The organism is Lentzea flaviverrucosa (genome assembly GCF_003350445.1).
GTDB classification, from domain to species: domain Bacteria; phylum Actinomycetota; class Actinomycetes; order Mycobacteriales; family Pseudonocardiaceae; genus Lentzea; species Lentzea californiensis.
Map to the genome: position 1 here is coordinate 1 of NZ_QQAU01000002.1, position 227,010 is coordinate 227,010.

At 68.9% G+C, this 227,010-nt stretch carries 224 protein-coding genes, 2 tRNA genes, 3 pseudogenes and 1 riboswitch (1 of these 230 only partly in view); of the genes and pseudogenes, 73 read left to right on the plus strand and 156 right to left on the minus strand.

Annotation, left to right across the window (positions count from 1 at the left end; translation table 11 throughout):
• Window positions 1-111: 111 nt before the first annotated feature.
• Window positions 112-603, plus strand: coding sequence for a cytochrome P450 (locus tag DFR72_RS06030; protein WP_170176152.1), 492 nt, complete (start codon window positions 112-114; stop codon window positions 601-603).
• Here the strand turns inward: DFR72_RS06030 and DFR72_RS06035 are convergent.
• Together DFR72_RS06035 and DFR72_RS06040 are read right to left on the minus strand one after the other, a co-directional pair.
• Window positions 590-1,723: a polyamine ABC transporter substrate-binding protein gene (locus DFR72_RS06035; RefSeq protein ID WP_090066371.1), complete on the minus strand. Its 1,134-nt coding sequence runs from the start codon at window positions 1,721-1,723 to the stop codon at window positions 590-592. The two genes, DFR72_RS06030 and DFR72_RS06035, sit on opposite strands and share 14 nt — an antisense overlap.
• Entirely contained in the window at window positions 1,716-2,855 is a 1,140-nt protein-coding gene (locus tag DFR72_RS06040; RefSeq protein ID WP_090066372.1) for an ABC transporter ATP-binding protein, read from the minus strand. The genes DFR72_RS06035 and DFR72_RS06040 overlap by 8 nt, the downstream gene beginning before the upstream one ends.
• A 155-nt stretch (window positions 2,856-3,010) precedes the next feature.
• Here DFR72_RS06040 and DFR72_RS06045 point away from each other — a divergent pair, with 155 nt between their 5' ends.
• Window positions 3,011-3,268: a DUF2631 domain-containing protein gene (locus tag DFR72_RS06045; RefSeq protein ID WP_090066749.1), complete on the plus strand. Its 258-nt coding sequence runs from the start codon at window positions 3,011-3,013 to the stop codon at window positions 3,266-3,268.
• Here DFR72_RS06045 and DFR72_RS06050 read toward each other — a convergent pair.
• Window positions 3,265-4,164, minus strand: coding sequence for an NADP-dependent oxidoreductase (locus DFR72_RS06050; RefSeq protein ID WP_090066750.1), 900 nt, complete (start codon window positions 4,162-4,164; stop codon window positions 3,265-3,267). The two genes, DFR72_RS06045 and DFR72_RS06050, sit on opposite strands and share 4 nt — an antisense overlap.
• Before the next feature lie 103 nt (window positions 4,165-4,267).
• On the opposite strand from DFR72_RS06050, the gene DFR72_RS06055 reads away from it, so the two are divergent.
• Window positions 4,268-4,630, plus strand: a complete 363-nt coding sequence (locus DFR72_RS06055) for a winged helix-turn-helix transcriptional regulator (RefSeq protein ID WP_090066751.1) — start codon at window positions 4,268-4,270, stop codon at window positions 4,628-4,630.
• On the opposite strand, the gene DFR72_RS06060 is transcribed toward DFR72_RS06055, so the two are convergent.
• The gene (locus DFR72_RS06060; protein ID WP_256239399.1) at window positions 4,627-6,195 is read right to left on the minus strand and encodes a serine/threonine-protein kinase; all 1,569 of its coding nucleotides are present in this window, start codon (window positions 6,193-6,195) and stop codon (window positions 4,627-4,629) included. The two genes, DFR72_RS06055 and DFR72_RS06060, sit on opposite strands and share 4 nt — an antisense overlap.
• A 170-nt stretch (window positions 6,196-6,365) precedes the next feature.
• Between DFR72_RS06060 and DFR72_RS06065 the strand changes: the two genes are divergently transcribed.
• Window positions 6,366-6,857, plus strand: coding sequence for a beta-class carbonic anhydrase (locus tag DFR72_RS06065; RefSeq protein ID WP_090066373.1), 492 nt, complete (start codon window positions 6,366-6,368; stop codon window positions 6,855-6,857).
• Here the strand turns inward: DFR72_RS06065 and DFR72_RS06070 are convergent.
• From DFR72_RS06070 to DFR72_RS06080, 3 genes are read right to left on the minus strand one after another with little or no spacing between them, the layout of a single operon-like run.
• Window positions 6,854-7,273 (minus strand): hypothetical protein, encoded by a 420-nt coding sequence (locus DFR72_RS06070; RefSeq protein WP_143086733.1) that lies wholly within the window; start codon window positions 7,271-7,273, stop codon window positions 6,854-6,856. The genes DFR72_RS06065 and DFR72_RS06070 overlap by 4 nt on opposite strands.
• 24 nt (window positions 7,274-7,297) lie before the next feature.
• Window positions 7,298-7,942, minus strand: a complete 645-nt coding sequence (locus tag DFR72_RS06075; RefSeq protein WP_090066375.1) for a hypothetical protein — start codon at window positions 7,940-7,942, stop codon at window positions 7,298-7,300.
• Window positions 7,939-8,574 (minus strand): hypothetical protein, encoded by a 636-nt coding sequence (locus tag DFR72_RS06080; RefSeq protein WP_090066376.1) that lies wholly within the window; start codon window positions 8,572-8,574, stop codon window positions 7,939-7,941. The genes DFR72_RS06075 and DFR72_RS06080 overlap by 4 nt, the downstream gene beginning before the upstream one ends.
• A 100-nt stretch (window positions 8,575-8,674) precedes the next feature.
• Here DFR72_RS06080 and DFR72_RS06085 point away from each other — a divergent pair, with 100 nt between their 5' ends.
• On the plus strand, window positions 8,675-10,327 hold the full coding sequence (locus tag DFR72_RS06085) for a DUF6119 family protein (RefSeq protein WP_090066377.1): 1,653 nt from the start codon (window positions 8,675-8,677) through the stop codon (window positions 10,325-10,327).
• On the opposite strand, the gene rlmN is transcribed toward DFR72_RS06085, so the two are convergent.
• Window positions 10,306-11,412: a dual-specificity RNA methyltransferase RlmN gene (rlmN, locus tag DFR72_RS06090; RefSeq protein WP_090066378.1), complete on the minus strand. Its 1,107-nt coding sequence runs from the start codon at window positions 11,410-11,412 to the stop codon at window positions 10,306-10,308. The genes DFR72_RS06085 and rlmN overlap by 22 nt on opposite strands.
• Window positions 11,413-11,489: 77 nt before the next feature.
• Here rlmN and DFR72_RS06095 point away from each other — a divergent pair, with 77 nt between their 5' ends.
• Window positions 11,490-11,993, plus strand: a complete 504-nt coding sequence (locus DFR72_RS06095; protein WP_090066379.1) for a PadR family transcriptional regulator — start codon at window positions 11,490-11,492, stop codon at window positions 11,991-11,993.
• Between the two features lies 1 nt (window position 11,994).
• On the opposite strand, the gene DFR72_RS06100 is transcribed toward DFR72_RS06095, so the two are convergent.
• From DFR72_RS06100 to DFR72_RS06115, 4 genes are all read right to left on the minus strand, one after another.
• On the minus strand, window positions 11,995-12,972 hold the full coding sequence (locus DFR72_RS06100) for an aldo/keto reductase (protein ID WP_090066380.1): 978 nt from the start codon (window positions 12,970-12,972) through the stop codon (window positions 11,995-11,997).
• 34 nt (window positions 12,973-13,006) lie between these two features.
• Window positions 13,007-13,411 (minus strand): hypothetical protein, encoded by a 405-nt coding sequence (locus tag DFR72_RS06105; RefSeq protein ID WP_143086734.1) that lies wholly within the window; start codon window positions 13,409-13,411, stop codon window positions 13,007-13,009.
• A gap of 48 nt (window positions 13,412-13,459) precedes the next feature.
• On the minus strand, window positions 13,460-14,104 hold the full coding sequence (locus DFR72_RS06110) for a hypothetical protein (protein WP_143086735.1): 645 nt from the start codon (window positions 14,102-14,104) through the stop codon (window positions 13,460-13,462).
• 68 nt (window positions 14,105-14,172) lie between these two features.
• On the minus strand, window positions 14,173-14,916 hold the full coding sequence (locus DFR72_RS06115) for a class I SAM-dependent methyltransferase (protein ID WP_245982578.1): 744 nt from the start codon (window positions 14,914-14,916) through the stop codon (window positions 14,173-14,175).
• A gap of 95 nt (window positions 14,917-15,011) precedes the next feature.
• Between DFR72_RS06115 and DFR72_RS06120 the strand changes: the two genes are divergently transcribed.
• Window positions 15,012-15,830 carry a VOC family protein gene (locus DFR72_RS06120; protein ID WP_090066384.1) on the plus strand — a complete coding sequence of 273 codons (819 nt, stop codon included), beginning with the start codon at window positions 15,012-15,014 and terminating at the stop codon, window positions 15,828-15,830.
• A gap of 6 nt (window positions 15,831-15,836) precedes the next feature.
• On the opposite strand, the gene DFR72_RS06125 is transcribed toward DFR72_RS06120, so the two are convergent.
• The 5 genes from DFR72_RS06125 to rpsB all read right to left on the minus strand — a co-directional run bounded on the left by DFR72_RS06125 (window position 15,837) and on the right by rpsB (window position 19,938).
• Window positions 15,837-16,691: a phosphatidate cytidylyltransferase gene (locus DFR72_RS06125; protein WP_090066385.1), complete on the minus strand. Its 855-nt coding sequence runs from the start codon at window positions 16,689-16,691 to the stop codon at window positions 15,837-15,839.
• A 68-nt stretch (window positions 16,692-16,759) separates the two neighbouring features.
• Window positions 16,760-17,317: a ribosome recycling factor gene (frr, locus tag DFR72_RS06130; protein WP_090066386.1), complete on the minus strand. Its 558-nt coding sequence runs from the start codon at window positions 17,315-17,317 to the stop codon at window positions 16,760-16,762.
• A gap of 61 nt (window positions 17,318-17,378) precedes the next feature.
• On the minus strand, window positions 17,379-18,089 hold the full coding sequence (gene pyrH, locus DFR72_RS06135; RefSeq protein WP_307790168.1) for a UMP kinase: 711 nt from the start codon (window positions 18,087-18,089) through the stop codon (window positions 17,379-17,381).
• A 122-nt stretch (window positions 18,090-18,211) separates the two neighbouring features.
• Entirely contained in the window at window positions 18,212-19,027 is an 816-nt protein-coding gene (gene tsf, locus DFR72_RS06140; RefSeq protein WP_090066388.1) for a translation elongation factor Ts, read from the minus strand.
• 71 nt (window positions 19,028-19,098) lie between these two features.
• Entirely contained in the window at window positions 19,099-19,938 is an 840-nt protein-coding gene (gene rpsB, locus DFR72_RS06145) for a 30S ribosomal protein S2 (protein ID WP_090066389.1), read from the minus strand.
• Window positions 19,939-20,308: 370 nt separating this feature from the next.
• On the opposite strand from rpsB, the gene DFR72_RS06150 reads away from it, so the two are divergent.
• Complete coding sequence (locus tag DFR72_RS06150; protein ID WP_090066390.1) at window positions 20,309-20,773, plus strand: M23 family metallopeptidase; 465 nt, start codon at window positions 20,309-20,311, stop codon at window positions 20,771-20,773.
• Window positions 20,774-21,490: 717 nt separating this feature from the next.
• Here DFR72_RS06150 and DFR72_RS06155 read toward each other — a convergent pair.
• The 16 genes and pseudogenes from DFR72_RS06155 to DFR72_RS06235 all read right to left on the minus strand — a co-directional run bounded on the left by DFR72_RS06155 (window position 21,491) and on the right by DFR72_RS06235 (window position 34,636).
• Window positions 21,491-22,486: a FliA/WhiG family RNA polymerase sigma factor gene (locus tag DFR72_RS06155; protein WP_090066391.1), complete on the minus strand. Its 996-nt coding sequence runs from the start codon at window positions 22,484-22,486 to the stop codon at window positions 21,491-21,493.
• Window positions 22,461-23,438, minus strand: coding sequence for a tyrosine recombinase XerC (locus DFR72_RS06160; RefSeq protein ID WP_090066392.1), 978 nt, complete (start codon window positions 23,436-23,438; stop codon window positions 22,461-22,463). The genes DFR72_RS06155 and DFR72_RS06160 overlap by 26 nt, the downstream gene beginning before the upstream one ends.
• Window positions 23,439-23,836: 398 nt before the next feature.
• Window positions 23,837-24,988: a DNA-processing protein DprA gene (dprA, locus tag DFR72_RS06165; protein WP_090066753.1), complete on the minus strand. Its 1,152-nt coding sequence runs from the start codon at window positions 24,986-24,988 to the stop codon at window positions 23,837-23,839.
• Window positions 24,989-25,694: 706 nt separating this feature from the next.
• A pseudogene (locus DFR72_RS06175) lies at window positions 25,695-27,192 on the minus strand (YifB family Mg chelatase-like AAA ATPase).
• Between the two features lies 1 nt (window position 27,193).
• The gene (locus DFR72_RS06180) at window positions 27,194-27,565 is read right to left on the minus strand and encodes a YraN family protein (protein WP_281273309.1); all 372 of its coding nucleotides are present in this window, start codon (window positions 27,563-27,565) and stop codon (window positions 27,194-27,196) included.
• Window positions 27,566-27,819: 254 nt separating this feature from the next.
• Window positions 27,820-28,143, minus strand: coding sequence for a DUF2469 domain-containing protein (locus DFR72_RS06185; RefSeq protein ID WP_030479657.1), 324 nt, complete (start codon window positions 28,141-28,143; stop codon window positions 27,820-27,822).
• Window positions 28,143-28,934: a ribonuclease HII gene (locus DFR72_RS06190; RefSeq protein WP_090066394.1), complete on the minus strand. Its 792-nt coding sequence runs from the start codon at window positions 28,932-28,934 to the stop codon at window positions 28,143-28,145. The genes DFR72_RS06185 and DFR72_RS06190 overlap by 1 nt, the downstream gene beginning before the upstream one ends.
• Window positions 28,931-29,794: a signal peptidase I gene (gene lepB / locus DFR72_RS06195; protein ID WP_090066395.1), complete on the minus strand. Its 864-nt coding sequence runs from the start codon at window positions 29,792-29,794 to the stop codon at window positions 28,931-28,933. Before lepB (DFR72_RS06195) ends, DFR72_RS06190 begins: the two co-directional genes overlap by 4 nt.
• A 4-nt stretch (window positions 29,795-29,798) precedes the next feature.
• Window positions 29,799-30,539, minus strand: a complete 741-nt coding sequence (gene lepB / locus DFR72_RS06200) for a signal peptidase I (protein WP_090066396.1) — start codon at window positions 30,537-30,539, stop codon at window positions 29,799-29,801.
• A gap of 3 nt (window positions 30,540-30,542) precedes the next feature.
• Complete coding sequence (gene rplS / locus DFR72_RS06205) at window positions 30,543-30,902, minus strand: 50S ribosomal protein L19 (RefSeq protein WP_090066397.1); 360 nt, start codon at window positions 30,900-30,902, stop codon at window positions 30,543-30,545.
• Between the two features lie 152 nt (window positions 30,903-31,054).
• Window positions 31,055-31,801: a tRNA (guanosine(37)-N1)-methyltransferase TrmD gene (gene trmD / locus DFR72_RS06210; RefSeq protein ID WP_090066398.1), complete on the minus strand. Its 747-nt coding sequence runs from the start codon at window positions 31,799-31,801 to the stop codon at window positions 31,055-31,057.
• The gene (gene rimM / locus DFR72_RS06215) at window positions 31,791-32,306 is read right to left on the minus strand and encodes a ribosome maturation factor RimM (protein ID WP_090066399.1); all 516 of its coding nucleotides are present in this window, start codon (window positions 32,304-32,306) and stop codon (window positions 31,791-31,793) included. Before rimM ends, trmD begins: the two co-directional genes overlap by 11 nt.
• A 19-nt stretch (window positions 32,307-32,325) precedes the next feature.
• Window positions 32,326-32,565, minus strand: a complete 240-nt coding sequence (locus DFR72_RS06220; RefSeq protein WP_090066400.1) for an RNA-binding protein — start codon at window positions 32,563-32,565, stop codon at window positions 32,326-32,328.
• Window positions 32,562-33,005, minus strand: a complete 444-nt coding sequence (gene rpsP / locus DFR72_RS06225) for a 30S ribosomal protein S16 (protein WP_090066401.1) — start codon at window positions 33,003-33,005, stop codon at window positions 32,562-32,564. The genes DFR72_RS06220 and rpsP overlap by 4 nt, the downstream gene beginning before the upstream one ends.
• A gap of 123 nt (window positions 33,006-33,128) precedes the next feature.
• Complete coding sequence (locus DFR72_RS06230; RefSeq protein ID WP_090066402.1) at window positions 33,129-33,860, minus strand: LamB/YcsF family protein; 732 nt, start codon at window positions 33,858-33,860, stop codon at window positions 33,129-33,131.
• Entirely contained in the window at window positions 33,860-34,636 is a 777-nt protein-coding gene (locus DFR72_RS06235; RefSeq protein ID WP_090066403.1) for a type II CAAX endopeptidase family protein, read from the minus strand. The genes DFR72_RS06230 and DFR72_RS06235 overlap by 1 nt, the downstream gene beginning before the upstream one ends.
• 261 nt (window positions 34,637-34,897) lie before the next feature.
• Here DFR72_RS06235 and DFR72_RS06240 point away from each other — a divergent pair, with 261 nt between their 5' ends.
• Window positions 34,898-35,236: an HIT domain-containing protein gene (locus DFR72_RS06240; RefSeq protein ID WP_090066404.1), complete on the plus strand. Its 339-nt coding sequence runs from the start codon at window positions 34,898-34,900 to the stop codon at window positions 35,234-35,236.
• Here DFR72_RS06240 and DFR72_RS06245 read toward each other — a convergent pair whose 3' ends face one another.
• Window positions 35,237-36,112: an RNA polymerase sigma-70 factor gene (locus tag DFR72_RS06245; RefSeq protein ID WP_090066405.1), complete on the minus strand. Its 876-nt coding sequence runs from the start codon at window positions 36,110-36,112 to the stop codon at window positions 35,237-35,239. It lies immediately after the preceding gene.
• Window positions 36,113-36,226: 114 nt separating this feature from the next.
• Here DFR72_RS06245 and DFR72_RS06250 point away from each other — a divergent pair, with 114 nt between their 5' ends.
• Window positions 36,227-36,703: a carboxymuconolactone decarboxylase family protein gene (locus DFR72_RS06250; RefSeq protein WP_090066755.1), complete on the plus strand. Its 477-nt coding sequence runs from the start codon at window positions 36,227-36,229 to the stop codon at window positions 36,701-36,703.
• Here DFR72_RS06250 and DFR72_RS06255 read toward each other — a convergent pair.
• From DFR72_RS06255 to DFR72_RS06320, 14 genes are all read right to left on the minus strand, one after another.
• Window positions 36,700-37,755 carry an amidohydrolase family protein gene (locus DFR72_RS06255; RefSeq protein ID WP_090066756.1) on the minus strand — a complete coding sequence of 352 codons (1,056 nt, stop codon included), beginning with the start codon at window positions 37,753-37,755 and terminating at the stop codon, window positions 36,700-36,702. The genes DFR72_RS06250 and DFR72_RS06255 overlap by 4 nt on opposite strands.
• A gap of 2 nt (window positions 37,756-37,757) precedes the next feature.
• Window positions 37,758-39,323 carry a signal recognition particle protein gene (gene ffh / locus DFR72_RS06260; protein ID WP_090066406.1) on the minus strand — a complete coding sequence of 522 codons (1,566 nt, stop codon included), beginning with the start codon at window positions 39,321-39,323 and terminating at the stop codon, window positions 37,758-37,760.
• A 26-nt stretch (window positions 39,324-39,349) separates the two neighbouring features.
• Window positions 39,350-39,964, minus strand: a complete 615-nt coding sequence (locus tag DFR72_RS06265; protein WP_090066407.1) for an HAD family hydrolase — start codon at window positions 39,962-39,964, stop codon at window positions 39,350-39,352.
• Window positions 39,961-40,521, minus strand: coding sequence for an AAA family ATPase (locus tag DFR72_RS06270; RefSeq protein WP_090066408.1), 561 nt, complete (start codon window positions 40,519-40,521; stop codon window positions 39,961-39,963). Before DFR72_RS06270 ends, DFR72_RS06265 begins: the two co-directional genes overlap by 4 nt.
• Before the next feature lie 373 nt (window positions 40,522-40,894).
• Window positions 40,895-43,219: a [protein-PII] uridylyltransferase gene (locus tag DFR72_RS06275; RefSeq protein WP_090066409.1), complete on the minus strand. Its 2,325-nt coding sequence runs from the start codon at window positions 43,217-43,219 to the stop codon at window positions 40,895-40,897.
• A 126-nt stretch (window positions 43,220-43,345) separates the two neighbouring features.
• Entirely contained in the window at window positions 43,346-43,684 is a 339-nt protein-coding gene (locus DFR72_RS06280; protein ID WP_089917583.1) for a P-II family nitrogen regulator, read from the minus strand.
• Complete coding sequence (locus tag DFR72_RS06285) at window positions 43,681-45,024, minus strand: ammonium transporter (protein ID WP_090066757.1); 1,344 nt, start codon at window positions 45,022-45,024, stop codon at window positions 43,681-43,683. The genes DFR72_RS06280 and DFR72_RS06285 overlap by 4 nt, the downstream gene beginning before the upstream one ends.
• A 281-nt stretch (window positions 45,025-45,305) precedes the next feature.
• A complete protein-coding gene (locus DFR72_RS06290; protein WP_090066410.1) occupies window positions 45,306-46,841 on the minus strand; it encodes an alpha/beta hydrolase in 1,536 nt (511 codons plus the stop codon).
• Window positions 46,842-46,954: 113 nt separating this feature from the next.
• Window positions 46,955-47,947, minus strand: a complete 993-nt coding sequence (gene alc / locus DFR72_RS06295; protein WP_090066411.1) for an allantoicase — start codon at window positions 47,945-47,947, stop codon at window positions 46,955-46,957.
• Window positions 47,944-49,233 carry an allantoinase AllB gene (gene allB / locus DFR72_RS06300; protein WP_090066412.1) on the minus strand — a complete coding sequence of 430 codons (1,290 nt, stop codon included), beginning with the start codon at window positions 49,231-49,233 and terminating at the stop codon, window positions 47,944-47,946. Before allB ends, alc begins: the two co-directional genes overlap by 4 nt.
• A gap of 5 nt (window positions 49,234-49,238) precedes the next feature.
• Window positions 49,239-50,243: a glycerate kinase family protein gene (locus tag DFR72_RS06305; RefSeq protein WP_211335350.1), complete on the minus strand. Its 1,005-nt coding sequence runs from the start codon at window positions 50,241-50,243 to the stop codon at window positions 49,239-49,241.
• Window positions 50,240-51,940 (minus strand): glyoxylate carboligase, encoded by a 1,701-nt coding sequence (gcl, locus tag DFR72_RS06310; protein ID WP_090066414.1) that lies wholly within the window; start codon window positions 51,938-51,940, stop codon window positions 50,240-50,242. Before gcl ends, DFR72_RS06305 begins: the two co-directional genes overlap by 4 nt.
• A gap of 3 nt (window positions 51,941-51,943) precedes the next feature.
• Window positions 51,944-52,816, minus strand: a complete 873-nt coding sequence (locus tag DFR72_RS06315; protein ID WP_090066415.1) for an NAD(P)-dependent oxidoreductase — start codon at window positions 52,814-52,816, stop codon at window positions 51,944-51,946.
• The gene (locus tag DFR72_RS06320; RefSeq protein ID WP_090066416.1) at window positions 52,813-53,559 is read right to left on the minus strand and encodes a hydroxypyruvate isomerase family protein; all 747 of its coding nucleotides are present in this window, start codon (window positions 53,557-53,559) and stop codon (window positions 52,813-52,815) included. Before DFR72_RS06320 ends, DFR72_RS06315 begins: the two co-directional genes overlap by 4 nt.
• 97 nt (window positions 53,560-53,656) lie before the next feature.
• Here DFR72_RS06320 and uraD point away from each other — a divergent pair, with 97 nt between their 5' ends.
• On the plus strand, window positions 53,657-54,178 hold the full coding sequence (gene uraD, locus DFR72_RS06325; RefSeq protein ID WP_256239400.1) for a 2-oxo-4-hydroxy-4-carboxy-5-ureidoimidazoline decarboxylase: 522 nt from the start codon (window positions 53,657-53,659) through the stop codon (window positions 54,176-54,178).
• A gap of 2 nt (window positions 54,179-54,180) precedes the next feature.
• Window positions 54,181-55,059 (plus strand): factor-independent urate hydroxylase, encoded by an 879-nt coding sequence (gene pucL, locus DFR72_RS06330; RefSeq protein ID WP_090066418.1) that lies wholly within the window; start codon window positions 54,181-54,183, stop codon window positions 55,057-55,059.
• On the opposite strand, the gene DFR72_RS06335 is transcribed toward pucL, so the two are convergent.
• From DFR72_RS06335 to aceB, 4 genes are all read right to left on the minus strand, one after another.
• Window positions 54,986-56,269, minus strand: a complete 1,284-nt coding sequence (locus DFR72_RS06335) for an NAD(P)/FAD-dependent oxidoreductase (protein WP_090066419.1) — start codon at window positions 56,267-56,269, stop codon at window positions 54,986-54,988. The genes pucL and DFR72_RS06335 overlap by 74 nt on opposite strands.
• Before the next feature lie 30 nt (window positions 56,270-56,299).
• Window positions 56,300-56,767 (minus strand): Imm1 family immunity protein, encoded by a 468-nt coding sequence (locus DFR72_RS06340; protein WP_090066420.1) that lies wholly within the window; start codon window positions 56,765-56,767, stop codon window positions 56,300-56,302.
• Between the two features lie 75 nt (window positions 56,768-56,842).
• Complete coding sequence (locus tag DFR72_RS06345; protein WP_090066421.1) at window positions 56,843-58,012, minus strand: DUF6986 family protein; 1,170 nt, start codon at window positions 58,010-58,012, stop codon at window positions 56,843-56,845.
• Window positions 58,012-59,496 (minus strand): malate synthase A, encoded by a 1,485-nt coding sequence (aceB, locus tag DFR72_RS06350; protein WP_245982586.1) that lies wholly within the window; start codon window positions 59,494-59,496, stop codon window positions 58,012-58,014. Before aceB ends, DFR72_RS06345 begins: the two co-directional genes overlap by 1 nt.
• 92 nt (window positions 59,497-59,588) lie before the next feature.
• Here aceB and DFR72_RS06355 point away from each other — a divergent pair, with 92 nt between their 5' ends.
• The gene (locus tag DFR72_RS06355; RefSeq protein WP_281273310.1) at window positions 59,589-60,320 is read left to right on the plus strand and encodes an IclR family transcriptional regulator; all 732 of its coding nucleotides are present in this window, start codon (window positions 59,589-59,591) and stop codon (window positions 60,318-60,320) included.
• A 569-nt stretch (window positions 60,321-60,889) separates the two neighbouring features.
• Here DFR72_RS06355 and ftsY read toward each other — a convergent pair.
• Window positions 60,890-62,197, minus strand: coding sequence for a signal recognition particle-docking protein FtsY (gene ftsY / locus DFR72_RS06360; RefSeq protein WP_090066424.1), 1,308 nt, complete (start codon window positions 62,195-62,197; stop codon window positions 60,890-60,892).
• Between the two features lie 120 nt (window positions 62,198-62,317).
• Between ftsY and DFR72_RS06365 the strand changes: the two genes are divergently transcribed.
• Window positions 62,318-63,448 (plus strand): anhydro-N-acetylmuramic acid kinase, encoded by a 1,131-nt coding sequence (locus tag DFR72_RS06365; RefSeq protein ID WP_090066758.1) that lies wholly within the window; start codon window positions 62,318-62,320, stop codon window positions 63,446-63,448.
• On the plus strand, window positions 63,436-64,995 hold the full coding sequence (locus DFR72_RS06370) for a sodium:solute symporter (RefSeq protein WP_090066425.1): 1,560 nt from the start codon (window positions 63,436-63,438) through the stop codon (window positions 64,993-64,995). Before DFR72_RS06365 ends, DFR72_RS06370 begins: the two co-directional genes overlap by 13 nt.
• Here the strand turns inward: DFR72_RS06370 and DFR72_RS06375 are convergent.
• Window positions 64,945-65,868, minus strand: a complete 924-nt coding sequence (locus DFR72_RS06375) for a GNAT family N-acetyltransferase (protein WP_114773621.1) — start codon at window positions 65,866-65,868, stop codon at window positions 64,945-64,947. The two genes, DFR72_RS06370 and DFR72_RS06375, sit on opposite strands and share 51 nt — an antisense overlap.
• A 90-nt stretch (window positions 65,869-65,958) precedes the next feature.
• On the opposite strand from DFR72_RS06375, the gene DFR72_RS06380 reads away from it, so the two are divergent.
• The 3 genes from DFR72_RS06380 (at window position 65,959) to DFR72_RS06390 (ending at window position 67,613) form a co-directional block, all read left to right on the plus strand.
• Complete coding sequence (locus DFR72_RS06380; RefSeq protein WP_114773622.1) at window positions 65,959-66,408, plus strand: tetratricopeptide repeat protein; 450 nt, start codon at window positions 65,959-65,961, stop codon at window positions 66,406-66,408.
• 128 nt (window positions 66,409-66,536) lie between these two features.
• On the plus strand, window positions 66,537-66,875 hold the full coding sequence (locus DFR72_RS06385; protein ID WP_030479697.1) for a hypothetical protein: 339 nt from the start codon (window positions 66,537-66,539) through the stop codon (window positions 66,873-66,875).
• 24 nt (window positions 66,876-66,899) lie between these two features.
• The gene (locus DFR72_RS06390; RefSeq protein WP_090066427.1) at window positions 66,900-67,613 is read left to right on the plus strand and encodes a lysophospholipid acyltransferase family protein; all 714 of its coding nucleotides are present in this window, start codon (window positions 66,900-66,902) and stop codon (window positions 67,611-67,613) included.
• Between the two features lie 278 nt (window positions 67,614-67,891).
• Here the strand turns inward: DFR72_RS06390 and smc are convergent, their stop codons facing one another.
• The 4 genes from smc to DFR72_RS06410 all read right to left on the minus strand — a co-directional run bounded on the left by smc (window position 67,892) and on the right by DFR72_RS06410 (window position 73,198).
• The gene (smc, locus tag DFR72_RS06395; protein WP_090066428.1) at window positions 67,892-71,584 is read right to left on the minus strand and encodes a chromosome segregation protein SMC; all 3,693 of its coding nucleotides are present in this window, start codon (window positions 71,582-71,584) and stop codon (window positions 67,892-67,894) included.
• Between the two features lie 169 nt (window positions 71,585-71,753).
• Window positions 71,754-72,389, minus strand: coding sequence for an anti-sigma factor family protein (locus DFR72_RS06400; RefSeq protein WP_090066429.1), 636 nt, complete (start codon window positions 72,387-72,389; stop codon window positions 71,754-71,756).
• Window positions 72,386-72,892 carry a sigma-70 family RNA polymerase sigma factor gene (locus DFR72_RS06405; protein WP_090066430.1) on the minus strand — a complete coding sequence of 169 codons (507 nt, stop codon included), beginning with the start codon at window positions 72,890-72,892 and terminating at the stop codon, window positions 72,386-72,388. Before DFR72_RS06405 ends, DFR72_RS06400 begins: the two co-directional genes overlap by 4 nt.
• 33 nt (window positions 72,893-72,925) lie before the next feature.
• Window positions 72,926-73,198, minus strand: a complete 273-nt coding sequence (locus DFR72_RS06410) for an acylphosphatase (protein ID WP_090066431.1) — start codon at window positions 73,196-73,198, stop codon at window positions 72,926-72,928.
• Window positions 73,199-73,279: 81 nt separating this feature from the next.
• Here DFR72_RS06410 and DFR72_RS06415 point away from each other — a divergent pair, with 81 nt between their 5' ends.
• The 3 genes from DFR72_RS06415 (at window position 73,280) to DFR72_RS45365 (ending at window position 75,128) form a co-directional block, all read left to right on the plus strand.
• Window positions 73,280-74,011, plus strand: coding sequence for a CAP domain-containing protein (locus tag DFR72_RS06415; RefSeq protein WP_245982587.1), 732 nt, complete (start codon window positions 73,280-73,282; stop codon window positions 74,009-74,011).
• A 104-nt stretch (window positions 74,012-74,115) separates the two neighbouring features.
• Window positions 74,116-74,505, plus strand: coding sequence for a hypothetical protein (locus DFR72_RS06420; protein ID WP_090066433.1), 390 nt, complete (start codon window positions 74,116-74,118; stop codon window positions 74,503-74,505).
• 128 nt (window positions 74,506-74,633) lie between these two features.
• Window positions 74,634-75,128 (plus strand): hypothetical protein, encoded by a 495-nt coding sequence (locus DFR72_RS45365; RefSeq protein WP_170176153.1) that lies wholly within the window; start codon window positions 74,634-74,636, stop codon window positions 75,126-75,128.
• A 154-nt stretch (window positions 75,129-75,282) separates the two neighbouring features.
• Here the strand turns inward: DFR72_RS45365 and DFR72_RS06430 are convergent, their stop codons facing one another.
• Entirely contained in the window at window positions 75,283-75,963 is a 681-nt protein-coding gene (locus DFR72_RS06430; protein WP_090066435.1) for a response regulator, read from the minus strand.
• Window positions 75,960-78,449 carry a sensor histidine kinase gene (locus tag DFR72_RS06435; protein WP_245982589.1) on the minus strand — a complete coding sequence of 830 codons (2,490 nt, stop codon included), beginning with the start codon at window positions 78,447-78,449 and terminating at the stop codon, window positions 75,960-75,962. Before DFR72_RS06435 ends, DFR72_RS06430 begins: the two co-directional genes overlap by 4 nt.
• Before the next feature lie 330 nt (window positions 78,450-78,779).
• Between DFR72_RS06435 and DFR72_RS06440 the strand changes: the two genes are divergently transcribed.
• Window positions 78,780-79,220: a MarR family winged helix-turn-helix transcriptional regulator gene (locus DFR72_RS06440; protein WP_090066436.1), complete on the plus strand. Its 441-nt coding sequence runs from the start codon at window positions 78,780-78,782 to the stop codon at window positions 79,218-79,220.
• Window positions 79,221-79,254: 34 nt separating this feature from the next.
• Here DFR72_RS06440 and DFR72_RS06445 read toward each other — a convergent pair whose 3' ends face one another.
• The 8 genes from DFR72_RS06445 to DFR72_RS06480 all read right to left on the minus strand — a co-directional run bounded on the left by DFR72_RS06445 (window position 79,255) and on the right by DFR72_RS06480 (window position 84,436).
• Window positions 79,255-80,358: a DUF1700 domain-containing protein gene (locus DFR72_RS06445; RefSeq protein WP_090066437.1), complete on the minus strand. Its 1,104-nt coding sequence runs from the start codon at window positions 80,356-80,358 to the stop codon at window positions 79,255-79,257.
• The gene (locus DFR72_RS06450; RefSeq protein ID WP_090066438.1) at window positions 80,355-80,681 is read right to left on the minus strand and encodes a PadR family transcriptional regulator; all 327 of its coding nucleotides are present in this window, start codon (window positions 80,679-80,681) and stop codon (window positions 80,355-80,357) included. The genes DFR72_RS06445 and DFR72_RS06450 overlap by 4 nt, the downstream gene beginning before the upstream one ends.
• A 236-nt stretch (window positions 80,682-80,917) precedes the next feature.
• A complete protein-coding gene (gene mutM, locus DFR72_RS06455; protein WP_090066439.1) occupies window positions 80,918-81,775 on the minus strand; it encodes a bifunctional DNA-formamidopyrimidine glycosylase/DNA-(apurinic or apyrimidinic site) lyase in 858 nt (285 codons plus the stop codon).
• A 1-nt stretch (window position 81,776) separates the two neighbouring features.
• Window positions 81,777-81,977 carry a hypothetical protein gene (locus tag DFR72_RS06460; protein ID WP_090066440.1) on the minus strand — a complete coding sequence of 67 codons (201 nt, stop codon included), beginning with the start codon at window positions 81,975-81,977 and terminating at the stop codon, window positions 81,777-81,779.
• 7 nt (window positions 81,978-81,984) lie between these two features.
• On the minus strand, window positions 81,985-82,788 hold the full coding sequence (gene rnc / locus DFR72_RS06465; protein ID WP_090066441.1) for a ribonuclease III: 804 nt from the start codon (window positions 82,786-82,788) through the stop codon (window positions 81,985-81,987).
• Between the two features lie 16 nt (window positions 82,789-82,804).
• On the minus strand, window positions 82,805-82,987 hold the full coding sequence (rpmF, locus tag DFR72_RS06470; RefSeq protein WP_030467958.1) for a 50S ribosomal protein L32: 183 nt from the start codon (window positions 82,985-82,987) through the stop codon (window positions 82,805-82,807).
• A gap of 2 nt (window positions 82,988-82,989) precedes the next feature.
• Window positions 82,990-83,571, minus strand: coding sequence for a YceD family protein (locus tag DFR72_RS06475; RefSeq protein WP_090066442.1), 582 nt, complete (start codon window positions 83,569-83,571; stop codon window positions 82,990-82,992).
• A gap of 148 nt (window positions 83,572-83,719) precedes the next feature.
• The gene (locus tag DFR72_RS06480) at window positions 83,720-84,436 is read right to left on the minus strand and encodes a DivIVA domain-containing protein (protein ID WP_090066443.1); all 717 of its coding nucleotides are present in this window, start codon (window positions 84,434-84,436) and stop codon (window positions 83,720-83,722) included.
• 121 nt (window positions 84,437-84,557) lie between these two features.
• Between DFR72_RS06480 and DFR72_RS06485 the strand changes: the two genes are divergently transcribed.
• A complete protein-coding gene (locus DFR72_RS06485) occupies window positions 84,558-85,001 on the plus strand; it encodes a GNAT family N-acetyltransferase (RefSeq protein ID WP_281273317.1) in 444 nt (147 codons plus the stop codon).
• Here the strand turns inward: DFR72_RS06485 and coaD are convergent.
• The 4 genes from coaD to DFR72_RS06505 all read right to left on the minus strand — a co-directional run bounded on the left by coaD (window position 84,998) and on the right by DFR72_RS06505 (window position 90,952).
• Complete coding sequence (coaD, locus tag DFR72_RS06490; RefSeq protein ID WP_090066444.1) at window positions 84,998-85,480, minus strand: pantetheine-phosphate adenylyltransferase; 483 nt, start codon at window positions 85,478-85,480, stop codon at window positions 84,998-85,000. The genes DFR72_RS06485 and coaD overlap by 4 nt on opposite strands.
• A gap of 53 nt (window positions 85,481-85,533) precedes the next feature.
• Window positions 85,534-86,088 (minus strand): 16S rRNA (guanine(966)-N(2))-methyltransferase RsmD, encoded by a 555-nt coding sequence (gene rsmD, locus DFR72_RS06495; protein WP_090066760.1) that lies wholly within the window; start codon window positions 86,086-86,088, stop codon window positions 85,534-85,536.
• Window positions 86,089-86,374: 286 nt separating this feature from the next.
• The gene (locus DFR72_RS06500; RefSeq protein WP_090066445.1) at window positions 86,375-87,448 is read right to left on the minus strand and encodes an MBL fold metallo-hydrolase; all 1,074 of its coding nucleotides are present in this window, start codon (window positions 87,446-87,448) and stop codon (window positions 86,375-86,377) included.
• Window positions 87,449-87,574: 126 nt separating this feature from the next.
• Window positions 87,575-90,952 (minus strand): pyruvate carboxylase, encoded by a 3,378-nt coding sequence (locus DFR72_RS06505; protein WP_090066446.1) that lies wholly within the window; start codon window positions 90,950-90,952, stop codon window positions 87,575-87,577.
• A 319-nt stretch (window positions 90,953-91,271) separates the two neighbouring features.
• Between DFR72_RS06505 and DFR72_RS06510 the strand changes: the two genes are divergently transcribed.
• Window positions 91,272-92,516, plus strand: a complete 1,245-nt coding sequence (locus DFR72_RS06510; RefSeq protein ID WP_090066447.1) for a coiled-coil domain-containing protein — start codon at window positions 91,272-91,274, stop codon at window positions 92,514-92,516.
• Window positions 92,517-92,519: 3 nt separating this feature from the next.
• Here the strand turns inward: DFR72_RS06510 and DFR72_RS06515 are convergent, their stop codons facing one another.
• The 4 genes and pseudogenes from DFR72_RS06515 to DFR72_RS06525 all read right to left on the minus strand — a co-directional run bounded on the left by DFR72_RS06515 (window position 92,520) and on the right by DFR72_RS06525 (window position 98,624).
• Window positions 92,520-93,650, minus strand: coding sequence for an exo-alpha-sialidase (locus DFR72_RS06515; RefSeq protein WP_143086736.1), 1,131 nt, complete (start codon window positions 93,648-93,650; stop codon window positions 92,520-92,522).
• Window positions 93,651-93,816: 166 nt separating this feature from the next.
• Window positions 93,817-95,481, minus strand: a pseudogene (locus DFR72_RS46240) (helicase-related protein); the annotation flags it as partial.
• Window positions 95,482-96,501: 1,020 nt separating this feature from the next.
• Window positions 96,502-96,999: pseudogene (locus DFR72_RS46735) on the minus strand (OB-fold nucleic acid binding domain-containing protein); the annotation flags it as partial.
• Window positions 97,000-97,013: 14 nt separating this feature from the next.
• Window positions 97,014-98,624, minus strand: a complete 1,611-nt coding sequence (locus DFR72_RS06525) for a DAK2 domain-containing protein (protein WP_090066450.1) — start codon at window positions 98,622-98,624, stop codon at window positions 97,014-97,016.
• Between the two features lie 148 nt (window positions 98,625-98,772).
• Here DFR72_RS06525 and rpmB point away from each other — a divergent pair, with 148 nt between their 5' ends.
• The gene (rpmB, locus tag DFR72_RS06530; RefSeq protein WP_030467945.1) at window positions 98,773-98,964 is read left to right on the plus strand and encodes a 50S ribosomal protein L28; all 192 of its coding nucleotides are present in this window, start codon (window positions 98,773-98,775) and stop codon (window positions 98,962-98,964) included.
• A 19-nt stretch (window positions 98,965-98,983) separates the two neighbouring features.
• Here rpmB and DFR72_RS06535 read toward each other — a convergent pair whose 3' ends face one another.
• The 5 genes from DFR72_RS06535 to DFR72_RS06555 are packed head-to-tail and all read right to left on the minus strand — an operon-like array spanning window position 98,984 to window position 102,889.
• A complete protein-coding gene (locus DFR72_RS06535; protein WP_090066451.1) occupies window positions 98,984-100,183 on the minus strand; it encodes an MFS transporter in 1,200 nt (399 codons plus the stop codon).
• Window positions 100,184-100,226: 43 nt separating this feature from the next.
• Window positions 100,227-100,901 (minus strand): uracil-DNA glycosylase, encoded by a 675-nt coding sequence (locus DFR72_RS06540; protein WP_090066452.1) that lies wholly within the window; start codon window positions 100,899-100,901, stop codon window positions 100,227-100,229.
• Window positions 100,902-100,921: 20 nt separating this feature from the next.
• Entirely contained in the window at window positions 100,922-101,443 is a 522-nt protein-coding gene (locus DFR72_RS06545; protein ID WP_030479727.1) for a gamma carbonic anhydrase family protein, read from the minus strand.
• A 10-nt stretch (window positions 101,444-101,453) separates the two neighbouring features.
• Window positions 101,454-101,864, minus strand: coding sequence for a GNAT family N-acetyltransferase (locus tag DFR72_RS06550; protein WP_177224562.1), 411 nt, complete (start codon window positions 101,862-101,864; stop codon window positions 101,454-101,456).
• Between the two features lie 56 nt (window positions 101,865-101,920).
• Window positions 101,921-102,889 carry a thiamine-phosphate kinase gene (locus DFR72_RS06555; protein WP_090066454.1) on the minus strand — a complete coding sequence of 323 codons (969 nt, stop codon included), beginning with the start codon at window positions 102,887-102,889 and terminating at the stop codon, window positions 101,921-101,923.
• A gap of 97 nt (window positions 102,890-102,986) precedes the next feature.
• Here DFR72_RS06555 and DFR72_RS06560 point away from each other — a divergent pair, with 97 nt between their 5' ends.
• Complete coding sequence (locus DFR72_RS06560) at window positions 102,987-103,220, plus strand: Lrp/AsnC ligand binding domain-containing protein (RefSeq protein ID WP_090008449.1); 234 nt, start codon at window positions 102,987-102,989, stop codon at window positions 103,218-103,220.
• Window positions 103,221-103,239: 19 nt separating this feature from the next.
• Window positions 103,240-103,803, plus strand: a complete 564-nt coding sequence (locus DFR72_RS06565) for a DUF3515 domain-containing protein (protein ID WP_245982591.1) — start codon at window positions 103,240-103,242, stop codon at window positions 103,801-103,803.
• Here DFR72_RS06565 and DFR72_RS06570 read toward each other — a convergent pair.
• Window positions 103,800-104,849 (minus strand): D-alanine--D-alanine ligase family protein, encoded by a 1,050-nt coding sequence (locus tag DFR72_RS06570; protein ID WP_090066455.1) that lies wholly within the window; start codon window positions 104,847-104,849, stop codon window positions 103,800-103,802. The two genes, DFR72_RS06565 and DFR72_RS06570, sit on opposite strands and share 4 nt — an antisense overlap.
• 57 nt (window positions 104,850-104,906) lie before the next feature.
• Between DFR72_RS06570 and DFR72_RS06580 the strand changes: the two genes are divergently transcribed.
• Window positions 104,907-105,863, plus strand: a complete 957-nt coding sequence (locus DFR72_RS06580) for a GNAT family N-acetyltransferase (protein ID WP_170176154.1) — start codon at window positions 104,907-104,909, stop codon at window positions 105,861-105,863.
• Here the strand turns inward: DFR72_RS06580 and pdxR are convergent.
• Window positions 105,847-107,217, minus strand: coding sequence for a MocR-like pyridoxine biosynthesis transcription factor PdxR (pdxR, locus tag DFR72_RS06585; protein WP_090066458.1), 1,371 nt, complete (start codon window positions 107,215-107,217; stop codon window positions 105,847-105,849). The genes DFR72_RS06580 and pdxR overlap by 17 nt on opposite strands.
• Before the next feature lie 67 nt (window positions 107,218-107,284).
• On the opposite strand from pdxR, the gene DFR72_RS06590 reads away from it, so the two are divergent.
• Window positions 107,285-107,929 (plus strand): pyridoxamine 5'-phosphate oxidase family protein, encoded by a 645-nt coding sequence (locus DFR72_RS06590; protein ID WP_090066459.1) that lies wholly within the window; start codon window positions 107,285-107,287, stop codon window positions 107,927-107,929.
• Here the strand turns inward: DFR72_RS06590 and DFR72_RS06595 are convergent.
• From DFR72_RS06595 to DFR72_RS06610, 4 genes are all read right to left on the minus strand, one after another.
• On the minus strand, window positions 107,910-108,368 hold the full coding sequence (locus DFR72_RS06595; RefSeq protein ID WP_090066460.1) for a cysteine dioxygenase: 459 nt from the start codon (window positions 108,366-108,368) through the stop codon (window positions 107,910-107,912). The two genes, DFR72_RS06590 and DFR72_RS06595, sit on opposite strands and share 20 nt — an antisense overlap.
• Window positions 108,369-108,487: 119 nt before the next feature.
• Window positions 108,488-109,555: a cystathionine gamma-lyase gene (locus tag DFR72_RS06600; RefSeq protein ID WP_090066461.1), complete on the minus strand. Its 1,068-nt coding sequence runs from the start codon at window positions 109,553-109,555 to the stop codon at window positions 108,488-108,490.
• Window positions 109,552-110,562 (minus strand): NAD(P)H-dependent glycerol-3-phosphate dehydrogenase, encoded by a 1,011-nt coding sequence (locus DFR72_RS06605; protein WP_090066462.1) that lies wholly within the window; start codon window positions 110,560-110,562, stop codon window positions 109,552-109,554. The genes DFR72_RS06600 and DFR72_RS06605 overlap by 4 nt, the downstream gene beginning before the upstream one ends.
• A 5-nt stretch (window positions 110,563-110,567) precedes the next feature.
• Complete coding sequence (locus DFR72_RS06610; RefSeq protein ID WP_090066463.1) at window positions 110,568-111,275, minus strand: lysophospholipid acyltransferase family protein; 708 nt, start codon at window positions 111,273-111,275, stop codon at window positions 110,568-110,570.
• Between the two features lie 71 nt (window positions 111,276-111,346).
• Here DFR72_RS06610 and cofC point away from each other — a divergent pair, with 71 nt between their 5' ends.
• The 3 genes from cofC (at window position 111,347) to DFR72_RS06625 (ending at window position 114,329) form a co-directional block, all read left to right on the plus strand.
• The gene (gene cofC / locus DFR72_RS06615; RefSeq protein WP_090066762.1) at window positions 111,347-111,970 is read left to right on the plus strand and encodes a 2-phospho-L-lactate guanylyltransferase; all 624 of its coding nucleotides are present in this window, start codon (window positions 111,347-111,349) and stop codon (window positions 111,968-111,970) included.
• A gap of 53 nt (window positions 111,971-112,023) precedes the next feature.
• Window positions 112,024-112,998 carry a hypothetical protein gene (locus DFR72_RS06620; RefSeq protein ID WP_090066464.1) on the plus strand — a complete coding sequence of 325 codons (975 nt, stop codon included), beginning with the start codon at window positions 112,024-112,026 and terminating at the stop codon, window positions 112,996-112,998.
• Between the two features lie 161 nt (window positions 112,999-113,159).
• Window positions 113,160-114,329 carry an acyltransferase family protein gene (locus tag DFR72_RS06625; protein ID WP_090066465.1) on the plus strand — a complete coding sequence of 390 codons (1,170 nt, stop codon included), beginning with the start codon at window positions 113,160-113,162 and terminating at the stop codon, window positions 114,327-114,329.
• Here the strand turns inward: DFR72_RS06625 and DFR72_RS06630 are convergent.
• On the minus strand, window positions 114,248-115,783 hold the full coding sequence (locus DFR72_RS06630; protein ID WP_090066466.1) for an LVIVD repeat-containing protein: 1,536 nt from the start codon (window positions 115,781-115,783) through the stop codon (window positions 114,248-114,250). The genes DFR72_RS06625 and DFR72_RS06630 overlap by 82 nt on opposite strands.
• Before the next feature lie 322 nt (window positions 115,784-116,105).
• Between DFR72_RS06630 and DFR72_RS06640 the strand changes: the two genes are divergently transcribed.
• Together DFR72_RS06640 and DFR72_RS06645 are read left to right on the plus strand one after the other, a co-directional pair.
• Window positions 116,106-118,376, plus strand: coding sequence for an RNA degradosome polyphosphate kinase (locus tag DFR72_RS06640; RefSeq protein WP_425459874.1), 2,271 nt, complete (start codon window positions 116,106-116,108; stop codon window positions 118,374-118,376).
• Window positions 118,376-119,293, plus strand: a complete 918-nt coding sequence (locus DFR72_RS06645; RefSeq protein ID WP_245982739.1) for an NUDIX hydrolase — start codon at window positions 118,376-118,378, stop codon at window positions 119,291-119,293. Before DFR72_RS06640 ends, DFR72_RS06645 begins: the two co-directional genes overlap by 1 nt.
• Before the next feature lie 18 nt (window positions 119,294-119,311).
• Here DFR72_RS06645 and DFR72_RS44895 read toward each other — a convergent pair whose 3' ends face one another.
• The 4 genes from DFR72_RS44895 to leuC all read right to left on the minus strand — a co-directional run bounded on the left by DFR72_RS44895 (window position 119,312) and on the right by leuC (window position 122,576).
• Window positions 119,312-119,641 (minus strand): hypothetical protein, encoded by a 330-nt coding sequence (locus tag DFR72_RS44895; protein ID WP_143086738.1) that lies wholly within the window; start codon window positions 119,639-119,641, stop codon window positions 119,312-119,314.
• A gap of 64 nt (window positions 119,642-119,705) precedes the next feature.
• Window positions 119,706-120,377 (minus strand): HU family DNA-binding protein, encoded by a 672-nt coding sequence (locus DFR72_RS06650; protein WP_090066468.1) that lies wholly within the window; start codon window positions 120,375-120,377, stop codon window positions 119,706-119,708.
• Between the two features lie 187 nt (window positions 120,378-120,564).
• A complete protein-coding gene (gene leuD / locus DFR72_RS06655; RefSeq protein ID WP_030479748.1) occupies window positions 120,565-121,167 on the minus strand; it encodes a 3-isopropylmalate dehydratase small subunit in 603 nt (200 codons plus the stop codon).
• Between the two features lie 2 nt (window positions 121,168-121,169).
• Entirely contained in the window at window positions 121,170-122,576 is a 1,407-nt protein-coding gene (gene leuC / locus DFR72_RS06660) for a 3-isopropylmalate dehydratase large subunit (RefSeq protein ID WP_090066469.1), read from the minus strand.
• Window positions 122,577-122,649: 73 nt separating this feature from the next.
• Between leuC and DFR72_RS06665 the strand changes: the two genes are divergently transcribed.
• Window positions 122,650-123,351: an IclR family transcriptional regulator gene (locus tag DFR72_RS06665; protein ID WP_170176156.1), complete on the plus strand. Its 702-nt coding sequence runs from the start codon at window positions 122,650-122,652 to the stop codon at window positions 123,349-123,351.
• 449 nt (window positions 123,352-123,800) lie between these two features.
• On the opposite strand, the gene DFR72_RS06670 is transcribed toward DFR72_RS06665, so the two are convergent.
• From DFR72_RS06670 to DFR72_RS06680, 3 genes are all read right to left on the minus strand, one after another.
• Window positions 123,801-123,873 (minus strand) — tRNA-Glu (locus tag DFR72_RS06670).
• 149 nt (window positions 123,874-124,022) lie between these two features.
• A tRNA-Gln gene (locus tag DFR72_RS06675) sits at window positions 124,023-124,094 on the minus strand.
• 150 nt (window positions 124,095-124,244) lie between these two features.
• Entirely contained in the window at window positions 124,245-124,982 is a 738-nt protein-coding gene (locus DFR72_RS06680; protein ID WP_245982593.1) for an HAD family hydrolase, read from the minus strand.
• A gap of 378 nt (window positions 124,983-125,360) precedes the next feature.
• Between DFR72_RS06680 and DFR72_RS06685 the strand changes: the two genes are divergently transcribed.
• Window positions 125,361-126,617, plus strand: coding sequence for an FAD-dependent oxidoreductase (locus DFR72_RS06685; RefSeq protein WP_090066471.1), 1,257 nt, complete (start codon window positions 125,361-125,363; stop codon window positions 126,615-126,617).
• Here the strand turns inward: DFR72_RS06685 and DFR72_RS06690 are convergent.
• The 6 genes from DFR72_RS06690 to DFR72_RS06715 form a co-directional block, all read right to left on the minus strand.
• Window positions 126,607-127,266 (minus strand): response regulator transcription factor, encoded by a 660-nt coding sequence (locus DFR72_RS06690; RefSeq protein ID WP_090066472.1) that lies wholly within the window; start codon window positions 127,264-127,266, stop codon window positions 126,607-126,609. The genes DFR72_RS06685 and DFR72_RS06690 overlap by 11 nt on opposite strands.
• Window positions 127,267-127,333: 67 nt before the next feature.
• The gene (locus DFR72_RS06695; protein WP_090066473.1) at window positions 127,334-128,092 is read right to left on the minus strand and encodes a fumarylacetoacetate hydrolase family protein; all 759 of its coding nucleotides are present in this window, start codon (window positions 128,090-128,092) and stop codon (window positions 127,334-127,336) included.
• 243 nt (window positions 128,093-128,335) lie between these two features.
• Window positions 128,336-129,922: a citramalate synthase gene (cimA, locus tag DFR72_RS06700; RefSeq protein ID WP_245982596.1), complete on the minus strand. Its 1,587-nt coding sequence runs from the start codon at window positions 129,920-129,922 to the stop codon at window positions 128,336-128,338.
• A 568-nt stretch (window positions 129,923-130,490) separates the two neighbouring features.
• Window positions 130,491-131,468, minus strand: a complete 978-nt coding sequence (locus DFR72_RS06705) for an ABC transporter substrate-binding protein (RefSeq protein ID WP_090066475.1) — start codon at window positions 131,466-131,468, stop codon at window positions 130,491-130,493.
• Entirely contained in the window at window positions 131,465-132,205 is a 741-nt protein-coding gene (locus DFR72_RS06710) for an ABC transporter ATP-binding protein (protein WP_090066476.1), read from the minus strand. The genes DFR72_RS06705 and DFR72_RS06710 overlap by 4 nt, the downstream gene beginning before the upstream one ends.
• Window positions 132,205-133,227, minus strand: a complete 1,023-nt coding sequence (locus tag DFR72_RS06715; protein ID WP_245982599.1) for a FecCD family ABC transporter permease — start codon at window positions 133,225-133,227, stop codon at window positions 132,205-132,207. Before DFR72_RS06715 ends, DFR72_RS06710 begins: the two co-directional genes overlap by 1 nt.
• Before the next feature lie 34 nt (window positions 133,228-133,261).
• Window positions 133,262-133,390, minus strand: a riboswitch (cobalamin riboswitch).
• Between the two features lie 94 nt (window positions 133,391-133,484).
• Here DFR72_RS06715 and DFR72_RS06720 point away from each other — a divergent pair.
• Complete coding sequence (locus DFR72_RS06720) at window positions 133,485-133,904, plus strand: YciI family protein (protein ID WP_090066478.1); 420 nt, start codon at window positions 133,485-133,487, stop codon at window positions 133,902-133,904.
• A gap of 69 nt (window positions 133,905-133,973) precedes the next feature.
• Here the strand turns inward: DFR72_RS06720 and DFR72_RS06725 are convergent, their stop codons facing one another.
• The 7 genes from DFR72_RS06725 to DFR72_RS06755 all read right to left on the minus strand — a co-directional run bounded on the left by DFR72_RS06725 (window position 133,974) and on the right by DFR72_RS06755 (window position 144,657).
• Window positions 133,974-135,011 carry a 3-isopropylmalate dehydrogenase gene (locus DFR72_RS06725; protein WP_090066765.1) on the minus strand — a complete coding sequence of 346 codons (1,038 nt, stop codon included), beginning with the start codon at window positions 135,009-135,011 and terminating at the stop codon, window positions 133,974-133,976.
• Window positions 135,012-135,293: 282 nt separating this feature from the next.
• On the minus strand, window positions 135,294-138,566 hold the full coding sequence (locus DFR72_RS06730) for a S8 family serine peptidase (protein ID WP_090066766.1): 3,273 nt from the start codon (window positions 138,564-138,566) through the stop codon (window positions 135,294-135,296).
• Window positions 138,567-138,809: 243 nt separating this feature from the next.
• Window positions 138,810-140,399 (minus strand): phosphoglycerate dehydrogenase, encoded by a 1,590-nt coding sequence (gene serA, locus DFR72_RS06735; RefSeq protein ID WP_090066767.1) that lies wholly within the window; start codon window positions 140,397-140,399, stop codon window positions 138,810-138,812.
• A gap of 517 nt (window positions 140,400-140,916) precedes the next feature.
• Window positions 140,917-141,180, minus strand: a complete 264-nt coding sequence (locus DFR72_RS06740) for a DUF397 domain-containing protein (protein WP_090066479.1) — start codon at window positions 141,178-141,180, stop codon at window positions 140,917-140,919.
• Window positions 141,181-141,283: 103 nt separating this feature from the next.
• Window positions 141,284-142,297, minus strand: coding sequence for a ketol-acid reductoisomerase (gene ilvC / locus DFR72_RS06745; protein WP_030479766.1), 1,014 nt, complete (start codon window positions 142,295-142,297; stop codon window positions 141,284-141,286).
• A gap of 21 nt (window positions 142,298-142,318) precedes the next feature.
• Window positions 142,319-142,825 (minus strand): acetolactate synthase small subunit, encoded by a 507-nt coding sequence (ilvN, locus tag DFR72_RS06750; protein WP_030479767.1) that lies wholly within the window; start codon window positions 142,823-142,825, stop codon window positions 142,319-142,321.
• Window positions 142,825-144,657, minus strand: a complete 1,833-nt coding sequence (locus tag DFR72_RS06755) for an acetolactate synthase large subunit (protein ID WP_090066480.1) — start codon at window positions 144,655-144,657, stop codon at window positions 142,825-142,827. The genes ilvN and DFR72_RS06755 overlap by 1 nt, the downstream gene beginning before the upstream one ends.
• Window positions 144,658-144,889: 232 nt before the next feature.
• Between DFR72_RS06755 and DFR72_RS06760 the strand changes: the two genes are divergently transcribed.
• From DFR72_RS06760 to ilvD, 3 genes are all read left to right on the plus strand, one after another.
• Window positions 144,890-145,324 (plus strand): PH domain-containing protein, encoded by a 435-nt coding sequence (locus DFR72_RS06760; protein WP_170176158.1) that lies wholly within the window; start codon window positions 144,890-144,892, stop codon window positions 145,322-145,324.
• Window positions 145,321-145,746, plus strand: coding sequence for a vitamin K epoxide reductase family protein (locus DFR72_RS06765; RefSeq protein WP_090066482.1), 426 nt, complete (start codon window positions 145,321-145,323; stop codon window positions 145,744-145,746). The genes DFR72_RS06760 and DFR72_RS06765 overlap by 4 nt, the downstream gene beginning before the upstream one ends.
• Window positions 145,747-145,823: 77 nt before the next feature.
• Window positions 145,824-147,668, plus strand: a complete 1,845-nt coding sequence (ilvD, locus tag DFR72_RS06770; RefSeq protein ID WP_090066483.1) for a dihydroxy-acid dehydratase — start codon at window positions 145,824-145,826, stop codon at window positions 147,666-147,668.
• Here the strand turns inward: ilvD and DFR72_RS06775 are convergent.
• The 3 genes from DFR72_RS06775 to DFR72_RS06785 all read right to left on the minus strand — a co-directional run bounded on the left by DFR72_RS06775 (window position 147,665) and on the right by DFR72_RS06785 (window position 149,660).
• Complete coding sequence (locus DFR72_RS06775; protein WP_090066484.1) at window positions 147,665-147,907, minus strand: hypothetical protein; 243 nt, start codon at window positions 147,905-147,907, stop codon at window positions 147,665-147,667. The two genes, ilvD and DFR72_RS06775, sit on opposite strands and share 4 nt — an antisense overlap.
• A gap of 10 nt (window positions 147,908-147,917) precedes the next feature.
• Complete coding sequence (locus DFR72_RS06780; protein ID WP_090066485.1) at window positions 147,918-148,646, minus strand: DoxX family protein; 729 nt, start codon at window positions 148,644-148,646, stop codon at window positions 147,918-147,920.
• 69 nt (window positions 148,647-148,715) lie between these two features.
• Window positions 148,716-149,660, minus strand: a complete 945-nt coding sequence (locus DFR72_RS06785) for a 2-hydroxyacid dehydrogenase (RefSeq protein ID WP_090066486.1) — start codon at window positions 149,658-149,660, stop codon at window positions 148,716-148,718.
• Here DFR72_RS06785 and DFR72_RS06790 point away from each other — a divergent pair.
• Window positions 149,659-150,561 (plus strand): alpha/beta fold hydrolase, encoded by a 903-nt coding sequence (locus DFR72_RS06790; protein WP_245982602.1) that lies wholly within the window; start codon window positions 149,659-149,661, stop codon window positions 150,559-150,561. The genes DFR72_RS06785 and DFR72_RS06790 overlap by 2 nt on opposite strands.
• 10 nt (window positions 150,562-150,571) lie before the next feature.
• A complete protein-coding gene (locus DFR72_RS06795; RefSeq protein WP_245982604.1) occupies window positions 150,572-151,732 on the plus strand; it encodes a PQQ-dependent sugar dehydrogenase in 1,161 nt (386 codons plus the stop codon).
• Between the two features lie 4 nt (window positions 151,733-151,736).
• On the opposite strand, the gene DFR72_RS45370 is transcribed toward DFR72_RS06795, so the two are convergent.
• Window positions 151,737-151,898, minus strand: coding sequence for a hypothetical protein (locus tag DFR72_RS45370; protein WP_170176160.1), 162 nt, complete (start codon window positions 151,896-151,898; stop codon window positions 151,737-151,739).
• A 179-nt stretch (window positions 151,899-152,077) separates the two neighbouring features.
• Between DFR72_RS45370 and DFR72_RS06800 the strand changes: the two genes are divergently transcribed.
• A complete protein-coding gene (locus DFR72_RS06800) occupies window positions 152,078-152,263 on the plus strand; it encodes a VOC family protein (RefSeq protein ID WP_090066488.1) in 186 nt (61 codons plus the stop codon).
• An 81-nt stretch (window positions 152,264-152,344) separates the two neighbouring features.
• Here DFR72_RS06800 and DFR72_RS06805 read toward each other — a convergent pair whose 3' ends face one another.
• The 8 genes from DFR72_RS06805 to gatC form a co-directional block, all read right to left on the minus strand.
• Window positions 152,345-154,828 carry a M14 family zinc carboxypeptidase gene (locus DFR72_RS06805; protein WP_090066489.1) on the minus strand — a complete coding sequence of 828 codons (2,484 nt, stop codon included), beginning with the start codon at window positions 154,826-154,828 and terminating at the stop codon, window positions 152,345-152,347.
• A 178-nt stretch (window positions 154,829-155,006) separates the two neighbouring features.
• Complete coding sequence (locus tag DFR72_RS06810; RefSeq protein WP_170176161.1) at window positions 155,007-156,980, minus strand: CHAT domain-containing protein; 1,974 nt, start codon at window positions 156,978-156,980, stop codon at window positions 155,007-155,009.
• Complete coding sequence (locus DFR72_RS06815) at window positions 156,910-157,467, minus strand: tetratricopeptide repeat protein (RefSeq protein ID WP_147290324.1); 558 nt, start codon at window positions 157,465-157,467, stop codon at window positions 156,910-156,912. Before DFR72_RS06815 ends, DFR72_RS06810 begins: the two co-directional genes overlap by 71 nt.
• Window positions 157,468-157,656: 189 nt before the next feature.
• The gene (locus DFR72_RS06820; protein ID WP_090066491.1) at window positions 157,657-157,899 is read right to left on the minus strand and encodes a hypothetical protein; all 243 of its coding nucleotides are present in this window, start codon (window positions 157,897-157,899) and stop codon (window positions 157,657-157,659) included.
• Window positions 157,900-158,083: 184 nt separating this feature from the next.
• Complete coding sequence (gene gatB / locus DFR72_RS06825) at window positions 158,084-159,586, minus strand: Asp-tRNA(Asn)/Glu-tRNA(Gln) amidotransferase subunit GatB (RefSeq protein ID WP_090066492.1); 1,503 nt, start codon at window positions 159,584-159,586, stop codon at window positions 158,084-158,086.
• Window positions 159,583-159,780, minus strand: coding sequence for a hypothetical protein (locus DFR72_RS06830; RefSeq protein ID WP_307790108.1), 198 nt, complete (start codon window positions 159,778-159,780; stop codon window positions 159,583-159,585). The genes gatB and DFR72_RS06830 overlap by 4 nt, the downstream gene beginning before the upstream one ends.
• Window positions 159,777-161,261 (minus strand): Asp-tRNA(Asn)/Glu-tRNA(Gln) amidotransferase subunit GatA, encoded by a 1,485-nt coding sequence (gene gatA / locus DFR72_RS06835; RefSeq protein WP_090066493.1) that lies wholly within the window; start codon window positions 161,259-161,261, stop codon window positions 159,777-159,779. Before gatA ends, DFR72_RS06830 begins: the two co-directional genes overlap by 4 nt.
• The gene (gene gatC, locus DFR72_RS06840) at window positions 161,258-161,557 is read right to left on the minus strand and encodes an Asp-tRNA(Asn)/Glu-tRNA(Gln) amidotransferase subunit GatC (protein WP_030467875.1); all 300 of its coding nucleotides are present in this window, start codon (window positions 161,555-161,557) and stop codon (window positions 161,258-161,260) included. The genes gatA and gatC overlap by 4 nt, the downstream gene beginning before the upstream one ends.
• A gap of 230 nt (window positions 161,558-161,787) precedes the next feature.
• Between gatC and DFR72_RS06845 the strand changes: the two genes are divergently transcribed.
• Window positions 161,788-162,441, plus strand: coding sequence for an ACT domain-containing protein (locus DFR72_RS06845; protein ID WP_170176195.1), 654 nt, complete (start codon window positions 161,788-161,790; stop codon window positions 162,439-162,441).
• On the opposite strand, the gene DFR72_RS06850 is transcribed toward DFR72_RS06845, so the two are convergent.
• Window positions 162,438-163,121, minus strand: a complete 684-nt coding sequence (locus DFR72_RS06850) for a 3-keto-5-aminohexanoate cleavage protein (protein ID WP_090066495.1) — start codon at window positions 163,119-163,121, stop codon at window positions 162,438-162,440. The two genes, DFR72_RS06845 and DFR72_RS06850, sit on opposite strands and share 4 nt — an antisense overlap.
• A gap of 61 nt (window positions 163,122-163,182) precedes the next feature.
• On the opposite strand from DFR72_RS06850, the gene DFR72_RS47435 reads away from it, so the two are divergent.
• The gene (locus DFR72_RS47435) at window positions 163,183-163,308 is read left to right on the plus strand and encodes a hypothetical protein (protein WP_256239403.1); all 126 of its coding nucleotides are present in this window, start codon (window positions 163,183-163,185) and stop codon (window positions 163,306-163,308) included.
• 72 nt (window positions 163,309-163,380) lie between these two features.
• Window positions 163,381-163,605, plus strand: coding sequence for a hypothetical protein (locus DFR72_RS06855; RefSeq protein ID WP_090066770.1), 225 nt, complete (start codon window positions 163,381-163,383; stop codon window positions 163,603-163,605).
• Here DFR72_RS06855 and DFR72_RS06860 read toward each other — a convergent pair.
• Complete coding sequence (locus tag DFR72_RS06860; protein WP_090066496.1) at window positions 163,602-163,856, minus strand: GNAT family N-acetyltransferase; 255 nt, start codon at window positions 163,854-163,856, stop codon at window positions 163,602-163,604. The genes DFR72_RS06855 and DFR72_RS06860 overlap by 4 nt on opposite strands.
• Window positions 163,820-165,055, minus strand: coding sequence for an RNA-guided endonuclease InsQ/TnpB family protein (locus tag DFR72_RS06865; protein ID WP_090066497.1), 1,236 nt, complete (start codon window positions 165,053-165,055; stop codon window positions 163,820-163,822). The genes DFR72_RS06860 and DFR72_RS06865 overlap by 37 nt, the downstream gene beginning before the upstream one ends.
• Window positions 165,056-165,171: 116 nt before the next feature.
• Between DFR72_RS06865 and tnpA the strand changes: the two genes are divergently transcribed.
• Window positions 165,172-165,462: an IS200/IS605 family transposase gene (tnpA, locus tag DFR72_RS06870; protein WP_211335351.1), complete on the plus strand. Its 291-nt coding sequence runs from the start codon at window positions 165,172-165,174 to the stop codon at window positions 165,460-165,462.
• An 11-nt stretch (window positions 165,463-165,473) separates the two neighbouring features.
• Here the strand turns inward: tnpA and DFR72_RS06875 are convergent, their stop codons facing one another.
• On the minus strand, window positions 165,474-165,722 hold the full coding sequence (locus DFR72_RS06875; RefSeq protein ID WP_090066498.1) for a hypothetical protein: 249 nt from the start codon (window positions 165,720-165,722) through the stop codon (window positions 165,474-165,476).
• 38 nt (window positions 165,723-165,760) lie between these two features.
• On the opposite strand from DFR72_RS06875, the gene DFR72_RS06880 reads away from it, so the two are divergent.
• A complete protein-coding gene (locus tag DFR72_RS06880) occupies window positions 165,761-166,177 on the plus strand; it encodes an SWIM zinc finger family protein (protein WP_090066499.1) in 417 nt (138 codons plus the stop codon).
• Here the strand turns inward: DFR72_RS06880 and DFR72_RS06885 are convergent.
• The 6 genes from DFR72_RS06885 to DFR72_RS06910 are packed head-to-tail and all read right to left on the minus strand — an operon-like array spanning window position 166,166 to window position 171,138.
• Window positions 166,166-166,693, minus strand: coding sequence for a hypothetical protein (locus DFR72_RS06885; protein ID WP_090066500.1), 528 nt, complete (start codon window positions 166,691-166,693; stop codon window positions 166,166-166,168). The genes DFR72_RS06880 and DFR72_RS06885 overlap by 12 nt on opposite strands.
• 60 nt (window positions 166,694-166,753) lie before the next feature.
• The gene (locus DFR72_RS06890; RefSeq protein WP_090066501.1) at window positions 166,754-167,254 is read right to left on the minus strand and encodes a GNAT family N-acetyltransferase; all 501 of its coding nucleotides are present in this window, start codon (window positions 167,252-167,254) and stop codon (window positions 166,754-166,756) included.
• A complete protein-coding gene (gene ligA, locus DFR72_RS06895) occupies window positions 167,247-169,370 on the minus strand; it encodes an NAD-dependent DNA ligase LigA (RefSeq protein WP_245982607.1) in 2,124 nt (707 codons plus the stop codon). Before ligA ends, DFR72_RS06890 begins: the two co-directional genes overlap by 8 nt.
• Window positions 169,371-169,403: 33 nt before the next feature.
• Complete coding sequence (locus DFR72_RS06900; protein WP_090066503.1) at window positions 169,404-170,057, minus strand: hypothetical protein; 654 nt, start codon at window positions 170,055-170,057, stop codon at window positions 169,404-169,406.
• A 5-nt stretch (window positions 170,058-170,062) separates the two neighbouring features.
• Complete coding sequence (locus DFR72_RS06905) at window positions 170,063-170,620, minus strand: YdeI/OmpD-associated family protein (RefSeq protein ID WP_211335352.1); 558 nt, start codon at window positions 170,618-170,620, stop codon at window positions 170,063-170,065.
• Entirely contained in the window at window positions 170,617-171,138 is a 522-nt protein-coding gene (locus tag DFR72_RS06910) for an LppU/SCO3897 family protein (protein ID WP_143086739.1), read from the minus strand. The genes DFR72_RS06905 and DFR72_RS06910 overlap by 4 nt, the downstream gene beginning before the upstream one ends.
• Before the next feature lie 64 nt (window positions 171,139-171,202).
• Here DFR72_RS06910 and DFR72_RS06915 point away from each other — a divergent pair, with 64 nt between their 5' ends.
• Window positions 171,203-171,682: a GNAT family N-acetyltransferase gene (locus tag DFR72_RS06915; protein WP_090066771.1), complete on the plus strand. Its 480-nt coding sequence runs from the start codon at window positions 171,203-171,205 to the stop codon at window positions 171,680-171,682.
• Here the strand turns inward: DFR72_RS06915 and DFR72_RS06920 are convergent.
• From DFR72_RS06920 to DFR72_RS06930, 3 genes are all read right to left on the minus strand, one after another.
• On the minus strand, window positions 171,669-172,817 hold the full coding sequence (locus tag DFR72_RS06920; protein WP_090066506.1) for a hypothetical protein: 1,149 nt from the start codon (window positions 172,815-172,817) through the stop codon (window positions 171,669-171,671). The genes DFR72_RS06915 and DFR72_RS06920 overlap by 14 nt on opposite strands.
• A 38-nt stretch (window positions 172,818-172,855) precedes the next feature.
• Window positions 172,856-174,709: a glycoside hydrolase family 9 protein gene (locus tag DFR72_RS06925; RefSeq protein WP_090066507.1), complete on the minus strand. Its 1,854-nt coding sequence runs from the start codon at window positions 174,707-174,709 to the stop codon at window positions 172,856-172,858.
• Between the two features lie 92 nt (window positions 174,710-174,801).
• Complete coding sequence (locus DFR72_RS06930; protein ID WP_245982609.1) at window positions 174,802-175,803, minus strand: uroporphyrinogen decarboxylase/cobalamine-independent methonine synthase family protein; 1,002 nt, start codon at window positions 175,801-175,803, stop codon at window positions 174,802-174,804.
• A gap of 444 nt (window positions 175,804-176,247) precedes the next feature.
• Between DFR72_RS06930 and paaI the strand changes: the two genes are divergently transcribed.
• A complete protein-coding gene (gene paaI / locus DFR72_RS06935) occupies window positions 176,248-176,634 on the plus strand; it encodes a hydroxyphenylacetyl-CoA thioesterase PaaI (RefSeq protein ID WP_090066509.1) in 387 nt (128 codons plus the stop codon).
• On the opposite strand, the gene DFR72_RS06940 is transcribed toward paaI, so the two are convergent.
• Window positions 176,573-176,971 carry a hypothetical protein gene (locus tag DFR72_RS06940; RefSeq protein ID WP_114773626.1) on the minus strand — a complete coding sequence of 133 codons (399 nt, stop codon included), beginning with the start codon at window positions 176,969-176,971 and terminating at the stop codon, window positions 176,573-176,575. The genes paaI and DFR72_RS06940 overlap by 62 nt on opposite strands.
• A 38-nt stretch (window positions 176,972-177,009) precedes the next feature.
• On the minus strand, window positions 177,010-178,152 hold the full coding sequence (locus tag DFR72_RS06945; RefSeq protein WP_090066511.1) for a hypothetical protein: 1,143 nt from the start codon (window positions 178,150-178,152) through the stop codon (window positions 177,010-177,012).
• Window positions 178,153-178,188: 36 nt separating this feature from the next.
• Between DFR72_RS06945 and DFR72_RS06950 the strand changes: the two genes are divergently transcribed.
• Window positions 178,189-178,692: a DUF6584 family protein gene (locus DFR72_RS06950; protein WP_090066512.1), complete on the plus strand. Its 504-nt coding sequence runs from the start codon at window positions 178,189-178,191 to the stop codon at window positions 178,690-178,692.
• Window positions 178,689-179,540 (plus strand): serine/threonine dehydratase, encoded by an 852-nt coding sequence (locus DFR72_RS06955; RefSeq protein ID WP_090066513.1) that lies wholly within the window; start codon window positions 178,689-178,691, stop codon window positions 179,538-179,540. The genes DFR72_RS06950 and DFR72_RS06955 overlap by 4 nt, the downstream gene beginning before the upstream one ends.
• A gap of 229 nt (window positions 179,541-179,769) precedes the next feature.
• On the opposite strand, the gene mnmA is transcribed toward DFR72_RS06955, so the two are convergent.
• The 7 genes from mnmA to DFR72_RS06990 all read right to left on the minus strand — a co-directional run bounded on the left by mnmA (window position 179,770) and on the right by DFR72_RS06990 (window position 186,883).
• Window positions 179,770-180,852 (minus strand): tRNA 2-thiouridine(34) synthase MnmA, encoded by a 1,083-nt coding sequence (gene mnmA / locus DFR72_RS06960; protein WP_090066514.1) that lies wholly within the window; start codon window positions 180,850-180,852, stop codon window positions 179,770-179,772.
• A complete protein-coding gene (locus tag DFR72_RS06965; protein WP_090066515.1) occupies window positions 180,849-182,018 on the minus strand; it encodes a cysteine desulfurase family protein in 1,170 nt (389 codons plus the stop codon). Before DFR72_RS06965 ends, mnmA begins: the two co-directional genes overlap by 4 nt.
• On the minus strand, window positions 182,018-183,361 hold the full coding sequence (locus DFR72_RS06970; protein ID WP_090066516.1) for an MFS transporter: 1,344 nt from the start codon (window positions 183,359-183,361) through the stop codon (window positions 182,018-182,020). Before DFR72_RS06970 ends, DFR72_RS06965 begins: the two co-directional genes overlap by 1 nt.
• Window positions 183,318-184,190, minus strand: a complete 873-nt coding sequence (locus tag DFR72_RS06975; protein WP_090066517.1) for a lysophospholipid acyltransferase family protein — start codon at window positions 184,188-184,190, stop codon at window positions 183,318-183,320. Before DFR72_RS06975 ends, DFR72_RS06970 begins: the two co-directional genes overlap by 44 nt.
• Entirely contained in the window at window positions 184,187-184,960 is a 774-nt protein-coding gene (locus DFR72_RS06980) for a GNAT family N-acetyltransferase (protein WP_090066518.1), read from the minus strand. Before DFR72_RS06980 ends, DFR72_RS06975 begins: the two co-directional genes overlap by 4 nt.
• A gap of 174 nt (window positions 184,961-185,134) precedes the next feature.
• Window positions 185,135-186,088 (minus strand): electron transfer flavoprotein subunit alpha/FixB family protein, encoded by a 954-nt coding sequence (locus DFR72_RS06985; protein ID WP_090066519.1) that lies wholly within the window; start codon window positions 186,086-186,088, stop codon window positions 185,135-185,137.
• 12 nt (window positions 186,089-186,100) lie between these two features.
• Complete coding sequence (locus tag DFR72_RS06990; protein ID WP_090066520.1) at window positions 186,101-186,883, minus strand: electron transfer flavoprotein subunit beta/FixA family protein; 783 nt, start codon at window positions 186,881-186,883, stop codon at window positions 186,101-186,103.
• A gap of 215 nt (window positions 186,884-187,098) precedes the next feature.
• Here DFR72_RS06990 and DFR72_RS06995 point away from each other — a divergent pair, with 215 nt between their 5' ends.
• Together DFR72_RS06995 and DFR72_RS45375 are read left to right on the plus strand one after the other, a co-directional pair.
• Entirely contained in the window at window positions 187,099-187,941 is an 843-nt protein-coding gene (locus DFR72_RS06995; RefSeq protein WP_090066521.1) for a DegV family protein, read from the plus strand.
• Between the two features lie 64 nt (window positions 187,942-188,005).
• Complete coding sequence (locus tag DFR72_RS45375; protein ID WP_170176162.1) at window positions 188,006-188,155, plus strand: hypothetical protein; 150 nt, start codon at window positions 188,006-188,008, stop codon at window positions 188,153-188,155.
• Here DFR72_RS45375 and DFR72_RS07000 read toward each other — a convergent pair.
• From DFR72_RS07000 to DFR72_RS07010, 4 genes are all read right to left on the minus strand, one after another.
• On the minus strand, window positions 188,152-188,958 hold the full coding sequence (locus DFR72_RS07000; RefSeq protein ID WP_090066522.1) for an isocitrate lyase/PEP mutase family protein: 807 nt from the start codon (window positions 188,956-188,958) through the stop codon (window positions 188,152-188,154). The two genes, DFR72_RS45375 and DFR72_RS07000, sit on opposite strands and share 4 nt — an antisense overlap.
• A 105-nt stretch (window positions 188,959-189,063) precedes the next feature.
• Window positions 189,064-190,149 (minus strand): hypothetical protein, encoded by a 1,086-nt coding sequence (locus DFR72_RS45380; RefSeq protein WP_170176163.1) that lies wholly within the window; start codon window positions 190,147-190,149, stop codon window positions 189,064-189,066.
• Between the two features lie 11 nt (window positions 190,150-190,160).
• Window positions 190,161-190,715 carry a hypothetical protein gene (locus DFR72_RS07005; RefSeq protein WP_143086741.1) on the minus strand — a complete coding sequence of 185 codons (555 nt, stop codon included), beginning with the start codon at window positions 190,713-190,715 and terminating at the stop codon, window positions 190,161-190,163.
• Window positions 190,712-191,662, minus strand: coding sequence for a coiled-coil domain-containing protein (locus DFR72_RS07010; RefSeq protein ID WP_090066525.1), 951 nt, complete (start codon window positions 191,660-191,662; stop codon window positions 190,712-190,714). Before DFR72_RS07010 ends, DFR72_RS07005 begins: the two co-directional genes overlap by 4 nt.
• Before the next feature lie 315 nt (window positions 191,663-191,977).
• Here DFR72_RS07010 and DFR72_RS07015 point away from each other — a divergent pair, with 315 nt between their 5' ends.
• Window positions 191,978-192,820, plus strand: a complete 843-nt coding sequence (locus DFR72_RS07015; RefSeq protein WP_170176164.1) for a DegV family protein — start codon at window positions 191,978-191,980, stop codon at window positions 192,818-192,820.
• On the opposite strand, the gene DFR72_RS07020 is transcribed toward DFR72_RS07015, so the two are convergent.
• Window positions 192,821-193,471, minus strand: a complete 651-nt coding sequence (locus DFR72_RS07020) for a TetR/AcrR family transcriptional regulator (protein WP_090066527.1) — start codon at window positions 193,469-193,471, stop codon at window positions 192,821-192,823.
• Window positions 193,472-193,591: 120 nt separating this feature from the next.
• Between DFR72_RS07020 and DFR72_RS07025 the strand changes: the two genes are divergently transcribed.
• From DFR72_RS07025 to DFR72_RS07045, 5 genes are read left to right on the plus strand one after another with little or no spacing between them, the layout of a single operon-like run.
• Entirely contained in the window at window positions 193,592-193,939 is a 348-nt protein-coding gene (locus DFR72_RS07025) for a hypothetical protein (protein ID WP_090066528.1), read from the plus strand.
• Window positions 193,940-193,949: 10 nt separating this feature from the next.
• Window positions 193,950-194,678, plus strand: coding sequence for a class I SAM-dependent methyltransferase (locus DFR72_RS07030; RefSeq protein ID WP_245982614.1), 729 nt, complete (start codon window positions 193,950-193,952; stop codon window positions 194,676-194,678).
• Window positions 194,675-196,138: a 1,4-alpha-glucan branching protein domain-containing protein gene (locus tag DFR72_RS07035; RefSeq protein ID WP_090066529.1), complete on the plus strand. Its 1,464-nt coding sequence runs from the start codon at window positions 194,675-194,677 to the stop codon at window positions 196,136-196,138. The genes DFR72_RS07030 and DFR72_RS07035 overlap by 4 nt, the downstream gene beginning before the upstream one ends.
• Before the next feature lie 4 nt (window positions 196,139-196,142).
• Complete coding sequence (locus DFR72_RS07040; protein ID WP_090066530.1) at window positions 196,143-197,390, plus strand: glycosyltransferase family 4 protein; 1,248 nt, start codon at window positions 196,143-196,145, stop codon at window positions 197,388-197,390.
• A gap of 48 nt (window positions 197,391-197,438) precedes the next feature.
• On the plus strand, window positions 197,439-198,215 hold the full coding sequence (locus DFR72_RS07045) for an SGNH/GDSL hydrolase family protein (RefSeq protein WP_090066531.1): 777 nt from the start codon (window positions 197,439-197,441) through the stop codon (window positions 198,213-198,215).
• Between the two features lie 4 nt (window positions 198,216-198,219).
• Here the strand turns inward: DFR72_RS07045 and DFR72_RS07050 are convergent, their stop codons facing one another.
• The gene (locus tag DFR72_RS07050; RefSeq protein WP_090066532.1) at window positions 198,220-198,972 is read right to left on the minus strand and encodes an acyltransferase; all 753 of its coding nucleotides are present in this window, start codon (window positions 198,970-198,972) and stop codon (window positions 198,220-198,222) included.
• A 128-nt stretch (window positions 198,973-199,100) separates the two neighbouring features.
• Between DFR72_RS07050 and DFR72_RS07055 the strand changes: the two genes are divergently transcribed.
• From DFR72_RS07055 to DFR72_RS07070, 4 genes are all read left to right on the plus strand, one after another.
• A complete protein-coding gene (locus DFR72_RS07055; protein WP_090066533.1) occupies window positions 199,101-199,955 on the plus strand; it encodes a nucleoside hydrolase in 855 nt (284 codons plus the stop codon).
• A 58-nt stretch (window positions 199,956-200,013) separates the two neighbouring features.
• On the plus strand, window positions 200,014-203,271 hold the full coding sequence (locus DFR72_RS07060) for a GH92 family glycosyl hydrolase (RefSeq protein ID WP_090066534.1): 3,258 nt from the start codon (window positions 200,014-200,016) through the stop codon (window positions 203,269-203,271).
• 64 nt (window positions 203,272-203,335) lie between these two features.
• Entirely contained in the window at window positions 203,336-205,174 is a 1,839-nt protein-coding gene (locus DFR72_RS07065; RefSeq protein WP_090066535.1) for a hypothetical protein, read from the plus strand.
• 24 nt (window positions 205,175-205,198) lie between these two features.
• Entirely contained in the window at window positions 205,199-205,906 is a 708-nt protein-coding gene (locus DFR72_RS07070) for a hypothetical protein (RefSeq protein WP_090066536.1), read from the plus strand.
• Here DFR72_RS07070 and DFR72_RS07075 read toward each other — a convergent pair.
• Entirely contained in the window at window positions 205,860-206,249 is a 390-nt protein-coding gene (locus tag DFR72_RS07075) for a DUF4267 domain-containing protein (RefSeq protein WP_090066537.1), read from the minus strand. The two genes, DFR72_RS07070 and DFR72_RS07075, sit on opposite strands and share 47 nt — an antisense overlap.
• A gap of 90 nt (window positions 206,250-206,339) precedes the next feature.
• Here DFR72_RS07075 and DFR72_RS07080 point away from each other — a divergent pair, with 90 nt between their 5' ends.
• Window positions 206,340-206,927, plus strand: a complete 588-nt coding sequence (locus DFR72_RS07080; RefSeq protein WP_090066538.1) for a TetR/AcrR family transcriptional regulator — start codon at window positions 206,340-206,342, stop codon at window positions 206,925-206,927.
• Here the strand turns inward: DFR72_RS07080 and DFR72_RS07085 are convergent.
• Genes DFR72_RS07085 through DFR72_RS07100 form a run of 4 tightly spaced genes read right to left on the minus strand, consistent with a single transcriptional unit; the run spans window position 206,886 to window position 210,671 of the window.
• A complete protein-coding gene (locus tag DFR72_RS07085; RefSeq protein WP_090066539.1) occupies window positions 206,886-208,046 on the minus strand; it encodes a THUMP-like domain-containing protein in 1,161 nt (386 codons plus the stop codon). The two genes, DFR72_RS07080 and DFR72_RS07085, sit on opposite strands and share 42 nt — an antisense overlap.
• A gap of 1 nt (window position 208,047) precedes the next feature.
• The gene (locus tag DFR72_RS07090; RefSeq protein WP_090066540.1) at window positions 208,048-209,004 is read right to left on the minus strand and encodes a class I SAM-dependent methyltransferase; all 957 of its coding nucleotides are present in this window, start codon (window positions 209,002-209,004) and stop codon (window positions 208,048-208,050) included.
• The gene (locus DFR72_RS07095; RefSeq protein WP_090066773.1) at window positions 208,994-209,773 is read right to left on the minus strand and encodes an enoyl-CoA hydratase/isomerase family protein; all 780 of its coding nucleotides are present in this window, start codon (window positions 209,771-209,773) and stop codon (window positions 208,994-208,996) included. Before DFR72_RS07095 ends, DFR72_RS07090 begins: the two co-directional genes overlap by 11 nt.
• A 55-nt stretch (window positions 209,774-209,828) precedes the next feature.
• Window positions 209,829-210,671 (minus strand): ABC transporter ATP-binding protein, encoded by an 843-nt coding sequence (locus DFR72_RS07100; protein ID WP_090066541.1) that lies wholly within the window; start codon window positions 210,669-210,671, stop codon window positions 209,829-209,831.
• Window positions 210,672-210,760: 89 nt separating this feature from the next.
• Here DFR72_RS07100 and glgX point away from each other — a divergent pair, with 89 nt between their 5' ends.
• The 4 genes from glgX (at window position 210,761) to DFR72_RS07120 (ending at window position 215,250) form a co-directional block, all read left to right on the plus strand.
• Window positions 210,761-212,875, plus strand: a complete 2,115-nt coding sequence (glgX, locus tag DFR72_RS07105) for a glycogen debranching protein GlgX (RefSeq protein WP_090066542.1) — start codon at window positions 210,761-210,763, stop codon at window positions 212,873-212,875.
• Window positions 212,876-213,116: 241 nt separating this feature from the next.
• Complete coding sequence (locus DFR72_RS07110; RefSeq protein WP_090066543.1) at window positions 213,117-213,704, plus strand: cysteine dioxygenase; 588 nt, start codon at window positions 213,117-213,119, stop codon at window positions 213,702-213,704.
• The gene (locus DFR72_RS07115; protein ID WP_090066544.1) at window positions 213,701-214,090 is read left to right on the plus strand and encodes a rhodanese-like domain-containing protein; all 390 of its coding nucleotides are present in this window, start codon (window positions 213,701-213,703) and stop codon (window positions 214,088-214,090) included. Before DFR72_RS07110 ends, DFR72_RS07115 begins: the two co-directional genes overlap by 4 nt.
• A 47-nt stretch (window positions 214,091-214,137) precedes the next feature.
• Window positions 214,138-215,250 carry a hypothetical protein gene (locus DFR72_RS07120; protein ID WP_114773627.1) on the plus strand — a complete coding sequence of 371 codons (1,113 nt, stop codon included), beginning with the start codon at window positions 214,138-214,140 and terminating at the stop codon, window positions 215,248-215,250.
• Window positions 215,251-215,327: 77 nt separating this feature from the next.
• On the opposite strand, the gene DFR72_RS07125 is transcribed toward DFR72_RS07120, so the two are convergent.
• The 3 genes from DFR72_RS07125 to DFR72_RS07135 all read right to left on the minus strand — a co-directional run bounded on the left by DFR72_RS07125 (window position 215,328) and on the right by DFR72_RS07135 (window position 220,459).
• A complete protein-coding gene (locus DFR72_RS07125; RefSeq protein ID WP_090066546.1) occupies window positions 215,328-215,864 on the minus strand; it encodes a hypothetical protein in 537 nt (178 codons plus the stop codon).
• A 302-nt stretch (window positions 215,865-216,166) separates the two neighbouring features.
• A complete protein-coding gene (gene glgP, locus DFR72_RS07130; RefSeq protein WP_090066547.1) occupies window positions 216,167-218,761 on the minus strand; it encodes an alpha-glucan family phosphorylase in 2,595 nt (864 codons plus the stop codon).
• Between the two features lie 120 nt (window positions 218,762-218,881).
• The gene (locus tag DFR72_RS07135; protein WP_245982617.1) at window positions 218,882-220,459 is read right to left on the minus strand and encodes a serine/threonine-protein kinase; all 1,578 of its coding nucleotides are present in this window, start codon (window positions 220,457-220,459) and stop codon (window positions 218,882-218,884) included.
• A 242-nt stretch (window positions 220,460-220,701) separates the two neighbouring features.
• Between DFR72_RS07135 and DFR72_RS07140 the strand changes: the two genes are divergently transcribed.
• The 4 genes in view from DFR72_RS07140 to glgB are tightly spaced (at most 33 nt apart) and all read left to right on the plus strand, a layout consistent with a single transcriptional unit that may run on beyond the window.
• Window positions 220,702-222,678 (plus strand): alpha-1,4-glucan--maltose-1-phosphate maltosyltransferase, encoded by a 1,977-nt coding sequence (locus tag DFR72_RS07140; protein WP_090066548.1) that lies wholly within the window; start codon window positions 220,702-220,704, stop codon window positions 222,676-222,678.
• A gap of 33 nt (window positions 222,679-222,711) precedes the next feature.
• The gene (gene treS / locus DFR72_RS07145; protein ID WP_090066549.1) at window positions 222,712-224,520 is read left to right on the plus strand and encodes a maltose alpha-D-glucosyltransferase; all 1,809 of its coding nucleotides are present in this window, start codon (window positions 222,712-222,714) and stop codon (window positions 224,518-224,520) included.
• A gap of 7 nt (window positions 224,521-224,527) precedes the next feature.
• Window positions 224,528-225,838, plus strand: a complete 1,311-nt coding sequence (locus tag DFR72_RS07150; protein WP_090066550.1) for a maltokinase N-terminal cap-like domain-containing protein — start codon at window positions 224,528-224,530, stop codon at window positions 225,836-225,838.
• A 3-nt stretch (window positions 225,839-225,841) separates the two neighbouring features.
• On the plus strand, window positions 225,842-227,010 hold the 5' portion of the coding sequence (gene glgB, locus DFR72_RS07155; protein ID WP_090066551.1) for a 1,4-alpha-glucan branching protein GlgB. 1,006 nt of this gene lie beyond the right edge of the window; only the first 1,169 of its 2,175 coding nucleotides appear in the window; its start codon is at window positions 225,842-225,844; the stop codon falls past the right edge of the window.

Below are 227,010 nucleotides of genomic sequence, written 5' to 3' on the forward strand. Positions count from 1 at the left end.
GGAAGACCCGCCCCGGCGGGCCAACGCCGACGCCGCAAGGCGCCGGCTGCCTGAACACAGTGGACTCACATTCACTCACACCTCAGGTAACGGTAAGTGGTGCTGGAGCGGTTGACCGGACATGAAGACCCGCATCCGATCTACGAGCGGCTGCGCGCACTCGGGCCGCTGACCGGTGAGGGTGGCCTCTGGTTCACGACGAGCCACGCGGTGGCCAACCCGGAACTCGCGTCCGCCGTGGTCGAGGAGACGCTGCGCTGGGCGCCGCCGGTGCAGATGACCAGCAGGATCGCGCACGAGCGGGTCCACGGGATCGGCAAGGACGAGGTCGTGACGCTGCTGATCGCCGCCGCCAACCGCGACCCGGAGGTCTACCCCGAGCCGCACAAGTTCGACGTGATGCGCGTGCACAAGCCGGAGCACCTGGCGTTCTCCAGCGGCATCCACTACTGCCTGGGCGCGACGCTCGCGCGCATGGAGGGCGAGGTGGCGTTCCGCGCGCTGGCCCGCCGGATGCCGGACCTGCGGCAGACGGGCCCGGTGGTGTTCCGCGACTCGGTGGTGATCCGCGGGATGAGGAGCATGCCGGTCAGCCGGTCTTGACCTTCGTCCAGGCGTCCGCGTAGAGCGCTTCGGCGTCGCCGCCGAGGTCCTTGGTGAACGGGAGCTTCGCCAGCTGTTCGTCCGGCGGGTAGACCACCGGGTCGTTCAGCAGCTCCTCGTCGATCAGAGGCTTCGCGGCGGCGTTGGGGCTGCCGTACCGGACGGCGTTGGACAGCGCCGCACCTGCCTCGGCGCCCAGGACGTAGTCGATGAACCGGTGCGCGTTGGCGGCGTGCGGCGCGTCCTTCGGGATGACGAGCAGGTCCACGTAGGACAGTCCGCCCTCCACGGGGATGGCGTACCCGATGTCGTCGTCGGCGGCGCGCGCCTGGAACGCGTCGCCGGAGTACGACTGCGCCAGCCGCACCTGGCCCGAGGTCAGCGGTTCGATCACGTCGGAGGTGATCTGGCCGAGCTTCTTCTTCAACGACAGCAGGAAGTTCGCCGCGTCGTCGATCTGCCGCGCGTCGGTGGTGTTCGGGTCGTGGCCGAGCTTCAGCAGTCCGATGGCCATGCCGTCACGGGCCTCGTCGAGGATCGAGCTGCGCCCCTGGGCGTTCGGCAGGTCGTAGGCGTCGAAGCCGGTGACGTCGCCGCCGATCTGCGACCTCGAGTACGCCAGACCCGTTGTGCCCCAGGCCCACGGCACGGAGTACCGGTTGCCGGGGTCGTACTCGGCCTCCACGAACCGCCGCTCCAGGTTGCGCAGGTTCGGGATCGCGTCGTGGTCCAGCGGCTGGAGCAGGCCGGACCGCAGGAACCGGCGCAGGAAGTTGTCGCTCGGCACCACCAGGTCGTACCCAGCCTGGCCGGACGCGATCTTGGCTTCCATCTCGTCGTTGGTCGAGAAGTTGTCGTACGTGACCTCGATGCCGCTCACGGACGTGAAGCCCGGCAACGTCTCCGGCGCGATGTAGTCGGTCCAGTTGTAGAAGTTGAGCTTGGGCTCGTCGGCCAGGTTCGCGGCCCTGCCCGCGCTCGGGCCGCCGGAATCGATCGGCGCCGGGCCGACCGCGCAGGCGGCGAGCGCGAAGAACGCCATCGAGCCCAGCATCGTGCGCCGGGTCACCCGTGGGCTGTCGACGTCCCACAGCCGGGCGATCCGGACCTGCTCAGCCATCGTCCGGCTCCAGCAGCACGGTGAACTCGGGGTCCCAGGCCACCCGCACGGACTGACCGGGCGCGCCCGCGTCGTCGATGCGCTGGGCGTTCTGCACGAACGCCGTGAGCACGCCTCCGGGCGTGCCGACCACGAACTGCGTGGACACGCCCGTGTAGACGACGTCCTGAACGACGCCCCGCAGCACGCACCAGCCGGTCGGCGGCTCGGCGGACTCGTTGAACAGGTGCACCTTCTCCGGCCGCACGGTCGCGGCGACCTTGCGGCCGTGGCTGACGCTGCCGGAGAACTTGGCGCGCAGGTTCGTGGCGCCGGGAGCCGTCAGCGACACCAGGCCACCGTCCACACCGGACACCTCGGCGCCGAGGACGTTGGACGTGCCGATGAACCCGGCGACGAACCGGGTCGCGGGCCGTTCGTAGACGTCCTCGGGGTAGCCGACCTGCTCGATCCTGCCCGCGTTCATCACGGCGATGCGGTGCGAGAGGACCAGCGCCTCTTCCTGGTCGTGCGTGACGTGGAGGAACGTCGTGCCGACCTCGCGCTGAATGCGCATCAGCTCGATCTGCAGTTCCTTGCGGAGCTTGGCGTCGAGCGCGCCGAGCGGTTCGTCGAGCAGCAGCAACCGCGGACCGGCGGCGAGCGCGCGGGCGATGGCGACGCGCTGCTGCTGGCCACCGGAGAGCTGCGCGGGCCGGCGCTGGGCGAACTGCGACAGCCGCACCAGTTCGAGGTGCTCGCCGACGCGCTTCTTCAGCTCGGCGCCGCGGATCTTCTTGCGCTTGAGCCCGTACGCGACGTTGTCCCACACCGACATGTGCGGGAACAGCGCGTACGACTGGAAGACGGTGTTGACGTCCCTCCGGTGGGGAGGGACGCCCACCATGTCGTTGCCGTCGAGCTCGATGCGGCCCTCGTCCGGGTCCACGAACCCGGCGATCATGCGCAGGACCGTGGTCTTGCCGCAGCCGGAGGGCCCGAGCACCGAGAAGAACTCGCCCTCGTGGACGTCGAGCGAGACGCCGTCGACCGCCACCTGGTCCGAGAAGCGCTTGCGCACACCGTGCAGACCGATCTCGACGGGGGCGAACGTGTCCGGGGTTGAGCCCTCGGCGGGAGAGAAGCCGGTCAAGTCGAGGCGCCTTCACAAGATCGGACGGGTAGGCCTCGAAGAGCCTAGACCCGTGCGACCTCGCTCGTCAGTCGTGCGCGCGCGACCTCACACCTCCGTGCTCACCGTCATGTGCGACGATGGCTTCGTAATCCGGATGAGCAGTGGAGGAAACCGTGGCTACGTCCTCGGAACTGGACAAGCGTCCTGCCGTCGACCCTCACGAGGAGCCGTCGCACGAGTGGGGCTGGCACGGCACGTTCCCCAAGGGCACCCGCATCGCGGGCTGGCTCTCGGCGATCTTCTGCTTCCTGATGCTGATCGGCAACCACCACGGCAAGACCGAGGACATCTTCCTCGTCGCCACCGGGGTCTCGATCATCGCGTTCCTGCTGTGGGACGCCGCGCGCAGCAAGAAGCCGTGGCGTCGCTAGAGCGTCTCCAGCACGATCTTGCCCTGGGTGCGGCCCGTCCCGCCCAGGGCATGTGCTTTTCCGGCGTCTTCCAGCGGGAACGTCGCGTCGACGTGCACCCTGAGCTCGCCCGACTCGACCAGCGCCGCGATCGCCTCCAGACCCGCGCGGTCGGGTTCGACCAGGATCGGGCTGGTCCTGATGTCGTCGCGCAGCGGCCTGTCCACTCCGGACGGCACGCCGACGAACAACCCGCCGGGACGCACCGACTCGGGTGACGAACCGCCGACGAGGTCGACGAACACGTCGACGTCGGTGCCTTCGTAGTCGCCCTTGGTGTAGTCGACCACCTCATCGGCACCGAGGTCCCTCAGGAACGCGTGCTTGGGCTCCCGCGCCGTGCCGATGACGTACGCGCCGTGGGCCTTCGCGATCTGGACCGCGAGGTGACCGACGCCGCCCGCCGCAGCCGTGATCAGCACCTTCTGGCCCTTCTGCACCTCCGCGGTGTCGATCAAGATCTGGTGAGCGGTGAGCGCGGCGAGCGGGAGTGCGGCCGCCTCGACGTGGGTGAGGCTCTTCGGCTTCTTCGCGAAGTGACGGGACGGGGCCGTGACGTACTCGGCGTACGCGCCCGCGGCACGGGGGAACCACGGCATGCCGTAGACCTCGTCGCCGGGCTTGAGGGTCGTGACGCCGAAGCCGACCTCCTCGACCACGCCGGAGACGTCCCAGCCGTTGATGAACGGGAACGTCTGCATCCCGGCCATGCCGCTGCCCGCGCTGGTCTTCCAGTCGACCGGGTTGACGCCCGCCGCGTGCACCCTGACCAGCACCTCCGTCGGAAGTGGTGACGGCTTGGGCACGTCGGTGAGAGTCAGGGGGCCGCCGAACTCGTTCTGGATGATCGCTCGCATGCCGTCAAGCATGGGAGAGCAGGTCTCTTTTCGCAATCAGGCACTATCTTGTGCACTAGGTACCTGGTAGAAACTACCCGTGATCAGGGACGTTTACCTCAAGATGTGTCCGTGCCGCGACCTGCTGGACATGGTCGCGTCGAAGTGGACGGCGCTGGTGATCGGCGACCTGGAAGACGGGCCCAAGCGGTTCGGTGAGCTCAAGCGCCGGCTGGAGGGCGTCAGCCAGAAGATGCTCACGCAGACGTTGCGCACGTTGGAACGCGATGGGCTCGTCACGCGCACGGTGTACCCCTCGGTGCCGTTGCGCGTCGAGTACGAGCTGACCGAGCTCGGGCGCAGCGTCACCGAGCCGCTGGCCGCGCTGCGGTTGTGGGCGCAGAAGAACTACGAGACTGTCGCCGAAGCGCGCGAGACGTTCGACAGCGCCGACCCGATCGGCCTGGAACCCGCCACGACCCGCTAGCCGACGACCCAGCCGAACTGGAACTCCCGCTGGTAGCCCTCGCAGTTCACGTCGGGCGAGTCGAAGTGCGTGCCCTTGAACAGGCAGCGGTACAGCGGCAGAGAGGGCACGTCGGCGGGCTTGCCGGTGAAGACGTGACCGAGCGGGGTGGCGCTGACGACCGTCTGACCTTCGCAGGTGGGCGAGACCGAGGTCATGTGGTCCTCGGACCCGTTGATGCGGCAGGCGTAGAGCGGCTTCGTGCCCGCCTCCTCCTTCGCGAGGAGCTTGCCGAGGTTGACCGCCTCCGCGCTGAAACCCGCCGGCGTGGCCACGCGTGACGTGCCGCTGAAGTGGTAGCCGCTCGCCTTCAGGTGACGGGTCAGCACCAGCGTCTCGCGCGGCGGCTTCGGCTGCGTCGTCGGTGGCTGTGGCTGACCCGGTTGCGTCGACTGGGAGGGCTTCGACGGCTGGCTGGACGACGGTGCCGCGCTGCTGCTCGGCGCGGCACTGCTGCTGCTCGCCGGTGCGCTCGACGCGGTGCTGCTCGCGTTCGCCGACGGCTGTTCCGAGCTCGGCCCCTGCTGGGCGGCCGCCCTGCCCTGCTGGATCTCCGGCCTGAGGAGGAACACCGCGGTGAGCGCGATCACCACGACCGCGGCCGCGGCACCCGCGAACACCCCGATCTTCTTGCGGGACTTGGGTTTCTCGTCCCAGTCCGCGTGCGTCGGCGTGTTCGGCGTGACGTAGCCGGTGACGGGTTCGATCACGACGGTCTGCTCGGACGGCGTCAGCGGCTTGACCACGGTCGTGGCGCCGCTGAGCCGCCCCCGCAGCTGGGCCGCCGTGAGCCGGCGCGTGTCGTCCTGGCTGAGCAGGGCCATGATCGTGTCGCCGAGCGGGCCCCTGGTGCGCTGCAGCGCCGGTTCCTCGTACATGATCGCGTGCATGGTGGCCGCAGTCGTGTCGCGCTGGAACGGAGAACGGCCCTCGACGGCGTGGAACATGGTGGCGCCCAACGCCCACAGGTCGCTCGCCGGTGACGGCTGCTTGCCCGCGAACAGCTCCGGCGCCATGTAACCGGGCGAGCCCATGATGCCGCCGGTCGCCGTCAGTCCCGGATCGTCCATCGCGCGGGCGATGCCGAAGTCGGCGAGCTTCACACGTCCGTCGGGCAGCACCATGATGTTGCTGGGCTTGACGTCCCGGTGCACGATGCCCGCCGCGTGCGCCGCCTCCAGCGCGTTGAGCGTCTGCAGGCCGATGTTCGCGACCTCGTCCTCGGTGAGACTCCTGCGGGTCATGACCTCGGAGAGCGTGGGCGCCTCGACGAGTTCCATGACCAGGTACGTCACACCGTGCTCGACGATGACGTCGTAGATGCCGACGACGTTCGGACTGTTCAGGCGGCCTGCCGTGCGGGCTTCCCGCAGCACCCGCTCGGTCTCGGTGGTCCGCAGCTCCTTGAGCGCGACCTGCCGTCCGATGACCCTGTCCTCGGCCAGCCAGACGACCCCCATGCCGCCCCGGCCGAGCTCCCTGAGCGTCGCGTATCTGCCCGCGACGAGCCTGTTGTCTTCCCCCACGAGCCCGGATGGTAGCCGCACGGCCGCCTGTCCTGTTCCGGTACGGCTCCAGTTGCGTCGGCCCCCGCTTATGTCCGATCAGGCGGCATTCCCACCTTCCGGGCGCTGTTGCAGGTATGCGCATACGACAGTTTGCTCACCTGTACATCTCCGGTGAGAGGACAGAAATCATGTCGGTGACCGACGAACTGCTCGCCAACAACGCCACCTACGCCGCCCAGTTCTCGGGCCCGCTCCCCCTGCCCCCGGCCAAGCACGTGGCCGTCGTGGCGTGCATGGACGCCCGCATCGACGTGTACCGCGTGCTGGGCCTGAACGAGGGCGAGGCGCACGTCATCCGCAACGCCGGCGGCGTCGTGACCGAGGACGAGATCCGCTCGCTCGCCATCAGCCAGCGCCTGCTCGGCACGCGCGAGATCATCCTCATCCACCACACCGACTGCGGCATGCTGACGTTCACCGACGACGAGTTCAAGCGCTCGATCCAGGACGAGGTCGGCGTGAAGCCCGCCTGGTCCGCCGAGGCGTTCGGCGACCTGGAGGAGGACGTGCGCCAGTCGATCGGCCGCATCACCGCCAACCCGTTCGTGCCGGTGAAGGACTCGGTGCGCGGCTTCGTGTTCGACGTGGCAACGGGCGTGCTGACCGAGGTGAAGCCCTAGACGCACACCCAGCAGTAGAGCCGTTCGCCGTTCTTCACCGCTTCCACGGCCAAGGCCTTGAGCTCGTGGAGCACGCCGGCCAGCACCAGCGGATCGGCCCCTTCCAGCTCTTCGATCCGCGCCCAGGCCACCGCGATCTCGTCCAGCCCGCTCGCCTCGCTGAGCCCGTCCCGCACCCCGTCGGTGACGGTGAGGACCAGGACCTCACCGTCCTCTTCGAGCACGAGGGCGTGACCACACCGCGGGTCGTCGGTGATGTCGTCGTAGGGGCGGCCGGTGAGCAACTCCTCCAACTGCCCCATCACCACGACAGGATCGAGCGCCTTCGTCTCGACCGTCCTGAACAGCCCCACCGGCCCGCCGTCGATCGTCGCGGCCGCGAGTTCGTCGGACGGCGCGGCGAAGTAGTCGTACATGACACCCATGATTTCGAGGCCCCCTCAGGCATGGACGCGATGTTCGTGGCAGTAGATCAGGTGCATCCAGTTCCAGTGCCGCCGATCCTCGGTGATCTCCGCGCAGCAGTGCTCACCGGGGTTCTCGTGCATGAACCGAGGGCCATTCTCGACCAACTTCCGGAACTCCTGTCCCTGCGAGTGGAACGCGGGCGCGCTGCCCACCATGAACACGGTGTCGCCCGAGATCTCCCCGCGCAGCACGTCCCGGTTGTCCCGCCAGTGCAGACGTTCGTAGTCGGGCTCCGGCCCGAACCCTTGACAGGTAACGGTGTGCGGCCGCCCACCCCGGAGCCTGGCACGCACTTCCTTCCACTTCGACAGCCGGAAACCCAGACTGTGGTGCAGCAGCACCAGGTCCAGGAACGGGCCGTCGCTCCAGACGCACTCCTCCGCGGCACTCTGCCGCAGCGGCAAGTACACCAACGTGCGCGGCGACCGCATCGCGAACGCCCACGCCATCGCCATCATCCGTGCCGCGGCTTTGTCCACACACGACTCAACGCCCACGCATGCTTCGTACAGCGGTGCGTGCTTCACCGGCTGGGCGGGCCGCACCACCCGGTACTCGTCCCGCCCCAGCCGAACCGTGCTGACGAGCGTGCGCCAGCGTTCCCCTTCGATCTTCATCGGCGCGTGCTGACCCGGTGTTCGTCGCAATACACGACGTGCAACCAGTTCCAGTACCGGTCCTTGGGGGTGAGCTCGGCGCAGCAGTGCGTGCCAGGAACTTCGTGCATGTGCCGGGGGCAGTCCTCGACCAACTGCCGGAACGCCTGACCGCCGGCCTGGAACGAGGACCTGTCGCCAACGATGAACACGGTGCTCTCCGCGATCTCCCCGCGCAGCACCCCCTGTTCCCACCGAGGCAACGCACGCTCCTGCGGCATCCCTTGACACACAACGGTGTGCGACCGGCCACCCCGAAGCCTGGCGCGCACGTCCCGCCACTTCGACAACCGGAACCCGAGACTGTGGTGCAGCAGCACCATGTCCAGCGCGGGCCCGTCGGCGCTACGGCACTCGCAGTCGCTCTGCCGCAACGGCAGGTACACCAACGTGCGCGGCGACCGCATCGCGAACGCCCAGGCCATGGCGATGTCGAGCGCCGACGTCTTGGTCACGCACGTCTCGACGCCCATGTACCCCTCGTACAACGGCGCATGGCGCAACGGCCGGGCCGGCTGCACCACCCGGTACTCGTCCCGCCCCAGCCTGACCGTGCTGACGAGCGTGCGCCAGCGTTCCCCCTCGAGTTTCATCGCGGGAACGGTAAAGCCCGGCGGGGCGTTCGGCGACTGATTTCGATCTCGACGACAACGCATCAACGTTCGATCCACACGCGTGCCGAACCCTGGACGCATGGCGCCCAGCAGACCCTTCTCGATCTACTTGCTCAAGGAGTCGTTCGACGCTCTCAACGCGCTCGAAGCGAACAACTCACTGCGCTCTGCGGACGCCGACAACCTCCCGACAGGGGCGACCTTGCTCGTCCACGACGGCCCCAGGCATTCGCCCTGGTGGAAGGCCTACTTCGGGGTTCAGCGCACACTTCTCCAGTCGAGCAAGGGCGCGATGGTCTTCCTCCCCGTGGACGAACGCGTGTTCGTGCTCTGCTTCGGCCACGTGGCGCACAATCTGAAGGACGAGTCCTACGAGTACGACTTCGGCATCAGAACCACGCTGAACTGCGTGGATCCGCAGAAGCTCAAGAACACGGACACGGTCGAGCCCGGTTCAGCACGCCGGCAACGCACACAGCACGCGTTGGAAACCGACCTCACCTACTTCGACTTCGACGCGGACAGCGCGGTTCTCAAGAGCATCACCGGCAAGGTGAAGGACGAGCACGCCGACATAGTTCGGCACGCGACCGGCGCGAGCAGTCTGCGAATCAGCACGCCCGTCCCGTCCGACGAGCTGACCAAGCTGTGTTCACGCTTGCTCGTCCTCTACCAAGACGATTCCTACCTCACGAGCTTCCCCGACATCCAGAAGATCGCGCCGGTCCGTGACCCCGGCCGGATCGCCGACCTCAACACAACGCTTCTGGCAGATGTGCACGCACGAGCAGACAGCGTGCGTCTCACGACGCCCGCCTTGATCGACTACGAGCACGACAACGACAGCCTCTACGTCAGATTCCTCAACGCCGGTCGAAGCATGCTCTACCCGGACGTGGCGATCGAGCACTACTACCAGCACCTGGACGAGTCCGGCCTGTCCGTCGACGGTCTGACCGTCGAGCAGTTGAAGTCACATCGCCTGGCTTTGACCGATGAGTTCGGTGAGGTCCGGCAGAGCTACACGATCTTCAAGTCACTGCACTTCGACACGGCCGACGGAACGAGCGGGTCCACCTTCTACCTCAACGAAGGGAACTGGTACGAGGTCGACAGCTCATACATTTCGGACCTGCGAGCCAGGCTCGACCCGTTCTGGTCGGACCTGGCGTTCCTGGCGGACTGTCCGCAGGACCTCGAAGGCGACTACAACGCGGACATGGGCAAGAAATCCGGCTTCGTGTGCCTCGACAGGACGAGCGTGAGCCCGAAGGGGCAAACCGGCATCGAGCCGTGCGACATCTACCTCGCCGACGACGGCAAGGCGACGCTGGTGCATGTCAAGATTTCCACGGACTCGAGCCTGCTGAGCCACCTGTTCAACCAGGGGACCAACTCCGTCGAGCTGCTCAGGAGCGAGGACAGCGCGCCGGGACGACTGGTCAAGCTGATCAGGACCAAGGCCAACGAGCACAGCGACGTCGACGCCCTCGTGGCCGCCGTCCACAGCGGCAACTACGCGGTCGTCTTCGCGATCATCACGCGCAAGGATCCCAACGAGAAGTCGCTCAACCTGCCGCTCTTCTCGCGCATCAGCCTCGCACGCAACATCAAGGCACTGGACCGCGTGATGCGCGTTCCCGTGAGCTTCGGGTTCATCAAGCACACAGCGCCGCGCAAGCCACCCAAACCCAAGACCAGACGGCGAGGTCAGCCCTCGGCGGCGAGCTGACCGCAGGCGGCGGCGATCTCCTGCCCGCGCGTGTCCCGCACGGTGCACTCGACGCCCTGCTCGCGAACCCGCCGCACGAACTCCCGCTCCACCGGCTTCGGCGACGCGTCCCACTTGCTGCCCGGCGTCGGGTTCAGCGGGATCAGGTTCACGTGCACGAGCTGCCCGAGGTGCTTGCGCAGCTTCTTGCCGAGCAGGTCGGCGCGCCAGCCCTGGTCGTTGATGTCGCGGATCAGCGCATACTCGATGCTGACGCGGCGGCCGGTCTTGTCCGCGTAGGCGCGCGCCGCCTCCAGCACCTCGGCGACGTTCCACTTCGTGTTGACCGGCACCAGCGTGTCGCGCAGCTCGTCGTCCGGCGTGTGCAGCGACACCGCGAGACGGACCTGCAGGTTCTCCTCGGTCAGCTTCTTGATCGCGGGCACGAGACCGACCGTCGACACCGTCACGTGGCGCTGCGAGATGCCCAGGCCGTCCGGCGCCGGGTCGCAGATGCGGTGAACGGCCTCGAGGATGCGCTTGTAGTTCGCGAGCGGCTCGCCCATGCCCATGAAGACGATGTTCGACAGGCGGCCGGGACCGCCGGGCAGGTCGCCGTCACGCATGGCGGCGGCGCCGAGGCGCACCTGGTCCACGATCTCCGCGGTCGACAGGTTGCGCTGCAGGCCGCCCTGGCCGGTCGCGCAGAACGGGCACGCCATGCCGCAGCCGGCCTGCGACGAGATGCACAGCGTCGCGCGGTCCGGGTAGCGCATGAGGACGGACTCGATGAGCGTGCCGTCGTGCGCGCGGAGCAGCGTCTTCGACGTGGTGCCCTCGTCGGCAGTGACCTTGCGCACGACCGTGAACAACGGCGGCATCAGGTCGGCCACGAGCTTGTCGCGCGTGGTCGCCGGGATGTCCGTCATCTCGGCCGGGTCGACGGTCAGACGGCTGAAGTAGTGGTTCGACAGCTGCTTGGCCCGGAACGGCTTCTCGCCAAGGGCCGCAACGGCTTCCGCGCGTTGGGCGGGCGTGAGGTCGACCAGGTGGCGCGGCGGCAGGCCGCGCTTGGGCGCGTCGAAGACAAGGGGAAGCGAGGTCATAGCACATCTAGTGTCCCACGAACTTCACCAACACAAGACCGTTGCATCGCGATAGGTTCCGATATATCGTTAACGACATGATGATGAAACCACACCACAGAGATCACCACCACAGGCACCGCCACGGACCCTTCGGGGGCGGCGGCAGGGGCGGCCGCCAGAGGCGCGGCAACGTCCGGGCGGCCGTTCTGTCCTTGCTGGCAGAACGGCCGATGCACGGCTACGAGATCATCCAGGAGATCGCCAGGCGTACCGGCGGCATGTGGAGCCCGAGCCCCGGCTCGGTCTACCCGACGCTGCAGATGCTCGCCGACGAGGGCCTCGTCTCCGCGGCGGAGGAAGGAGGCAAGAAGCTGTTCACCCTCACCGAGCACGCCAGGACGGAGCACCCGGCCCCGCCCTGGCGCGACATCGAGATCCAGCTCGACCCGGTCGACGGCGAACTGCGCACAGCCGTCCGCCTGCTGGGCGCCGCGATGGAGCAGATCTCCCACGCGGGCACGCCCGAGCAGAAGACCCGCGCGGCCGAGCTCTACAACGAGCTGCGACGCAAGCTGTACGCCATCCTCGCCGAGGAGTGACCTACCACCGGTCGTGCACGTGCGGCCGGATCAGCTCGTCGTACACCTCGGCGACGGCCTTGCCGTCCACCGGTTCGAGCGAGGCCGCCTGCGAGTTGGCCCGCGCCTGCTCCACGTTGCGAGCACCGGGAATCACCACCGTGACGCCGGACTGGTCCACGATCCACCTGAGCGCGAACTGCGCCATCGTGGCACCTTCCGGCACCAGCGGACGCAGCCGCTCAACAGCCTCCAGGCCGACCTCGTAAGGCACCCCGGAGAAGGTCTCGCCGACGTCGAAGGCCTCACCGTTGCGGTTGTAGTTGCGGTGGTCGTCCGCACCGAAGGTCGTCGCCTTGTCGTACTTCCCGGTCAGCAACCCGGACGCGAGCGGCACCCGCGCGATGATCGCGACCCCCGCCTCGGCGGCCTTGGGCAGCACCTCTTCGAGGGGCTTGAGCCGGAACGCGTTCAGGATGATCTGCACACTGGCAACGTTCGGACGCCGGATCGCCTCCAACGCCTCCTCGACCTTCTCCACGGACACGCCATAGGCGGCAATCCGCTGCTGCTCGACCATCTCGTCCAAGGTGTCGTACACCTCGTCACGGCTGTAGACCGCGGTGGGCGGACAGTGCAACTGCACGAGGTCCAACGTGTCGACACCGAGATTGCGGCGGCTCCGGTCGTTCCACGCGAGGAAGTTCTCCCGCGAGTACCCCTCAGCGACCTGCGCCGGCAGCCGCCGCCCCATCTTCGTGGCGACGAAGATCCCGTCGTCCTTGCGCTCCTTCAGAAACCGCCCGACGAGCGTCTCACTGCGGCCGTCCCCGTACACGTCGGCGGTGTCGAAGAAGTCGACCCCCGTGTCGGCGGCGGCGTGCAGCAACGCGAGCGCGTCGCTCTCGTCCACCTCGCCCCAGTCGGCGCCGAGCTGCCAGCAACCCAGTCCCACGACGCCGACCTGACGGTTCAACCTGCCTGCGTTTCGCTTCTCCACGAACCCGAGCCTAAACGGCTGAGCGGACAGGGGCCTACGACCTCGGGTTCTGCCAGCCGATCCCACGGAGCACTCTGACCCGCCCACACACGACAAATCCCATGCGCTCACCGTCCGAAACCACAAGTTTCATGAACCTGTCTTCGTAGCGTTTGGGCGAACGCAGGAAGTCATCCATCTCGGACGCGTCGGCAGCGGCCTCCACTGAAAGTCTCGCGTAACCGGTTGCAAGCTTCATTCCGAGCACGTTGCCGAACTCGACGTCCACATAGTGATCGTAATTTTCCCCGGGCCGTCCACGCAAGACGAGCATGCGGTGAGAGTGGCTGTACGACCACACCTGGAAAGGGTGCTCCAGGTGCAGTGGCAAAACTTCCTTGCTGTCCAGCATCTCCAAAGCACCTTCCATCAGCGCGACATTGCCGCACACCTCAGCCACGACCACCTTGCCCCGATCGTCCTGCGTTTCGCTTCTTCTCGATCGGCCCTAGTCCAGCTCTCCGCTGCTGACCGCTTCGGCAGCGATGACTACGAGTGCGCTTCGCAGCGCATCCGACAGTTTCGCCATGTGAGTCAAAGCGTCAGCGTCCCGCCCGTCCACGAGCCGCAAGATCTCCAGCTGAGCCTGGATCTCCGCCGCAGGCAACGGCGGGACGTCCTCATACGGGCTGGGCGATGTCGAACCGAATTCAGCCACCGCCCGCAGTTCCATGCAGTCCAGGTGTTGCATCACATCGATAGAGATGGAGGAGCACATGCTCGCCCATTCCTCCAGGAAGGCGCGATCCGCGTTTGCATCGGCCCTCAACACCAGTTCCGATGCCATGGCCAGCAGCTCGGCGCGGTCGCTCTCCCCCCGCACCTCGCCAGTCTCGGGATCGGCGCCGTAGACCGCCAAACTTTGCCGCGCCGACATCAAGGCGCTCAGAACAGCGCTTGTGTCGCGCAGCTCAGCCAGCTCCACCAAGGAGCCCGTGGAGAACGGCGCGGCGTCCTCCTCCACAACGCCTTCAGCCACCAGAACGGCCGACGTTCGATGGACGCATCCAAGCGCACTCAGAGCCAAACCCCAGTCAGAAGCGGCTTCAAATGCCGCGACGAGACCTCTGTACGGTTCTTGCGGCATGATCACGAACTCCAGAGCGGCCTGGACGGCCTAACGGCTTCATCTATGACAACGACCAAGGCTCCTCCCCTCGGTCACAGGATCAGGCCCTCCGGCTTGCGACGGACGTGGAGCCGGTAGCCGACCGGAAAGCTCAACCCGCTCACAGAAGCGATCGCCCTTTCGGCCACCTGCGCGGAGAACTCGATGCGCAACACGGCTTCGAGGTCCTCGCGCTTCTCGAAACGCCATTCCGCGGTGACCCGCCGCAGCGAGAACCCGTTGTCCGCGAAGAACTTCTCGACCACGGCCGGGTCGTAGCGCGGTTCGTCGGCGCGCAGCCACGGTCCGTACGGATCGGCCGAACCGTCCAGATCCACGATCGCCAACGCGCCGCCGGGCCGCAGCACCCGGTCCGCCTCGCGCAGGCCCGGTTCGCAGCCAGGTCCGAAGAAGTAGGCCGTGCGGGCGTGCACGAGATCCGCGGAGGCGTCGTCCAGAGGCAAGCCTTGTGCGGGACCGGAAATGACGCGGGCGTTCGGCAGTGAGGCGACGCGGTGCTTGGCGCGCACGACCAACGGTGGGTGTGGCTCGACGCCCGTGACGGACTTCGCCTCCTGCGCGAAGAGCGGCAGGTGGAAGCCGTCCCCGCAGCCCACGTCTACGACGTCCTTGCCACCAAACGGACATTCTTCGCTTAACGACGACCAAATCGCGCCGTGGACGTCCTGCGCGCGGTTCTCGACCTCGTACACGTCGGGCCAGTGCCAGATGTTCGGACTGGGCACGACGTCTGCCGGACGCACCGCGTTCAACGCCGCCCGCACGAATCCCCTCACGAAGCCACTGTAGGACGTCCATTTGCCTGTGACCGTACGAATTCGTCCAATCACGGCGTAGCGTGTCAGCATCTCTTTCCCTGCAGGAGGCGGCAGTGTCGATCGCGCCCAACACGCCCCAGCTCGCGCCGTTGCTGTCCGGAAGTCCGTGCTGGGTCGAACGAACCGTCGACGACCTCAAGGGCGCGATCGAGTTCTACACCGGCCTGTTCGGCTGGCACTACGCCGACGACGACGGCTACACGGTGGCGATGGTGGACGGCGTCCCCGTCGCCGGATTACCCCAGGGTGATCCAGATGCCTGGCGGTTATACCTGGTCACGCCACATGCGCGCGCTACCGCGGAGAAGGCTTTCCACCTCGGCGGGTCGGTGCTGCGCAACCCCGAGGACGGCTCGGACCACACGCAGAGCACGGTGATCGCGGACCCGACCGGCGCCGTCGTCGGGTTCCGGCACGTGCCACCGGACTGGCGGTTCGGCACGGGCGGGCACGGCGCCTACGCGTGGGCCGAGCTGAACACCCGTGATGGAGCGGCGGCCGACGAGTTCTTCGGCGAGCTGTGCCACTACGACATCACGCAGATCGGCGACGGGCACCGGCTGGACTACGCGTCCTGGTCCGTCGAGGGCACCGAGGTCATCGGCCGGCAGAAGATGGGGCGCGAGTTCCCGTACGGAGAGCGCTCCCACTGGATGGTCTACTTCAACGCCGCGCCCGAGATCGGCACCGACTCGGTGGCGTACCGGGTGCTGGAGCTGGGCGGCCGGGTCACCGTCGAGCCCTACGACACCCCGTTCGGACGCATCACCGTGGTCGAGGACCACGCGGGAATGGCGTTCTCGGTGATCGACCAGTCCCGCGTGATCGAGGCCGAACCGCTCGCCGCGGTGGACGACCCGTTCGACGACTAGCGGCGGCTACTGCACGAAGAGGTGCAGCAGGAGCCACGAGGCGACGGCGGACGGGAGGAGCGAGTCCATCCGGTCCATCAGGCCGCCGTGGCCGGGCAGCAGCGTGCCCATGTCCTTGATGCCGAGGTCGCGCTTGATCAGCGACTCGACCAGGTCGCCCGCGGTGGCCGTGACGACGAGCACGGCACCGAACAGCGCGCCCTGCCACCACTGGCCGTCGAGCAGCATCGTCACCGTGAGCGCGCCGCCGACCGCGCCCGCGGTCAGCGAACCGGCGAAGCCCTCCCAGGACTTCTTCGGGCTGATCGTCGGCGCCATCGGGTGCTTGCCGAGGAAGACACCGGCCGCATAACCGCCGACGTCCGACAGCACGACGCCGATGATGAACGCGAACGCACGGCCCGCGCCGTCGTCGGGAACCACGAGCATGGCCGCGAACGCCGCGAACAACGGGATGTACGCGATGGTGAACACCGAGGCGCTCAGATCGCGCCGGTAGCCGTCGGAACCGCCGCGGAACCGCCAGATCATGCACACCAGCACGGTGACCACGAACGCGGTCATCATGCCGGAGCGCTCGAGCGGCCACGACAGCCAGATGATCGCCTGGCCGCCGATCAACGCCGGCCACAGGGCGACGTTGATGCCGGCCTTCTTGAAGGCGTTCGCGATCTCCCACGTCGACACCGCCGCGGCGGCCGCGACGATGGCGATGAACGTCTCTTTGACGGTCAGCAGCGACACGATGATCATGGCGCCGAGGCCGGCGCCGACCAGGATCGCCGCGCGCAGGTCACGTCCCGCGCGCGACGGCTTCGACGTGGGGACGTCCGCGGGACCGCCTGCCACCTGTGCTCCCATCAAGACCTCCGCCCGGCCTGGGCAATCACGCCTGCGGCGACTCGGCCGGGCGAACCATCAGTGGAACATCAGACTTCGAGGAGTTCGGCTTCCTTGTGCTTCACGAGCTCTTCGACCTGCGCCACGTAGCGGTGGGTCAGAGCCTCGAGCTCCTTCTCACCACGTGCGCCGTCGTCCTCGCCGACCTCGCCGTCCTTGACGAGCTTGTCGATCTCTTCCTTCGCCTTGCGACGAACGCCGCGCAGGGAGACCTTCGCGTCCTCGCCCTTGGACTTCGCGACCTTCACCATGTCCCGGCGGCGTTCCTCGGAGAGCTGCGGGATCACGATGCGGATGATCGCACCGTCGTTGCTCGGGTTGACGCCCAGGTCGGAGTCCCGGATCGCCTTCTCGATGGCGTTCAGCTGGCCCGCGTCGTACGGCTTCACGACCGCCATGCGCGCCTCGGGGACCGTGATGCTGGCCATCTGGTTCAGCGGCGTCATGGAGCCGTAGTAGTCGATGTGGATGCGGTTGAACATCGAGGGAGTCGCACGACCGGTTCGGACGGAGGAGAGGTTCTCCTTCGCGACCGAAACCGCCTTTTCCATCTTCTCCTCGGCGTCGAGGAGGGTCTCGTCGATCACGACTGCTCCTTGCTCTGCGTGTTCGTGCCCAATTCCCGGTCCTGGAGAGATCCCACCAGGTCTAGAAGGCCGGGCGGCCACCGGGGGTGCTGACCAGAGTTCCGATCTTCTCACCACGCACCGCGCGTGCGATGTTCCCCTCGGTGAGGAGGTTGAAGACGAGGATCGGCATGTTGTTGTCCATGCAGAGGCTGAAGGCCGTGGCGTCGGCGACGTTGAGGCCGCGCTCCAGCACCTCGCGATGGGTGATGTTGTCGAACATCAGCGCGTCCGGGTCGATCTTGGGGTCGGCCGTGTAGACGCCGTCGACGGCCTTGGCCATCAGGACGATCTCGCAGCCGATCTCCAGCGCGCGCTGGGCGGCCGTGGTGTCGGTGGAGAAGTACGGCAGGCCGGCGCCACCGCCGAAGATCACGACGCGCTTCTTCTCGAGGTGGCGCATCGCGCGGCGCGGGATGTAGGACTCGGCGACCTGCGTCATCTGGATGGAGGTCTGCACGCGCGTGTCGATGCCGTGTTCGCGCTCGAGGAAGTCCTGCAGCGCCAGGCAGTTCATGACCGTGCCGAGCATGCCCATGTAGTCGGCGCGCGACCGGTCCATGCCGCGTTGCTGGAGCTCGGACCCCCGGAAGAAGTTGCCACCACCGATCACCACGGCCACCTGCACGCCGGACTGGTGGATGGCCGCGATCTGCCGGGCGACTGTCTGGACGACGTCGGGATCAACACCGACGCCACCACCGCCGAACATCTCGCCACCGAGCTTGAGCATCACCCGGCTGTAGCCGTGGCTACCTTCTTCGCTCACAGGTCCTCTCCTTTGGGCCCCGGGAAACTTCTGTAGACACGCCAAGGGCGGGGTCGCTGGTACCCGCAACCCCGCCCTCGCGCGAATCAGCTCTGGCCGACCTCGAACCGAGCGAAACGGGTAACCGTCACGCCGGCCTCGTCCAGGAGAGCCTTGACCGTCTTCTTGCTGTCCGTCACGGAAGCCTGCTCGGTGAGCACGACGTCCTTGAAGAAGCCGTTCACGCGACCCTCGACGATCTTGGGGAGCGCGCCCTCGGGCTTGCCCTCCTCGCGAGCGGTCTCCTCGGCGATGCGACGCTCGTTGGCGACGAGCTCCTCGGGGACCTCGTCACGCGTGACGAACTTCGGGCGCATCGCGGCGATCTGCATCGCGGCACCCTTGGCGACATCGGCGTTGTCGCCGGTGTACTCGACCAGGACGCCCACGGCGGGCGGCAGGTCGGCAGCGCGCTTGTGCAGGTAGACCGAGACGGTGCCGTCGAAGTCGACGGCCTTGGCCAGCTCGAGCTTCTCGCCGATCTTGGCGGAGAACTCCTGGACCAGCGCGTCCACGGTCTTGCCGTCGACCTCGACGGCCTTGAGGGCCTCGACGTCGGCGACCTTGTTCGCCTTGGCGAGCGCGACGATGTCGTCGGCCAGGGCGATGAAGTCGGCGTTCTTGGCCACGAAGTCGGTCTCGCAGCGCAGCTCGATCATCGCGCCGTCCTTGACGGCGACGAGGCCGTTGGACGTGGTGCGCTCAGCGCGCTTGCCGACGTCCTTGGCGCCCTTGATGCGCAGGATCTCGACGGCCTTGTCGAAGTCGCCGTCCGCCTCGTCCAGCGCCTTCTTGCAGTCCATCATGCCGGCGGCGGTCAGCTCGCGGAGCTTCTTGACGTCCGCGGTGGTGTAGTTCGCCATCGTTTTCCTTCTGCGATGTACGCGCTTAGGTCACGAGGTGCCCGCTTGTGTGCGGGCACCTCGTGGGGAAATCAGGACTGGACGGGCTGCTCGGCCGGAGCCTCGGCCGGGGCCTCGGTCGCGACGGCGGCGTTGGTGGTGAGGAGCTCCTGCTCCCACTCCGCCAGCGGCTCGTCGGCGGCCTCGGGCTTGTCCTGGCCGTCAGCGGCGTCGCGACGACCACCGGAGCGCTGCATGAGACCGGCGGCGGCGGCCTCGGCCACGACCTTGGTCAGCAGGGCCGCGGAACGGATCGCGTCGTCGTTGCCCGGAATCGGGTAGTCGACCTCGTCCGGGTCGCAGTTCGTGTCGAGAATCGCCACGATCGGGATGTTCAGCTTGCGAGCCTCACCGACCGCGATGTGCTCCTTCTTGGTGTCCACGATCCACACGGCGCTGGGCACCTTGGACATGTCGCGGATACCGCCGAGCGTGCGCTCCAGCTTGTCCTTCTCGCGGTTCATCATCAGGATTTCCTTCTTGGTGAAACCCTGGAAACCGCCGGTCTGCTCCATCGACTCGAGCTCCTTGAGGCGCTGAAGCCTCTTGTGGACCGTCGAGAAGTTGGTGAGCATGCCGCCCAGCCAGCGCTGGTTCACGTAGGGCATGCCGACGCGGAGCGCCTCGTTGGCGATGGCCTCCTGCGCCTGCTTCTTCGTGCCGATGAACAGGATCGACCCGCCGTGCGCGACCGTCTCCTTGACGAACTCGAAAGCCCGGTCGATGTAGGTCAGCGTCTGCTGCAGGTCGATGATGTAGATGCCGTTGCGCTCGGTGAAGATGTAACGCTTCATCTTCGGGTTCCAGCGCCGGGTCTGATGCCCGAAGTGCACGCCGCTGTCAAGCAGCTGCCTCATGGTTACGACGGCCATGGCCGGTTCGCACCTCATCTGTCGGACGCGCGAGGTCTCGCCTTTGCGCGTCGGTTCGGTTGTCGCTTCCGGCCGGTAGGCCTTCAGCCCTGGTGCCATTGCCGCCGTCCGCACCCGCGGAGCATCTCTGCACCGTCAGGACCGTCGAACGTCGTGACTCGACTCTGCTGGGATCAGCCAGGTCGGATCTGCGTTGGCACGCGAAGTCGTCTCGCACACAGACGGGACGCGCCCAAAAGTCTACTCCCCATCCCCGACAAACTTCGAATCGCCCCCACCTCGCAGGGCGTAGTTGTCCACAACCGGCGAGTAATCCACAGATTCCCAATAGCCGCTGGTCGCCGAGGTGCCCTTGGCCGACCGTTGACCCATGCCCCTCCTCCCCGCCGCACTGCTGTTCACCACCCTCCTGAGCCCGCCGGCCGACCGCTTCTCATGGCCCCTGCCCCCACCGCACCCGGTGGTGCGAGCCTTCGAGGCCCCCGCCTCCGCGTTCGGCCCCGGTCACCGAGGCGTCGACCTGTCCTCACCGGCCGGCACCCCGGTCCTCGCCGCGGGCGACGCCACCGTCGTCTTCGCAGGCGCGGTGGCCGCCAGGACCCTGGTGTCGCTGCAGCACCGCAACGGCCTGCGCACCACCTACGAACCGATCGCGCCTGCCGTCACCGCGGGCCGCCCTATCCGCCGGGGAGAGGTGATCGGCCACCTGCAGGCGGGCCACTGCCCCGCCCCGTGCCTGCACTGGGGCGCCCGCCGAGGCCACGCCTACCTGGACCCGCTCCGCCTGGTCAGCTCAGGCCGCGTGCGCCTGCTGCCGCTGGCGGCCCCCACCTGACCCGTCCAGCCCCGCGCCGCGCATCACCCCGCGCGGCGCTCCACACGGGCGCATCCCCGCCGTTCCCCAGGCGGCTGGACAGCGGCGCACCCCGACACCCGCCGCAGCGCCCGTCAGGCGCCGGGAGGCGGCCGCCCGCTCACTCAGGCCGTCTCCCGGCCGCCGACATCCGGCTGCGCGACCCGCGCAGTCCGCACTCCCCGCCCCCAGGTCACCCGCCCGCCGGCACGACGCAGCGATCGCCACGACATCAACCCAGTGCACGTCCGAAGGCGCCGCCTGTCCGGCGCACTGCGCTACCGGGTCCGAGTGACTCCAGCCGCCCAACTGGCGGCGCGTGTGTCCGTCGGCTGCCCGATTGCCGACGCGACCGTTCCGCTGCCCGGTGGTTGCGGACCGGCTGCTCAGGAACTGCTCAACCCCGGGGCACAGGCGGTCGTCGACCTGACGAGGGCGACGCAGCCGGGCTTCGCTTCACCGTTGCGCTCGATGGGCCGGCGCGGTGTGCGCCCGACTCGCGGTTCGGATGGTCGGCGCGATGCCCGAGTGGGCACGGGGCGTACTTGGAGCAGGCCCAAGCGCCACCCGTTCGAGTGAATTAGGCCTGGCGGCAGGCAGAAAGGAGGTTCGAAGCGGCTTTGTGAGGGTCTCGAAGCTTCCCGGTACGGGCGTTCGGCAGCCCGGCGGTCGCCAGGCTGCTGGGTGATCGAGGTGCGGTCAGGCCTCGGACTGCTCGTTGAGCTTCGTGCGCAGGCGCAGGACTGCGCGGGTGTGCAGCTGGCAGACCCTGGACTCGGTCACGCCGAGGACCTTGCCGATCTCGGCGAGGGTCAGGTTCTCGAAGTAGTAGAGGGTCACGACCACGCGGTCGCGTTCTGCCAGCTGGGCGATCGCGTCGGCCAGCTGACGGCGGCTGTCCTGGTCGACGAGGCTCGCCACCGGGTCTTCGGCGGCGTCGTCGGGCAGCGACTCCGCCAGGGAGGAGCCGCCCTTGTTCGGGGCGATCAGCTCGTCGAGGGCGACGACGCTGGTGAGCTGCAGCTGGCCGTAGAGCTCGCGGAGTTCGGCCAGGCCGATCTTGAGCTCTGCGGCGAGCTCGCGGTCGGTGGGCGTGCGCTGCAGCTTCGCGCCGAGGCGCTCCAGGGCTCGTTCGACGTCGCGCGCCCGGCTGCGGACCGAGCGCGGCACCCAGTCCTGCGAGCGCAGGTCGTCGAGGATCGCGCCGCGGATGCGCTGCATGGCGTAGGTCTCGAACTTGAGGCCGCGTTCCGGCTCGAACTTCTCGATCGCGTCGACCAGGCCGAAGATGCCGGACTGGATCAGGTCGGCCACGTCCACGTGCGCGGGCAGGCCGGTGCCGACGCGGCCTGCGACGTACTTGACCAGCGGCGCGTAGTGCAGCACCAGGCGGTCGCGCTGGCTCTGGTCGCGGGACTCGCCGTAGCTGCGCCACAGGGCGACGATGCCGGCTTCGACGTCGTCACCGGACCGCACGTCCGCGCGCGTCACCGCAGTCGGAACGGCCGCGGGCGTGCCGTTGACATGCGTGTCGGCACCGGGCTCGGGGGTCGCCTCGGTGCGTGGCGCGCCGTTCTGACGGTGCCCGTTGCTCGCCTGCTTCGACGCTGGTGCGGGCAGGGCGGGTTCAGGGGGCACGGTCGCCGTACGCGATCCTCCCCCTGCGGCGTCAGGAACGGGGGTGGGTTCGGTCATGGATCGCCTTCAGCCGTTCGACAGTGACGTGTGTGTAAAGCTGAGTCGTTGCGAGCGTAGCGTGACCAAGCAGTTCTTGGACGGTGCGCAGGTCCGCTCCTCCTTCCAGCAAATGGGTCGCAGCGGAGTGGCGCAACCCGTGCGGCCCGATGTCCGGTGCATCCGGTACCACGGCGACGACCTCGTGCACCAGGGTTCGAACAGCCCGCTGGTTCAGCCTGCCGCCGCGAGCGCCGAGGAACAAGGCCGGCGGCGAATCCGGTGCTACCAGGGCGTTTCGGCCCTCGTCCACCCATCGCCGCACCGCGCGCTCGGCAGGCACGCCGAACGGCGTGCTGCGCTCGCGACCACCTTTGCCCAGAACTCGAATCACCCTTAGGGAGTAGTCCACGTCGTCGAGGTCAAGACCACAGAGTTCGGCCACGCGGATACCTGTGGCGTACAGCAACTCCACCACGGCCTGATCACGCAGCGCAACCGGATCGCCTTGGGACGCGCCAGAGGATACGGCCCTCATCGCGTCCTTCGCCTGGTCTTCGCGCAGCACCGACGGCAGCGTCCGGTGCGGCCGCGGAGCGGCGAGCCGAGGCCCCGGATCCGACGCCACATGCCCTGCTCGGTGCGCCCACGCGGTGAACGTGCGCGAAGCAGCCGCGCGCCGCGCGAGTGTCGTGCGACTCGCCCCCGCAGTGTGTTGTGCGGCAAGCCACGACCGCAAATTCGCCAGGTCGATGCGCCCCAGATCTGCGTTTTCCGGGATATTCCCAGCGACGTGGCCGAGCAACGCCACCGCATCACCGACGTAGGCGCGCACCGTGTGCGGCGACAGGTCACGCTCCAACATCAGGTGCCGTTCGTACTGCCGCAACACGGCTTCCACGTTCGCCGGCAGTTTTTCGCGCAGGCGAACGAGATCGACACGACGTGTCCGACCATGCGGCGGCGGGGACATAGGCCAAGACGCTGCGCCAGTCGGGGCGTTTGGTCAAGTATCGCCACACCCCCGCGCCATTTGGGAGCGCTCTCATGATCGGGATGACGATAACGTTTCAACTCCCTGTGACGAGCAGGGGTTCGGCGGCACTTGCAGATCACCTTTCGGAGTAGCGACAGCCGCCGGCGCCACCACCCGAACAGCCGAGGGAATCGCTCGCCGCACAGCACGCAAGATCGCACCCGAGCAGTTGCTGCCGTCCGGCAGCAGCGCTATTCCGGCCTCACAGAAGCCCCATACAGGCCAAACGCCGCCCGCGCGCACTCCGACGACACTCCCGCCGAGCCGCCGAAATCTCTTTCAACCGAGGCGAAACCGCAGGTCAGCCGCAGCTGACTATCCACAATGGACGAAAGTCACCTCATCTCCAGCTTCTGCCAGCCCTGGTCCACCTGCATTGCGAGCCCGGCGAGTTCCAGTTCTGGCAACAACGCCCGGACCCGGTCCAACGGCACCCCGGACTCGACCGACACGGCCTCGTCGCTGACGCCGTTGCGCTTCCCGAGGGCCTCGTACACCCTCATCGCCTCTCCCTGGGGTGCCCCGAGGTCGCTCTCCTTCTCGGCAGGCCGGGTGGCGAGGTCATCGCCGAACCGCCCCACCGACTCGACGATCTCGGCCACCGAACTCACCGACTCGGCCTGCCCTTCCCGCAACAATTCATGGCAGCCGACCGAGCTCACCGACGTCACGGGCCCCGGCACCACCATCAACGGCCGACCCAGCGCGAGCGTGATCGCGGCCGTGTTCTTGGCGCCACTACGCCGCCCGGCCTCCACGACGACGGTGCCGCCTCCCAACGCGGCGATGAGCCGGTTGCGAGTGAGGAACCGATGCCGCGCGGGCGTCACGCCGGGCGGGTACTCGCTGACGATCAGCCCTTCCCGCGCGACCCTGCCGAGCAGTCCCTGGTGGCCGCCGGGATAGGCGATGTCCGCACCGCACGCCAGCACCGCGATGGTCACCCCGCCGGCCCCGAGTGCACCGCGATGAGCAGCGCCGTCGATCCCGTATGCGGCCCCGGAGACGACGGTCAGCCCCGCCGACGCCAACCCGAAGGCGAACTCGCCGGCAACGTGCTCGCCGTACCCGCTGGCAGCCCGTGACCCGACCACGGCAACGGCCTTGTCCACCACGTCGGCCAGGACGTGCGGCCCCCGCACCCACAGCGCGAGCGGCTCACCGCCACACCGCCGAGCGGCAACGTTCTCGAGTGCGAGGAACGGCCACCGCGGCCACTCCTCGTCCTCGGGAATGACCAGCCGCCCACCACGCCGCGCGATGAGGTCGAGGTCTGCGCGGGCGTGCTCCTCGGCCCGCCGCGCCGACGTCTGGCTGGTCACCGACGGCGAAACTCCGCCGGCCCTCACCCGGTCCGCGGCCTCGATCGGCCCGACGTCGGCGACCAGGGACGCCAGCGCCGCCGGATAGGGCTCCGCGACGCGCGACAGATAGGCCCTGGCCAGGCGAACGGCATCGGTGGCCGGGGCGGTCGGCGCTGTGCTCACCGGAACCACCACCAGGACAGCCAGCGCCGCCAGGGTTCAGCGCGCCACGGATTCGGCGGGCTGAACCCTGACGTGCGCCTCCTGACCGTGCACCGCAACTGCAGCAGTGCGGGCATCGCGGCCGCCGCGGCGGTGATCGAGGTTGTGGCGGGAATGAGGCTTGGAGTCATGGTCGGGCTTCCTTCCGGGGAGTTCGTGAGGTTCGACCGGGATGAGAAGGGACGAGCAGGTGAGCGGGTCGCCCGCTGGGGAAGGGCGAGCGACCCGCTCGGACCGGACACGAGCCGAGGCTCGGAGCTCGTGCCCGGTGGGTTCGGGCGCCTGGGTTGGGACAGGCGCCCGAACGCTTCGGGTGGGGTGGTGCCGGGCGCGGAGCGGGAGTGGGGCTCCGCGCCCGGCGGCTCGGGGCAGACCGGGTTCACCAAGGGGTTGGCCTGGGACGGAGAGGGGGGGCGGCAGGTCAGGCGGGCGGGCGCTCTCAGGGGACGAGCGCCCGCCCGGCTGGGCCGGACGCGGAGTCGGGGCGTTGAAGCTCTGCGACCGGCGGCTTGGGGCGGGCCATGAAGATCCGCTTCTCGTGGGCAGGCTGTGGTGTGCTGGAGGCGAGGATCGCTGCGGAAGGGAACCGGCCTCCGCTGGTGGGTGGCGCTAGGGCGTGTCCCGTGAGCCTCGTCCGCGACAGTCGCGCGGACTTACGGGACACGCCTTAGGGGGCTCTGCGTTCTCGGAAGTGGAGAGCGGCGGCTACGTGGTCTGCGGTTGGGCGGTCGGCTTCTGCCAGGTCGGCCAAGGTCCAGGCGACTCGTAGGCAACGGTCGGCTCCTCGGCCCGTCAGGGCTCCTAGGGCCAGGGCTCGGTCCAGCAGGGCCGTTGTCTGCCTTGGGAGGGCGAACTCTCGCCGTAGGGCTGGGCCTGGCACCAGGGCGTTCGCCAGCCAGGTGTGGCCGTGCGCGAACCAGCGGGTGGCGGCTCTTGTCCTGGCTTTCAGGACTCTGGCTCTTACCACCGCCGTTGGTTCCGGTGGGGCGGCGTCTGCGTTCGCCATGGCCGTTGTCGCCCTCATGCGCACCCTCAGGTCCACGCGGTCGAGCAGTGGGCCGGAGAGGCGGGACTGGTAGCGGCGGCGGACTGTGGAGGTGCAGATGCAGTCCGTTTCCTTCGGCGGGGCGCAGGGGCACGGGTTGGTGGCGAGGATCAGCTGGAAGCGGGCCGGGTAGCGGGCTATGCCGTCTCGGCGCGGGATGCGGACCTCGCCCTCCTCCAGGGCCGTGCGGAGGGTGTCGATGGTCTTCTGGCCGAACTCGCAGGCCTCGTCCAGGAAGAGGACGCCCTTGTGGGCGCGCGAGGCGGCGCCTGGCTTCGCCATGCCGCTGCCCCCGCCGATCAGGGCCGCCATCGACGTCGTGTGGTGGACGTTGACGAACGGCGGGCTGGCCACCAGCGGGTAGTCGGAGGACAGGACGCCCGCTACCGAGTGGACGGCTGTCACGGCCAGCGAGTCTTGGCGTGTCAGCGGTGGGAGGAGGCCGGGGAGGCGTTCTGCCAGCATCGTCTTGCCGGTGCCCGGCGGGCCCGTCAGGAGGAGGTGGTGGGCACCTGCCGCGGCCACCTCTAGTGCCCAGCGGGCCTCTGGCTGGCCCACTACGTCGGCCAGGTCCGGTGCGGCAGGGAGCGGTGGGTCGGCCGGCTGCGGTGGCGGGTGCAGCGCCACGGGCTCGCCGCGGAGCCATGCCAGGACTTCGGCGAGGGTCTGGGCGCCGTGGAGGTCGATGCCGTCGACCAGGGACGCCTCCGCCAGGACCTCCACCGGGACGATCGCTGTCGTGAGGCCGGCGCGACGGGCTGCGAGTAGCGCGGGCACGGCCGTCCAAGGCGAGTTCGCCCAGCAGGACGGTGGTGGCCAGGCGCTCGCACGGGACTGAGCCCGCGGCGGCGAGGGTGGCGCAGGCGATGGCGAGGTCGTAGCTGCTGCCGCCCTTGGGCAGGTTCGCCGGGGACAGGCCCAGGACGATGCGCTGCTTCGGCCACTCCTCCTCGCTGTTGCGGACGGCGGCCTTCACCCGCTCCTTCGACTCGTGCAAGGACGCGTCGGGCAGCCCGAGCAGGTGGGTGCGGGGCTGGCCCACGCCCACGTCGGCCTCGATCTCGACCGCGATGCCGTCGACGCCGTAGAGCGCGACGGACCAGGCCTGCGCCAAGCCCATCTCAGGCTCCCCGCAGGTGCTGCAGGCGTGCTTCGCCGGACGGAGGCCAGGTGACCGAGATCAGGTCGACGCGGACGTTGCACCAGCCGACGCCGTGCGACGCGAGCCAGCGCAGCGCCGTGCGACGCAGGCGGGAGAGCTTGTGTTGGTCGACGGCCTCGTCCGGGCGGCCCCAGGCCGGGCCGGACCTCGTCTTGACCTCGCAGACGACCAGGCGGTCGCCCTCCACGGCCACGACGTCGAGCTCGCCGTCGCGGCAGGTCCAGTTCCGCGACAGGACGACCAGGCCCTGCCCCTCCAGGTACCTGCACGCCAGGTCTTCGCCCTGGCGCCCCATCTCCTGCTGCCTGGTCTCGACCAGTGCCTGTGCCACCACTGCCCTCGCCTCCCTGCGGGTCGTTGGACACGACCTTGCAGGGCGGGACGGGGTGGGCGACCGGGCCGCGGGGAATCTGTGGACAACTCGGCGGTTGTGGACAAGTCGGCCGTTGTAGATCTTGGAACGACGGAATCGTCGGTGGGGTGTGCTAGGAGCGTGGCCCGAAACGCCGCCGTGAGATTTCGCGGCCGCACGGGCTCATCGCGGTACCGCGGACGGCACCGCCAACGTTTCGGGTCACTCCTCTTTCAGCTGGGGAAAGGGCCGCTCTCCGGCAGCCGGAGATCCGGCTTGTCCAGCTCCTCCACGTTCACGTCCTTGAAGGTGATGACACGAACGTTCTTGACGAACCTTGCAGGGCGGTACATGTCCCACACCCATGCATCCGACATGCGCACCTCGAAGTACACCTCGCCGTCGGCGTTGCGCACCTGCACGTCCACCGAGTTGGCCAGGTAGAAACGCCGTTCGGTCTCCACGACGAACGAGAACTGGCTGACTATGTCGCGGTACTCCTTGTACAGCGACAGTTCCATCTCGGTCTCGTACTTCTCGAGATCCTCTGCACTCATTACGCCTCCGCGCGGGTCATCTGCTCCGCGCCCTCACTCGTCGCGAGCTCCCCGGCGTCAGCCGGGGTTGCATCATTCTGGACCACGGCCTGCGCGGTTGTGCCGCGCGCCACCCTGTGCGGCGCGGCGAGACCGTGCTTGGCAGCCGCCGCTGCCACATTTACATACGACCAGCGATGCTCCGCACACGGGCCGTGTTCCATCAACGCCGCCGTGTGGTCGGGCGTGCAGTACCCCTTGTGCACGGTGAACCCGTACTCGGGATGACGATCATGCAGATCCGCCATGATGCGGTCCCGCGTGACCTTGGCCAGCACCGATGCCGCCGCCACGCACGCCGCGGCCTGGTCGCCCTTGAGCACCGCCACGTTCGGCGCCGGCATTCCCGGCACCTTGAAACCGTCCGTCAGCACGTAGCCGGGGTGCGTCTCCAGCTGCGCCACCGCACGCCGCATGCCCTCGATGTTCATGACGTGGATGCCCAGCCAGTCGATGTCGGCGGGCGGAACGACCACGACCGAGTGATCCAGCGCACGCTTGAGCACCAGGTCGTACATCCGATCGCGGGCAGCCGCCGTCATCAGCTTCGAGTCGTTCAGCCCTTCGAACCGCGAAGCATCACCCGGTCGAAGGACACACGCGGCGATCACCAGCGGACCGGCGCACGGCCCGCGGCCCGCCTCGTCCACACCGGCGACGGGTCCGAGGCCCCGGCGCTCCAGCGTGCTCTGCAACGCCCAGTTCCCCGCAGAGCCCCGCACCACCGCACGGGGCGGCATCAGCATGGTCATCGGCGGAATCGGTCTCGCACTCGACGCCCGAGCAGCAGAAGCGGCCACGCGCCGACGATACCGAGGCCCAGCGGGACGTTCTCCTGCCAGCCCGGCGCACCCATCGAGACGATCTGCGGGTCGTGGTCGGACACGCCGCCCCACCTCGACGGAGGCAGCACGATCACGCGCGCCTTGCCGATCACGTCGCCCACCGGCACGAGCCCGTTGAGGCCGCCCTGGCCCTGGCAGCGCGAGTCGCACGAGTGGTTGCGGTTGTCGCCGAGCACGAACAGCATCCCGTCCGGGATCTTGAGCTCCTCGAAAGACTCCTGCTCGGCCGGCGTGCCCTCGTCGAAGTGCTTGTACGGCTCGTCGAGCGGCTTGCCGTCGACCGTCACGCGGTTCTGGTCGTCGCAGCACTTCACGGTCTGCCCGCCGACGGCGATCACGCGCTTGACGAAGTCCTCCTCGTTCGCCGACGGCAGCCCGACCAGCGAGCCGAGCCACGACAGGCCCTGCGAGATCGGGTTGCCCGGCTCGGCGGAGACGAAGTCGTTCTGCCACGACGGCGGCCCGCGGAACACGATCACGTCGCCCGGCGCCGGATCGGTGAAGCGGAAGGTGACCTTGTCGACGAGCACCCGGTCGCCGTAGCAGTCGGTGCACCCGTGCAGCGTCGTCTCCATCGACTCGGACGGGATCATGTAGACGCGGCCGAGGAAGATCTGGATGCCGATCGCGAGGCCGAACGCGACCAGGATGAGGACAGGCAGTTCCTTCCAGAAGTTGCCCTTTTTCTTCTGCTTCGCGGGCTTGTCCGAAGCGTCCGAACTGGGCTCGTCACCGGGAGGGTTCTGCTCTGGAGCGTCGTCGACCACGAGATCAGCCTAGGGGCTGGGGGTTGTGATCCGACACAACACTCCACCGATCTTTCGGGAAAACGACGTACCGGGCCTTGCCGATGACGTTCTCGACCTGCACGGTGCCCGCTACGCCCCCACCGCCCTGTTTGCGCGAGTCGGTGGAGTTCATCCGGTTGTCCCCCATCACGAACAACCGGCCGTCCGGTACGCGGATCGGTGCGAACGGCTCGTGGTCCGCGGGCGAAGTGCCTGCCTGCCAATGCACGTACGGCTCGTCGAGCGGTTTGCCGTCCACAACGACACGGTGCTGCTCGTCGCAACACATCACCGTCTGGCCGGGCAACGCGATCACGCGCTTCACGAAGTCGCGCTCGTTCGCCGGCGCGATGCCCAGCAGAGAACCGATGTTCTGCACGAAACCCGCGACGGGATTGGTCGACCGGGGGTTGCGGAAGTCGGTCGTCGTCCACGCCTCGGGGCCGCGGAACACGACCACCTCGCCCGGCTCGACGTCGCTGAAGCCGTAGGTGAGCTTGTCGACCAGCACGCGGTCGTTCTCGCAGCCGGTGCAGCCGTGCAGCGTGTTCTCCATCGACGCCGAGGGGATCACGTAGACCCGCGCCACGAACGCCTGGATGAGCACCGTCAGCACGACGGCCGTCACGACGACGTAGAGGATTTCTCTCCAGACAGGAGTACGCCCCCGCTCCGGTTCATCCGGTGCGGAGGCGTCCTCGAAGTCTTCTGGGCTCGAAGCCACCGATCAGGAGACCGGACGGGCCTCGCGCTTCTCCTTGATCTTGGCAGCCTTGCCGCGCAGGTCGCGCAGGTAGTACAGCTTCGCGCGACGCACGTCACCGCGGACGGCGACCTCGATCTCGGCGATGTTCGGGGAGTGCACCGGGAAGGTGCGCTCGACGCCGACGCCGAACGAGACCTTGCGGACGGTGAAGGTCTCGCGGATGCCGCCGTTCTGACGACGGATCACAACGCCCTGGAACACCTGGACGCGCTCGCGCGAGCCCTCGATGACGCGGACGTGAACCTTCAGCGTGTCACCGGCGCGGAAGGCCGGGATGTCAGTGCGCAGCGACTGGGCGTCAAGCGCGTCCAGGATGTTCATCGGTGGTTCCTCACGTGTTTTGAACTCCCCAGAGCATGCTCCATGGCTGTGCACGACATGATGGGGGTCGGCTTGTGTGCGCACGCCGGTATCACACCGGCTTCGGCAACTGTTCCAGTGTGCCAGACCAGGCACTCCGGAATGAAATCGGGCTACTCCCCACCCTCGCGCAGGCGCGTGAGCAGGGCGCGGTCGTGCTTGTCGAACATCTCCGCCGGCAACGATTCCAGCAGGTCAGGGCGCCTGGCGAAGGTCCTGGCCAGCGACTGGTCGCGGCGCCAGCGGTTGATCAGCCTGTGGTTTCCGGAACGCAGCACGTCCGGCACCGGCAGGTCGCGCCACACCTCGGGCCGCGTGTAGCTCGGCCCTTCGAGCAGCCCGTCCTGGAACGAGTCCTCGGCGTGCGACTTCGGGTTGCCGAGCACGCCGGGCAGCAACCGCGCGACCGCTTCCACGATCGCGAGCACCGCCACCTCGCCACCCACCAGCACGTAGTCACCGATGGACACCTCATCGACGCGTACGCGCCGTGCGGCGTCATCGACCACACGCTGGTCGATGCCCTCGTAGCGACCGCACGCGAACACGAGGTGCGACTCGTTCGCGTACTCGTGTGCGACCGCCTGCGTGAACGGACGTCCGGCCGGCGTCGGCACGATGAGACGGGTCTCGTCCGTGCACACGTCGTCCAGGGCAGGACCCCAGATGTCGGCCTTCATGACCATGCCGGGCCCACCACCGTACGGGCTGTCGTCGACAGCCTTGTGCACGTCCTGGGTCCAGTCACGCAGATCGTGCACGCCGACGCTGATCAGGCCCTTGTCAATCGCCTTCCCGAGCAACGCCGCGCGCAGCGGCGCGAGGTACTCGGGGAAGATCGTGACGACGTCAATCTGCATCGAGCAGGCCCTCTGGCGGGTCGATCACGACACGGCCGCCGCGAACGTCCACGGTGGGCACGATCTCGCGCACGAACGGGATGAGCGCCTCCCCCTGGTCACGGATGACCACGAGCAGTTCGCCACCGGGGCCGTGCAGGATCTCCTTGACCGTGCCGATCTTCGTGCCGTCGACGAGTTCGGCCGCGAGCCCTTCGAGCTCGTGGTCGTAGAACTCGTCCGGGTCGTCGATCGCCGGCAGGTCGTCGGTGCTGCCCAGCAACAACGTGCCGCGCAACGACTCCGCGACGTCGCGGGTCACGACTTCCTCGAAACGCACGAGCAGCCGCCCGGAGTGAGGCCGGGCGGCTGACACGGTGAGGCTTCGGGACGTGCCGTCACGCAGCTTGGCCTGGAGCGTGGCTCCGAGCTTGAACCGCATTTCGGGTGAATCGGTGCGCACGTCAACGGCTAGTTCACCGGTGATCCCGTGCGCCTTGGCCACACGGCCGACGACGACGTCCATTTGCCCTTTGCAGCTTCGTTCAGCGGTCGGTGTCGACGACGTCGACCCGCACACCACGACCGCCGATACCGGCCATCACGGTGCGCAGAGCCGTCGCGGTGCGACCGCCACGGCCGATCACCTTGCCGAGGTCGTCCGGGTGGACGTGGACCTCGAGGGTGCGGCCGCGGCGGGTCGTGACGAGGTTCACCCGGACTTCTTCCGGGTGGTCGACGATGCCGCGAACGAGGTGTTCGAGGGCGTCAGCCAACAAACTCACGCCTCGTCCTTGGGCGCCTCGGCCTCGGCCTTGGGCGCGTCGTCGGTCTTCTTGGCCTTCTTCGCCTTCGGCGTGGTGGCGTCGGTCATCGGCTCCGAGTTCGCGGCGGCGAGCGCGGCGGCGAACAGCTCGGCCTTCGGAGTCTTCGGCTCCTTGACCTTCAGCGTGCCCTCGGCGCCCGGCAGGCCCTTGAACTTCTGCCAGTCACCGGTGATCTCGAGGATCCGCTGGACCGACTCGGTCGGCTGCGCGCCGACACCCAGCCAGTACTGCGCACGCTCGGAGTCGACCGCGATGAACGACGGCTCGTCCTTCGGGTGGTACTTGCCGATCGTCTCGATGGCCTTGCCGTCGCGACGGGTGCGCGCGTCGGCGACCACGATGCGGTAGTACGGCTGGCGGATCTTGCCGAGACGCTGAAGCTTGATCTTGACGGCCATTGGCCTGGTACTCCTCGAACTCTGTGTTGGTGGTTCGCACAGTCGCGGCCCGGGCAGAGGGGCCGACCACGACGGACAGCGGGCAATTGTGCCAGATGGGGACCGGCGGATCCGAATCGGGTCCTACGCGAACGGTGTCACGGTGCCGAGCGCTTCCTTCACCGCACGCGCGTGCGCGACCGCTCCAGGCGTGTCGCCGTGCACGCACAACGACTCCGCCTGCGTCTTGATGACGGTGCCGTCGACCGCGACGAGTTCGCCCTGGAGCAGCCGGGTGGCCCGTTCGACGATCTGCGCGGTGTCGGTGAGCAGGGCGTCCGGCCCGCTGCGCGGGACCAGCGTGCCCTCCGGCGTGTAGCCGCGGTCGGCGAACGCCTCCTGAACGGGCCGCAGGCCTGCCCGCGAGGCCTTCTCCAGCAGCTGGGAGCCTGGCAGGCCCAGGATCGGCAGGTCCTTGAACGCCTTGGTGCCGTTCACGACCGCCTCGGCCTGCTTCTCGTGGTGCACCGTCGCGTTGTAGAGCGCGCCGTGCGGCTTCACGTACACGACCTCGGTACCTGCTGCTCGTGCGCACGCATCGAGCGCACCGATTTGGTAGAGCACCTCGTCCGCGAGCTCGACCGGGTCGGCGTCGATGAACCGCCGGCCGAACCCGGCCAGGTCGCGGTAGCTCACCTGGGCGCCGATCTTCACGCCGTTCTTCGCGGCTTCCTCGCAGACCTTGCGCATCGTGGACGGATCACCGGCGTGGAAGCCGCACGCGACGTTCGCGCTGGTGATGACGCCCAGCAGCGCGGTGTCGTCGCCGAGCTTCCAGATGCCGAAGCCCTCGCCGAGGTCGCTGTTCAGGTCCATCAGATGACCCCCACCGACAGGAGCAGGAGGGACAGTCCCGGCAGGAAGTTGTTCAGCACGTGCGCCACCATGCTCGCCCCGAGGCTGCGCGTGACCAGGCGGGCGACGCCGATGGGGATGGCGATCACGAGGAGCAGCCACGTCCGCTGCGGTTCGAGGTGGCTGAGCGCGAAGATCACCGTGGTCAGCACGAACGCGGCCCACCTGCTCCAGCCCTGCCGCTCGACCGCGCCCCAGAGCAGCCCGCGGAAGATGATCTCCTCGCAGATCGGGCCGATGAAGCTCATGTACAGGAACATCGTGATGGCGGCGGCCAGGGGCAGGTTCGCGTTGCTGAAGAGCTCGCCGATGGCGCTCGTGGCGTTGTCCTTGCCGACGATCTTCGCCCACACGGTGGCGGCGACGTAGGTGAAGACCAGGCCGATGACGCCGATCTTGAGACCGAAGACGACGTCCGACTTGGTCAGGCTCAGCCGCAGGTCGATGACGGGGCCGTTGCCGCGCACGTACGTGATCACGACGGCCACCGCGGCCGCGAGCATGATCGGCACCAGCGAGCCGACGAGCACGAGCGAGGTCGAGCTCTCGAGCGTCGCGCCGTAGCTTGCGCCCACGGCCGTGATGAACACGGCGCTCAGGATGAAGACTGCTTCCACCAGTAGGAACGCGCCGAATCCCCAACGCTGGCCGACCCGTTCGGGCTCCGGGTTGCGGCTGATGTCCCGCACGCTCTCGATGAAGCCCCGCTTCGGCTTCAGGGATTCCGGCTCACTCACGCTCTGCAATTTAGTCACACCGCGGCTACCAGCGGTGGAACAGCAGGCAATGCCACTCTCATGATCAGCCCACCTCGCGATCGACGCCGGCCCAGAAGCCGAGGCTACTGTGCGGCACCGGCGGAATCCCGGTCGAGCACCTGGTCAAAAAATGGTCAGATCGGGTCCCCGCCGGGTGTCCTGCTCCTGGTGGTTGGATCGGCGCGCGAAGGCGGGGACTAAACCCCGAGGCCAAAGGCCGCGCGCGGCTATCGTCGAGGCATGGGGCCGGACTGGTACTGCCACGACGTCATCCCCGGCACCGTGCGGGTCGAGGTGCTCGCGCGCACCGCGAACACGCTCACGTTCCGTCCGCCGATCCCCGGCTTCGGCACCGACCACGTGATCGTGATCCCCACCCGGCACGTGTCCTCGTTGCTGGAACTGGACGACGAGCTGGCCGTCGAGTTGCTGGCTGCGGTGAAGCAGGCGGCGGCGCAGGTCGTGGCGCTGCACGGCGGATGCCAGGTGCTCACCACGGTCGGCGACGAACAGCACAACAAGCACCTGCACTGGCACGTCGCGGCCGGCGCGGGGGTCGCGCGGTTCGTCGCCCGCTGATCAACGGCGCAGGGTCGTCTCCTCGGTCATGTGCGAGAGCTTGGCCGGGTTGCGCACCGCGTACAGACCGCTGATCAGCCCGTTCTCCACCCGCACCGCGACCACCGTGTCGAGCTCGCCGCCGAACCGCACGATCAGCGCCGGGCAGCCGTTGACCTGGGCGGGTTCCATCGTCCAGCCGCTCACCTTCAGCAGGCCGCCGAGCAGCATGCGCGCGACCTTCGAGGAACCGACGACGGGGCGCGGGACGGCCTGCTTCACGCCGCCGCCGTCTCCGAGGAACACGACGTCCGGCGCGAGCAGGTCGAGCAGGGCCTGGAGGTCTCCCGTCTCGGTGGCGCGCTGGAACGCGGCCAGGGCTTCGCGGGACGCTGCCTGCGTCACGACCTCGCGCGGGCGGCGGGCGGCCACGTGGGAACGGGCGCGGTGCGCGATCTGGCGGACGGCGGCCTGGTTCTTGTCGAGTGCTGCCGCGATCTCGTCGTAGTCCACGTCGAAGACCTCGCGCAGGACGAAGACCGCTCGTTCGGTCGGGGTGAGGGTTTCGAGGACCAGCATCATCGCCATCGAGACGCTGTCGGCGAGTTCGACGTCCTCGGCGACGTCCGGGGCGGTGAGCATCGGTTCCGGGAGCCAGGAGCCGACGTAGGACTCCTTGCGGCGGCCGAGGGTGCGCAGGCGGCCGAGGGCCTGGCGGGTGACGATCCGGACCAGGTAGGCGCGGTGGTTCTCGACGGTGCCGTGGTCGACGCCCGACCAGCGCAGCCACGTCTCCTGCAGCACGTCCTCCGCGTCGGCGGCGGAGCCGAGCATCTCGTAGGCGATCGTGAAGAGGAGGTTGCGGTGGCTGACGAACGCGTCGGTGGCGGCATCCATGGTCACAAGACACCAGTCCGCCGGGCTTTGTGACAGTGGGCTGGATCACAGTCACAGGGAACGGGCCGCCGGCATCTCGTGGTCGTCAAGCAAGTCCACGAGGGAGGAAAGATCATGGAACCGCGTTTCAACCTCTTCGGCACCGAGACCGGCAGCAAGATCGCGAAGCGGTTCGCGGGTCTCGGGCAGGCCGTGCACCAGACGTCGCTGCCCGCGACCACGGCGGAACTGGTCAGCCTGCGGGCGAGCCAGCTGAACGGCTGCGGCTTCTGCCTCGACATGCACGTCAAGGAGGCCATCGCGGCCGGTGAGGACCCGCTGCGGTTGCACCTGGTCGCCGGCTGGCGCGAGACCACGGTGTTCACCGAGGCCGAGCAGGCCGCGCTGGCGTTCACCGAGGAGGGCACCGTGCTCACGCGGGAGGGCGTGAGCGACGAGACCTGGGACAACGTGCGCAAGCACTTCGACGACGAGCAGGTCGCGGCGCTGGTCTGCCTGCTCGGGCTGATCAACGCCGCCAACCGGATGGCCGTCATCACGCGCCAGAAGGGCGGCTCGTACCAGGTGGGCGCACTGGCCCAGCACGCCTAGTGGATGCGGCCCCGGAGCATGACCATGCGCGGCGACCGGAGAGTCTCCAGGTTCTCCCGCGGGTCCTCGTCGTAGACGACGATGTCCGCGGCCGCGCCCTCGGTCAGCGACGGGAAGCCGAGCCACTCGCGGGCACCCCACGACGCGGCGCCGATGGCGTCCACAGCGCTCATCCCCACGCCGTGCAGCGCGACGATCTCGTCGACGATGCGGCCGTGCTGGATGCCACCGCCCGCGTCGGTGCCCGCGTAGACGGGGACGCCCGCCTCGATCGCGGACGCCACCGTGGTGGAGACGCGGGCGTGCAGGGCACGCATGTGGTTCGCGTACTTCGGGTACTTGCCGGCCCGGTCCGCGATGCCGGGGAACGTCTCGATGTTGATCAGCGTGGGCACCAGCGCGGTGCCGCGCGCGGCCATCAGCGAGATCGTGTCGTCGGTCAGTCCGGTGCCGTGCTCGATGCAGTCGATGCCCGCGTTGATCAGGCCCGGCAGCGCGTCCTCGCCGAAGACGTGGGCCGTGACCTTCGCACCGGCGTCGTGGGCGACCTTGATGGCCTGGGCCAGCTCGTCGTCCGTCCACAGTGGAGCGAGGTCGCCCTCGCCGCGATCGATCCAGTCGCCGACGAGCTTGACCCAGCCGTCGCCGTGCGCGGCCTGCTCGGCCACGGCCGTCGCGAGGTCGGTCTCGACCTCCACGCCGATGTGCGGGAGGTAGCGCTTCGGGCGGGCGATGTGCCGGCCCGCGCGGATGATCCGCGGCAGGTCCAGGCGCTCCTGCAACGGCGTCGTGTCGATCGGTGAGCCGCAGTCGCGGATCAGCAACGTGCCCGCGTCGCGGTCCGTCAGAGCCTGCTCGACGGCCTCGGGCAGCTCGACGCCGCCCTGCGGGCCCAGGCCGACGTGGCAGTGCGCGTCGACCAGGCCCGGCACGAGGAACCCGCCGTCGACCACGGTGGAAGCGCCCGGCACCGGCTTGGTGCGAACACGGCCGTTCACGACCCACAGGTCTCGCGGCTCACCGTCCGGCAGGACGACGCCACGCAGGTGCATGGTCACTTCTTCTTGTCGTCCCCGTCGAACTTGAACTTCGACGGGTCGAAGCCGGGAGGAAGCTCGTTCAGGCCGCCGAGGTTCGGCAGACCGCCGCCGGGAGGCATGCCGGGGATCCCACCGGGGGGCATGCCGGGCATGCCGCCGGGGAACATCCCGGGCGGGAAGCCGCCCTTGACCTTGGGGGGCGTCGGGCCGCGTCCGCCCTTGCCCTTCTTCCCCTTCTTGCCCTTGCGGGTCTTGCTGCCGCCACCGCCGCCGAAGCCCATCCGGCCGGCCATCGACGCCATCATCTTGCGGGCCTCGAAGAAGCGGTTGACCAGGTCGTTGACGTCGCTGACCTTGACGCCCGACCCGTTCGCGATGCGCAGCCGGCGGGACCCGTTGATCATCTTGGGGTCGTCGCGCTCGGCCGGGGTCATGCCGCGGATGATCGCCTGGATGCGGTCGAGGTGCTTCTCGTCCAGCATCCCGAGCTGGTCCTTCATCTGCCCGGCGCCGGGCAGCATGCCGAGCAGGTTCGCGATCGGGCCCATCTTGCGGATCGCGAGCATCTGCTCCAGGAAGTCCTCGAGCGTCAACTGGCCGGAGTGCAGCTTCGCCGCGGCCTTCTCGGCCTGGTCCTGGTCGAAGTGCTGCTCGGCCTGCTCGATCAGGGTGAGGACGTCACCCATGCCGAGGATGCGCGACGCCATCCGGTCCGGGTGGAAGACGTCGAAGTCCTCGAGCTTCTCACCGTTGGACGCGAAGAGGATCGGCTGGCCGGTGACCTCTCGGACCGACAGCGCGGCACCACCGCGGGCGTCACCGTCGAGCTTGGTGAGCACGACACCGGTGAAGCCGACGCCGTCGCGGAACGCCGTGGCGGTGTTGATCGCGTCCTGACCGACCATGGCGTCGACCACGAACAGGATCTCGTCGGGGTTGACCGCGGCCCGGATGTCGATGGCCTGCTGCATCATCTCCTCGTCGACGCCGAGCCGGCCGGCCGTGTCGACGAGGACGATGTCGTGCTGCTTGGCCTTGGCCTCCGCGATGCCGAGGCGCGAGACCTCGACGGGGTTGCCGACGCCGTTGCCGGGCTCGGGAGCGAAGACGGGCACGCCCGCGCGCTCACCGACGACCTGGAGCTGCGTCACCGCGTTCGGGCGCTGCAGGTCGGCGGCGACGAGCAGCGGGGTGTGGCCCTGGCCCTTGAGCCACTTGGCCAGCTTGCCCGCGAGCGTCGTCTTACCGGCACCCTGCAGACCCGCCAGCATGATCACCGAGGGCGGGTTCTTCGCGAGGTTGAGCCGCCGCGTCTCGCCGCCGAGGACGTTGACGAGCTCCTCGTTGACGATCTTCACGACCTGCTGCGCCGGGTTCAGCGCCTGGTGGACCTCGGCGCCCTTGGCGCGCTCCTTCACCTTCGCGATGAAGTTGCGCACAACGGGCAGCGCGACGTCGGCCTCGAGCAGGGCGACCCTGATCTCGCGGGCGGTCGCGTCGATGTCGGCGTCGCTGAGCCGGCCCTTGCCCCGAAGGCCCTGGAGAACCGTGGTCAGCCGGTCGGAAAGCGTGGAGAACACGTCGTCCAGACTAGCTAACCGAACGTTCACCCGATCCCGTGGCTCGCCAGGGCCTGCAGGAGGACCGGTTCGCGGCGGCCGACCGGAGCAGTGGAGATCTGCGCGAACCGCAGTCCCGCCGCCACCGCTGCTCCATCCGCCACCGGGTCGTCGCCGACGTACAAGCACTCGGACGGCTCGACGTCCAGGCGGACGCAGGCGGCTTCGAACGCACGGGCGGACGGCTTCGAGACGCCCAGTTCGTAGGACAACGCGAAGGCGTCCACGACCAGCTGCTCGCGCGCGAACACCCGCCGGATGTCCCACGAAATGTTGCTCAGCACCCCGACCTTCAACGGCCTCGCGGCCTCCAGAGCGGCGGCGGTGTCGGCGTAGGGCAGCCAGAACGCCGGGTTGTGCAGGCGCTGGAACAGCTCGTCGTCGAAACTCAGCCCCGCGAGGCGGAACAGGATCCAGTGGGCCGACCGGTTCGCCAGTGCGGTCAGGTCGCGGGCGTCCCACACCGCGCGCTCGGCGGCGTTCATCCGCGCCACGAACGGCGCCGGCGCGCGCAGCACCGAGAGGTGCCGCGGCGAGAGCCATTGGTAGGTCGGGCGCCCGAAGAGGGTGCCTGCGAAGTCGAAGAGGACGGCCTTGATCACGACACCATGATGCGCAGACCACCCGAGGTCTTCGCACGGGTGAGGAGCGTCACGCTGCGGAAACCGAACGGCACCCAGCCCGCCTCGAACTGCGCGCGCATCGACGAGCCGCGGCGGACGTGGCGTTCGAACGCGTGGGTGCGCACGACGCGCTTGCGGGCGATCTGGCCGTCGAGGGCCTGGGCCGCGGAGGCGTCGAGCCACAGGAAGTGACGGGAACGGCCCGACAACACGCCGGCGAGCACCAGCATGAAACGCGTGCCGGGCCTCGTGGACGGCTCGTGCACCACCAGCAGGCCTGCGCAGAACAGTGCCGCCCAGAAGACGCGCATCCGGTGCGTGAGGTGCACGAACACGCGCCAGTACTTGTACGGGAGCGGGACGCGCGGCTCCAGCCACGAGCGCACCTGGTCGGAGTCGAGCACGGTGACCGGCTCGTCCGCGTCGAGGCGGTTGAGCAGGGTCGTCTTGCCCGCGCCGGGAATGCCGGCGAGGACTACGAGCGAGCGCGGCTGCACTCGGACGACTGCGATCTGCGTGTTCAACACGGCGGTCATGTCCTAGAAGACGTTTCGACCATCCCTCTCGTTCAGTTTGGTCCGATTTCCGCCGAAATGCACGGGGTCGGCGCCAGACGACGGAGCGGTAGGCGCTGTCGGCGAACGTCGCCAGGCCGATGACCTGCCCGGCCTCGCTCAGCCCCGTCACGCAGTGACGTGCGGCACCAGGGCAGCGCGGACAAGGGAATCGGCGGCGGTGCGAGTGCCCGGTACCTCCCCCGGCGCCGTCACTGCGCACCACCGCCTCTGCCTGTCCGGGAAGCGGTCCACCCCTCGAGGACGCTTTCCGGACACCACGAACACTGCCGTGTTCCGGAGCCGTGCAGGAGCGTGAGCACCCGGAGAGGTTGTGCGTAGAGCTACTCAACCTCTACCTGGCCGCGTCGAGCACCGCCTGTTCGATCCGGCGCCGGTCGAGGTCCGCGCCCGCGATGCTGAACGAGTCGACGACCGTCGCGCCCAGCGTGGACACGCGCGCCCACTGCACGTCGGCGCCGCACTGCTCCAGCGCGCCCGCCACGCGGTGCAGCAGCCCGATCCGGTCGGCGGCGCGCAGTTCCAGCACCACCGCGCCGGTCGCCTCGTCGTCGAACCACAGCACCTTCGCGGGCGGCGGGTCGAGCGGCGGACCGCCGTAGTCGCGTTCCTTCGCGGTGAGCTTGTCGGCCAGCGGCAGCGAACCCTCGATCGCCCGGGAGAGCTGTTCGCGCAGCAGGGTGGCATCGGGCAGCGAGCCGAACCGCGGTGACACCGTGAACGCGTCCACCGTCGCACCGCCGTGTGCGCGCAACGTCGCCGCGTGGACCTCCAGCGAGTTCAACGCGAGCACGCCCGCGGCCTTGGACAGCAGGCCCGGGCGGTCCGGCGCGATCACCGTGACGACCGCCGCGTGGTCCTGCTTCTCCAGCAGCACGTCCGGTTTCCCCGACGCCGCAACGCGTTCGGCCATCGCGACGTGCACGGGGTCGAGCGGTTCCGGCTTGGGCAGCGCCTCCCCGGCCATCGCCTTGCGGCAACGGGAGACCAGGTCGGCCATCAGCGCGGCCTTCCAGTCCGTCCACACGCCCGGCCCGGTCGCGATGGAGTCCGACTCCGCCAGCGCGTGCAGCAGTTCCAGCAGGATCGCGTCGCCGCCGAGCGTCTCCACCACCCGGTGCACGGTCGCCTCGTCCTCGACGTCACGGCGGGTCGCGGTGTGCGGCAGCAACAGGTGGTGCCGGACCATCGCCGACAACGTCTCGACGTCCTGCGGCCACAGCCCGATGCGCTCCCCGATCTGGGTCGCCAGCGCGGCCCCGACCTCGGAGTGGTCCTGCTGCCGGCCCTTGCCGATGTCGTGGATCAACGCGCCGAGCAGCAACAGGTCGGGCCGTGCCACCGTCGTCGCCAGCCGGGCCGCGTGCGCGACCGTCTGCACGAGGTGCCGGTCGACCGTCCACATGTGCGCGGCGTCGCGCGGCGGCAGGTCCCGCACCGCACCCCACTCGGGGAACAGCCGGCCCCACAGGTCCGTGCGGTCCAACGCTTCCACCACGTCCACGAGTCCGCTTCCGCTGCCCAGCAACGCCAGCAGCTCCTCGCGGGCCTCGCGCGGCCACGGCTGGCGCAGCTCCGGCGCCGAGTCCGCGAGCCGGGACAACGTGCCTGTCGCGATCGGGTGCTTGCTGCGAGCCGCCGCCGTCGCGACACGCAACAACAACGCCGGATCACGGCTGGGGATCGCGTCACGGGCGAGCGAGACCTCAGAACCGTGCAGCACAACGCCTTCGTCCAGCGGCCTGCGCGGCGGTTGCCCGCGGAGGAACGCCCCGAGCCCGCGTTTCGGCGCGGCGGCACGAGCGGCCCGCATGGCCACGTCGAACGCGTAGACGACCGTGCGAGCGGCGGAAGAGAGGGAACGGGCCAAGGCGAACCGGTCCGCCAGCCCCAGGGCCGACGCCACCTCGTCACCGTCCTGCGCCCGCAGCACGTCACGAGGTTTCCGGGCCACCCGGCGGAGTTCGGTGCGCACGTCCAGCAGCAGCCGGCGTGCCTCGTCGACCTCGGCGGAGGGCCGGTCGACCAGCTGCGCGAGCGACAGCGCGTCCAGGAGTGTGAGGTCCCGCAGTCCCCCGCGACCGTGCTTCAGGTCGGGTTCGACGCGGTGTGCGATCTCGCCGCCGCGCGCCCAGCGCTTCTGCGACGACTCGGCCATCTCGTCCAGCCGGTTGCGGACGTTGCCGCGCCAGGCCTGCTTCGCGCCTTCGGCGAGCTTCTGGGTGACCTCGGGATCACCCGCGATGTGCCGGATGTCCAGCAGCCCCAACGCTGTTCTCAGGTCACCGGCGGCGACCCTCAGAGCTTCCCCCACGGTGCGCACCGAGTGGTCGAGCCCGATGCCGGAGTTCCACAGTGGATACCAGAGCTTCTCGGCGATCTCGTCGACGTTCTTGACGCCGTTGTGCACCAGGACCAGGTCGAGGTCGGAGTAGGGCACGAGCTCACGCCGCCCCAGCCCGCCGACCGCCACGAGCGCGATACCCGGTCCGGATACCCCCGCTCCCCCCGCATGTTTGGTCAGCCAGAACTCGTGCAGGTCCACGAGTGCCTCGCGCAGCGGTTCGGCGGCCAAGCGACGACGACCTGGCACGAGCAGCCTTTCGCGTGCTCGCACCAGGTCGTCAGCCGTGACGACGGCCGTTTCGTTGTTCTCCACGGGCCGTCTCCTAGATTGTCAGTGCTGTGATCGTCGGCCTTTACCTCGTATTTCGACGGTCAGACGGGTGCATCGCGGTGTCCCGCTGAGCGCCGGAAGACGCGGTGACGGTTGGCGGTCACAGCACTAAAGTGCGTCCGATCCACGTTCGCCCGTGCGCACGCGCACGACCGTGTCGACCGAAGTCACCCACACCTTGCCGTCGCCGATCTTGCCGGTGCGGGCGGCCTCGACCACCGCTTCCAGCACCTTCTCGACGGCCGTGTCGTCGATGACGACCTCAATCTTGATCTTGGGCACGAAGTCCACCGAGTACTCCGCACCGCGGTAGACCTCGGTGTGGCCCTTCTGGCGCCCGTAGCCCTGCACTTCACTGACCGTCATGCCCAGCACCCCGAGCTGTTCCAGGGCGCCCTTCACGTCGTCGAGCGTGAACGGCTTGATGATCGCGGTGACCAGCTTCATTTCTTGTTGCTCCCCTCGAGGACCGCGGTCGCGCCTGCGGCCACGCTCGGCTTGCCGGTACCACGCGCACTGGTGAGGCTGCCGTACTCGTAAGCGCGCTCAGCGTGCTCGGCCTCGTCGATGCTCGCGACCTCGGACTCCTCCGACGCGCGGAACCCGACGGTGAACTTCACCAGGTAACCGAGCGCGAGGCTCAGCACGAACGAGTACCCGAGCACCGCGAACGCACCGACTGCCTGGCGCCAGAGCTGGTCGACGCCGCCACCGTAGAACAGGCCGTTGACCTTGGCCGGGGCCGACTCGCTGGCGAACAGGCCGATCAGGATCGTGCCGGACAGACCACCGACGAGGTGCACGCCGACGACGTCGAGCGAGTCGTCGAAGCCGAAGCGGTACTTGAGCGACACGGCCAGGGCGCAGAGGACACCGGTGATCGCGCCGATCGCGATGGCGCCGACCGGGGTGACCGCGGAACAGGCCGGGGTGATCGCGACCAGACCGGCGATGACACCGGACGCGGCACCGAGCGTGGTGGCCTTGCCGTCGCGGATGCGCTCGGTCAGCAGCCAGCCGAGCATCGCGGCGCAGGTGGCGACGAGGGTGTTGATGAAGGTGACACCGGCGGTGCCGTTCGCGCCCAGGGCCGAGCCGGCGTTGAACCCGAACCAGCCGAACCACAGCAGGCCGGCGCCGAGCACGACCAGCGGCAGGCTGTGCGGCTTCATCGGCTCCTTGGGCCAGCCGACGCGCTTGCCGAGCACGATCGCGAGGGCCAGACCCGCGGCACCGGCGTTGATGTGCACGGCCGTACCACCGGCGAAGTCGATCGCGAGGAGCTTGTTGGCGATCCAGCCACCGGGGTCGATGACGTTGCCGGCGTCGTCCTTGCCGTCGAAGTCGAACACCCAGTGCGCGACCGGGAAGTAGACGATCGTCGCCCACAGGCCGGCGAACAGCAGCCACGGGCCGAAGCGGGCGCGGTCAGCGATCGCACCGGAGATCAGCGCGACCGTGATGATCGCGAACATCGCCTGGAACGCGACGAACACGGTGCTCGGGATCTTGCCGAACAGCGAGTCTGCGGCCAGCAGCCCGTCGAGGCCGAAGAACTCGAACGGCTTGCCCAGCAGGCCTCCGCCGAGGTCCGCACCGAATGCCGTCGAGTACCCGAACAGCACCCACAGGACACCGACCACGGCCATGGCGCCCAGGCTCATCATCATCATGTTGAGCACGCTCTTCGAACGGACCATGCCTCCGTAGAAGAAGGCAAGGCCCGGCGTCATCAGCAGCACCAATGCGGCGCTGGTGAGCACCCAGGCGGTGTCCCCTGTATCCACTTCGACCTCCACTGCACGTCGGTTGCAGGGAGCATCGAGATGTCCTGTTTCACGCACTTACGTGCAACGTTTCGCGGAGGTGAACTGTGGGGCCCACGTTGTTACGTCCGCGTTTCACGCCGTTCACGGCCTCGATTCGGCCACCTCACGGCGTCGAAGTGGTCACGAGAAGTGACGCGGGGCTCCTGCTTTCCGGGGATGCGGGACACCTCGGTGGAGATCGCTCGTGACACCGCGATGCCCCCGGTGCGAACACCGGGGGCATCGCGACTGATCGGCTTTTAGCGGACCGAGAACGGGCCCGCCGGGACCCGCGGCTTCGCGGACATGATCGACGCCTCGGCCGGCGGCTCGACAGCGGCACACGAGGTGCCGTTGCGCGGCAGCTTCAGCGAGACGAGGTACTCGTTGTTGATCTTCAGCGTGCACTCGCTGCGGTCGTAGACGCCGTGGCCCCAGCCTTCGTAGGTCACGAAGACGGTGGTGTCACGGGACTGACGGTGCGCGTTGACCGCCCACTCGTACGCCGTCGCCGGGTCGTGCTTGGCGTTGGTGAGCAGGATCTTCGGCGAGTTCTTGATCTTCAGCGGGTGCTGCGGGTTCGTGGCCTTCGGGAACCCGACGCAGCCCATCATGGCGCCGTGGCCGAGCGAGGAGCCACGCGTGTTCGGCGCGATCCGGTACTCCGACTTCACCAGCGACTGGTACTCGCCCCACGAGCTGACGCGGAGGTTGTAGTCGTTGCAGAAGATGCCGGGGAACGGGTTGTCGAACGTCTCCTCGGCGGCGAACGCCGAGAAGGCCGCCTTCGGGGCCTGGGTGCCGTCGATGATCTGCTTGATCTGGTCGGCGAAACCCTTCCAGCTCGGCCCGTAGGCCATGCTGACCACACCGCCGCCGAGGTCCTCCGGCGTCAGCTTGGCGTTCGGGTCCCAGGGTGCGGGCACCTCGCCGCGTTCCGCCTTCGCCAGCAGGTCCTTCCAGATCTTGCGGAGGTCCTGGCCGTGGAACGGCGACGACGCGTCCCGGTCGTTCCACTTGATCCACTCGTTGAACGAGTCCTCGGCGGTGCGCGCCTCGGAGTCGAGGAACTGCTTCGTGCCGAGGCTGTGGTCCATGTTGGAGTCGATGATCATGGCGCGGATGTTGCGGCCGAACTTCTCCGCGTAGTGCTGGCCCATGATCGTGCCGTACGAGATGCCGTAGTAGTTGATCTTCTTCTCGCCCAGCGCGCGGCGGATGGCGTCGATGTCCTGCGCCACCTCGTCGGTCGAGGCGTTGTTGAAGATCGGGCCGCTCTGCTTCTCGCAGTCCGCGCGCAGCTCCTTGTTGTAGGTGACCAGCGCGTCGAACTCGGCCCTGGTCTTCGGGTACACCGACGGCTGCCTCTGCAGCACCTCCGCCGAGCACTTGATCGGCGCACTGCGCGCGACACCACGCGGGTCGAACCCGATGACGTCGAACTTGTCGACGATCTCCTTGCTGAAGTACCTGTCGGCGCCGAACGAGAAGTCGACGCCCGAACCACCCGGTCCACCGGGGTTGATCACCATCGCGCCGATGCGCTGGGACGGGTCGTTCGCCTTGCGGCGTGACACGGCGAGCTGGAACTTCTCACCGTTCGGCTTGGCGTAGTCGATGGGCAGTTCGAGGAAGCCGCACTCCACCGTCGGCACCTCTTCACACGGCTTCCAGTCGACCGCGCCGACGTTGAACTCCGGCTGCCCTTCCGGAGCCGCGATCGCGACCTGACTCGCACCTAGAACCAATGCAGAACTGGCGATCGCGGCGCCAAAGGCGCGCACCATCGGTTGCATGGATTTCCTCCCTAGATCCCCGATCTTGCGGGAGGAACGCTTCCACCGATCGTGTGACGCAGACAACCAACCTAGGTAGGGACACGAATCAGACCGTGGTCGTACAACCACCGTCAGTTAGTCGTTTTGGCCCACTTCGCCTGAAGGTGTGATACGCCTTCGCTCGTAAGGGTGCCGAGGATTCGGAGGCGTGCCATTCCTCCGTCCGGGTAGATGTCGAGGCGGACGGCCGTCGCCTCGGTCGCGTTCACGACGAACCGGTGCCGCGTGTCGGGCTGCAGCCGGGTGCGCGGGAGCAGGTCGAACCACGCGTCGGGGTCGTCGCGCTCGTCGCAGCCGCGGACGGACGCCCAGCCCGGCGCGTTGCCCTTGAAGTGGCTGGTGTCGAGCTCGACGAGCTGCACGACGCCGGGGGCGGCGAGCCGGAGCGACACCCAGTCGTTGCCGTCGTCACGGCGGCGCGCGGTCTCCCAGCCCTCCCCCATGACCGTGGCCTGACCAGGGGCGATGAGGTTGTTGGGCGAGCTGTAGAACATGTTGCTGCAGCCGGTGACGACCGCGCCGTTCTCCAGCGCGGCGAGGTCGATGCCACCCACGAGCAGACGCGGGTCGGCGAGCGGTTCGCCGTGCACGCGCAACCGGGCGACGCCGCCGTCCGGGTCGATGGTCAGGCGTACGTGCGTGACGCGGCGTCCTTCGGTGACGTCGAAGAAGTGCTTCTCGTCGCCCTTCAGCGCGGTCCGTTCGACGAGAGGGAACCACTCGGTGATCTCGTCGGCATTTGGATGACCATCGACCTGCGCACCCTCGACCCAGCAGAACGGCGGGTAGTTGCCCTTGAAGAACGCCGTGTCGACGACGATCCCGCGCACGACACCGGGCATGCCGAGCCTGACCACCGCCTGGTCCACGCCCGCCTCACGGCGGCGGCGCGTCTCCCAGCCGTCGTACACCTGGCCTTTGTGACCGAAGGTGTAGGTCTGGTAGACCGGCTCGGCGGGCTTGATCAGGTTCTCCCGCTCGGCGAACAGCTCGTCGTTCGCCCACACCACACCACCACCGACCGCGCGCGAGGCGAGATCGGGAAGCCGGGTCCACTCGGTCATGCTTCTCCTCGTCTGAGCAACTTGCCTTGCGTTGTACTGATCTCCTTGCCACGCAACCACGTCTGCCGCACGACACCGTGCAGCGTGCGACCGTGGTAGGGCGTGACGGGGTTGCGGTGGTGGAGCTTGTCCTTGTCCACCACGAACGTCTCGTCCGGTGCGAACACCACGAGGTCCGCGTCCTTGCCGGCCTCGATGGCGCCCTTGGTCTCCAGCCCGACCTGGCGCGCGGGGTGCGCCGACATCCAGCGGACGACGTCGGTCAGGTGGAAGCCGCGCTCCCGTGCACCCGTCCACACCGCCGGCAGACCGAGTTGCAGCGAGGCGATGCCACCCCACGCCGTCGCGAAGTCGCCTTCCTTGAGCTCCACCGTGCTCGGCGAGTGGTCGCTGACGACCAGGTCGATCACGCCGTCGCGCAGGCCCTGCCACAACGCCTCGCGGTTCTCCGCCTCGCGGATCGGCGGGCAGCACTTGAACTCCGTCTGCCCGTCGTGGATCTCCTCGGCGGTGAACGTCAGGTAGTGCGGGCAGGTCTCGGCGGTGATCCGCAGGCTCTCGCGTTTGGCGGCTTCCAAGATCGAGAGCGCGCCCGACGACGAGAGGTGCAGGACGTGCGTGCGCGCGCCGGTCCTGCGGGTCAACGCCACGACGTCGCTGATCGCCTTGTTCTCGGCCTCGCGCGGCCGTGACGCCAGGAAGCCCGCGTAGTCCGGTTCGGAGTCACGAACCGTGTGCGCGTCTTCGGCGTGCACGATCGTCAACGCGTCGAGCGTGGCCAACTGCCTGAGTGCCACTTCGAGTTCACCGGTCGTCACGGCCGGGAACTCGTCCACGCCCGAATGCAGCAGGAAGCACTTGAAGCCGAAGACACCGGCCTCGTGCAACGGCTTGAGGTCCGCGAGGTTACCGGGGACGATGCCGCCCCAGAACCCGACGTCCACCGAGACGTTCGCCGCGGCCTTGCGCTTGATCTCCAGCGCCGCCACCTCGACCGTCGGCGGGATGCTGTTGAGCGGCATGTCGATGATCGTCGTGACACCACCGGCGGCCGCGGCCCTCGTGGCGGTCTCGAAGCCCTCCCACTCGCTGCGGCCGGGGTCGTTGACGTGCACGTGCGTGTCGACCAGGCCTGGCAGCAGCACCTCGTCGTCCGCGAGGTGCACGACGTTCGGTGAGTCGATGCGGGGCTCGACGGCGACGATCCGGCCGTCGACGACACCGACGTCGCACGCGATCTCGCCCTGCGGGGTCACGACCCTGCGGGCGCGGAAGACCAGGTCCATGGCACTCACTCTGACACCCACTCGCGGGCGATGCGACCGCCGAGAACTCCCAGCAGTGAATCGGCCTGGGCCATGCACCGCGTGACGTCCGGTTCGACGTCCAGCAGCGCGTAGGCCGCCTTGAGCCCCAGGTCGCCGGGCTCGACCGAGCACTGGCCCGCCACCGCGACCACCGGCACCGCGCCCGAGGCCCTGACCACCCCGTACGGCGCCTTGCCGTGCCGGGTCTGCTCGTCCAGCGAACCCTCGCCCGTGATCACCAGCGACGCGCCGGCGACGGCCTCGGCGAACCCGGCCAGTTCCAGCACGACCTCGATGCCCGGCCGGAACCGCGCGCCCAGCACCGCGAGAGCGGCGAACCCGATCCCGCCGGCCGCACCCGCTCCGGGCAGTGAGGCGTACTCCGGCCCGATGCGCCGGGCGAACTCGGCGAGCCGCGCTTCGAGGACCTCCACCTGCTCGGGGGAAGCCCCCTTCTGCGGCCCGTAGACCGCCGCCGCGCCGGAAGGCCCGAGCAACGGGTTGTCCACGTCCGAGGCCAGCACGAGGTCGACGCCCTCGAACGACGCCTTGCCCAGCGCCTCCAGCATCCCCGCGCCGCCGTCCGTGCACGCGCTGCCGCCCAGCCCGAGCACGATCGTGGTGCAGCCGACGTCGAGCGCGGCTTTCAGCAGCTCACCGACGCCGTAGCTGGTGGCGTCGAGCGGTGCGGGCCGTTCCAGCAACGTCAGCCCGGCTGCCGAGGCCACCTCGACCACGGCGGTCGTGCCCTTGACCGCGAACGACGCGGGCACGGGCCTGCCGACCGGCCCGGTGACCCAGCGCCCGACCTTCACGAACCCGGCGGCGACGGCGGCGTCGACGGTGCCGTCGCCGCCGTCGGCCACCGGGAGGAGGCGCACGTCCACGTCCGGGACCGCCTCCCGCAGGCCGCGCGCGACGGCGGCAGCGACCTGCGGGGCGGTGAGCGATCCCTTGAACTTGTCCGGCGCGACGATCACCCGACTCACGGCAGCGGCTCGAATTCCTTCATCGCGGCGATCGACGTGCCGTTCGCGGTGTTGCCCTCGCGCTCGATCATGATCTCCACGAGCACCGGCCGCGACGTCCTGTCGGCCTCCTTGCGCGCCCACTCCAGCGAGCCGCGGATCTCGCTCGGATCGGCGACCCGGATGCCGGAGCAGCCGTAGGCCTCCATGATCTTCACGTTGTCCGAGCCGCTCGTGTCGTAGTGGATGTCGACCTCGTACTTCATGTCGTAGCCACCGTGGTCCTCGGCCATCCTGATCAGCCCGAGGTACTCGTTGTTCAGCATGATCAGCACGAACGGCACGTCGTACTGGGCGCCGACCGCGAGTTCCTCGACCAGGAACTGGAACGAGTAGTCGCCGACGATGCCCACGACCTCGGCGTCCGGCCGTGCCTTCTTCACGCCGATCGCCGCCGGGATCTCCCAGCCGAGCGGGCCCGCCTGGCCGCAGACCTGGTAGTGCCGCGGCTTGTGCGCCTTCTGGTGCTGGCCGGACCAGATCTGGTAGAGCCCGATGGCCGTGACGAAGTAGGTGTCGGGGCCGTAGAAGTCGTTGATCTCCTTGAAGACCCGCGGTGCCTTGACCGGCACTGTGTCGAAGTCCTCGCGCCGCAACAGGGTCCGCTTGAGCTCCTGGCAGCGGTCGACCCACTCGCCGGCCGCACGCGGTCCCCGTGCTTTCGCCTTCTCCAGCAACGCCTGCAGGAACAGCTTGGTGTCCGCGACGATCCCGAGGTCCGGCCCGAACACCTTGCCGATCTGCGTCGGCTCGACGTCAACGTGGATGAACTTGCGGTCGCCGCGGTAGGTCGCGAGGTCACCGGTGTGCCGGTCGCCGAAGCGCGCGCCCAGCGCCAGCACCAGGTCCGACTCCAGGAACGACGCGTTGCCGTAGCGCTGCGAGGTCTGGATGCCGGTCATACCCGCGTAGAGCGGGTGGTCCTCGTCGATCGCGCCCTTGCCCATCAGCGTGGCCTGGACCGGGATCTGCAGGAACTCGGCCAGGTCCAGCAGTTCGGCGGACGCCTCGCCGAGGATGACACCGCCACCGGCGAGCAGCAGTGGGCGTTCGGCGGCCAGCAGCATCTCCAGCGCGCGGTCGACCCGTGCTTCGGACGGCACGCTCCTCGGGACGGGCAACGGTTCGTCGATGCTCGAGTCCCACTCGATCTCCTGCTTCTGCACGTCGATCGGCAGGTCGATCAGGACCGGGCCGGGACGGCCGGAGCGGGCGATCCGGAACGCCTCGCGGAAGATCCACGGCATCTGCGCGGCTTCCTTGACCTGCACCGCCCACTTCGTGACGGGCGCGGCGATCGAGACGATGTCGACGGCCTGGAACGCCTCCTGGTGCAGCTTGGAGACCGCGGCCTGGCCGGTGATGCACAGGATCGGCACGGAGTCGGCCTGCGCGGTGTAGAGGCCGGTGATCATGTTCGTGCCGGCCGGGCCCGAGGTGCCGATCGCGACACCGACGTTGCCGGTCGTGCGCGACCAGCCGTCGGCCATGTGCGTCGCGCCCTCCTCGTGCCGCACGATGAGGTGCTCGATGCCGCCGTCCTGCTCCATCGCCTTGTACAGCGGGAGGATCGCGGCGCCGGGGCAGCCGAACACGGTGTCGATGCCCTCGGACTTGAGGACCTCGACGACCGCTTGCATGACTGGGATCTTCGGCATTGTCTACGACCTTCCCGCGAAGTTCTCGATGACCTTGAGCAGCGCGGAGTGGTCGAGCGACCCGTACCCCTGCGCGCGTGCCGCCGCGACCAGTGCGGCGATCTGGTTGGTGACCGGCAGCGAGACGTCGGCGGCGCGTGCCGCGTCCAGTGCGATGCCCATGTCCTTGTGGTGCAGGTCGATCCGGAAGCCCGGCTGGAACTCGCGCGCGATCATCGACTCGCGCTTGAGGTCGAGGATCCGGTTCGCGGCGAGACCACCGGCGAGCACGTCCAGGCCCGCCTTCGGGTCGACGCCGGACGCCTCCAGCAGCACGATCGACTCCGCCACGAGGGCGTAGATGCCGCCGACCATCAGCTGGTTCGCGGCCTTCACGACCTGGCCGGCGCCGTGCGGTCCGACGTGGACGATCGTCTTGCCGACGACCTCCAGGAACGGCCTGGCCGCGGCGAAGTCGGCCTCGTTGCCGCCGACCATGATGCTGAGCGAGGCCTGCACAGCACCGGTCTGGCCACCTGACACGGGCGCGTCGAGCACCCGGACGTTCGAGAGCTTGCGTGCGATCTCGATCGACGTGGACGGGCGGATCGTGCTCATGTCGATCAGCAACGTGCCGTCGTCGAACGCGACCTCGTCGATCACCGCCTCGACCTGCGGGTGGTTCGGCAGCATCGTGATGACGACCTCGGCGCCGCTCACCGCTTCCTGCGCGGACGCGGCCGCCTTGCCGCCGTCGGCGACGAGCTTGTCGAGAGAGGCCGGGCTGAGGTCGAAGCCCGTCACGTCGTGCCCGGCGGCTACGAGGTGGGCCGCCATCGGGCTGCCCATGATGCCTAGGCCGATGAAAGCGACAGTGGATCCTTTTGGCCGGGTCATGCGTTGTCCCTCCAAGCGAAGGAGTGGGTGACGGGCTTGTACTCGGCGCCGACGAAGCCCGTGTAGCCGTTGGCGCGGAGTTTCTGCAGGTGCCCGAAGAGGTCGAGCTCGCCGGTGCCGGGCTCACCGCGTCCGGGAGCGTCGGCGATCTGCACGTGACCGATGCGGTCGACGTGGTCGGCGAGGAGGTCGAGGTCGTCGCCGTTCGTGGCGAGGTGGTAGAGGTCCGCGAGCAGCTTCACGTTGCCGCGGTCGATCTCGTCGATGAGCTCGAACGCCTGGTGGGCGGTCTTGATCGGGTACTTCGGCGCGCCGCTCAGCGGTTCGATCACGAGCTGGGCGCCTGCCTGCGCCGCGACGTCGGCGGCGAAGCGGTAGTTGGAGACGGTCTGCGCGGTGGTCTCGAAGTTGCCGTGCAGCGCGTTGAGCGTGCGGCAGCCGAGGCGGGCCGCGATGGCCGCGGTGATCTCGACGTTCGCGCGGAACTCCGTCTCGCGGCCGGGCCAGCTCGTGAGGCCGCGGTCCCCCGCCGGCATGTCGCCCGCGTAGAAGTTGAGGCCCACGAGGCGCACCTGCGCGTCGACGATGGCGCCTTCGAACGCCTCGATCTCCCGCGTCTCGGGTACGGCGTCCGCGAACGGCCACCAGATCTCGACCGCGTCGAACCCGGCGGCGCGTGCCGCGGCCGGACGCTCCAGCAGCGGCAGCTCGGTGAAGAGCATGGACAGGTTTGCGTCGAACATCTTGGGCTGTTCCTTCCCAGCGGAAGATTCCACATTGCGGAAGTTGGATTTCGCTCTATGGAGACACTAGACATCTCGCTCGGCTCGGGTCAAGAATGTGGAAGTTAGATTCCGCGATACAGAAACTTGGAGAGCCGTGGACAGCTTCAACAGCGCCCCGGAGGCCGAACTGCGTCCTCTGCTCACCGAGTGCCTCGCGGTACCCCGCTGGATCGACGCGGTGGTGGCGGGCAGGCCCTACGCGTCGGTGGATGCACTCCTCGCGGCTTCTTCGGTTGCCGCACAAGGACTTTCCGACGAGGAGGTGCTCGGCGCCATCGCCGGGCACCCGCGCATCGGCGAACGGCAGAAGACAGGTGGGGTGTCGGCGAGGTGGTCGCGGTCCGAACAGTCCGGTGTGGACGCCTCCCAGGCTGATCGCCTGGCGGCCGCCAACGCCGCGTACGAGGATCGGTTCGGGCACATCTACCTGGTGTGCGCGACCGGCCTGAGCGGTGCGGAGATGCTCGGCGACCTGTCCTCCCGGATGGACAACCCGCCGGACGTCGAGCTCCGCGTCGTCAACGACGAACTCGCGAAGATCGCCGCCTTGCGGCTGCAGAAGCTGATCGGGAGCTGAACATGGCCATCGTCCTGGGCCCCAACCAGTACGGGAAGGCGGAGAACCGCCTCGTCACGGTGTCGCGCAACGGTTCCGTGCACACCGTCAAAGACCTGACCGTCAGCACCTCGCTGCGCGGAGACCTCGCGGACACGCACCTCACCGGCGACAACGCCAAGGTGCTCGCGACCGACACGCAGAAGAACACCGTCTACGCCTTCGCCAAGCAGGCCCCAGTAGGCGAGATCGAGGACTTCGCGCTGCGGCTCGGCCGGCACTTCGTCGGCTCGCAGGAGCCGATCACGGGTGCCCGCGTCCTGATCGACGAGCACGCGTGGGACCGCATCGACGGCCACGACCACTCGTTCGTCCAGGGCTCGAACGAGAAGCGCACCACCGCCGTGACGATCGAGGGCTCGCAGGCGTGGGTCGTGTCGGGCGTGCGCGACATGGTGGTGCTGAAGTCGACGGGATCGGAGTTCCACGGCTACCCGAAGGACCCGTACACGACGCTGAAGGAGACCGACGACCGCATCCTGGCGACGTCGGTGACCGCCCGCTGGCGCTACGCCGGCACGGACGCCGACTGGGCGAAGTCATTCGCCGAGATCCGGTCGATCATGCTGAAGACGTTCGCGGACAAGCATTCCCTGTCGTTGCAGCAGACGCTGTACGCGATGGGCGAGGCCGTGCTGAACGCCCGTTCCGAGGTCGCCGAGGTGCGGCTCTCCATGCCGAACAAGCACCACTTCCTGGTGGACCTCAGCGCGTTCGGCCTGGAGAACGACAACGAGGTCTTCTACGCCGCGGACCGCCCGTACGGGCTCATCGAGGGCTCGATCCTGCGGGACGACGCCCCCGAGGCTGGTCTTGCCTGGAGTACTTTGCCAGCCTTCTGAACACGACCGGGTTGAGCAGGGTCGCAGGCGTTGCGACCATGTGCACGACCCGGACGAAGCGGCGGAACAGGTCGGGGTCGTGCACGATCCCGGCCTGCCACTTCTTGAGGTACCAGCCGAGCAGGCCGCCGCGCCGGGGGCCGAGCCAGTTGCGGTCGGCGTTGCTGGACATCGCCCACGACCCCTTCGAGGTCTTCGCGATCTTCCGCTGGAACTCCCGGCACCCCTTGGCGCTGAAGTCCGCGTGCCGCCGGAACAACAGCGCCTCCATCGCCGCCACGGTGATGCCCTGCCCGTACACGGGGTTGAACGCGCACACCGCGTCTCCCACCGCCACCAGCCCGCCCGGCCAGTTCACCACGTCCTCGAAAGCGTTGCGGCGAGAGGCCGTCCGGGCGAACAGGTAGACCGGTGTGAGCGGTTCGGCGTCGGCGAGCATCTCCGAGATCGGCACTCGCAACGAGTCCAGGAACTCCTGGTAGCCGTCGAGGTCGCGCGGCGGGTGATCACCGACGGCCCCCTGCGCGGTGACCATGAGCCGGTCGCCCTCGACGCGCATCGCCGCGACGCCCCGCGGGAGGTCCGGCGCGGACAGGCTTTCCGCGTACACCACCGGGAAGTCCTCCGGCGCGGTGTAGATCCGGGTCGCGTACCCCGTGCCGGAGTCGACCACCTCGGGTTCCGGCGTGGCGATCCCCGCGGCCGCGAGCCAGACCGGCAGCTTCGACACCCTGCCGGTCGCGTCCACGACCAGATCGGCATCGACCCTGCCGTCGCGGGTGAGCACGCCGTCGACGACGCCGTCGCGGAACGACAGGCCGGTGACGTGCACGCCGTCCACGATCTCGGCGGTGACCCGCCGCCGGATGCAGGTCTCCAGCAACGGGCGGCTCAACGACAGCAGCGGCAGGCCCAGAGGCGTCTTGGCGAGCCAGCCGAGCGGGTTGAGGATGCGCATGTCCCCCGCGTCGGCGAGCACCGCCCCCTCCGCCACGAGTTCGTCGCGCAGTCCGGGGAACAGTTCCTCCAGGAGTTCGCCGCCCCGCACCAGCAGTCCGTGCGTGTGCCTGCCCTGCGGCACCCCGGCCCGGTACTCGGGCTCCTCCGACAGCTCGTCCCGCTCCAGGACCACCACCTCGTCGCACGTCTCGGTCAGCACCCGAGCAGCGAGCAAGCCGGCGATTCCCCCACCCATCACCACGGCCTTCATGCGGCCATTCAACCAGCGATCAGCTGAGAGTCAGCGGTTCTCGCTCGTGCGCAACGACATCTGCTGATCACGCCACGAGTGGAACAGGTCGGCCTCGCAGTACCAGTCGACGCCGGTCGGTCGTTCGCCGGAGATCATGAACTCGATCAGCAGCTGCCGGAACAGGTCGAGCGGAACGCCGACGCCGGGCGGGAAGTCCGTGTACTTCTCGTTGACGTACGGCGCTTCCGGGGCCCCTTTCGGCCAGCCCATGAAGGTGTTGTCGACGTAGTACATGTAGCCCCACGCACCGCGCACGGCGAGCACGACGTTGTGGTCCGGTTCGCCGTCGGCGGTGAGGTCGCGACCGAAGTGGTCGAGCGACCCGTCGTTGCACTCGGGCCTGTCGAGGAGCCGGATCAGCGTGTCCACGTCCGCCTCGCACGCGACGACCTGGTACTTGTGCTCGGCAGCGTCGAGGTCGGGTAGGCCGGTCCAGAGGCCCGCACGCATGCTCATGCGAGCCACCCTGCACCCATTACCCGCACTATTCGACACCCATTGACAGAACCACACGAACGGGTGATGACCCGATCAGCTCGAACGGGTGGCGAGCCCCCGCAGTGCTGACTCGTCCAGACCCGTCGCGACCTGCACCTCCGCCGGATCGAGCGCACCGCAGTCCACCGCACGGAGGAAGAACGACGACAACGCTTGCGCGGTCGCCGGCTCGTCCAGAACGCCTCCGGAGACGTTCTCCACGTACGCCTTCAAGCGTGCGGCGTCCGCGTCCAGACCTTCGCGGTAGAAACCGTAAACAGCCGCATATCGTGTCACCAGTTGTGCCGGGTGCAGGTCCCAGCCCTGGTAGAAACCGTGCTCCAGCGAACGGCGCGTCAGCCGGTAGTGCGTGTCCCAGCCGTGCTTCTTCTGATCACCGACGGGAAGCACGTTGGTCGAGCCGTCCGACAGGCGGACACCCGTGCCGGCGGCGGAAACCTGCATCACGTGCCGGGCGAAGTCGCACGCACCGTGCGCCAGATGTTGCTGCGCCGCGGACAGCCCGCAGCCCGCCGTGTAGTCGTAGGTGCCGAAGTGCAGACCCGTCACGCGCCCGCGCCCCGCCGCGATGAACCGCGGGATCGCGAGCCGCCCCTCACCGTCCACGATGGACTGGGTGGTCTCCACCTGGATCTCGAACTTCAGGTCCCCGCCGAAGAGGTCGAGGACCTCGCCGAAGACCTCGACCTGGTCGACCGACGTCACCTTCGGAAAGGTGATCACGAATCCCGGCGGCACTTCCTCCAGCGCCGTCAGGAAGATGTCCAGGGTGCGCAGGCCGCGCTCACGCAGTTCGGCCGTGTCGAACGACTTGATGCGCAGCCCGATCGACAGCGGCGCGGTGCCCTCGGCGACCCAGCGCGACAGCAGGATCGCCGTGCTCTCGGCGTCCATGTCCTCGACGTCGTCCTCGGGCGCGCCGTAGCCGTCCTCGAAGTCGATCCGCAGGTCCTCGATCGGTTCCCGGCGGAGCTTGGCCTCGACGCGTTCCAGCACGCCCTCGGGCAGTTCCGGGAGCAGTTCCGGTTCGATCGACTCCAGCGCCTCACGGCCCCAGTCGGCGACCGTGGTCCCGATGATGCGACCGGCGGGCACGTAGCACGTGTGCACGGGCTGACGCCCCACCGGCCAGCTGCGTTCCACAGTGGACAGCCGGGCGGTCACCCGCGCGACGTCGTCGGGAGACAGCGATGTCTCGTACATCAGATGCGCTCGTACGCCGGCAGCGTCAGGAAGTCCACGAAGTCCTCGGACAGCGCGACCTGCTCGAACAGCTCGACGGCCGACGCGACGTGCGGCCCTTCGAGCTCGTTCCCGACCCGCGCCAGCACCTCCCGGACGGCGTCGGCGGTGACCTCCGTGCCGTCGTCGAGCACGACCTCGTTGTTGATCCACTGCCAGATCTGCGACCTGCTGATCTCCGCGGTGGCCGCGTCCTCCATCAGGTTGTGGATCGCCGCGGCGCCGTTGCCGCCCAGCCAGGACGCGATGTACCGCACGCCGACGTCGACGGCGGCCTCGAGCCCCGCGCGCGTAGCCGCACCACCCGCCGACTTGAAGTCGAGCAACTGCTCCGCCGTGACGCTGACCTCCGGACGCTGCTTGTCGATCTGGTTCGGCCGGTCACCCAGCACCCCGTCGAAGATCTCGCGGCAAATCGGCACGAGGTCAGGATGCGCCACCCACGACCCGTCGAAACCATCGTTCGCCTCGCGCGTCTTGTCCTCGCGAACCTTGCGCAGCGCGTTCTCGGTGACCTCGGGATCACGCCGGTTCGGGATGAACGCGGCCATGCCACCCATGGCGAACGCCCCGCGCTTGTGGCACGTCTTCACCAGAAGCTCGGTGTACGCGCGCATGAACGGCGCCGTCATCGTGACGCTGTTGCGGTCCGGCAGCACGTAGTCCGCACCCGCGTCACGGAAGTACTTGATGACGCTGAAGAGGTAGTCCCACCGACCGGCGTTGAGCCCCGACGCGTGGTCCCGCAGCTCGTAGAGGATCTCCTCCATCTGGAACGCGGCGGGAATCGTCTCGATGAGCACAGTCGCCCTGATGGTGCCGTGCGGCACGCCCTTGAGCTGCTGCGCCGTCGTGAAGACGTCGTTCCACAGCCGCGCTTCGAGGTGCGACTCCATCTTCGGCAGGTAGTAGTACGGCTTGCCGAGCTCGGCGTTGTGGAAGAAGTGCAACCCGAAGTCCACGAGCGCACCAACGGCGTTCTTCCCGCCGAACTGCAGGTTCCGCTCGTCGAGGTGCCACCCGCGCGGCCGCACGACGATCGTCGGATACGGCCCACCCTTGAGCTTGTACTCCTTGCCCTCGGGTGAGGTGAACTCGATCGTCTCCCGCGCCGCCTCGTACAGGTTCACCTGCCCCTGCACGACGTTGTCCCAATGCGGCGTGTTCGCGTCCTCCAGGTCGGCAAGCCACACCTTGGCCCCGGAGTTGAGCGCGTTGATCGTCATCTTGCGCTCGGTGGGCCCGGTGATCTCGACGCGCCGATCCCGCAGCGCCTCCGGCGCCTCAGCCACCGTCCACTCCCCGTCACGCACGTCCTGCGTCTCGGGGAGGAACCCGAGGGGCCGGCGCTCCTTGCGAAGGGCGAGCAACTCGTCCCTGCGGGCGGCGTGCGCCTCATGCAGCTTCGCGACGAACTCAAGAGCCTCTTCGGTCAGGACCTGCACCTGGATCCACCTCTCTCGGTTTTGCTGTGTGGACTATAGTTTTTGCATTGCGGAACTGCAACGAGAGGAGTCGCACCGTGTCCACAGGTGGCGTGCAGTCCCTGCAAAGAGCCTTCGACCTGCTAGAACGGCTAGCAGACGCAGGCGGCGAAGCCTCACTCTCCGAACTGGCGGCAACCTCAGGCCTACCACTCCCCACGATCCACCGCCTGATCCGCACCCTCGTCACGCTGGGCTACGTACGCCAGAACAGCAACCGCCGCTACACCCTCGGCTCCCGCCTGATCCGCCTGGGCGAAACCGCCTCCCGCCAATACGGCACCTGGGCCAGACCCCTGCTCTCGCAACTGGTCGACTCAGTCGAGGAAACGGCAAACCTGGCCGTCCTGGACGGCGACGAGGTCGTCTACGTGGCGCAGGTGCCGTCGAAGCACTCGATGCGCATGTTCACAGAGGTGGGCCGCCGCCTGCTGCCACACGGCACAGGCGTGGGCAAGGCGATGCTCTCGCAACTCCCCCGCGCAGACGTCCGCGCACTGCTGGACCGCACGGGCCTACCCGCCTACACGTCGAACACGATCACAGACGCGGGCGAACTGCTCGACTCGCTGGACGAGATCGCGACACGCGGCTTCGCACTGGACGAGTCCGAACAGGAACTGGGCGTGCGGTGCATCGCAGTCCCGGTGATCGGCGGCCCGACCCTGGCCGCGGTGTCGGTGTCGGGCCCAGAGGGACGACTGACGAAGGAAGCGGTAGCCCGAATCCTGCCGGAGGTGCTGGCAGTAGCGAAGCGACTGGCAGACCAAGCCGCAACAGCCTGATCGCACGCGATGCCGCAGGCGAGCCGTCCCCCGCACGCGATGCCGAAGGCGAGCCGTCCTTACCGCAAGGCATGGGCGGTGGGGTCCCGTCACGGGTCGCGCTATAGCACTTGCTGCACCTGAAGAAGGGTGTCAAGCGGACACGCTTTTCGTCCGCTTGACACCCTTCTTCAGGTGTGGCCCGCTCTTGGTGCGACTCGTGACGGGACCCCACCGCCACAACGCACCCTCAACGCACCAGGCAGCCGCCCAACGCAACAGGCGTGCCATCAACCCACCCACGGCGCCACCCCCCGATCAGATTGCCGGGGTCTGGGGCAGAGCCCCAGGAAAACGCACGCAACCGCAAGCTCGCCGCCCGCAAGGTGACCAACCGCAAGCTCGCCGCCCGCAAGGTGACCACCCGCAAGCTCGCCGCCCGCAAGCCGACCACCCGAAAGGTCGCGGCAAGCCGACCACCCGAAAGGTCGCGGCAAGCCGACCACCCGCAAGGCCGCACCAAGCTGACGCAGGGGTCCCCCCGATCCGGGAACCCCTACATCTCAACGTACTCAGAGGGTCCGACAAGATCACCCAAGCAGGGCATCCACAAAAGCCCCAGGCTCGAACGGAGCCAAGTGATCAGCCCCTTCCCCGAGGCCCACAAGCTTCACCGGCACCCCAAGCTCCCGCTGAACCTGAAAAACGATCCCGCCCTTGGCCGTGCCATCCAGCTTGGTGAGCACAATCCCAGTGATGTCCACCTGCTCAGCAAAAACCCGAGCCTGAGTCAGCCCGTTCTGCCCGGTGGTGGCGTCAAGAACCAGCAGAACCTCATCCACCACAGCCTGCTTCTCGACGACGCGCTTGACCTTGCCAAGCTCGTCCATCAGCCCCTTCTTGGTGTGCAACCGCCCAGCGGTGTCGATCAACACCGTGTCAACCCCGGTGTCCATCCCCCGCTTCACGGACTCGAACGCCACGGAGGCAGGATCCCCACCCTCAGGCCCACGCACGGTCTCAGCCCCGACCCGCTTGCCCCAGGTCTCCAACTGGTCGGCAGCGGCAGCACGGAACGTGTCAGCAGCCCCCAGCAGCACAGTGCGACCGTCAGCCACAAGAACGCGCGCCAACTTGCCGGTCGTGGTGGTCTTACCGACACCGTTGACCCCGACGACAAGCAGCACAGCAGGCTTGCCCGCGTGCGGCAGCGCCTTCAACGAACGGTCCATCTTGGGCCCAAGGGCGTCGACCAGCACCCCGCGCAACAACGCCTGCGCCTCAGCCTCGGTCCGGACACCGGTCCCGACGATCTTCGAGCGCAACGTCTCGACGATCTCGGTCGTCAGCGCCGCCCCGAGGTCGGCGATCAGCAGCGTGTCCTCGACGTCCTGCCACGAGTCCTCGTCCAGGTCACCGGCACCCAGAAGCCCCAGCAGCGAGGTGCCGAAGGCGTTGCGCGACTTCGAGAGCTTGCCGCGCAGGCGTTCCAGGCGGCCGGACGTCGGCTCGATCTCCTCGACCTCGGACGCCTCTTCCGGCAGGTCGACCTCGACGAAGCCGCGCTTCTCCGAGTCGCGCGGCACGGAGGCGTCGTCGCCTACTCCCGGCTGGCCGTCGACCTCGGTCCGCTCGGCCACCGGGTGCTCGACGGGCGCTGGGCGCTCTACGGGCACCGGCACCTGGGGCACCGCGACCGCCTCGGCGGTGGTGGCTTCGGGGGCCGCCGGGGTCAGCGAGATCCCGGACGACGCCTGGTATCCGCCAGGCCTCGGCGCCTCCTCCTTCTGAGTCAGGCTGATGCGACGGCGACGCGTCAGCACCACACCGGTCACCAGCGCGGCGATCAGCACGACCGCTACGACGACGAGGATCAGGACAAGGGAGGACGTCGACACTGGCTCATGGTTTCACAGACCCTCATGTGACCTGTCAACCATGTATTGCTCATTTAGGCGAAGATTTCACCAAGGCCCTTGCGTCCCGCCACGCTGTGGAATAGACCACACGTCGTGAGGGTGATCGGACTGATTTCCGGCACGTCGATGGACGGTATCGACGTCGCCGTCGCCGACCTGTCGATCCACGGCGACGTCGTCGAGCTCGTGCCGGTGCAGTGCGCCGAGCACCCGTTCCCGAAGGACCTCCTGGAGAAACCACGGGACCTCGCTGAAGTGTGCGCCTTCGACACCTCGCTCGGACAGGCTTTCGGCGAAGTCGCCGCCGGGTACCTGCCGGCGGACCTGATCTCGTCGCTCGGGCAGACCGTGCACCACGAGGTGCAGGACGGCGACTGCCTCGGCACCCTGCAACTCGGCCAGCCCGCCTGGATCGCCGAACGCACCGGTCTGCCCGTCATCGCCGACCTCAGGGTCCGCGACGTGGCAGCGGGAGGCCAGGGCGCGCCCCTGGCGTCCACGCTCGACGCGCTGTGGCTCGCCGGCATGGTCGAGGCCGGGCCCGCGATCGCGCTGAACATCGGCGGCATCGCGAACATCACCGTCGTGAGACCCGGAAGCCAGCCCATCGCGTACGACACAGGGCCCGGCAACGCGCTGATGGACGCCGTCATGGAGGTGCTCTCCCACGGCGAACGGCGCCAGGACACCAACGGCGAGTTCGCGAGCAGGGGCAACGTCCGCGAGGACGTCCTCAAGAAGCTCCTCGCCGACCCGTACTACGCCAAGCCGTGGCCGAAGTCGACCGGCAAGGAGCACTTCAACGCCGAGTACCTCCAGGGCTTCCCCACGGTCCAGGCCGAGGACATGCTCCGCACGCTCGCCGAACTCACCGCCCGCACCATCGCCGACGCCTGCCGCGCGCACGACGCGAGCACCGTCGTCGCGTCCGGCGGCGGCATGCGCAACCCGGTGCTGGTCGAAGCGCTGGCCAAGGCGCTCGACCCCGTCCCGTTGAAGATCAGCGACTCGCTGGGTCTGCCGCGCGACGGCAAGGAGGCCTACCTCGCCGCGCTGCTCGGATTCCTGACGTGGCACGGGGTCGCGGGCAACACGCCGTCCGCGACCGGCGCGTCCGGGCCGCGGCTGCTCGGCAGCATCACGCCCGGCGACGGGCCGCTGCGACTGCCAGAACCCGTCACCGGTCCAGTGACCAAGCTGAATGTGGGGAACCCGAAGTGCGTGGACTAGACCTCGCGATCATCGTCCTGTTCCTCGTCGGCATGCCGTTGCTCGGCATGTGGATCGGCGGCAGGCAGAAGTCGTCCACCGACTACTTCGTCAGCGAGAAACGCATCTCGTGGTGGGTCGTCTGCCTCTCGGTCGTGTCCGCGGAGACGTCGACGCTCACGGTGCTGAGCGTGCCGGTGATCGCGTACATGGCGACGCCCGCGCAGGGCGGCATGACGTACCTGACGCTCGCGCTCGGCTACATCGTCGGCCGCATCATCGTCAGCTTCGTGCTGCTGCCGCGCTACATCGCCGGTGACCTCGTGACGGCGTACGCGTTCCTAGGCAAGCGCTACGGCAACGGCATGCGCGCCACGGCGTCCGTGACGTTCCTCTTCACCCGCCTGCTCGCGGACGGCATCCGGCTCTTCGCGACGGCCATCCCGATCAAGCTCGTGCTCGCCCAGTACGGCATCGCCGCGAACTACTGGACGATCATCCTGGCGCTCGGCATCGCGATGGTGTTCTACAGCTTCTTCGGCGGCGTGCGCGCGGTCGTGTGGGTCGACGCCATCCAGATGCTCTGGTACGTGCTCGGCGGCGCCGTGGTGATCTGGTGGCTGTCGGGTCAGCTGCAGGACGGCTGGTTCTCCAAGGCCGTCGACGTCAACAAGTTCCAGATCTTCGACTTCACCTCGTCACCGCTGACGGGCGCCTACCCGTTCATCGCCGCGTTCTTCGGCGGTGCGCTGCTGTCGATGGCCTCGCACGGCGCGGACCAGCTGATCGTGCAGCGGCTCATGTCCACGAAGGACGTGAAGTCCGCGCAGAAGGCGCTGATCGCCTCCGGTTTCGTGGTGTTCCTGCAGTTCGCGTTCTTCTTGTTCATCGGCGTGATGCTGTGGGCGTTCTACAACGGCGTGGACCCGGTGAAGGACCTGAAGCTCGGCAACAAGGACGAGCTCTTCGGGTACTTCATCGTCAACTCGCTGCCGTCGGGTCTGTCCGGCTTCGTGATCGCCGGCATCCTCGCCGCCGCGCTGTCGTCGTCGCTGGGCGCCCTGGCCTCCAGCACGGTCACCGACGTCTACGAACGCATCCGCAAGACCCCGATGACCGACGAGGAACGCCTGCGCCACGGACGGCTCTGGACCCTCGCGTGGGCGGGTCTGCTGATCGTCTGCGCGGGCCTGTTCGCCTCCTCGAACAAGACCACGGCGGATCCGATCGTGGTGCAGGCGCTCGGCATCGCCGGCTACACCTACGGCGCGCTGCTCGGGGCCTTCCTCCTCGGCCTCATCTTCAAGCGCGTCACGCAGGCGGACGCGATCATCGCGTTCGTGTCGACGGTGCTGGTCGTCGGTTTCGTGATCCTCGGCGTCAAGTTCGCCGGCAGCACGCCGACGATCAACTTCGGGAAGGCGACGGCCGACCTGAAGTCCTTGACCGGCTGGTGGAACACGCCCCTGGGGGTGGCGGTCACCTTGCTCGTGGGTGGGTTGCTGTCACTGAGGCACTCACGCGGTGTGCCGGTACGAGACGAGCTCGATGTGAAGGCGGAATCCTAGGCGGGCGAACATGTTCTGCGACGACTCGTTGCCCGCGTAGATCGACGCGGCGGCCTGTGGCCGGGCACCGTGGTCCGCCGCGAGCTTCCAGAGCAGTTCGGTGACGAGGGCGGCACCGACGCCTTGACCGCGGACCCCGGGCTCGACGGCCACGAAGTCGACGTAGTACTCCTCGGGCTGGGCTTTGCCGGCGGCATAGCCGAGCACGCGCTGGCCGTCCATGGCGACGACGACCGTGCGTTTCGCCGGATCGGACTCGACGAGTTGCCGGCCGGACAGGTACGTGTGCGGGAAACATCGTTCGTGCAGGACCGCGACGGCCTCGTGCACGAACTCGTCCGTCGGGAGGACGCGCATCTCACGGTCGCTGGGACATTTGGCGTCCCTGAGCAGCAACGTGCGCAGGTCCCCGTTGTCGAGGACGTGGATGGCACTCGCCTTGCCGGCGCTGAAGGCGTGCCGTTCGGCGAACGCCGCCAGCCGCCGGTGGGCCGTGTGCCCGTAGAGCTCGAGGTCGGTGATGCCGGTGAGGAGCTCGGTGGCGCGGCGGAACATCGCGTCGGCGGTCTGGTCCCAGATGCGGCTGCCCGCGGGGTGGTTGACCGGTACGTCGACGAACGGTCCGTGCAGCCACGCACGGCCGAGCTCGGCATCGATCTCCACGCTGAGCATGCCGGTGATGTTGTCGTCGGCGTCGACGGCCACCACCGTGCAGTCCGCCCAGGAGGGCTCGAACTCGCCGAGCTCCGCGCGGAGCTCTTCGACTGTCTCACCGAGGTACCCGATGTGGTGCGCTTTGTCGGCCTGGAGCCGGACGAGCAGCGCCATCGTGGCGCCGAGGTCGCCAGGTTCGGCGAAACGGATGTCGTACATAGGAGGAATGGTCACTCGCACGGCCGTTCGAAGCGAGGGAGTTTTCGGCGGTCCCAGGTCACGAACGCGTTGCTCTGTAAAATGGCGCGGATGTCGTCCGTCGGAGAACCCGAAGAGCTGACCGCCAGAGATGCTCAGGCGCAGGCCAAGGCCCACGCGGGCGACTTCAGGGGCGCGGCCGCCGAGTTCAGGGCGCTCGCGAGGGACTACACGCGCACGGCGGGTGCGGACGACCCAGCGACCCTCGCCGTCCGGCTCAACCTGGCACGGGTCCTGGGCACGTCGAAGCAGTTCGGCAAGGCCGTCGAGGTCTGCGAGCCGCTGCTGCGCGACCAGGTCCGGGTGCTGGGTCCCGAGCACGACGACGTCCTGGAGACCAGGCAGCTGCTCGCCAGCCTGCGCTATTCGGCCGGTGACGCGGCGGGAGCGGCCGAGGACCTGGAGCAGCTGCTGACGGCGCTGTCGCGGGTGCTCATGCCCACGCACGACCGGATCACGAAGGTGAAGCGCGACATCGCGTTCTTGAGGCGCGCTACATGACGCACGAGACATCACTCACACCGGCGGGGTCCGCGGCGCTGGTATGCCATGTCACGAACACCCACGTCACAGCCGCAACTCCCAGATTCGGGCTTGCAGGGCAGGTGAGGGTGGGGGACTCTTTTACAGTGAGTGAGGAAACGATCCAACTCGATCTCAACGAATCCGGGGTGGCCGTCGACCTGCCCTTGCCGCCGAACAACCGGGACGGTGTCCAGGGTGTTCCGTATCGGCCGGTCGAATTCCGAGACGATGATCTTCCGTCAGCTCTGGAACGCGCTGCCGCCTGGTTGCGGCAGACCCAGGACTGGCTGGGCGAGCCCGTGGACGTGATCGCAGTCCATCTCGACTACGACGACACCCACGGCAACCCGTACTACGACCTCAAGCTGCTGTGCAACGACGAGGATCTGGCGGGCGTGCCAAAGATCATGCGAGAACACGAAGGGGCCGCTACCGGTCAGTAGTCCTTACGGCTACCGTTCGGAAGTATGTCGGATCGCGTATATCCCCCGGTGATCGCCGCAGCGAAGCTCATGTTCAAGGTGCTCGACCTGCGGCTCACCGTGGAGGGGGCGCACCACGTTCCTCGCACGGGTGGAGCGGTGCTGGCGTCGAACCACGTCAGCTACCTCGACTTCATCTTCGCGGGCTACGGCGCGCATCCCTCGGGGCGCCTCACGCGGTTCATGGCGAAGCACGAGATCTTCGCCAACAAGATCGCAGGCCCGCTCATGCGCGGCATGCACCACATCCCCGTCGACCGGAGCGCGGGCCAGGCCTCCTACCAGCAGGCCCTGTCCGCGCTCCGCACCGGCGAGGTCGTCGGGATCTTCCCCGAGGCCACGATCAGCCGTTCGTTCACGGTCAAGGACATCAAGTCCGGCGCGAACCGCCTGGCGCACGAGGCCGGCGTCCCGATCATCCCCGTCGCTCTGTGGGGCACCCAGCGCCTGTGGACCAAGGGCCGTCCCAAGGACCTGACCCAGCGGCACGTGCCGGTCACCATCCTCATCGGCGAGCCGTTCGAGCCGTCCCCCGGCGACTCCGGCGACGACGTCCTGCGCAAGCGGATGCAGGACCTGCTGGACACCGCGCAGGCCTCCTACCCGAACGAGCCCGGTACCTGGTGGACGCCGGCGCACCTCGGCGGCACCGCGCCCACTCCGGAACAGGCCGCCAGGCTGGACTCCCGCGGCGCCTGAACACCTGCTGCGAGGATCGGGCGAGCACTGCCGCGATGAGTGCCTGACCTGGCGATACAAGGTTTTCACAAGGTTCGTCGGGCAGAGTTGCGGTGCGCACCTGGAGTGGTGAGGTGGAACCGGGGATCTCACCCCTTCAGGCGCCGGGCTGCGTCCGCACGGTGTAGAAGGGGGACCTGTCTCCGTTCCGGAGGAAGGTCACCGCGCTGGCGCAGCCCGCGCAGAGGCCGCGGCCGGGGCCGGTTGAAGCCCCCCAGGCACCCGCTCCGGCCGCCCTCTCAGGCCTCTGCATCCGTCGGCTCGGGCGAAGGTTCCGCGGTCTCAGCGGACTCCACAGGCTCAGCGGACACCACCGGCTCTGCGACCTCCACGGGCTTTGCCGGCGCCGCCGCACGCGCGGGCTCGTCGCCGGTCGTGCGCAGCCGCTGCGAGATCACCTGCGAGATGCCGTCACCGCGCATCGAGACGCCGTACAGGGCGTCCGCGATCTCCATGGTCGGCTTCTGGTGGGTGATGATCAGCAGCTGCGACTTCTCCCGCAGCTGCTCGAACAGGCTGATCAGCCGGTGCAGGTTCGTGTCGTCCAGCGCGGCCTCGACCTCGTCCATCACGTAGAACGGTGAGGGGCGGGCGCGGAAGATCGCGACCAGCATCGCGACCGCTGCCAGCGACTTCTCGCCACCGGAGAGCAGCGACAGGCGCTTGACCTTCTTGCCGGGCGGGCGGGCCTCCAGCTCGATGCCGGTCGTCAGCATGTCGCCGGGCTCGGTCAGCACCAGGCGGCCCTCGCCGCCGGGGAACAGGACCTTGAAGACGATCTCGAACTCGCGCGCCACGTCCTCGTAGGCCAGCGTGAAGACCTCGAGGATCTTGTCGTCGACCTCCTTCACGACCGTGAGCAGGTCGCGACGGGTGTCCTTGATGTCCTCGAGCTGCGTGGAGAGGAACTTGTAGCGCTCCTCCAGCGCCGCGAACTCCTCCAGCGCGAGCGGGTTCACCTTGCCCAGCAACGACATGTCGCGCTCGGCACGCTTGGCGCGGCGCATCTGGGTGTCGCGGTCGTACGGCATCGGCTGCGGCTCGGAGACCTGCTCGCCGCGTTCCTTGGCGGCCTGGTACTCCGCCATCTCGGCGGCCGAGGCGGGCACCATGACGTCGGGGCCGTACTCGTTGGTCAGGTCTTCCAGGCCGATGCCGAAGTCCTCGGCGATCTTGGTTTCCAGCTGCTCGATGCGCATGCGCTGCTCGGCTCGCATGACCTCGTCGCGGTGCACGGCGTCGACGAGCTTCTCCAGCTCACCGGACATCTCCCGCACCAGGCCGCGCACCTGGGTCAGCAGGAGTTCGTGCTGCGCACGGCGTTCCTGGGCATGGTCGCGCTCGCGGGCGGCGCGGGACAGCGAGATCTCGATGCGTTCCAGCGCCTGCTCGCCGCCGCGGACGACGGCCTTCGCGACCACGGCACCACGGGCGCGGTGCTGGGTGGCGCGGGCGTGGCGTTCGCGGGCCTCGCGCTCGGCGCGGGCGGCACGGCGCAGGCCCTCTGCCTTGCCCTGCAGCGCCCGTGCGCGCTCTTCCGCGGTGCGCTGCACCAGGCGTGCGTCCATCTCGCTCTGACGCGCCTGAGCCAGCTCAGCGGCCAGTGCGTCGCGCTGGTCGGTGTCCGGCTCGTCGTCGAGGGTCTGCTCCTCCTCGGCCATCAGCAGCCGCTCTTCGAGCTCGCCCAGCTTCATCAGGGCTTCCTCGCGCGACCGCTCGACCTTGGCGCGCGCCTCGGAGATGCGGTTGACCTCGGCCTCCGCGGACCGCACGGCCGTGGCCATCCGGTTCAGCCGCTCGCCGGAGCGGGCCTGCCGGACCTTGGCCTCCTGCATGGCCTCCTTGACCGCGTCGAGCACCTTGCGGCGGGCCTGCTGCTCGGCACGGGCGCCTTCGAGCGCGGCCGAAGCGTGCTCCAGCGCCCGTTCCGCGGTCGCGAGCTGCTCCTGCGCCTCGTCGACGGCGGCCTGCACCTCGATGACGCTCTGGCCCTGGGCACCCGAGCCGCCGACGGCCCAGTCCGTGCCGAAGAGGTCGCCCTCACGGGTGACCGCGCGGCCGTTGAACCCGGCCGCGGTGTCCAGATCTCCCACCACGGCAAGGCGATCGAGCGCACGGGCCAACGCCGGGCGCAACGCTTCCGGCGCGTGCACGACGTCGATCGCCCACCGCGCGCCGTGCGGCAGGTAGCCCCACTGCGAGGTGTCCACGGCGGACCCGTGGGAGCCGATCAGCACGCCCGCGCGGCCGCCGTCCTTCTCCTTCAACAGCTTCAGGGCCGCGAGCGCGCCGTCACCGGACGACACCGCGACGGCGTCGGCGATCGGGCCGAGCGCGGCGGCCAGTGCGACCTCGTAGCCCGGTTCGACGGTCAGCAACGCGGCGACGGAACCCAGCAGGCCCGGCACGTCCGACGCGAGCAGCGCGCCCGCGCCGTCCTTGCGCGTCAGGCCAAGTGAAAGAGCGTCGACACGAGCGCGCCACGACGCGATGTCGCGTTCCGCGGTGCGTTCGGCCTTGACCAGTTCCTCGACGCGCTGCCGTGCCGCGTCGTGGGACTGCACGGCCTGGTGGTGGCGTTCGTCGAGGCCGTGGTCGTCCTCGTCCTCGGTGCCGGTGATCTCGCGGGCCTCGGCCAGCTCCATCGACGCGTACTCGGCGCGTTCGGACGCCTCGGACAGCGTGACGGAGAGGCGTTCGATCTCCTCCGCGGTCGCGTTCGTCTTGCTGCGCAACGCTTCCACCTGACCGGACAGGCGGGCGAGGCCCTCCCGGCGGTCGGCGATCGCGCGGACGGCGGCGATGTGCGCCTTCTCCGCCTGCGAGACCATGCGCTCCAGTTCGGCGCGCGTCTCGACGGCCTCGGCCAGCGCGATGCGGGCCTCGGTCACGCCTTCCTGGAGCTCCAGCTCCATCTCGGCGGTCTCCTCGGCCTCGCGGTCGAGGTCGTCCGGGTCACGTCCGCGCGACGGCGCGTCCACGTCGGCGGACAGGTGGCGGGCGCGTTCGGCGGCGAGCCTGACCGTGCCGCGGAGGCGTTCCTCCAAAGCGGACAGCCGGTACCAGGTGTCCTGCGCGGCCTGCAGCTTCGGCGAGTCGGCCGCGACCCGCTCCTCCAGCTCGTTCTGCTGGTACTGCGCGGCCTGCAACGACTTCTCGACCTCGGCGCGGCGCACGCGGGCCTTCGCCTCGTCGTGCTCCTCCTGCGCGATGGTCTCGCGCTGCGTCACCAGGTCGTCGGCGAGCAGGCGGAGCTTGCTGTCCCGCAGCTCGGACTGGACGACCTGCGCGCGGCGGGCGATCTCGGCCTGCTTGCCCAGCGGCTTGAGCTGGCGGCGCAGTTCCGCGGTGAGGTCGGTGAGGCGCGTCAGGTTGGCCTGCATCGCCTCCAGCTTGCGCAGCGCCTTTTCCTTGCGCTTGCGGTGCTTCAGGACGCCGGCGGCCTCTTCGATGAACGCGCGCCGCTCCTCCGGTTTGGACTCGAGGATCGCGGCGAGCTGGCCCTGACCGACGATCACGTGCATCTCGCGGCCGATGCCGGAGTCCGAAAGCAACTCCTGGATGTCCATCAGGCGGCACGAGTTGCCGTTGATCTCGTACTCGGTGGCGCCCTCGCGGAACATGCGGCGGGTGATCGACACCTCGGTGTACTCGATCGGCAGCATGCCGTCGGCGTTGTCGATCGTCAGCGTCACCTCGGCGCGACCGAGCGGCGCGCGGCCGGACGTGCCGGCGAAGATGACGTCCTCCATCTTGCCGCCGCGCAGGTCCTTGGCGCCCTGCGTGCCCATGACCCAGCGCAGCGCGTCGAGCACGTTGGACTTGCCGGACCCGTTGGGGCCGACCACACAGGTGATGCCGGGCTCGAAGCGCAGCGTGGTAGCCGAGGCGAAGGACTTGAAGCCCTTCAGCGTCAGGCTCTTGAGATGCACGCGGGGCAGAGTACCCAAGCGCTTGCGCGTGCTGCGGGAGGCGTGGGTTGACCTGCGCGTCCAACCGCTGTGATCGTCGGCCTTCGCCCCGTGTTCCGTTGTTCAGACGGGCGCATCGCGGTGCCCTGTTGAGCACCGGAAGGCGCGGCGGAGGTCGGCGATCACAGCGCTAGGGACGGAGAGTGACCAGCAGCCCGCTTTCGTCGGACACCTCCATGCGTTCGATCTGGTCGACGCGGAACGACGTGGAACCGGGAATCCGCTCGTCAGGCGCGTGATCGGAACCCCACCAGCCGCCGACCTCGCGCTGCCCCTTCCGGTCGAACACGATGACCTTGCACCGCCCGCCCGGCTTGACCGCGCCGAGCTTGAACCACATCTCGGTGCCCCAGGTCTTCGAGACCATCGAGACCTCGCCGTTCACGCCGCTGGCCGCGTCCCTGGCGGCCCAGGTCGGCGTGGGCGGCTGGCTCGAGGTGGGCGGCGCAGAAGCGGGCTGCGACGGCGTCTGCCACAGGAAAGAACTGCCCCCGGCCAGCGCGAGCAGGACCAGCACGGCCGCGCACACGATCAGCACGCGGCGCTGGTCGTGCTTCGGCTCGGGCGGGCAGGCGGGGATCTCGTCGAGGTTCTCGACGTCCTCCAGGGTCAGGCGGCCGAGCAGCCCCGGCAGCGGGGCCAGCCGCAGCATCTCGGCCTGACAGCAGTCGCAGTCGCCGAGGTGGCGTTCGAAGGCGGCTCGTTCCTTGAGGTCGAGCGAGCCGAAGAGGTAAGCGCCGACTTCGACGGTGTGCTGGCAGCTCACGCCTCGGTCACCCCTCTTTCCTCCAGTGCGTCGCGCAGCGCCCGCAGTGCGTAGAAACAGCGCGACTTGACCGTGCCCGGCGGTATGCCGAGCGTCTTGGCGGCCTCCGCGACGGTGCGGCGGCGGTAGTACAGCTCGATGACGACCGTCCGGTGCTCAGGCGTGAGCGCTCTCAGCGCCGACGCGATCTGCCACGTCTGCAGCACGTGTTCGACCTGGTCGCTGACCGGCGGGAGGTCCACCGGTTCGAGCGGCACCTCGGTCGCGCGTGCGTTGCGGCGGCGGTAACCGGAGATCACCAGGTTCTTGGCGACCGTGTAGAGCCACGGTGCCGCGTCGTCCGGTTTCAGGTCCTCGTGGTTGCGCCACGCGCGGAGCAGCGTCTCCTGCACGACGTCCTCTGCCTGCTGGTAGTCGCCGTCGACCAGCCGCAGCACGTAGTGCAGCAGCGGGCCCCTCCAGCGGTCGTACAGCTGGATGAGGACGTCTTCTGAGGAGTCCACGATTCCCTACTACGCCGGCTCTCGAAAAACGGTTCAGCGCTCGACGAACCCGGTCAGGTCGCCCCTGGCATCAGACCACTGCTCACCGACAGATTCGACGTGTCCAGGAGTTTCACCCGAACGGAGAGCTTTCAGCAGTTGTTCACACTTCTCCCGCGAACCCTCGGCAACGACCTCGACCCGGCCGTCCGGCCTGTTCGAAGCGCTGCCCACCAGGCCTAGTTCTAGCGCCCTGGCGCGCGTCCACCAGCGAAAACCAACGCCCTGAACCCGTCCACGCACCCACGCGTTTAGTCGCACGTCCACCTCCGAATGGTTGCGTAGTCACGCCAGGTGACTGAAGACGCACTCTGGGGTTGTCACCCATTAGTGGTACGGTCCCGACCCGTGAGTGCCCGCAGCCTCTTACTCGGCCTGCTGATCGGTGCAACCGGAATCGGCGGCCTCGCCCTCTCCGGCACCTCCCCTCTCGGCATCGGCTTCACCAATGCCGCGCAGCAGGAGAGCACCGACGCAGCGAACCAGTTCGGAACGGGCAACGCCGCCGCACCCAACGGCGGCAGACAGCCGTCCGACGGCGGTGACACCAACGGCGGCACGTCCGCACCTCAGACGTCCTCCTCGGTGCCCGCCACCTCGACGACGACCGAGACTCCTTCTTCCACGCCTTCGACGCCGCCGGCCCCGTCCACCACGACGCCACCCCCCGAGGCGCCGAAGCCGCCCGCCCAGACGAAGCCGCCCACCGGTCAGACGCCGGAGCAGGCCGTGCTCGCGCTCGTGAACGACGCCCGCTCCGCCGCAGGGTGCAAGGCCCTCGTGATCGACGACCGCATCACGACCGCCGCGCAGGCCCACAGCACGGACATGGCGACCAAGAAGTACTTCTCGCACACCTCGCAGGACGGCAGGACGTTCGACGTCCGCATGCGCGAGGCCGGTTACCCGAAGCCGGGCGGCGAGAACATCGCGATGGGCTACCCCAACGCCGCCGCCGTCGTCGACGGCTGGATGAAGTCCACCGGTCACCGCGAGAACATCGAGAACTGCAGCTTCACCACGATGGGCGTGGGCCTGGACACCCGCGGCAACTACTGGACCCAGAACTTCGGCCGCTGACCGTTTCGAGCAGGGGAAACTTCGTGTACGAGAGCCCGGAACCGGACTCGCGCTCGCGCTTCTTCCGAGGTGCACCGCAAATCGTCCTAGCTGCCTCAGGCGTCGTGCTGGCGACCGTCTTCGCCGCCGTCGCCTCCCTCGCCGCGGGCGCGAACACCGCGAACGAGTCCCCGGCGACCCAGCCGCCGCGCAAGGAGGCCGTGCGCGACGCCCTGAGCATCGTGCCGACCTCCGCGCCGTCCTCGACCGCCGCGCAGACCACGACGACAGCCGAGACCACGACGTCGGCGACGACCACGACGACGAAGAAGCAGACGCGCGTCACGACCATCACGCGCGCCGACGGCACGACGACGACGGTCACGACCGACGACCCGCCGCCGGTGATCACGTCGAACACCACGACGACCACCAAGGCGTCGACCACGACCACGACGGCCGTCGTCACCACCACGACGACGGCGGACCCGGTCACAACGACGACGACCCCTTAGGGTTACGCCAGTCACCGCCTTGTAACGCAGAGCTACACGAAGGTGTGGCTCCGCTGAGGCTTTGGTGCGTTTCCGCCGATAACTCGAACACAAGTCCATCCGACCGGGTTTCCCCCGAGGAGCGAGTGGTGTTCGAGGAAGATCATCCGCAGTCACCGACCGAGCCTGCCCAGCCGAAGAAGCGCGTGGGCACGGCAGTGATGCTGGCTGCGGGCGGCGTGGTCGTGGCGACGTTGTTCGCCACCGTGGCCTCCATGCTCGCCGCATCGGGCCGCGAGGCGGCCCCGGAACGCACGTCGGCCGACGTGGTGCAGACCATCACCAGCGTCGCACCGGACGGCAGCACCAGCACCGTCGTGGTCACAGTGTCCTCCGGCGCACCGAAGCCGGCATCCGCACCGGACCGCAAGCAGGCGGCCCGCCCGCAGGACCAGCCGAAGCCGGGCACGCCGGACCAGCCGCAGCTGACCACCGCCCCGGCCCAGCCGACGCAGACCGAGACGCAGAGCACGCCGCCTTCGGAGACGGAGCCGCCCACGTCGACCCCTTCTTCTACGGAGTCGCCCACCGCGCCGCCGTCGTCCTCGTCGTCGAGCACCGGCACGCCGGACCCGACGCCCTAGTCCGGCACGGTTCTGAGCGTGGCGGCGGCGGTCCGCCGGATCCGCTTGGTCCGGCCGCCACACCGCGCACAGGAGTCGGCGCGCGTCCGGCACAGCGACCGCGTTCGGACGCAAGATCAGCGAAGCCGGTCGCGCGAACCACAGCGATGGTCCGTCACAGCTCGAACCGGTAGCCCATGCCCGGCTCGGTCAGCAGGTGCCGCGGCCGGGCGGGCTCCGGCTCCAGCTTCCGCCGCAACTGCGCCAGGTACACCCGCAGGTAGTGCGTCTCCTTCTCGTACGCGGGCCCCCACACGTCCCGCAGCAGCTGTTTCTGCGCGACGAGTTTGCCCGCGTTGCGCGCCAGCACCTCCAGAAGTCCCCACTCGGTGGGCGTGAGGTGCACCTCGGCGCCGTCCTTGAGCACGCGCTTCGCCGCCAGGTCGACGGCGAACGAGGCGGTCTGCACGATCGGCTCGTCCTCGGGGCCGGTCGTGGCCGAGCGGCGGACGGCGGCGCGCAGGCGGGCGAGGAGTTCGTCCATGCCGAACGGTTTCGTCACGTAGTCGTCGGCGCCGGCGTCCAGGGCGTCGACCTTGTCGGCCGAGTCGGTGCGGGCGGAGAGGACGATGATCGGCAGGGTGGTCCAGCCGCGCAGGCCTGCGATGACGTCGGTACCGTCCATGTCGGGCAGTCCCAGGTCCAGGACCACCACGTCTGGTTTGCCATCCGCTGCCAGACGAAGGGCCGTGGCGCCGTCGGGGGCGGTGAGGACTTCGTAGCCCCTGGCCGAGAGGTTGATTCGCAGGGCGCGCACGATCTGCGGCTCGTCGTCGACCACCAGTACTTTTGTCACGCGATCCTCTCCTCGGCGGGGAGTGAGATCACCACGGTGAGGCCGCCACCGGGTGTGTCCTCCATGGTGATCGTGCCTCCCATGGCCTCGGTGAAGCCCTTCGCCACGCTCAGACCGAGACCAACGCCACCCGGCGTGCGGTCGCCGAGGCGCTGGAACGGGGCGAAGACCTGGTCCGCGGTGCCGCTGGGCAGGCCGCGGCCGTGGTCGACGACTCGCAGCTCCACCTCGGAGCCATGTGCCGAGGCGCGCAACGCCACGGCACCGGCGTAGCGCACGGCGTTGCCGACGACGTTCGCGATGACTCGTTCGAGCAGGCCCACGTCGGCACGCACGGGCGGCAGTGACTCCGGGACGTCGACCTCGACGTCGCCGCTCTGGCCGACCAGTGCCCGTGCGACGGCCTCGTAGTAGCCGACGGCGCGGAACTGCGGTTCCACGGCGCCGGTGGCGAGGCGCGAGGAGTCGAGCAGGTTGTCGACGAGGCCGGTCAGGCGGTCCGCCGACTCCTCGACCGCCTCCAGCAGCTCGGCGGTGTCGGCGTCCGACAGCGTCAGCTCCGGGTCGCGCAACGAGCCGACGGACGCCTTGATCGAGGTCAGTGGTGTGCGGAGGTCGTGGCCAACGGCGCTCAGGAGTGCGGTGCGCAGTTCGGTGCGAGAGGCCTGGCGCTGGGCGTCGAGGGTCTGCTCGGCCATTCGTTGCTGCCTCAGCGCGAGTAGCGCCTGGCCTGCGGCCGCTTCGAGAACCCGGCGGTCGGACGCGGGCAGCGAACGGCCGCGCAGCGCGAGGTGCACGTCCGGGGTCACGGCGATGTCGACGTCCGCGTCGTCGGGCTCGTCGCACGGGCCGATGCCGACGCACGCGACGCGCTCCCACGAGCCGTCGACACGCTCCAACAGCGCGACGGACGTGAGGCCGAAGTTCTCCTTCACCTTCTCCAACAGCCGTGCGAGTGGCTGCGGGTTCGTCAGCACGGTGCGCGCGTACGACGCGAGGAGCGTGGCCTCGGTGCGAGCGCGCGCCGCCTGGGTCGCACGGCGAGCGGCGTGGTCCACCACCAACGCCGTGGACACGCCCACGATGATCATCGCGAAGAAGGTGAGCACGTTCTGCTGCGCGTCGATGGTGAACGTGTAGAAGGGCTCGGTGAAGAAGAAGTTCAGCAGCAACGCGTTGATCAGCGCGGCGGCGATCGCGGGGCCGAGCCCGCCGACGATCGCCACGACGAGCGTGACCAGCAGGTAGCCGATGACGTTCGTGGAGAAGTTCAGACCGCCGCGCAACGACGCCCCGGCCGCCGTGACCAGTGCGGGACCGGCCACCGCGAGGAACCAGCCCCAAGCGAGCCGGCTCGGCCTCAACGGACTGCCGGCGAACCGGGCGCGCCAGCCGCTGGTCGTCGCCGGATGCGTGACCATGTGGACGTCGATCGCACCAGACTCCTGCACGACCGTGGAGCCGATACCCGCCGAGAACACGCGCGCGAACCGCGAACGGCGCGAGGTGCCGACCACGAGCTGTGTGGCGTTGACGCCGCGTGAGAACTCCAGCAGCGCCGTCGGCACGTCATCCCCGACGACGGTGTGGAACGTGGCACCGACGTCCTCGGCGAGCTTGCGGTACTTCTGCAGTGAGTGCGGATCAGCGCCTGCGAGGCCATCGCCGCGCAGCACGTGCACGACGAGAAGGTCGCCACCCGCGCGCGTGGCGATGCGACGCGCGCGACGGATGAGCGTCTCGCTTTCCGCGCCACCGGTGATGGCGACGACGACACGTTCGCGCGTCTCCCACGTGTCGGTGATCTGCTGTTCGGTCCGGTAGCGCAGCAACGCGACGTCGACCTGATCGGCGACCCAGAGCAGCGCGAGTTCGCGCAGCGCGGTGAGGTTCCCGACGCGGAAGTAGTTGCCGAGCGCGGCGTCGATCTTGTTCGCCGCGTAGACGTCGCCGTGAGCGAGCCTGCGGCGCAGAGCTTCCGGCGTGAGGTCGACGAGCTGGATCTGGTTCGCTTTGCGCACGACCTCGTCCGGCACCGTTTCCTTCTGCGGTACGCCCGTTATGCGGTGAACGACGTCGTTCAGGGATTCCAGGTGCTGAATGTTGACCGTGGACAGCACATCAATCCCGGCTTCGAGGAGTTCCTCGACGTCCTGCCACCGTTTTGCATTACGGGATCCCGGTGCGTTCGTGTGCGCCAGTTCGTCGACGACGGCAACCTGCGGCGCACGGGCCAGCACGGCGTCGACGTCCATCTCGGTGAGCTCGACGCCACGGTGCTCGGAGCGCCTGCGCGTGACGACTTCCAGGCCTTCTGCCAGGTCAGCGGTCTTCGCACGACCGTGGGCCTCGACGAATCCGACGACCACGTCCGTGCCGCGTTCCCGCCGGCGGTGCGCCTCCCCGAGCATGGCGAACGTCTTGCCGACACCGGGAGCGGCGCCGAGGTGGATGCGGAGCTCGCCACGTCTGGTTTTCGGACTCACCGGACCAGTCTGCTCCTGGACCGAGGTGGGCCGTTCGGGGGTACGCGCTGCGCCACACGGGTAAACGAGTGCGCCTTCCCACAGTTCTGACCGCAGATCTGTCTCGTTGAATCATGCTTCAGCCCGGCGCCCGTTCGAGTGAGCTTCGCTGCGCTTTTTACGCCGTTTACCAGCACATTTAAGTGTGTCGGACGCGCGCCGTGACACCTCGCGTCACCACAACGGCCGAATGGGTTATCGGCAGTTGGCGGATAGCGCGCGGAGCGTGAATGAGGGAAAGTGCCAGGGTTCGTGTCCGAATTCGGACAATCACATGCGCGCGGAGAAACGATGCCCACCACCGTCACCAACCACGAGGCACTTCAACTCGTGGTGGCCGTGCACCGGCTGGTGCGAAGTCTTCGACAGGCCGCTCCGGCCCGTCGTTTGCAACCCACCCAGTTATTGGTGCTGTCAGAACTGAGCGCCCACGGCCCGATGCGGATCGGCGAGATCGCCGTGCGCGCGCTGTGTTCTCAGCCGACCGCTACAACCGTCGTGACCAGCTTGGAGTCCACTGGCCTCGTCCGAAGAGAGCCTGACGCAGCCGACGGCAGAGCAACGATAGTCGTGCTCACCGAAGTCGGCCGCGACACGATCCTGTCGCTCGCTCACGGCGAAGCCGAACTATTGAGTGAAAGAATGTCCGAACTTTCCCCAGAAGACAGAGAACACCTGCGCTCGGCCATGCCGATTTTGCGCCACCTGGCCGACCCACAGCAGAACAAGTAGGAGCGGGACCCCCCGACGGGTCCCGCTCCTTCGATTACTTGCTGGGTGACACAGAAGTAGGTGGCACCGAGCTCGGAGTCGCGCTCGCAGAACTCGGCGGTTCCGCACTCGACGGTGATGACGGAGCGGTCACGGTCGGTTCCACTGTGTAACAGCGGCCGTTTTCGTAAGCGACCTTCGGCCGCGGATAGCGGTTAGCGGGAATGACCGGCTCAGGGCCGTTGTCGGAGTCGTAGCAGCTGGAGTAGCCCTGCCGCGCGTTGATCGGCTGGCCGTCCTGGTCGTACAGCGTCACGTTCGAGAGCAGCTTGCCGTTCTCGTCGTACACGTAGATGTTGTCGTACGTCTCCATGACGGGCCCCGAGTACGACGAGCGCGACGCGTTGTACCCGAGCTGTCCCGCGGTCACGTCGATCACCTGGAACAACAGACCCACCGCCAACGCCGAGGCGGGCAGGCTGAACCACAGCCAGCGCCGGTCGACCTTGGCGCGCGGCCCGGCGAACACCGACACCACGGCGACGGCGGCGATCGCGAGGAACCCGAGGATGTCGCGACCGGCGAGCAGCACGGCACCAAGACCGAGCAGCCCCGCCCGCACCAGCCACCAGGCGGGCTGCAACGACCTGAGATAGGTGATCGCCCGCTCGGCCGGCGTGCCCGGCTCCGGCGTCAGCCACTTCTTGAGCCTGATCGTCTCCGGCAGGTTCATGATCTCCTGCTGCGCGGGCCCCCGGTCGTTCACGAGCGCCAGGCTCAGCACGAGGATCACCGCGGGCAGGAGCAGGATCGCCGGCTCCCGCAGCGCCGCCGCCCCCGCGAGCAACGTGACGCCGGTGGCCCCCACGAGCCCCCAGGCCGCCGCCCGTGGCCGGGTCAGCAGCTGCTTCTTGGTCGTGACCGGCAACCGCTCGGTCCGCGGCGGGTACCCGGCGGCCTGCCGGAGCTCCTGCGCGTACTGCTCGGGCGGCCCGAGCCGCTGCTCCAAGGTCTCGTTCTCACCGAGCTCGGACGACAGTTCGGCGATGTGCGCCTCGACGTCCTCCATGATCTCGGCGACCTCGTTGGGAGGCAGGTCGTCGAGGCCGGCACGCATCCCGGTCAGGTAGTACTCGACACCGAGCGCTTGCGTGTTCATGCTGCGACCTCCTCGAGCAGGCCGTCCAGCGTGCTGGCGAACGACCTCCACGTCTCCCTCGACTCAGCCAGGCGCGCCCGCCCGGTCTCGTTGATGCTGTAGTACTTGCGGTGCGGTCCCTCTTCACTGGGCACCACGTACGAGGTCAGCATCCCCGCGTTGTAGAGCCGCCGCAGCGTCCCGTACACCGACGCGTCGCCCACTTCGTCCAATCCCCCGGCGCGCAGTCTGCGCACCACGTCGTACCCGTACCCGTCGTCCTTGCGCAGAACCGCAAGGACGGCCAGGTCCAGCACCCCTTTGAGCAGTTGACTGGTGTCCATGGCCCCCTCCGACCCTCGGCTTGGTGGTCGAAATCGGCGAAGCCCATTTTGATCACCAAACGAACTCCGCTTTGGGGAGTGTCACTGTTGCGCCGTGGACAGTACTACGCAGTGCGCAGTACTGTCTAACGCGCGTTACGGCTTCGAGATTTGAGACGCGGAACAAGGGTTTGACTACAGGACGTTCAGGCGCGTGCGCGGGTTGTCAGCACGGCTGCGGAGCAGAGGAAGAAGCCTCAAGCCCTGGGGCGAGGCTGGCAACGCGGGCACGAGTACGAGGAGCGGTTCATGAACGGCTCCCGCACGATGGCGGCACCGCACCGCTTGCACGGCCTGTTCTCCTGGCCGTACGCGTTGAGTGACCGGTCGAAGTACCCGGACTGCCCGTTGATGTTGACGTACAAGGCGTCGAACGACGTCCCGCCCTGGCCGAGCGCCTCACGCATCACGTCGGTGGCGTGGTCCAGCAGCTCGGCGGCCTTGGGTTTCGTGAGCTTGTCCGTCATGCGGGTGCCGTGCAGCTTCGCGCGCCAGAGGGCCTCGTCGGCGTAGATGTTGCCGATGCCGGACACGAGGGTCTGGTCGAGCAGGGCACGTTTGATCTCGGTGTGACGCAGGCGCAACGCGCGCACGGCAGCATCACGGGAGAACAAAGGGTCCATGGGGTCGCGGGCGATGTGTGCGACCGAGTCGGGCACCAGGGTGCCGTCGACTTCGACCAACTCGGCCAGCGCTAGGCCGCCGAAGGTGCGTTGGTCGACGAAACGCAGCTCTGGTCCGCCGTCGGAAAACCGGAAGCGGACGCGCAGATGCTTCTCGTCGGGGGCCGACGAGGGCTGGACGAGCATTTGGCCGCTCATGCCCAGGTGCGCGAGCATGGCGGCCTTGTCAGCCAGTTCGACCCAGAGGTACTTGCCGCGGCGCCTGGCGGCGGCCATTGGCTGGCCTGCCAGGCGCGCGCAGAAGTCCAAGGAACCCATGTCGTGCCGGCGGATGGCGCGTGGGTGCAACACCTCTACCGAGGAGATGACCCTGCCGGCGACGTGGGCTTCAAGGCCGAGGCGTACTACCTCGACCTCCGGGAGTTCGGGCACGTCAGGCTTCGGACTTGCCCTCGTCGAGGGGCTGCGCGTCGATCACGGCGGCCTGCGGCTTGGTGGGCTTGAGAACCCACACCCCCGCGCGGCTCGTGTCCCTGACCAGCACAAGGCCCTGGATTCCTCCACTGCGGGAGGTGTTCACCGGCCCGCGAGCGGTGCGGGTGCGGCGGTTCGTGCGGTTCCTGGTCGCATACATTGCGGTCTCAGTCTTCCTCGGTTGGGGAGATCCCTGGCGTCACCGAGGCGCCATTCTGTCCGTTCTTGGCCCTGACCGACTCCTGCTCGGCCTTGGCCCGTTCCGACAGAACATGATAAGCCGCTTCAGCGGCTTTCTGCTCGGCTTCCTTCTTGGTGCGCCCATCACCCTTGCCGTAAGGCTGGCCACCGACGAGCACCGTTGCGGTGAACTCCTTGCGGTGGTCCGGCCCCTGGTCGTCCACGCGGTACTCCGGGACGCCGAGGCTGGCTTGAGCGGTGAGCTCCTGCAGGCTTGTCTTCCAGTCCAGTCCAGCACCCAAAAGCGGAGCTTTGGCCAAGAGCGGATCGAACAGCCGGTGAACGAACGTTCGTGCGGTATCGATACCGAACTGCAGGTACACCGCACCGATGACGGCTTCGAGGCCGTCAGCGAGAATGCTTGCCTTGTCCCTGCCGCCGGTCAGCTCTTCGCCACGACCGAGCAACAGGTGTGCACCGAGCCCGCCGTCACTCAGGTTGCGCGCCACGCCGGCCAGTGCGTGCATGTTGACCACGCTGGCACGGAGCTTCGCGAGCTGACCTTCGGGAAGGTCGGGATGGGTGCGGTAGAGGTGGTCGGTGACGACCAGCCCCAACACCGCGTCTCCCAAGAACTCGAGACGCTCGTTCGGCGGCAAGCCGCCGTTCTCGTACGCGTAAGACCGGTGGGTGAGCGACAGCACGAGCAGCTCGGCGTCCAGGTGGACGCCGAGCGCTTCGAGCAGGTCCGCGCGGTCCGCTTGCGGTGCGCGCGGCGGCTTTCCCCCCACTACGTCGCCGAGGAGATCAGGCCGGCTGAGCGACCTGGCGGCCAGCGTACTGACCACAGGCCGGGCAGGCGACGTGCTGCGGCTTCGGCTGGCGGCAAGCCTTGTTGGAGCACGCCACCAGGTGCACGGCAGACGTCTTCCACTGGGAACGGCGCGCGCGGGTGTTCGAACGCGACATTTTCCGCTTCGGGACGGCCACGACTACTTCTCCTCCGAGTTGTCATCGTCGAACCGCTCTTGCAACGCGGCCCAACGAGGGTCAATCGTCTCATGCCCGTGGTCGGGCCCGAGCTCCGCCCACCTGCCACCACACTCGGAGCAAAGCCCCTTGCAGTCCGGCTCGCAGAGCGGTGCCTGCGGCAGCGCGAGAACGATGGCGTCCCGCACCACAGGCTCGAGGTCGATCAGATCGTTGACGATCCGGCTGACCTCGTATTCATCCGTGGTCTCGTCCGTGGTGCTGTCCGGCCACGCGTAGAGCTCCGTGACCCGGACTTCAACCTCATCGGTGAGCGGCTCGAGACACCTCGAGCACTCCCCTTCGACCTTCGCGGACGCTGTCCCCGTCACGAGCAGGCCCTCCACGACCGATTCGATCAGGAGGTCCAGCTCAACTTCCCCGCTCTCGGGCACCGCGATCACCCCGAGCAGCCCCACACCTTCGCCGGGAACCGACCTCACGAGGGGTCGGCTTAGACCGGCGCGACGGCCGATGTCCCTGGTGTCGATGACCCAGGGACTGGATGCTGTGGGACGCGTGGACGCGTGACGATGCTCAGTCATGATTTCGGGTTTTGCCGGCGGGGACCTACCACGTCCAGCCGGTCCAGGGTACGGGACGACGCCCCCGCGCGTGAAATCGGCAGGTGATCGCACCTGTCCGACGTAGCGCGAATCACACGTTCAGTCGACCTGGGACCGGGCTGGTTCGTCAGGAACCGTAGTCGAACGGCGCCGCGGCACCCGCGACGGCCGGTCCGCGCAGGTGCGAACGGCCCTTGCCGACCGACCTGAGCGTGTGTGCGAGGAGGTCCTCGAAGTCCGCGAGCTTGCCGTCCACGTACGCGTCGCACTCCGACCGCAGCCGGATGGACTCGTTCTGGGCGGCGTCGAGCAGGCGTGCCGCCTCGGCGTGCGCCGTGCGGACGACCTCCTGCTCGTTGACGAGCCTGGCCTGCTCGGCGCGGCCGTCCTCGGTGGCGCGCTCGTAGTTGGCGCGGCCCGCCTGGATCATGCGCTCGGCCTCGGCGTGCGAGCGACCCACCAGGTCGTCGTACTCCTGGCGGCCGGCGGCCACGGTCCGTTCGGCCTGGTCCTCCGCCTCGGCGATCATCCGCTCGGCACGGGCGCGCGCGTCGGACAGCATCGCCTCGGCCTCGGCCTGCGCCTCGGCGAGCATGCGGTCCGCGTCGGCGCGTGCCTTCGACACGCCGGACTCGGCCTCGTGCTTGGCCTTGCCGACGACCTCGTCACGGTGGTCCAGCACGTCCTGCGCGTCGTCGAGCTCCGCGGGGATCGCGTCGCGCACGTCGTCGAGCAGTTCGAGCACATCGCCGCGCGGCACGACGCAACCCGAGGTCATCGGAACTCCGCGCGCTTCCTCGACGATCGTGACGAGCTCGTCGAGTGCCTCGAACACCCGGTACACGTCTCACTCCCTAACCCCTGTGACTCCCACCCACAAGTGTGCCCTGCCGATCTCTTCGGGAGAGGGAGATCGGCAGGGCGTGTCAGGATTTGCCCACATCCAGCCGGGGAGAAACGTGAAGATCACAATCAGGCGGGCGACGGCCGCCGATGTCCACCCGATCGTGGCAATGCTGGCCGACGACCCGCTCGGCGCGCAGCGGGAGAAGCCCGGCGATCCGGCCTACCTGAAGGCGTTCGAGGTGATCGACGCCGACCCGCACCAGCACCTGGCCGTGGCGGTCGACGGCGACGAGGTCGTGGGCACGCTGCAGCTGACGTTCACGACGGGCCTGTCCCGCCTGGGCACGACCCGCGCGACCGTGGAGGCCGTGCGGGTCCGCTCCGACCAGCGCGGCAACGGCCTCGGCGAGCATCTGATCAGGTGGGCGATCGACGAGGCGCGCGCACGCGGTTGCGGCATGGTGCAGCTGACGACGGACGCGTCACGCGTGGACGCGCACCGGTTCTACGAGCGGCTCGGGTTCGCCGCGTCGCACGTGGGGATGAAGCTCGTCCTGGACTAGCGCGTCTCGGCGAGGCGCTGCTGCAGCCGCTGCTCGATGGAGGCGGGCAGCAGCGTTGAGACATCGCCACCGTACGTCGCGACCTCCTTGACCAGCGAGGACGCCAGGTAGGAGTACTGCGGGCTGGCCTGCATGAACAGCGTGTCGACGCCGGTGAGCTGGTGGTTCATCTGCGCCATCTGCAGCTCGTAGTCGTAGTCGCTGACCGCGCGCAGGCCCTTCACGATGGCCTTGATGTTGTTCTCGCGGCAGTAGTCGACCAGCAGGCCGTGCCAGGAGTCCACGCGCACGTTGTCCCACTGCGACGTGACCTCGCGCAGCATCTCCTGCCGCTCCTCGACGTCGAACAAGGTGCGCTTGTTCTTGTTGATGAGCACAGCGACGACAACCTCTTCGAAGAGGTGCGCGGCTCTCCCGATGATGTCCAGGTGACCGTTGGTTACCGGGTCGTAGGAGCCGGGGTACACGGCACGCGTCATGAGCCGGACGTTAGCACCCGATCGGACGCCTCCAGGCGTGTCCGTGGTTCTCGTCACCCATCAGCACGCACCTGGGCCCAGTACACAGCCGTGTCCCCGTAACGCTTGGCACGCAAGGATTCCACCTCTTCCGGCCACGCTGGTTCGGCACTTCGCGAAGCACGTTCCACGATCAAGATGGCGTCAGCGGTGAGCCTCGGCACGATCCCGTGGAGCACCTTGGCGAGCTCGTCGTCACCCACGGCATAGGGCGGATCGGCGAACACGACGTCGAACTCCTCCCCTTCGGCCAAGACATAAGCCTCAGCCGTGCGATTCACGACCACCGCGTTCGCGAACCCGAGCTCCTGGGCGTTGCCCTTGAGCACGTCGGCGGCCCGCTTGTCCGACTCGACGAACGTCGCGTGCCCAGCGCCCCTGCTCAGCGCCTCCAGCCCCAGCGCCCCCGACCCGGCGTACAGGTCAAGCACCCGCACGCCGTCGAGGTCGATCAACGCCTCGAGCGAGCTGAACAACGCCTCCCGAACCCGGTCGGACGTGGGCCGCGTGCCCTTGGGCGGAACCTTGAGCCTGCGGCCTCCCGCCGTCCCGGCAACGATTCGTGTCACCACCCCATCGTCCCAGGTGCGTCAGACCCGCATGACCCCCACCGCGACCCGGATGGGCGGCGACGCCGAAGGCGAGCCGTCCTTACCGCCAACGCAACCCTCACATCAACAGGCAGCCGCCCAAAGCAACAGGCGTGCCATCTGCCCGCTCATGGCCCCCCCCCGATCAGATTGCCGGGGGTCTGGGGGCAGCGCCCCCAGGAAAACGCACGCAACGCAAGGTCGCCGCCCGCAAGCCAACCCACCCGCAAGGTCGCGACCCGCAAGCCACCCCACAACAGACGCCTCAGGCGAGCGCCTGCCACCACCCGTCAACCTCGCCCGGCTTGTCCACATCGACCCGCTCCCCCGGCCGAGGCACGGCCAACGTCACCCCACGCGCCTTGGCCTCCCGCCAGATCCGGTCGATCGGCTCCCCCCAAGGGTGGAACCCGAGGTTGAACGTCGCCCAGTGCACCGGGATCAACAGCCCGCCGCCGACGTCGTCGAACGCCCGGACGCCGTCCTCGGGCGTCATGTGGATGTCCGGCCACGCATCGTCGTACGCACCGACCTGCATCAACACCGCGTCGAACGGTCCGTGCGCCGTCCCGATCGCCTTGTACCCCTCGAAGTACCCGGTGTCGCCGCTGTAGAACACCGACCGCGCCCCACGCTTGATCACCCAGGACGCCCACAACGTGACGTTGCGCTGCACCGAACGCCCGGAGAAGTGCTGAGCCGCGGTGCAGGTGAGGGTGAACCCGTCCACGGAGTGCGACTCGTCCCAGTCCAGCTCGACGATCCGGGCAGCGGGCACGTCCCACCGGGCCAGGTGCGCACCAAGCCCCAACGGCACCACGAACACAGCGGAAGTGCTCGACGTCAACGCCTGCACGGTCTGCATGTCGAGGTGGTCGTAGTGGTCGTGCGAGATCACCACGGCGCTGACAGCGGGCAAATCCGACAACTGGTGCGGAACCGGGTGCAGCCGCTTGGGGCCGACGCGCGTCGAAGGTGAGACGCGGTCGCTCCACACCGGATCGACGAGCACCGCGGCGCCGTCGATCTCGATCAGCGCGGAGGCGTGGCCGTACCAGGTGATGTGCAGGCCCTCGGACACCGGCGCGGCGGGTCCCACGAGCGGGACCGCGACGGACGGCTTGCGGTCCTCGCTGCCGAAGACGAAGTCGCGGATGGAGAAGGAGTCGCGGTCAGGGACCGTGCGGACTTCCTTGTCGTTGTGGAACTTCCCGTCGCGGTAGCGCGGTGAGCGCGCCATCCTGGCCGGGTCGGGCTTGCCGCCCAGCTGCTTCGGCACGTCCTTCAGCGCCCACGCCACCCCTGCCAGGCCGAGCAGGCCGGCCAACGCCTTCTTCATGATGCGAATCCCTCTTCCCTGTCCCCGTGACCGGTGCAACGCAGGGAATCGTCGTGGAGTTCCGCGCTCCTCGCACCACGAAGGGCCCGGCCTCGAGACGAGACCGGGCCCTTCGGGACCAACGACTTACTCCAGGACGATCAGCAGGTCGCCGCCTTCGACCTGCTGGGCGCCGCGCAGCGCCAGGCGCGCGACGACACCGGCCTTCGGGGCGGTGATCGCGGCCTCCATCTTCATGGCCTCGATCGTCGCGACGGTCTGACCGGCGTCGACCTGGTCGCCCTCGGCCACCACCGCCGTCACCACGCCGGCGAACGGGGCCGCCACGTGGTTCTGGTTCGTGCGGTCGGCCTTCTCGGCGGCCGGGATGTCGGCGGCCACCGAACGGTCGCGGACCTGGATCGGGCGCATCTGGCCGTTCAGGGTCGCCATGACCGTGCGGATGCCTCGCGCGTCGGCCTCGGAGATCGCCTCCAGGCCGATCAGCAGCCGCACACCCGGCTCCAGGTCGACGGAGTACTCCTCGCCCGGACGCAGGCCGTAGAAGAAGTCCTTGGAACGCAACACCGACGTGTCGCCGTAGGCGTCGCGGTGCGTGCGGAACTCCTTGGTGGGCCCGGGGAACAGCAGCCTGTTCAAGGTCGCCCGGCGGTCGTCGACGAGACCCGCCTCGTCCTCGGCGGAGAGCTCCTCGACCGGCTTCGGCGCGGGACGGCCCTCCAGCGCCTTGCTGCGGAACGGCTCCGGCCAGCCACCGGGCGGGTCGCCCAGTTCGCCGTGCAGGAAGCCGATGACCGACGCCGGGATGTCGAACTTCCCGGGGTCCGCCTCGAAGTCCTTCGGCGAGACGCCCGCGCCCACGAGGTGCAGCGCGAGGTCGCCGACGACCTTGGACGACGGCGTCACCTTCACGAGGTGGCCGAGCATGCGGTCGGCGGCCGCGTACATCGACTCGATCTCCTCGAACTTCTCACCGAGGCCGAGAGCGACGGCCTGGGTGCGCAGGTTCGAGAGCTGACCACCGGGGATCTCGTGGTGGTAGACGCGGCCGGTCGGGCCGGGGATGCCGGACTCGAACGGCGCGTAGATCTTGCGCACCGACTCCCAGTACGGCTCCAGGTCGCAGACGTTCTGCAGGTCGAGGCCGGTGGAGCGCTCGGTGTGGTCGGTCAGCGCCACGATCGACGACAGCGGCGGCTGCGACGTCGTGCCCGCCATCGACGCGGTCGCGCCGTCGATCGCGTCCACGCCCGCCTGGATCGCCGCGAGGTACGTCGCCAGCTGGCCACCCGCCGTGTCGTGCGTGTGGAGGTGGACCGGGAGGTCGAACTCCTTGCGCAGCGCGGTGATCAGGCGCGACGCGGCCGGAGCCCGCAGCAGGCCGGCCATGTCCTTGACGCACAGCACGTGCGCGCCGGCGCCGACGATCTGCTCCGCCAGCTTCAGGTAGTAGTCCAGTGTGTACAGACGCTCGTCCGGGTTGGACAGGTCGCTCGTGTAGCACAGGGCGACCTCGGCGACCGCCGTCCCGGTCTCGCGCACGGCCTCGATCGCCGGGCGCATCTGCTCGACGTCGTTCAGCGCGTCGAAGATCCGGAAGATGTCGATGCCGGTGTTCGTCGCCTCCTGCACGAACGCTTTGGTGACCGCCTCCGGGTACGGCGTGTAGCCGACCGTGTTGCGGCCGCGCAGCAGCATCTGCAGGTTGATGTTCGGCACGGCCTCGCGCAGCGCGGCGAGGCGCTCCCACGGGTCCTCCGCGAGGAACCGCAGCGCCACGTCGTACGTCGCGCCGCCCCAGCACTCCAGGGACAGCAGCTGCGGCGTCATGCGCGCGACGTGCGGCGCGACGGCGAGCAGGTCCTTGGTGCGCACTCGGGTCGCGAGCAGCGACTGGTGGGCGTCGCGGAACGTCGTGTCCGTGACACCGACGGCCTTGCTCTCCCGCATCCACCGCGCGAAGCCCTCGGGACCGAGCTCGACCAGCTTCTGCTTGGACCCGGCGAGCGGTTCCGCGTTGAGGTCGATGACCGGCAGCTTCTCGCGCGGGTCGACCGCGGTCGGGCGGGTGCCGTTCGGGTGGTTGACGGTGACGTCGGCGAGGTAGGTCAGCAGGCGCGTGCCGCGGTCGGCCGAGTGGCGCGCCGTCAGCAGGTGCGGGCGCTTCTCGATGAACGACGTGGTGACGCGGCCCTCGTAGAAGTCCGGGTCGTCCAGGACCGCCTGCAGGAACGGGATGTTCGTGGAGACACCGCGGATGCGGAACTCCGCGATCGCGCGACGCGCACGGGCGACGGCGAGCTCGAAGGTGCGGCCGCGGCACGTGAGCTTCACGAGCATCGAGTCGAAGTGCGGGCTGATGGCCATGCCAGCGCCCGCCGTGCCGCCGTCGAGGCGGATGCCGGAACCACCCGGCGAGCGGTAGGCGCTGATCGTGCCGGTGTCCGGGCGGAACCCGTTGGCGGGGTCTTCCGTGGTGATGCGGCACTGCAGAGCCGCGCCGCGCAGCTGGACGGTCTCCTGGGACAGGCCCAGGTCCTCCAGCGTCTCGCCGGACGCGATGCGCATCTGCGACTGCACCAGGTCGACGTCGGTCACCTCTTCGGTGACCGTGTGCTCGACCTGGATGCGCGGGTTCATCTCGATGAAGACGTAGTGGCCCTGCGGGTCGAGCAGGAACTCCACGGTGCCGGCGTTGCGGTAGCCGATGTGCCGCGCGAACTTCACCGCGTCGGCGCAGATGCGGTCGCGCAGCTCGGGCGCGAGGTTCGGCGCGGGCGCGATCTCGATGACCTTCTGGTGGCGCCGCTGCACGGAGCAGTCGCGCTCGAAGAGGTGGATCACGTTGCCCTGGCCGTCGGCGAGGATCTGCACCTCGATGTGGCGCGGTTCGACCACGGCCTGCTCGAGGAACACGGTCGGGTCGCCGAACGCCGACTCCGCCTCGCGGGACGCCGCCTCGAGGGACTCGCGCAGCGCGCCGGGTTCGTCGACCTTGCGCATGCCGCGGCCACCGCCACCGGCGACGGCCTTCACGAACACCGGGAAGCGCATCGTCTTCGACGCTTCGAGCAGCTCGTCGATGTCGGAGGACGGCGGGCTCGACTCCAGCACCGGCAGCCCGGCCTCGCGGGCGGCGGCGATGGCGCGCGCCTTGTTGCCCGTCAGCTCCAGCACCTCGGCGACGGGGCCGACGAAGGTGAGACCTGCCTCACGGCACGCCATGGCCAGTTCGGGGTTCTCGGACAGGAAGCCGTAACCGGGGTAGATCGCATCGGCGCCGGCCTTGCGGGCCGCCTTGATGATCTCCTCGACGGAGAGGTAGGCGCGGACGGGATGTCCGGGCTCGCCGATCTCGTAGGACTCGTCCGCCTTCAGGCGGTGCAACGAGTTGCGGTCCTCGTGAGGGAAGACGGCGACCGTTCCCGCGCCTAGTTCGTAGGCGGCGCGGAACGCGCGAATCGCGATCTCGCCGCGGTTGGCGACAAGAACCTTGCGGAACATCCGTGCCCTCCCGGTGTTACTCGGCAGTCATCAGTCGTGGCACGTTACCGTGCGACTCTTGCCTGTTGGGAGGACCGTCCCACGTGATGGGTGTCATCCTGATCGGTCTTGTTCACACGGATTCTCGCGTGGTGAGAGCAAAGTGGATACCCACCACCCGGTCAGACTGCGGCCGGTAGTGGGTTTAACCAGATCGAGTGACGATCTTCGCGACTATCTCGGTAGGGTGAGCCATATGGCCGGGGCTGATGGAGCCGGGCAGCCTACTGCCCGCACACCGCATTTCGACGTTGTCCTTCGTGGTTACAACCAGCGACAGGTGAACGAACGAGTCACCCGCTTGGAGTTCGACCTCAAGAACTCGAACCGCTCCCGTGACGCGGCCGCGGCGCAGGTGGGAGAGCTCACCAAGCTCCTGAACTCGATGCGCGCGGACCTCGACAAGACCAAGATCCAGCTCCAGAACCTCGCCAACGCTCCAGTCAGCGCGTCGAACGTCACCGAGCGTGTCCGGGTGATGATGAGCCTCGCCGAGGAAGAGATCGCGGACATCCGCAAGGACGCCCTCGACAAGGCCGCCGCGACGCGGGGTGAGGCCGAGAAGTGGGCGGCCGGCCAGCGCGAGGCCCACCAGCGCCTGCTCGCCGAGACCGAGGCGCGCCGCAAGCAGCTGGAGATGAACTACCAGCAGCGCCACGCCGAGCTCGACCAGCAGACCGCAGGTCGCAGGTCGGAGCTGGAGGCGGAGCACGCGTCGTTGCAGGCGAAGCTCGCCGCCGAGCACGAGGCGCTGGTCGCCGAGGTGCGCGCGAACGGTGAGCACCTCGCCGCCGAGTTCGAGAAGAAGTCGGCGGACCTGGACGCCCACCGCGTCGAGCTGGACGCCAAGTACAAGGCGTACCACGACGAACTGGACAAGGAGTACGACGGCCTCAAGGCGACGCTGACCGCCGAGCACCAGAAGGTGATGGCGGACGCGCGCGCCGAGGCCGAGCGGATCACCGCCGACGCCGAGGCCAAGCGGACCGCGGCGCTGCAGAAGCTCGACAGCGAGCTCCAGGCGAGGCAGGAGGAGGCCGCGAAGGTCCTCTCCGACCTCGAAGCCGAGACGATCGCTCGCGCCGAGCAGACCACCACCGAGGCGTCCGCGAAGGCCGTCGCCCTGGTCACCGCCGCGGAGGAGAAGGCGGCGACGACCCTGCGCGAGTCCGAGGACAAGGCCGAGACCACCGTGCGCGAGGCCAACGAGAAGGCCGTCACGCTCGTCCGCGACGCCGAGACCCGGACGTCGGCGCTGGTGCGCGAAGCCGAGGAGAAGAAGGCCAAGGCCGTCGCCGAGGCGGACCAGCGCGCGGCCGCCGCGGCAGAGAAGGAGTCGTCGCTGCGTTCGGCGCACGACAACCTCGCGACGCAGTTCCACGCCGCGCAGGCAGCGGTGGAGGCGGCGATGTCGGTGCTCAAGCCGCTGGAGGACGGCAACGGCGACGACGAACCCGTCGCGCCCGCCGCGCCTTCCGGTGAGCAGAAGACCGAGCAGCTGCCGAAGCCTCGGCAGAAGGACTGAGTTCTACCCGGGGAACGGCGGCAGGCTGCTCGTGGCCCAGCTCGTGTGGCAGCTGCCGTTCGCCGCGACATCACTCGCGAACCCGATGAGCTCGTCACCGTCGAGCGACGCGACCCCGCTGGGGTGGTAGTTCGCGCACTTGTCGTCCCGCGCGCCGGCGACCGCAACGGGCGCGGGCGCCTCGTACCAGCCGTCCCTGCCGCCGTTCTCGGACACGAAGACCGTCCTGCCGTTGCCGGGGTCGACCTTGCCGTCGGCGGACATCAACATCTGTCCCATGAGGATCACACGGCCCCATGGCGTGCCGTTGGGCGCGAGGGTGATCGACGGCGTGTGCGCGAAGTACTTGCCGTCCTTCGTCGTCGGCCTCATGCCCTGCCACGCCGGGTCACCCCAGTTGATCCCGTCGCGTGAGCTGCGGTGGTACGCCTCGCAGAAGTACTGGTCAGGCTGCGAGCAGATCTCGTACATCATGTAGAAATCGCCGGTCGGCAGCCGCTTGACCTGCGGCATCCCCGGCCGGAGCCGGCCGTCCGACACGGCGACGACCTTCTCCTTGCCCGACCAGAGCACGCCGTCCGCCGACACCGACCGCCCGATGTACCGGCTGTGCCTCTCGTGGGTCTCGTCAGCGAAGTAGCAGTTCAGCCGCCCCCGAGCGTCAACGGACAGGTCCGGCTCCCAGAGCCCGCCGCCAGGCATCTCCCGCGCGCACTCGGACAGGTGCTGCCAGGTCTCGCCGGCGTCGTCGCTGCGCCAGATCCGCGCTTTCAGCCCCTCGTGCCGCAGCCCCACCGACCCCGCCCACAGCACGGTCCCGGCAGGCATGTCGCCGACCTGGCGCGGCAGCTCGTAGAGATGACCGCAGCACGACGCGTGGGCGCTCACCTCGTCGGTGAAGGTGCCGATCTGCCGGAACTTCTTGCCGGCCCTGGTGGCACGCATGACGTTCACGACGTGGAACCCGTGCAGCGCAACGAGGATCGACCCGCGGTACGTCCCGTGCTCCAGCCTGATGGCGTGCGGGTAGCGGGACTCCACGCCGGTGAGCAGGACCGGGGCGGCGAGGACCGGGCTGGGGCTGGTGAGGACGGCGAGGGTGGCGGCCAGCGCGGTGATGAGCATGCGACGCACGGGTGGGACCGTACCGAGACGTTTGGGTGGATACGGTGCTGGCGCGCGCACACGTTCGAGTGACGTGGGTGGCGGGACGGCGATAGGTGTGGTCAGGCCACCCACGCACCCCTCGGCCCGTCCAGCCGCGCGGTCCACACCGCCCACCCGACCGCGCAGACCGCGGCTAGGTCTTCTCCAGGTACTCGGCGCGCTCCTCCGTCAGCAACGTCGCCACCATCCCCGCGAGGCCGGGGTGCTGCTCCAGGTCAGGGTCCGCGTCCACGACCTGCTGAGCGGCCGTGCGGGCGTCCGCGATGATGTCCTCGTCGCGCAGCAGGGACAGCATCTTCAGGCCCGAGCGGCGGCCCGACTGCGCTGCGCCCAGGATGTCGCCCTCGCGGCGCAGCTCGAGGTCCAGCTGGGCGAGTTCGAAGCCGTCCAGAGTGGACTCGACGGCGCGGAGGCGTTCCATCGTCGCGGTCATCTCCGGCATCTCGGTGACCAGCAGGCACAGGCCCGGCGCGCTGCCCCGGCCCACCCGGCCGCGGAGCTGGTGGAGCTGCGAGACGCCGAAGCGGTCCGCGTCCATGATGGCCATGACCGTGGCGTTCGGGACGTTGACGCCCACCTCGATGACGGTGGTGGCCACCAGGACATGGACCTCGTTGGCCGCGAAGGCGCGCATCACCGCGTCCTTCTCGTCCGGGGGCATGCGGCCGTGCAGGATCTCGATCCGCAGGCCGCGCAACGGGCCCTGCGCGAGCATGGTCGCCACGTCGATCACGGACAGGGCCGGGCGCTTGTCCTCGTCGTCGGACTTCGCCGGCTCCTCGTCGCCGATGCGCGGGCAGACGAAGTACGCCTGGTGACCCTTCGCCACCTCCTCGCGCACTCGGGCGAAGGCGCGGTCGAGCCAGGTGGGCTTCTCGCGGACGGGCACCACCGAGGTCTTGATCGGCGAGCGGCCTCCCGGCAGCTCGCGCAGGGCCGAGACCTCCAGGTCTCCGTAGACCGTCATGGCCACCGTGCGCGGGATCGGCGTCGCGGTCATGACCAGCACGTGCGGGTTCTCGCGTTCGCCGCGCGCCGAGAGAGCGGCTCGTTGCTCGACGCCGAAGCGGTGTTGCTCGTCGACCACGACGAGGCCCAGGGAGTGGAACTCCACCTTCTCCTGGATGATCGCGTGCGTGCCGACGACGATGCCCGCCTCACCGGTCACGATGTCGAGCAACGCCTGACGGCGCTGGGCCGTGTTCATCGACCCCGTCAGCAGCGTCACGCGGGTCGCGTCCTCGGCGCCGCCCAGCTGGCCCGCCTGGGCGAGGTCGCCGAGCATCTCGGTCAACGAGCGGGCGTGTTGTGCCGCAAGGACTTCCGTGGGGGCGAGCATCGCGGACTGACGGCCCGCGTCGACGGCCTGGAGCATCGCCCGCAACGCGACCATCGTGTTGTGGGTGACGATGAAGTGATCGGTGACGTAGAGCTGGTCAGGGTGTGCGACAGAGATGCACTGCACGGGCTTGCGTCCGACGAACTCGACCGCACGGATCGCCCGCACGGGCTTCTCGTACTTGGTGCGCTCCTTTACGAGCTCCGCTTTCCGAGTGAGGCGGAACGGCGGAAACTCGTTGGGCAGACGAAGGCTGACCAGGTGGTACGTGTTTCCCATCTTCTCGACAGGACGGACTCTGCCCGTGCCACCCAGTGACTCCGCCAGCCAGGACACCTGATCAGCGAGCCGTGGTGACGCCGACAAGAAGGTCACGTTCGAACCCTGGTCGTGATCGAGCGTGCCATCGGTGTCCAGCAGCCCCTGCAACAGCGCATGCCGAACCTTCACCGGGGCGACCATGTAGTTCTCCGGTAGGAACTTGTCCCTGGCACGGTGACCGTAGACCCCGAGAGCCCGCAATGCGTCGAGAACCGGGTTCGTGCCCTTGCGACATCCGTTCACAAACCAGTCGTACTCGTTCGCCCACTCAGGCTTGACGAGGTGTGCCCCCTTGGGGAGAGCCGCCATCAGTTCTACGAGCAACTCCGGATCAGCGCTGGTGAACATGACTCTGCCGTTGAGCAGAGAGCCGTCTCCGATCAGGAGCCCCAGCGCGTACGGGTCCAGAGGCCGGTCAGTCACACAGTCCAACTCCGGTGCTTCCAGCACGGGCAGGTACCACTTCGACGACTTGTTGCCTGTTGTCAGGTCGTCGCGAATCTCCCGCAACGTCAGCACTTTGAGCGGATTTCCCCGGTCCCGGCGCACAGTCGTGTTCACGGCCCACAAATGCTCGAGATCGGACTCCACGCTGCGTCCATCAGAGAGCACTACTCGGTAGACATCTCGCTCGCCTTGAGGAAAAACGCCGGTCACGACGGTGATCTCGCCGTTGGGCGCTATCACCTCGTCCCCAACCCGAACCTCGCCCATCTTGATGAAACCGGTCGGCGTGAGAACGAGCGAGTCGAGCGGTTGTGCCTTACCGCTACCCACCTCGCCCTGCAACAACCGGTTCATCGGCACGGTCGACTCGAGGTCCGAAGCGACCTGCTCGCCCACCTCCACCTGGCCCGCCGTCAGCGTGAACGGCAGCCGCGCGTCGAACGCGTCGAGGATCCCGCCGGAACGGCGCGCGCAGGCAGGCGCCGGACGAGCGGTGGAAGCCTTGCGGCGCTGTGCCAGGGCCAGCTGCACGGCCAGCGCCTCGTCCCACTTCAACCGCAGCTGCGCCACGGAGATCTGCGCCCAGCTCTCCGGCCGGTGGATCGCCCGCAGCGCGTCCTCCAGGCCGATCAGGCCCTGCTCCTCGCGGAAGTCGGCGGGCAGCGGGTCCTCCGGCACGCCGTCCCAGATCTCCAGGAGCTGCTTCACGCAGTTCGCGATGTTCCACGTGTTGATGTGCTGCGACGCCGGGTAGACGGGCAGGAACGCCTGCAGGAACGACGACCCGTCCTGCTCCGCGGTGAGGACCTCGAACGCCGGGTGCACCAGCTGCAGGTTCTGCCGGTAGCGGCCCACCTTGCCGGCGAACAGCGCGCGCGTGCCCGGCAGGAGCTCCTGCTCGGCGACGAACGCCGGCTTGCCGAAGAACACCAGGTGCAGCTCGGAGGTGCCGTCGGTGATCACGGCCTCGGTCATCTGGCCGCGGCGCGCCTTCATCTGGCGCTTCTGGCACTTGCGGACCTCGGCCTGCACCGTGACGTGCTCGTCGATTTCCAGCGACCTGATGTCGGTCAGCTTCCCGCGCTCGTCGTACCGGCGCGGGTAGTGGCGCAGCAGGTCGCCGACCGTCGTGAGGCCGAGGCCGGTCTCCAGTGCGTCGGCGGACTTCTTGCCGAGCAACGGCTGCAGCTTGTCGTCGAAGGAGATCATCGCGCCCTATTGAACTACTCGACACCGACAAAAATCACCGCGTCCGGCTGTCCACCCGGATACGCGGTCACCTCGACCTCCGGATGGGTGACCCGCACGTGGTCCTCCAGCACGCCGGCCAGGCCTTCCGGGGCGTCCGCGCCCAGGATCACGGTCACCAGCTCGCCGCCGCCCGAAAGCATGCGGTCGACCAGCCGGCAGGACAGGTCCATCAACGACTCCGGCGTCGCGGGGCCCGGTTCGATCAGCACGACCTCGCCGTCGAGCATGCCCAGCAGGTCGCCCGGCTGGCAGCGGCCGACCCACGTGAGCGCCTCGTCGGCGGCGATCGCGAGTTCGCCGCGACGGGTGGCGGCGGCGGCCTCGGCCATGGCGACAACGTCGTCACCAGCGCGCCTAGAAGAGTCGTGCACTGCCAACGCCGCGAGAGCCTGCACGGGCGAGAACGTCGGCACCACCACTACGTCCTGCCCTGCGGCCTGTGCGTATGCCACGGCCTCGTCCAAGGCCTCGCGGAGGTCCGGATCGCCCGGCAGCACCGCGACGTGACGCGCGCGCGTCGACACGATGGCCGACAACAGGTCCGTGGGCGTCGCCGAAGAAGAAGCCAGGTCGAACACCGTGGCACCCTCCGCGCGGAACAGGTCCACGGCACCGCTCACCACCACCACAATGGCCCGGTCACGCACGAACCGTGAAGCCTGCGCGGCGATCTGATCAGCGAACCGCGCCACCGTGATGCGGTGCGGACGCCCCGCGCGCACACCCGCCTCGACGGCAGCACCGATGTCGTTGCAGTGCACGTGCACGGTCCACAGCGAGACGCCGTCGCCCACCACCGACACGCAGTCGCCCAGGCCGTTCAACGTGGCGCGCAGCTCGGCGACCGACTCCTCCGAGGTGCCGTCGAGCAGGTACATGACCTCGTACTCGAACTCCGACGACCCGCTCTCGCGCTCGGTCGTCAGCGACTCCGGCGTGCGCGGCAGCAAGGGCGCGTCCACCGGTGTTTCCACGCTCTGGCCGGTGATCACCGCAGCCAATGTGTCCAACAACACAACGAGCCCTCGCCCGCCCGCGTCGACCACCCCGGCCTTGGCCAGCACCGCGAGCTGGCGGGGCGTGTCGGCCAGCGCCACGGCACCCGCGCGCGACGCCGCCATCACCACGTCGTCCAGTTCGTCCGACTCGCAGTCACGAGCGGCCTCGGACGCCGCGTGCAGCACCGACAGGACGGTGCCGGCGACCGGCTTGGACACGGCGGCGGTGGCCAGCTCGTCGGCCCGGTGCAGTCCGTTGCGCAGCGCGGTACCGGTGACCAGCGACACCTCCTGCACGGTCTCCGCCAGGCCCCTGAGCACCTGGGACAGGATCACGCCGGAGTTCCCGCGCGCCCCTGCCAGCGCGCCGCGGGCGAGCGCCGACAGCGCGTCCCCCACCGTCGACATGGGCGAGCGCAGCAGCGCGTCGAGCGCCGACTGCATCGTGTGCAGCAGGTTCGTGCCCGTGTCACCATCCGGGACGGGGAAGACGTTGATCTGGTCGATCGACTCCCGATTGGCGTCCAACGACCGCACGCAGGCGTCTGCCCACCGGCGCACCGCGACCGCATCCATGACCTGCATGGCGGCGAGAGTATCCACCCGGTTTGGTCGCAGGTGATGCCACCGGCTACCCTCGTTGAGTTGCCGTGCCCGGTTGAGGCTTGTGCACGCTTGCGCGCCCACCGGGACGCGAGACTTACCGCTTGAGGAACCTGAAGGAGTGGCTGACGTGGCTGCCGTGTGCGACGTCTGTGGCAAGGGGCCGGGCTTCGGCCATTCGGTTTCGCACTCCCAGCGGAAGACGAACCGCCGCTGGAACCCGAACATCCAGTCTGTGCGCGCGAAGGTCTCGGCCTCGCAGCGCCAGCGGATCAACGTGTGCACGTCTTGCCTGAAGGCCGGCAAGGTCGTGCGCGGCTGATCACCGCCACAGATCGTTTTCAGTTCGAAGAGAGCTCGGCCACGGCCGGGCTCTCTTCGCGTTTCAGGGCACGACGCACGAACACCAGGCAGGCGACGCCGCTGAGCAACGCCCCGGTGCCGCCGAGCGCGAACACCGCCCGAGGCCCCATCACCAGCAGCAACCCGCCCGCGGCAGCCGTCCCGAGCAGGTTCGCGCCGGTCACCATCGACCCGACCGCGGCGAACGCCCGCCCGCGCATCTCCTCAGGAGTGCGCACCCGCACGATGGCGTTCATGCACACGTTGTCGACGCCGTTGGACACGCCGCCGATCAACCAGCCGATGCCCGCCGCCACGACGACGGGGAACGTCGCCGGGATCAGCACGGCGATCCCGGTGGTGATCCCGGAGATCGCAAGGGCCTGAGCCACCTGCGAAACGCTCCTCAACCGCGCGGCCAGCCGGTTCCCGAAGAGGATGCCGACCATCCAGCACGCCTGCATCGCGCCCAGCATGAACTCGTCGCCGTGCAGCACGTACCGCACGAACGCGGGGTCGGCGACGTTGATCACCACGACCGCGCCGACGAAGAACGCCAGACCGATGATCGCGGCGAACAGCACGGGATCACGCCGCACGTGCCGAATGCCCGCCAACGCGCTGGGACGCGCCGCGTGCTCGCCTGAAGGCCTGCGTTCCGCACGCACGAACGCCAGCAACACGGCGTAAACGAGGAACGTGGCGCCGTCGACGAGCAACGCGACGGGATGCCCGAAGAACCCGGCGAGCAACGCACCGAGGGTCACGCCGGCGAGGCTGCCGAGGCTGCGGGCGGTGCCGACCCACGCGTACCCGCGCGTCGCTTCTTCTTCGCCCGCGATGTGCGGCACCAGAGCTGAGGTCGCGGGCACCGTCACCGCACGACCGCACCCGGAGACCAGCACGAGTGCGACGACGAGCAGGGGCTGGCTCATGACGGGCGCGATGGCCGCGATCGCCACACCCTGCACGAGCAGGGCGGTGATCAGCAGCCTGCGGTTCGGCAGCTTGTCGACCAGCATTCCGGCGATCGGTGCGCCGAGCACGAACGGCAGCAGCTCGGCGACCAGGATCGCGGCCACCAGCAACGGGCTGATGGGCGTCGACCAGAACAGCAGGACGAGAACCGACAGGGAGCTGCCGAACTCGGACACGGCCGAGCCGGCAGCCAGGATCTTCAGATCTCGATTCCCCCGCATGTCCCGCGACGCTAGTGCCGAGGGACGTGCGGGGAAGAACCAATTACGGGAGCTTCCAGTCGATCGGGTCGGCGCCCTGCTTCTCGAGCAGTTCGTTGGCACGGCTGAAAGGCTTCGAACCGAAGAACCCGGCGTGCGCGGAAAGCGGCGACGGGTGCGCGGACTCGATGGCGGGCAACGGTTCGAGCAACGGACGCAGGTTGCGCGCGTTGCGGCCCCACAGGATGGAGACCAGGGGTGCGTCACGAGCGGCGAGCGCCTTGATCGCCTGCTCCGTCACCTTCTCCCAGCCCTTGCCCTGGTGGGAGTTCGCCTTGCCGGGCTGCACGGTCAGCGCCCTGTTGAGCAGCAGGACACCGCGCTCGGACCACGGGGTCAGGTCGCCGTTGGACGGGATCGGGTGCCCCAGGTCCTCGGCGTACTCCTTGTAGATGTTGATGAGCGACTTGGGAATGGGCCGCACGTCGGGGGCCACCGAGAACGACAGGCCGACCGCGTGGCCGGGCGTCGGGTACGGGTCCTGGCCGACGATCAGCACCTTCACCTGGTGGAACGGCTGCTGGAAAGCACGCAGCACGTTCTCGCCCGCGGGTAGGTAGGTGCGACCGGCGGCGACCTCCTCGCGCAGGAACTCACCCATGGCGGCGATCTGGTCAGCAACGGGGGCGAGAGCTTCAGCCCAACCGGCTTCGACAACTTCGTTGAGGGGACGAGCCACGGCTGTGAACCCTATCTCACTCAATCGAGCCGACGGAGCTTCTCCCGGTACAAAGCGATGTTCTGCACGTACTTCTCGACGATGAACGCCCAGGCCTGTTCCGGCACAACGTGTCCGGCACGTTCGCGGGCGGGAACCCCCAGCACCATCGTGCGTTCGCGGACGTGGCCGTCGAACGACACCACCGCGCCGGCGCCGACGATCGCGCCCTTCTCCACGATGGAACCGTTGAGCACCACCGAACCCGAGGCGATCAGGCATTCGTCGGCGACGGTCGCGCCCTCGATGTGCACGTTGTGGCCGATGACGCACGACGATCCGATGTGCACCGGGTGGACCTCGGTGCAGTGGATGACCGTGCCGTCCTGGATCGACGTGCGCTCGTCCACGACGATGCGCCCGTAGTCGCCGCGCAGCACGGCCTGTGGCCACACCGACGAGAACGCGCCGATGCGGACGTCGCCGATCACCGTCGCGTCCGGGTGCACGTACGCCTCCGGGTGGATCTGCGGCGTGTAGTCCCCCAGCGCATAGATGGCCATGCGCCCGAACCTACAACGGCTTCCCGAAGCAGCGACTCTCCGGGTGGTCGCGGTACACGCCGAAGTTGTCGATCCGCTCGTATCCGCTGGACGTGTACAGGGCGATCGCCTCGGGCTGGCGCAACCCGGTCTCCAGCACCATCCGTTGCAGGCCCGCTTCGCGCGCGGTGAATTCCAGATGAGCGAGCACGAGTCGTGAGAGGCCTTTGCCGCGTGCGGAGTCGATGACGTACATCCGCTTGATCTCGGCGGCGCCGTCCAGTTCGTCGTTCACGCGCCAGCCGCCACAGGCGACGGGCAGGTCGTCCAGGTAGCCGATGACGAAGTAGCCGAGCGGCGCGGCGAACTGCGCCGGATCGACCGGCGTGACGTCCACGTCGCCGTAGCGCTCGACGTAGACCTGCTGGAGGTCGGCGATCATCTTGACCGAGTCTGGATGGTCATACGCCCGCGTGCATAGTTCCACGGAATTGAATTCTACGCGCGCCAGTGCTCCCAGCCAGGAGGTTTTTCGTAGTTCCTGCCGTCGACCGTGACACCTGCTCCCGCGCGGACCGTGCCGATGGTCGTCCAGTTCGGCGGAACCGCCTTGGGGCCGGGGAACGTCGCCGCGAGGGCGTGGTCCTCGCCTCCGGTCAGCGCCCAGTGCCGCGCGTCCCCGCCGAGAGCCGAGGCGACGTCGAGCAGCCGCGGGTGCAACGGCAGCAGCTCGGTGCGGATGTCGATCGCGACACCGGACGCGTCCGCGATGTGGCTCAGGTCCTGCAGCAGTCCGTCCGAGACGTCGATCATCGACGTGGCGCCGGCCTCGGCGGCCCTGGGTCCCTCCTCGTACGGCGGCTCCGGGGTGCGCTGGGCGTTCACGATGCCGACCGGGGAACGGAATCCGCGCCCGAGCACGGCGAGTCCCGCGGCGGCCCAGCCGAGCCTTCCGGTGACCGCCACGACGTCCCCGACGAGTGCTCCGGACCTCGTGATCGGCTCGAGCCCGTTCATGTCGCCCATGGCGGTGATCGAGATCACGAGTGTGGCGGAGCTGACCATGTCGCCTCCGACGATGCCCGCACCGGCCTTCGCCGCCTCGTCCCACAGCCCCGCCATGATCCCCTCGATCACCGACGCGGGGGTGTTCGCGGGGCAGGCGAAACCGACGAGCAGCGCGGACGGCAGCGCTCCCATCGCGACGACGTCGGCGAGGTTCACCGCGGCCGCTTTTCGGCCCACCTGCTCGGGACTGGACCAGTCGAGTCTGAAGTGGACACCCTCGACGAGCAGGTCCATCGAGGCCACGACCCGTCCGTCCGGGACGGCGACGACGGCCGCGTCGTCACCCGGACCGAGGATGGTCGTCTCCGGCTGCGCCCGACCGGTCGTCACCCTGTGGATGAGGTTGAACTCACCCACATCGGCGACCGTCTCCGCGTCGCGCGGCGGCTCCGGACGCAAAGTTGCCTCCCAATCTGAGCATTCGGAACCCCAACTGGGGTACGTTGCGTGACACGTTCCTACCTCGACCCAACCTGTCGCGACGAAGGGGCACGCCGTGGTGCATGCATACATCCTCATCCAGACCGAGGTCGGCAAGGCCGCCGCAGTCGCCTCCGAGATCTCCGGGATCACCGGGGTAGCCACCGCAGAAGACGTCACCGGTCCTTACGACGTCATCGTGCGCGCCGAAGCGGAGACCGTCGACCAGCTCGGCCAGCTCGTGGTCGCGCGCATCCAGAACGTCGAAGGCATCACCCGGACGTTGACCTGCCCGGTGGTGCATCTCTAGCCCGTGTTGTCATAACCGGGTGACTCAGCAGGAATCCACGTCGGCGCTGTCCCGGCCGCTGCTCGCGGCGGTCGGGCTCGCTGTGCTGCTCGCCATCGGTGTCGCCGGGCTCGGTCTAGTGCTGGGCACGGGAAACCAGTCGGAGGACGTACCCGGTCGCACGGGTCCGCTCGCACTGGTCTCGATCGACGCTCCTTCGGCCGGCAGTCCGGAATGCGCTTCCCTGGTCGAGAAGCTGCCGGTGGGCCTGCCGTCCGGGAAGGACATGCTGTCCCGCCGCGAGATCGCCACGCCCGCTCCCCCCGCCACGGTGGCTTGGGGTGACGCCAAACACGATCCGGTGGTTCTGCGCTGCGGCCTGCCGAGGCCGACCGAACTGTCCGCGACCTCGCAGCTGCGGGTGATCTCCGACGTGCAGTGGCTCGAGCTGCCCGGCTCGGACAGCTCGACCTGGGTGATCGTGGACCGCGGCGTGTACGTGGCGCTGACGGTGCCCGCCGACGCGGGCACCGGACCGTTGCAGGACATCTCCACCACCGTGCGCGACCTCCTGCCCAAGCAGCCGGTCAAGACCACGGCCTAACGGAGGCCTGAACCGCGTGCGATCGCCGTCTCGATCAGCGTGGTCAGCAGCGTCGTGAAGTCGATGCCCGTCGCGTCCCACGCCTTGGGGTACATGGAGATCGGCGTGAAGCCGGGCATGGTGTTGAGCTCGTTGACGATCAGCTCGTTCTGCTCGGTGAGGAAGAAGTCCACCCTGGACAGACCCTGGCAGTCGAGCGCCTTGAACGCGGTGACGGCCAGCTCGCGCAGCTGCGCGGTGATGTCGTCGTCGAGCTTCGCCGGGATGTCGGCCTCGTAGGAGTCGTTGACGTACTTGGCCTCGAAGTCGTACCAGTCGGCACCGTCACCGACCGGGCGCAGCTCGGCGGGCAGCGAGGCCTCGACGCGGCCGTCCGGGAACTCGAGCACCGCGAGCTCGATCTCGCGGGGGTTCACCACGGCCGCCTCGATGATGACCTTGGGGTCGTGCTGCCGCGCCTCGAAGATCGCGGCGTCCAGGTCGGCCCAGTCGCTCACCTTGGAGATGCCGACGGACGACCCCGCGCGGGACGGCTTCACGAACACCGGCAGGCCGAGGTACTCGCGTTCGTCCAGCGTCAGCGTCGTGGCGGCGCGGTCGAGGGCGACGAACTCGCCGACGTTGATGCCCTCGGCCTGGAGGATCTTCTTGGCGAAGACCTTGTCCATGACGGCGGCGCTCGCGAACACACCGGGCCCCACGTAGGGAAGGCCGCCGAGTTCGAGCAGGCCCTGGATCGTGCCGTCCTCACCCCATGCACCGTGCAGCAACGGGAAGACGACGTCGACGTCCTTCAGCGCGTGGCCGGGCTCGATCGCGACGACGGTCTGGTTGCGCAGCGTCGGGAGGTTGCCGGCGCCCGGCTCCAGCGCGCTCGGGTCCGTGCCGAGTGCCCACTGCCCCTGCGGCGTGATGCCGATCGGCACCACCTCGAACCGGTCCGCGTCCAGGTGCGGCAGGACGCTCTTGGCGGACTGGCAGGAGACCTCGTGCTCGGAGCTGCGGCCACCGAAGACCACGGCCACCCTTGTCTTGCGCTGCGTCATGCGGGCGACCCTACCCGTTTGGGCGATTGTGCCTACCCGCCAGTTAGCCTCGGCCGCGTGCTGGAGATCAAAGCGCTCGACCTGGCCGACGACGCCGGACTCCGCGCCTACGCGGACGTGCGGATCGCGGCACATCCGGGGTCGAGCAGGGAACGGATCATCGCGTCGCTGCGGGAGACGAACCCGGACTTCGGCGAGGTGATCCGCCTGATCGCCCGCCGTGACGGTGAAGGCGTCGGCATCACCTCCGTCGGTCTGCTCGGAGGTGTGAACGCACGGCTGGCGATCGGCCCGATCACGGTGCACCCGGATCACCGCAGGCAGGGCATCGGCACCGCGTTGCTGGAGCGGTTGCTGCCGGAGTTGCGCGACCGCGGGCGGGACACCTTCGAGAGCTGGGGTGTGATCAAGGGCAGCGCGGGCGAGCACTGGGCGGTGGCGCGCGGGTTCCACGTGGCCGCGTCCAGAGTGATCCAGCTGCTGACGGTCGCCGGCGCAGATCCGGCCACCTGGGAACTGGACGCGCCGCGTGGGTACCGGCTGGAGCGGTGGATCGGTTCGACGCCGGAGCACCTGCTGCCGTCGGTGGCCGCGACCCGGCAGTCGATTCACGACGCACCGGCCACGGAATCCGCGGTGAGGGCACCGGAGTGGACGCCGGAGGTGGTGCGGGCCGAGGAGGCCGAGGCTCGCGCCGACGGTGTCGAGCAACGCGTCGTCGTCGCGGTCGAGGAAGCCACCGGTCTCGTGGTCGCCCTGACCGACGTTCCGCTGCACCCCGGCGACTCGACGAACACGCGCTGGGGAAGCACGATGGTCGCCCCCACCCACCGCGGCCACGGCCTCGGCCGCGCCGTCAAGGCTCACATGCTGCGGTGGCTGTTCGCGGAACGGCCCGCGCTCGAACGCATCGACACCGGGACCGACGCGTCGAACTCCCACATGATCAGGGTGAACGAGCAGCTCGGCTTCGTCACCGACCGCGAAGTGGTCGTGGTCAGCCGGACCTTCTGAGCAACTCCGTCAGCACCGGCAACGCGCTCACCAACTGCTCCCGCGAGCAAGCGCTGTACCCGATGACGAGCCCCTGCAGCTTGGGCCGGTTCACGTAGTGCCGGGCCAGCCCGTCCACCCGCAGCCCGCGCTCGAGCGCCTGCCTCATCAACGAACGCTCCTGCTCGGCGCTGGGCAGCAGCACCACGACGTGCGCGCCTGCGTCGTCGCCGAGCACCTCGATGCCGGCGTCGGCGAACGTGTCGATGATGAGTGCGCGCCGTTCGGAGAGTTCTCGCCGGAGTTTGCGCAGGTGCCGGCCGAGGTCGCCCATCCGTGCCAGTTCCACGACCACCCGCTGGCCCGCTGCCGCCGGGCTGGTGCCGGTCAGGTCGCGGTGTTCGAGGACGGTCGTGGCGATGTGTTCGGGGGCGACCATCCAGCCCGCGCCCAGGGTCGGGGTGAGGATCTTGCTCGTGGTGCCGAGGTGGACCACGACGTCGGGGGCCAGTGCGGCCAGGGACGGCAGCGGCGCCACGTCGTACCTGAGTTCGCCGTCGTAGTCGTCCTCGATGACGAGCCAGCCGTCGCGTCTTGCCCGTTCCACCAGCGCGACCCTCCGTGCCGCCGACATGCGCCCGCCCAGCGGGTACTGGTGGGCGGGCGAGCAGTAGACGGCCTTCACGCCTGCCGGCACTGCGTCCGGGAGAAGGCCCTCGGCGTCGACTGCGGCTTGGACGACCTTCAGGCCGTTGGCTCGGAAGACGCCCACCGCCCGTTGGTAGCCGGGTTCCTCGACGGCCACGGCGTCGCCGCGCTTCAGCACCGCGACGGCGATCTCGGTGAGCACGGCGGTGGTGCCGCCGGTCGCGAGCACGGGGTCGGCGTTGACGGCCAGGCCGCGGTGGCGCAGCAGGTGTTCGGCGATGGCCTCGCGGTATTCGGGCAGGCCTGCGCGTTCGGGACGGGACAACGGGGGCGCGTCCGCCGCGGCACGCCAGGCGCGGCGCCAGGCCGCGCGGTCGAGGCCACCGGCCCAGGGTGCGCCGGTGCCGAGGTCCACGAAGTCGGTGATGACGGGCGCGACGGGCTTGCGCGAACGTTTGCGCAGCGGGCCGGGCGGCGTCGTGGTGACGTAGGTGCCGGAACCGTGCCGGCCGGCGATCCAGCCCTCCGCGTGCAGCTGTTCGTAGGCGGCGGCGGTGACCGTGCGCGACACTCCGAGCGAGTCGGCCAACGCGCGCGTGGACGGCAACCGGTCGCCCGCGCGCAGACGGCCCTCCGACGCGGCGGAACGCAGTGCGTCGGCGAGCTGGACGGCGAGTGGTTCGGCGGACTCGCGGTCCAGGGCCACGGGGAGCGCGGTTTCTGCCAAAGTGGCCTTCTCAAATCGACGGAAAATGGCGCTTCAATAATGCCACTTCCGCCAGCACAGTGGAACCATGACCACTGACGTGCAGCTCTCCCCCACCCCGCGCAGCACCGTCGTCCGCGGCAAGAACCGAGCCGTCGAAGATCGTCAGGTGCTCTACGACATCCTCGACGCGGGTCTCGTGTGCCACCTCGCCGTGGAGGTCGACGGGGCGCCGTTCCTCATCCCCACCGCGTACGGACGGGACGGCAACCGCATCTTCCTGCACGGCTCGACGGGCTCACGGTCCATCAGGAGCATGCTGGAGGGCAAGCAGGTTTGCGTCTCGGTCACGCTCGTGGACGGCGTCGTCTACTCGCGGTCGGTGTTCCACCACTCGATGAACTACCGGTCCGCGATCGTCCACGGCACCGCGAAGATCGCCGAGGACGCCGCGCACGCCCTGCGCACGATCGTCGAGCACGTCACGCCGGGCAGCTGGGACTACGCGCGCGAACCGTCCAAGAAGGAGCTCGCGCAGACGGCCGCGCTGGAGATCGACCTGACCGAGGCGAGCGTCAAGGTGCGCGAGGGCGGGCCGGGCGAGGAGCCGTCGGACCTCGAAGCGAACCTCGTGTGGGCCGGGCACATGCCGCTCATCACGACGTGGGGCGCGCCCGTGCCGCACGAGACGGACAAGGCCATCCCGCCGCACGTCAGCGAACGGGCCCGTTGACCGGGTCGTAGCGGTACGAGGTCATGGCACGTGTGCCGTGGCGGTAGACGTGGATCGACACGGCCGGATCCACACCGTCGTTGCGCACCTGGTGCACGTAGCCGGGCCCCCACACGCGCGACTGACCGGCGTGAAGCGAGTGCACGACCTGGATCTTGGTGGTCACGACCTCGGTCAGCATGCCGCTGACGACGGTGAACGCACCCGAAGTGTGGTCGTGGTCGTGCAGTGACGCGGTCTGTCCGGGGAGCCAGCTCATCAGCCAGATCTCCTGGTCGTCGGTCTTGTCGACCAACGCCGAGAAGCGCTCCTCCGGGTCGTACCGGAGCAGGTGCTTCCAGCGGTCGCGGTCGGCAGACCACGACAGAGCCACCCGAACGGGGTGCAAGAGAGCGGAGTTCTCAGACAGCACGACGCTGTTCTCAGGAACGGCGAACATCGGAGAAAGGGTCCTTACCAGGCGAATGCGCGAAAAGAGGACGCGGGACTATCGCCAGGTACAACAGCAACATGCGTGCAAGGACATGGAGCAGAGGGTCCCGGAACCGGGACCCTCCGTCAATCCAGTCCCAAAGCGTGGGACACGTCCGCGACCAGGTCGCGGGTGTCCTCACAGCCGGCCGAGAAGCGCACCAGGCCTTCCGGCACCGGGTCGCCGAACTGCGCACGCCTGTCCGCCGTCGAGTGCAGGCCGCCGAACGACGTCGCCGCCGACACCAGCTTCGAGCGCTCCAGGAACCGGTTCACCGCCTCGACCGACTCGAGCTCGAACGTCAGCACGCCGTTGAAGCGCCGCATCTGCTGCGCCGCCACGAGGAACGCGGGGTCGTCCGACGCTCCCGGCCACCGCAGGTTCGCCACCCGGCCCTTCAGCAACGCGTGGATCGCCGCCGCGTTCTCCGCCTGCCGCGCGAGCCGCAGGTCCAGGGTTCCGAGGCCGCGCAACGCGAGCCACGTCTCGAACGGCCCGGGGATCGCGCCGTTCAACGTCCGCGCGTCGCGGATCCGGGCCGCCAGCTCGGCGTTCGCCAGCGTGACGTGTCCGAAGAGGACGTCGCTGTGGCCCGCGACCGCCTTGGTGTCCGAGGCGACCACGACGTCCGCACCCAGTTCCAGCGGCCGCTGCCCGAGTGGCGTCGCGGTCGTGTTGTCCACGGCCAGCAACGCACCCGCGGCGTGCGCCCGGTCCGCCAGCGCCGCGATGTCGCAGACGTCCAGACCGGGGTTCGACGGCGTCTCCAGCAACACCAGCCGCACGCCCTCGAACGACGGGTACGGCCCCGCCGTGGGCACCTCGACCACGTTCACGTCCATTTCGGACACGAACTTCCTGGTCAGGAAGTAGCCGTCCGACGGGACGACCAGGGTGTCCCCCGTCGACAGGACCGTCCGCAGCAACGTCGAGACCGCCGCCATCCCGGACGGGAAGACGACGCACTCGCCACCTTCGAGCGAGCCCAGCGCCGTTTCGAGCGCACGCCACGTCGGGTTGCTCGCGCGGCCGTAGTAGTCCTGGCCGCCCAGGTGGTACGCCGACGCGAACACCGGCTGCGCGCCGAACGGTTCGCCCGGCTCACCTGAGACCGCGTGCACGACTCGCGTGCCGTCACCGAGTTCGGGGGTCACTGGCGCTCGTGCTTCCTGTCGCGGCCCAGCAGGGCGGCGCCGAGGTCGCGCACGCTCAGCCCGTCGTGGCAGACCTGGTGGACGCCTTCGGTGATCGGCATGTCGACGCCGTGCGCGTTGGCGAGCTCGCGGATCGACGAGCAGGACTTCACGCCCTCGGCGACCTGCCCGTGCGCGGCTTCCTGCGCCTGCGCGAGGGTGTCGCCGCGCCCGAGCCGTTCGCCGAAGGACCGGTTGCGCGACAACGGCGACGCGCACGTCGCCACCAGGTCGCCCAGTCCGGCGAGGCCCGCGAACGTCAGCGGGTCGGCGCCCAGCGCCGCGCCCAGCCGTGCCGTCTCGGCCAGGCCGCGGGTGATGATCGACGCCATCGTGTTGTCGCCGTAGCCCATGCCCGCCGCCATGCCGCACGCCAGGGCGATGACGTTCTTGCACGCCCCGCCCAGCTCGCAGCCGACGACGTCGGTGTTGGTGTACGGGCGGAAGTACGAGTTCGAGCACGCGTGCTGCAGGTCGACCGCCCGGTCGTGGTCCGTGCACGCGATGACGGTCGCGGTCGGCTGCTCGACGGCGATCTCCTTGGCCAGGTTGGGCCCGGACACCACGGCCACCTGCGACTCGTCGACGCCGGCGACCTCGCGGATCACCTCGCTCATCCGCTTGAGCGTGCCGAGCTCGACGCCCTTGGACAGCGACACCAGCGTCGCGTCCGGCGGCAGCAGTTCCTTCCACGCCGACAGGTTCACCCGCAACGTCTGCGACGGCACGGCCAGCACCACCGCGTCCGCCCCGTCCAGCGCCTTCGCCGGGTCGGAGGTGGCCGTGAGGTTGGCCGGCAGCGAGATGCCGGGCAGGTAGCCGGAGTTCACGCGCGTCTCGGTGACCTCGGAGGCGACCTCCTGACGCCGCGCCCACAGCACGACCTCGGGACCGGAGTCCGCGATGACCTTCGCGAAGGCCGTGCCCCACGAACCGGAGCCGAGCACCGCAACACGTTCGATCGCCATGGTGTTCAGGCCTTCCTGGGTCCGTAGAAACCTTCGGGCGCCTGCTCCTGGCGCACCTCGGCCAGGTGCTCCTTGACGGCGCCCATCAGCAGGTCCGTGACCTCGCGCAGCAACGGGAGCGTCTCCTCCCTGCCGCGGTACGCGGAGAGGTCGATCGGCTCACCGACGAAGTGCGTGATCGTCTTGCGCGGCAGCGGCCGGAACTTCTTCTGGTAGTGGTTGTAGAGGTCGAGCGTGCCCCAGCGGGCGACGGGGATGACCGGGCCGTCGTGCTGCAGCGCCAGCCGGGCCACGCCGGTGCGCGAGTTCGCGGGCCAGCCGTCGGGGTCCTTGGTGATCGTGCCCTCGGGGTAGATCACCACGACCTGACCGGTCTCCAGCGCGTTGTGCGCCTCGCGCAGGCTCTGCTGGGCGTCCGTGGTCCCCCGGTAGACGGGGATCTGCTTCGCGCCCTTGAGGATGCTGCCCATGATCGGCACGTTCCACAGGCTGTGCTTCGCGAGGAAGTGCGGCACCCGGTAGTTCTTGTGCACGAACATGGCGTCGTAGCACGGGTCGAGGTGCGAGATGTGGTTCATGACGAGCAGCGCCGCCCCTTGGCGCGGGATCCGGTCTCCGTGCAGCATCCGGTGCCTGCCCAGCACGAACGACATGGGGTAGACGATCGCCGCGGCGACCCCGACCCAGAAGCCGCCCTTCTCCCTTTTGGCCACGAGGCCTCTCCTAACCTGCGTAGATCTGCGCCCGACAGCACACTAGCCCGCGAATCGTGGACTATGGCGAGGTGCGGGATGAAGTTGACCTCGTGGTTCCGGTGAAGACGCTGGACCGGGCCAAGACCAGGCTGACCAGCGCGACCGGCGGAGATCCGGTGTCACACGCGGCGCTGGCGCTCGCGCTCGCCCTCGACACGGTGAGCGCGGCCGTGGCCACCCCCGGAGTCCGCCGAGTGGTCACCATCACATCGGATCCGGCGGTCGCGGCGGAAATGGCCGCACTCGGCGTCGAGTCGCTGCCGGAACCGCCGCAACCCGGCCTCAACGAGGCGTTGCTCCACGGCGCGCGCACGCTCCGGTCGTCCCGCATCGGCGCGCTCCAGGCGGACCTGCCGGCGCTCAAGCCCGACGAGTTGCAGGCCGCGCTCGAAGCCTCGGCCGGTCGCCGCGCGTTCGTCCCCGACCGGCAGGGCACCGGCACGACGCTGCTCCTCGCCGCGCCCGGCGGCGAGCTCGACCCGCGGTTCGGCGTCGGATCGGCCGGGCTGCACCGGCTTTCCGGTGCGGTCGCGCTGATCGGGGCGTGGCCGTCGCTGCGCTGTGACGTGGACACCGAAGAAGACCTGCGGCTCGCGCTCGCGCTGGGGCTCGGCACGCGCACCGCGAACGCCTTGCCCGCCTGGACAACCTGAACACGCGCCACACGTCTTCCGGGTCACTGGGGTGATCACGATTTGGGAGACTGATGCGAGCGCTCATCGCGCTGGCGGGTGTCACGGCCCTCGCGGGCTGTGTGGCCGCCTATCCGATCGACCGGCCGTCCGACTACACGGCGGAGAGCAAGCTCAGCACCTGCCGGGTGGACCTTCCCCAGAACTGGAAGGACCTGCTGTCCCTCGACAGGACGGAGGCGGGCCCGCACGAGAAGGTCATCGTCGTCGCGGCGAACGAGGACGCCGGCACCACACTGGTGAAGACCACGCGCAACAGGACGACCGAGCTCGTGCTGCACGACCACGGCAAGCGCCAGCAGGTGATGGCGGTGCAGGACGACGGACAGCTCTTCGGCGTCGAGTTCGACGGCCGCTGGGTGACGTTCTCCACGACACCGCACCCGGAGAACCACGCGACCACGACCTACGCGTGGGACTCGCGCAACGACGGCGCGCCCGTCCGCATAGGCAGCAACGGCGCTGTGGTGCACAACGGCAAAGCCGCCTGGTCCGACAGTTCAGGCGTGCACCTCTACGACCTGGCCAAGAAGAAGGACAGGGTCGTCGGCCCCGGCACACTGCCGGCTTTCCTCGGTGACGCGGTCATCTGGCTGCAGGACGGGAAGTTCCGCGCCGAGGGCGCGCTGCCCGAACAGCTGAAGAACGCCGAACCCGGTGGCAGCGTGGTGTCCGACGGCCGCACGGTGGTGTGGACGCGGGGCGAGAAGCTGATCGGCTGGCGCGAGGGCTGGACCGAACCGCGGGAACTGGCCGGGGTCAGGTCCGCGCCGAGCACGGAGGGCATCCTGTTCCCGCGGGTCAGCGGCGACTTCGTGTCGTGGCAGTCGGAGTCGTCGTACGTCACGGACATCCGCAGCGGCGCGACCGTGCACACCACCGAAGGCGGCTACTGGCTGGAAGTCCACGGCGGAGCGCTCACCCAGCAGGGGTGGCGCGTCGCGGCCACCGCTCCGCTGGCCAAGCTGTCACCGCTCTCCCGCTGCTGACCGGGATTCACCCTGTTGAATCCGTGACGAACAACACGAAAGTGTTGGTTTGAGCAACTCGGCAGGGAACCCCGGCACCTTTACATCCGTATCCCCCTGTGCCCGACGACGCTTCCCCCGGTGTCGTCCTCCCCGACGCATTGCCCTGAGGTGTTTCCTGCATGAGTTCACTGACGCACGCCGACTACCTGGCGTTGCGCCGCTTTCCCGCTCTGGACGGCCTGCGCGCGATCGCCGCGGTTCTGGTCGTCTTCTTCCACTACGGCGGACCGGACCGGCTCCAGGGCTGGGCCGGGGTCCAGATGTTCTTCGTCCTGAGCGGATTCCTGATCACCACGCTGATGCTGCGCGAGGAGCAGCGGACCGGCCGGATCTCGCTTCGTGAGTTCTACCTGCGGCGAGGTTTCCGAATCCTCCCCGTCTACTTCGTGATCCTGCTCGTGACGGTCGTGGCGTCCGCGCTGGCGGGCACGTTCCTGAGCAACGGCATCGGCCCCGCGCTGCCGTACTTCTTCTCGTTCACCAACGAGTTCGCCGGCGCCAGCCCGTACGGGCAGTCCTGGTCGCTGGGCATCGAGCAGAAGTTCTACCTGGTCTGGCCGCTGGTGGCGATCGCGCTGGGCACCGTCGTGCTGCGCCGCCGCGCCGGTGCCGCCGCCCTCGGCATGCTGCTCGCGCTCGTGGTCGTGAACTTCACCGCGTCGCACAGCAACCCCGGCTGGCCGTTGCACTACTTCTCGATCCTGACGGGCGTGCTGCTCGCGGTCGCCCTGCACAGCCCGCGTGGGTTCGCCCTGCTGCGGCCCCTCACGAACCGCGTCGCGCAGGTCGTCGTCGCGGCCGGGTTCGTCGCGGTGCACCTGAGCGTGAAGCCCATCGCCGGTTTCCTCGACGGGATCAACGGGATTCCCGGTCACGTGCTGGTCATCCCGGTGTACGCGCTCGCGACGGCCGTGCTGCTGACCGCGATGATCGCGCCCGGACCGGCCACGACGTTCCTGTCCGTGAAGCCGATGCAGTTCGTCGGCGAGCGCTCGTACTCGCTCTACCTGGTGCAGACGATCGCCGCGACGATCATCGCGTTCTTCTGGCCCGCTCTGTCCGGCCTCGGGCAGGCCGTCGTGGTCACGGCACTGGGTCTGGCGCTGGCGAGTGTCCTCTACGCGACCGTGGAGATCCCGATGATCGGCCTCGGCCGGCGCGTGATCACCCGCCAGCGCGCGAAGGCCGCTGTCAGGTCCGGCGTGGCTCAGCAGGGTGCGCCGCAGGCTCCCGCACCGCAGTCGGCCGAGTCGTCGCGGCTGGCGACCATCGGGCAGGCCCAGCCGTAGAACGGGTTCGGGGCGAGCGGCACGGGTTCCCTGTCGCTCTCCCTCGCCAGTTCCCTGGCGTGGTGCGCGGTCAGCGTCACGGGAGTGCCGCTCGCCTGCGCCTCGTGAGCGCCCTTCTCCAGCTGCAGGATTTCAACGCCGCGCGAGATGTCCGCCACGAACACGGTGCCGCGGTGCCAGTACGGCGCCCAGGACGTCGCGGTGTCCGGCCGCCAGTACCCGATCTGGATCGGCTTGGCCGGGTTGGAGATGTCCAGGAACCGGGTGCCCTGGTTGTACCAGGAGTAGGCGACGACCCTCTTCTGCACGTCGAAGTAGTGCGCGGAGCACGTGACGTTGCCGGGGATCGTGCCCTCCTGGTCGTCCGGGCTCCAGATGCCGACGGTCCTCATCTCCTTGGGCGCCTCGCCCCAGCCCTCCCCGTTGTGCGTGCCCTGCAGCGAGGAGATGACGAAACGGCCCTCGGTCTTGCAGGTGGGCGAGCCGAACGCCTCCTCGGTGTGCAGCAGCAGCGAGCCCGGCGGGTTCTCCCGCGTGGGCAACGGGCCGTCGAGCAGCGTGCGGCCGATCGGCCGGAACGAGTTGTGCGTGAACGAGGTCGGCATGTCCGCCTTCGGCACGGCGCCGCCCGCGTACGGGACGGGATCCCACGCCTTGGCCTCGCGGTACTTGCCGGTCAACGGGTCGCGGTGCCAGCCCTGCGTGTAGTACCCGCGGGTGCCGTCGTCGCCCGCCACCCACGCGATGCCCTGGGCGTCGACCTGCACGTCGTGCGTGATCTTCCCCTCGCCGGCCTTGCCGCGGACGTCGACGGAGACCGGAAGTTCCTTCGGGGTCTTCGGATCGCGGATGTCCGTGACGAAGATCCGCCCGGTCTTGGCGTCCGACCTGTCCAGTCCGGCCGTCCAGAGGAACGAGCAGTCGTTGATGCAGGTGCTGGTGTGACCGGTGTTCTGCCGGTGGAAGCTGAGGACCTTCAGGTCGGCCGGGTCCACTGCGGACACGATGTAGTTGCCGGTCGGGCGGTCGCCGGGCAGCGCACGGCCGAACGAGTTGACCTCGCGCGCCAGGAACGCGAGCTTGCGCTTGGGGTCGACGTTGATGTCCTCGTTCTCCCAGAAGCGCTTCGCCGGGTCGTCGCCCGGCAGCGCCATCTCCTCCTTGGTGAGGTGGTCGAGGAGCTTCGGCTGGTCGAGGTCGGTGACGTCGAACGTCTTGAGCCCGGTCTCCATGCTGACGAACGCCACGTCGCGTTTGCCGTACTGGGCGAACGCGATCGAGATGGCCCGTTCGGTACCGGGAAGTGAGGCCTTCAGGCGGACGTTCTTGGCCGCCGCCTGCAGTCGTGGTTTGTCCACCTCGGGGGTCCGGGGTTCGGCGGAAGCCGCCGAAGCCAGGCCTGCCGTGGTGAAGGCCAACAGGGTCGCCGCGGTGATCGTGGCAATAACCTTCATGAATCGACCCTGGCAGCGCGCCGAATCTGACGTGTAGGTCCGAACGTCTAGGGTTCTGGTCCGTGCAGGCGACCGTGTCTACTTTTAACAGTGACGGCTCTGCCGTCGTTCTGCGTGATGACGGCGTTCTCGTCGACGTGAGTGCCGAAGCCGTCACGGCGGGTGGCTGGCGGATGCTGCGTCCGGGGCAGCGGGTGACCCTCGAACGTAGCCCCGACGGAGTCGTTACCGCTCTTCGCATGCCTGTTCTGTGACGAGGAGTTCATCAGACGGATGCCCTGGTTAGGGGCGCTCACGGCGATAGTGCGCCACAATGCGTGACGTGAGCAAGGACGACAACGACGGTAAGGCGACACCCTCCCGACGCCGCGCCCCGCGTGACAAAGCGGAAGCGGCGACCCCGCGCAAGCAGCCCCGCGCGGCGACCCGGCGAGTTTCGACGACCCGGGCGAAGGTCGAACGCGGTCCCACGGCCGCCGCCCCGTTGCGCGGCGTGCCTTCCGCACCGCCCGCGGTGACGTCCAGCGCGATACCGACCGACCTCCCGGACGACCGGTACTTCAACCGTGAACTGTCCTGGTTGGACTTCAACGCCCGCGTGCTCGCACTGGCCGAGGACTCCTCTCAGCCGCTGCTGGAGCGCGCGAAGTTCCTCGCGATCTTCGCCTCGAACCTGGACGAGTTCTACATGGTCCGGGTCGCGGGCCTGAAGCGGCGCGCGGAGACCGGTCTGTCGGTGCGCAGCGCGGACGGGCTGACGCCGCAAGAGCAGCTCGTGTCGATCTCCAAGCGCACCCAGGAACTCGTGGAGCAGCACGCCCGCACGTTCCTCGACCACATCCGGCCGGGCCTGGAAGAGCACCGGATCAGCATCGTGACGTGGGGCGACCTCACGGACTACGACCGCCTGAGGCTCTCCAACTACTTCAGCGAGCAGGTGTTCCCGGTCCTGACGCCGCTCGCGGTCGACCCGGCGCACCCGTTCCCCTACATCTCCGGGCTGTCGCTGAACCTCGCCGTGACCGTGCGCGATCCCGAGGGCGGCGGCGAGCGGTTCGCCCGTGTGAAGGTGCCGGACAACGTGCCGCGCCTGGTGCGGGTGGAAGGGGACCGGTCTTCCACTTCCGCGACGTTCCTGCCGTTGGAGGAACTCATCGCCGCGCACCTGGGCGAGCTGTTCGCCGGCATGGAGGTCATCGAGTGCCACGCGTTCCGGGTGACGCGCAACGCGGACCTCGAGGTCGAGGAGGACCGCGACGAGGACCTGTTGCAGGCGCTGGAACGCGAGCTCGCGCGGCGCCGGTTCGGTCCGCCGGTGCGCCTGGAGGTCGCCGACGACATGACCGAGCACATGCTCGAACTGTTGTTGCGGGAGATGGAGGTCGACCCGCACGACGTCGTGACCGTGCCCGGCCTGCTCGACCTGTCGTGCCTGTGGCAGCTCTACGGCATCGACCGCAAGACGTTGAAGGACCCGGCGTTCGTGCCGGCGACGCACCCGGCGTTCGGTGAGCGCGAGACGCCGAAGAGCGTTTTCGCGACGCTGCGCGAGGGCGACGTGCTCGTGCACCACCCGTACGACTCGTTCTCCACGTCGGTGCAGCGCTTCATCGAGCAGGCCGCGGCCGACCCGCACGTGCTCGCCATCAAGCAGACGCTGTACCGCACCTCCGGCGACTCGCCCATCGTGGACGCGCTGATCGACGCGGCCGAGGCGGGCAAGCAGGTCGTGGCGCTGGTGGAGCTGAAGGCGCGCTTCGACGAGCAGGCGAACATCAAGTGGGCGCGGGCGCTGGAGAAGGCGGGCGTGCACGTCGTCTACGGCCTGGTGGGCCTGAAGACGCACTGCAAGACGTCGCTCGTGGTGCGCCAGGAGGGCTCGACGATCCGCCGTTACTGCCACATCGGCACCGGCAACTACAACCCGAAGACTGCGCGGTTGTACGAGGACGTCGGCATCCTGACCGCCGAGCCGACGATCGGCGCGGACCTCACCGACCTCTTCAACGTGCTGACCGGCTATGCGCGCCAGGACGAGTACCGCTCTCTCCTCGTCGCGCCCTACGGCGTCCGCAAGGGCATCGTCGACCGGATCAACCTGGAGATCGAGCGCGCGCAGGCCGGTGAGCCTTCCGGTGTGCGCATCAAGGTGAACTCGCTCGTGGACGAGCAGGTCATCGACGCGCTGTACCGGGCGTCGCAGGCAGGCGTGCCCGTCGACGTGGTGGTGCGCGGCATCTGCGGCCTGAAGCCGGGCATCAAGGGACTGTCGGAGAACATCCAGGTGCGGTCGATCCTGGGCCGGTTCCTGGAGCACTCGCGCGTCTTCCACTTCGTCGCCTGCGACGAGTACTGGATCGGCAGCGCGGACATGATGCACCGCAACCTGGACCGCCGCGTCGAGGTGGCCCTGCGCGTGGCCGACCCGCGCCTGACCAAGCAGCTGGGCGACATGTTCGAGTCCGCCCTCGACCCGCACACGCGCTGCTGGGTCCTGCGCTCTGACGGAGAATGGGAGGCCTCGCCTTCGGACGGCTCGTCCGTGCGGGACCACCAGATGGAACTGCTGCACAGGCACGGAGCTCTTGGGTGATCAAAGCTGCTGGGGCGGTGCTCTGGCGCGACGCCGACGGTGACGTCGAAGTCGCGGTGGTGCACCGCCAGCGTTATGACGACTGGTCCCTGCCGAAAGGCAAACTCGACCACGGAGAGACGATTCCGGCCTGCGCCGTGCGCGAGATAGAGGAGGAGACGGGCTTCTCCTGTGTCCTCGGCCGCCATCTCCGGCAGGTGTCGTATTCGGTGAAAGGCGTGCCGAAGACGGTCGACTACTACTCCGCTCAGGCCGTTTCCGGTTCGTTCGTCCCCAATGAAGAGGTCGATCTGCTGCGGTGGCTGCCGATCGCCGAGGCGTCCGAACTGCTGACCTACGAACCGGACCGCGAGGTGCTGGCCGAGTTCGCCCGACTGCCCGCGGACCTGCTGGTCGTTCTGCTGGTGCGGCACGCGAAGGCCGGTAAGCGGTCGGAGTGGAACGGTGACGACGACCTCCGCCCGCTCTCAGACGCGGGCTGGCGCCAGGCCGCGGCGCTGCGCGCCATGTTGCCCCTGTGGGCACCGGTGCGCGTCCACACGGCGCCCAGGGTGCGTTGTGTGGACACCGTGCGAGGCGTGGCCGAGGACCTGGACGTGGAGATGGCCGAGGAGGTGCGCCTGTCGGAGGAGGGCTACTGGCCCGACCCCGACGCAGGCCTCGTGCGGCTGCTGGAGGTCGCTGCCCTGGAAGGCCGCGCCGTCCTCTCCTCACAGGGAGGCGTGATTCCGTCCGTCGTGCAGTCGCTGGCCGAAATGGGCGGGCTGCGGCTCGAGGAGATCCCCTGCAAGAAGGGCAGCACGTGGGTGCTGGCCTTCACCAGGCCGTTCGGCACCTGGTCCACTTCGGACTCGCCTTCGCGCTGGCCAACCCTGGTGTCGGCGCACTACCTGCCCTCCGCGCTGGCCCGCCCGTAAGGCTGTTCGCAGACGTTTTCAGCCGCCGTCCTCCCGCTCCGACGAAAGTTCGCCTGTGGCAACCAAGTCGGGCTGGAAGGCGGCGGTTTCGCTTGTGCCGGGAGCGTTCGCAGGCGTGGCGGCGTTATTTCTATTGGGACGCCACGCGTTCTCGCTGCGGGCCAGCAGCCACCCGCGCGCCTGATCCGCGAGTTCGCGTCGGTCGTCCAGTCGCCTCTTCGGGTCCACCGCCGCAGGCGATTCGGGCCGGAGCGGCGGCTGGACGACCGACTTCCCGGCGAACCCGCCGCCGTCTGCGGAGCAGCGGCCAAAATACAGCAACAACGCGGAAGGCCCCGGCGTGCGCACGCCGGGGCCTTCCGCGTTGTTGCTGAAGTGCTGAAGTGACGCAGCCTCCCTCAGGAGGCCCGTCTCACTTCTTCTTGGCAGCCGTCTTGCGAGCAGCCGGCTTCGCAGCCGCGGTCTTCGCGGCGGGCTTGGCAGCGGCGGTCGTCTTGGCAGCAGCCGGCTTGGCAGCGGCCGTGGCGCGCTTGGCCGGAGCCTTGGCAGCGGCCGTCTTGGTGGCGGCGGCCTTCGTGGCGGTCGCCTTCGCGGGCGCCTTGGCAGCAGCAGCGGGCTTCGCCGCGGCCGTGGTGGTGCGACGGGTCGCGGGCGCCTTGGTGGCGGCCGCGGCCGTGCGGGTGCGCGTCGTGGTCGTCGCGCGGGTCGTCGCGGCCTTGGTCGCCGGAGCCTTGGTAGCCGCGGGCTTCGCGGCAGCAGCGGCGGCGGGCTTCGCGGCGGCCTTGGCAGCAACGGCCTTCGGCAGCTTCTTCGCACCGCTGATGACGTCCTTGAACGTCGAGCCGGGGCGGAACGCGGGCACGTTGGTCTTCTTGACCTTCACGGTCTCGCCCGTGCGCGGGTTGCGCGCGGTGCGAGCCGCACGGGCGCGCTTCTCGAAGACGCCGAAGCCCGTGATGTTGACCTTCTCGCCCTTGTTGACGCTGCGGACGATCACGTCCACGAGGCCGTCAACAGCAGCACCGGCGGTCTTCTTGTCTCCAAGGCGCTCGGCGAGCGCCTCGATGAGCTGGGCCTTATTCACCGTCAGTCCCTCCCAGGACGCTCACGGCCCTAAGAGAGCGGGCCGACTAGAACGCAACGGTAGGCCCAAAACGCGAGAAATACCAATCGCCACGCCAGATTTTTCGTTGTGGCGTGGCTAATTGCGCCCCTTCGAGGGACAGGAGGCGCCGGATTCGCCCCTCTCAAGGGGAGAATCCGGCCCCCTCTCAGACCGCCGGAAGCGGATCCGTTGTGGGCAACCAAGTCTGGCGATTGCCCTCGAATGCGCTGATCTCGGGCTCGTGGCGCAACGTCAAAGCGATGTCGTCGAGGCCTTCGAGAAGGCGCCAGCGGGTGTAGTCGTCGATCTCGAACGGGGCTACCAAGTCCTTGGCGCGAACGGTCTTGTCGGTGAGGTCGACGGTGACCGGCGTGCCGGGTTCGGACTCCAGCACCTTCCACAGCAGCTCGACATCGGACTGGCTGCACTGCGCCGCCACGAGGCCCTGCTTGCCGGAGTTGCCCCGGAAGATGTCCGCGAACCGGGACGAGACGACGACCCGGAAGCCGTAGTCCATCAACGCCCAGACGGCGTGTTCACGAGAGGACCCGGTGCCGAAGTCGGGGCCCGCAACGAGGACGCTGCCCGCCTTGAAGGGCTCCTGGTTGAGGATGAAGTGCTCGTCCCCGCGCCAGGCGGCGAAGAGCCCGTCCTCGAACCCGGTGCGGGTCACGCGCTTGAGGTAGACGGCCGGGATGATCTGGTCGGTGTCCACGTTGGACCTGCGCAGCGGCACACCGACGCCCGTGTGGGTGGTGAAGGCATCCATGGTCAGTTCTCCAGGTCTGCGGGGGCCGACAGGGTGCCGCGCACGGCCGTGGCGGCGGCGACGAGCGGGGACACGAGGTGCGTCCGGCCGCCCTTGCCCTGCCTGCCCTCGAAGTTGCGGTTCGAGGTCGAGGCGCTGCGCTCGCCGGGCGCGAGCTGATCCGGGTTCATGCCAAGGCACATCGAGCAGCCGGCCTGCCGCCACTCGGCGCCCGCGTCGAGGAACACCTTGTCCAGGCCCTCGTCCTCCGCCTGCTTGCGCACCCGCATCGAACCGGGGACGACCAGCATCCGTACTCCTGAAGCGACGTGCTTCCCCTTGATGACGTCCGCCGCGGCGCGCAGGTCCTCGATGCGCCCGTTGGTGCAGGAGCCGAGGAACACCGTGTCCACGCGGATGTCGCGCAGTGGCGTGCCGGCCTCGAGGCCCATGTACGTCAGCGCCTTCTCGGCGGCCACGCGCTCGTTCTCGTCCGCGATCTTCTCGGGGTCGGGGATGTTCGCGCTCAGAGGCAGGCCCTGGCCGGGGTTCGTGCCCCACGTGACGAACGGGGTGAGCTCCGCCGCGTCGATGTGCACTTCCGCGTCGAAGGTCGCGTCGTCGTCGGTGCGCAGCGTCTTCCAGTATTCGACGGCCGCGTCCCAGTCCGCGCCGGACGGTGCGTGCGGACGCCCCTCGATGTAGTCGAAAGTCGTGTCGTCCGGTGCGATCATGCCGGCGCGGGCGCCCGCCTCGATCGACATGTTGCAGACCGTCATGCGCGCTTCCATCGACAGCGCCTCGATGGCGTCGCCGCGGTACTCGAGCACATACCCCTGCCCGCCACCGGTTCCGATCTTCGCGATGACGGCGAGGATGATGTCCTTCGCCGTGACGCCCTCGCCGAGCGGGCCGTTGACGTTGATGGCCATCGTCTTGAACGGGCGCAGCGGCAACGTCTGCGTCGCCATGACGTGTTCCACCTCGGACGTGCCGATGCCGAACGCGAGCGCGCCGAACGCACCGTGGGTGCTCGTGTGGCTGTCGCCGCACACCACCGTCATGCCCGGCTGCGTGAGGCCGAGCTGCGGGCCGACCACGTGGACGATGCCCTGCTCGAAGTCCCCCATGGGGTGCAGCCGCACGCCGAACTCCGCGCAGTTGCGCCGGAGCGTCTCGACCTGCGTGCGCGACACGAGATCCGCGATGGGCTTGTCGATGTCGACGGTCGGAACGTTGTGATCCTCGGTGGCGATCGTGAGATCGGCCCTGCGCAGCTTGCGGTTGGCAAGGCGGAGCCCGTCGAACGCCTGGGGGCTGGTGACTTCGTGCAGCAGGTGGAGGTCGATGTAAAGCAGGTCCGGCTCCGCACCACTTCCGTGGCGCACAACGTGTGCCTCCCACACCTTCTCCGCGAGCGTGCGGCTCATCGCGACATCTCCCACATCATGGACGCGCCGACAGATCTGGACTTCTCACTGTCTGGGAAGTTAGTATCGGCTTGTGGGACAGCATAGCGGGATCGGCGTGCTGGACAAGGCAGTGGCCGTGTTGAACGCCGTAGCAAAAGATCCTTGTGGCCTGGCCGAGTTGTGCAACCGCACCGGCCTCCCGCGAGCGACCGCACACCGCCTGGCCGTGGGCCTGGAAGTGCACCGGTTGCTGCGCCGAGGCTCCGACGGCCGCTGGCGTCCAGGCGCGGCTCTGGCCGAACTGGCGGGCGGCGCAACGGACCCGTTGCTGGACGCCGCCTCCTCCGTCCTGCCGCGCCTGCGCGACATCACGGGCGAAAGCGTGCAGCTCTACCGCCGCGACGGCATGCAGCGAGTCTGCGTCTCCTCAGCAGAACCCCCTTCGGGCCTGCGAGACACAGTCCCGATCGGCTCGAGGCTCCCGATGACAGCGGGCTCAGGTGCCAAAGTCCTGGCGGCGTGGTCGGACCCGGGCACCCAACGCGCGGTCCTGGCCGACGCCGTCTACGGCGAACGCACCCTCCTGGAAGTCCGCCGCCGTGGCTGGGCCCAAAGCGTGGCAGAACGAGAACCAGGCGTGGCCTCAGTCTCAGCACCGGTAAGGGACTCCGCAGGCGCGGTAGTGGCAGCAGTCTCAGTCTCAGGCCCGATCGACCGCATGGGCCGCCGCCCAGGGGCCCGCTGGGCAGCAGACCTACTGGCAGCAGCAGAAGCGCTACAAAGCCGCCTCTAAAGCACCAACGCCCCAACACAGGCCGTCCTCCACCAGGAGGACGGCCTTAGCGTCGCCACCCCACGACACGCCGCCCTTCCCAAACGACACGCGGCAAACCTGTCTCAACAGGCACCAGCCCAAACGGCCCAACACATCGAGCAGAAGCCTGTGACACACGCAACGAGCCCGAATGGCGACGAGAGATCCAAGGATTGCTACCCACGCCTATTGGTGAGGTGAGCAACAAAGGAAGCCCGAATAGCTTCGGCTCGCCCGATCAGCCCGATGCGAAGCGAGGGCACCCATTCGCAAGCGAAGCGACGCGCACACCGCAAGACACAGGTCACACCCACGCGGGGGTCCGGGGGCGGAGCCCGCCGGCTGGGGGTCTGGGGGCTCGGCCCCCAGAGGACACAGACGAAAGAGGCCTGTCTGCGCACTCCGCAGACAGGCCTCTGACACCTCTGTAGCCCCGAAGGGATTCGAACCCTCGCTACCGCCTTGAGAGGGCGGCGTCCTAGGCCGCTAGACGACGGGGCCCTAGAACTTCTTGCTGGTTTGAACCTTATCAGATCGCTCTGTCCGGTCCAAATCCGGCTATTCAGTTCCTTTTACTGCTGGGTCTTGCTTTGGGTCTTACATTTTCAGCAGCTCCGGAAGCATACCCGAGGGTAGTTCTTCCTTCGCAGCTGGGGTACCAGGACTCGAACCTAGACTAACTGAACCAGAATCAGTCGTGCTGCCAATTACACCATACCCCATTGGCTTTCACGATCGACTTCGTTGTCCCGCGGGAGTTCCGAGGTCCTCGTTGCTGCCGAGAGAAATACTAGACCACGCCCCCGGCAGAAGTGAAATCGGCCCCCACCTGAACGCATCCGCGCAGGTGGGGGCCGGTCTCGAAGGTGAACTCAGGCGCTGGCGGTGGAGAGCTCGCACACGAGGAGCTCCGGCAGTTCCGCGAGCGTCGTGATGGACGACAGGCCCGCGGGCAGTGAGCCGCCGGTGGGGCCGGTGCGGTTGATCCAGACACCGTGCATTCCGGCGTCCCGTGCGCCGATCGCGTCGGCGTGCAGCCGGTCTCCCACGTGGACGGTGTCACCGGGCGGGACGCCCAGTGCCAGGCACGCGGTGTGGAAGATCACGCGGTCCGGCTTGGCGCAGCCCACCTCTCCGGCGATCAGCACGGCGTCGAAGTACTCGGCGAGGCCGAGCTGGGCGATCTTCACGCGCTGGTGGCGGCCCGACGCGTTGCTGATCGCGGCGATCGGGAGGCCTGTGGCGCGCAGCCAGTCGAGCATCGGGATCGCGTCCGGGAACAGGCACCAGCCGGCGGAGAGGACCTCCTGGCGGCCGATTTCGCGGCGGGTCGCTTCCTCGAGCGACAGCTCCTCGCCGAGTGCGGCGAAGAAGGCCTGCGTGCGGATGTTGCGCATCTGCTCGTACTGGAGCTCGCCGGCGAGCTGGCGGGAGACGTGGTCGTCGGTGATCCTCTGCCACAACGACCAGGCGTCGGCGTTACCGACCATCGAGGCCAACGCGGCTCGCGAAGAAGCGCTGTAGTCGACAAGTGTGTCGTCGACGTCCAGGCACACAGCGCGGATCTCGCCGGTTCTCTTACGCGTGAAAGTCGGGGACGCAGTTGTCACTCCGGAAGGTTAGGTGCGAGGGGCCCTCGTCCGATTCGGCTAACGAGGTGATTCCTCTAGGTCCTTGCACGATCAAGCGGACCTTGAGGCCCCGAACGAACCAGTGACACTCCTCCGAGCGCCGAATGCAATCGGCCGGTCGAGTGTTGTTCGGCGACGTAACGATCTCCGGCGCGGCCGGCGGCGCGGCGAGCGCGGCACTCTAGCTCGCACAACGACATTTCGCACCAGTCGCAACCTTTTCGAGGCCTGGTGTACCAGACCGTCCACATTAGACGGACCCGAACGAGAGCCACGCCACTCGGCACCGGCTTGACGCACATCGCGATCACGAGCATGCTGAGTTTATTCAACACTGGTTGAAAAGAGGGGATCGACATGGAGAGGACGACCTGTCTCGTCGTCGGCGGCGGACCTGCGGGAATGGTGCTGGGACTGCTCCTGGCCCGCGGTGGCGTCGAGGTCACGGTGCTCGAGAAGCACGGAGACTTCCTGCGCGACTTCCGCGGCGACACGGTGCACGCGTCGACGCTCACGCTGCTGGACGAGCTGGGGCTCGGTCCGGCGTTCGCACAGGTGCCGCACCAGGACGTCGACAAGATCGAGGCGCTGCTCGACGGCGGCGCCAAGGCCACGATCGCCGACCTGTCGCGACTGCCCGGCCCGAACAAGCGCATCGCGATGGTGCCGCAGTGGGACTTCCTGGACCTGCTGGCGGACGCGGGCAGGCTCGAACCGACGTTCACGCTGCGGATGAACACCGAGGTCACCGAGATCACCAGGAGCGGCGACAAGGTCACGGGTGTGAAGTACCGGGATCGCGTCGACGGGCACGAGGGCGAGTACGCCGCCGACCTCGTCGTCGCGGCCGACGGGCGGAGCTCGATCCTGCGCGCGGCCGTGGAACTCCCGGTCTACAGCTTCGGCGCGCCGATGGACGTGTGGTGGTTCCGCTTGCCGCGCAACGAAAGCGACGCCGTCAAGGGCGGTGCCGGCAGGTTCAGCGCCGGCAGCGCGCTGGTGCTCATTCCACGCGGCGAGTACTTCCAGTGCGCCTTCCTGATCCGCAAGGGGACGGACCAGGCGGTGCGCGCCGAGGGCATCGAGAAGTTCCGCGAACGCGTCGTCACGCTCGTCCCGTGGCTCGCGGACCGGGTGCGCCACATCACCGACCTCGACGAGGTGAAGCTGCTGGACGTGAAACTGGACAGGTTGCGCCAGTGGCACGTCGACGGTCTGCTGTGCATCGGTGACGCGGCGCACGCGATGTCACCGGTCGGCGGCGTCGGCATCAACCTGGCCGTGCAGGACGCGGTGGCGGCGGCGACCCTGCTCGCCAAGCCGTTGAAGGAGGGCCGGGTCACGAACGCGACGCTCGCGAAGGTGCGCGGGCGCAGGCTCTTCCCGACCGTGGTGATCCAGACCATGCAGCGGGTGATCCACCGGCTGTTCCTCGGCCGCAAGCTCAACAGCACCGAGACGGTGTCCAGCACGGGCATGCCGCTGCCGCTCAAGATCGTGCAGAAGCTGCCGTTCCTCCAGGCGGTTCCTGCCTACGTGGTCGCGATCGGCCCACGCCCCGAGCACGCGCCTGACTTCGCCAGGAGGGATCCGCAGACCATCGTCAGGTCGTGACGAACGCCTCGGAGCTCTCGCCGAGCACCATCGCCACGGCGTGGGCGCGGTCACGGGCGCCCAGCTTGCGCAGGATCGCCTTCACGTGGGTCTTCACGGTGTCGTTGCTGATGAAGAGCCGCTGGGCGATGCGGGCGTTGTCCATGCCCTTCGCCATCTCGGCCAGCACGTCGAACTCCCGCGCCGACAGCCGGCCGAGCGACGCGGGAGGCGGCATCCGCGCGGGCAGGCGCACGAGCGACCCCACCCGCGCGTCGATCGTGGCCGGAGCACCCCGCACCGCGGCCGCGATCAGCGGCAACAGCTCGGCCACGGGCGAGGTCTTCAGCAGGTAGGCCACCGCGCCGGCGTCGAGCGCCGCGCGGGCCCAGCTCGGACTGTCCGCATTGGACAACACGACCACGCGGGCGCTCGGCCGGTACTGCGCCGTGTCCCGCACGGTGCGCAGCGGTCCGGCGCCCGGCACGTCGAAGTCCGTGACGACCAGGTCCACCAGGGTGCCGCGCAGACTGCGCGCAGCCTCGGCCACGGTGTGGGCGATGCCCACAACGCGGAAGCAGTGCGTGCGGTGCAGTGAGAGCCGCAGCCCTTCGGTGATGAGCTGCGATCCGTCGACCAGCAACACACGGGTGGACGCCAGGTCCGTCATGACACCGGGAAGTTACTCGCGGGTACCCGGATGCGTAACCTGCCGGACGCCGGATTGCTCCGTACGGCTACCTATTTGCGACCGGATTGGTGAGCGTGCCAAGGCCGTCCACAGTCACGGAGACCGTCTGTCCGGCCCTCATCGGCCCGACACCGGCCGGCGTGCCGGTCAGGATCAGGTCGCCCGGCAGCAGCGTCATGATGCCGGACACGTACTCCACGAGTGACGGAATGTCGTGCACCATCAACGAAGTACGGCCGTCTTGTTTGACTTCCCCGTCAACTTCGGTGACGACGCGGACGTCCGACGGGTCGAAGTCGGTCTCGATGAACGGACCCAACGGGCAGAACGTGTCAAAACCCTTGGCACGCGTGAACTGCACGTCCTTCTTCTGCAGGTCGCGCGCCGTGACGTCGTTGGCGATCGTGTAGCCCATGATCACACCGGCGGCCTTGGCCTTCGGCACGTCGCGGCACGGCTGGCCGATGATGACGGCCAGCTCGCCCTCGAAGTCGACGCGTTCGGACACGGCCGGGAGCTTGATCTCGACGTTCGGGCCGACCACCGACGTGTTGGGCTTGAAGAACAGCAACGGCTCCGCGGGAACCTCGTTGCCGAGCTCCTTCGCGTGGTCCGCGTAGTTCCGGCCCACACCAATGATCTTGGTGGGCAGGATGGGAGCGAGCAGCCTCACGTCCGCCAACGGCCACTTCCGGCCGGTGAACGTGGGCGTGCCGAAGGGGTGTTCGGCGATTTCCGCGGCCTCGTCGCCTTGAACGGCGACGAAGGCCACGCCAGCAGGATGAGCAATTCGGGCGATGCGCACAGACAGAGTTTACGGGCCGCCCTGGCGCGCGCTCAGGCAACAACGGGCCGCCCCAGCGCTCGCCCAGGCAACCAACGCGACGGCCCAACGCCTGCTGAGCAACAACAGGGCGCCCCAGCACTCGCCCAAGCAACCAAAGCGCCGACACAAGCGCCTGCCGGGCGACAACGGACGCCGCGAAGACGCCCCGGCGGTCGCTTGGGCAACACCCTGCCTGTACTGCCTACTCGTTCAAAACACTGTTCAAAGCACAGCCCTCATGGATTTGTGCACCAACGCGTCACACAGCGCCAGCCAACTCGCCTCGACGATGTTCCCGTGCACACCCACGGTCGTCCACTCCCGCTCGCCATCGGTGGACTCCACCAGTACGCGCGTCACGGCATCCGTACCGGGATGCTCGGTGAGGATGCGCACCTTGTAGTCAGCCAACTCCACCGTGTCCAACCAGGACAGGTGCGGCAACAACGCCTTGCGCAGCGCCGCGTCCAGGGCGTGCACGGGCCCGATGCCCTCGGCGGTGGCGATGACCCGCTCCCCCGCCACGTGCACCTTGACCGTGGCCTCGGACACGATCTCGCCGTCCGACCGGTGGTCGAGCACGACCCGGTAGGACTCCAGGGTGAACGGAGGAGTGTCCAGTTCGGACAGCTCGGAGCGCAGCAGGAGTTCCATCGAGGCGTCGGCGGCCTCGAACGACCAGCCCTTCGCCTCCAGGTCCTTCACGCGCTTCAACGCGCTGCCTACCTCGGTCCCCCGGCCGGCCAGGTCGAGCCCGAACTCACGTCCCTTGAGTTCGATGCTCGCCCGACCGGCCATCTCGGTGACCAGCACCCGCATGTCGTTGCCGACGGTGTCCGGATCGATGTGGTTGTACAGCTCCGGATCCACCTTGATCGCGCTCGCGTGCAGACCCGCCTTGTGAGCGAATGCTGACGACCCGACGTAGGCCTGGTGGGTGTCGGGTGCGATGTTCGCGATCTCGGCCAACGCATGGGAGACACGGGTGAGCTCGGCCAGTGCCCCGATCGGGAGCACCTCCATGCCGAGTTTGGTCACGAGGTTTCCCACGACGGCGAACAGGTCCGCATTGCCTGCTCGCTCGCCATATCCGTTGGCGGTGCACTGAACGTGCGTCGCGCCCGCCTGAACGGCCGCGAGGGTGTTCGCCACCGCGCAGGACGTGTCGTCCTGGCAGTGGATTCCTACTCGGAAACCGGTCTTTGCGACGACCTCCGCGACCGTCTCCGCGAGCCCCAGCGGCAACTGCCCGCCGTTCGTGTCGCACAGCACGACGACGTCCGCGCCACCCTCCACAGCGGACTCCAGCACGCGCAGACTCGTGTCGGGTGAGAACGCGTACCCGTCGAAGAAGTGCTCGGCGTCGAGGAAGACGCGCCTGCCGTGGTCCTTCAGGAACCGGACGGTGTCGCGCACCATCTTCAGGTTCTCCCCGGCATCCGTGCGCAACGCGCGCTCGATGTGCCTGAGGTCCGACTTGGCCACCAGCGTCACCACCGGCGCCTGCGAGTCGAGCAACGCCTTGACCTGCGGGTCTTCCTCGACCTTGGCCCCGGCCTTGCGCGTCGCCCCGAACGCGACCAGCTTGGCGTGCTTCAGCTCCAGGTCACCGGCCGCCGCACGCGCGAAGAACTCCGTGTCCTTAGGCATGGCGCCGGGCCAGCCGCCCTCGATGAACCCGACGCCGAGCCCGTCCAGCAGCCGCGCGACCGCGAGCTTGTCCGTGACGGAGTACGAAATGCCCTCACGTTGTGCGCCATCGCGCAACGTCGTGTCGTAGACGTGGAATGCGTCGGTCGGGCCGGCCATCGGGGTCATCTCCTCATCCGGGCAAACAAAAAGACCCCCCGCGGGATGCGAGAGGTCTGCGCGTCGGGTGCCAGGGGCGGCAACTACCCGACGCGCTCGTCAATAATGATGGCGATGTGCTGAACCATGTCCCGGATGCTGCCACAGCTCCGCTCGGCGTACCAAGCGACGGGAGGAAATCTCCCACTATCTGGTCACGGGTTCACGCCTGTGACACCACCTCCGCAAGGCGACGGCCCGCACGGCAGGCATCGCGCACGAGGCCTGGTGTGGCGATGCGAAGCGAGCCGTCTGAACCTAGGGCGCCGGGTTGCGGTGCACCCCGCTCATGCCGATTGGGGCTTGACCTTGAGGGGCGGGATGCTCCCCTCACGGGCACGGCCGGGCGCTTTCAGCCCGGCCTTTTCCCGGCCGTCCAAGCGTCCCGCCAGAGGCTCGAGGTAAAGCCCTAATCGCAACCCCGCGCAGTTCCGTCACGACCCGCAGGACCACCCTCGCAAGGCGACGGGCCGCACGGCAGGCGCCCTCCGCTGGAACGTGACCGCCTACCCGCAACCCGGCCCGCGACTCAGCTCCCGGCCAGGAACTTCGCGAACGCCTCGATCGAAGCCGCGTTGCGAGGCGACTCCACCAACGCCGCATAGGGCAACGAGAAGAACCGCTTCCCCTTCACAGCAGGTGAGTTGGCCAACGGCGCGAATCCCTCCAGGAACGCCTGCTTCTGCTGGGGAGTGTTCGCCTCCCCGTCCGCATAATCCACGATGAGCACGACCTCGGGATCACGCTGCACCACGGTCTCCCAGTTGACCGTCGTCCAGCTGTCGTTCAGGTCCCCGAAGATGTTGTCCCCGCCGGCCTTGGCGATGATGTCCTGCGGCGCCGCGTTCTTCCCGGACGTGAACGGCTGGTCCTGCCCGCTGTCGTAGAGGAACACCTTCGGCCGCGGCTTCCCGGCCATCAGCCGTCCGGCGTTGGCGATCTGCTCCTGGTAGGTCCTCACCAGTTCCTCGGCCTTGGCCTCGACCCGGAAGATCTTCCCGAGGTTGCGCAGGTCCGTGTACAGCGCGTCGAGCGCGGGCATGATCCCCCGCTGCTTCCCGACACCGTTGCGGCAGGCCTCGGTCAGCTGGTAGGTCCCGATCCCCAGGGCCTTCAACGCGTCCGGGGTGAAGCCGGTGCTCTCGCTGAACCCGTAGTTCCAGCCGGCGAAGACGAGGTCCGCGTTCGCGCCCTGCACGACCTCCTTGGACACGAGATCGGACAGGTGCTTCACGCTCTCGAAGTCGGCCTTCCAGGGCGAGGTGCGCACGTCGACGGTGTCGACGCCGGAGACGACGTAGCCCGCCATCCGGTCCTTCAGGCCCAGCGCGAACATCAGCTCGGTGATGCCGGTGTCGTTGGTGACCACTTTGGACGGGATCTTGTCGAACGTGACCTGCCGGCCGCAGTTCGTGATCGTCACGGGGTCGGACGTGGAGGGTTCCTGGGCGACCGTGGCGCCGCAGCCGGAAACCAGCAGCACAGCGGCCAGGACAACGGTTCTCAAGGGGTGACCTCCTGGTCGAACAGGAGCTGGGGCACTCCCGTTGTGGGGTGAGCGACCACGTGCGCGGTGACGTGGAAGACCTTGGCGATCAGTTCGGGGACCAGGACTTCGGCCGGTGTGCCGGACGCGACCACGCGGCCCTCGTCGAGGACGTACAGGCGGTCGCAGTAGGACGCGGCGAGGTTCAGGTCGTGCAGGACGGTGAGCACGGTGATGCCCAGTCCGCGCGCGAGCCCGAGGACGTCGAGCTGGTGGCGGATGTCGAGGTGGTTCGTCGGCTCGTCGAGCACGAGCACGCGTGGTTCCTGGGCGATCGCGCGCGCGATGAGCACGCGCTGGCGTTCGCCGCCGGAGAGGCTGAGGAAGCTGCGGGAGGCGAGGTGCGACACGTCCACCGTGGCCAGCGCGTCGGACACCACCCGCGCGTCACGGGCGGGATCACGGTCGTGCGGCAGCCTGCCCATCTCCACGACCTCGGCGACCGTGAAGTCGAACTCGACCTGCGACTCCTGGGTCAGGGCGGCGAGGTGGCGGGCGACGAAGTGTCGCTTGTGGACGTTCTCGCCACCGAGCACGACGGTGCCCGCGTCCGGCTTCAGCGCCCGGTACACGCAGCGCAACGTCGTGGACTTGCCGCTGCCGTTCGGGCCGACGATGCCGACGACCTCGGCCGAGGCGTGCAACGTGATGTCGGAGACGATGTTCCGGACGGTGACGCCGGTGAGCTCGACCCGCATCAGCTGCCTCCGAAGACGTACGACCTGCGGCGCATCAGGAAGATGAAGCACGGCACGCCGAGCGCGGCGGTGATGACGCCGAGCGGCAGTTCCTCCGGCGCCGCGAGCATCCGCGCGGCCACGTCGACCCACACCAGGAACGAGGCTCCGGCCAGCGGCGCGAGGGCGAGCACCTTGCGGTGGTCGGCGCCCACGACCATGCGCGTCAGGTGCGGCAGCATCAGCCCGACGAACCCGACGGCCCCGCTGACCGCCACCAGCACGCCGGTCATGGCCGCGGTGACGATGAACAGGTGCGTGCGGAACCGGTTCACGGCCACGCCGAGCGTGGTCGCGGTCTCGTCGCCCATCGCCATCGCGTTGAGCTGCCGCGCCTTGGTCGCCAGGTAGACGATGCCCGCCGCGGTCACCACGGCGGCGACGGGCAGCGACTGCCAGTTCGCACCGCCGAGGCTGCCGAGCAACCAGAACATGGCGGCCCGCGCCGCCTCACCTCGCGGCGCCTGGAACACCAGCAGCATCGCCACGGCGGAGAACCCGTACGCCAGCGCGGTTCCGGTCAGCACCAGTCGCAACGGTGTGAGCCCTCGGCTCGTGCGCGCGGTGATGTAGACCAGTGCGGTGGCGCCGAGGCCGGTCAGGAACGCCCCCACGGACAGCGCGTAGACGCCGAGGCCGGAGAGCACCCCGAGCGTCGCCACGGCCGTCGCGCCCACGCTCGCGCCCGACGAGATGCCGAGCACGTAGGGGTCGGCGAGCGCGTTGCGGACCATGGCCTGGATCGCCACGCCGACGGTGCTCAGGCCCGCGCCCACGACGGCGGCCAGCAGGACGCGGGGAAGCCGGATGTCCCAGACGATGTGGTACTGCCCGGCGAGGCCGGCGGGGATCGTACCGCCGGTGAACGCCTCCCAGAGCAGGTCGGCGGTGACGCCGAACGGAACGGAGACGGGGCCGAGCGCGACGCCCGCCACGATGCTGACGACGAGCACGCCGATGAGCGCGCCGATCTTGGAGATCACTTGGTCCTTCCCGCAGTCCACGGCGGAATCGGAAACACAGGCCGGCCGTGTGCGGGTGTTCGGGCTCGTCCTCACGAGGAGGCCTACCGTTGCGGGTCAGCGCCGGACTTCGACCGGACTTCCCCCACGCACGACTGAGGCGACCCTACCTGCGGAAACAGGAAGTTCGGAAATTCTGGGGGTGTGATGTCGATCCAGCCCGCGCCCGTTCGACCTGTGGGCGTCACCGAGGAAGACAGCGAGCAGGGAGACACACCGTGAAGTACATGCTGATCATGCGCGCCACCGACGAGGCCTTCGCGAACATGGGCGAGTTCGACTTCGACAAGATGCTGGAGACGGTCGGCGCGTTCAACGAGGAGCTGATCCGCGCCGGCGTGCTGCTGGCCGCGGAGGGTCTTTCCGAGGCGTCCGAGGGCATCGTCGTCGACTACTCCGTCGAACCCCCGGTCGTCACGGACGGCCCGTACGGCGAGACCAAGGAGCTGTTCAACGGCTTCTACCTGCTCAACGTCTCCTCGAAGGAGGAGGCGGTCGAGTGGGCCAAGCGCATGCCGATGACGGGCCCCGGGTTCAAGACCGAGATCCGCCGGGTGCCGTCCATCGACGAGTTCCCGCAGGACAACGAGTGGATCCAGAAGGAGCGCGCGTGGCGTGAGGCCAACGGCCAGCTCTGAGCAGCGCGCGGAAACGCCGAAGCCCCGGCCGGAGGATTCCGGCCGGGGCTTCACAACGTCTGGCAGAACTCAGCCCGTGCGCACGTTCGACGACACGAGAGCCGCGAGCCTGTCACCGATCGCGTAGGTCTGCCCCGGCGACTGGTGGTCACGCGTGGCGAGATCGAACGCCACGGAGGCCTCGATCCTGCGTGCCGACTCGCGCTCGCCGAGGTGGTCGAGCAGCAGCGCGACCGACAGCACGGCGGCCGTCGGGTCGGCGATGCCCTGGCCCGCGATGTCCGGTGCCGAACCGTGGACCGGCTCGAACATCGACGGGTTGCGACGAGTCGCGTCCATGTTCCCCGACGCGGCCAGGCCGATGCCACCCGTGACGGCGGCGGCGAGGTCGGTCAGAATGTCGCCGAACAGGTTGTCGGTGACGATCACGTCGTAGCGGGCCGGGTCGGTGACCATGTGAATGGTCGCCGCGTCCACGTGCTGGTAAGCCACGGTGACGTCCGGGTGCTGCAGCGACACCTCCTCGACGACGCGCGACCACAACGAGCCGGCGTGCGTGAGGACGTTCGTCTTGTGCACCAAGGTCAGGTGCCGGCGCGGACGGTTCGACGCACGCGCGAAGGCGTCCCGGACCACGCGCTCGACGCCGAACGAGGTGTTCAGCGAGACCTCGGTGGCGATCTCGTGCGGCGTGTCCTTGCGGAGCAGGCCGCCGTTGCCCGCGTACGGGCCCTCGGTGCCCTCGCGCACCACCACCATGTCGATCTCCGGCGGGTCCGCGAGCGGGCTGCGGACACCGGGGTAGAGACGAGCCGGGCGGAGGTTCACGTGGTGGTCGAGTTCGAAGCGCAGCCTCAGAAGCAGGCCCCGCTCCAGAATTCCGCTCGGCACCGACGGGTCGCCGACCGCGCCGAGCAGGATCGCGTCGTGCTGGCGAAGCTCTCCCAGCACCGACTCGGGCAACAACTCTCCCGTGGCGTGCCAGCGCGCCGCGCCGAGGTCGTAGCGAGTGATCTCGGCCGCCGGAACGACCTCGTTGAGGACCTTCAGGGCCTCAGCGATGACCTCGGGCCCGATCCCGTCTCCTGGGATCACTGCGAGCCGCATCCACACACCTCCCAGGTGTCAGTCCCCAATTGGTGGGACTACTTTCCTTCGCGAAAGGCTACCGGCATCGCGGGTGCTCGCCGCATGCCGGACACCCCATCGGGGTGTTATCTCCCGTACTGCGGGACACCCACACGGCCCATATCCAACTTTCGAGTGTCACTCGACCGCAGGAACGGGGTCGCGTCAAGGGGTGACGGCAGGCAGTTCCGGGCCGTGACGAGCCGGGAGGCCCGGTTCCAAACGAAGAACCGGGCCTCCCGTGAAACATCCGATCTGGCGCTAGTAGGCGCCGCGTCCGCCCGACTTCACCAGGACGACCGACGCGCGGTCGCCGTTGGCGTTGTGGTGGTTGAGCACCAGCAGGCCGTCGGACTTGTCGGCCTTCAGCGAGGCCTCGTTCTTGTTGACGACGAGCGCGGTGCCCGGCTTCGCGAGGTACGAGAGCGCCGCGTCGCCGCCGCCCTGCGCCCACAGACCCGGCTTGAGCGGGTCGAAGGACAGGTTGCGGTCGATCACGTCGATCAGCTTGTTCGCGTTGCCCGGCGCCGGGTAGTAGCCGCCGGTGCCCACGACGTACGAGATGCGGGCCGTGTCCTTCGACGCGTCGATGCCCAGGGCGCTCAGCAGCACCGGCAGGACGACGACGTTGGTGTCCTGGACGTTCGCGTCGACGTCACCGAACAGGCCGTTCACGCCCTGGATGTCGACGGTCTCGCCCGTCTTCAGGTCCACGGTGGACGCGACCAGCAGGTCGGTGTCGGTCAGGCGGGTCGCGAACACCTCGAAGTCCGCCGTGCCGTCACCGTTGGTGTCGATGTCGACGAACGGGACGGTGTTCTTGCCCAGGTTGTACCAGTTGCCCCAGGTCGCGACACCGAACGCGAGCAGCGCCTCCTCGGGCTTGCCTTGCGCCTTGGCCAGCGGGGCCGTGGAGGCCGCGCCGACGTAGCGGAGGTCGCCGCCCTTGGCGGTCTCGTTGAGCGCGCAGTTCTCGGTGACGTTGCGCTTGCAGTCACGCAGCTTCGGCGACTGGGCCTGCAGCTCGAGGACGCTGATCAGCGAGCGGTAGGCCTGCGAGCCGGTGCCCTGGTCGATGCCCTTGCCGGACACGTTCAGCACGGCCTGCTTGTCGTTGCCGCGGAACTTGAGGCTGGACTGGGTCTTGATGTCCGCGACCGGCTTCGGCGCCGAGTAGACCGACAGGCGCAGCGGCACCGTGGCGCCGGAGACCGGCGTGAAGGTCACGCGGCCGGAGGCGTCCGCGAGGAACTGGCGCGGCGTGTCGAGCTGGTTGGCCTCGACCGTCGAGTCGACCGTCTTGCGCAGCGCCTTCGGGTCGGTGATCTTCAGGGTGACCTTGACCTTCGCGACGCCGCGCGGGCTCAGCTTCACCTTGTCCTGCGAGAGCACGTAGCTCACGCCGGGGATCGTCGTGGCCGCGGTGTAGCCGACCTGGTACTCGACCGGCTTCGTCGACTTGTTGACGAGCTTGATGGTCTTGGACTTCGAGACCGGCTTGGAGACCTCGACGACGCCGAAGTTCGCGCTGACGTAGCCGTTGTCCTCCTCGACGTAGGCGAGGACCTGGTTGTCGATCGCGGACTTGCCGTCCACGCGGCCGGTGCCGACCCGGTTGGGGGCGAAGGTCTTGCCGTTCTCCTTCACGTCCGCACCGGCGGTGTTCATGATCGAGGCCTTGACCTCCTCGAGCGTCCAGTCCGGGTGCGCCTGGCGGACCAGGGCTGCGATGCCGGCGACGTGCGGGGACGCCATCGACGTGCCGGAGATGACCATGCGGTCGTCGCCGGAACCGACAGCGGTCGACGAGATCGTGTCACCGGGGGCCGCGACGTCCGGCTTGATGGACTGGCCGCGGGTGCCACGGCTGGTGAACGCGCTCGGGGTGTCCGAAATGGACTGGTCGTAGGTGGCCGTCGAGGTGCGCAGGTCACCCGCGAGGCGGACGACCAGCGTGCCCGCGTTCAGGGCCGGGCGCACCGCGTTGGTGGCCGAGCCGGTGAACTGGAACATCGGGATGGCCGCGTTGCCCGCGATGCCGGCCGCGAAGTTCTCCAAAGTGGACGAGAGCAGCACGCCCAGGCCGCCCGCTGCCTGCACGTTGTTGGCACGGGCACCGGAACCGCAGCGGCGCGTCGCGTCGTTGTCGTCCCACTCCAGCCAGACGAACTTGCCGGCGACCGCGTCCGTGATGGGCTGGCAGCCGTCGAGGTTGCCGGCCTGCGTCAGCTTGACGACCGGCAGTTCCTCGTCGTAACCGAGGTAGCCGGCGAAGTTCTGGCTGTACTGACCGGGCTTGAGGCCCTGGCCCTTCACCTCGGCGCCGTCACGCAGCACGTACGAGTCGCGCGTGGAGGCGACGGTCAGCGCCTCGGGCGTGTTGCCCGGCGAGCCGCCGATGTCGTAGAGGTCGCCGCCGTTGCCCGCGGAGAAGACCGGCATGACGCCGGCCTTGTACAGCTTCTTCACGAAGAGGCTGTCGGGGTCGTCCGGGGCGCCGTAGTCGGAGCCGAGCGACAGGTTGACCACGTCGAGGTGGTCGGAGAAGTCGCCGTCACCGTCGGGGTCGAGCGACCAGTCGAGGGCCTGCGAGGTGACGTTGGTCGAGCCCTCGCAGCCGAAGACCTTCAGCGCGAAGATCTGGGCCTTCGGCGCGGTGCCGGGGCCGATCTTCATGTCGTTGAGCTTCGCGGCGTCGAGCAACGTGTAGTCGCCCTTGAACGTGCTGCCGTCGGCGTTCTCGCCGAAGCCGGCCGTCGTGCCCGCGACGTGCGAGCCGTGACCGTTGCAGTCGAGGGGGTTCGGGTCCGGCTTCGGCGTGTTGATCGCCGGGTCGGTGCTCTCCCCGTCGTAGTCCTCACCGACGAAGTCGTAACCGCCGACGACCTTCGCGGTCGGGAAGTTCGGGTCCTTCACCCGCGGGTCGACGGCCCTGAACGCCTCGACCGTGCCGGGTCCGCCGAAGTTCGCGTGCGTGTAGTCCACACCGGTGTCGATGATGCCGACGCGGATGTCGTCGCCGAGCTTGCCGTACTGCTGCCAGACGTTGAGCGTCCTGGTGAGCTGGACGGCGTTCGAGTTCTGGCGCTTCTTCGGCACGACCGGGTAGACCGCGAGGACGTCCTCGCGCTGCGCGAGTTCGCGGACCTTCTGCGCGTCGGCCTTCACCACGACGCCGGGGACGCCGTTGGACGTGCGGTAGAGCTCCAAGGTCCGCGTGTCAGCGCTCTTGAGCTGGCCGACGACCTGGTCCGCGGTGGCGGACACGTCGCTCTTGGCCTGCTTGGCGGCCTGCTTCGCGACTTCCTTGCCCTGGCTCTTCTTCTCGTCGAACGCGTCGACGGCCGGCTTGCGGTCCAGCGCGACGAACGCGGTGACCGCGCCGGTGGCGTTCAGCCTGGGGGAAACCTTGAGGTGCAACGCTTGCGCGTCCAACCCTTGCGCACTCTTCACCGGCTGCGCGAGCGGTTCGCCCTGCGCCTGTGCCGTGGCGGGTGCGATCAGCAAACTGGTGATGGCAGAGAACACCACCAGACTCGATCGTCTCTTCACAACGTTGCCCCAACCGAGGTGTGTGTGCCTTCGACCCGAAGAAACAGTGCCGTGCCCTCTACGGCACCGGGTCAACCTCGTGGGGACGCTAATCGCTGATCGTGTCTCTGCGACTGCCCCGAAAGTATGAATGTGGTCTACGGATAGTTGCCTGTTACGACTTCGTTGTGAACGACGATGGACACGGGAAGGGGACTTTGCCGTCCCCTTCCCGGTTTGTCGTGACTATCCGAAGTCGACAGAGCGAACGGTGCGCGCGCCGACGGCGGCACCGATCGGGTCGAGCACCTGGGTGTCGACCGGGCGGTCCACGCGCAGCACCATGACCGCGTCGTTGCCGGTCTGGCTGATCTGCGCGGCCTCGATGTTCACGCCGGCCTCGCCGAGCAGCGTGCCGACCGTGCCCATGACGCCCGGACGGTCCGGGTACTCCAGCAGCAGCACGGTGCCTTCGGCCCTGAGGTCGAAGTTGCGGCCGTTGATGTTCACCAGCTTCTCGACCTGCGCGATGCCGCTCACGGTGCCGGACACGCTGAAGGTGCTGCCGTCCGCGTGCACGGACTTCACCGTGACGAGGCTGCGGTGGTTCGGGCTCTCGGTCTCCTTGACGAGCTCGACGCTCACGCCCAGGTCGGCGGCGAGGCTCGGCGCGTTCACGAACGTCACCTGCGACTCGACGACCTTGGAGAACACCCCGCGCAGCGCGGCGAGCGGCAGGATCGCGACGTCCTCATTGGACAGTTCGCCGCGGACCTCGACGGTGACGCTGGTCGGGGCCTTGGGCGAGAGTGCACTGAGGACGGTGCCGAGCTTCTGCACCAGCGGCAGGTACGGGCGGACCTCTTCGCCGACCGCACCGCCCTGGACGTTGACGGCGTCCGGCACGAACTCGCCGGCGAGCGCGAGGATGGTGCTCTTCGCGACGTCGGTGCCCGCCCGGTCCTGCGCCTCGGCCGTGGACGCGCCGAGGTGCGGCGTGACGACGATGCCGGGGACGTTGAACAGCGGGCTCTCGGTCGTGGGCTCGGTGGAGAAGACGTCGATGCCGGCGCCGCCGACCTGGCCTTCCTTCACGGCCTCGGCAAGGGCCTCCTCGTCGATGAGGCCACCGCGGGCCGCGTTGACGATGATGACGCCGCGCTTGGCCTTCGCCAGCTGCTCCGCACCGATGAGACCCTTGGTCTCCGGCGTCTTCGGCAGGTGGATGGAGATCGCGTCGGCACGCTCGAGCAGCTCTTCGAGGGTGACGAGCTCGATGCCGAGCTGGGCGGCGCGCGCCGCGGACACGTACGGGTCGTAGGCGATGAGCTCGACACCGAACGCGGCGATGCGCTGCGCGAACAGCTGGCCGATCTTGCCGAGGCCGACCACGCCGACCGTCTTGCCGTTGAGCTCGACGCCGTTGAACTTGGAGCGCTTCCACTCGTGGTTCTGCAGCGTCTCGTGCGCGGCCGGGATCTGACGCGCGACGCTCAGCAGCAGCGCGACGGCGTGCTCGGCGGCACTGACGATGTTGGACGTCGGCGCGTTGACGACCATCACGCCGTTCTGCGTGGCGGCCGGCACCTCGACGTTGTCCAGGCCCACACCCGCGCGGGCCACGACCTTCAGCTTGCGCGTGGCCGCGAAGACCTCGGCGTTCACCTGGGTGGCGGAACGGACGAGCAGGGCGTCCGCGTCGGCGACAGCGCTCAGGAGGGCTTCTCGGTCGGTGCCGTCTACGTGGCGCACTTCGACGCCGTCGCCGAGAGCGTCCAGAACGGACGGCGCGAGCTTCTCGGCGATGAGGACAACAGGTCGGCTCGTGTTGCTCACGGACATCGCTCCCAGGAAGGGTCGGATCGTGGGGCGCGGGCGTGGTCGGGGGCGGCTGGCCCGCGCCGACCGGAGCACCGCAATGTGTCCGGACTGTTAACGAGCATAGACACCGGCCTTGCGCGCGCGTTCCGCCGGGTGGCTCAGGTCACCGCCCGCGTCTTGCAGTATGGGACGAAGCATGGGTGGACGTGGCGTTCACCCGTCAGAGTGGCGCCCACGCCCTGGGAACGGGTGGGGCGTTGACGTAGGGCCGGTGGAGGGCTTCGACTGGGCAGGAGGGGCCTGCCGGGGGCGTGCGGGGCCGTGCGGGTGAGCGAGCGCTTCGGCATGCGGGCGGGTGGTTCCGGTTCCAGCGGGTTGGCCGCGTTCCGGACGTTCCGCCACCTTGCGAGGTGGGCGCGCCGCGTCGACAGGCGCCGGTTGGCACCGCGCGGGGCGGGTTGCGCTGACTCGTCGCGTTCCAGCGGAGGGGTCGCCCGCCGTGCGGGCGGTCGCCCCGCGAGGGTGGTCGGCCCTACCAGGGCTCGTCGAACTCGCCGTCCTTCGCGCCCAGCACGAAGGCGTCCCACTCGGCCATCGTGAAGGTCAGAACGGGTTCGAGCTGCTTGGAGTTGCGCATGGCGACGTACGTGGCGCCGTCGGTGTGCTCGATGAAGGCGATCTCGACGTGGCCGTCTTCCGGTTCCGGCTCCGGCGGGCGCTTCCACTCCGCGTTGCGGAGGTCCAGCTTGCCGCGCACGTGGGCCTTGTCGTCGTAGATCGGCGCGCTCTCGGTCATGCGAAAGACGCTAGCGGATGGACGCGAACGAAAAGCGGAAAGGCCCGCGGGGCGTCACACGCGCTCCGCGGGCCTCCCTGGGGGAAAGACCTGGTGAGGAAGGTCAGGCGGTCTCGGTGATCGGGCGGTCGACCCACGACATCATGTCGCGGAGCTTCTTGCCGGTGACCTCGATCGGGTGGTTCTCACCCTCCTGCTGCAGCTTCTTGTAGTTCGCGCGGCCGTTGTCGTCCTCGGCCACCCACTCGTTGGCGAAGGTGCCGTCCTGGATCTCGCCCAGGATCTTCTTCATCTCCTCCTTCACCGAGGCGGTGACGACGCGCGGGCCGCGGGTCAGGTCACCGAACTCGGCGGTGTCGGAGATCGAGTAGCGCATGCGGGCGATGCCGCCCTCGTACATGAGGTCGACGATCAGCTTGAGCTCGTGCAGGCACTCGAAGTACGCGACCTCGGGGGCGTAGCCCGCCTCGGTGAGGACCTCGAAGCCGGCCTGCACCAGCGCGGAGGCGCCACCGCAGAGGACGGCCTGCTCGCCGAAGAGGTCGGTCTCGGTCTCCTCCTTGAACGTCGTCTTGATGACGCCGGCGCGCGTGCCGCCGATGCCCTTCGCGTAGGACAGGGCGAGGGCCTGGGCGTTGCCCGAGGCGTCCTGCTCGACCGCGATGAGCGCCGGGACGCCCTTGCCGTCGACGAACTGGCGGCGGACGAGGTGGCCGGGGCCCTTCGGCGCGACCATGGCGACGTCCACACCGGACGGGACCGTGATGAGGCCGTAGCGGATGTTGAAGCCGTGGCCGAAGAAGATCGCGTCGCCCTCGTTGAGGTTCGCGGCGATCTCGTCGGCGTAGATGTGGCGCTGCGCGGTGTCCGGCGCCAGGATCATGATCACGTCGGCCCACGCGGAGACCTCGGCCGGGGTGCCGACCTCGAGGCCCTCTTCTTCCGCCTTGGCGCGGGACTTGGAGCCCTCCTGCAGGCCGATGCGGACCTCCACGCCGGAGTCGCGCAGCGACAGGGCGTGGGCGTGGCCCTGGCTGCCGTAGCCGATCACGGCCACCTTGCGGCCCTGGATGATGCTCAGGTCGGCATCGTCGTCGTAGAAGATCTCGACGCTCACAGTGTTTCCCTCTTTCTAGTACTAACGAACCGCGGTGGCGGTGATGGAACGAGCGCCACGGCCGATGGCGACCATGCCGGACTGGACGATTTCGCGAAGCCCGTAGGGCTCCAGCATGCGCAGCAACGCGTCGAGTTTTTCAGACGTGCCGGTGGCCTCGATCGTGACCGCTTCCGGGGACACGTCGACGACCTTCGCGCGGAAGAGCTGGACGGTTTCGAGGACCTGCGACCGCACCGTCGCGTCCGCGCGAACCTTGATCAGCACCAGTTGCCGCTGAACGGAAGCACTCGGCTCCAGCTCCACGATCTTGATGACGTTGATGAGCTTGTTGAGCTGCTTGGTCACCTGCTCCAGCGGCAGCTCGTCGACCGACACCACGATGGTCATGCGCGAGATGTCGGGGTACTCGGTGCGGCCGACCGCGAGCGACTCGATGTTGAAGCCGCGGCGGGAGAACAGGCCGGCGACGCGCGCGAGCACACCGGGCTTGTCCTCGACCAAAACGCTCAGCGTGTGCCTGGTCATCACAGGTCCTCATCGAACAGGGGGCGGATGCCGCGGGCGGCCATGATCTCGGAGTTGCCGGTGCCCGCCGCGACCATGGGCCACACCTGGGCGTCCTTGCCGACGACGAAGTCGACGACGACCGGGCGGTCGTTGATCTCCAACGCCTTTCCGATCACCTCGTCCACCTCCTCGCGCGACTCGGCGCGCAGGCCCGCACATCCGAGGGCTTCCGCCAGGAGCTTGAAGTCTGGGATGCGGTGCTTGTGCGTCCCCAGATCCGTGTTGGAGTACCGCTCGCCGTAGAACAGCGTCTGCCACTGGCGGACCATGCCCAGGTTGCCGTTGTTGATCACGGCGATCTTCACCGGCAGGCCCTCGATGGCGCAGGTGGCGAGCTCCTGGTTGGTCATCTGGAAGCAGCCGTCGCCGTCGATGGCCCACACCGTGCGGCCGGGCTCACCGGCCTTGATGCCCATCGCGGCGGGAACGGCGAAGCCCATCGTGCCGAGGCCGCCGGAGTTGATCCACGTGCGCGGGTGCTCGTACTTGACGAACTGCGCGGCCCACATCTGGTGCTGGCCGACGCCCGCCGTGTAGATCGTGTCGGCCGGCGACAGCTTGCCGATCCGCTCGATGACGTACTGCGGGGACAGCGTGCCGTCCTCCGGCCAGTCGTAGCCCAGCGGGAACGTCTCACGGATCGAGTTCAGCGTCTCCCACCACGGCGCGAGGTCGACGGCCTTGGCCGTCTCGCGCTCGGTGCGGACGGCGTCGATCAGCTCGGTGATGATCTCCTTGCAGTCGCCCACGATCGGGACGTCCGCGCGGCGGTTCTTGGAGATCTCCGCCGGGTCGATGTCGGCGTGGATGATCTGCGCGTCCGGCGCGAACGAGTTCAGCTGACCGGTCACGCGGTCGTCGAACCGGGCGCCCAGTGCGATCAGCAGGTCCGACTTCTGCATCGCCGCGACGGCGCCGACGGTGCCGTGCATGCCGGGCATGCCCATGTGCTGCTCGTGCGAGTCGGGGAACGCGCCGCGCGCCATCAGCGTCGTGACGACCGGGATGCCGGTGTCCTCCGCCAGGCGCAGCAGTTCGGCGTGGGCGTCCGCCTTGATCACGCCGCCACCGACGTACAGGACGGGCTTGCTCGCGGCCACGATGAGCTTGGCGGCCTCGCGCACCTGCTTGCCGTGCGGCCGGGTCGTCGGCCGGTAACCGGGCAGGCGCATCTCGGGCGGCCACGAGAAGCTGGTCTGCTCCTGCAGCACGTCCTTGGGGATGTCGACGAGGACCGGGCCGGGTCGGCCGGTCGACGCGATGTGGAACGCCTCCGCGATCGCCCGCGGGATGTCCGCCGGGTCGGTCACGAGCACGTTGTGCTTGGTGATCGGCATCGTGATGCCGCAGATGTCCGCCTCCTGGAAGGCGTCCGTGCCGATCAGCGGCCGCGACTGCTGGCCGGTGATCGCGACGATGGGCACGGAGTCCATGTTCGCGTCCGCGATCGGGGTGACGAGGTTGGTCGCACCCGGACCCGAGGTCGCCATGCAGACCCCGACCTTGCCGGTGGCCTGCGCGTAACCGGTCGCCGCGTGTCCCGCGCCCTGCTCGTGGCGGACGAGGATGTGCCGGACCTTCGTGGAGTCCAGCAGCGGGTCGTACGCGGGAAGGATCGTCCCGCCCGGAATGCCGAACACCACTTCACACCCGACCGCCTCAAGCGAGCGGACGAGGGACTGAGCCCCGGTCACTCGAATCGGCGCGCCAGTGGGCGGAGCCGGTTTGGGCCGCGGACCTGGACGTGGCGACGAGGGCTCGGAAGCCTGTCGCGATGGTGCGCTGGTCATTGGTTTGCCTCGTGGGTATCGGGGTCCGGACACGAAAAAACCCTCGACAACCCGGAGTTGGGTCGTGCGAGGGTCGCGCGTCGACGCAGGCTGTTCGGCTCAGGCGTCGACGCGCCTGAGAAGTACGAGAACGAGCGTGCGCTGCATGAAGCGGACGTTATCGCCTCGCGCAAGAGTGCGTCAACTCTGCGGGATGGAATTCCCGGATCGTGGACGTGGAACAATCGTCCGGGTGAAGAAGCTGGTCTTTCGCATCCCGGCAACGGCCCTGCTCGCAGCGGGTCTGATCGCCATCTGCGTCACCCCTGTGGCGTGGCTCGCTCCGGGGTTGCAAGCGCTCTACGTCCTGCCCCTCGGCTACGCCTACTGGGTGCTGCGCAACCGCACGACGGTCACCGAGGAGCAGATCGTGGCGCGCGGCGTGTTCGGCACGACGACGATCCCGTGGACCGAGGTCAAGTACATCCGCCTGATCCAGAAGGGCTGGCTGCGGGCGGTCAAGGAGGACGCGTCCGAGGTGACGCTGCCCGCGGTGCGGTTCATGTACCTGCCGGCGTTGTCGTTGGTCAGCGGCGGACGTGTGCCCGACCCGACGGTCAGGGAAGAACCCGTTGCGGAGGAGCCCGCGGAAGCGGCCGCGGACGAGGTCGTAGAGTCGGATAAGTGACCAAACGAGTTCCGCTGCTGAGCCTGCTGCTGTCCATCGCAGGCCTGCTGACCTCGGCTTACCTGACGTACACGCACTTCGACGCGAGCGCGCTGGTGTGTTCCGCGGACGCCGTCATCGACTGCGAGACCGTGACCACGAGCGAGCAGTCGGAGTTGCTGGGCATCCCCGTCGCGTTCCTCGGACTGGCCTTCTTCGCGTTCCTGACGGTGATCTGCCTCCCGTTCGCGTGGCGGGTCGACGCCCTGAAGTGGGTGCGTCTCGCGGCGGTCGGCATCGGCGTGCTGATGGTCGTCTACCTGGTGGCCGCCGAGTTCCTCATCATCGGCAAGATCTGCCTGTGGTGCACCGTCGTGCACGTGATCACGCTCGCACTGGCGTATCTGCTGGTCTCCGCGAGTCTGCGCACAAGTAACCTTTGAGGCACCGCTCCCAGACTGGTGGACGCCTCACCCCCGCGTCCCGCGCGCCTTTTTCTTGAACTGAATCTGGAGGAGCAGTGCCTCAGCTCCGCTCTCGCACCACCACGCACGGTCGCAACGCAGCCGGAGCCCGCGCGCTCTGGCGGGCCACCGGCATGACGGACAGCGACTTCGGCAAGCCCATCATCGCGATCGCCAACTCCTACACGCAGTTCGTGCCGGGCCACGTGCACCTGCGCGATCTCGGCGACATCGTGGCCGAGGCCGTGCGCGAGGCGGGCGGCGTGGCACGCGAGTTCCACACGATCGCGGTCGACGACGGCATCGCCATGGGCCACAGCGGGATGCTCTACTCGCTGCCCAGCCGCGAGATCATCGCCGACTCCGTCGAGTACATGGTCAACGCGCACCAGGCCGACGCGATCGTGTGCATCTCGAACTGCGACAAGATCACCCCCGGCATGCTCAACGCGGCCATGCGCCTCAACATCCCCGTCGTGTTCGTGTCCGGCGGCCCGATGGAGGCCGGCAAGGCCGTCGTCGTCGAGGGTGTCGCCGTCGCGCCGACCGACCTGATCACCGCGATCTCCGCCTCGGCCTCCCCCGCCGTGAGCGACGACGGGCTCTCCGAGGTCGAGCGCTCCGCGTGCCCGACGTGCGGTTCCTGCTCCGGCATGTTCACCGCGAACTCCATGAACTGCCTCACCGAGGCCCTCGGCCTGTCGCTGCCGGGCAACGGTTCGACGCTGGCCACCCACGCCGCGCGCCGCGAGCTGTTCTCCGAGGCCGGCCGCGTCGTCGTGGAGCTGTGCAAGCGCTGGTACGGCGAGGACGACGAGTCGGCGCTGCCGCGGTCGATCGCGAACCGCAAGGCGTTCGAGAACGCGATGGCGCTCGACATGGCCATGGGCGGCTCGACGAACACGGTGCTGCACATCCTCGCCGCCGCGCAGGAGGGCGAGATCGACTTCACGCTGCAGGACATCGACGACCTGTCCCGCCGCGTGCCGTGCCTGTCCAAGGTGTCGCCGAACTCCGACTACCACATGGAGGACGTGCACCGGGCCGGCGGAATCCCCGCACTGCTGGGCGAGCTCTACCGCGCCGGCCTGCTGAACGACGACGTCACGTCGGTGCACACGCCGACGATGGCCGAGTGGCTCGGCAAGTGGGACATCCGCGCGGAGAACCCGTCGCCGGAGGCGATCGAGCTGTTCCACGCGGCCCCCGGCGGCGTGCGGACGACCGAGGCGTTCTCGACGTCGAACCGCTGGTCCTCTTTGGACACCGACGCGGCCGGTGGCTGCATCCGCGACGACGAGCACGCCTACACCCGTGACGGTGGCCTGAACGTGCTGCGCGGCAACCTGGCCGAGCGCGGCGCGATCATCAAGTCCGCGGGCATCGACGAGGAGCTGTGGCACTTCGAGGGCCCGGCGCGCGTCGTCGAGTCCCAGGAGCAGGCCGTCTCGGCGATCCTGAACAAGGAGATCCAGGCGGGCGAGGTGCTGGTCGTGCGCTACGAGGGCCCGTCAGGTGGCCCCGGCATGCAGGAGATGCTGCACCCGACGGCATTCCTCAAGGGCTCCGGCCTCGGCAAGAAGTGCGCGCTGATCACGGACGGCCGGTTCTCCGGCGGTTCGTCGGGCCTGTCGATCGGCCACATCTCGCCGGAGGCGGCGGGCGGCGGCACGATCGGGCTCGTCCAGAACGGCGACCGGATCCTGATCGACGTCCACGAGCGGCGGCTGGAGCTGCTGGTCGACGCCGACGTGCTGGCCGAGCGCCGCGCGAAGATGGAGGCGTCGGAACGGCCGTGGCAGCCGGTGGACCGGGTTCGCCCGGTGACGGCGGCGTTGCGGGCCTACGCGCGGATGGCGACGGACGCGTCCACGGGCGCGGTGCGCAACCCGGACCTCTAAAGAGCCAGTGCGAGCGCCATGCAGGCGCCGAACACGAGCCAGCCCGTCAGCGGTCCGCTGACGGGCTGCTCCGTTCTCTTGACCATGACGCCGGCGACGACGAGGCCCGCGAGCAGGCCGAGCGGCGGCAGCAGGGACTTCGCGGTGAGCCCGAACGGGAACGCCACCAGGTAGACGACCGGGATCCCGATCACCAGCAGGGCGAGCTGGAGCACCGCTCCCGTCAGGTTCTTCCGCATGCGGGGATTCTTACCGGAAGACGAAGTAGGTCACCGCCGCGCCACCGGCTCCGATCAGCAGGGCGATGAACCCGGCTGCCAGCGGGTGGCGGAACCAGCTGCGGTTGTAGTCCAGGGCGGCGCGGCCGGGTCCGGCGAACAGCGCCGCGAACGCCATGCCGGCGAGGGCCAGCTCCAGTTCCACGCCGTTGGGGCCGAAGAAGCCGCCCTTGTACTGCAGCGCGATGACGTTGGCCATCACGGCGAGCAGGCCCGCCGCGGCGAGCGGGGTGAACAGGCCCAGCACGAGCAGGCCGCCGCCGGCGAGTTCGGTGATGCCGGTGACCCAGGCGAGGACGACCGACTCGCGGTAGCCCATCTTCTCGAGCGACTGGGCGAAGCCGTTGATGCCGGGGCCGCCGAAGAGGCCGAAGACCTTCTGCAGGCCGTGCAGCACGAAGATGCCGCCGAGCACCGCGCGCAGCCCGAGCAGGCCGATGTCCGGGCCGGCGGTCCAGCCGAACTTCCTGCGGTCGTCGTCGAACGGGTCCGCGTCCCGGGAGTCCTCAGTGGACGTCTCCAGCGGCGTGTAGGCCGTCGTGTCGAACGACTTCGTGGTCGAGTCGTACGGCGACAGGGCGTCCGACCCGGCTCTGGTGGTGCCGTCGTCGAAGTGGTGCACTCCCCCTCCGCTGCTCGAGTAGAACGAGTCGTCGGAGAAAGCGCTCGAACTCGCCGAGCCTTTGTCGTGAGTAGCCACGCCCGCACGCTAGGGGGCCACGTGCGGGCGCGCGAGAGCCGAACGGCAGCCCAGTTTCACCCGGATGGACTAGTAGGCGCCGTGCACGAGGTTGCGCGGCTGCTCCCCCGCGGCGAACCGGGCGATCTCCGCGGCGGCGATCGCGTAGGCGCGTTGCGTGTGCCCCGTGCAGGACCCGGCCACGTGCGGGGTGAGGAACAGGCCCGGCGCGGTCCACAGTGGATGATCGACCGGCAGCGGTTCGGGATCGGTCACGTCGAGGGCCGCGCGCAGTCGCCCGGAATTCAGTTCGGCGAGCAGTGCGTCCGTGTCCACGACGGGGCCTCGCGCGCCGTTGACCAGAATCGCGTTGTCCTTCATCGCGCCCAGGAACTTGGCGTCGACGAGGTGGTGGGTCTCCTCCGTCATCGGCGTGAAGACGACCACCGCGTCGAACTCCGGGAGCAGCTGCGGCAGCTCGTCCTGGCCGTGCACGCCTTCGCGGGCGGTGCGCCCGACCAGGGTCGCCGTCGCGTCGAACGGTTCGAGGCGGCGCTTGAGCTGCTCGCCCAGGTCACCGGCGCCGACGATCAAGACCTTCTTGTCCTGCAAGGTGTCCGTGAGGTGGTAGTCCCAGCGGCCCTCGGCCCTGGCCCGCTCGAAGACGAGGAAGTCCCGGTAAATCGCGATCAACGCGCCGATGGCCCACTCCGCCGTGCTGCCGCCGTGGGCGCCCCTGCAGGTGGAGAGCAGCACGCCGTCCGGCACCTTGCCGACGAAGTTCTCCGCACCGGCGCTGAGCAACTGCACCAGCCGGAGGTTCGGCAGCTGTGCGAACACCTCGCGCGGGTCGGTGCCCGCGAGGAACCGGGGGATCAGCACCTCGGCGTTCTGGGCGTCAGACGGCAGCGGCTCCCCCGGCACGTAACGAACCGGCCGGACACCGTCCACCTGGGACAGCGCCTGGACTCCGAAATCATCTGGCACGAGCACGGTGAGCGTCACCCCTGCAAAATACGTCAGAATGTTCGTCATGCGGGAGCACGACATCGTCGCTTGGGACGGCACGAAGATCCGGACCTGGGAGGTGCCAGGTGGGGGAACACCTGTGCTCCTGTGCCCCGGTGTGGGTTCGGGCCCCGAAGCGTGGCCGTCGCTGACCGACCGCGGCGGCCTGCTCAGCTGGTACATGCGCGGAACGATGGGCTCGGACCGCCCGGTCGACGAGCGCAACATCTCGCTGGACGACCACGTGTCGGACGCCATCGCCGTGCTGGACGACGCGGGCATCGAGCGGTGCGTCGTCATGGGCTGGTCGATGGGCGTGACGGTCGCGGCCGAGCTGGCGTTGCGTCATCCGGAACGGGTGGCGGGCCTGCTGCTCGTCGCGGGCGCGCCGGGTGACTCGTTCGACGCCATGCTGCCGCTGGTGCCGAAGGCCGTGCGCCGGTTCGTCGGGCTGACGAGCACGAGGTTGCTGCGACAGGCCGGTCCGGTGCTGGACAAGGTGCTGCACCGCGTCCCGGTGACGGACGCGACGACGTTCCTGTTGCGGCACAGCGGCGTGATCAAGCCTTCGAGTGACCCGGCGGCCGTCGGGCAGGCGGTGAGCCGGTTCCTGCAGCACGACTGGCGCTGGTACTTCACGCTGGCGCTCGCGCTGGGCGCGACGCCGCGCCAGGACCTCGCCCCGATCGTGTGCCCGGTCACACTGCTGGCCGGTCGTGACGACGTGCTGGCGACGACGGAGAGCATGTCCGGGCCCGTCAGCGCGCTGCCCCAGGCGCGGCTGCGGGTGCTGCCGTGCAGCCACTACCTGCCGCTGGAGGCGCCCGAGGTGGTGAGCGCCGAGCTCGACCTGCTGCTCGACCGCGTCCGGTCGGTCGACTTCGCCACTTCCGAGAAGTTGACTTCGGGCTCACGGCCCCGCACCTAACCTGGGAGTCGTGGTTCGTTCCGTAGCGTTGCTGACCGCCGTCTGCCTGCTGGCAGGGGGCTGCGCGAGCTTTCCCGACGAGCCGGCGCCCACGCAGTGGAGCGCGCAACCACAGCTGACCCCGCAGGCGGGCCCGAAGCCGGAACTGCCGGGCGAGTACCGCCCGACGCCGGGCGACCCAGGCCGCAACCCGGCGCCGCAGAGCGTGCCGCCGCCGCAGGGCTGCAAGGACTACCACCCGGCCGTCGTGGCCACCTGCCTCAACACCGTCACGGGCGTCGCCCCGATCGGCGCGGACGCCAAGGGCGGCGTCGCGGCGTACGCGACCGAACGCGGCGGACGCCTGCTCAAGGTCACCAAGGACGTCGACCCCGTCGTGGTAGCCCAGCTGGAGGTCGACGCGTCGACCGACGGTGGGCTGACCGGCCTGGCGCTGTCGGCGACGTTCGCCGAGGACCAGCTCGCGTACGTCTACGTGACGACCGCGACGGACAACCGGGTGCTGCGCATCGCGCCCGGCGACTCGCCCAAGCCGATCCTCACCGGCATCCCGAAGGGCCCGTCGGGCAACCGGGGTGTGCTGGCGAGCGACCGCAAGGGCGCGATCCTCGTCGCGACCGGTGACGCCGGGAACCCCGCGCTGGCCGCCGACCCGAACTCCCTGGCCGGCAAGGTGCTGCGGATCGACGGCTCCGGCCAGCCCGCCCAGGGCAACCCGACGGCCGGCAGCACGGTCGTCTCCTCCGGACTGCGGCTGCCCGGCGGCCTGTGCGTCTCGGCCGACACCTCGAAGATCTGGGTGACGGACTGGGCCGCGAGCGGCGACGTCGTCTACCGCGTGGCGCCGGGCAAGCTCGGCGAGGTCGCGTGGGCGTGGCCGGACCGGCCCGGCGTGATGGGCTGCTCGTCGTACTCGGACCAGCTGTCCGTGGCGACGTCCAAGACGCCCGGCTACCAGTCGTTGTCGATGAACGCCGCCGGTGCCTTCACGGGCAAGCCGGAGATCGCGATGGCCGAGGACGGCTTCGGTCTGCTCGGGCCGATGGAGATGCTGAACGAGTCGGCGTCGCTGGTCGGCACGGTCAACAAGGCCGGTGGCACGCCGGTGTCGTCGGACGACCGGGTCGTCATCATCGTGCGCCCGAACAACGGCGGCGGCACGAAGGACTGAGGTTCTAGGAGAGGGCGAACTGCTCTCCTCCGGCGCGCCACCACCGCGCGTAGACCTCGCTCTCCTCGACCAGCTTCAGGTAGCCCGTGGCGACCTGGTCGCACAGGTCGTCGATCCCCTCCGCAACTGGTGCGTCCGTGCGCCAGGCCAGCACGACCTCGCGCACCAGCGGGTTGCCGGTGACCGGCAGGCGCGCGACGCCGGGCGGGGTGCCGCCGACCGGGTAGAGCGGGCAGACCGCGCCGGACTCCCTGATCAGCGTCAGCGCGACGTGCGCCTCGCTGCTGAAGTGCGCGATCCGCTGCTCGAAGCCTGGCGCTGATCCAGCAGCGGCTCGACGGTGACGTGCCGACCGGCTTCAACCACTTCGGGTTCCAGGTGGACGACGTCGCGCCGTACCTGGAGACGCTGGAACCGCGGCCCGCGTTGAGGGGCGGCGACCGGCCGTTCGCGGAGTACCGGGCGATCGACCCCGAGGGCAACTGGTTCGACCTGTCGGCGCACGGCTTCCTGCCGCCGGGGGTTTCGTAGATCCGGAAACGGGAATCCTTGAGCGGGGTATTGCAAGAGGGGCGAGGAAGGCTGTCGGGGCCTTCCCCGCCCCTCTTGGTCTTAGCCGGCGCTCCAGAACAGAGCGCGCGCGACCTGCGCGTACAGGCCCTTCGGGTGGTTGCGGAACATCGGCTCGGTGCCGAACAACACCACCTTCGCGCCGTTCGCCGCTATTCCGGACACGACCGCCGCCTGACCCGCGGCCGCGTCCTGGCCACCGGTGCCGTTGTCGCGTGCGTGCCAATGGCCCGCGGCGATCACCGTGCTGCCGTAGCGCTGTTCGACCGTCACGCCCGTGCCGAGGTTCGTGAACCACTGCGGTGAGTAGACGAACGAGTGCGGCAACGCGTTGGCGCCGACCGGACCGGTGCCGTTGACGACGTTCACGACGCCGTTGGCGTCCTCCCACCCAGCGACCGGGGTGGCCTGCAGGAGCTTGGCGTCGGTGTTGAACCTGCTGCCCGTCGCACCGCGCGTGACCACACCGCCGCGCTTGAGGAACTCGTCGAGCGCGGTCTTCGCGGCGGCGTTGAGCTGCGTGTAGTTCAGGCCCGCGCCCACGTACAGCGCGTCGATCCGCGACCAGTCGAAGCCCGCGTTCAGCACCGCCGTGGAGATCGTGCGGACGTCGAAGCCGGACTCGCGCAGCACCTGCAGCTCGTCGGCGGAGACGGCGGCCGCGACCACCTTGCGCTGCAACGCCTCGCCACCGGCCTTGGCGGTGGTGAAGCGCACGCCGTAGCGGTCGGCGACCTCCTTGGCGGCGGCTCTCTCCCGTGCCGGGACGACGATCGTGCCGTCGTCCTGGCGGCGCAGTTCAAGCCCGCGCGACAGCAGGTCGTTGACCGCGTTGACGTCCTTCTGGTCGGTCAGGCCGAGGGCGAGGTCTGCCCCCGGCGCGGCGTCGACGGCGCCGGTCGGCGCGGCCGCCGTGACGGGCTTGCCGTCGAAGCGGAGCTGGCCGCCGCGGTGGATCTCGACCGACGCACCCCACAGCAGGCGGTGGCTCCAGCCGGAGATGTCGTACATGACCGGCGCCTTGTCGGAGATGTCGCTGCCCTGCTCCAGCATCACGTTCGCGAGGCCGCGCTTGGGCTGGTGCATGTCCACGACGTACGACCCGGCCGGATAGCGCTTGCCGCCCAGTGTGAACGGCCGCTCCGCGCGTTCGACCCGGACGTCGTGCCGGACGAGCTGGTCGACGAGCCGCGCGGCGGCGGGTGCGGACCGGTCGTTCGTGATCACGTAGGCGCGCGGGAACTCCGTGCTGAAGCGGTCCTCCGGTCCGAAGCCGGGCACGAAACCGTCCGGGATGTACCGCTGCTTCTCACCGGCGGCGCCGCGGCGGAACATCTCCGTCTGGTTCTCGATCAGGCTGCGCCGGTTGTCGTCGACGTAGTCGAGCGTGGTCTTGATGGTGGCCTCGACAACGTCCGTGTTGATCTTCGAACGCCGCTGCAGCTCCGTCACCGGCAGGGTGTCGTAGTCGCCGCGGTTGACGCGCATCGGGATCTCGATCGTGTACGAGACGGCACCGTGGTACATCGCGTACTGCGCGGTGTAGATCGGCGCCCAGCCGTCCCACTCGCCGACGGGGTAGTCGCGGAACGGGATCTCCGGCTTCGCCGCCTCGGGGTGCCCGAGCGCCTGCACGGCCTTCTCCATCAGCAGGCCGTTGGCAAGGCCGTGCTTGATGTACAGGTCGAAGTCGTAGTTCTGGCCGTGCGGCGGCGTGGTCGGCTCGATCAGCGTGTTCGCCACGTAGCCGTGCTCGTCCAGCATCATCAACGGCTGGGTGCGCTCCACCACGTCCTGCATGGCCCGGTTCTCGGGCTGGGAGCTCGTGACGAAGTCGCGGTTGAGGTCGAAGCCGGCGCTGTTCGCGCGCGTGCCGGCGACGCGGCCGTCCGGGTTCGCCGTGAGGTTGAAGTAGACCCTGCTGCGCTGCAACAACTTCTTGGTGTCCGCGTCGTTGCTCGTGGCGAGGTGCTCGATGACGCGCAACGCGCCGTCGGTGCCCTCCCACTCGTCGCCGTGGATGTTGTTGTTGATCCAGATCGGCGCCTTGTACAGCCCCGCCGGGACGTTGCGGCCTTCCTCGACGGTGGCGCGGAACCGTTCCTGGATCCGGGTCTCCGTGGCGCTCTCCGGCGCCGTCAGCGTGACGAGGTACAGGTCGCGGCCGAGCCCTGACTGGCCGACGACCTCGACGGAGATCCGGTTGCTCTTCTGCTGCAACGCGTTCAGCTTGGGCGCCAGCGAGTGGTACGGCGCCAGGCCGAGCTTGATGGACTTGTCGGCCGTGTTCTCCGGGTACGTCCGCAGCGTCGTCCGGCGCGGGTAGCCCTGGTGTCTGTCGGCCTGGTTCTCCCCCTGGGCCAGCACGGACTGCGCCTGGAAAGCGTTGTCCAGCGTGGCGACTTCGTTGCGCTCAGGCCCGTTGCCGGGCTCTCTATCCGGGCTCGACGGTTGCGCTGTTCCAGGTGCAGGGGCCGCTATCACCGCGGCGGCGGCCAGGAGAACAGCGAGCAGAGTTCTGCGCATGCGGTCGTTTCTCGCACAACGGCCCGCGTATCGACTAGAGCCGATAGGCGGGCCGTTGCATCCCCTCGGTCCAGACCAAGATGGCACAACTAGGAGAGAAGTTCACCAAGCACCTTCGCAGCCAGCGTGGAAGTCACCGCTGACCAGCGACTTCTCGCCGTACGACCACTCGATCGGCCTAGCCGGACCCCAGGCAGAGGAACGGCCGGCGGAACGGGTCCTTCGCCATCGCCTCAGCGAGTGCCACCGCCGGCGCGGCCCCGGCCACCAGCGCCCGGTGGTAGTCGGCCATCGCCGCGGCACTGGCCTCGTCCCCGACCTTGCTGGCCGCTGCGACCACGGTCCGCGTGCCTCCGGCCAGCATCGCGCCGGCGAACCCGAGCGCCTCGTCACCAGGCCTGATGCGGTTCAACGCCAGGGAGCAGGCGGCCAGCACGACGTGGGCCGGCGGCTTCTTGAGCCTGCCCAGTTCGTGGGCGAACAACGGTCCGTCGACCAGCTCAAGACGGGAGAACAACGCGTTCTCGGTCTCGTGTTCGCCGTGCGCGGCCACGTGGACGAGGTCGGCTCCGTCGAGGTGCGCGAGCACATTCCCCGCGGTCGCGTCATCACCGGAGAGTACGGTGGCTTTGGCGTGACAGGCAGCGAGGCGGTCGAGCTCGCCGTCCGCGAACTGCAGGCTGGGCCCCCTCACCAGCAGCACCTGGTCGGTTCCCGGCTTGGCGGCCTGGGTCGCGGCCAGCCATGCCGTGGCCGAAGGCGCCGTCACGATCGGGCGGCCGTGCAGATGCGGAAGCACGCCCCAGGGCACGGCGTAGAGCGAACCTGTCGGCACCACCACCAGCTCTCGTTCACCGATGAGGTGCTTGAGCGGCTTGATCAGGAGCTCGTCGAGCCGATCCGCCTGCCTGCGTGCGGAGCCGCCGATGACCGCGACCAACGGCGGTGGCAGGTGGTCCGGAGCCAGTGCGTTGAGGTCGAAGTGCAGCTTCTGGGCACTCTCCAACGCCTCGCGCGCGTCGCCGAGCCTGACCAGCCGAACTTGGCCGCCCGCGACGACCACAGCGACGATCCCGTCTCCCGAGACCACAAAGCTGACCATGGCCCGCTCGCCCAACTCGGTGACGATCTCGCTGATGCCCGCCATCGGACGCGGCCTGCCCCAGCGCTGAGCGCTCCAGCCGAGGCGATTCGCCTCACGCTGGGCCTTCGAGAGCTTGGCGCGCAGGTCCGCGGTCGGTCTTCCGTCGAGACCAGCTCGCATCAGGTCGCGGCCGAGACCTCGCACTTCGACGATCCGCTCAGCCAGCTCCGGGTTCTCGATGTCCTCCAGCGGTTCGTAGCGGTACGTCTGCGCTCGCGTCCGTTCCAACCACACGAACAACTGGCGCGCGGCATTGATCTCCAATGCCAGATTGACAGCGAGTTCACCCAGTTGACGCCCGTGCACAGCGGTTGCCGACACCAGCTCGAGTCCGCCGAGCTGATCGCGGACCTGGCCCAGTTCCTCAAGCCCCTTGCGCGCGTGCAGCAACGCCGATCGGCGATTTCCCTTGGCCAGCGCGAGTTCGGCGAGCACCAGTCTCCGCTGCATGCGGTGGTCGATCGGGGTGACGGCTCGCGGACCCGGTAGCTGACGCAGCAGCTCTTCTCCGTCGCCTAGCCTGCCCCTGCGGACCTCGAGACGCGCCGCGAGCAGTTTCGCCAGCCTTGCCTCGTCGACGAGGTGGTTGGCCGCGAGGTGCCCGGACAGCGTGAGAGCTTTCTGCGCCAGGGTGTTCGTCACGCGCTTGGCCTGCATGGCGTGCGCCCAGAGTTCGATCAGGGCGGCCATCATCCACCACGTGCTGCCGCGCTTCTCCAGCTTGCGCATCGAGGCCTTCGCCATCCGCCGCGCGAGGTCGAGCTCACCATCCAGCAGGGCCGCCGAGGCCCGGAACATCTCGACCTCGGCTATCTCCTGCCCGAACTTGTGCGTGCGCATCATGGGCAGCGCCTCGTCGAGGTGCTTACCGGCCTCATCGGACAGACCGATCATGAGCATCGTCTCGGCCTGGTCCAGCTGCAGCCGGGCGAGCCGCTCAGGCTGGTCGTCGGCGCGGAAGATGCGCTCCGCTTTCCTCGTAGCGGCGAAGGGCCTCCGCCAGATCACCGCTCTGTTTGTGGACGTTGCCGAGCGCATGGACCGCGAAGGGGTAGTACTGCGGCAGGTTGTGCTCGCCGCCGATCTTGATGACCCTTTCCAGGTCCGCGATCGCGGGGTCGCGCTTGCGGACTGCCGCGTAGGCGAACCCCCGGTTGAGCAGGCAGGAGACCAGCCCCTGGGTCAAGCTGGGATCGTGTCCGCCCAGCTGGATCTCCTGCTCCGCGTAGGAGATGTACCGGCTGAACCACTCGACCGCCTGGTCCGGTTGTCCCAGGCGCATGACCATGAGGCCCTGGTTGCCGTCGACGCTGCCGTGCAGCCGTGCCCGCAACGCCGCGGAGGGAATGGTGTCGATCTCCCGGCGTGCTTGGTCGAAAGCCTCGACCGCGACACCCATGCCGCTGATCTCACCCTGGCAAAGGCCGAGGGTGTACATGATGCGTGCGCGCAGTTCCGCGCGTTCAGCGGTGGCGTCCGCACGTTCGGTGTGCACGAGAGCACGCTTGAGAAGCCGGATGGCCGACGGAAAGCGGAACTTCGCTTGCTCGGCCCACCCTCTCTGATACGACTCGCGTGCCCGGTCCAGAGCACGAGCAGGCATGTGATGATCACACCACACCCTGGTGCACGCCGCTGTCCGCCAACCAGGGGCACGCCCAGTTGACGGACAGAACACGCACGGTTACACAACCTCGAACTTGGGGCAACCCGGCTGGTGCGGCATCTTCAGGAGAGGCATACCAGGACCCCCGCCACAGCACATCGGCGTGACTTCGGGGTCTTCCTTCTTGTCCGGCTTCGGCACCTCGGTCGGCGGCGCCGGAATGGGGTCCGGCTCGACGACCGGCGTGCCCTCGAGCACGGACTCGGCTTCCTGAACGACCTCGGTCGCGGCCACGTCGAAGTTCTCGCGCTGAACAGTCATGAGGATTCCCCCCTCGTTTGGACTATTACGTCTCATCCCCCCAGATGAGTTGCAACGAGAGAGTGACACACACGGCTACACGCATACGTCTCATTTAGCTAACAGCCACTCAGACGGCCTAAGATCACAAAGGGCCACCTGCACGAACAGGTGACCCTTTGTGATTTTTATGGCCAATGTGTATCTACGAGCAGCGTGCGAGCACGATCTCGCGCACGCGCGCGGCGTCGGCCTGGCCCTTGGTGGCCTTCATGACCGCGCCGACGATGGCGCCGGCCGCCTGGACCTTGCCGTCGCGGATCTTCTGGGCGACGTCCGGCTGGGCCGCGAGGGCCTCGTCGACGGCCTTCTCGAGCGCCGAGTCGTCCGAGACGACCTTGAGGCCGCGCTTCTCGATGACGTCTTCCGGGGAGCCTTCGCCCTCCAGGACGCCGTTGACGACCTCGCGGGCGAGCTTGTTCGTCAGCGTGCCCGCGTTCACCAGCTCGATCACCTTCGCGACCTGCGTCGGGGTGATGGCGAGGTCGGTGACCTCGACGCCCTTCGAGTTGGCCTGCTGCGCGAGGTACGACACCCACCAGGAGCGGGCCTCGTCCGGCTTCGCGCCCGCCTCGACCGTCGCGATGATGACGTCCAGCGCGTTGGCGTTGACCAGGTCGCGCAGGACCTCGTCGGTGAGGTTCCAGTCCTTCTGGATGCGCGCGCGGCGCTCCCAGGGGAGCTCGGGCAGGGTGAGGCGCAGCTCCTCGACCCACTCGCGCGACGGCGCGATCGGGACCAGGTCGGGCTCCGGGAAGTAGCGGTAGTCCTCCGCCGTCTCCTTCTTGCGGCCCGGCGACGTCGAACCCGAGGACTCGTCGAAGTGACGGGTCTCCTGGGTGACCTCGCCGCCGGACTCGAGCACCGCGGCCTGGCGCGTCATCTCGAAGCGGACGGCGCGTTCGACGCTGCGCAGCGAGTTGACGTTCTTGGTCTCGGTGCGGGTGCCCAGGGCGCCGGTGGTCTTCGGCGACAGGGAGACGTTCGCGTCGCAGCGCAGCGAGCCCTGGTCCATGCGGACGTCGGACACGTCGAGCGCCTTGAGCAGGTCGCGCAGCGCCGTGACGTACGCACGGGCGACCTCGGGCGCGCGCTCCTTGGTGCCCGGGATCATCTTCGTGACGATCTCGATCAGCGGCACGCCGGCGCGGTTGTAGTCGAGCAGCGAGTGCTCGGCACCGTGGATGCGACCGGTCGCGCCGCCGACGTGCAGCGACTTGCCGGTGTCCTCCTCCATGTGCGCGCGCTCGATCTCGACGCGAATGACCTCGCCGTCGTCCAGCGTCACGTCGAGCCAGCCGTTGAACGCGATCGGCTCGTCGTACTGCGACGTCTGGAAGTTCTTCGGCATGTCCGGGTAGAAGTAGTTCTTCCGCGCGAACCGGCACCACTCGGCGATCTCGCAGTTGAGCGCGAGGCCGATGCGCATCGCGGACTCGATCGCCTTGGCGTTCACCACCGGCAGCGCGCCCGGCAGGCCGAGGCACGTGGGGCAGGTGTTCGTGTTCGGCTCGCCGCCGAACGTGTTGGCGCAGCCGCAGAACATCTTCGTGTTGGTGTGCAGCTCGACGTGCACTTCCAGGCCCAGGACGGGGTCGTACTTCTCGATGACCTCGTCGTAGTCCATCAGCTCAACCAGAGCGGTCATGCCAGGTCGTCCTTCCGCAGAGCACGAACGGCCAGCGCCGCACCGGTGATCGCCACGGCGATGCTGGCGATCGCGTTCGCCAGGGCCAGCTTGTCGTTCTTGGCCCGCGCGTTCCGGAAGCCCGAGAACGCGCCGGCGGCACCGGCCACGGCACCCGCGAGACCGAGGAGACCGCGTGCCTTCTTGATGTTCACAGCGACGGACCTCCGAACGCGCCGCGCGCGGCCTCGTACGCGGCGGCCACCCGGTACATGCGGTGGTCCTGCAGCGCCGGAGCCATGATCTGCAGGCCGACCGGCATTCCGTCCTCGTCGGACAGACCGCTCGGGACGCTCATGGCGGGGGTGCCCGCGAGGTTCGCGGGGATGGTGCAGAGGTCGGCCTTGTACATGGCCATCGGGTCGTCCGCGCGCTCGCCGATCTTGAACGCCGTGGTCGGCGTGGTCGGGGAGATGAGCACGTCGAACTTCTCGAACGCCTTCGCGAAGTCCTGCGTGATCAGCGTGCGGACCTTCTGCGCCGAGCCGTAGTACGCGTCGTAGTAACCGGACGACAGCGCGTACGTGCCGATCATGATGCGACGCTTGACCTCCGGGCCGAAACCGGCCTCTCGGGTCAGCGACATGACCTCCTCGGTGCTGCGCGTGCCGTCGTCGCCGACGCGCAGGCCGTAGCGCATGGCGTCGAACCGCGCGAGGTTCGACGAGCACTCGCTCGGCGCGATGAGGTAGTACGCCGGGAGCGCGTAGTCGAAGCTCGGGCACGACACGTCCGCGATCTCCGCGCCGAGCTCCTTGAGCTGCGACACGGCGGCCTCGAAGCTGCGCAGCACGCCCTGCTGGTAGCCCTCGCCGGTGAACTGCGTGACGACACCGATGCGCAGGCCGGACAGGTCACCGCTCAGACCCTCGCGGGCAGCGGCGACGACCGGCGGCACGGGCGCGTTGATGGACGTGGAGTCCATGTGGTCGTAGCCCGCGATGACCTCGTGCAGCAACGCGGCGTCGAGCACCGTGCGCGCACACGGACCGGCCTGGTCCAGAGAGCTGGAGAACGCGACGAGGCCGTAGCGGGAGACACCACCGTAGGTGGGCTTCACGCCGACGGTGCCGGTGACGGCGCCGGGCTGGCGGATCGAGCCACCGGTGTCGGTGCCGATCGCGAGCGGCGCCTGGAACGCCGCGAGCGACGCGGACGAGCCACCGCCGGAGCCACCGGGGATGCGGTCGAGGTCCCACGGGTTGTGCGTGGGGCCGTACGCCGAGTTCTCGGTCGACGAACCCATGGCGAACTCGTCCATGTTCGTCTTGCCGAGGATGACGACGCCGGCTTCCTTGAGCTTGCGCGTCACCGTGGCGTCGTAGGGCGGGATCCAGCCTTCGAGGATCTTGGAACCGACCGTGGTCGGCACGCCCTCGGTCGTCATGACGTCCTTGAGCGCCAACGGCACGCCGGCGAGCGGCGAGACCTGCTCACCGGCCTTGACGGCCTCGTCGACCCTGCGGGCCTGCGCGAGCGCGCCCTCGGTGTCGACGTGCAGGAAGGCGTGGACCTTCCCGTCGGTCTCGGCGATGCGGTCCAGGTGGGCCTGGGTGACCTCGACGCTGGAGACCTCGCCGCTGTGGATCTTCGCGGCGAGTTCCGCCGCGGTCGCGTGGATCAGGTCGTTGGTCATGCTTCCTCACCCAGGATGCGGGGCACGCGGAACCGGCCGTCCTCGGCCTCAGGAGCGCCGGAGAGCGCCTGCTGCTGACCGAGGCTCGGACGGACCACGTCCTCGCGGAAGACGTTGGTCAGCGGAACGGCGTGCGACGTCGGCGGGATGTCGGCCGTGGCGATGTCGCCAACCGAGGCCACCGACTGGAGGATCACGTCGAGCTGTCCGGCGAACAAGTCGAGCTCGTCCTCGGTAACAGCCAGCCTGGCGAGCTTCGCCAGGTGCGCGACCTCGTCGCGGGAGATGCTGGGCACTCCTGTCAACCCCCGTAGGGTCGGGATACGAATCGGGAACCCCGTGAGTCTATGGGCTGGTCAGGCGCGCCTTCGAACGGGTTACCGCCTCTGTGGTTGACCGGCACGTCAACTTAACCGTTCCGCAACGCGGACAGCAGGTCATGCGTTGACGATGCGTCTGCGAGAATCACCGACCGGCAACGGCGCAAGACGCGGGGTCTCGCGCACGAGCTATGGAGGCGTTCACCTTGTCGTTCCTGATCCGGGTCCAGCTCCCGGACCGTCCCGGCACCCTCGGCGCGGTCGCAACGGCTTTGGGCGAGATCGGGGCGGACATACTCAGCGTCGACGTGGTGGAGCGCGGTTCCGGCATCGCCATCGACGACCTCGTGGTCGAACTGCCGTCCGGCCGCCTGCCGGACACCCTGATCACCGCCGCGGAGTCCATCGAGGGCGTCGAGGTCGACGCGGTGCGCCCCTACGCGGGCATCCTGGACACCCATCGCGAGCTGGAGCTCGTGGAGGAGATCGCCGAGGAGCCCAAGAAGGGCCTCGAGATCTTCACCGAGGGCGTCCCGAAGATCATCCGCGCCGGCTGGGCCATCGTCGTCGGGCCGAAGGGCCCCGGCATCACCCGGCTGACCGCGTCGTCGGCCGCCCCGGAGACGCGGATGGGCGACGTGCCGTGGTTCCCGCTGGAGCGCGCGACCGTGCTCGACGGCGAGGAGGAGTGGGTACCGGAGACCTGGCGCGAGCTGGGCACCGAACTCGCCGCCACGCCGCTGGGCAAGCCGGACCGCGTGCTCGTCGTCGGCCGCCCCGGCGGCCCGATGTTCCGCGCGGCCGAGGTGGCACGTCTGGCGCACCTGGCCGGCATCGTCGCGGTGGTGCTCCCCGACTAGCTCGGAGCCCTCGACCGCTGCCGCCTGCGGGCCAGCGCGACCAGTTCGGCGTTGTTCCTGGCCCGGCGGCCGTCGGGCAGGTGCAGCGTGTCCTCCAGCCCCATGCGCACGTGGTGCTCGAGGAGCGCGGCGTAGTCGAGGACCGTCCAGGCGTCGGCGTCCCTGCCGTGCAGCAACACCGGCAGGCCGAGCGGTTCCACCTCGGCGAGCAGGCTTTCCGCCGTCTCGCGCGTCGCGGTCACCGTGACCCGGCTGACGCCCTTCGGCAGCTCCGTCAGCAGGCCAGGGGACGCCACGACGAGCTCGACGCGGACGTTGACCCGGTGCAGGGCCTCGGCGAGGTCCTGCCAGCCGGGCCGGCCGACGTGCACGCAGGCGATGTCCGGCCGCCCCGACGCGAGCGGCGCCCAGCTGCCGATCAGCCTGCCCTGGTCGCCGGGAACGTCGGTGGACACGCTGATCTCGATACCGGGCACGGCGGCGCGGACGGTGGCGATCGTCGTGGCCACCTCGGGCCCGACGAGCGTGAGCGCGCCGATGACGTCCCGCGGGTGGATGTGCACCGACGTGACGCCGAGCGCGGCGACGTCAGCCGCGTCCTCGGCGAGGCGCTCCGGGGACAACGGCAGGGCCGGGTGCTCCTCGGCTGTGCGGGAGCCGTTCAGACAGGCTTGCAGCACACCTCATACGGTCCCACACAATCCTCCTCGCGGGGTTGCTCCAAGGGTTAGTTTGGTCTTCATGCGACTGGCCTTGGTGGTGGCACAGGAGAACGGCCTGGCGATCGGTGATCTGGCGCTGGGGGTGGGCGGCTTGCTCGCGGTGGCCGCGGTGGTCGTCGTCATGCTCAAACGACGCAAGCCATGACTCGTACTGCGGAATACCGGATCTGACTCCAGAATCTGCCGTGATCGCCCCACCTCTGGAGGTATGAAGATCATGGCCATCACCGTGAACCTCGACATGCTCCTCGACAAGGCCTACGAGAACCTCCCGCTCACCGAGATCCTGGACGCCCCGGTCGACGCGCTGCAGGGCGTGAGCCCCGGCGACGCGGAGAAGCTGAAGGCCGCGTTCAACATCAAGACCGTGCGGGACCTGGGCACCAACAAGTACTTCCGCGCGGCCGTGACGTTGCTGGACCTGGAGACGACGGCTCGTTAGAGCACGATTCGGCAGTGGACGAACGCCGTCTTCTCCGCGACCTGGTCGTAGAGCCCGCGGGCGGTCTCGTTCCACTCGCTGGTGTGCCAGTAGACGCGGCAGCAGGCCTGCTGCTCCGCCCAATCCGCCACCGCCTCGATGAGCGCGCGGCCGACGCCTCGGCCGCGTGCCTCGGGGGCGGTGAAGAGGTCCTGCAGTTGACATCCTCTCCGCCCTAAAGGACGAAGATTCCCTCCACGCTGCGCGTGGATCGCGCGGCGTCCGGGCGGGTTACCGTTTCACGGCGCGGTGCCAGCACGAGTGCTGGTCTTACCTGCGCTCCACGGTCGTTTGGGCTCTCCGCCTGTCCGGCGGCGAGCACGTTCTTGGCGGCGTTGATGTCCCGGTCATGGACGGCACCGCACGGGCACGTCCACGACCGCACGGACAGCGGCTTCGGCCCGTCGATACGTCCGCACTCCGAGCAGGTCTGCGAGGTCGGCAGCCATCGGTCGATCCGGGCGAACCCGCGTCCGTATCGGGCCGCCTTGTACTCCAGCATGCTGGAGAAAGCCGCCCATCCGGCATCGTGCACGGACTTGGCGAGCCTGGTGCGCCCCAGACCGGCCACGCACAGGTCCTCGACGTACACCGCTTGGTTGTCGCGGATGATCGCCGAGGACAGCTTGTGCTGCCAGTCCCGCCGCGTGTCAGCCACCTTCGCGTGCGCGCGGGCAACCTTCACGACGGCCTTCCTGCGATTGCTGGAGCCCTTGACCTTGCGGCTCAGCGACTTCTGCAGTCGCCGCAGCCTGCGCGCCGCCTGGCGCAGAAACCTCGGCGCCGCCACCTTCGTGCCATCCGAGAGCACCGCGAAATGCGTCAGACCCAGGTCGATACCGACCTCGGAACTGGCTGCCGGCAACGTCTCGTCCTGCTTCGACGCGACGACGAACGAGGCGAAGTACCGGCCGGCCGCGTCCTTCACGATCGTCACCGAGGATGGTTCGGCGGGCAGCTCACGCGACCAGCGCACATCCAGATCACCGATCTTCGGCAACCGCAGCCGCCCATTTCCCAGCACCGCAAAACGGGCATTGCGGGTGAACCGGATCGTCTGCCGGTTGTCCTTACGCGACCGGAACCGAGGCGGCGCCACCTTCCGTCCCTTGCGTGTGCCCGTGACCGAGGCGAAGAAGTTGCGATACGCGACGTTGAGATCCGCCAGCGCCTGCTGCAACACCACAGCCGACACCTCACCCAGCCACGCCCGCTGCGGCGTCGTCTTGGCCAGGGTGATGACCCGCTTGGACAACTCCCCGTCCGACAGGTACGGCACGCCGTTCCCGTGCGCCGTCCGGCGTGCGTGCAGCGCGTCGTTGAACACCACCCGCGCACAACCGAACGCCCGCGCCAACGTGTCCCGCTGACCTGGCGTCGGACAAATACGGAAGTTGTACCGCAACTGCACAGCAGCATTCTATTCTGCTGGTTTCATGGAAAATCCAGTTGGTGTTCGCACTGACCGACACTGTGTTTTCGCGCTTCACACGCATTTGGTCTTCGTGACGAAGTACCGGCACACCGGTGTTCAGCAACCGGCACCTGACCCGGCTGTACGAGATCATGCGGGCGGTCTGCGCCGACTTCGAAGCGGAACCGAACGAGTTCAACGGCGAGACCAACCACGTCCACCTGCTGGTGAACATGCCGGCCAAGGTCGCGATATCCAAGCTGGTCAACTCCCTCAAAGGCGTCTCGTCCCGCCGCATGCCCCAGGAATTCCCCGAACTCGCCCGCCATCACTGGCGGGCACAACGCCTAGAGCACGCCCGGCCGAGAGCGGTTTCCCCGCGCGGACCTTCACCACCGGGCTGAATCCCGGCGCACTAGCCCGCACTTCGGCAGCAGACCTCCGGGCCGGACGTGCTGGGGTGCTTGAAGAAGTGCGTGATGCCGGCGAGGGTGCCGTCCACGCGGGCGCATAGGGCGTGGATGTTCTTGTTCGCCTGGAACGCTTCCCACTTCTCGTCGTAGGTTTCCGCTGGCAGTGTGCGTTCGTAGAAGGTGTTGTAACCCTCGAAGAGCTCCTGCCACCTGGCTCGGTCCGCGGGTTCGAGTGGGCCGATCGCGATCATGTTGATCCTTTCTGCGGTCACCCGGTTGGATGACCCCCGTGTCGACGACCCTCAGCACCGAGCTGCTGCTGCACCGAGCGGGTACCAAGTCGTACTGGCGCGGCCTGACCTACCGCGAAGCGGTGCTGTCCCTGCGGGTGCACAGCCGGCACGTGGCAGCGCGGGTGCGGGGTGGTGACGAGGACGCGTACGCGGTGCAACTGTCGTGGTCGGGGACTCATCTGGTGGGGGCGTGCAGCTGTCCGCACGGGTCCGAGGGGTTCTTCTGCAAGCATTGCGTGGCTGTCGGGCTGGTGTTGCTCGACCGGGGCGAGACGGTGCCGCCGCCGGACGCCGAGGACGTGGAACTCAAGGACGTGCTGAGAACCCTGCCGCCCGAGGTGCTGCGCGAACTGCTGTACGAGCAGGCGGCGGGTGACCCCGAGCTGCGGGCGCGGATCATGTCATCGCGCTGAGTGGATGCCGCAGAACTGCGTTTCCGGCGGAACCTTGCACACGGAGCCCGGTGGGTGCATCGCGGCCGCCAGCGTCCAGCCGGCGGGGGTGCGGTCGAAGATCAGGACGTGGCCCATGCCGAACGCGCTGTGCGTGACGCCGCCTGGCTTGGCGAAGTGCAGTTCGGTCACCTCCTGGACGTGGACGACGACACTGCCGTCCTGAGCCACCACGACCCGCTTCAGCTCGGTGCCGACCTTCGCGTGCGAGTAGGCGCCGAAGGTGGAAGTGCCGTACCGGGCACGGCGGTCGGCCAGCCTGGCCTCGTCGATCTGCAACTGGGCCGCGAACGCCTCCGTCGTGGGCACGCCGAAGCCCGGTGCCTGCGGGCGGGTGGTGATCTTGTCCGCCCGGCGTTCGAAGTAGCGCTGGGTCAGAGCCTCCAACTGCCGGCGGTCGTTGTCCGGCAGGTGCGCCGGTGCCGCCGAGGCAGCCGCCGGCAACACCGGTACGAGCAGCAGAAAGACCCATCTCATTCGCGAACCCCCATCCGCGGCAGTTGTCCTGTTGGACGCACGGCCGCGAACGCGGGTTGCTCAGAGCGGCGTTCCGCACGCGTACGCCATCAGGTTCACGCCCGGCAGCGGCGCCCAGTCCCGCTCCGGCAGCCGCGTGAAACCCAGCCGCTCGTACAACCGGTGCGCCGCGAGCATTTTCTCCGACGACGACAGGACGACGTGGGTCGCGCCCGCCGTACGCGCCTTGTCGAACACCGCCCGCACCAGAGCTTCGCCGACGCCACGGCCGCGCGCCGCCGCCGACACCGCCAGCATGCGGAATTCCAGCTCGCCCGGCCGTGAGATCTCCGCGTACGGCGTGCCGGGGCGCACCACCGTCACTGAGCCCAGGACGGTGCCCGACTCGTCTTGAGCGACGAGCAGTTCGGCGTCGCGGAAGCGGGACTCGGCGTCCGCGAGGACGCTCGCGTAGTTGTCATGGGCACCCACTACGCCGTCGGCGACGTAGGCCTCGAGCGTGACGGAACCGACCGCCTGCAGGTCGGCCTCCGTCGCCGGGCGGATGATCAGGTCAGCCATCTGCGCCTTCTTCCACTGAGCCGTCTTCGACCGGAAGGGCCACCTCCCGCGCCGCGTCGGGGCCCTGCTCCAGCAGGACGCGGAAGCCGGCCTCGTCGAGCACCGGCACCTTCAGCGAGATGGCCTTGTCGTACTTGGATCCTGGCGAGTCGCCGACCACCACGAAAGCGGTTTTCTTGGAGACCGAGCCCGCCGCCTTGCCGCCGCGGGCGAGGATCGACTCCTTGGCCGAGTCGCGCGAGTACTCCGTCAGCGAGCCGGTGACCACGATGGACAGGCCTTCGAGGTTGCGCACGATGGACGCGTCGCGCTCGTCCTCCATCCGCACGCCCGCGGCTCGCCAGCGCTCGACGACGCCTTGGCGCCACTCCGTTTCGCGCCACTCGACCACGGCCGTCGCGATGGTCTGGCCGACGCCCTCGGCGCCGGCGAGGGCCTCCTCCTCGGCCTCGAGGATCGCGTCCATCGAGCCGAACTGCTGGGCCAGCGCGCGGGCGGCCGTCGGGCCGACGTGGCGGATCGACAGCGCGACCAGCACCCTCCACAGAGGACGCTCCTTCGCCGCCTCCAGGTTGTCGATCAGCTTCAGCGCGTTCGCGGACAGCTCGCCGTTCTTCGTCGTGAAGCGCTCGACCTGCCGCAACGCCTCGGCGTCGAGGTCGAACAGGTCGGCCTCGTTGGTGTAGACGGTGGACTCGGTGATCGCCGCGGCCGCCTCGTAGCCGAGCACCTCGATGTCGAGCGCGGCGCGGGAGGCCAGGTACGCCAGGCGTTCGCGCAGCTGGCCCGGGCACGTCTCCGCATTGGGGCAGCGGATGTCGACGTCGCCCTCCTTCATGGGCCGAAGCACCGAGTTGCACTCGGGACACCTCGTCGGCATCTCGAACTCGCGCGCGTCGGCCGGGCGCGCGGCCAGCACCGGGCCGAGCACCTCGGGGATCACGTCGCCCGCCTTGCGGATGACGATGCGGTCGCCGATCAGCACGCCCTTGCGCTTGACCTCCGACCCGTTGTGCAGCGTGGCCCGCGCGACCGTCGAGCCGGCCACCTTCACCGGCTCCATCACCGCGAACGGCGTCACCCGGCCGGTGCGGCCCACCTGGACCTGGATGTCGAGCAGGGTGGTGGTGGCCTCCTCCGGCGGGTACTTGTACGCGATGGCCCACCTCGGGGCACGCGACGTCGTGCCCAGGCGCCGCTGCAGCGACACCTCGTCGACCTTGACCACGAGGCCGTCGATCTCGTGGACCGCGTCGTGCCGGTGCTCGCCCCAGTACTCGACCTTCCTGCGCACGTCCGCCGGGTCGGTGAGCACCTCGGTGTGCGAGGAGACCGGCAGGCCCCACGACTTCAGCGCCTCGTAGGCGAGCGACTGGCGGGCGGCGTCGAAGCCCTGGGTCTTGCCGATGCCGTGGCAGATCATCCGCAGCTTGCGCGAGGCCGTGACCTTGGGGTCCTTCTGCCGCAACGACCCGGCGGCGGTGTTGCGCGGGTTCGCGAACGGCGGCTTGCCCTGCTCGACCAGCGAGGCGTTGAGCGCCAGGAAGTCGTCGACCGCGAAGAAGACCTCGCCGCGCACCTCGACCAGGTCGGGCACCGGGTACTCGGCGGACCCCTTCAGCACCACCGGGACGTCCGCGATCGTGCGGACGTTCAGCGTCACGTCCTCGCCCGTGCGGCCGTCGCCGCGGGTGAGCGCCCGCGTCAGCCGGCCCTTCTCGTAGAGGAGGTTGATCGCGAGGCCGTCGATCTTCAGCTCGCACAGGAAGTGCGTGCCGATGCCGATCTCCTTGCCGACGCGCTCGAACCAGCCCGTCAGCTCGTCCTGCGCGAAGACGTTGTCCAGGCTGAGCATGCGCTCCAGGTGGTCGACCGCCTTGAACTCGGTCGAGAACGTGCCGCCGACGAGCTGCGTCGGCGACTCGGGCGTGGCGAGGCCGGGATGCTCGGCCTCCAGCGCCTCCAGCTGCTTGAGCATCGCGTCGAACTCACCATCGGTGACGATCGGGTCGTCCAGCACGTAGTAGCGGAACTGGTGCGAGCGCACCTCTTCCGCGAGCACGGCATGCCGCTCGCGCACCTCTGCGGGGACGTCTTCAAGGCTCTCGCTGGTCACGTCCCACAGCTTAGTGACCAGGTCCGACAGTTCTCAGCGCTCCGCCTGCCCGGCGAGTTCGCGCACCAGGGACCGCAGCTCCAGCAGGCTGATCGTGCCCTGCGGCTCCAGTTCCGCGGTCTCCACGCGCCGCAGCCGTTCCCCCGCCAGCCGCTCGCCCAGAGTGACGTCGAGGGGCAGGAACGTCATCGTCTGCCGGTGCTGGTCGCTCAGATCGGCCAGCGCCGGGTGGTAGACCGCGACGTCCACGACGTCACCGTCGACCTGGGCCACCACTCGGTAGTCGCCCAGCCGCATCCGCACCTGGCCGAGGTTCACGACCACCTCGGTCGGGTCGGGCACCGGCGGCACGGAGTCGTGGAACTCCCACACCATGTCCGACGGTGGCGCGGCGTTGATCCACGCATCGGTGTACGGGCGCAGCCTCGGGTCTTCCTGGCCCGTGATCACCAGCGCGTACATGGCCAGGTGGCCCTGTTCGAGCGAGAACACCAGGTCTGGGTGCAGCCCGCTCACCAACTCGTTGAGCTCGTCCTCGACGCGATGGGGTTCACCGTCGCCGAGCGCCGCGCTGACCACGGGTACCAGCTCGAACCACCGTTCCCAGAAGCGTTGTGCCGCTTCCTCGGCGGTCGGCAGGTGGGTCGGGGCGACCTCTTCGGCTTTGCGGCGGCGGAACCACTTCATGATTCTCAAGAGTAGAGCTTGCGTCCGTCCGCCAGCATCTCAACGAACTGAGCGATGCGCTTCTGCCGTGTCTCCGGCCTCTTCGCGTCGTGGATGCGCAGCAGCACGGCGTACCTGTTCTGGCTGTTGAGCGTCTTGAAGAACTCGGCTGCCTTGGGGTTGGCCGCCAACGCTTCGGTGAGGTCGTCCGGCACCTCGATCGTCGCCGGTCCCGCGTAGGCCGCGTCCCAGCGTCCGTCCGCTTTGGCCTTCTCGATCTCGGCGAGCCCGGCGGGCAGCATCTTGCCGGCCGCGATGAGCTCCTCGACCTTGGCGCAGTTGCGCTTGGACCACTTGCTCCGTGCCGTACGCGGCGTCCAGCGCTGCGAGTAGTAGGTCTCGTCGATCGACCGTGTGAGTCCATCGATCCACCCGTGGCACAGGGCGATGTCGAGCGCCTCGCCATAGGTGATCGTCTTGATCCCCGAGGCCTTCTTCGCGTACTTGAGCCACAGCTCGGTCTCGTTCGCGCCGTTCTCGTGCAGCCAGGCGTCGAACTCGGCGGGACCTTCGAAGACGATCAACGCACCCTCCTCAGGCACAGCGTCATGTCCTCATAGGGAACACCGAGTTCGGCCTGTTCGGGGCAACTTTCCTCAGCTATGTCGACCACTTGCACGTTCGCCCGTGGCGCGGCGCAGTCGAACTTGGACACCACGGACCTCTGCAGGTCGTCGGTGTCGAGCTCGAAGCAGTCGCCGCGCTCGGCGTTGGGCAGCAGGCACAGCGCCGCGTTGTGCCTGGTGTCGCGCAACACCTTGTAGTCGCCGCGCGGACATTTGCCGCTCGTCTCGGTCAGCACGGTCCCGACCTTCAGCGCGGCGCGGCCGCCCCGGCAGTCGACGACCGTGAGGCCCTGGTCGTTCTCGCCGGGACCGCTGAACTTCACGCAGCTGCCTTCGGCCGCCTTGGAGTAGTCGGTGAGGAGCAGGGACTCCGGCGCCGACTGGGCGGGTTCGTCGGTTCCGCTGAACGCCCACCCCACGCCGAGATAGGCCAGCACGGCAAGTACGCACACCATCAAGGTCTGTCTCACGACCACGCTGCGGAGTATGGCGGCGGAAACCGGGTGGCGCGCGGCGACGGGTTTGGCCACAGTGCGGCTCATGCTGATCCGGCGGGAGACACCCGCAGACATCGACGCCATCCGCACCGTCACGAACCTCGCGTTCAAGGACGGGCCGGAGGCTCCGTTGATCGACTGGTTGCGCGGGGACGAGGGCTGGATCCCGGAGTTGTCGCTGGTGGCGGACGGGGTGCTCGGGCACGTGGTGTGCACGCGCGGGTACGTCGGCGAGGTGCCCGCTCTCGGGCTCGGGCCGATCGCCGTGCATCCCTCGCACCAACGCGGCGGCATCGGGTCGGCGTTGATGCACGCGGTTCTCGGTGCCGCTGAGGCTCGCGGCGAGCGCGCGGTCATCCTCCTGGGTGACCCCGGCTACTACTCGCGGTTCGGCTTCCGGCTCGCCTCGGAGTTCGGGATCACGCCGCCGGATCCCGCGTGGGGGCCGCACTTCCAGGCGCGGCTGTTCGGCGACGTGCCCGCGGGGGCGTTCCGGTACGCGGAGCCGTTCAACCGGCTCTGAGCACTGCGCCTTCGGCCGTGCGCGCGTAGACCGTGCCATCGGGCTGGGCGGACACGGTGTCGATGAAACGGCCTTCGCCCAACGGTTCCCAGGTGGTGGTGAGGCGGTGCGGGCGTCCGCCGATCAGGGTGTGGACGCCGACCGTCCCGTCTGGACGGAGAACCACCTCGGGTGAGGCTTCGAGGGACTGGGCTATTTCGCGCCACATTCCGGCAGCACTGGCCACGAGCCTGTCGCCGGACCTGACGTACACGGCCACGGAGCCGTCCGGGAAGGCGACGGCGGACGGCTTGCCCGCCGCGAAGCCGGCCGGGCTCAGCGCCTGCCAGCTCGGAATCGATCCGGACTGGCGGGCCCTCTGGGGGGATCCGCCCCCCATCCCAATCATCTCAGGCAGGTCCGACACTTTTGCGACGCTGCCGTCGGCCAGCACGGCGTACAGGTCCACAGTTCCGCCGGGACGAGCCACCGCTTCGGGGTCACCGGCCACGCCCGTGGCCACGAGCCGTGCGGTGCCGCCCGCCAACGCCCTGACCTCGCCTCGAGCCGTCCGCGCGTACACGGTGCGCCCGGCCACCGAAGGCCGTCCGACGAAGTCACCCGAGGTGCTCAGCCGCGTGCCGTCGGCCCAGACGTCACCGTCCAGCACCACGTGGACGACACCGCCGACGACCTCGGGGCCGCCCTGCCACGCCTGCCTCAGCATCGACCCGGCGCGCGTTTCCGCCTGGTCGTACCGCTCCGGGCAGCAGGACCGCTGCACCGCGTCGGCGAGCAGCCCGGCGGAGAGCTCCGGCCGGTCCACGCGCACCGCGTACTCGAAGAACCGCCGCGCCGCGTAGGACACGTCCATGATCTGCTCGGGCGTCCCCCACCCCATCGACGGCCGCTGCTGGAACACGCCCAGCGAGTCGCGGTCGCCGCACGACAGGTTGTTCATGCGCGACTCGACCCACCCGGCCTCGAACCCGGCGAGCATCACCTTGTCGCTCACGCGCAGAGAAAGACCAACGGCGTGCACGGCGCGGATGACGTCCGCGTCGTGCACGCCGGGAACTCGGCACCTCACGTCCAACGGCAACGCATGCGCGGTACCGGACATGAGCAGGACGAAGACCAGCGCGAGCCTGAGCACAAGTCCGAATTGGACACCCGGGCCCGCGCCGGTGCCACTCAGGAGTGGGCGATCAGCGAGAAGCCGAGCACGCCCGTCGCCGTGAAGTCGATGGCCGGCTCGGAGCTCGGCCACGAGCGCAGGTCGTCGGCGAACACGGACTTCGCGGAGTTGAACTCGACCGTGTACGGCTTGGTGCAGCTGACGGAACCTGGCGGCATCTCACCGAGGTCACCGAACAGCGTCGCGTCGTTCGGTCCGTTGATCACGGCGCCGACCAGCACCTTCGAGCCACCGTTCACCGAACCGGAGAGGTTCGCGGCCTGGTGGTGCGGGCACTCGGGGAACTTCGTGCCGACGCCGACGATCAGCGAGGTGCCCCAGGCGTTGGTGCCGAGGGCGAAGCCGCGCTGCTGCGTGCCGAAGGTCGCGTACTCCTTCGAGCCGGTGAGCTTCTGGTACAGCGCGGCCGTGGTGATGTAGCCGAACGTGCGCGAGCCGACGTCCCAGGTCTCGACGTTCGCGGCGGTGCGGAACGGCGACGTCTTGGCCGCGTCCGCGCCCTTCTGCAACTGGCGCTGGATGTCGCCGATGATCTGCTTCTCGGTGACCTCGGCGCCCGGGACGCCCTTCTTCAGCAGCTTCGCGAGGTCGGCGTGGCCGAGCGCGGAGATGTTGTAGACGTTGAGCGTGTCCGGGTCCTGCGTCGCCAGGAACTCCTTGGCCCAGTGCGTGGCCGCGCGGGCGAACTGCCCGTAACGCTTGTCGTGCAACGCCTTGGCGGCCAGCGCGAGCTGCGTCGCGCCGAACTCCATGTCGTCGGTCCACGACTCCTCAGGGTAGTACGCGTGCGGGAACGCCGTCACGAGCTCGCCGACGTTCTCGGTCTTGGCCAGCGCGAACAGCTGCGCGGCCTTGTCCAGGTACGCACGGGCGGCGCGCGGGTTGCGGTCGGCCTCGATCTGGGCGGCCAGCGCGAACGAGCCGGCCACGCGGCCGACCAGGTTCGGGCTGATCTTCTCGCCGGCGACGTTCGCGCGGAAGACGGGGCGGTGCTTGATGAAGTACTCGCTGTCGCCGGGCTTCACGTTCAGCTCGTCGTCGGCCTCGGGCAGGCGCCACACGTCGTGATCTCCGACGAAGCCGAACTCCTCGGATCCGGTGCCGATGCCGACCTGCGCGTAGAGCGTGCCGGTCTTCTCGTCGAACGCCTTGTCGAGCCACTTGAGGCCGAACTTGGCCTCGTTGTACAGCGCGGCGTCGTGCTTGTTGCGCAGCGCCAGCAGCATCGACGCCGTCGAGTACGACGAGGCGTGCGTGAACTTCACGAAGTCACCGGCGTCGAACCAGCCGCCTTCGAGGTCGACCTTCACACCCGTGGGCTTGAGCGGTGCGGCGATCTGGTCGCCGCCCTCGCCCGCGAACACCGGAGCCTCGTAGACGAGCGCCTCGCGGTCGGTGAGGTGCGCGGGCTTGCGGTTCAGCCGGCCGGGGATGACGTCGGCGCCGTCGCGCTGCGCCTGGAAGAACTCGACGGTGTTGTGCGCGACCGGCGAGAACAGCTTCTTCAGCGAGTCGACCTTGAACACCGGCGAGGTCGTCGTGCCGACCTTGATCCGGTACGTCCCCGACCTCTTCAGCGCGGAGAAGTCGATCGGGTGCACCGCGGGGAACGTGTCGCTCCACGAGCCCGTCGAGGCGCCCGTCCTGCCGGTCAGCACGGTCCGGCCGCGGCTGTCCACCACGGAGAACTTGGTGCCGGCGGCACCTCCGAGCACGTAGGCGTGCTTCTGCTCGGAGGTGCCGAACCCGACCTGATCCAGCCGGATCTGGCCGGTGGGAGCGGCCTGTGCAGGTGCCACGACCACACCTGTGAGCACTGCGGCGACGAGGGCCGCAAGTCTGATGCGCATGCTGGGAACTCCCGGTCCAGGCCTCGGCGTTCGGCCTTCGGTTAAGAAAGTTTCCTAATAGTTCGCAGCAGACTAGCCGCACATACCGGACATCACCAGCCCTCTGGCGGCTCCGAAAACGCCGAGGACAGGTCACGCGTCAACGAGAGTGCGCGTTTGACCCAAGTGGACGACGCACCCGCTAGCCCGCAGGTCGGAGTCGGCAGCGCCAGCTCGACGAGGATCGACCGCGGGAAGCCGAGACGGTCCACCAGCGTGAACGCCCGCTGCCCGACGTCCTTGAGCGCGACCGGCACGCCGGGATCGGTGCTCGGCACCAGCCCGAGCGCCAGCGTCGTGCCCGCCTGCCACGTCTCGCCGATCTCGTCGAGCGCCTCCGCACCCTTGATCAACGTCGCGTCGAACGCGATCGCCGCAGCGCCCGCCTCGCGGAGCAACGTCAACGGCGGGTGCGGCGCGCAGCAGTGCACCACCACCTCGTGGTCCTTCAACGCATCGATGACGGTGGCGAGCACGTTGCGCGCGTCCGGCCCCGGCACGGCGGCCACGGTGCCGAGCTGGGACGGCGTCGGCAGCAACCCCTGCAGCACGGCGGGCAGCCCCGGTTCGTCGAGCTGCACGACGACCTTCGCCTTGGTGCGCCTGGCGACCTCGGCAGCGTGCTGCTTGAGCCCCTCGGCAAGCGACGCGGCGAACTCCTTCACCGCACCTGGGTCCGTGAGCACGCGGTGGCCGCGCATCAGTTCGATGTTCGACATCAGCGTCCACGGCCCGACGGCCTGCACCTTGACCGTCTCCGGCTGCGCCCCCGCGCGTTCCAACGCCTCGTCGAACGCGTCCAGGTCACCGCGCAGCAGGTCGACGGCCCGGCGGTGGTCGCGGCCGGCACGCGGGGTCACGCGGTAGCCGGAGGTGACGACCTCGATCGCGAGGTCGACCAGCAGGCCGGCGGTGCGGCCGATCATGTCCGCGCCCACTCCCCGGCCAGGCAGCTCCGGGACGTGCGGCAGCTCAGGCAGCTCTCCGACGACTACGCGCGCCGCCTCGTCGATGTCGGTTCCGGGCAGTGATCCGATTCCAGTTGCTCCACGCACCCTCCGAATTGTTCCACTGTCCGGCGGACAGGAGAGGTCTAGACCCATTGACGCTATGGTCCAGGCCACTTACCGTGATCGAGCAGGCGCTGAACGTGTGGGCGCCTCCCTGCACGTGGTGCAGGACCGCGACGCGCCCCGTGGTCCTGCACCACTCCCACCAGAGGCCGTCGTGACCGTGGTGGCGAAGAGGCTGCAGGCACCCGGGAATCGACCCCCTGCGAGAAAAAGGCCGTTGCGGGAACTTCCGTTCCCGCAACGGCCTTCACACATCCGAAGCAGTTAGCAAGAGCTGCAGCATCCGCAGCCCGGACCCGTGCACCCGCCACAGCAAGAACAACCACCCACGATGACCACCTCCGATGTTGAACGATCACGCATCCGGACAGTAAGTCGATCCGAACACCGCGTGACACCACCGCGAGAGTGATTACGCTGCCACGAATGAATGGTCCTGCCGAGATGCTCGCCGCCGACAAGGCCTCCACCGCCCTGGGCATCGAACCCGTCGAACTGCGCGACGGCTACGCGTTGCTGCGGATGACGGTCGCGGAGAACATGATCAACGGTCACGGCATCGCGCACGGTGGCTACGTGTTCCTGCTGGCGGACAGCGCGTTCGCCTGCGCCTGCAACAGGGCAGGGTCCGTCACCGTCGCCGCCACGGCCGAGATCGACTTCATCCGGCCCGTGCACGAGGGCGACGAGCTGGTGGCCGAGGCGGTGGAACGGACCCGGTTCGGCCGCAGCGGGATCTACGACATCACGGTCAGGCGAGGGACTGAGATCGTGGCTGAGTTCCGCGGCCGGTCGCGGACCCTTCGCGCCTGAGGCCGATGAACTGCAGCACCGCGAAGCCGAGCACCGCGAGTCCCTGGGCCAGCACGAGTGCCACGCCGATTCCCGTGAGCGGGAACCACGCCAGTTCCGCGGTCAGAACGCTGTCGGCGGCCCAGACCAGGTTGCCGATGATGACCAGCAGCACGATTCGGCGGTCCGGGGTGGCGCGGGTTCCCAAGAAGAACACGCCCGCGCCGTAAACGACGCAGAAAGAACCGAGTCCGATCTGCCAGCCCACCGGCATTCCGACTTCCGGGCGGATCAGCAGGGTCAGCAGACCCAGTGCGAACGAAGCGACACCGTCGAGTTTCAAGGCGAATTTCAACATGGCCCGACGATCGCCCGGTCAACGCTGCCAAAGCCAGGTCAAGTGCTGCCAACTCCTGCCATCAGGTCGGCCGCGACCAGGCGTGCGGCGGCGTTCTGCCAGTTGTGCAGCGTTCGTTCCGGCACCTGTGTCACGAACCACTGCAGAGCGCGGCGATCTTCCGCGTCGAGGTCCTCGCGCTTGGTCCGGACGGAATACGGCCGGATTCCCTTGACGTAGTAGAAGTACACGGCGTTGTAGTAACGCCATTCGTCGCTCGTGCCGAAATCGCCGTCCACGGGCTTGAGCCGTTGAATGCTCGCGAGCAGCATGCTTTTCAGCTGGGCTGCCCGATCCAGCGGCGGGCCGTCGTCGGTCAGTGCGACCAACGGGCTGGCGACGAGCTTTCCGAGATCGCCGTAGTGGCTGAGCGCCTTGCGGGTGAGGCGGGCGAACTCCGCGTCGTCCTCGGTCACCAGCGGGCGGCGTTTGGGCAACGCCTCGGCGGCGTCGCGGAGTTCGGCGCGTTCTGCCGCTACCGCCGGCAGGGCGAGGCGGTCGACCGCGGACGCGAGCGGGTTCGCGAGCACCTGGACCGCGATCGCCGCCGCGACGGTGGTGAAGACGAGCAGGTCCGGTCCGCCGAAGAAGATCACCTGCGATCCGAACAGCACCGCGGTGAAGGCCGAGATGACCAGTGACCGCAGCATGTCCGCGCGGATCGCCTCGCCCTCCTCCACCGCGTCCGTGACGGCGACGAGGACTCCGAAGACGACCACGTCGAGGCCGAGCGACGGCAGCGTGATCGCGTCTGGGAGCAGTCCCAGCAGGAACGCACCTGCCGATAGGCCGAACATCACCCCAACGAGTGAAAAGTAAGCACGTTTTCTTATGGCTAGGACCGTGGCTGCGGCCAGTGGAAGCAATACGACCCACGGTACGAAGAACGACGCGGCGAAGAACGGGAGCAGCGCGAGGAGCCACCACCTGATCAACTCGGGTCGCGCGAGCAAAAGGACCGCACCCGTCCAGGCCAGCGCCGGCACCGCGAGGAGCACCGGATTCGGCGCTACGACCGCCGCCGAATAGCCGATCATCCCGGCACCCGCCCACCACAACAGCGGCTTGCGGGGGTCGCGGGCGAGCAGGTAAAGACCCAGCCACCAGGCGAGGCCGGAGACCAGCAGCGATAGGCCGAACACGGGTCAAAGCTAGCCCTACCTGCAAAACTAATCTTCATGCCGGTAGAGCGGACGCTCCACAAAGCGGCCGAGGAGTTGCAGAGAGGCGACCTCGCCAGCGTGCTTCGCGCACGTCAGCGCGTCGCCGGGCTCGTGGGCACCTTCCCGCAACGGCTCGACCTGCGGGAACGGCTCGCCGAGGTCTACCGCGTGCTCGGCCAGCCGGCTCAGGCGGGCCGCTGGACCTACCTCTCCGACGAACGGGATCCCGGCGAACTCCTGGCCTTCGAACGCGCCTACCGCCGCGCGGACTCGCGTCTGGTCGCGCTCTCATGGCAGGGCCGCGTCGACGAGGCACCGACCGAGACGGCCCGGACCCGCCTCGCGTCGCTCTACCAGGAGGCGCGGGTGGAGCTCCAGCAGGACCTGGACGGCACCCCGAACGAGGAGACGTCCTGGGGCGCCTGCCTGATCGTCATGGCCGGCGGCACGTTCGTCCTGGTGTGTTTCCTGCTGGGCATCGTGACTCTCGTGCAGTTCTTGTGGAAGCTGGTCTCATGAGAACGTTGTCGCAGTACGTCCGCCGCACCCCGATCATGCGCGTGTCAGCCGACGGCCGGCCGCTCGTGTTCAAGCTGGAGCACCTGCAGCTCACCGGCTCCTTCAAGCTCCGCGGCGCGGTCAACACCCTGCTGTCGCTGAACCTCTCCGAGGTCGTCACCGCGTCGGGCGGCAACCACGGCATCGCCGTCGCCCAGGCCGCGCAGCTGCTCGGCGCGCACGCCACCGTGTTCGTCCCGGTGACGGCGCCCGAGACCAAGACGAGGCGCATCGAAGCGTTGGGCGCCAAGCTGATCCGCCACGGCAACACCTACGCCGAAGCCGCCGCGGCCGCCCGCGAGCTCGATCTGCCCTACATCGAGGCGTACAACGACGCCACGGTGATCGAGGGCCAGTCCACGGTCACCCAGGAGATCGTCGAGGACGCCCCGGACGTCGACACGATCTTCGTCGCGGTCGGGGGCGGCGGACTCGTCGCGGGCGCCGCACTGGCCTCGGGTGGGCGCCGCATCGTCGCCGTGGAACCCGAGAACTGCTGCGCCATGCACAACGCGCTGGCCGCCGGCGAACCCGTCGACTCGGTGGTGAACTCCGTCGCCGCGGACGCGCTCGGCGCCACGCGCGCAGGCTCGTTGTCGCTGGAAATCCTACGGCAGCACAACGTTTCCTCGGCCCTGGTCACCGACGAGGAGATCCTCTCGGCGCGGGACCGGCTGTGGGAGGAGTTCCGGATCGCCGTCGAACCGGCGGGCGCGGCGGCGTTCGCGGCGTTCCTCAGGGGCGACGTGTCGAGTGAGCTGCCCTGCGTGCTCCTGTGCGGAGCGAACTCGGAGTGGCGTCCCAGCTAGCCCGGCGGAACCGGCGCGCCCCCAGCCGGCGCAACGGCGACACGACCCACACCGGCATGTCGTCGCGACGGGCCTGAACGCTCAGCTTCCGACGGTCCACAGGACTGACGAAGCACCGGAACGCGCTCCGAGCCCGCGCGGCGAGGTCGAACTCCGTGTCAATGAACGTCACGCAGCGAACGCTAGATCCGCTTTCCCGGCCCTACAAGCGAATTAGGACCCGCAGGCCCTAGCTGGTCGCGTCGATGGTGGCGCTGGCCAGGACGATGTCGCCCGCCGCGTCCTCGCGGTAGATCGCCACGGCCTGGCCGGGCGCCACGCCCTTCAGCGGTTCGCGCAGCTGCACCCGCAGCACGCCGTCGACCAGTTCGGCGACGGCCGGAGCCGTGCCGCCGTGCGCACGCACCTGCGCGACGCACTCGACAGGTCCGTCGAGCTCGACGTGCGCGACCGGCGCGGACGCCGAAATCCCCGTCACCGCGAGCTTTTCGACCGCTCCGACCCGCACGTTGCCCGACACCGGCTCCAGCGCCAGCACGTACCGCGGACGGCCGTCGGCGGCGGGACCGTCGATCCCGAGCCCCTTGCGCTGTCCCACGGTGAACTCGTGCACGCCCGCGTGCCGGCCCAGCACCGCCCCGGTCGCGTCGTCGATCAGCAGGCCCGGCTTGGTCTCCATGCGCCCCGCCAGGAACTTCTGCGTGTCGCCGTCCGGGATGAAGCAGATGTCGTGGCTGTCCGGCTTCTTCGCGACCGACAACCCTCGTGACGCCGCCTCGACGCGCACGTCGTCCTTCGTCGTGTCGCCCAGCGGGAACATCGCGTGCGAAAGCTGCTCCGCGGTCAATGACGCCAGCACGTACGACTGGTCCTTGCCCAGGTCGGCGGAACGGCGCAGCTCGGGACGACCGTCGACCATCTCCAGGCGCGCGTAGTGGCCGGTGCAGACGGCGTCGAAGCCGAGGGCGATCGCCTTGTCCAGCAACGCCTCGAACTTGATCCGCTCGTTGCAGCGCAGGCACGGGTTCGGCGTGCGGCCGGCCGCGTACTCCGCGACGAAGTCCTCGACGACCTCTTCGGTGAAGCGCTCGGCGAAGTCCCAGACGTAGAACGGGATGCCCATCAGGTCGGCCGCGCGACGGGCGTCGTGCGCGTCCTCGATGGTGCAGCAGCCACGGGCGCCGGTGCGCAGGGTGCCGGGCTTCGCCGACAACGCCAGGTGCACGCCCGTCACGTCGTGTCCCGCTTCGACGGCGCGCGCCGCCGCCACCGCGGAATCGACACCACCGCTCATCGCCGCGAGGACCTTCACTGCTTGACCACCTTCCGGGACCGCCTCATGCCTGCCAGGCCCGCCGTACGGGCCCTCTCCACCACCGGTCCGATGACCGACACCAGCTTCTCAACGTCCACGTGCGTCGACGTATGCCCGAGGGAGAACCTCAGGGAGCCGCGCGCCAACGCCGGTTCGACGCCCATCGCGAGCAGCACGTGGCTCGGTTGCGCGACACCGGCCGTGCACGCGGAACCCGTCGAGCACTCGACACCGCGTGCGTCGAGCAGCATCAGCAGGCTGTCGCCCTCGCAGCCGGGGAACGTCAGGTGCGCGTTGCCGGGCAGGCGGTGCACCGGGTCGCCGTTCACGATCACGTCCGGCACCACCGCGCGCACCGACGCGATCAGCTCGTCGCGCAGCGCCGCCAGTTCCAGCGCCCGGGAAGCCTGTTCCTCCACCGAGATCCGCACCGCGCGCGCAAGGCCGACGATCGACGGCACGTCGAGGGTGCCGGAGCGCACGTCGCGTTCCTGGCCGCCGCCGTGCATCAACGGCGTGCACTTCACGTCTCGCGCCAGCAGCAGCACGCCCACGCCGTACGGGCCGCCGACCTTGTGGCCGGTCAGGGTCAGCGCGGAGGCGCCGGACGCGGCGAAGTCGACCGGGACCGCGCCGACGGCCTGCACCGCGTCCGTGTGGAACGGCACACCGCGTGCGGCGCACACGGCAGCGATCTCGTGCACGGGGTTGATGGTGCCGACCTCGTTGTTCGCCCACATCGTGGTGACGAGCGCGACGTCGTCGTCGAGTGCGTAGGCCACCGACTCGGCGGACACCCGGCCGAAGTGGTCGGTGGGCAGCCAGGTGACCTCGGCGCCCTGCCGTTCGAGCCACTCGACGGCGTCCAGCACGGCGTGGTGCTCCACGGCCGAGGCCAGCACCCGACGACGGCCACTGGCCCAGTAGATGCCCTTGACCGCGAGGTTGTCGCTCTCCGTGCCGCCGCCGGTGAACAGCACCTCGGACGGCCGGGCGCCCAGGGCGTCGGCGATGTTCTCGCGGGCTTCCTCGATCGCCCGCCGCGCCCGCCTGCCGGAGGTGTGCAGCGACGAGGCGTTGCCCGTGGTGGACAACGCCTCGGTCATGGCCGCGACCGCCTGCGGGTGCATGGGGGTCGTGGCCGCGTGGTCGAGATAAGCCATCAGGCCTTCAGGGTAGCCCGCATGCGGGGCCCGGTCAGAATCGCTCCCACCACCGCCAACGCCGCCATCGACAGGTTGAGCACCACCACGCCCGCGGTCGGCGCCGTCGCCAGGACGAGCACACCACCGAGTCCGATCATGGTCGCGGAGAAGAGCATGTCCGAGATCTGCAGCGCCGCGGAGTTGAAACCCCGGTCGGCCTCGGGTGATGCGGCCATCATCAGCACACCGACGCTGGACGTCGCGATGCCCATGCCCGCGCCCGCGACGGCCCAGAAGACCAGCGTCAGGTGGGCAGGCCCCCATGTGGGTGCGATGAGCGTCACGGCCGCGATGCCGGTCGCGGAGAGCAGGAACCCGAAGCGGACGAGCGTGTAGCGCTCGATCTCGGGATGCCTCGACGCCCACATCGACGCACTCGCCCAGCCGAGTGCGCTCAGCGTGAGCGGGATACCCGCCTCCAGGGGCGAGTAGCCGTGCACGACGGTCAGCGTCAGCGGGATGAAGCTCTCCACCGCGAAGAACGTGCCCGCGAGCAGGCCGCGCGCCAGGATCGTGACCGGGAGGCCGCGCCGGGCCAGGAGCGTGCCCTTGGGGAGCAGGATGCGCAGTGCCGGTGCGAGCAGCAGCAACGCGACCACGAGCATCCACCAGGTGCGGTGCTGCAATGACCAGCTCAGGCCTGCCACGCCCAGACCCACCGCCACGGCCGCGATGGGCAGGTGCTTGCGTGGCGGGGGCGTCTCGGCGTGCGGCGGAAGCTTCTTGAGCACGGGAACGAGCAGCACGCTGCCGATGAGCACCAACGGCACGATGCCGACGAACACCAGCCGCCACGTGAGGTGCTCGGTCGCCCACCCCGCGACGGCAGGCCCCACCATCGAGGGCACGACCCAGGCAGCGGACAGCGCGCCGAACACGGCGGGCCGGTCGGCCTCGGGGTAGACGAGCGCGATCAGCACGTAGATCGCGACGATCAGGAAACCCACACCGAAGCCCTGCAGCACCCGGCCGGCGAGCAGGACCGTCATGTTCTCGGCGATGCCCGCGACCACGAGCCCGGCGAGGAACAGGACCACGCCGATCAGGATCGCGGGCTTGGGGCCCCTGCGGTCCGAGAGCCGTCCGGAGAAGACCGTGGCCATCACGCTCGCCGCGAGGTTCGCGAGGAACGGCCACGCGTACAGCGCCTCGCCCTTCAGCTCGCGGACCATGGTCGGCATCGCGGTGCCGACGCCCATCACCTCGAAGGCGACGAGCGTGACCAGCAGCAGGATGCCCGTCGTGGGCCAGCGGCGTTCAGGCGACCAGAGGCGTGATGGGGCGGGCGCGGTGGTTGTCACCTGTAGATAGTGCAATCTCCAGTTGAGTCGAGGTCAAGCGGATTGATTGCTCTTCGGCAAGTTTCGCCAGTTCGCGCCGGGATCCGGCACCTCCGGGAGCGATCTCGTCCAGCACGTGGACCTCGACGACCAGATCGCGGGCTTTGAGCACCCGGCGGATCGAGTCGACCAGGGTGTCGCTGCCGACGAACGCGGGCTGCGTCGTCAGGTGGTCGCCGATCCGGTAGCGCAGCACGATCGGCCGCACCGGCACACCGGCGTCGAGCGCGGCCTGGAACAGCGCCGGCTTGTAGTGCCCGGACGCGAGCCCGCACCACGTCGTGCCCTCGGCGTGGATGGCGACCGCACTGCCGTTGCGCAGGGTCGCGGCCAGCTCGTTCACGGTCTGCGGCAGCTCGCGCAGCTTCTCGCGGTCGAGGTAGACCGTGCCCACCGCGGTGATGATCGGGCCGAGCACCGGCCAGCTCTTGATGTCCTTCTTGGCGACGATCTTGACTGGCTGCACCGAGTCGATCGCGAGCTCGTCGAGCCATGACACGTGGTTGCTCGCGACGAGCACGCCGCGCTTCGGGATCTCCTGGAACTTCCTGGCGCCGTGCACTTCCAGCCGCACGCCGAACGCCCGCAGGATGGCGTGGAACCACAGTCGCACAACGCTTTCACGCTGCTTGCCCGGCAGCAGCAGCGCCAGGGCGATCCACGCGCCGCACAGGATCGCGGTGACCGCCATGACCGCGCGCCAGGTCTGCCGGAGCCGGCCGACCTCACCGGGCGTGCTGCCGACGCACCCGTCACCGCACGGCGACGCGGGCATCCAGGCGTGGCTCATGACGTCTCCCCCAGGAAGAACTTCAGGTAGCGCTGATCCATCTGGTCCATGCCGAGCAGGATGAAGAGGTCGGCGACGCCGAAGTCCGCGTCGAGCGCGGGCCGTCCGCAGATCTTGGCGCCGAGCCGCAGGTAGCCCTTGAGCAGCGGAGGCAGCACGGTCTTGTCCGGCCGCACGATCGCGTCGACGTCCCACGGGTTGTGCGGCGTGACCCGGTACTCCTCGGGCGCGTAGTGCTTGGCGTGCACCGCGTCCCAGACGCCGGCCGCGAGGCCGCCACCGTCCTGCAGCGGGATCGACGCGCATCCGACGAGCCACTTGTGGCCGCTGAGCAGCATGTACCGCGCGATACCGGCCCACACGAGGCTGACGACGGCACCGTTGCGGTGGTCGGGGTGCACGCACGAGCGGCCGGTCTCGACCGTGGAGCTGCGGATGCCGTCGAGGTTGGACAGGTCGAACTCGCCGTCGCCGTAGAGCCGCCCGGCCTCCCTGGCACGCTCAGGCGGCAGCATCCGGTACCCGCCGACGATCTCGCCGGTACGGTCGTCGCGCACCACGAGGTGGTCGCAGAACTCGTCGAACTCGTCGACGTCGTGGCCGGGCACGCCGGTGTGCAGCGTCGCCCCCATCTCACCGGCGAACACCTCGTAGCGCAGTTTCTGCGCGGCGACTACCTCGTCGCTGTCCCTGGCGACGAGGAGGGAGTAGCGGGGTGCGTTCCCGTCCTGCTGGACGGGGGTGCTGACAAGCAGTTCCGGCTGCGTCATGGGCACCAGGGTGAAGCCGGGTTGGCTAATCGCAGCAGGTCAGAACGATGTCCGGTCAGTGGCAGTCGGGTTAACCGACGGTGGTGCCCCGAGTCCCGGCTCAGGCTTTCCGGAAATGGCGAACGGCCGCCCCACCGGGAAGGTGGGACGGCCGTTCTGCCGGACCGGAGGTGCTCAGCCCTTGCGCTTCTTGACGTCCTCGGTCAGCTGCGGCGCGACGTTGAACAGGTCGCCCACCACACCGAAGTCGGCGATCTCGAAGATCGGGGCCTCGGCGTCCTTGTTGACCGCGACGATCGTCTTCGAGGTCTGCATGCCCGCGCGGTGCTGGATGGCACCGGAGATGCCCAGCGCCACGTACAGCTGCGGCGAGACCGTCTTACCGGTCTGGCCCACCTGGAACTGGTGCGGGTAGTAGCCCGAGTCGACGGCGGCGCGCGAGGCACCGACGGCGGCACCGAGCGAGTCGGCGAGCTCCTCGACGACGGAGAACTTCTCGGCCGAGCCGACGCCGCGGCCACCGGAGACGACGACCGAGGCCTCGGTCAGCTCCGGGCGGTCGCCGCCGACGACGGCTTCACGCGAGGTGATGCGGGCAGCCTTGGCGGCGTCCACGGTGATGGAGACCGACTCGTCCAGCACGGCGTCCGCCGCGGACTCCTCGGACTCGACGCCGCCGGGGCGGACGGTGATGACCGGGGTGCCCTTGCTGACCTTCGCCTTGACGACGAACGCGCCACCGAAGATGGACTGCACGCCAGTGCCGTCGGCCTCGACGTCCACGACGTCGACGAGCCAGCCGGAGTCGATGCGGGCGGCGAGACGGCCCGCGACCTCCTTGCCCTCGATCGTCGCGGAGACGAGCACCGCGGACGCGTTAGGGACGAGTGCGGCCAGCGCGTCGACCTTCGGGGTCGTGAGGAAGCCGGCGGCGTCGTCGGACTCGACGGCGTAGACCTTCGCGGCGCCGTACTTGCCCAGCGACTCGCGGATCTTCGACGCGGTGCCGGGAGCGCCCACGACCACTGCGGCCGGGGTGCCCAGGCGGCGCGCGGCCGTCAGCAGCTCGTAGCTGACCTTCTTGACCTCGCCGTCGACGTGGTCGACCAGAACCAGAACTTCAGACATGACTTCCCTCCCTCAGATGAGCTTCTGGCCGACGAGGAACTCGGCGATCTTGGACCCGCCGTCGCCACCGTCCTCGACGCGCTGACCCGCGCTGCGCGGCGGCTTCGGGGAAGCCTCCTGCACCTGGGTGTACGCGCCGGACAGGCCGACCTCGGACGCGTCGATGCCCAGGTCCGCCACGGTGAGCGTGGAGACGGGCTTCTTCTTCGCGGCCATGATGCCCTTGAAGGACGGGTAACGCGGCTCGTTGATCTTCTCGGTCACGGAGACCACGGCCGGGAGCGACGCCTCGAGGAACGCGACGCCCTCGTCGGTCTCACGCTCACCCTTGATCGTGGTGCCCTCGACGGTGACCTTGCGCAGCTGGGTGACCTGCGGCAGGCCGAGCAACTCGGCGACAATTGCCGGCACGGCGCCGGCGCGGCCGTCGGTGGCCTCGTTGCCCGCGATGACCAGGTCGAAGCTCTCGACCGTGCCGATCGCCTTCGCGAGGACCTTCGCCGTCGCCAGCACGTCCGAGCCGTGCAGCGCCTCGTCGCTCACGTGGATCGCCTTGTCCGCACCCATCGACAGCGCCTTGCGAATGGCGTCGGTGGCGCGGTCGGGACCCATCGCGATCACGGTGACCTCGCCGCCGTGGGCTTCCTTCAGCAGAAGAGCCTCTTCGACGGCGCGCTCGTTGATCTCGTCGAGCACGGCATCCGCGGATTCGCGGTCAAGGGTGTGGTCGGCGTCGGTGAGCTTGCGCTCGGACCAGGTGTCAGGCACCTGCTTGACCAGGACAACAATGTTCATAGGTCCTCTTCGACCTCCTGCGGACGGGCGGCGACGCTTGCGCAGAAGACTCCAGAACTGCGCCGCCGGGTGTTCACGACCCTGCCATCACCCGGATGTTACCCGCCAGTAGCACCCCTGCAAACAGCAGCAAGCACCCCGCTAGCGTGACAGTTGTCACCCGTTGACGCCACCAATTGAGACCTACCCCATTCAGGCGACTACGCTGCGCGGACATGTACCGGCGAGTAGCGATCGTGACAGACTCCACCGCTTGTCTCCCGGCGCAGCTGACTGATCAACTCGGCATCGAAGTGGTGCAGATCCAGGTGCGCATCGGCGACCACACCGACGACGAGTCCCGCATCCCGGTTCCCGACCTGGTCTCGGCAATGCGTTCGAACGTGCCCGTCGAGACGATTCCGCCCGATGCCGGCGCGTTCTTCTGGACCTACAACGAACTGGCCGCGCAGGGCGTTCGCTCGATCGTGTCGGTGCACGTGTCGAGCCGCCAGTCCGCGACCGTGGAGGCCGCCCGGGAGGCCGCCGGCAAGGTCCGCGTGCCCGTGCACGTCGTGGACACGCACACCTGCGGGATGAGCATCGGCTACGCCGTCCAGGCCGCCGCGAAGGTCGCCGAGGCGGGCGGCAGCGTGGAGAAGGTGCTCGCGACCGCGCAGCGCCGTTTCGACAGGTCCACCGAGCTGATCTACGTCGACACCCTCGAGTACCTGCGCCGCGGAGGCCGCATCGGTGCCGCCGCCGCACTGGTCGGCGGCGTGCTGTCGATGAAGCCGCTGCTGACCATGGCCGACGGCCAGATCACGCCGCTCGACAAGGTGATCGGCGCCGACCGCGCGCTCAACCGGATGCTGGACATCGCGATCAAGCGCGCGGGCACCGACACCGTGGACGTCGCCGTGGAGCACTTCGACGCCGAGGAGAAGGCATCTCGGCTGCTGCGCAAGCTCCGGCGGAGCGTGCCGAACGTCCGCCAGTTCATGTTGACGCAGGTCAGCTCGGCCATCGGCGCCCACGTGGGCCCAGGTGCGTTGGGGATCACCGTTTCGCCGGTGTGACCGCCGGGAACTCCGGGAGCGGTTTCGTCCGTTGAAATGGACGTAACGGACACCTGGAGGACCGATGGCCGGCTTCATGGACAAGATCACCAGGTTCCTGCGCAGTCCGCAGGGCCACAAGCTGCAAGCGAAGGCACGGCAGATGGCGCAGGACCCGCGCAAGCGCGCGCAGGCCGAGCAGCTGCTGCGCAAGTTCCGCGGCAAGAAGCACTAACTCTTGAAGAGCGCGTTGAGGTCGCCGTAAGCGATGCCGTTCTCAACGCTGCTGTACGTGCCCTTGGTCAGCATCTCCTCCGCTGCCCGCCTGGCGACGGCGTAGGCGGCCTCGGCCACCGCAGAGCCGAGGCTGACCCGCGCCACGCCCGCCTTCGCGAACTCGGCGACGGCGGGCGCGCCGGGCCCCACGAGAACGTTGAGCGGCGCGGCGATCCCCTTCGCCAGCTCCGCGACGGTCTCCAGATCGGTCACACCCGGCACGAAGATGCCGCTGGCCCCGGCCTCGAGGAACTTCGCGGCGCGCTCCAGCGTCCGTTCGAGCCTCGTGGCCGGATCACCGACGCCGCGCAGGAACGTGTCGATGCGCGCGTTGACGTACAGTTCCGGCGCGGCCTCGTGCGCCGCCGCAAACCGCTCAGCCTGCTCCGCGACATCGCGCTGACCGGCACCGAGCCCGTCCTCGATGTTCACCCCGGACGCCCCCGCCTCGGCGATCGCCCGCACCGTCTCACCCACCTCGCCAGCAGTGGCACCGAACCCGGTCTCGATGTCCGCACTCACCGGAATCCCCACGGCGGCAACGATCCTGGCCACGAGGTCGACAGCCCGGTCCCGCGCGATGTGGTCACCGTCGGCAGCGCCGAGGCTCCACGCCGCACCCGCACTCGTGGTGGCGACGGCTTTCGCGCCGGCGGCCTCGACGACGAGGGCGGACGCGACGTCCCAGGCGTTGGGGAGGGCGAGCGGGCCCGGCTTGTGCAGCGCGTGGAAGAGCTTCGTTCGATCAGAGGCGGAAGTCATGATCGATTGATATCAGCAGGCAGCGGTGGAAGTCCGGCGAGAATCGGACAGGTACCGACGAGTTTCCGACATTCCCGCCGGTTGGTGCGCTGGTTGCCGCGCCGGCTAGTTGCTGCCCGCCTTGCGGCGGACCTCTTCGAACGTCCGCAGGTAGCGCTGGCGGAAGTCCTCCCGCTCGACCCACGTCGTGTGTTCGGCGGGCTGGGGGGAGGCGGGTTGAGGTAGCGCGGTCTGGACGACGGGCTGCGGGGCTGGCTCGGGTTCCTCGGCGGGCTCAACGGTCGCCTTGGCGAGTGCCTCGGTTTCCGGTTCCGCAGGTTCTGCGTGCTTCGCGGGTTCTGCGGGCTGCGCGGGCTTGGTCTGTTCGGCGGGCTTGGTGAGGTTGGCGCGCGTCGCAGGCTTCGTGGGTTCGGCGGGCTTCGCGACGGTCTCAGGACTGTCGGTGCTCGGCGCTACGGTTGATTCGGGGGCTTCGAAATTCCCCATGGGGGGAACGAGGTCCCCATCCCGATCATATCGAGCAGCACCGACAGTTTCGGGCGATGCGAGCTGTCCGGGCTCCACCGCGGGCTCGGACCTCGTCACCGGCGCGGGATTCGGCACCGGCGCGGCCTTGGTGACCGGCTCGGCCTTCGTGACCGGCTCAGCCTTCGTGACCGGCTCGGCCTTCGTGACCGGCTCAGCCTTCGTGACCGGCTCAGCCTTCGTGACCGGCTCAGCCTTCGTGACCGGCTCAGCCTTCGTGACCGGCTCAGCCTTCGTGACCGGCTCGAACTCGACCACCGGCGTCAGCTCGAGCACCTGCTCGGCCTTGGCCGCCGCAAGCCCAGCCGACCGCTCGGGTTCGGAGGCGAGCACAGGCTTTGCCACCGGAGCGGGCTTTGCCACCGTCACAGACTTCACCGTCGGCGCGGGCCTCGCCACCGGCTCGGCCAGCGACGCCAGCGCCGATTCCCTCTGCGGCAGGCCCATCACGGGGTTGCGGTGGATCGGCCGCGAGTCGTACTCGTCGTCCACCGGCACGACCGCGGCGGGCTTCTCCACCCACGTCCGCTCGTCCGGCGCCTTCGAAGGGGCGGGCTCGCGGGAGTCGGCGTCCTCGCGGCGCCGCACCAGCACGTACATGAGGGCCGCCCCCAAAGTGAAGGACAGCACGCACAGCCCGAAGACGATCCCGACTGCCCCTGCCATTGCGAAGGCTCCTAGCTGACGAGGACGTCGATCTGAGGACCGAAATCCGTGGGCGGGCCCCACACGGGGTCCACGATCACGCGGGTGGCGACGACCTTGTCCACGCCCTGCTCGGCCAGGTACTGCCGCAGCAGGCCTGCTCTCTCCATCGCGAGCACGTCGCAGCGGTGCGAGGCCGTCTCGCCGTTCCACGCGTGCGCCACCAGCGTCACCGAGCCGGTGACGTTGCGCAGCACGCCGGCCAGCGACCGCCGCACGTCCTCGCCACGGCCCGCCAGCGAGGCGGTGCCCGGCGCGAACGTGATGCCCTTGACGGCGTGCGCCGAGAACAGGTCGCGCACCGCCTGCTGCGCCACCGCGGCGGACAGCAGGACCGGTGCGGGAGGCTCCATTCGCAGTGGTGCCACGAAGTCGGAGACCGGCACCGGGCCGGCCAGGACCGCGGGCACCGCGGGCGACGACGACAGCGCTGTCTCCAGTTCGTCGCCGTACACGGAGAACCCGAACGCCGTCACCGACGCGGGCACCATCAGTGCACCGACTACTAGCGGGACCCAGCGCTTCACGACGCGGCGACCTGTTCAGGGATGTGCACAGGGGCGACCCGGTCGGCGGCCACGGACAGGGCGGCGCGGGCCGCGGACAGTTGCGAGTGGACGACGCGCTTGAGCTCGTGCAGTTCGGCGGTGCGGTCGGCGACCTCGGCCAGCCTGCGTTGCGCCTCGCGGGACGCCATCTTCACCACGAACTCCGAGCGCGCCCTGGCCAGCGCCTCCTGCTCCTGCAGGTGTTGCGCGGCCTCGTTGCGGCGCCGGGTCATCGTGAGTTCGAAGAACTGCTGGGCCTTCTCGCGCTTGCGCTCGGAGTCGGCTTCCAGCGAGTTGCACTGGAGCGCGGTCTCCCGCAGCAGCATGTCCGCGTCGGCCTGGGCCTCGGCGACCGCCTCCGCGCACTCGCGCTCCACCTCGTCGGCGCGCTGGCGGTGCTGGGCTTCGAGATCGGCGCAGCGGCGTTCCATCTCCAGCTCGCGGCGTTCCATGGCGGCAGCGCGGGTGGCGCAGTCCTGACGTGAGGCGTAGAGCTCGGACTCGGCCTCCGCGCGCATGGCGGCGGACTCGCGCTCGGCCTCGGCGCGCAGCGCGGCCACTTCGACGTCGGTGCGCGCACGAAGGTCGGTGCACTCGCGTTCGGCCTGCAGGTGCATCTCCGCCGTCTCCTCCTCGGCGAGGCGGAGCATGCGGTGCATCCGTTCGGTGGCGCTCGCGTGCGTGCCCGAGGTGGACTCGAGGCGTTCGATCCTGGCGCGCGCGTCCTCCAGGTCCTGACGCGTCATTTCCAGCAGCTTGCGCAAATCCGCTGCCTGCGCCAGCGCCTCGGACCTGTCGAGGCTCGTGAAGCGCAGCTGCTCCTCGAGATTCTCGATGTGCTCGATGACCTGACGTCGGTGAAAACCTCGGTAGACAACGTCAAAACCGGCGTGCAGCGGAACTAGTTCCTGCTCTTTTGCACCCATGGTCACCTACTCACTCAACCGGGCTGAAGATTGGGCGAGCTTACCCACGGCAGAGAGGGCCAACCAGCGTCGAAAGTGGACGGACGAGCATGATGTAACACTTGGAATAATGGCTCTCCGCTGGGAAAACAGGTTGCCCCTAGATCAACACCAAACGTCGGTCAGTCACCCGATTGTGTCAAGTAGGACGCCTTTCCGGGGTGTTCACTCCGTGCGTTCGCCGCACACGGAAAGCGACCAGCCAGGCCTACATCACACGAATTACCTTCGATCGGTCGTGGCTACTTCGATCACCCTTCGTTAACCTCCTCGTTCGTGTCCTCACGAGTAGCCGTCGTCACCGACTCGACCGCGTCACTCCCGGCCCGTCTGGCGGACCGGTTCAAGATCATCACGGTCCCGATGCAGCTCAAGATCGGGTCGGAACTGATCGACGAGGCGTACGTGCCGACCGACAGGCTGCTGCGGGCGATGGAGGCGCAGATCCCGATCACGACGCAGCCGCCGGCGCCGGACGCGTTCTTCTGGGCCTACCAGGACGCGTGGGCGAAGGGCGCGGAGACGATCATCTCCGTGCACGTGACGCCGAAGCTCTCCCCCGCGACGGACGCGGCGAAGGCGGCCGCGGCCAAGTCGCGCGTGCCGGTGTTCATCGTGGACTCGCACTCGTCGGGGATGACGCTCGGGTTCGCGGCGCTCGCGGCCGCGCGGATCGTGCAGAGCGGCGGCAACGTCCAGAACGCGCGCAGCGTCGCCGAGCAGCGCGGGCGTGACGCGAACGTGCTGATCTACGTCGACACCCTGCACTACCTGCGCCAGGCCGGTCGGGTCAGCGCGGCGGCGAAGCTCTTCGGCGACGCGCTCTCGGTGAAGCCGCTGCTCACGGTCGTGAACGGCGAGGTGGAGCCGTTCGACAAGGTCGTCGGCCGCGACCGGGCGCTGGCGAAGCTCGTGGACAAGGCCGTGGCGCTCGCCTACGGGCGCAACGCGGACCTTGCGGTCGAGCACTTCGCGGCCGAGAAGGAGGGCCACGAACTGCTCCAGATGCTGCAGAAGCGGATCCCGCACGCCCGCGACGTCGTCCTGACGCAGGTCAGCGCGGCGATCGGCGCGAACGTGGGGCCGGGGGCGCTGGCCGTCACGGTCTCGCCGTACTGATCAGAGGTCCGCAACCTCCTCCGCGAGGAGGAGCCCCGGATCGAACCCCAGCGGCGTGAGGTGCCCGGCGAGCTCGAGCGAGAGCACGCCCTGCAGGCGGGTCCAGAAGGACAGGGCGCGATGCACCGTCGGCGACGACGCCGGCAGGGCGCCCGCCCACCCGCGGTTCAGGCCCAGGACGGCGTCGAACGGGGACCGCGGCTGCTCGTCCGGCGCGCCGCCGCAGACCTCCAGCAGCACCGCCAGGATCTCGTTCGAGATGGCGGTGATGTCGTCGGGCGCCTGGTAGCCGGGCACAGGCGTGCCGTAGATGAGCAAGTACCGGTGCGGGTCGCTCAGCGCCCACTCCCTGATGACCGCGGCGAGCCCCACGACGGTCGTGCCCGCCGTATGCGCGGCACGGACGGTGTCGGCGAGGCTGCGGTAGGCGTCCCGGATGAGCGCGGTGATCAGCTCGTCGCGACCCGCGAAGTACCGGTAGAGCGCGGGACCGCTCATGCCCATCTCCTTGGCGATGGCGTTGAGTGACAACGCTGTCACGCCAGCCGAGGCGATCTGCTCCCACGCGTGCCTTTTGACCTCTTCGCGCACCTGGGCGCGGTAGCGCTCGCGAGGGTTCCGCCCCATGTCCGCCTCAGACTCCGTCACCATGGTTAGACCCTCTCACATTCGTTATTGACAGTCACACCACCTTCAGCTTAGCTTCTCCATGTCACAACAGTTAGAGCATCTAACTTACGCGAGTGGCACTAACGGAAGAGGGGCATCACAATGACGACCACCACGAACACCACTGCTCACCCGTCGAAGTCGGTCCTGGTCGCGGCCTGGGCGGCCCCGGTCATGGTCATCGGCCAGTTCGGCCTGCTCTCCGGGATTCCGATCGCCGTCGTGCTCGTCGCAAGCCTGCGCGACCGCCGTTCGCGGGTGCTGCGCTGGTGGACGGGAGCGCTCACGCTCGCCTACGCCATCCCGTTGACCATGTGGCTCGCCGGTCCGAGCGAGGCTCCCAGCCTGTCCAAGTACATGAGCCCTGCGACGACCGCGGCGCTCGCCGCGACCGGTGTCGTCGTGGCCATCGCGCACCAGGTAGTTCGCAGGCGCTCTACTGACAAGTAACCTGGCCGGCGTGACCCTCCCCCTGACCGGCGAACGCACCGTGCCCGGTATCGCGGAAGAGAATTACTGGTTCAGGCGCCATGAGGCGGCGTATCTGCACCTCATCGGCCACTGCGCGGACGCCGTCGTGCTGGAGGCGGGCTGCGGCGAGGGCTACGGTGCGCAGCTGATCCGCACGGTCGCGCGCCGCGTGATCGCCCTCGACTACGACGAGCTGACGTCGCGGCACGTATCGCAGGCGTACCCGCGGCTCGACGTGCTGCGCGGCAACCTGGCGACGCTTCCGTTGCGCGACGGCAGCGTCGACGTCGTGGCGAACCTGCAGGTCATCGAGCACCTGTGGGACCAGGAGGGGTTCCTGGCGGAGTGCCGGCGGGTGCTGCGCCCCGGTGGCAAGCTCATCGTGACGACCCCGAACAGGCTGACGTTCTCACCCGGCCAGGACACGCCGCTGAACCCGTTCCACACCAGGGAACTGGCACCGTCCGAACTGGACGAGATGCTGCGCGACGCAGGTTTCCGCGTTGACGAACTGACGGGGCTGCGTCACGGACGAAGGCTTGACACGCTCCTGAACGGACAGATCATCAACGCACAGGTCGAAGTCGCGCTGTCCGGCGCGCCGTGGCCGGCCGAGCTCAAGGAGGCTGTGGAGTCGGTGACGGTGCGGGACTTCGACATCACCCCTGACGACATGGACGGCTGCCTCGACCTCGTGGCCGTGGCGGTGCGCGCGTGACGGCGAAAGCTTCCGAAGGCACGTTCTGCCTCGTCCTGCACAGCCACCTGCCCTGGCTCGCGCACCACGGCGCGTGGCCGGTCGGCGAGGAGTGGCTCTACCAGGCGTGGGCGCACTCGTACCTGCCCGTCGTGGACATGCTGCGGCGGTTCGCCGACGAGGGCCGTTCCGACGTGCTGACGCTGGGCATCACCCCGGTCCTGGCCGCACAGTTGGACGACCCGTACTGCTTGCGGGGCATGCACGACTGGCTCGGCAACTGGCACCTGCGCTCGCACCTCGCCGGGGAACGGCTGCCGGAGCTGTCCACGTACGAGCACCGCGCGTCATCCTGGGCGCTCGACCGGTTCGAAAGCCAGTGGCGGCACGGGTTCTCGCCCGTCCTGAGGTCCCTTGTGGACTCCTCGGCGATCGAGCTGCTCGGCGGACCGGCCACGCACCCCTTCCAGCCGCTGCTGGACCCGCGGGTGCGGGCCTTCGCGCTGCGGACCGGCCTGGACGACACCGCGTTGCGCGTCGGACGCGCGCCGGAAGGCATCTGGGCGCCGGAGTGCGGTTACTCGCCCGGCATGGAGGACGGCTACGCGGCGGCGGGCGTGCGGCGGTTCATGGTCGACGGGCCCGCGCTGCGCGGCGACACCTCGTCCGCGCACCCCGTCGGCTCGTCGGACGTGCTGGCGTTCGGACGCGATCTGGAGGTCTCGTACCGCGTCTGGTCGCCGAAGGTCGGCTATCCGGGCGATGCCGCGTACCGGGATTTTCACACCTACGACCACCCGACGGGCCTCAAGCCGTCGCGCGTGACCGGTAAGAACGTGGCGCCGGAGGACAAGCGGCCGTACGACCCGTCGCTGGCACGCGAAGCCCTCGACCGGCACGTGGCCGATTTCGTGGAAACGGTCGTGCGCCGGCTGCGGGCGATCGACGGCGGGCTCGTCGTGGCGGCCTACGACACCGAGCTGTTCGGGCACTGGTGGCACGAAGGTCCGTTGTGGCTGGAGGCCGTGCTGCGGGCGTTGCCGGAGGCGGGCGTGCGCGTGACGACGTTGCGCGGCGCCGTCGAGGCCGGGCACGTGGGTGCGCCGGTAGAGCTGCCGGCGTCGTCGTGGGGCAGCGGCAAGGACTGGCGCGTGTGGGACGGCGCGCAGGTGTCGGACATCGTGTCGCTGAACGAGTCGGTGCAGAAGGAACTGCTGGGGCTGGACTTCTCCGCCGGCGTGAGGAACCCGGTGCTGGACCAGGCGGTGCGCGAGGCGTTGCTGGCGTTGTCGAGCGACTGGGCCTTCATGGTCACGAAGGACTCGGCCGCCGACTACGCCCGCTACCGCGCGAAGATTCACAGCGACCGCTTCAGCGAGCTCGCGTCGTTGGCGCGAAGCGGTCGCGGACTGGGCAGAGCAACGGAGCTCCGCGCGGCGGACGGCCCGTTCGGGCATCTGGACGCGCGAGGAATGGGGTAACGGGATGCGCGTGCTGATGTTGTCGTGGGAGTACCCGCCGGTGGTCGTCGGCGGGCTGGGCAGGCACGTCCACGCGCTCGCGACACAGCTGGCCGCGCAGGGGCACGACGTCGTCGTGCTGTGCCGTCAACCGTCGGGCACCGACGCGATCACCCACCCCACCGTGGACGTGGTGAGCGAGGGCGTGCGGCTGATCCGGGTCGCCGAGGACCCCGCGCACTTCGTGTTCGAGAAGGACCTGCTGGCCTGGACGCTCGCCATGGGACACACGATGACGCGGGCCGGGCTGGCGCTGGGCTCCTGGCACCCGGACGTCGTGCACGCGCACGACTGGCTCGTGACGCATCCGGCCGTCGCACTGGCGGAGGCCTTCGGCGTACCGCTGGTCGCGACGATCCACGCGACCGAGGCGGGCCGGCACTCGGGCTGGCTGTCGCACCCGCTGAACCAGCAGGTGCACTCGGTGGAGTGGTGGCTGGCGAACCGCGCCGACTCGCTGATCACCTGCTCGTCGGCGATGCGCCGCGAGGTCGCGCATCTGTTCGAAGTGGACACCGCCGAGGTCTCCGTGCTGCACAACGGCATCGAGCCGGGCGGCTGGAAGGTCCGCGCGAAGGACGTCGGAGCCGCCCGCCGCACGTACTCGCCGCACGGTGATCCGTTGCTGCTGTTCTTCGGCCGGATCGAGTGGGAGAAGGGCATCCAGGACCTGATCGCCGCACTCCCCCGGATCCGGCGCTTCCACCGCGGCACGCGCGTGGTCGTGGCCGGCGGCGGGTCGCAGACCGAGTGGTTGCAGGACCAGGCGCGCAAACACCGCGTGCTGCGGGCCGTGGAGTTCGTCGGCCACCTCTCCGACAGGTCCCTGGCCGCGTTGCTCACCGCGGCCGACGCCGTCGTGCTCCCCTCCCGCTACGAGCCTTTCGGCATTGTGGCCCTGGAGGCGGCCGCCGCCGGAACGCCCCTGGTCGCGTCGACCGCCGGCGGGCTCGGCGAGGTCGTGCTGGACGGTGTCACCGGCCTGTCGTTCGCCCCCGGTGACGTGGACGGACTCGCTCGGGCCGTGCGGGACGTGCTGTCCGACCCGGCCTCGGCCGCCGCTCGTGCGCGCGCCGCCAAGGCTCGCCTGGTCTCCGACTTCAACTGGTCCAAGATCGCGGCCGGCACGGCGTCGGTCTACGAGTCCGCTGTCGTGCGGGAGCCGCGCGTCCTCGGCCGGCCCAAGATCGCGACGGGAAATCTGTTCACCTAGGTCCGCTACAGTCGCCGGTCCCGTGAACAGAAGGTGACCGAGGACTGAATGAACTACCAACGCTTCGTGGCGCTCGGGGACAGCTGCGCCGAGGGCCTGGACGACCTGCTCCCCGACGGCCGGTACCGCGGCTGGGCGGACCGGGTCGCGTCCGCACTGGACGCGCCGGGCTTCCGCTACGCCAACCTCGCCGTGCGCGGCCGCCGTCTCGACCAGATGCTGGTGGAGCAGGTCCCGTCCGCCACGGCGTTGGAGCCCGACCTGGTGGTGCTCTTCGGCGGCGGCAACGACGTGATGTCCGGTGCGACTCAGGAGCAGATCGCGGAGCGGGCGGACGCGATGGTGCGCGCCGTGACGTCGTTCGCGCCGACCGTCGCCGTCTTCACGTTGAGCGACATCTCGCACCGCATGCCGTTCGGCCGCCGCATGCGCCCCCGCATCGAGACCCTGAACTCCGCCATGCGCACCGCTGCGGCCCGCTACGGCGCGATCCTGGTCGACGTGGAGACCGACGAGTGCGTGCACGACTCGCGCTACTTCGGCCCGGACCGCCTGCACCTGTCGTCGTTGGGGCACAGGCGGTTGGCCGGGCACGTGCTGTCGGCGCTCGGCATCCCGTTCGACGAGTCCTGGCTGGCGCCGCTGGAGGGCAGGGCCGCGCCCGCGTCGGTGCTGGACCACTGGCGGTGGCTGCGCGACCAGGTGCTGCCGGTCGCGTACTCGCGGACGCGCAACAAGCTGATCGGACGGCAGCCGGGCGACGGTTTCGTGCCCAAGCGCCCGGAGCTCGCGCCGCTGACCTGGCCGCAGCGCGTCGCTCGCTGAGCAGTCAGGCCGACGCGTCCTCCGCCCGCTTGGTCAAGGCGTCCTTGGCCTTGCGGGCCATGTCCGCGATGTCCGCGCGCCGTTGCGCGTCGGCCTCGTAGTCGGCCCGCCGGTCCCGCACGACCCGGGCAGGCATCCCGACCGCGATCTTGAAGTCCGGCACGTCCCCGCGCACCACGGCGTGCGCGCCCAGCACACAGCCACGCCCGACGCGCGTCCCGCGCAGCACCGTCACCTTGGCGCCGAGCCAGCAGTCCGGCCCGATCCGCACCGGCGACTTCACGATGCCCTGGTCCTTGATCGGCAGCGTGATGTCCTCGACCTTGTGGTCGAAGTCGCAGATGTACACCCAGTCCGCGACGAGCGACGACGCGCCGATCTCGATGTCGAGGTAGCAGTTGACCGTGTTGTCCTTGCCGAACACGACCTTGTCGCCGATGCGCAGCGACCCCTCGTGGCAGCGGATGGCGTTGCCGTCACCGATGTGCACCCAGCGGCCGATCTCCAGGCGGCCGAAGCCCGGTCGGGCCATGACCTCGACGCGCTTGCCGAAGAACACCATGCCGCGCAGGACGACGTGCGGGTTGAGCAGGCGGAACTTCAGCAGGCGCCAGTACCGCACGATGTACCAGGGCGTGTAGGCGCGGTGGCGCAGGACCCAGCGCAGGGACGCCAGCGTGAGGAACCGCGCCTGCATCGGGTCACGGCGCGACCTGCGCCAGCGAGTCCAGACCGGGGCGCCCCACATGCTCGTCATGGACGAAGACTCTAACTTCGAGCGGTCAGAGCGCCGGAAACGGTTCTGCAGTGGCCGACGTCGGCCGGCTGAGGTTGCGTGACCAGCTCGACAGGGTGCGGGACGCCTTCCGCTGACAAGCTGGACGCATGGCGATTCCTCTCATCATCGACACCGACCCCGGCGTCGACGACGCGTTCGCGATCGCGCTCGCGGCCCGCAGCCCCGAGGTCGAACTGAAAGGCCTCACCACCGTCTTCGGCAACGTCGGGCTCGACCTCACCACGGCCAACGCGCTGCGCCTGCTGGCTCACCTCGGGCGCACCGACGTACCGGTGGTGCGGGGGTTCGAAGGGCCGGGCGGTGCGGCGGACGTGCACGGGGAGGACGGGCTCGGCGGGCAGGCGCTCACGTTGCCGGAGAACCCGAAGGGCGTGCACGGCGAGGATCCGGTGCGGTTCTTCGCCGACAACCTCACGCCGGACACGATGGTCGCCGCGATCGGGCCGCTGACGAACATCGCCGCCGCTCTCGAGGCCGGCATCGAGTTCCCGCGGCTGATCGTCATGGGTGGCGGGCTCGGCATCGGCAACATGACGGTGCGCGCGGAGTTCAACTTCTGGGCCGACGCCGCGGCGGCGCGGACGGTGATCCGCCGGGGCAACCCGATCGTGGTGCCGCTCAACCTGACGCAGCAGTGCATCGCGGACACCGAGTTCCTCGCGAACGTCGACCCGGTGCTCAGCAACCTCACCGGCACCTACCGCGAGTACCTCGCGCGGCACTCCGAGCAGAACCTGTCGGGACGCGAGGAGGGCATCCTGGTCCACGACGCCGTCGCGGTGGCCGAGGCGATCGTGCCCGGGACGCTGAGCCTCCGGGTGCACGGGCTCGACATCGACGACGAGGGTGCGCTCGTCGGGGGAAAGCACCAGGTAGAGGTCGCGGAGGACTGCGATTGGCCCGCGCTGAGGGCCTTCATGGAGCAGCGCTTGTCCGTTTGACGACAACTTCGCGTCGCTCTCTGGGGTTGTGCGGGCACGGTAAGTAGGGTCCGCGACCATGCAGCGAAGAGTCCTCACGACAGCTGCGGTGGCGGTGGCCATGACGTTCGGAGTGGTCCCTGCCTCCGCTCAGCCCCAGATTCAGGTGGTGCCGGATCCGGCGGCACACGTGAACCCGTTCATCGGCACGACCAACCTCGGGAACACCTTCCCCGGCGCGGTCGTGCCGTTCGGCATGTTCTCCTTCAGCCCGGAAGCCAGCCGCGGCAACACCCTGCGCGCCGCGGCCCCCGGCGGATACCGGTACGACGCCACGAAGATCCGCGGCTTCAGCCTCACCCACATGTCCGGCACGGGCTGCGCGGGCGGCAGCGGTGACATCCCGATCTTCCCGCACGTCGGGGCCGTCACGACCTCGCCGACCACGGACGCGACCGACGCGGTCTACGCCAGCGAGTTCGCGCACACCGACGAGGTGGCCAAGCCCGGCCGCTACGACGTGACGCTCAAGTCCGGCGCCAAGGCCGAGCTGTCCGCCACCGAACGCACCGGTGCCGCGCGGTTCAGCTTCCCCGCCGACAAACCGGCGACGGTGCTGATCAACACCTCCAAGTCGCAGGTCGGCAGCAGCGACGCGCAGACCGTGGTCGACAAGGACAAGCGGACCATCACCGGGTCCGTGACCAGCGGGAACTTCTGCGGCTACATCAACCAGGCCGGTCGCCGCAGCTACTACACGCTGCACTTCGTGGCGGAGTTCGACCAGGAGTTCACCGAGGTCGGCACGTACCAGGACAACGTTGTCACGCCCGGAAGCACGTCCTCCAAGGGCGGCACGACGTACGGGACGAACGGCTGGCCGGTGCTGGGCAAGGGTTCCGGGGCGTACCTCGGGTTCGCACCCGGCAGCCAGGTGGGCGTCAAGGTCGGCATCTCCTACGTCAGCCTGGACAACGCGCGCGAGAACCTCAGGGCCGAGAACAAGGGCCAGTCCATTGAGGACATGAGGGACGACGCGTACATCGCGTGGCAGAAGCAGCTCAGGCGCATCGAGGTCGGCGGCGGCTCCGATGACGAGCGGACCAAGTTCTACACCGCGCTGTACCACTCTTTGTTGCACCCCAACCTGTTCAGCGACGTCAACGGCGAGTACGCCGGGTTCGACGGCAAGACGCACAAAATCGACAAGCGACGGCAGAAGGCCCAGTACGGCACGTTCTCCGGCTGGGACATCTACCGCTCGCAGCTGCAGCTGCTCACCCTGCTCGAACCGCAGATCGGCTCGGACATCGCGCAGTCGCTGCTCAACCAGGCCGAGCAGAACAACGGCGTGTGGGACCGCTGGACGCACAACGGCGGCGGCACCCACGTCATGAACGGCGACCCCGCGCCGATCGCGCTCGCCGCCATCTCGGCGTTCGGCGGCGACAAGTACGACCTCAAGTCGTCCCTGAAGTCGTTGGTCAAGGCCGCGACCGTGCCCACGGCGCTGGACCTGAGCAAGGAGGGCTGGGCCGTCATGTCGGTCGGGCAGCGGCCGTCGCTCGACAAGTACCTGCAGAACAAGTACATGCCGGCCGTGTCGAACGCCTGGGGTGGCGCGGCGGAGACCCTGGAGATCTCCGCGGCGGACTTCGCGATCAGCCAGCTGGCCGAGCGCACGGGCGACAAGAAGATCGCGAAGACGTTCGCCGAACGCGCTCAGTGGTGGCAGAACAACTTCGACCCGGTGGCGGACAGGACCGGCGGCTACATCCGCAACCGCAACGCCGACGGCACGTGGGTCAAGGACTTCACGCCGGACACGGGCAACGGGTTCGTCGAGGGCAGCAGCGCCCAGTACACGTGGATGGTCACCCACAACGTCGCCGGGCTCGTCGACTCGCTGGGCGGCCGTGAGCGCGCCACCAAGCGACTGGACGACTTCTTCCACAACGCCGACGGCACCTGGGCGTTGACCGGCCGCGGCGGCGCCAAGTCCGAACTGGACAACGAGCCGTCGGTGAACGTGCCGTGGCTCTACAACTACACCGGCCAGCCCGCCAAGGCGCAGGAGACGCTGCGCGAGACCATCAACACGCTGTGGAAGAACGCCCCCGGCGGCATTCCCGGCAACGACGACCTCGGCGCCATGTCGTCGTGGTTCGTGTTCACCTCGATGGGCATCTACCCGCAGGTGCCGTCGCGCGCCGAACTGGTGCTGAGCAGCCCGCTGTTCACGTCGGTGAAGATCAACCGAGGTGGCGGCAAGGACATCACCATCACCGCGCCCGCGGCGAACACCGCCACGAAGTACGTGCAGTCGCTGAAGGTCAACGGTCGCGCGACGTCGAAGACCTGGCTGCCCGAGTCGTTCGTGGAACGCGGCGGCAAGCTGGACTTCGTGCTGGGCAAGGCCCCTTCCGCGTGGGGCACGGGTGCCTCGGACGCCCCGCCGTCGTTCCGCGACGGCGAGAAGCCGATCAAGCACGACCAGCCGTACTTCCTCACGGTCGAACCGCGGCAGCTCGTGGTGGAGCCGGGCAAGTCGGTCACGGCGAAGGTCGACTCCGTCAAGCTCTACGACGGTGACCCGAAGGCGACCTACACGATCACCGGCTCGGACTCGCTCACGTTCACGCCGACCACCGGTGCCGTGCCTTCGGAGTTCACGGTCACGGCCAAACCCGATACGCCCCAGGGCTTCTACGACATCACCGTGACGGTGAACGTCGAGGGCGCCGCCAAGCCGGTCGTGCTCCCCCAGACGATCAAGGTGGCTCCGGCGGGCAGCATGCTCGCCGCGGTGAACAACGTCGGTGCTTCGGCCGATGCCGACGGTGAGGGCGACTTCGACGGCGGCGGCTACAGCTACTCGCGCGAGGCACTGGCCACGGCCGGTCTCACGCCGGGCGGCACGAGCACCGTCGACGGCCTCACGTTCACCTGGCCGTCGTCACCGCCCGGCCGGCCCGACAACGCGACGGCGGCGAAGCAAACGCTTGCCCTGTCCGGAACCCGGCTCGCCTTCGTCGGTTCCGCGACCAACGGAGCGCGGACGAAACCGGCCGCGGTGACGTTCACGGACGGCACCACGGCGTCGGTGGACATCGGCTTCAGCGACTGGACGCTGGGCGGTGGCGGGGCGGCGCCGAGCTTCGGCAACGTGATCCTCGCGAACACGCCGTACCGCAACACGCTGGGCGGTGGCAACGAAAAGGTCGCCACGCACATCTTCGCGACGAAGACGTACGTGGCTCCCGAAGGCAAGACGCTCGCGTCCGTCGTGCTGCCGGACGACGTGAACATGCACGTCTTCGCCGTGGCACTGGGTTAGTCCATACCGGTGGGGCGGCTCGGTTCACCGGCCGGGCCGCCCCTGCCGAGCGGATGATCCTGCGGTGACTGACATCGAGCAGCGACTCGTCAAGGCGGCCCGTGACGGCGCGTGGCTGGAGTGCGCGAAGCCCGACGACGTGGTGCGCGCGAGCCTGATCAGGGAGTTGCTGCTCGGCCACCACGGTGAGCTCGACCCGTGCGGGGTGAGGCTGACCGGCGCGCGACTCGATGGCGTCCTCGACCTCACCCGCGTCAAAGCCTCAGCCGGCCTCACGTTCAACCACTGCACGATCGACGAGCCGATCACGGCCCTCTACGCGAGCCTGCCCAACCTGATCTTCAACGGCGGACGCTGTGCGGGAATCCACGCGGACAGCCTCCAGGTGGACAGCGTCCTGTTCCTGCGCAACGGCGTCCGGATCACCGGTGACAGCCCGCTCGGCGCGGTCAGACTCGTCGGCGCCCACGTCGGAGCGGACCTCGACCTCGCCGGCGCGGAGATCACCAACACCGCCGGGGCCGCGATCGAGGCAGGAGGCATCGAGGTCGACGGGCAGGTCTCGTTCCGCGACGGGGTCCGGATCCGCGGGGACGGTCGCCGCGGCGCGATCAACCTCACCGGCGCTCACCTCTCGTCGGACTTCGACGTGGTGGAGACCGAGATCGCCAACGACACCGGGCCCGCGCTGGTCCTCGACAGCGCCGTCATCGGCGGCAGCGTCCTCCTCCGGAACAGGAACCGGATCAGCGCGCACGGTGAAGGACTCGACCTCCGAGGCGCTCACATCTCAGGACAGTTCGGGCTGGGGAGCACGGAGATCACCAGTGCGACAGCGGCGGCGATCGCCGCGAACAGCGTCCAAGTCAACGGAAACCTCGTTCTGAGGGACGACGTCCGCATCAGCGGGCACGACGAGGCCGGCGCGGTGAACCTGGTCGGCGGGCGCATCGGAGGGGCCTTCGCGCTGACCGACACGACGATCACCAACGCCATCGGTCCCGCGATCACCGCCGACCGCGTTCGCGTGGACAGCGCCATGGCCCTGGCCGGCCGGACCCGGCTCTGCGCAGGCGGTGAAGCCCCGGCGCTCAAGATGACCGGGGCCCACATCGCCAACAGGTTCGGTTGTGGGGAGACGGTCGAACTGGAGACGAAGCCGGAGTCGGCTCCGGTGCTCGACCTCCGGGACACGACGGTGGGCGCCATGGTGGCCCTGCCGCACTCCGGCCTGTGTCCCGATCGCGGCCGCGGCACGACGTGCGGGCACAAGAGACTCGTGCGCCTCGAACACTTCGGTTACACGTCGCTCGCGTCCGGCTGGGACTGGGAGGAGTGGCTGCACGTCGTTCGCTGCCACACGCCCGCCTACCACGCTTCGGCCTACCAGCGCCTCGCCGCTGTCGAGCGGGCGGCCGGGCACGACGGGCTGGTGCGGCAGATCCTCATGGCGCAGCAGACCGATCTGCGCCGCCGCAGTCCCCAGTCACTCGGCAGCACGTCGACGCGGTGGTTCCACTGGCTGTGGGGAGCGCTGGCCGGCTATGGCTACCGGGCTCGCCGCACCGCCGCCGCGCTGCTGCTGGTCCTCGTCGTCGCCGGGGCGATCGGCTGGTGGGCGGGGCAGGTGCAGACCCGGCCCGGCCACCTCACCGCCGAACGGGTGACGACCGCGACGACCGGGGCCGGAACTCCCTGTTCCACGGTCGAGCTGATCGGGCTCGGGCTGGACCGCGGGTTGCCGCTGGCGATGACCGGGATGCGGGCGCGGTGCGACCTCGACAGCGCGTCGAAGAAGGGGCAGGCGTTCACCGCGGCGATCTGGCTGGTGCAGCTCGCGGTGTGGGGGCTGGCGACGCTCGCGCTGGCCGGGTACACGAACCTGGTGCGCAAGCCGGGCTGAAGTCGCGACCAATAGGGTTGGAGCGTGTTCTCGGTTTCCGAACGCGACCAGTTGCGTCGTGATCTCGTCAACGCCGCCGACGTCGACCCGCGGGTGGTCGGGGCGGCGCTCACCGGGTCCGCGGCCGTGGGCCGGGAAGATCGCTGGTCGGACATCGACTTCGCCTTGTCGGTCGAGCGGGACGTCGACGCGGTGGTGGCCGACTGGACCGCCCTGATGTACGCGTGCGGGGCTGTCGGTCATCTCGACGTGCGGAGCGGGAAGACCCTGTTCCGCGTGTTCCTGATGCGGTCCACGCTGCAGGTGGACATAGCGTTCTGGCCGTCGGACGGGTTCGGGGCGACCGGGCCGACGTTCAAGCTGTTGTTCGGTGAGGCGAACCAGCTGCCGCAGGCCGGGCAGCCCGACCGGGACGAGCTGGTCGGCCTCGCCTGGCTGTACGCCCTGCACGCGCGGTCGTCCATCGCGCGCGGGCGTGGGTGGCAGGCGCTCTACATGATCAACGGCATGAGGGACCACGTGATGTCGTTGTGGTGCCTGCGCGAAGGCGTGAACGCGGTGCAGGGGCGAGGGCTGGACGACCTGCGGGACGCCGACGCGTTCGCCGGGACGGTGGTGCTGTCCACCCATCCCGACGAGTTGCGGCGGGCGTTCCGGGTGCTGACCGGGCTGTTGCTCGGGGAGATCACTGAGCCGGAACTGCGTGAGGCCGTGCGGGCGCTGTCTCCCTGAGCAGCAATGCCGCCGTGAGCAGGACGAGCACGGCCGCCGATCCGTGCACCGCGAGCGCGTAGCCCACTGTGCCGCCGTGCGTGATCACGGCGAGGCAGTCGCCGATCGGGATGATCGAGTCCGCGAGGACCACCCAGCCCAGGGCTCGGCGCTGGCCCATCAGCAGCAGGATCAGGGCCGTCAGCGCGTAGGCGATGTCGCGCACGCCCTTCACGACGTAGTAGCCGGCCGGGTCGGTGATGCCGAAGCCCGCAGCCGCTCCGTCGCCGTTGAGCAGGTAGCTCAGGCCGAAGTAGAAGCCCGCCAGCACGACGAGCCAACCCATGATCGTGGTCAAACGCATTGCATCCTCCGAAGATCTAGCACTGCTAGCGACAAGAGCGACGCTAACACTAGGAGCGCTCGAATGTCTAGCAGTGCTAGATTCAACGTCGTGACCATCCAGAACCGGCGTGAGCGCGAGCGTGCCGAACGCCATCAGCTGATCATCGACGCCGCCCGGGACCTGGCCGAGGCGGAGGGCTGGGACGCGGTCACCACGCGCCGGCTCGCGGAGAAGGTCGAGTACAGCCAGCCGGTGCTCTACAGCCACTTCAAGGGCAAGGACGCGATCGCGCGCGCGGTCGCGATCCAGGGGTGCGGTGAGCTGGCCAGGCTGCTGCGGAAAGCCCGTCCGTCACGAGGGGAGTCACGGCTGCGGGCCGCGGCGGAGGCGTACCTGGAGTTCGCGCGACGAAGGCCGGCGCTCTACGACGCGATGTTCGTGCAGCAGTCCGACATCCCGTGGGGCACGGACGAGGTGCCGCAGGAACTGCTCGACGCGTTCGGGGAACTGGTCGCCGCGGTCGAGCCCGTCCGAGGCGAACGAGACCTGGAGGCGTTGACCGAGGTCTTCTGGAGTTCGCTGCACGGCATCGCGACGCTCGTGCAGGGCGGGAGACTGCGGCCTGAGCACGACGAGACCCGTCTCGACCTGCTGCTAGGTGCGCTCAGCCTCGCACAGCACGAAGACGGGCTTTGAGCCGATCCGCGTCAGCACGACCGTCGCCGAGGCGGAACCGGAGAGCTTCAGGCGTTTGCGCATCGTGTTCGGGTCGACGTCCAGGCCGCGCACCAGGATCTCCAGCCGGCCGACCGACCGCGTCTTCAGCAACGACTTGAGCGACTTCTCCGTGTAGTGGCCGTGTTCGAGCACGCGGAACGCCCGGATGCCCGGAGGCGGCTTGGGACCGCTCAGGTACGCGATGCGCTCGTCGAGCTGCCACAACCCGTGCCGGGCCGCGTAATGACGCACCAGACCGGCGCGCACGACGGCGCCGTCCGGATCGATGATCCACTCGCCGGGCGGGGCGACCGGGCAGTCGTCCGGCTCGGCGTCCGTGAGGGTCCACGAGTCGGAGCCGTGCAGAACGGTGGCGCGGCGCGTGACCCCTGGCGTGGCAAGGCCCCTCGTCCACAGACAGGCTTCACGGACCGCGCCGTCGAGGGACACGACCTCGATCTCGGCGGCCCATGGCGCGACGGCGAAGTCGATGCCGGGAGCGCACTTCACCGCGAGATCGACACCCGAGTACACCTCGGACAACTCGTCCAGCGGCGGCACGAAGTCCGAGGGGTTCCACTTGCGGCGGCCGGACGAGTCACGGCGAGCCGGATCAGCGGTGACGGCCGAAGCCCGCGACACCGGACGCAGGGCATCGGCGACGACGACGAGCCGCCCCGGAACGTTGTTGCGCGCCATGGCGAGCCGCACCGGGTCGAGGTCCGAACCGACGCAGACGGAGGCCACCTCGCTCAGCGCGGAGAGGTCCGCACCGACCGAACACGTGACGTCGTGCACGGATCGACCGGCGAACCGCAGCGCGCGATGCCGGGCGACCGTGGAAGCCGTGGCCTGTTGCAGGGCGTCGTCGGTGAAGAGCCACGACGAAGCGGAGTCCAGTTTGGACACCGCCCGACGCCGCAGCAGCACGGTTTCCACGACCGGGGCGAAAGAAGACCCGAGGAGCTTGCGAGCCGTCTCGACGTCGCGCAACCGGGAAGCCTCGGAGAACGGCAACGCGTCCACCTCGGCCAGCGCGGCGGTTCCGGCGGCAGAGCGCAGGAACGCCACGTCGGCAGTGGTGAACGCGTAGCCCAACTCAGGAAGTCTTCTTGCCGGTGATCGACACGTTGTAGAACACCTCGCGCGGCAGCACCTTCGAGAGGACGTTCTGGTCGACCCACGTGAGGTTCTGCCAGGTGCGGTAGGCGAACATCGCCCACCCGAAGCCCAGCTTCTCGCGCGGCACGGCGGCCTCGAACGTGCGCACCGGCCAGCCGAACAGAGCCGCGGACAGCTCGTCGGTCACGGCGCGGACGCCGACGGCACCGGCGCGGCGAGCCGTGGCCTCCAACTGGTCCGGGTCGAACGTGTGCAGGTCGACCACAGCTTCCAGCGCGGCGGCGCGGGAGGACTCGTCGAGCTCCTCCTGCGGACGGCGCCACTCCCCCAGCACCGGCACGGCCTTGGTGATGTTGGTGGTCAGCCACCACGTCGCCTGGCCGAGCTTGCGGGCGTAGAAGTTGCCGATGTTCGTCGGGTCGCCCGCGAACACGAACTTGCCGCCGGGCTTGAGCACCCGCAGCACCTCGCGCATCGCCGCCTCCACATCGGGGATGTGGTGCAGCACCGCGTGACCGACGACGAGGTCGAACGTGTTGTCGTCGTACGGGATGCGCTCGGCGTCGGCGACGCGGCCGTCGACGTCCAGGCCGAGGTGCTCGGCGTTGCGCAGCGCGACCTCGACCATGCCGGGCGACAGGTCGGTGACCGAGCCCTTCTTGATCACTTCGCCCTGCATCAGGTTCAGCAGGAAAAAACCCGTGCCGCAGCCCAGTTCCAGCGCGTGCTCGTACGGGCCGACGTCACCCGCGGCGGCGCGGAAGCGGTCCGTCGCGTAGGTGATGCAGCGGTCGTCGTACGAGATCGACCACTTCTCGTCATACGTGCCCGCTTCCCAGTCGTGGTAGAGCACCTGCGCGAGCTTGGTGTCCTTGTAGGCCGCCTCGACCTGTTCCGCGGTCGCGTGCGGGTTCGGTGCCGGATCAGTTGCCACTGAACTTCGCCTTTCCGGGACCGTTCGCGATGAACGACTCCACGCCGTTCTTCTTGTCCTCCGTCGCGAACAGCGCCGCGAAGAGGTGGCTTTCGAGCTTCAGGCCCGACTCCAGGTCGGTGTCAAGGCCACCGTCGACGGCGGCCTTCGTCGCGGCCAGCGCGAGCACGGGCCCGTTGACGAACTGCTTGGCCCACCGCACGGCCGCGGCGTACACGTCGTCGGGCGCGACGACCTCGTCGACCATGCCGATCTCGAGCGCCTCCTGGGCGCCGACGAACCGGCCGGTGTAGAGCAGGTCCTTGGTCTTCGACGGACCGATCAACCGGGCGAGGCGCTGCGTGCCGCCACCGCCGGGGATCAGGCCGAGCAGGATCTCGGGCTGGCCGACCTTCGCGTTGTCACCGGCGATGCGGCGGTCGCAGCCGAGAGCGACCTCGAACCCGCCGCCCAGCGCGTACCCGGTGATCGCGGCGACCGTCGGCTTCGGCACCGAGGCCAGCGCGCCGAGAGCGTCCGACAGGCCCTTGGCCCGCAGCGTCATCTCGGCGTGGGAGATCTGCGCGAACTCCTTGACGTCGGCACCGGCCGCGAAGACCTTCTCGCCGCCGTACACGATGACCGCGTAGACGTCCGAACGCTCCGAGGCCTCCTTCGCGGCGGCCTGGAGCTCGGTCTGCACCTGCCGGTTCAGGGCGTTCATCGGCGGCCGCTCCAGGCGGATCGTGCCGATCCCGTCCTGAACCTCAAGCCTCACGAACTCAGCCACGCAGCCCTCCATCAGTTGTCGCGACAGCAGTGTCACGTTACCCGGCAGTAGCTTGTCAGACCTTGCGCCGGGCGAAGAACCGCTCCCCGGACTTCTGCAGCTCCAGGTCCTGCCCGAACGTCTTGGAGAGGTTCTCCTCGGTCAGCACGTCGTCGAGCAGCCCCTGAGCCACGATCGAGCCCTCGCGCAGCAGCAGCGCGTGCGTGAAGCCCGGCGGGATCTCCTCGACGTGGTGCGTGACCAGCACCATCGCGGGCGCGTCCGGGTCCATCGCCAGCTCCGAGAGCTTCGCGACCAGGTCCTCGCGACCGCCCAGGTCGAGGCCCGCGGCGGGCTCGTCGAGCAGCAGCATCTCGGGGTCCGTCATCAACGCGCGGGCGATGAGCGTGCGCTTGCGCTCGCCCTCGCTCAGCGTGCCGTAGAGGCGGTCGGCGAGGTGCGCCATGCCGAGGGTGCCGAGCAGCTCGCGGGCACGGTCCGTGTCCTGCTTGCCGTACTCCTCGCGCCAGCGGCCGAGCACCGCGTACCCGGCGGAGACGACCAGGTCGACGACCGTCTCGTCGGGCGGGATGCGGCCGCCCAGGGCCGCGGAGCACAGGCCGATCCGGGGCTTGAGCTCCTGGACGTCCGTCTTTCCCAGACGTTCACCCAGGAGGTGGACCTTGCCCTTGGTCGGGTGCAGGTCGGCGCTGGAGAGCCTGAGCAGGGTGGTCTTGCCGGCGCCGTTCGGGCCCAGCACCACCCAGCGCTCGTCCAGTTCCACGCTCCAGTCGATGTTTCCGACCAGCGTGTTCTTGCCTCGGCGGACCGACACGCCCGCCATGTGCACGACCAGATCTGTCACGTCGACGTCCGCCACACCCCCATTCTTCCGAACGGCCTCGCACCGACCACTCATCGGGGTGTCCCTCGGGCGGGGTGACGCCGCTGCGCCGCCTGTGTGAACTCTCAAGTTTTTTGTCGGTGGCGGATGCCAAGATCAGAGGCATGGCTACGCGACCCGAGTCCGAGGTGCTGGCAGGCCGACCGTTCCCACTGGGGGCACACGCCGAAGCAGGCGGTGTCCGGTTCGCGGTGACGTCCCACGTCGCCGACGCGGTCGAGGTCTGTCTCGTCGACGACGACGGCACCGAGAAACGGGTCGAGCTGACCGAACGGACGTTCGGCGTCTGGCACGGTCTCGTGCCCGGTGTCACGCCCGGCCAGCGGTACGGGTTCCGGGTGCACGGGCCGTACGACGCGGGGCGCGGTCTGCGCTGCAACCCGGCGAAGCTGCTGGTCGACCCGTACGCGCGGCAGATCGAGGGCGGGATCACGAACCTGGAGGCCTCGCTCGGCTACGTCGGCGACCCGATGCACGGGCCGCCGTCCGCCGTCGACTCGCTCGGCAGCGTGCCCCTGTCCGTCGTCAGCTCGCCGGGCGGCGCGGACACGGGCGTGAAGCCCGACGTGCCGTTCGAAGAGGCGGTCATCTACGAGATGCACGTCAAGGGCTTCACGAAGAACCACCCGGAGATCCCGGAGAAGCTGCGCGGCACGTACCTCGGGCTCGCGCACCCGGCGGCGATCGAGCACCTCACGCGCCTCGGCGTCACCACTGTCGAACTGCTGCCGGTCCAGGCGTTCCAGGACGAGCCGTCGCTGCTCAGCCGGGGCGCGAGCAACTACTGGGGCTACTCGCCGCTGGGCTACTGCGCGCCGCACGCCGCGTACGCGAGCGAGCCGGGCAACGAGGTCCAGGAGTTCCGCACGATGGTCGCGGCGATGCACGCGGCGAACATCGAGGTGCTGATCGACGTCGTCTACAACCACACCTGCGAGGGCGGGCCGGACGGGCCGACCATCTGCTTCCGCGGCTACGACGCGCCGGGCTACTACCTGCACGCCGGCGGCGGCAGCACGGTCGACATCACCGGCTGCGGCAACACGCTGGACGCCGGGTCGCCGCAGGTCGTGCGGCTGGTCACCGACTCGTTGCGCTACTGGGCCGCCGAGATGGGCGTCGACGGGTTCCGGTTCGACCTCGCCTCGACGATGGGCCGGCCGGGCGGCGGGTTCTTCGACCGCGACTCGGCCCTGCTCACAGCCATCACGACGGACCCGGTGCTGTGCCGGTCCAAGCTGATCGCCGAGCCGTGGGACGCGACGGGCGACGGGTACCGGGTCGGCGACTTCGGCATGCAGTGGGCCGAGTGGAACGGCCGTTATCGCGACACGGTCAGGGATTTCTGGCGCGGCCACACGTCCGTGCGCGACCTCGCGTACCGGCTCTCCGGCTCGAGCGACCTGTACGCGGACGACCTGCGCCGGCCGTGGCAGTCGATCAACTTCATCACCGCGCACGACGGGTTCACGCTGCGGGACCTGGTGTCGTACAACGACAAGCACAACGAGGAGAACGGCGAGGAGAACCGCGACGGGACGAACGACAACCGTTCGTGGAACTGCGGTGCCGAGGGCGAGACGTCCGATCCCGCGGTCCTCACCCTGCGCGCGCAGCAGGCGCGGAACCTGCTCTCGACGCTGCTGCTGTCGACCGGCACGCCGATGATGACGGCGGGCGACGAGATGTGGCGCACCCAGGGTGGCAACAACAACGCGTACTGCCTGGACAACGACGTGTCGTGGGTCGACTGGACGACGAGCGACGCGAGCGAGGCACTGCTGGGGTTCACGCAGCGGCTGATCGACCTGCGCTCGTCGTCGCCGGCCTTGCGGCAGCCCCAGTTCTTCGAGGGCCGCACGACGCCCAGCGGCAACCCGGACCTGGTGTGGTTCCGGCCGGACGGGCAGGAGATGGCCGAGACGGACTGGTTCGACGAGGGCCGCCGCACGCTCGGCATGTTCATCGACGGCTCGAACTGCCTCTCCCGCACACGGGACGGCGAGCTCGTGTCGGACGACTCGTGGCTGATGCTGATGCACGCCGGTGCGGAGGCCATCAGCGTGACGCTGCCGCACGAGCGCTACGGGCCGTCGTACGAGCCGTTCCTCGACACGACGACGGCGGACGGCTCCCCGGCGAATCCCGGTTCTTTCGCACCGCGCGGGAAGCTCACCGTGCCCGCTCGCTCGTTGCTGCTGCTCCGCATACCGCGCTGAACTCCTTGCGGCTACTTGACTCTGTGTCCGAGGTTCTTCCGGCAAATGGACGCTCTAGCCACACTCTGAGCGCGTCTGGCACCATCACGCCCGTGGTCGTCTACTGCTGGACGGACCGCACGATCGACCTCGTACTCGTGGCGTCGTGCGGGTGTAGCTCGACGCGACGCACGCGCTGACAGCGCCCTGCGTCGCGTCTTGATCGCTACCCGTACCCGACGCGGCCTTCAGGAGCGAGTGCGTGACCTCGACGTATGCAGACCAAGATCAATTCGATCTCCACCCGGTGCTGGACAGCCAGCTGCTGCGTGACGTGATCCACCCGTCCCGCGACCTGTGGACGCCGCGCGAGCTGCGCGACCTCACCTCGTTCGTGGCGAGCGAGCTGACCACCGGGCTGCTCCAGATCCTCGACTACTCGCCCGAACGCCGCTGGTGGGCACGGCTGGGGCTGACCGAGGGCGTCGAGCTGTGGCTGCTGTCCTGGCTGCCGGGCCAGGGCACCGAGCCGCACGACCACGGTGGTTCGGCCGGGTCGTTCACCGTGCTGACCGGCAAGCTGCGGGAGGACTACCGCTACCCCGCCGGGCCGATCCGGTCCGCGGTGCGCGACACCGGCGACGCGCTGGGCTTCGGGTCCGGGCGCGCGCACCAGGTGCTGAACCCGTTCGAGGCGCCGGCCGCCACCGTGCACGCCTACTCACCGCCGCTCGTGCCGACCCGCGAGTACGCGTCGCTGCACGACATCCCCGACTCGATCCCACCGCTGCCCGCGCAGCGCCTGCCGCTGGCCGAACTGCGTCAGCTGGCCGACCTGGAGGGCCCGTGAGCAACCTCGACACCATCCTCGAAGACGCCCGGTCGCACCTCAGGCGGCTGGAACCGCACGAGGTGCTCGCACTCGAGGACGTGCTCGTCGTCGACATCCGTCCGGCCCACAACCGGCTGGCCGAGGGCGAGATCGAGAACTCCGTCGTGGTCGAGCGGATCGTGCTGGAGTGGCGGCTCGACCCGGAGGGCGACTGGCGGCTGCCCGGGTTCGACGCCGGCACGACGGTGGTCGTCGTGTGCAACGAGGGCTGGTCGTCGTCGCTCGCGGCCCGGGACCTGCAACGGGTCGGGCTGCCCAACGCGACGGACCTCGTCGGCGGGTACCGGGCCTGGCGCGCCGCCGGACTGCCGATCCGCGAGGGCGGCACACAGCCCGTGGTCTGACCGTGGAACCGCTGCCACGCCGGTAACGTCTGCTGACCGTGACACGCGTGCGCTGGGTCGTGACGGCACTGGTCGTGGCCGGAACGATCGCCTGGACCCTCCCGGAGTTCCACCTCGGCCTGGCCGGAGCACTGGTCGGCCTGGTGGTGGAGCTGACCGCGGCCCAGGCCGGCCTGGCGCTCGGCGCCGTCCTGTTCGGACTCCGGATCACGCACGTGATCATCGGCATCGGCGGTGAGCTCAAGTCGTGGACGTGGACGCACCAGCGGCTCGTCCTGCGCCAGATCCCCGTGCTCGCGACCATCGGGATCACCGGGCTGAAGCCGGGGGTGCGCCGGCGGACCGTCCTCACCGGAGCGGTCTCGATCGTCTTCTGCGCGGTGGTCGCGGCGGTGACGTGGCTCGCCGCCGGCAGCGCGTTCGGCAAGGGCATGGCGCTCGCCGCCACCACCTGCTTCCTCTGGCAGCTCGTGCCGGTCCAGCGGCCGGGCGGCACGAGCCTGGGCTGGTTCGTGTTCTCGCTGCCGAAGCTCTCCGGACGGCCGCTCGGCGAACTGGAGGCAGGGCCCGGCGTGCTCGCCGGCATGGACGCCTACCAGCGCGGTGACCTCGACGAGGCCGAGCGCATCCACACCGAGCTGGTGCGCGAGCACCCCGACCTGCTCACCGTCGTCGGGCTCGAGGTCGTGACGTCGTGCGCTCGCGAGCGGTACCTCGAAGCGATGCAGACGGTGATCGGACTGACCGGTCGCACGGACCTGACCACGCGGGACCTGGCCTTCGTGATGGCCACCACCGCGGGCGTCTCCGTGCTGGCGGTCGAGGCGGGGCAGTTCCCCGCGGAGGTGGGTCTGGAGACCGCGCGCAGCATGTTCGGCAACGCCTACGAGGCGGGATATCCGAAGCAGCGCGCGAACGGGACGCTGGCGATCATGGCGTTGATCGAGGGCGACACCGCGAAGGCCAGGCGGCTCGCGGGTTACTCCGCCGAGTCGAGCGAGAACGCGCAGGGCCGTGCCGACGACCTGATCACCATCGCGCGGGCGTGGATGGCGGACGGTGACAACGCGAAGGCCCGCGAACTCGTGGCCGAGGCGCACGAGCTCGCGGGCTGGAGCCCGCGGGTGGCGGCGACCCGCGCCCGCCTGCAGATCAGCTGACCTCCGAACGGACAGCACGCACGGCGAAGGGCCCGTCACCGGAAGCGGTGACGGGCCCTTCGCACCCCGCGGACAGATCAGCTGTTCTGGACCGGCAGGCCCGGCAGCGCGGGCAGGCCACCGGGAGGTGCCGGCAGGCCGCACTTGCCCAGCAGGTCCTTGACGGTGTCGAGCACCAAGGTCAGCATTGCGGTGATCTTGCCGACGTCGGGCGGCCCACCCGCGGCACCGAGGATCGTGCCGCCGAGCCCGGCGATGGCCGAGATCAGGTTCAGCACGACGGGCAGGCACTGGTCGGCCGGACCTGCGTACTCAGCGGCCCGCGCCGGCAAGGGCACGCCCGGCGCACTGACAGGAGGTGTCGGTAGACATCCGGCGTTCTGCATCGCTGTCACGAGGCCGAGGAGGTCTCCGATCAGCGGTTTCACGGCTTCCACGTTGGGCACCGGCACGAGACTGCCGACGGCCTTCTTGAGTTTTGCGGCGAAGTCCGTGACGAGACCAGCGCAGGCGGCTGGGAGTTCTGGCGCGGCGGGCGACGCACTGGCAGCCGGGATGGTCGAGGCGGTGAACAATGCTGCGACGAGCGAGAGTGCGGTAATCGTCTTCTTCACGGCTACCTTCTTTCCTCAATGCGCAATTCACTTGGAGCCGACCCGAGAAAACCTTTCTACGAATTCTCGTGCGGTTCATTCCATGCCGAGGAGCGTAAGCCCGTGTCCAGGCCCCTACCAGCGGAGATCACGAATTCACCCACTCGAAAAAGTGGTCATTCGTTTGAGCGAAGGGTTTGAGGGGCACACGCCTGACCCAGGTCACCAGCAGTGAACAGGCAACAAGGAAGACGAACACATCAGGGCATCCAGCCCACCTTTTTCAGGCGAGCCGGATGCCCTGTGTCGACCTCCTGAAGCGATCAGCCGGCCAGAACGACCCTGCCGAGTTCCGCGGAGGTCGCCAGCAGGCCGTGACGTGGCAGCACGCGCACGGTGTAGCCGAGCGCTCCTGCGTGCGGCAGCGGCACCTCGGCCTCGTAGTTGCCGTTGCCCGCGTAGTTCATGGGCGCGGACACGATGTCCTTGAGCTCGTCGGAGTCGTGCGACACCTTGCCCAGCACGACCTGGACGTCCACTTCGGACGGCTCCAGCCCGGCCAGTTCGACGCGCGCCCGCACGATGACCGGCGCTCCGAGCACCGGCACGGAGGAGCCGCTGATCACCAGGTCGCTGTCGAGCACCCGCACCCGCGTCCACGACGCGCGCAGCCGGTGGCGGTACGAGGAGAGCTCCTTGGCGCCCCGGTATCCCTCACCGACGACGTTCTGCGCGGACGCGGCGGCCGGCGCGTAGTAGGTCTCCACGTACTCGCGGACCATCCGCGAGGCCTGCACCACCGGACCGAGCGAAGCCAGCGTGTGCCGGACCATCGACATCCAGCGGGTCGGCACGCCGTCCTCGCCGCGGTCGTAGAACAGCGGCGCGACCTGCGAACCGAGCAGGTCGTACAGCGCGTTGGCCTCCAGGTCGTCCCGGCGGACCGGGTCGTTGACGCCGTCCGCGGTCGGGATGGCCCAGCCGTTCGAGCCGTCGTACAGCTCGTCCCACCACCCGTCGCGGATGGACAGGTTGAGGCCGCCGTTCAACGCCGCCTTCATGCCGGACGTACCGCACGCTTCGAGGGGGCGCATCGGGTTGTTCAGCCACACGTCGCAGCCCCAGTACAGGTACCGGGCCATGGACATGTCGTAGTCCGGCAGGAACACGATCCGGTGCCGCACGCCCGCCTCGTCGGCGTAGCGCACGATCTGCTGGATCAGCGCCTTGCCGCCGTCGTCCGCCGGGTGCGACTTGCCCGCCACGACGAGCTGCACGGGCCGTTCGGGGTGCAGCAGCAGCGAACGCAGCCGCTCAGGATCGCGCAGCATCAGCGTGAGGCGCTTGTACGTCGGCACGCGCCGTGCGAAGCCCACGGTCAGCACGTTCGGGTCGAAGACCGAGTCGGTCCAGCCCAGCTCCAGCGCGGACGCGCCACGCTGCAGCCACGACTCGCGCACGCGGCGGCGCACCTCGTCGACCAGGCGGCCGCGCAGCGTGGACCGCAGCTCCCACAGCCCGGCGTCGGTGACCGGCTCGAACGCGCCGATGCCCAGACCCATCCGGCCGCTGTCCACTGTGTCTGACTCGGACGCTCCGAGCAGCTTGCTCATCTCCGTCGCCGCCCACGTCGGCCCGTGCACGCCGTTGGTGACCGAGCCGATCGGCACCTCGGTGGTGTCGAAGCCCGGCCAGAGGCCGCGGAACATGTCCCGGCTGACCTCACCGTGCAGTTTGGACACACCGTTCGCGCGCTGGGCGAGCCGCAGGCCCATGTGGGCCATGTTGAACATGCCGGGGTTCTCCTCGGCGCCCAGCGCGAGGATGCGCTGGGTGTTCACGCCGGGAACCAGGTTCTCGGCGCCGAAGTAGTGCTGGACCAGGTCGACCGGGAAGCGGTCGATGCCGGCGGGCACCGGCGTGTGCGTCGTGAACACCGCGCCCGCGCGCGACGCCGTCAACGCCTGGTCGAAGTCGAGACCGTCGTTGGTGATGTACTCGCGGATCCGCTCGAGGCCGAGGAACCCGGCGTGGCCCTCGTTGGTGTGGAAGACCTCGGGCTGCGCGTGGCCGGTGAGCTCGCAGAACGTGCGCACGGCGCGCACGCCGCCGATGCCGGCGAGGATCTCCTGGCGGATCCGGTGGTTCTGGTCGCCGCCGTAGAGCCGGTCGGTGACGCCGCGCAGGTCCTCGTCGTTCTGCTCCACGTCCGAGTCGAGCAGGAGCAGCGGGATGCGCCCGACCTGCGCCTTCCAGATCTTCGCGCGCAGCATCCGGTCGCCCGGCATGGCCACGTGCACCAGCAGCGGCAACCCGGACGGCTCGGTCAGCAGCTCCAGCGGCAACCCGCGGGGGTCGAGCGTCGGGTAGTGCTCGATCTGCCAGCCGTCGAGCGACAGCGACTGCCGGAAGTACCCGGACCGGTAGAGCAGGCCGACCGCGATCAGCGGAACGCCGAGGTCGGAGGCCGCCTTGAGGTGGTCGCCGGCGAGGATGCCGAGACCGCCCGAGTAGTTCGGCAGCGCCTCGTGCACGCCGAACTCCATCGAGAAGTACGCGACGCTCGTGGGCAGCGGTGTGTCGGGTGCCCCGTGCTCGCGGCGCTGGGCGATCTCGTCCTGCCTGCGCTGGTACCAGCGCGGACCCTGGACGTACCGCTCCAGATCGCTCGCGAGGGCGTGGAGCTTGAGCAGGAACTGCTCATCTCTGGCCAGCGACTCCAGCTTGCCCGCGTCGACGACGGAGAGCAGACGCAACGGGTCGCCACCGACCTCGGACCAGACGCGGGGGTCGATCGAGGAGAAGAGGTCCTGCGTGGGCGGGTGCCACGTCCAGCGCAGGTTGGTGGCGAGCGTGCTCAGCGCGGACAGGGGCTCCGGCAGGCTGGCTCGGACGGTGAACCGGCGAAGTGCTCGCATGACGAGCGAACTTACCTGCCACCCCTGAGTGCCTGACAACGTTCCCGGTCAGACCTGCAACGACTTGCAGAACCGGTCAAGACGCGGACGCCCGTGAGCAGCGAATACTTCGACGCCCGATCAACCCCGCTGCTCGTTCGTGATCAGCAGCCTGTCGCCCTTGCCGGAGATCTTGAGCGTGTGCTCCTCGGTCGTCGCCTTGTCGGTCTCCTTGTCGGTCAGCTCCAGCGCCGTCGTGACGGTGAACGTGCCGTCCTCGTTCGCGTCGGCCAGCGGGCCGTCCTTGACCGCGAGCTTGCTGTACTTGCCCCAGAACTGCTTCTCCGAGGCCAGGCCGGGTGCCCGGTCGGGGTCCCAGTCGCCACGGGCGGCCTCGACGTTCGCCGGCAGCTTCGCGTAGTGCTGCTTCACGAAGGTGGCGACCTGGGCCTGGGTGAACTTGGTGGCCGGCGGCTTCGACGAGGGCGGCGGGCTCGGCTTGGTCTGCGACGGCGTCTGCTTCTCGGTCGTCTTGGCCGGGGGGTTGGTCGTCGGCTTGTCGTAGGTGGGCTCCGGGGTCTCCGAGGTGGTCACCGGCGTCGAACTGGCACCGGTACCGGTCGAGTCGCCGTCCCCGAAGTTCGAGATGATCGCGTAGGCGACGCCCGAGATCAGGAGCACGCCGAGGACCGCGGCCGCGACCGCGAGGCCCCGGTTGCTCTTCTTCGGTTCGGGCTCGGGCTCGTAGTCGTCGTAGGTCGCGGGCAACGGCGCGGGCGGCCGGGTGCGCGGCGCCTGCGGGGGCATCGTGCGCGGCGGGCCCTGCATCGTGCCCGGACCCGCGGCGCCCATCACGGCGGTGCCGGTCGGCGGCGTCATGGGGCGCGGCGGGATCACGCGGGTGACCGGGACCGGGGCACCGGACGCGATCGCCTTGAGCTCCTCGGCGGCCTGGGCCGCGGTGGGGCGCTGCGACGGCTCGTTCGCGAGCAGCCGGGTCAGCAGGCCGGTGAGCGGGCCCGAACGCGTCGGCGGGCGGGTCTCGCCGCGCGCGACCTTGTAGAGCAGGCCCAGGTCGTTCGTGCTCTTGCCGAACGGCGGCTCGCCCTCGGTCATCGCGTAGATCGTCGCGCCGAGCGAGAACACGTCCGAGGGCGGCGCGGGGTCGGAACCGCGGGCCAGTTCCGGCGCCAGGTACGCGGGCGTGCCCGCGAGCATGCCGGTCTTCGTCACGGCCACATCGCCCAAAGCGCGCGAAATGCCGAAGTCGGTGATCTTCACCGTGCCGTCGCGTCCAATGAGGACGTTTCCGGGCTTGATGTCGCGGTGCACGATGCCCGCGCTGTGCGCGGCGGCCAGCGCGCCGGCGGCCAGCGAACCGATCCGCGCCGCCTCCTGCGCGGGCATCGGGCCGCGTTCCAGCACCGAGGAGAGGTTGCGGGACGGCAAATACTCCATGACAAGACAAGGCTTGCCGTCCTCGACCACGACGTCGTACACGGCGATCGCGTTAGGGTGCTGCAACCGGGCTGCGATGCGGCCTTCACGCATGGCGCGCTGCACGGCCTCGTGGAACTCGTTCGACTCCACGTCGTTGAGAAGCAGCTGCTTGACCGCTACGTCACGGTGCAGGAACTCGTCGCGTGCTCGCCACACGACACCCATGGCACCGGCGCCGAGCTGATCGAGCAGGACGTAACGACCTCCAAGCTTGTTCACGCGCGCACGGTACCTGTAGCGCTCTCTTAACACGGTGAGTTGTACGGGAAGAGTCCAATGAGAAAGACACCAAGCGCTGGGAACGTGGCCGAGAGACCCTGGACACGATCAGCGCTCGAGGTGTGCGATCGAGGGTGGCGGGGTACGGATCTAGATGGGGTAACCCGCTGTCAGACGGCTTGATCGAGCAAGGCAGGATTTGACGCATCAAAGAGAAGCGATACGGCGGAAGGGCGCTGCCGATGAGCGGACGGCTCGGTATCGACGAGGTATCCCCGGTGGTGTCGGCTGGTAGGTATCCAGCCAAAGCCGTTGTGGGAGAACACATTCCGGTTGCGGCCACGGTGTGGCGCGAGGGACACGACAAACTCGCGGCCACAGTCAGCTGGCGCGGACCGAACGACCGAGTCGCTCGTCAGACGCGCATGCACGAGGTCGGGATCGGCCTCGACAGATGGGGCGCGACGGTGGTTCCGGACGCCGAAGGCGCCTGGACGTTCCGGATCGATGCGTGGAGTGACCCCTGGGGCACCTGGAACCACGCTGTTGAGGTGAAGATCGCCGCTGGACAGGGTCCCGGTGATCTCGCAAACGATCTTGAGATCGGTGCCGGGCTACTCGATCGAGTGGCAAGGCGACCCGATAGGCGACAAGAGCGAGCACTCCTCACGTCTGCCGCGGCGGCGTTGCGGGACGAGGACCGGCCGCTCGCCGAACGCGTCGCGCCGGCCTTCGCGGCCGACGTGCAGAAGGTGATGTTCGAGCACCCCGTGCGCGAGCTGATCACCAAGGGCAAGACGCACAAGATCTGGTGCGACCGCAAGAAGGCCGCCTACGGCTCCTGGTACGAGTTCTTCCCGCGCAGCACCGGCGGGATCGACGAGACCGGCCAGGCGGTGCACGGCACGTTCGCCACGGCGACCAAGGAGCTCGACCGGGTCGCGGCGATGGGTTTCGACGTCGTCTACTTCCCGCCGATCCACCCCATCGGCCGGGTCAACCGCAAGGGTCCCAACAACACGCTCGTCGCGACGCCGGAGGACACGGGGTCACCGTGGGCCATCGGCGCGGACGAGGGCGGGCACGACGCGATCCACCCGCAGCTCGGCACGATCGAGGACTTCGACGCGCTCGTCGCGCGCGCCAAGGACCTCGGGCTCGAGGTGGCGCTCGACTTCGCGCTGCAGTGCGCCCCCGACCACCCGTGGGTGCTCAAGCACCCGGAGTGGTTCACGACGCAGCCCGACGGCACGATCGCGTACGCCGAGAACCCGCCCAAGAAGTACCAGGACATCTACCCGATCAACTTCGACCTCGACCCGCAGGGCCTCTACCACGAGGTGCTGCGCGTGGTCCTGTTCTGGGCCGAGCACGGGGTGCGGATCTTCCGGGTCGACAACCCCCACACCAAGCCGCCGGACTTCTGGCAGTGGCTGATCTGGAAGGTGAAGGAGGTCTACCCGGACACGCTGTTCCTGGCGGAGGCCTTCACCAGGCCCGCCCGCCTCTACGGCCTGGCCAAGCTCGGCTTCACCCAGTCCTACACGTACTTCACGTGGCGGACGGGCAAGCAGGAGCTGATCGAGTTCGGCGAGGACGTCCGCGACCACTGGGACGAGGCGCGGCCGAACCTCTTCGTGAACACCCCGGACATCCTGCACGAGTCACTGCAGCACGGCGGTCCCGGAATGTTCGGGCTCCGTGCGGCGCTCGCGGCCACGCTCTCCCCCACGTGGGGCGTCTACAGCGGCTACGAGCTGTTCGAGCACGAGGCCGTGAAGCCCGGAAGCGAGGAGTACCTCAATTCCGAGAAGTACCAGTTGCGGCCTCGCGACTACGCCCGTGCACTGGCGGACGGTCGCAGTCTCGAGCCGTGGCTGCGCAAGCTCAACCACATCCGCAAGGCGCATCCCGCGCTCCAGCAGATGCGCACGCTGAAGTTCCAGAGCATCGAGAACGACGCGCTGGTCGCCTACTCCAAGCGTGACCCGGAAACGGGCGACACCGTCGTTGTCGTCGTCAGCCTCGACCCGCACAACGCGCAGGAGGGGACCTTGTACCTCGACCTGCCCGAGCTCGGGTTCGACTGGCACGAGCGGGTGATCGCGCACGACGAGGTCACCGGCGAGACGTGGGACTGGGGACAGGCCAACTACGTCCGCCTCGAGCCGTGGCGTGCGACCGCGCACGTCGTGAGCTTGCAGCGCCGTTTCAGCTGATCAACCCGCACAACCCCCGACGAGGTGGGAACCATGGCCGACGACTCCCGTCCCGATGCTGCGCTCGGGCTGGAAGGAACACCGCACACCGGAGAGGCCATCGACGACGACGGCTTCCTGGTAGAACCTCAGGCTGAGGACTTCAAGTCGGCCAAACCGGCATCGGCCAACCCGAGCTGGTTCAAGGGCGCTGTCTTCTACGAGGTGCTGGTCCGCGCCTTCAGCGACTCCAACGGCGACGGCACGGGCGACCTCCGCGGTCTCGCCTCGCGCCTCGACTACCTGGAGTGGCTCGGCGTCGACTGCCTCTGGCTGCCGCCGTTCTACGCGTCGCCACTGCGCGACGGCGGGTACGACATCAGCGACTTCCGGGCGGTGCTGCCGGAGTTCGGCACCGTCGAGGACTTCGTGTACCTCCTGGAGGAGGCGCACCGGCGCGGGATCCGCGTGATCACCGACCTGGTGCTCAACCACACCTCCGACGCGCACCCGTGGTTCCAGCAGTCGCGCCAGGACCCGACGGGCCCGTACGGCGACTACTACGTGTGGAGCGACGACGACTCGCGCTACTCCGACGCGAGGATCATCTTCGTCGACACGGAGTCGTCGAACTGGACGTACGACCCGGTGCGCGGGCAGTTCTTCTGGCACCGCTTCTTCAGCCACCAGCCGGACCTCAACTACGAGAACCCGGAAGTGCAGGAGGCGATGCTCGACATCCTGCGGTTCTGGCTCGACCTCGGCATCGACGGGTTCCGCCTCGACGCCGTGCCGTACCTCTTCGAAGAGGAGGGCACGATCTGCGAGAACCTGCCGCGCACGCACGAGTTCCTGAAGAAGTGCCGCAAGGTCGTCGACGACGAGTTCCCCGGCCGGGTGCTGCTCGCCGAGGCGAACCAGTGGCCGTCGGACGTGGTCGAGTACTTCGGTGACCCGGAGATCGGCGGCGACGAGTGCCACATGGCGTTCCACTTCCCGCTGATGCCGCGGATCTTCATGGCGGTGCGGCGCGAGTCGCGGTTCCCGATCTCGGAGATCCTGGCGCAGACGCCGTCGATCCCGGAGAACGCCCAGTGGGGCATCTTCCTGCGCAACCACGACGAGCTCACGCTCGAGATGGTCAGCGACGAAGAGCGCGACTACATGTACTCGGAGTACGCCAAGGACCCGCGGATGAAGGCGAACATCGGCATCCGCCGACGGCTCGCCCCGCTGCTCGAGAACGACCGCAACCAGCACGAGCTGTTCACCGCGCTGCTGCTGTCGCTGCCCGGCTCTCCCGTCCTGTACTACGGCGACGAGATCGGCATGGGCGACAACATCTGGCTGCAGGACCGTGACGCCGTGCGCACGCCGATGCAGTGGACCCCGGACCGCAACGCGGGCTTCTCGTCGTGCGACCCCGGCCGGATCTACCTGCCGGTGATCATGGACCCGGTCTACGGCTACCAGGGCCTGAACGTCGAGGCGCAGCTGAACAGCTCGACGTCGCTGCTCAACTGGACGCGACACATGATCGAGGTGCGCAAGCAGCACCACGCGTTCGCCGAGGGCGACTTCACCGAGCTCGGCGGCTCGAACCCGAGCGTGCTCGCGTACAAGCGGCAGTGGAAGCGCCCGGACGGCCGCGAGGACATCGTGCTCTGCGTGAACAACCTGTCGCGCTTCCCGCAACCCGTCGAGCTGGACCTCTCCGAGCACCGCGACTACGCGCCGATGGAGCTCACCGGAGGTGTCAAATTCCCCGCGATCGGGGAACTCCCCTACCTGCTGACCCTCCCGGGTCACGGTTTCTACTGGTTCCAGCTGGTAGAGGCGGGCGACGACAGCGAGATGAGGTGAATCACGCGTGACCGATCCCCACGAACTGGTCGAGAAGCTGGCCGCCTCGCTACCCGATCTGCTCCCGGCCGCCAGGTGGTTCGGCGGCAAGGACAGGCCGATCACGGCCGTCCGTCCACTGCGGACGACGGTCGTCGACGGCGACCTGGTGCACGTGGTCTTCGAGGTCGAGCAGCCCGGACGAACGGAGAACTACCAGGGCGCGCTGAGCCTGAGCACCGGCGCCTGGGACGTGCTGCTCGACCCCGAGCACAACGGTGTGCTGCTCGACCGGATCGCGTCCGGGCACACCACCGACGGCATCACGTTCGCGCACGAGCCCGGCACCGAGGTGCGGTCGGGCCTGCGCGGGCGGCCGATCGGCGTCGAGCAGTCCAACACGTCGCTGATCTACGGGCAGCAGTACATCCTGAAGATCTTCCGCAAGCTCGCGAACGGCGAGAACCGCGACCTGACGATGCACCGCGCGTTGCGGTCGGTCGGCTGCGAGCACATCGCGCTGCCGCTGGGCTCCATCTCGACCACGCTGAACGACCAGCAGATCACGCTCGCGATGCTGCAGGAGTTCCTGCCGGACGCGGTCGAGGGCTGGGACATGGCCAAGACCTCGGTGCGCGACCTGATGGCCGAGGCCGACCTGCACGCGTTCGAGGTCGGTGGCGACTTCGCGGGCGAGGCGCAACGCCTCGGCCACGCCGTCGCGAAGGTCCACGCCGACCTCGCCGAGGCCCTGGGCACGCAGATCGCGGACGAGGACGCGATCGACCGTGCCATCGAGGGCATGCAACGGCGCCTGGGCGTCGTGCTGGAGGCGGTGCCGGAACTGGGCCGCCACGAGGAGCCGTTGCGCGCCGCGTTCGAGGAGGCGCGCCACCACGTCGGCGCGATCGGAATCCAGCACATCCACGGCGACCTGCACCTGGGCCAGGTGCTGCGGACCGTGCACGGCTGGCTGCTGATCGACTTCGAGGGCGAGCCCGCGGCGAAGGTCGAGGACCGGCTCGCACTGCGGTCGCCGTTGCGCGACGTGGCGGGGATGCTGAGGTCGTTCGACTACGCGGCCAGGCAGCTGCTCATCGGCCAGCCCGACGACGACCAGCTCGCCTACCGCGCGATGGAGTGGACGAAGCGCAACCGGGCCGCGTTCTGCGACGGCTACGCCGAGGTGGCGGACGACCCGCGGGACCACGCGCACCTGCTGCGCGCTTTCGAGCTGGACAAGGCGGTCTACGAGGTCGCTTACGAGCACGCCAACAGGCCGGAGTGGTTGACGGTTCCGCTGTCGTCGATCGCCCGGATGACTTCTGGAGGGAACTGAGCCGTGAAGGCCGACCTGGACCGACTCCTGTCAGGTGCGCACCACGACCCGCACTCGGTGCTGGGTGTGCACACCGTCGGCGACCAGGTGATCGCGCGGGCTCTCCGCCCAGGTGCGACGTCCGTCGCGGTGGCCTGGGGCGACAAGCAGGTCGAGCTGCCACGCATCGCCGACGCGCTGTTCGAGGGCGAACTGCCGGAGGTGCCCGGCGACTACCGGTTGCTGGTCAAGTACGACGGCGGCCCGGCCATCGAGGTGGACGACCCGTACCGCTGGCTGCCGACCGTGGGCGAGCTGGACCTGCACCTCATCGGTGAGGGCCGGCACGAGCGGCTCTGGGACGTGCTCGGCGCTCATGTCCGTTCCTACGAAACGGCTTCCGGTGACGTCACCGGCGTCTCGTTCGCGGTGTGGGCGCCGAACGCGCGCGGCGTGCGCGTGACCGGTGACTTCGACGGCTGGGACGGGCGCGCGAACCCGTTGCGCTCCATGGGTTCCAGCGGTGTCTGGGAAGTCTTCCTGCCGAACGTCGTGGTGGGCTCTCGGTACAAGTTCCGCATCCTCGGCCAGGACGGCATCTGGCACGAGAAGGCCGACCCGATGGCGTTCGCCACGGAGGTCCCGCCGCAGACGGCCTCGGTCGTCACGCGGTCGGAGTACCAGTGGCAAGATGCGGAGTGGGAAGCCCGGCGTGAGGCCACGAACTGGGCGAACGCGCCGATGTCGACCTACGAGGTGCACCTCGGCTCGTGGAAGCCCGGTCTCAACTACCGGGAGCTGGCCGTCGAACTCGCGGACTACTGCGAGGACATGGGCTTCACGCACATCGAGATGCTGCCCGTGGCCGAGCACCCGTTCGGTGGTTCGTGGGGCTACCAGGTCACCTCGTACTACGCGCCGACCTCGCGGTTCGGTTCGCCGGACGACTTCCGGTTCTTCGTCGACACGCTGCACCAGCGCGGCATCGGCGTGCTGGTCGACTGGGTGCCCGCGCACTTCCCGAAGGACGCCTGGGCGCTCGCGAAGTTCGACGGCACGCCGCTGTACGAGCACGCCGACCCACGTCGTGGCGAGCAGCTCGACTGGGGCACGTACGTCTTCGACTTCGGACGCAACGAGATCCGGAACTTCCTGGTCGCGAACGCGCTGTACTGGATCGAGGAGTTCCACCT

Coding starts and splice junctions, on each gene's coding strand:
- DFR72_RS06035 (WP_090066371.1), bottom strand. CDS start 1,723: ATGGCTGAGCAGGTCCGGATCGCCCGGCTGTGGGACGTCGACAGCCCA.
- DFR72_RS06050 (WP_090066750.1), bottom strand. CDS start 4,164: ATGCGAGCGATCATCCAGAACGAGTTCGGCGGCCCCCTGACTCTCACC.
- DFR72_RS06055 (WP_090066751.1), top strand. CDS start 4,268: ATGTGTCCGTGCCGCGACCTGCTGGACATGGTCGCGTCGAAGTGGACG.
- DFR72_RS06065 (WP_090066373.1), top strand. CDS start 6,366: ATGTCGGTGACCGACGAACTGCTCGCCAACAACGCCACCTACGCCGCC.
- DFR72_RS06070 (WP_143086733.1), bottom strand. CDS start 7,273: ATGTACGACTACTTCGCCGCGCCGTCCGACGAACTCGCGGCCGCGACG.
- DFR72_RS06075 (WP_090066375.1), bottom strand. CDS start 7,942: ATGAAGATCGAAGGGGAACGCTGGCGCACGCTCGTCAGCACGGTTCGG.
- DFR72_RS06080 (WP_090066376.1), bottom strand. CDS start 8,574: ATGAAACTCGAGGGGGAACGCTGGCGCACGCTCGTCAGCACGGTCAGG.
- DFR72_RS06085 (WP_090066377.1), top strand. CDS start 8,675: ATGGCGCCCAGCAGACCCTTCTCGATCTACTTGCTCAAGGAGTCGTTC.
- rlmN (WP_090066378.1), bottom strand. CDS start 11,412: ATGACCTCGCTTCCCCTTGTCTTCGACGCGCCCAAGCGCGGCCTGCCG.
- DFR72_RS06095 (WP_090066379.1), top strand. CDS start 11,490: ATGATGATGAAACCACACCACAGAGATCACCACCACAGGCACCGCCAC.
- DFR72_RS06125 (WP_090066385.1), bottom strand. CDS start 16,691: ATGGGAGCACAGGTGGCAGGCGGTCCCGCGGACGTCCCCACGTCGAAG.
- pyrH (WP_307790168.1), bottom strand. CDS start 18,089: ATGCTCAAGCTCGGTGGCGAGATGTTCGGCGGTGGTGGCGTCGGTGTT.
- tsf (WP_090066388.1), bottom strand. CDS start 19,027: ATGGCGAACTACACCACCGCGGACGTCAAGAAGCTCCGCGAGCTGACC.
- rpsB (WP_090066389.1), bottom strand. CDS start 19,938: ATGGCCGTCGTAACCATGAGGCAGCTGCTTGACAGCGGCGTGCACTTC.
- DFR72_RS06150 (WP_090066390.1), top strand. CDS start 20,309: ATGCCCCTCCTCCCCGCCGCACTGCTGTTCACCACCCTCCTGAGCCCG.
- DFR72_RS06155 (WP_090066391.1), bottom strand. CDS start 22,486: ATGACCGAACCCACCCCCGTTCCTGACGCCGCAGGGGGAGGATCGCGT.
- DFR72_RS06160 (WP_090066392.1), bottom strand. CDS start 23,438: ATGTCCCCGCCGCCGCATGGTCGGACACGTCGTGTCGATCTCGTTCGC.
- DFR72_RS06185 (WP_030479657.1), bottom strand. CDS start 28,143: ATGAGTGCAGAGGATCTCGAGAAGTACGAGACCGAGATGGAACTGTCG.
- DFR72_RS06190 (WP_090066394.1), bottom strand. CDS start 28,934: ATGACCATGCTGATGCCGCCCCGTGCGGTGGTGCGGGGCTCTGCGGGG.
- rplS (WP_090066397.1), bottom strand. CDS start 30,902: ATGAACATCCTGGACGCGCTTGACGCCCAGTCGCTGCGCACTGACATC.
- trmD (WP_090066398.1), bottom strand. CDS start 31,801: ATGCAGATTGACGTCGTCACGATCTTCCCCGAGTACCTCGCGCCGCTG.
- rimM (WP_090066399.1), bottom strand. CDS start 32,306: ATGGACGTCGTCGTCGGCCGTGTGGCCAAGGCGCACGGGATCACCGGT.
- rpsP (WP_090066401.1), bottom strand. CDS start 33,005: ATGGCCGTCAAGATCAAGCTTCAGCGTCTCGGCAAGATCCGCCAGCCG.
- DFR72_RS06230 (WP_090066402.1), bottom strand. CDS start 33,860: ATGGACCTGAACAGCGACCTCGGCGAGGGCTTCGGCATCTGGAAGCTC.
- DFR72_RS06240 (WP_090066404.1), top strand. CDS start 34,898: ATGGGGCCGGACTGGTACTGCCACGACGTCATCCCCGGCACCGTGCGG.
- DFR72_RS06245 (WP_090066405.1), bottom strand. CDS start 36,112: ATGGATGCCGCCACCGACGCGTTCGTCAGCCACCGCAACCTCCTCTTC.
- DFR72_RS06250 (WP_090066755.1), top strand. CDS start 36,227: ATGGAACCGCGTTTCAACCTCTTCGGCACCGAGACCGGCAGCAAGATC.
- DFR72_RS06255 (WP_090066756.1), bottom strand. CDS start 37,755: ATGCACCTGCGTGGCGTCGTCCTGCCGGACGGTGAGCCGCGAGACCTG.
- DFR72_RS06270 (WP_090066408.1), bottom strand. CDS start 40,521: ATGACCGCCGTGTTGAACACGCAGATCGCAGTCGTCCGAGTGCAGCCG.
- DFR72_RS06280 (WP_089917583.1), bottom strand. CDS start 43,684: ATGAAGCTGGTCACCGCGATCATCAAGCCGTTCACGCTCGACGACGTG.
- DFR72_RS06290 (WP_090066410.1), bottom strand. CDS start 46,841: ATGCAACCGATGGTGCGCGCCTTTGGCGCCGCGATCGCCAGTTCTGCA.
- alc (WP_090066411.1), bottom strand. CDS start 47,947: ATGACCGAGTGGACCCGGCTTCCCGATCTCGCCTCGCGCGCGGTCGGT.
- allB (WP_090066412.1), bottom strand. CDS start 49,233: ATGGACCTGGTCTTCCGCGCCCGCAGGGTCGTGACCCCGCAGGGCGAG.
- gcl (WP_090066414.1), bottom strand. CDS start 51,940: ATGCCGAAGATCCCAGTCATGCAAGCGGTCGTCGAGGTCCTCAAGTCC.
- DFR72_RS06315 (WP_090066415.1), bottom strand. CDS start 52,816: ATGACCCGGCCAAAAGGATCCACTGTCGCTTTCATCGGCCTAGGCATC.
- DFR72_RS06320 (WP_090066416.1), bottom strand. CDS start 53,559: ATGTTCGACGCAAACCTGTCCATGCTCTTCACCGAGCTGCCGCTGCTG.
- pucL (WP_090066418.1), top strand. CDS start 54,181: ATGGCCATCGTCCTGGGCCCCAACCAGTACGGGAAGGCGGAGAACCGC.
- DFR72_RS06335 (WP_090066419.1), bottom strand. CDS start 56,269: ATGAAGGCCGTGGTGATGGGTGGGGGAATCGCCGGCTTGCTCGCTGCT.
- DFR72_RS06340 (WP_090066420.1), bottom strand. CDS start 56,767: ATGAGCATGCGTGCGGGCCTCTGGACCGGCCTACCCGACCTCGACGCT.
- DFR72_RS06345 (WP_090066421.1), bottom strand. CDS start 58,012: ATGTACGAGACATCGCTGTCTCCCGACGACGTCGCGCGGGTGACCGCC.
- DFR72_RS06375 (WP_114773621.1), bottom strand. CDS start 65,868: ATGTACGACATCCGTTTCGCCGAACCTGGCGACCTCGGCGCCACGATG.
- DFR72_RS06380 (WP_114773622.1), top strand. CDS start 65,959: ATGTCGTCCGTCGGAGAACCCGAAGAGCTGACCGCCAGAGATGCTCAG.
- DFR72_RS06390 (WP_090066427.1), top strand. CDS start 66,900: ATGTCGGATCGCGTATATCCCCCGGTGATCGCCGCAGCGAAGCTCATG.
- DFR72_RS06440 (WP_090066436.1), top strand. CDS start 78,780: ATGCCCACCACCGTCACCAACCACGAGGCACTTCAACTCGTGGTGGCC.
- DFR72_RS06445 (WP_090066437.1), bottom strand. CDS start 80,358: ATGAACACGCAAGCGCTCGGTGTCGAGTACTACCTGACCGGGATGCGT.
- DFR72_RS06450 (WP_090066438.1), bottom strand. CDS start 80,681: ATGGACACCAGTCAACTGCTCAAAGGGGTGCTGGACCTGGCCGTCCTT.
- DFR72_RS06460 (WP_090066440.1), bottom strand. CDS start 81,977: ATGTATGCGACCAGGAACCGCACGAACCGCCGCACCCGCACCGCTCGC.
- DFR72_RS06475 (WP_090066442.1), bottom strand. CDS start 83,571: ATGACTGAGCATCGTCACGCGTCCACGCGTCCCACAGCATCCAGTCCC.
- coaD (WP_090066444.1), bottom strand. CDS start 85,480: ATGACGCGTGCCGTGTACCCCGGCTCCTACGACCCGGTAACCAACGGT.
- DFR72_RS06500 (WP_090066445.1), bottom strand. CDS start 87,448: ATGAAGAAGGCGTTGGCCGGCCTGCTCGGCCTGGCAGGGGTGGCGTGG.
- DFR72_RS06505 (WP_090066446.1), bottom strand. CDS start 90,952: ATGTTCCGCAAGGTTCTTGTCGCCAACCGCGGCGAGATCGCGATTCGC.
- DFR72_RS06525 (WP_090066450.1), bottom strand. CDS start 98,624: ATGCAGGTCATGGATGCGGTCGCGGTGCGCCGGTGGGCAGACGCCTGC.
- DFR72_RS06535 (WP_090066451.1), bottom strand. CDS start 100,183: ATGCGGGGGAATCGAGATCTGAAGATCCTGGCTGCCGGCTCGGCCGTG.
- DFR72_RS06545 (WP_030479727.1), bottom strand. CDS start 101,443: ATGGCCATCTATGCGCTGGGGGACTACACGCCGCAGATCCACCCGGAG.
- DFR72_RS06550 (WP_177224562.1), bottom strand. CDS start 101,864: ATGATCGCCGACCTCCAGCAGGTCTACGTCGAGCGCTACGGCGACGTG.
- DFR72_RS06570 (WP_090066455.1), bottom strand. CDS start 104,849: ATGACGCAGCGCAAGACAAGGGTGGCCGTGGTCTTCGGTGGCCGCAGC.
- DFR72_RS06590 (WP_090066459.1), top strand. CDS start 107,285: ATGACCACTGACGTGCAGCTCTCCCCCACCCCGCGCAGCACCGTCGTC.
- DFR72_RS06595 (WP_090066460.1), bottom strand. CDS start 108,368: ATGTTCGCCGTTCCTGAGAACAGCGTCGTGCTGTCTGAGAACTCCGCT.
- DFR72_RS06605 (WP_090066462.1), bottom strand. CDS start 110,562: ATGGCGATCGAACGTGTTGCGGTGCTCGGCTCCGGTTCGTGGGGCACG.
- DFR72_RS06620 (WP_090066464.1), top strand. CDS start 112,024: ATGCGAGCGCTCATCGCGCTGGCGGGTGTCACGGCCCTCGCGGGCTGT.
- DFR72_RS06625 (WP_090066465.1), top strand. CDS start 113,160: ATGAGTTCACTGACGCACGCCGACTACCTGGCGTTGCGCCGCTTTCCC.
- DFR72_RS06630 (WP_090066466.1), bottom strand. CDS start 115,783: ATGAAGGTTATTGCCACGATCACCGCGGCGACCCTGTTGGCCTTCACC.
- leuD (WP_030479748.1), bottom strand. CDS start 121,167: ATGGATGCCTTCACCACCCACACGGGCGTCGGTGTGCCGCTGCGCAGG.
- leuC (WP_090066469.1), bottom strand. CDS start 122,576: ATGAGCCGCACGCTCGCGGAGAAGGTGTGGGAGGCACACGTTGTGCGC.
- DFR72_RS06685 (WP_090066471.1), top strand. CDS start 125,361: ATGGAGAGGACGACCTGTCTCGTCGTCGGCGGCGGACCTGCGGGAATG.
- DFR72_RS06690 (WP_090066472.1), bottom strand. CDS start 127,266: ATGACGGACCTGGCGTCCACCCGTGTGTTGCTGGTCGACGGATCGCAG.
- cimA (WP_245982596.1), bottom strand. CDS start 129,922: ATGGCCGGCCCGACCGACGCATTCCACGTCTACGACACGACGTTGCGC.
- DFR72_RS06710 (WP_090066476.1), bottom strand. CDS start 132,205: ATGCGGGTCGAGCTCACCGGCGTCACCGTCCGGAACATCGTCTCCGAC.
- DFR72_RS06725 (WP_090066765.1), bottom strand. CDS start 135,011: ATGCGGCTCGCAGTGATCCCAGGAGACGGGATCGGGCCCGAGGTCATC.
- DFR72_RS06740 (WP_090066479.1), bottom strand. CDS start 141,180: ATGACCGAGAGCGCGCCGATCTACGACGACAAGGCCCACGTGCGCGGC.
- ilvN (WP_030479767.1), bottom strand. CDS start 142,825: ATGACCAGGCACACGCTGAGCGTTTTGGTCGAGGACAAGCCCGGTGTG.
- DFR72_RS06755 (WP_090066480.1), bottom strand. CDS start 144,657: ATGACCAGCGCACCATCGCGACAGGCTTCCGAGCCCTCGTCGCCACGT.
- DFR72_RS06775 (WP_090066484.1), bottom strand. CDS start 147,907: ATGCGGAAGAACCTGACGGGAGCGGTGCTCCAGCTCGCCCTGCTGGTG.
- DFR72_RS06790 (WP_245982602.1), top strand. CDS start 149,659: ATGCGGGAGCACGACATCGTCGCTTGGGACGGCACGAAGATCCGGACC.
- DFR72_RS06785 (WP_090066486.1), bottom strand. CDS start 149,660: ATGACGAACATTCTGACGTATTTTGCAGGGGTGACGCTCACCGTGCTC.
- DFR72_RS06805 (WP_090066489.1), bottom strand. CDS start 154,828: ATGCGCAGAACTCTGCTCGCTGTTCTCCTGGCCGCCGCCGCGGTGATA.
- DFR72_RS06820 (WP_090066491.1), bottom strand. CDS start 157,899: ATGACTGTTCAGCGCGAGAACTTCGACGTGGCCGCGACCGAGGTCGTT.
- gatB (WP_090066492.1), bottom strand. CDS start 159,586: ATGACCGCTCTGGTTGAGCTGATGGACTACGACGAGGTCATCGAGAAG.
- gatA (WP_090066493.1), bottom strand. CDS start 161,261: ATGACCAACGACCTGATCCACGCGACCGCGGCGGAACTCGCCGCGAAG.
- DFR72_RS47435 (WP_256239403.1), top strand. CDS start 163,183: ATGCGACTGGCCTTGGTGGTGGCACAGGAGAACGGCCTGGCGATCGGT.
- DFR72_RS06855 (WP_090066770.1), top strand. CDS start 163,381: ATGGCCATCACCGTGAACCTCGACATGCTCCTCGACAAGGCCTACGAG.
- DFR72_RS06875 (WP_090066498.1), bottom strand. CDS start 165,722: ATGATCGCGATCGGCCCACTCGAACCCGCGGACCGAGCCAGGTGGCAG.
- DFR72_RS06885 (WP_090066500.1), bottom strand. CDS start 166,693: ATGAGATGGGTCTTTCTGCTGCTCGTACCGGTGTTGCCGGCGGCTGCC.
- DFR72_RS06890 (WP_090066501.1), bottom strand. CDS start 167,254: ATGGCTGACCTGATCATCCGCCCGGCGACGGAGGCCGACCTGCAGGCG.
- DFR72_RS06900 (WP_090066503.1), bottom strand. CDS start 170,057: ATGAAGTGGTTCCGCCGCCGCAAAGCCGAAGAGGTCGCCCCGACCCAC.
- DFR72_RS06915 (WP_090066771.1), top strand. CDS start 171,203: ATGCTGATCCGGCGGGAGACACCCGCAGACATCGACGCCATCCGCACC.
- DFR72_RS06925 (WP_090066507.1), bottom strand. CDS start 174,709: ATGCGCATCAGACTTGCGGCCCTCGTCGCCGCAGTGCTCACAGGTGTG.
- paaI (WP_090066509.1), top strand. CDS start 176,248: ATGAATGGTCCTGCCGAGATGCTCGCCGCCGACAAGGCCTCCACCGCC.
- DFR72_RS06940 (WP_114773626.1), bottom strand. CDS start 176,971: ATGTTGAAATTCGCCTTGAAACTCGACGGTGTCGCTTCGTTCGCACTG.
- DFR72_RS06950 (WP_090066512.1), top strand. CDS start 178,189: ATGCCGGTAGAGCGGACGCTCCACAAAGCGGCCGAGGAGTTGCAGAGA.
- DFR72_RS06955 (WP_090066513.1), top strand. CDS start 178,689: ATGAGAACGTTGTCGCAGTACGTCCGCCGCACCCCGATCATGCGCGTG.
- DFR72_RS06965 (WP_090066515.1), bottom strand. CDS start 182,018: ATGGCTTATCTCGACCACGCGGCCACGACCCCCATGCACCCGCAGGCG.
- DFR72_RS06975 (WP_090066517.1), bottom strand. CDS start 184,190: ATGAGCCACGCCTGGATGCCCGCGTCGCCGTGCGGTGACGGGTGCGTC.
- DFR72_RS06980 (WP_090066518.1), bottom strand. CDS start 184,960: ATGACGCAGCCGGAACTGCTTGTCAGCACCCCCGTCCAGCAGGACGGG.
- DFR72_RS06985 (WP_090066519.1), bottom strand. CDS start 186,088: ATGTCTGAAGTTCTGGTTCTGGTCGACCACGTCGACGGCGAGGTCAAG.
- DFR72_RS06990 (WP_090066520.1), bottom strand. CDS start 186,883: ATGAACATTGTTGTCCTGGTCAAGCAGGTGCCTGACACCTGGTCCGAG.
- DFR72_RS06995 (WP_090066521.1), top strand. CDS start 187,099: ATGTACCGGCGAGTAGCGATCGTGACAGACTCCACCGCTTGTCTCCCG.
- DFR72_RS45375 (WP_170176162.1), top strand. CDS start 188,006: ATGGCCGGCTTCATGGACAAGATCACCAGGTTCCTGCGCAGTCCGCAG.
- DFR72_RS07000 (WP_090066522.1), bottom strand. CDS start 188,958: ATGACTTCCGCCTCTGATCGAACGAAGCTCTTCCACGCGCTGCACAAG.
- DFR72_RS45380 (WP_170176163.1), bottom strand. CDS start 190,149: ATGGCAGGGGCAGTCGGGATCGTCTTCGGGCTGTGCGTGCTGTCCTTC.
- DFR72_RS07010 (WP_090066525.1), bottom strand. CDS start 191,662: ATGGGTGCAAAAGAGCAGGAACTAGTTCCGCTGCACGCCGGTTTTGAC.
- DFR72_RS07020 (WP_090066527.1), bottom strand. CDS start 193,471: ATGGTGACGGAGTCTGAGGCGGACATGGGGCGGAACCCTCGCGAGCGC.
- DFR72_RS07025 (WP_090066528.1), top strand. CDS start 193,592: ATGACGACCACCACGAACACCACTGCTCACCCGTCGAAGTCGGTCCTG.
- DFR72_RS07040 (WP_090066530.1), top strand. CDS start 196,143: ATGCGCGTGCTGATGTTGTCGTGGGAGTACCCGCCGGTGGTCGTCGGC.
- DFR72_RS07045 (WP_090066531.1), top strand. CDS start 197,439: ATGAACTACCAACGCTTCGTGGCGCTCGGGGACAGCTGCGCCGAGGGC.
- DFR72_RS07050 (WP_090066532.1), bottom strand. CDS start 198,972: ATGACGAGCATGTGGGGCGCCCCGGTCTGGACTCGCTGGCGCAGGTCG.
- DFR72_RS07055 (WP_090066533.1), top strand. CDS start 199,101: ATGGCGATTCCTCTCATCATCGACACCGACCCCGGCGTCGACGACGCG.
- DFR72_RS07060 (WP_090066534.1), top strand. CDS start 200,014: ATGCAGCGAAGAGTCCTCACGACAGCTGCGGTGGCGGTGGCCATGACG.
- DFR72_RS07075 (WP_090066537.1), bottom strand. CDS start 206,249: ATGCGTTTGACCACGATCATGGGTTGGCTCGTCGTGCTGGCGGGCTTC.
- DFR72_RS07100 (WP_090066541.1), bottom strand. CDS start 210,671: ATGAGTGGTCGGTGCGAGGCCGTTCGGAAGAATGGGGGTGTGGCGGAC.
- glgX (WP_090066542.1), top strand. CDS start 210,761: ATGGCTACGCGACCCGAGTCCGAGGTGCTGGCAGGCCGACCGTTCCCA.
- glgP (WP_090066547.1), bottom strand. CDS start 218,761: ATGCGAGCACTTCGCCGGTTCACCGTCCGAGCCAGCCTGCCGGAGCCC.
- DFR72_RS07140 (WP_090066548.1), top strand. CDS start 220,702: ATGAGCGGACGGCTCGGTATCGACGAGGTATCCCCGGTGGTGTCGGCT.
- treS (WP_090066549.1), top strand. CDS start 222,712: ATGGCCGACGACTCCCGTCCCGATGCTGCGCTCGGGCTGGAAGGAACA.